At 71.0% G+C, this 229,781-nt stretch carries 193 protein-coding genes, 3 tRNA genes, 3 pseudogenes and 1 riboswitch (2 of these 200 running past the window's edge); of the genes and pseudogenes, 98 read left to right on the top strand and 101 right to left on the bottom strand.

Features of this window, described 5'->3' with window-relative positions; translation table 11 throughout:
• Positions 1–1,328: the 3' portion of an ATP-binding protein gene (locus ACFYXA_RS25910; protein WP_389036849.1), read on the top strand. 748 nt of this gene lie to the left of the window's left edge; only the last 1,328 of its 2,076 coding nucleotides appear in the window; its start codon lies beyond the left edge, outside the window; its stop codon occupies positions 1,326–1,328.
• A 32-nt stretch (positions 1,329–1,360) separates the two neighbouring features.
• Here the strand turns inward: ACFYXA_RS25910 and ACFYXA_RS25905 are convergent, their stop codons facing one another.
• The 3 genes from ACFYXA_RS25905 to ACFYXA_RS25895 form a co-directional block, all read right to left on the bottom strand.
• Positions 1,361–2,785, bottom strand: a complete 1,425-nt coding sequence (locus ACFYXA_RS25905) for a ricin-type beta-trefoil lectin domain protein (protein ID WP_389036846.1) — start codon at positions 2,783–2,785, stop codon at positions 1,361–1,363.
• Between the two features lie 120 nt (positions 2,786–2,905).
• Positions 2,906–4,345, bottom strand: coding sequence for a hydrolase (locus tag ACFYXA_RS25900; RefSeq protein ID WP_352244652.1), 1,440 nt, complete (start codon positions 4,343–4,345; stop codon positions 2,906–2,908).
• A gap of 90 nt (positions 4,346–4,435) precedes the next feature.
• A complete protein-coding gene (locus ACFYXA_RS25895; RefSeq protein ID WP_389036842.1) occupies positions 4,436–6,172 on the bottom strand; it encodes a DUF4157 domain-containing protein in 1,737 nt (578 codons plus the stop codon).
• 236 nt (positions 6,173–6,408) lie between these two features.
• Between ACFYXA_RS25895 and ACFYXA_RS25890 the strand changes: the two genes are divergently transcribed.
• The 12 genes from ACFYXA_RS25890 (at position 6,409) to ACFYXA_RS25835 (ending at position 20,440) form a co-directional block, all read left to right on the top strand.
• A complete protein-coding gene (locus ACFYXA_RS25890) occupies positions 6,409–8,001 on the top strand; it encodes a phage tail sheath subtilisin-like domain-containing protein (RefSeq protein WP_352244650.1) in 1,593 nt (530 codons plus the stop codon).
• 52 nt (positions 8,002–8,053) lie between these two features.
• Positions 8,054–8,497 carry a phage tail protein gene (locus ACFYXA_RS25885; protein WP_130438933.1) on the top strand — a complete coding sequence of 148 codons (444 nt, stop codon included), beginning with the start codon at positions 8,054–8,056 and terminating at the stop codon, positions 8,495–8,497.
• The gene (locus tag ACFYXA_RS25880) at positions 8,497–9,033 is read left to right on the top strand and encodes a hypothetical protein (RefSeq protein ID WP_389036838.1); all 537 of its coding nucleotides are present in this window, start codon (positions 8,497–8,499) and stop codon (positions 9,031–9,033) included. The genes ACFYXA_RS25885 and ACFYXA_RS25880 overlap by 1 nt, the downstream gene beginning before the upstream one ends.
• The gene (locus tag ACFYXA_RS25875; RefSeq protein WP_165430358.1) at positions 9,030–9,182 is read left to right on the top strand and encodes a DUF6760 family protein; all 153 of its coding nucleotides are present in this window, start codon (positions 9,030–9,032) and stop codon (positions 9,180–9,182) included. Before ACFYXA_RS25880 ends, ACFYXA_RS25875 begins: the two co-directional genes overlap by 4 nt.
• Before the next feature lie 3,294 nt (positions 9,183–12,476).
• On the top strand, positions 12,477–12,860 hold the full coding sequence (locus ACFYXA_RS25870; protein WP_389036835.1) for a hypothetical protein: 384 nt from the start codon (positions 12,477–12,479) through the stop codon (positions 12,858–12,860).
• A gap of 48 nt (positions 12,861–12,908) precedes the next feature.
• On the top strand, positions 12,909–13,334 hold the full coding sequence (locus tag ACFYXA_RS25865) for a phage tail protein (protein WP_130438937.1): 426 nt from the start codon (positions 12,909–12,911) through the stop codon (positions 13,332–13,334).
• A 17-nt stretch (positions 13,335–13,351) separates the two neighbouring features.
• Positions 13,352–14,077, top strand: coding sequence for a tail protein X (locus ACFYXA_RS25860; protein WP_130438939.1), 726 nt, complete (start codon positions 13,352–13,354; stop codon positions 14,075–14,077).
• The gene (locus ACFYXA_RS25855) at positions 14,077–15,981 is read left to right on the top strand and encodes a VgrG-related protein (protein WP_389036831.1); all 1,905 of its coding nucleotides are present in this window, start codon (positions 14,077–14,079) and stop codon (positions 15,979–15,981) included. Before ACFYXA_RS25860 ends, ACFYXA_RS25855 begins: the two co-directional genes overlap by 1 nt.
• A 43-nt stretch (positions 15,982–16,024) precedes the next feature.
• Positions 16,025–16,468, top strand: a complete 444-nt coding sequence (locus ACFYXA_RS25850; protein WP_130438943.1) for a GPW/gp25 family protein — start codon at positions 16,025–16,027, stop codon at positions 16,466–16,468.
• Positions 16,468–18,426, top strand: a complete 1,959-nt coding sequence (locus ACFYXA_RS25845; RefSeq protein WP_389036828.1) for a putative baseplate assembly protein — start codon at positions 16,468–16,470, stop codon at positions 18,424–18,426. Before ACFYXA_RS25850 ends, ACFYXA_RS25845 begins: the two co-directional genes overlap by 1 nt.
• Positions 18,423–18,989 (top strand): phage tail protein, encoded by a 567-nt coding sequence (locus ACFYXA_RS25840; protein WP_352244646.1) that lies wholly within the window; start codon positions 18,423–18,425, stop codon positions 18,987–18,989. The genes ACFYXA_RS25845 and ACFYXA_RS25840 overlap by 4 nt, the downstream gene beginning before the upstream one ends.
• The gene (locus ACFYXA_RS25835; RefSeq protein ID WP_389036825.1) at positions 18,986–20,440 is read left to right on the top strand and encodes an NADase-type glycan-binding domain-containing protein; all 1,455 of its coding nucleotides are present in this window, start codon (positions 18,986–18,988) and stop codon (positions 20,438–20,440) included. The genes ACFYXA_RS25840 and ACFYXA_RS25835 overlap by 4 nt, the downstream gene beginning before the upstream one ends.
• A 300-nt stretch (positions 20,441–20,740) precedes the next feature.
• On the opposite strand, the gene ACFYXA_RS25830 is transcribed toward ACFYXA_RS25835, so the two are convergent.
• From ACFYXA_RS25830 to ACFYXA_RS25815, 4 genes are all read right to left on the bottom strand, one after another.
• A complete protein-coding gene (locus ACFYXA_RS25830; protein WP_389036822.1) occupies positions 20,741–22,138 on the bottom strand; it encodes an LCP family protein in 1,398 nt (465 codons plus the stop codon).
• Positions 22,139–22,395: 257 nt separating this feature from the next.
• Positions 22,396–24,123 (bottom strand): lysyl oxidase family protein, encoded by a 1,728-nt coding sequence (locus ACFYXA_RS25825; protein ID WP_352244641.1) that lies wholly within the window; start codon positions 24,121–24,123, stop codon positions 22,396–22,398.
• Positions 24,124–24,282: 159 nt separating this feature from the next.
• A complete protein-coding gene (locus tag ACFYXA_RS25820) occupies positions 24,283–24,942 on the bottom strand; it encodes a flavin reductase family protein (RefSeq protein ID WP_389036819.1) in 660 nt (219 codons plus the stop codon).
• Positions 24,943–25,023: 81 nt separating this feature from the next.
• Entirely contained in the window at positions 25,024–27,123 is a 2,100-nt protein-coding gene (locus tag ACFYXA_RS25815) for a TerD family protein (RefSeq protein WP_389037176.1), read from the bottom strand.
• Between the two features lie 321 nt (positions 27,124–27,444).
• Between ACFYXA_RS25815 and ACFYXA_RS25810 the strand changes: the two genes are divergently transcribed.
• The 4 genes from ACFYXA_RS25810 (at position 27,445) to ACFYXA_RS25795 (ending at position 30,228) form a co-directional block, all read left to right on the top strand.
• Entirely contained in the window at positions 27,445–27,951 is a 507-nt protein-coding gene (locus ACFYXA_RS25810) for a GNAT family N-acetyltransferase (RefSeq protein ID WP_389037173.1), read from the top strand.
• Between the two features lie 88 nt (positions 27,952–28,039).
• Complete coding sequence (locus tag ACFYXA_RS25805) at positions 28,040–29,029, top strand: glycoside hydrolase family 26 protein (RefSeq protein WP_389036816.1); 990 nt, start codon at positions 28,040–28,042, stop codon at positions 29,027–29,029.
• A 103-nt stretch (positions 29,030–29,132) separates the two neighbouring features.
• Positions 29,133–29,930 carry a M23 family metallopeptidase gene (locus ACFYXA_RS25800; protein ID WP_352244637.1) on the top strand — a complete coding sequence of 266 codons (798 nt, stop codon included), beginning with the start codon at positions 29,133–29,135 and terminating at the stop codon, positions 29,928–29,930.
• A gap of 109 nt (positions 29,931–30,039) precedes the next feature.
• The gene (locus ACFYXA_RS25795; RefSeq protein WP_352244636.1) at positions 30,040–30,228 is read left to right on the top strand and encodes a hypothetical protein; all 189 of its coding nucleotides are present in this window, start codon (positions 30,040–30,042) and stop codon (positions 30,226–30,228) included.
• Between the two features lie 31 nt (positions 30,229–30,259).
• Here ACFYXA_RS25795 and ACFYXA_RS25790 read toward each other — a convergent pair whose 3' ends face one another.
• Positions 30,260–30,781, bottom strand: coding sequence for a hypothetical protein (locus ACFYXA_RS25790; protein WP_352244635.1), 522 nt, complete (start codon positions 30,779–30,781; stop codon positions 30,260–30,262).
• Positions 30,782–30,993: 212 nt separating this feature from the next.
• On the opposite strand from ACFYXA_RS25790, the gene ACFYXA_RS25785 reads away from it, so the two are divergent.
• The 3 genes and pseudogenes from ACFYXA_RS25785 (at position 30,994) to ACFYXA_RS25775 (ending at position 32,816) form a co-directional block, all read left to right on the top strand.
• Positions 30,994–31,551 (top strand): hypothetical protein, encoded by a 558-nt coding sequence (locus tag ACFYXA_RS25785; RefSeq protein ID WP_352244634.1) that lies wholly within the window; start codon positions 30,994–30,996, stop codon positions 31,549–31,551.
• 48 nt (positions 31,552–31,599) lie between these two features.
• Positions 31,600–31,752 (top strand): annotated as a pseudogene (locus ACFYXA_RS25780) (MFS transporter); the annotation flags it as partial.
• 302 nt (positions 31,753–32,054) lie between these two features.
• The gene (locus tag ACFYXA_RS25775) at positions 32,055–32,816 is read left to right on the top strand and encodes a DUF4142 domain-containing protein (RefSeq protein WP_352244633.1); all 762 of its coding nucleotides are present in this window, start codon (positions 32,055–32,057) and stop codon (positions 32,814–32,816) included.
• Positions 32,817–32,829: 13 nt separating this feature from the next.
• Here ACFYXA_RS25775 and ACFYXA_RS25770 read toward each other — a convergent pair whose 3' ends face one another.
• On the bottom strand, positions 32,830–34,500 hold the full coding sequence (locus tag ACFYXA_RS25770; RefSeq protein WP_352244632.1) for a glycoside hydrolase family 13 protein: 1,671 nt from the start codon (positions 34,498–34,500) through the stop codon (positions 32,830–32,832).
• 258 nt (positions 34,501–34,758) lie between these two features.
• Here ACFYXA_RS25770 and ACFYXA_RS25765 point away from each other — a divergent pair, with 258 nt between their 5' ends.
• A complete protein-coding gene (locus ACFYXA_RS25765) occupies positions 34,759–35,727 on the top strand; it encodes an LAETG motif-containing sortase-dependent surface protein (protein WP_352244631.1) in 969 nt (322 codons plus the stop codon).
• Between the two features lie 170 nt (positions 35,728–35,897).
• Here ACFYXA_RS25765 and ACFYXA_RS25760 read toward each other — a convergent pair whose 3' ends face one another.
• Entirely contained in the window at positions 35,898–36,860 is a 963-nt protein-coding gene (locus tag ACFYXA_RS25760; RefSeq protein ID WP_130438978.1) for a nucleoside hydrolase, read from the bottom strand.
• 220 nt (positions 36,861–37,080) lie between these two features.
• On the opposite strand from ACFYXA_RS25760, the gene ACFYXA_RS25755 reads away from it, so the two are divergent.
• Positions 37,081–37,851: a hypothetical protein gene (locus ACFYXA_RS25755; protein WP_352244630.1), complete on the top strand. Its 771-nt coding sequence runs from the start codon at positions 37,081–37,083 to the stop codon at positions 37,849–37,851.
• A 136-nt stretch (positions 37,852–37,987) separates the two neighbouring features.
• Here the strand turns inward: ACFYXA_RS25755 and ACFYXA_RS25750 are convergent, their stop codons facing one another.
• Complete coding sequence (locus tag ACFYXA_RS25750) at positions 37,988–38,704, bottom strand: GAF and ANTAR domain-containing protein (RefSeq protein ID WP_352244629.1); 717 nt, start codon at positions 38,702–38,704, stop codon at positions 37,988–37,990.
• Positions 38,705–38,908: 204 nt separating this feature from the next.
• Complete coding sequence (locus ACFYXA_RS25745) at positions 38,909–40,252, bottom strand: tetratricopeptide repeat protein (RefSeq protein WP_389036807.1); 1,344 nt, start codon at positions 40,250–40,252, stop codon at positions 38,909–38,911.
• A gap of 179 nt (positions 40,253–40,431) precedes the next feature.
• Here ACFYXA_RS25745 and ACFYXA_RS25740 point away from each other — a divergent pair, with 179 nt between their 5' ends.
• Positions 40,432–40,620 carry a hypothetical protein gene (locus ACFYXA_RS25740; RefSeq protein ID WP_389036804.1) on the top strand — a complete coding sequence of 63 codons (189 nt, stop codon included), beginning with the start codon at positions 40,432–40,434 and terminating at the stop codon, positions 40,618–40,620.
• Between the two features lie 10 nt (positions 40,621–40,630).
• Here the strand turns inward: ACFYXA_RS25740 and ACFYXA_RS25735 are convergent, their stop codons facing one another.
• Positions 40,631–41,923: a hypothetical protein gene (locus ACFYXA_RS25735; protein WP_389036801.1), complete on the bottom strand. Its 1,293-nt coding sequence runs from the start codon at positions 41,921–41,923 to the stop codon at positions 40,631–40,633.
• A gap of 145 nt (positions 41,924–42,068) precedes the next feature.
• Entirely contained in the window at positions 42,069–43,166 is a 1,098-nt protein-coding gene (locus ACFYXA_RS25730) for a PP2C family protein-serine/threonine phosphatase (protein ID WP_389037170.1), read from the bottom strand.
• Between the two features lie 188 nt (positions 43,167–43,354).
• Between ACFYXA_RS25730 and ACFYXA_RS25725 the strand changes: the two genes are divergently transcribed.
• Both ACFYXA_RS25725 and ACFYXA_RS25720 read left to right on the top strand, forming a co-directional pair.
• Positions 43,355–43,810, top strand: a complete 456-nt coding sequence (locus ACFYXA_RS25725; protein ID WP_389036798.1) for a hypothetical protein — start codon at positions 43,355–43,357, stop codon at positions 43,808–43,810.
• Between the two features lie 406 nt (positions 43,811–44,216).
• Positions 44,217–45,176: a hypothetical protein gene (locus tag ACFYXA_RS25720; RefSeq protein ID WP_389036795.1), complete on the top strand. Its 960-nt coding sequence runs from the start codon at positions 44,217–44,219 to the stop codon at positions 45,174–45,176.
• Positions 45,177–45,227: 51 nt separating this feature from the next.
• Here ACFYXA_RS25720 and ACFYXA_RS25715 read toward each other — a convergent pair whose 3' ends face one another.
• Complete coding sequence (locus ACFYXA_RS25715; RefSeq protein WP_389036793.1) at positions 45,228–47,303, bottom strand: PhoX family protein; 2,076 nt, start codon at positions 47,301–47,303, stop codon at positions 45,228–45,230.
• 253 nt (positions 47,304–47,556) lie between these two features.
• Here ACFYXA_RS25715 and ACFYXA_RS25710 point away from each other — a divergent pair, with 253 nt between their 5' ends.
• The 3 genes from ACFYXA_RS25710 (at position 47,557) to metG (ACFYXA_RS25700) (ending at position 52,841) form a co-directional block, all read left to right on the top strand.
• The gene (locus tag ACFYXA_RS25710) at positions 47,557–49,350 is read left to right on the top strand and encodes a VWA domain-containing protein (protein ID WP_389036791.1); all 1,794 of its coding nucleotides are present in this window, start codon (positions 47,557–47,559) and stop codon (positions 49,348–49,350) included.
• 168 nt (positions 49,351–49,518) lie between these two features.
• Positions 49,519–51,249 carry a methionine--tRNA ligase gene (gene metG / locus ACFYXA_RS25705; protein WP_389036788.1) on the top strand — a complete coding sequence of 577 codons (1,731 nt, stop codon included), beginning with the start codon at positions 49,519–49,521 and terminating at the stop codon, positions 51,247–51,249.
• Positions 51,246–52,841 (top strand): methionine--tRNA ligase, encoded by a 1,596-nt coding sequence (metG, locus tag ACFYXA_RS25700; RefSeq protein WP_389036785.1) that lies wholly within the window; start codon positions 51,246–51,248, stop codon positions 52,839–52,841. The genes metG (ACFYXA_RS25705) and metG (ACFYXA_RS25700) overlap by 4 nt, the downstream gene beginning before the upstream one ends.
• Before the next feature lie 79 nt (positions 52,842–52,920).
• Here the strand turns inward: metG (ACFYXA_RS25700) and ACFYXA_RS25695 are convergent, their stop codons facing one another.
• On the bottom strand, positions 52,921–54,261 hold the full coding sequence (locus tag ACFYXA_RS25695) for a polysaccharide lyase family 1 protein (RefSeq protein ID WP_389036782.1): 1,341 nt from the start codon (positions 54,259–54,261) through the stop codon (positions 52,921–52,923).
• Positions 54,262–54,465: 204 nt separating this feature from the next.
• Between ACFYXA_RS25695 and ACFYXA_RS25690 the strand changes: the two genes are divergently transcribed.
• On the top strand, positions 54,466–57,606 hold the full coding sequence (locus ACFYXA_RS25690; protein WP_389036780.1) for an FG-GAP repeat domain-containing protein: 3,141 nt from the start codon (positions 54,466–54,468) through the stop codon (positions 57,604–57,606).
• Between the two features lie 85 nt (positions 57,607–57,691).
• Here ACFYXA_RS25690 and ACFYXA_RS25685 read toward each other — a convergent pair whose 3' ends face one another.
• The 3 genes from ACFYXA_RS25685 to aspS all read right to left on the bottom strand — a co-directional run bounded on the left by ACFYXA_RS25685 (position 57,692) and on the right by aspS (position 61,195).
• Positions 57,692–58,729 carry an intradiol ring-cleavage dioxygenase gene (locus ACFYXA_RS25685; protein ID WP_389036777.1) on the bottom strand — a complete coding sequence of 346 codons (1,038 nt, stop codon included), beginning with the start codon at positions 58,727–58,729 and terminating at the stop codon, positions 57,692–57,694.
• A gap of 100 nt (positions 58,730–58,829) precedes the next feature.
• Entirely contained in the window at positions 58,830–59,207 is a 378-nt protein-coding gene (locus ACFYXA_RS25680) for a hypothetical protein (RefSeq protein WP_389036775.1), read from the bottom strand.
• Positions 59,208–59,431: 224 nt separating this feature from the next.
• Positions 59,432–61,195, bottom strand: a complete 1,764-nt coding sequence (gene aspS, locus ACFYXA_RS25675; protein ID WP_389036772.1) for an aspartate--tRNA ligase — start codon at positions 61,193–61,195, stop codon at positions 59,432–59,434.
• Positions 61,196–61,377: 182 nt separating this feature from the next.
• On the opposite strand from aspS, the gene ACFYXA_RS25670 reads away from it, so the two are divergent.
• Entirely contained in the window at positions 61,378–63,540 is a 2,163-nt protein-coding gene (locus tag ACFYXA_RS25670; protein WP_389036769.1) for a SpoIIE family protein phosphatase, read from the top strand.
• On the opposite strand, the gene ACFYXA_RS25665 is transcribed toward ACFYXA_RS25670, so the two are convergent.
• Positions 63,483–64,556, bottom strand: coding sequence for an AI-2E family transporter (locus tag ACFYXA_RS25665; protein WP_352244612.1), 1,074 nt, complete (start codon positions 64,554–64,556; stop codon positions 63,483–63,485). The two genes, ACFYXA_RS25670 and ACFYXA_RS25665, sit on opposite strands and share 58 nt — an antisense overlap.
• 174 nt (positions 64,557–64,730) lie before the next feature.
• Between ACFYXA_RS25665 and ACFYXA_RS25660 the strand changes: the two genes are divergently transcribed.
• Complete coding sequence (locus ACFYXA_RS25660; protein ID WP_352244611.1) at positions 64,731–65,708, top strand: Bro-N domain-containing protein; 978 nt, start codon at positions 64,731–64,733, stop codon at positions 65,706–65,708.
• An 87-nt stretch (positions 65,709–65,795) separates the two neighbouring features.
• Here ACFYXA_RS25660 and ACFYXA_RS25655 read toward each other — a convergent pair whose 3' ends face one another.
• Together ACFYXA_RS25655 and ACFYXA_RS25650 are read right to left on the bottom strand one after the other, a co-directional pair.
• Complete coding sequence (locus ACFYXA_RS25655) at positions 65,796–66,767, bottom strand: pirin family protein (RefSeq protein ID WP_356687398.1); 972 nt, start codon at positions 66,765–66,767, stop codon at positions 65,796–65,798.
• Positions 66,768–66,910: 143 nt separating this feature from the next.
• On the bottom strand, positions 66,911–67,384 hold the full coding sequence (locus tag ACFYXA_RS25650; protein WP_130439013.1) for an SseB family protein: 474 nt from the start codon (positions 67,382–67,384) through the stop codon (positions 66,911–66,913).
• Positions 67,385–67,580: 196 nt separating this feature from the next.
• On the opposite strand from ACFYXA_RS25650, the gene ACFYXA_RS25645 reads away from it, so the two are divergent.
• The 4 genes from ACFYXA_RS25645 to ACFYXA_RS25630 all read left to right on the top strand — a co-directional run bounded on the left by ACFYXA_RS25645 (position 67,581) and on the right by ACFYXA_RS25630 (position 72,000).
• Positions 67,581–69,407: an acyl-CoA dehydrogenase gene (locus ACFYXA_RS25645; protein ID WP_352244609.1), complete on the top strand. Its 1,827-nt coding sequence runs from the start codon at positions 67,581–67,583 to the stop codon at positions 69,405–69,407.
• A gap of 351 nt (positions 69,408–69,758) precedes the next feature.
• Complete coding sequence (locus tag ACFYXA_RS25640; RefSeq protein ID WP_352244608.1) at positions 69,759–71,051, top strand: M18 family aminopeptidase; 1,293 nt, start codon at positions 69,759–69,761, stop codon at positions 71,049–71,051.
• A 114-nt stretch (positions 71,052–71,165) separates the two neighbouring features.
• A complete protein-coding gene (locus ACFYXA_RS25635) occupies positions 71,166–71,411 on the top strand; it encodes a DUF6458 family protein (protein ID WP_130439019.1) in 246 nt (81 codons plus the stop codon).
• Between the two features lie 94 nt (positions 71,412–71,505).
• Positions 71,506–72,000, top strand: coding sequence for an LURP-one-related family protein (locus tag ACFYXA_RS25630; protein WP_352244606.1), 495 nt, complete (start codon positions 71,506–71,508; stop codon positions 71,998–72,000).
• Positions 72,001–72,079: 79 nt separating this feature from the next.
• On the opposite strand, the gene ACFYXA_RS25625 is transcribed toward ACFYXA_RS25630, so the two are convergent.
• The gene (locus tag ACFYXA_RS25625) at positions 72,080–72,877 is read right to left on the bottom strand and encodes a carbon-nitrogen family hydrolase (RefSeq protein ID WP_352244605.1); all 798 of its coding nucleotides are present in this window, start codon (positions 72,875–72,877) and stop codon (positions 72,080–72,082) included.
• Positions 72,878–73,107: 230 nt separating this feature from the next.
• Between ACFYXA_RS25625 and ACFYXA_RS25620 the strand changes: the two genes are divergently transcribed.
• Positions 73,108–73,932 (top strand): maleylpyruvate isomerase family mycothiol-dependent enzyme, encoded by an 825-nt coding sequence (locus tag ACFYXA_RS25620; protein ID WP_389036760.1) that lies wholly within the window; start codon positions 73,108–73,110, stop codon positions 73,930–73,932.
• A 109-nt stretch (positions 73,933–74,041) separates the two neighbouring features.
• On the opposite strand, the gene ACFYXA_RS25615 is transcribed toward ACFYXA_RS25620, so the two are convergent.
• The gene (locus tag ACFYXA_RS25615) at positions 74,042–74,944 is read right to left on the bottom strand and encodes a D-alanyl-D-alanine carboxypeptidase family protein (protein WP_389036757.1); all 903 of its coding nucleotides are present in this window, start codon (positions 74,942–74,944) and stop codon (positions 74,042–74,044) included.
• Positions 74,945–75,144: 200 nt separating this feature from the next.
• Between ACFYXA_RS25615 and ACFYXA_RS25610 the strand changes: the two genes are divergently transcribed.
• The 3 genes from ACFYXA_RS25610 (at position 75,145) to ACFYXA_RS25600 (ending at position 78,331) form a co-directional block, all read left to right on the top strand.
• A complete protein-coding gene (locus ACFYXA_RS25610) occupies positions 75,145–75,807 on the top strand; it encodes a GntR family transcriptional regulator (protein ID WP_352244602.1) in 663 nt (220 codons plus the stop codon).
• Complete coding sequence (locus ACFYXA_RS25605; RefSeq protein WP_389036754.1) at positions 75,804–77,162, top strand: nitrate/nitrite transporter; 1,359 nt, start codon at positions 75,804–75,806, stop codon at positions 77,160–77,162. Before ACFYXA_RS25610 ends, ACFYXA_RS25605 begins: the two co-directional genes overlap by 4 nt.
• Positions 77,163–77,308: 146 nt before the next feature.
• Positions 77,309–78,331: a BRO family protein gene (locus tag ACFYXA_RS25600; RefSeq protein WP_389036751.1), complete on the top strand. Its 1,023-nt coding sequence runs from the start codon at positions 77,309–77,311 to the stop codon at positions 78,329–78,331.
• An 80-nt stretch (positions 78,332–78,411) separates the two neighbouring features.
• Here ACFYXA_RS25600 and ACFYXA_RS25595 read toward each other — a convergent pair whose 3' ends face one another.
• From ACFYXA_RS25595 to ACFYXA_RS25580, 4 genes are all read right to left on the bottom strand, one after another.
• Complete coding sequence (locus ACFYXA_RS25595) at positions 78,412–79,833, bottom strand: dihydrolipoamide acetyltransferase family protein (RefSeq protein ID WP_389036748.1); 1,422 nt, start codon at positions 79,831–79,833, stop codon at positions 78,412–78,414.
• 10 nt (positions 79,834–79,843) lie between these two features.
• Entirely contained in the window at positions 79,844–80,821 is a 978-nt protein-coding gene (locus tag ACFYXA_RS25590) for an alpha-ketoacid dehydrogenase subunit beta (RefSeq protein WP_351089990.1), read from the bottom strand.
• A 1-nt stretch (position 80,822) separates the two neighbouring features.
• The gene (gene pdhA, locus ACFYXA_RS25585) at positions 80,823–82,085 is read right to left on the bottom strand and encodes a pyruvate dehydrogenase (acetyl-transferring) E1 component subunit alpha (protein WP_389036745.1); all 1,263 of its coding nucleotides are present in this window, start codon (positions 82,083–82,085) and stop codon (positions 80,823–80,825) included.
• Between the two features lie 608 nt (positions 82,086–82,693).
• Positions 82,694–84,298, bottom strand: a complete 1,605-nt coding sequence (locus ACFYXA_RS25580) for a protein kinase (protein WP_389036742.1) — start codon at positions 84,296–84,298, stop codon at positions 82,694–82,696.
• A gap of 344 nt (positions 84,299–84,642) precedes the next feature.
• Here ACFYXA_RS25580 and ACFYXA_RS25575 point away from each other — a divergent pair, with 344 nt between their 5' ends.
• The gene (locus ACFYXA_RS25575) at positions 84,643–86,289 is read left to right on the top strand and encodes a protein kinase (RefSeq protein WP_389036739.1); all 1,647 of its coding nucleotides are present in this window, start codon (positions 84,643–84,645) and stop codon (positions 86,287–86,289) included.
• A gap of 137 nt (positions 86,290–86,426) precedes the next feature.
• On the opposite strand, the gene ACFYXA_RS25570 is transcribed toward ACFYXA_RS25575, so the two are convergent.
• Positions 86,427–86,975, bottom strand: a complete 549-nt coding sequence (locus tag ACFYXA_RS25570; protein WP_351089978.1) for a bacterial proteasome activator family protein — start codon at positions 86,973–86,975, stop codon at positions 86,427–86,429.
• A 175-nt stretch (positions 86,976–87,150) separates the two neighbouring features.
• Between ACFYXA_RS25570 and ACFYXA_RS25565 the strand changes: the two genes are divergently transcribed.
• Complete coding sequence (locus ACFYXA_RS25565; RefSeq protein WP_389036735.1) at positions 87,151–87,687, top strand: hypothetical protein; 537 nt, start codon at positions 87,151–87,153, stop codon at positions 87,685–87,687.
• A 33-nt stretch (positions 87,688–87,720) separates the two neighbouring features.
• On the opposite strand, the gene ACFYXA_RS25560 is transcribed toward ACFYXA_RS25565, so the two are convergent.
• Together ACFYXA_RS25560 and ACFYXA_RS25555 are read right to left on the bottom strand one after the other, a co-directional pair.
• A complete protein-coding gene (locus ACFYXA_RS25560; RefSeq protein WP_389036732.1) occupies positions 87,721–88,704 on the bottom strand; it encodes an NAD(P)H-quinone oxidoreductase in 984 nt (327 codons plus the stop codon).
• A 32-nt stretch (positions 88,705–88,736) separates the two neighbouring features.
• Positions 88,737–89,396 (bottom strand): annotated as a pseudogene (locus ACFYXA_RS25555) (potassium channel family protein); the annotation flags it as partial.
• Between the two features lie 115 nt (positions 89,397–89,511).
• Between ACFYXA_RS25555 and ACFYXA_RS25550 the strand changes: the two are divergent.
• Complete coding sequence (locus ACFYXA_RS25550) at positions 89,512–90,630, top strand: potassium channel family protein (protein WP_389036729.1); 1,119 nt, start codon at positions 89,512–89,514, stop codon at positions 90,628–90,630.
• A gap of 142 nt (positions 90,631–90,772) precedes the next feature.
• Here ACFYXA_RS25550 and ACFYXA_RS25545 read toward each other — a convergent pair whose 3' ends face one another.
• From ACFYXA_RS25545 to pdhA (ACFYXA_RS25525), 5 genes are read right to left on the bottom strand one after another with little or no spacing between them, the layout of a single operon-like run.
• Positions 90,773–92,206, bottom strand: coding sequence for a molybdopterin molybdotransferase MoeA (locus tag ACFYXA_RS25545; protein ID WP_389036726.1), 1,434 nt, complete (start codon positions 92,204–92,206; stop codon positions 90,773–90,775).
• Complete coding sequence (locus ACFYXA_RS25540; RefSeq protein ID WP_389036723.1) at positions 92,203–93,210, bottom strand: NTP transferase domain-containing protein; 1,008 nt, start codon at positions 93,208–93,210, stop codon at positions 92,203–92,205. The genes ACFYXA_RS25545 and ACFYXA_RS25540 overlap by 4 nt, the downstream gene beginning before the upstream one ends.
• 57 nt (positions 93,211–93,267) lie before the next feature.
• Entirely contained in the window at positions 93,268–94,653 is a 1,386-nt protein-coding gene (locus ACFYXA_RS25535) for a dihydrolipoamide acetyltransferase family protein (protein ID WP_389036720.1), read from the bottom strand.
• Positions 94,653–95,657: an alpha-ketoacid dehydrogenase subunit beta gene (locus ACFYXA_RS25530; protein ID WP_389036717.1), complete on the bottom strand. Its 1,005-nt coding sequence runs from the start codon at positions 95,655–95,657 to the stop codon at positions 94,653–94,655. Before ACFYXA_RS25530 ends, ACFYXA_RS25535 begins: the two co-directional genes overlap by 1 nt.
• The gene (gene pdhA / locus ACFYXA_RS25525) at positions 95,657–96,790 is read right to left on the bottom strand and encodes a pyruvate dehydrogenase (acetyl-transferring) E1 component subunit alpha (protein ID WP_351089956.1); all 1,134 of its coding nucleotides are present in this window, start codon (positions 96,788–96,790) and stop codon (positions 95,657–95,659) included. Before pdhA (ACFYXA_RS25525) ends, ACFYXA_RS25530 begins: the two co-directional genes overlap by 1 nt.
• Before the next feature lie 174 nt (positions 96,791–96,964).
• Between pdhA (ACFYXA_RS25525) and ACFYXA_RS25520 the strand changes: the two genes are divergently transcribed.
• Positions 96,965–97,531 (top strand): Lrp/AsnC family transcriptional regulator, encoded by a 567-nt coding sequence (locus ACFYXA_RS25520; RefSeq protein WP_389036713.1) that lies wholly within the window; start codon positions 96,965–96,967, stop codon positions 97,529–97,531.
• Positions 97,532–98,100: 569 nt separating this feature from the next.
• Here ACFYXA_RS25520 and ACFYXA_RS25515 read toward each other — a convergent pair.
• Together ACFYXA_RS25515 and ACFYXA_RS25510 are read right to left on the bottom strand one after the other, a co-directional pair.
• On the bottom strand, positions 98,101–98,700 hold the full coding sequence (locus ACFYXA_RS25515; protein ID WP_352244586.1) for a TetR/AcrR family transcriptional regulator: 600 nt from the start codon (positions 98,698–98,700) through the stop codon (positions 98,101–98,103).
• Positions 98,697–100,211: a 3-hydroxyacyl-CoA dehydrogenase gene (locus ACFYXA_RS25510; protein WP_352244585.1), complete on the bottom strand. Its 1,515-nt coding sequence runs from the start codon at positions 100,209–100,211 to the stop codon at positions 98,697–98,699. Before ACFYXA_RS25510 ends, ACFYXA_RS25515 begins: the two co-directional genes overlap by 4 nt.
• Before the next feature lie 170 nt (positions 100,212–100,381).
• Between ACFYXA_RS25510 and paaN the strand changes: the two genes are divergently transcribed.
• Positions 100,382–102,088 carry a phenylacetic acid degradation protein PaaN gene (paaN, locus tag ACFYXA_RS25505; RefSeq protein WP_352244584.1) on the top strand — a complete coding sequence of 569 codons (1,707 nt, stop codon included), beginning with the start codon at positions 100,382–100,384 and terminating at the stop codon, positions 102,086–102,088.
• Between the two features lie 23 nt (positions 102,089–102,111).
• Here paaN and ACFYXA_RS25500 read toward each other — a convergent pair whose 3' ends face one another.
• The 3 genes from ACFYXA_RS25500 to ACFYXA_RS25490 are packed head-to-tail and all read right to left on the bottom strand — an operon-like array spanning position 102,112 to position 105,055.
• Positions 102,112–102,879: a TrmH family RNA methyltransferase gene (locus tag ACFYXA_RS25500; RefSeq protein ID WP_389036708.1), complete on the bottom strand. Its 768-nt coding sequence runs from the start codon at positions 102,877–102,879 to the stop codon at positions 102,112–102,114.
• On the bottom strand, positions 102,876–104,093 hold the full coding sequence (locus tag ACFYXA_RS25495) for an HTTM domain-containing protein (protein ID WP_389036705.1): 1,218 nt from the start codon (positions 104,091–104,093) through the stop codon (positions 102,876–102,878). The genes ACFYXA_RS25500 and ACFYXA_RS25495 overlap by 4 nt, the downstream gene beginning before the upstream one ends.
• Positions 104,090–105,055, bottom strand: coding sequence for a DUF5819 family protein (locus ACFYXA_RS25490; protein WP_389036699.1), 966 nt, complete (start codon positions 105,053–105,055; stop codon positions 104,090–104,092). The genes ACFYXA_RS25495 and ACFYXA_RS25490 overlap by 4 nt, the downstream gene beginning before the upstream one ends.
• 376 nt (positions 105,056–105,431) lie before the next feature.
• On the opposite strand from ACFYXA_RS25490, the gene paaA reads away from it, so the two are divergent.
• From paaA to ACFYXA_RS25460, 6 genes are all read left to right on the top strand, one after another.
• Positions 105,432–106,460, top strand: coding sequence for a 1,2-phenylacetyl-CoA epoxidase subunit PaaA (gene paaA, locus ACFYXA_RS25485; RefSeq protein WP_351089936.1), 1,029 nt, complete (start codon positions 105,432–105,434; stop codon positions 106,458–106,460).
• Positions 106,457–106,744: a 1,2-phenylacetyl-CoA epoxidase subunit PaaB gene (paaB, locus tag ACFYXA_RS25480; protein WP_130439069.1), complete on the top strand. Its 288-nt coding sequence runs from the start codon at positions 106,457–106,459 to the stop codon at positions 106,742–106,744. The genes paaA and paaB overlap by 4 nt, the downstream gene beginning before the upstream one ends.
• Positions 106,741–107,481 carry a 1,2-phenylacetyl-CoA epoxidase subunit PaaC gene (paaC, locus tag ACFYXA_RS25475; protein WP_389036694.1) on the top strand — a complete coding sequence of 247 codons (741 nt, stop codon included), beginning with the start codon at positions 106,741–106,743 and terminating at the stop codon, positions 107,479–107,481. The genes paaB and paaC overlap by 4 nt, the downstream gene beginning before the upstream one ends.
• Entirely contained in the window at positions 107,475–108,014 is a 540-nt protein-coding gene (gene paaD, locus ACFYXA_RS25470) for a 1,2-phenylacetyl-CoA epoxidase subunit PaaD (RefSeq protein WP_352244579.1), read from the top strand. The genes paaC and paaD overlap by 7 nt, the downstream gene beginning before the upstream one ends.
• Positions 108,014–109,081 carry a 2Fe-2S iron-sulfur cluster-binding protein gene (locus ACFYXA_RS25465; protein ID WP_389036691.1) on the top strand — a complete coding sequence of 356 codons (1,068 nt, stop codon included), beginning with the start codon at positions 108,014–108,016 and terminating at the stop codon, positions 109,079–109,081. Before paaD ends, ACFYXA_RS25465 begins: the two co-directional genes overlap by 1 nt.
• Positions 109,082–109,186: 105 nt before the next feature.
• A complete protein-coding gene (locus ACFYXA_RS25460) occupies positions 109,187–110,323 on the top strand; it encodes an acyl-CoA dehydrogenase family protein (protein ID WP_389036688.1) in 1,137 nt (378 codons plus the stop codon).
• Between the two features lie 18 nt (positions 110,324–110,341).
• On the opposite strand, the gene ACFYXA_RS25455 is transcribed toward ACFYXA_RS25460, so the two are convergent.
• The 4 genes from ACFYXA_RS25455 to ACFYXA_RS25440 form a co-directional block, all read right to left on the bottom strand.
• On the bottom strand, positions 110,342–110,689 hold the full coding sequence (locus ACFYXA_RS25455; protein WP_389036685.1) for a rhodanese-like domain-containing protein: 348 nt from the start codon (positions 110,687–110,689) through the stop codon (positions 110,342–110,344).
• Between the two features lie 59 nt (positions 110,690–110,748).
• Entirely contained in the window at positions 110,749–111,546 is a 798-nt protein-coding gene (locus tag ACFYXA_RS25450) for a J domain-containing protein (protein WP_352244576.1), read from the bottom strand.
• Positions 111,547–111,687: 141 nt separating this feature from the next.
• On the bottom strand, positions 111,688–113,166 hold the full coding sequence (locus tag ACFYXA_RS25445; protein WP_389036680.1) for a DUF2252 domain-containing protein: 1,479 nt from the start codon (positions 113,164–113,166) through the stop codon (positions 111,688–111,690).
• A gap of 197 nt (positions 113,167–113,363) precedes the next feature.
• A tRNA-Leu gene (locus ACFYXA_RS25440) sits at positions 113,364–113,447 on the bottom strand.
• Between the two features lie 499 nt (positions 113,448–113,946).
• On the opposite strand from ACFYXA_RS25440, the gene ACFYXA_RS25435 reads away from it, so the two are divergent.
• From ACFYXA_RS25435 to pknB, 6 genes are all read left to right on the top strand, one after another.
• Entirely contained in the window at positions 113,947–114,810 is an 864-nt protein-coding gene (locus ACFYXA_RS25435) for an FhaA domain-containing protein (protein ID WP_389036677.1), read from the top strand.
• 10 nt (positions 114,811–114,820) lie between these two features.
• Positions 114,821–115,339, top strand: a complete 519-nt coding sequence (locus ACFYXA_RS25430) for an FHA domain-containing protein (RefSeq protein ID WP_130439085.1) — start codon at positions 114,821–114,823, stop codon at positions 115,337–115,339.
• A 140-nt stretch (positions 115,340–115,479) separates the two neighbouring features.
• On the top strand, positions 115,480–116,997 hold the full coding sequence (locus ACFYXA_RS25425; protein ID WP_389036672.1) for a Stp1/IreP family PP2C-type Ser/Thr phosphatase: 1,518 nt from the start codon (positions 115,480–115,482) through the stop codon (positions 116,995–116,997).
• Positions 116,998–117,024: 27 nt separating this feature from the next.
• Entirely contained in the window at positions 117,025–118,464 is a 1,440-nt protein-coding gene (locus ACFYXA_RS25420; RefSeq protein WP_351089909.1) for an FtsW/RodA/SpoVE family cell cycle protein, read from the top strand.
• Positions 118,461–119,933, top strand: a complete 1,473-nt coding sequence (locus ACFYXA_RS25415; RefSeq protein ID WP_352244572.1) for a penicillin-binding transpeptidase domain-containing protein — start codon at positions 118,461–118,463, stop codon at positions 119,931–119,933. Before ACFYXA_RS25420 ends, ACFYXA_RS25415 begins: the two co-directional genes overlap by 4 nt.
• A 169-nt stretch (positions 119,934–120,102) precedes the next feature.
• Complete coding sequence (gene pknB, locus ACFYXA_RS25410; protein ID WP_389036667.1) at positions 120,103–122,100, top strand: Stk1 family PASTA domain-containing Ser/Thr kinase; 1,998 nt, start codon at positions 120,103–120,105, stop codon at positions 122,098–122,100.
• A 100-nt stretch (positions 122,101–122,200) separates the two neighbouring features.
• Here pknB and ACFYXA_RS25405 read toward each other — a convergent pair whose 3' ends face one another.
• From ACFYXA_RS25405 to ACFYXA_RS25380, 6 genes are read right to left on the bottom strand one after another with little or no spacing between them, the layout of a single operon-like run.
• Positions 122,201–122,962: a class E sortase gene (locus tag ACFYXA_RS25405; RefSeq protein ID WP_389036664.1), complete on the bottom strand. Its 762-nt coding sequence runs from the start codon at positions 122,960–122,962 to the stop codon at positions 122,201–122,203.
• A 6-nt stretch (positions 122,963–122,968) separates the two neighbouring features.
• Complete coding sequence (locus ACFYXA_RS25400; RefSeq protein WP_389037167.1) at positions 122,969–124,108, bottom strand: class E sortase; 1,140 nt, start codon at positions 124,106–124,108, stop codon at positions 122,969–122,971.
• Entirely contained in the window at positions 124,027–124,665 is a 639-nt protein-coding gene (locus tag ACFYXA_RS25395) for an aminodeoxychorismate/anthranilate synthase component II (protein WP_130439097.1), read from the bottom strand. Before ACFYXA_RS25395 ends, ACFYXA_RS25400 begins: the two co-directional genes overlap by 82 nt.
• Positions 124,662–124,859, bottom strand: a complete 198-nt coding sequence (locus ACFYXA_RS25390; protein WP_207228764.1) for a hypothetical protein — start codon at positions 124,857–124,859, stop codon at positions 124,662–124,664. The genes ACFYXA_RS25395 and ACFYXA_RS25390 overlap by 4 nt, the downstream gene beginning before the upstream one ends.
• A gap of 16 nt (positions 124,860–124,875) precedes the next feature.
• Positions 124,876–125,631 (bottom strand): class E sortase, encoded by a 756-nt coding sequence (locus tag ACFYXA_RS25385; RefSeq protein WP_389036661.1) that lies wholly within the window; start codon positions 125,629–125,631, stop codon positions 124,876–124,878.
• Between the two features lie 54 nt (positions 125,632–125,685).
• Entirely contained in the window at positions 125,686–126,474 is a 789-nt protein-coding gene (locus ACFYXA_RS25380) for a DUF881 domain-containing protein (RefSeq protein WP_352244568.1), read from the bottom strand.
• A 141-nt stretch (positions 126,475–126,615) separates the two neighbouring features.
• On the opposite strand from ACFYXA_RS25380, the gene crgA reads away from it, so the two are divergent.
• Complete coding sequence (gene crgA / locus ACFYXA_RS25375; RefSeq protein WP_351089888.1) at positions 126,616–126,870, top strand: cell division protein CrgA; 255 nt, start codon at positions 126,616–126,618, stop codon at positions 126,868–126,870.
• Between the two features lie 267 nt (positions 126,871–127,137).
• Here crgA and ACFYXA_RS25370 read toward each other — a convergent pair whose 3' ends face one another.
• Both ACFYXA_RS25370 and ACFYXA_RS25365 read right to left on the bottom strand, forming a co-directional pair.
• Positions 127,138–128,031 (bottom strand): rhomboid family intramembrane serine protease, encoded by an 894-nt coding sequence (locus tag ACFYXA_RS25370; RefSeq protein WP_389036656.1) that lies wholly within the window; start codon positions 128,029–128,031, stop codon positions 127,138–127,140.
• A gap of 139 nt (positions 128,032–128,170) precedes the next feature.
• Positions 128,171–128,698, bottom strand: a complete 528-nt coding sequence (locus ACFYXA_RS25365; RefSeq protein ID WP_130439109.1) for a peptidylprolyl isomerase — start codon at positions 128,696–128,698, stop codon at positions 128,171–128,173.
• Positions 128,699–129,055: 357 nt separating this feature from the next.
• On the opposite strand from ACFYXA_RS25365, the gene ACFYXA_RS25360 reads away from it, so the two are divergent.
• Positions 129,056–129,757: a DUF5324 family protein gene (locus tag ACFYXA_RS25360; protein WP_389036651.1), complete on the top strand. Its 702-nt coding sequence runs from the start codon at positions 129,056–129,058 to the stop codon at positions 129,755–129,757.
• Positions 129,758–129,914: 157 nt separating this feature from the next.
• Here the strand turns inward: ACFYXA_RS25360 and ACFYXA_RS25355 are convergent, their stop codons facing one another.
• The gene (locus ACFYXA_RS25355; protein ID WP_389036648.1) at positions 129,915–130,529 is read right to left on the bottom strand and encodes a hypothetical protein; all 615 of its coding nucleotides are present in this window, start codon (positions 130,527–130,529) and stop codon (positions 129,915–129,917) included.
• A gap of 380 nt (positions 130,530–130,909) precedes the next feature.
• Positions 130,910–130,982 (bottom strand) — tRNA-Ala (locus tag ACFYXA_RS25350).
• Between the two features lie 184 nt (positions 130,983–131,166).
• Here ACFYXA_RS25350 and ACFYXA_RS25345 point away from each other — a divergent pair.
• Positions 131,167–131,715: a DNA-binding protein gene (locus tag ACFYXA_RS25345; protein ID WP_130439115.1), complete on the top strand. Its 549-nt coding sequence runs from the start codon at positions 131,167–131,169 to the stop codon at positions 131,713–131,715.
• A gap of 303 nt (positions 131,716–132,018) precedes the next feature.
• Entirely contained in the window at positions 132,019–133,605 is a 1,587-nt protein-coding gene (locus ACFYXA_RS25340; RefSeq protein WP_389036643.1) for a serine/threonine-protein kinase, read from the top strand.
• Here the strand turns inward: ACFYXA_RS25340 and ACFYXA_RS25335 are convergent.
• Both ACFYXA_RS25335 and ACFYXA_RS25330 read right to left on the bottom strand, forming a co-directional pair.
• Positions 133,569–134,897: a hypothetical protein gene (locus tag ACFYXA_RS25335; RefSeq protein ID WP_389036640.1), complete on the bottom strand. Its 1,329-nt coding sequence runs from the start codon at positions 134,895–134,897 to the stop codon at positions 133,569–133,571. The two genes, ACFYXA_RS25340 and ACFYXA_RS25335, sit on opposite strands and share 37 nt — an antisense overlap.
• Positions 134,898–135,107: 210 nt before the next feature.
• Positions 135,108–135,236 carry a DLW-39 family protein gene (locus tag ACFYXA_RS25330; protein ID WP_003999697.1) on the bottom strand — a complete coding sequence of 43 codons (129 nt, stop codon included), beginning with the start codon at positions 135,234–135,236 and terminating at the stop codon, positions 135,108–135,110.
• Positions 135,237–135,585: 349 nt separating this feature from the next.
• Here ACFYXA_RS25330 and ACFYXA_RS25325 point away from each other — a divergent pair, with 349 nt between their 5' ends.
• Both ACFYXA_RS25325 and ACFYXA_RS25320 read left to right on the top strand, forming a co-directional pair.
• Positions 135,586–135,966 (top strand): DUF6344 domain-containing protein, encoded by a 381-nt coding sequence (locus tag ACFYXA_RS25325; RefSeq protein WP_351089866.1) that lies wholly within the window; start codon positions 135,586–135,588, stop codon positions 135,964–135,966.
• Positions 135,967–136,279: 313 nt separating this feature from the next.
• Positions 136,280–137,752 carry a helix-turn-helix domain-containing protein gene (locus tag ACFYXA_RS25320; RefSeq protein ID WP_389036636.1) on the top strand — a complete coding sequence of 491 codons (1,473 nt, stop codon included), beginning with the start codon at positions 136,280–136,282 and terminating at the stop codon, positions 137,750–137,752.
• A 234-nt stretch (positions 137,753–137,986) separates the two neighbouring features.
• Here the strand turns inward: ACFYXA_RS25320 and ACFYXA_RS25315 are convergent, their stop codons facing one another.
• The 10 genes from ACFYXA_RS25315 to dnaA form a co-directional block, all read right to left on the bottom strand.
• Positions 137,987–138,286, bottom strand: coding sequence for a hypothetical protein (locus tag ACFYXA_RS25315; protein WP_389036633.1), 300 nt, complete (start codon positions 138,284–138,286; stop codon positions 137,987–137,989).
• Positions 138,287–138,489: 203 nt separating this feature from the next.
• Positions 138,490–138,563: transfer RNA gene (locus ACFYXA_RS25310), tRNA-Ile, on the bottom strand.
• 124 nt (positions 138,564–138,687) lie between these two features.
• Positions 138,688–139,608, bottom strand: a complete 921-nt coding sequence (locus tag ACFYXA_RS25305; RefSeq protein WP_389036630.1) for a DUF3566 domain-containing protein — start codon at positions 139,606–139,608, stop codon at positions 138,688–138,690.
• Between the two features lie 18 nt (positions 139,609–139,626).
• A complete protein-coding gene (gene gyrA, locus ACFYXA_RS25300; protein WP_389036627.1) occupies positions 139,627–142,221 on the bottom strand; it encodes a DNA gyrase subunit A in 2,595 nt (864 codons plus the stop codon).
• Positions 142,222–142,263: 42 nt separating this feature from the next.
• On the bottom strand, positions 142,264–144,324 hold the full coding sequence (gene gyrB, locus ACFYXA_RS25295; protein ID WP_351090645.1) for a DNA topoisomerase (ATP-hydrolyzing) subunit B: 2,061 nt from the start codon (positions 144,322–144,324) through the stop codon (positions 142,264–142,266).
• 484 nt (positions 144,325–144,808) lie between these two features.
• Positions 144,809–145,345: a DciA family protein gene (locus ACFYXA_RS25290; protein WP_352244558.1), complete on the bottom strand. Its 537-nt coding sequence runs from the start codon at positions 145,343–145,345 to the stop codon at positions 144,809–144,811.
• Positions 145,342–146,463: a DNA replication/repair protein RecF gene (recF, locus tag ACFYXA_RS25285; protein WP_351089851.1), complete on the bottom strand. Its 1,122-nt coding sequence runs from the start codon at positions 146,461–146,463 to the stop codon at positions 145,342–145,344. The genes ACFYXA_RS25290 and recF overlap by 4 nt, the downstream gene beginning before the upstream one ends.
• A gap of 95 nt (positions 146,464–146,558) precedes the next feature.
• Positions 146,559–147,440, bottom strand: coding sequence for a phosphogluconate dehydrogenase (NAD(+)-dependent, decarboxylating) (gene gnd / locus ACFYXA_RS25280; protein WP_130439134.1), 882 nt, complete (start codon positions 147,438–147,440; stop codon positions 146,559–146,561).
• Positions 147,441–147,656: 216 nt separating this feature from the next.
• Complete coding sequence (dnaN, locus tag ACFYXA_RS25275) at positions 147,657–148,787, bottom strand: DNA polymerase III subunit beta (RefSeq protein WP_130439136.1); 1,131 nt, start codon at positions 148,785–148,787, stop codon at positions 147,657–147,659.
• Between the two features lie 873 nt (positions 148,788–149,660).
• Positions 149,661–151,679: a chromosomal replication initiator protein DnaA gene (gene dnaA / locus ACFYXA_RS25270; protein WP_389036619.1), complete on the bottom strand. Its 2,019-nt coding sequence runs from the start codon at positions 151,677–151,679 to the stop codon at positions 149,661–149,663.
• 376 nt (positions 151,680–152,055) lie between these two features.
• Between dnaA and rpmH the strand changes: the two genes are divergently transcribed.
• From rpmH to ACFYXA_RS25225, 9 genes are all read left to right on the top strand, one after another.
• Positions 152,056–152,193: a 50S ribosomal protein L34 gene (rpmH, locus tag ACFYXA_RS25265; RefSeq protein ID WP_003956500.1), complete on the top strand. Its 138-nt coding sequence runs from the start codon at positions 152,056–152,058 to the stop codon at positions 152,191–152,193.
• Positions 152,194–152,214: 21 nt separating this feature from the next.
• Positions 152,215–152,586: a ribonuclease P protein component gene (gene rnpA, locus ACFYXA_RS25260; RefSeq protein ID WP_130439140.1), complete on the top strand. Its 372-nt coding sequence runs from the start codon at positions 152,215–152,217 to the stop codon at positions 152,584–152,586.
• Positions 152,583–152,936, top strand: coding sequence for a membrane protein insertion efficiency factor YidD (yidD, locus tag ACFYXA_RS25255; RefSeq protein WP_389036614.1), 354 nt, complete (start codon positions 152,583–152,585; stop codon positions 152,934–152,936). Before rnpA ends, yidD begins: the two co-directional genes overlap by 4 nt.
• A gap of 3 nt (positions 152,937–152,939) precedes the next feature.
• Complete coding sequence (gene yidC, locus ACFYXA_RS25250; RefSeq protein ID WP_352253587.1) at positions 152,940–154,205, top strand: membrane protein insertase YidC; 1,266 nt, start codon at positions 152,940–152,942, stop codon at positions 154,203–154,205.
• 15 nt (positions 154,206–154,220) lie between these two features.
• Complete coding sequence (locus ACFYXA_RS25245) at positions 154,221–154,733, top strand: R3H domain-containing nucleic acid-binding protein (protein ID WP_130439146.1); 513 nt, start codon at positions 154,221–154,223, stop codon at positions 154,731–154,733.
• 119 nt (positions 154,734–154,852) lie between these two features.
• Positions 154,853–155,569, top strand: a complete 717-nt coding sequence (rsmG, locus tag ACFYXA_RS25240) for a 16S rRNA (guanine(527)-N(7))-methyltransferase RsmG (RefSeq protein ID WP_351094189.1) — start codon at positions 154,853–154,855, stop codon at positions 155,567–155,569.
• 262 nt (positions 155,570–155,831) lie between these two features.
• Positions 155,832–156,905 carry a ParA family protein gene (locus tag ACFYXA_RS25235; protein ID WP_389037163.1) on the top strand — a complete coding sequence of 358 codons (1,074 nt, stop codon included), beginning with the start codon at positions 155,832–155,834 and terminating at the stop codon, positions 156,903–156,905.
• Entirely contained in the window at positions 156,902–157,999 is a 1,098-nt protein-coding gene (locus ACFYXA_RS25230) for a ParB/RepB/Spo0J family partition protein (RefSeq protein ID WP_389036608.1), read from the top strand. Before ACFYXA_RS25235 ends, ACFYXA_RS25230 begins: the two co-directional genes overlap by 4 nt.
• Positions 158,000–158,318: 319 nt before the next feature.
• Complete coding sequence (locus tag ACFYXA_RS25225) at positions 158,319–158,936, top strand: GNAT family N-acetyltransferase (protein WP_130439152.1); 618 nt, start codon at positions 158,319–158,321, stop codon at positions 158,934–158,936.
• 115 nt (positions 158,937–159,051) lie between these two features.
• Here ACFYXA_RS25225 and trxA read toward each other — a convergent pair whose 3' ends face one another.
• From trxA to ACFYXA_RS25190, 7 genes are all read right to left on the bottom strand, one after another.
• Positions 159,052–159,381 carry a thioredoxin gene (gene trxA, locus ACFYXA_RS25220; RefSeq protein ID WP_351094193.1) on the bottom strand — a complete coding sequence of 110 codons (330 nt, stop codon included), beginning with the start codon at positions 159,379–159,381 and terminating at the stop codon, positions 159,052–159,054.
• Between the two features lie 44 nt (positions 159,382–159,425).
• Entirely contained in the window at positions 159,426–160,397 is a 972-nt protein-coding gene (gene trxB / locus ACFYXA_RS25215; protein ID WP_352251231.1) for a thioredoxin-disulfide reductase, read from the bottom strand.
• Between the two features lie 168 nt (positions 160,398–160,565).
• Positions 160,566–161,441 carry an anti-sigma factor family protein gene (locus ACFYXA_RS25210; RefSeq protein ID WP_389036602.1) on the bottom strand — a complete coding sequence of 292 codons (876 nt, stop codon included), beginning with the start codon at positions 161,439–161,441 and terminating at the stop codon, positions 160,566–160,568.
• Positions 161,438–162,163: an RNA polymerase sigma factor SigM gene (sigM, locus tag ACFYXA_RS25205; protein ID WP_389036599.1), complete on the bottom strand. Its 726-nt coding sequence runs from the start codon at positions 162,161–162,163 to the stop codon at positions 161,438–161,440. Before sigM ends, ACFYXA_RS25210 begins: the two co-directional genes overlap by 4 nt.
• A 553-nt stretch (positions 162,164–162,716) precedes the next feature.
• Entirely contained in the window at positions 162,717–164,423 is a 1,707-nt protein-coding gene (locus tag ACFYXA_RS25200; protein WP_389036596.1) for a protein kinase family protein, read from the bottom strand.
• A gap of 138 nt (positions 164,424–164,561) precedes the next feature.
• On the bottom strand, positions 164,562–166,856 hold the full coding sequence (murJ, locus tag ACFYXA_RS25195; protein ID WP_389036592.1) for a murein biosynthesis integral membrane protein MurJ: 2,295 nt from the start codon (positions 166,854–166,856) through the stop codon (positions 164,562–164,564).
• Positions 166,857–166,900: 44 nt separating this feature from the next.
• Positions 166,901–169,288, bottom strand: coding sequence for a DUF6049 family protein (locus tag ACFYXA_RS25190; RefSeq protein WP_389036589.1), 2,388 nt, complete (start codon positions 169,286–169,288; stop codon positions 166,901–166,903).
• A gap of 261 nt (positions 169,289–169,549) precedes the next feature.
• Between ACFYXA_RS25190 and ACFYXA_RS25185 the strand changes: the two genes are divergently transcribed.
• The gene (locus ACFYXA_RS25185; RefSeq protein WP_389036586.1) at positions 169,550–171,016 is read left to right on the top strand and encodes a CCA tRNA nucleotidyltransferase; all 1,467 of its coding nucleotides are present in this window, start codon (positions 169,550–169,552) and stop codon (positions 171,014–171,016) included.
• Between the two features lie 117 nt (positions 171,017–171,133).
• Here ACFYXA_RS25185 and ACFYXA_RS25180 read toward each other — a convergent pair whose 3' ends face one another.
• From ACFYXA_RS25180 to ACFYXA_RS25165, 4 genes are all read right to left on the bottom strand, one after another.
• On the bottom strand, positions 171,134–171,634 hold the full coding sequence (locus tag ACFYXA_RS25180; protein ID WP_389036583.1) for a hypothetical protein: 501 nt from the start codon (positions 171,632–171,634) through the stop codon (positions 171,134–171,136).
• A gap of 89 nt (positions 171,635–171,723) precedes the next feature.
• A complete protein-coding gene (locus ACFYXA_RS25175; RefSeq protein WP_389036580.1) occupies positions 171,724–173,016 on the bottom strand; it encodes an MFS transporter in 1,293 nt (430 codons plus the stop codon).
• 106 nt (positions 173,017–173,122) lie between these two features.
• Positions 173,123–174,205: an inositol-3-phosphate synthase gene (locus ACFYXA_RS25170; protein ID WP_389036577.1), complete on the bottom strand. Its 1,083-nt coding sequence runs from the start codon at positions 174,203–174,205 to the stop codon at positions 173,123–173,125.
• Positions 174,206–174,249: 44 nt separating this feature from the next.
• Entirely contained in the window at positions 174,250–174,933 is a 684-nt protein-coding gene (locus ACFYXA_RS25165) for a helix-turn-helix transcriptional regulator (protein WP_352251210.1), read from the bottom strand.
• 385 nt (positions 174,934–175,318) lie between these two features.
• Between ACFYXA_RS25165 and ACFYXA_RS25160 the strand changes: the two genes are divergently transcribed.
• Together ACFYXA_RS25160 and ACFYXA_RS25155 are read left to right on the top strand one after the other, a co-directional pair.
• Positions 175,319–177,994, top strand: coding sequence for a transglycosylase domain-containing protein (locus ACFYXA_RS25160; RefSeq protein ID WP_389036572.1), 2,676 nt, complete (start codon positions 175,319–175,321; stop codon positions 177,992–177,994).
• 129 nt (positions 177,995–178,123) lie between these two features.
• Entirely contained in the window at positions 178,124–179,623 is a 1,500-nt protein-coding gene (locus ACFYXA_RS25155) for a glycosyltransferase family 87 protein (RefSeq protein ID WP_389036569.1), read from the top strand.
• Between the two features lie 94 nt (positions 179,624–179,717).
• On the opposite strand, the gene ACFYXA_RS25150 is transcribed toward ACFYXA_RS25155, so the two are convergent.
• The 3 genes from ACFYXA_RS25150 to ACFYXA_RS25140 form a co-directional block, all read right to left on the bottom strand.
• Positions 179,718–180,749, bottom strand: a complete 1,032-nt coding sequence (locus ACFYXA_RS25150; RefSeq protein ID WP_130439180.1) for an alanine racemase — start codon at positions 180,747–180,749, stop codon at positions 179,718–179,720.
• Between the two features lie 73 nt (positions 180,750–180,822).
• Positions 180,823–181,944: a peptidoglycan bridge formation glycyltransferase FemX gene (gene femX / locus ACFYXA_RS25145; RefSeq protein ID WP_130439182.1), complete on the bottom strand. Its 1,122-nt coding sequence runs from the start codon at positions 181,942–181,944 to the stop codon at positions 180,823–180,825.
• 211 nt (positions 181,945–182,155) lie between these two features.
• The gene (locus ACFYXA_RS25140; RefSeq protein ID WP_389036564.1) at positions 182,156–182,467 is read right to left on the bottom strand and encodes a hypothetical protein; all 312 of its coding nucleotides are present in this window, start codon (positions 182,465–182,467) and stop codon (positions 182,156–182,158) included.
• A gap of 285 nt (positions 182,468–182,752) precedes the next feature.
• On the opposite strand from ACFYXA_RS25140, the gene rpsF reads away from it, so the two are divergent.
• The 4 genes from rpsF (at position 182,753) to rplI (ending at position 184,460) form a co-directional block, all read left to right on the top strand.
• Complete coding sequence (gene rpsF, locus ACFYXA_RS25135; RefSeq protein WP_004950685.1) at positions 182,753–183,043, top strand: 30S ribosomal protein S6; 291 nt, start codon at positions 182,753–182,755, stop codon at positions 183,041–183,043.
• 79 nt (positions 183,044–183,122) lie between these two features.
• Positions 183,123–183,713 (top strand): single-stranded DNA-binding protein, encoded by a 591-nt coding sequence (locus ACFYXA_RS25130; protein ID WP_389036560.1) that lies wholly within the window; start codon positions 183,123–183,125, stop codon positions 183,711–183,713.
• 45 nt (positions 183,714–183,758) lie between these two features.
• Positions 183,759–183,995, top strand: coding sequence for a 30S ribosomal protein S18 (gene rpsR / locus ACFYXA_RS25125; RefSeq protein ID WP_003949403.1), 237 nt, complete (start codon positions 183,759–183,761; stop codon positions 183,993–183,995).
• An 18-nt stretch (positions 183,996–184,013) separates the two neighbouring features.
• Entirely contained in the window at positions 184,014–184,460 is a 447-nt protein-coding gene (gene rplI / locus ACFYXA_RS25120; protein WP_130439189.1) for a 50S ribosomal protein L9, read from the top strand.
• Between the two features lie 136 nt (positions 184,461–184,596).
• On the opposite strand, the gene ACFYXA_RS25115 is transcribed toward rplI, so the two are convergent.
• The gene (locus ACFYXA_RS25115; protein WP_389036556.1) at positions 184,597–185,934 is read right to left on the bottom strand and encodes an MATE family efflux transporter; all 1,338 of its coding nucleotides are present in this window, start codon (positions 185,932–185,934) and stop codon (positions 184,597–184,599) included.
• Between the two features lie 460 nt (positions 185,935–186,394).
• Between ACFYXA_RS25115 and dnaB the strand changes: the two genes are divergently transcribed.
• Positions 186,395–187,873, top strand: a complete 1,479-nt coding sequence (gene dnaB / locus ACFYXA_RS25110) for a replicative DNA helicase (protein ID WP_130439193.1) — start codon at positions 186,395–186,397, stop codon at positions 187,871–187,873.
• Between the two features lie 50 nt (positions 187,874–187,923).
• On the opposite strand, the gene ACFYXA_RS25105 is transcribed toward dnaB, so the two are convergent.
• Positions 187,924–189,033 carry an FAD-dependent oxidoreductase gene (locus ACFYXA_RS25105; RefSeq protein ID WP_389036552.1) on the bottom strand — a complete coding sequence of 370 codons (1,110 nt, stop codon included), beginning with the start codon at positions 189,031–189,033 and terminating at the stop codon, positions 187,924–187,926.
• 69 nt (positions 189,034–189,102) lie between these two features.
• Between ACFYXA_RS25105 and ACFYXA_RS25100 the strand changes: the two genes are divergently transcribed.
• Together ACFYXA_RS25100 and ACFYXA_RS25095 are read left to right on the top strand one after the other, a co-directional pair.
• Positions 189,103–189,783, top strand: a complete 681-nt coding sequence (locus ACFYXA_RS25100) for a TetR/AcrR family transcriptional regulator (protein WP_389036549.1) — start codon at positions 189,103–189,105, stop codon at positions 189,781–189,783.
• Between the two features lie 95 nt (positions 189,784–189,878).
• Positions 189,879–191,264: a serine hydrolase domain-containing protein gene (locus tag ACFYXA_RS25095; protein WP_389036546.1), complete on the top strand. Its 1,386-nt coding sequence runs from the start codon at positions 189,879–189,881 to the stop codon at positions 191,262–191,264.
• Between the two features lie 79 nt (positions 191,265–191,343).
• On the opposite strand, the gene ACFYXA_RS25090 is transcribed toward ACFYXA_RS25095, so the two are convergent.
• Positions 191,344–191,796 carry a GNAT family N-acetyltransferase gene (locus tag ACFYXA_RS25090; protein WP_352251191.1) on the bottom strand — a complete coding sequence of 151 codons (453 nt, stop codon included), beginning with the start codon at positions 191,794–191,796 and terminating at the stop codon, positions 191,344–191,346.
• Between the two features lie 9 nt (positions 191,797–191,805).
• A complete protein-coding gene (locus ACFYXA_RS25085; protein ID WP_352251189.1) occupies positions 191,806–192,273 on the bottom strand; it encodes a MarR family transcriptional regulator in 468 nt (155 codons plus the stop codon).
• A gap of 145 nt (positions 192,274–192,418) precedes the next feature.
• On the opposite strand from ACFYXA_RS25085, the gene ACFYXA_RS25080 reads away from it, so the two are divergent.
• Positions 192,419–193,636 carry an MFS transporter gene (locus ACFYXA_RS25080; protein ID WP_389036541.1) on the top strand — a complete coding sequence of 406 codons (1,218 nt, stop codon included), beginning with the start codon at positions 192,419–192,421 and terminating at the stop codon, positions 193,634–193,636.
• A 153-nt stretch (positions 193,637–193,789) separates the two neighbouring features.
• On the opposite strand, the gene ACFYXA_RS25075 is transcribed toward ACFYXA_RS25080, so the two are convergent.
• Positions 193,790–194,656, bottom strand: coding sequence for a GNAT family N-acetyltransferase (locus ACFYXA_RS25075; protein ID WP_389036538.1), 867 nt, complete (start codon positions 194,654–194,656; stop codon positions 193,790–193,792).
• A 423-nt stretch (positions 194,657–195,079) separates the two neighbouring features.
• Between ACFYXA_RS25075 and ACFYXA_RS25070 the strand changes: the two genes are divergently transcribed.
• Positions 195,080–196,435 (top strand): globin domain-containing protein, encoded by a 1,356-nt coding sequence (locus tag ACFYXA_RS25070; RefSeq protein WP_389036535.1) that lies wholly within the window; start codon positions 195,080–195,082, stop codon positions 196,433–196,435.
• 16 nt (positions 196,436–196,451) lie between these two features.
• Here ACFYXA_RS25070 and ACFYXA_RS25065 read toward each other — a convergent pair whose 3' ends face one another.
• The 5 genes from ACFYXA_RS25065 to ACFYXA_RS25045 all read right to left on the bottom strand — a co-directional run bounded on the left by ACFYXA_RS25065 (position 196,452) and on the right by ACFYXA_RS25045 (position 200,184).
• Entirely contained in the window at positions 196,452–196,934 is a 483-nt protein-coding gene (locus ACFYXA_RS25065; protein ID WP_389036532.1) for an NUDIX domain-containing protein, read from the bottom strand.
• Positions 196,935–197,021: 87 nt separating this feature from the next.
• Positions 197,022–197,927, bottom strand: coding sequence for a LysR family transcriptional regulator (locus tag ACFYXA_RS25060; RefSeq protein ID WP_389036529.1), 906 nt, complete (start codon positions 197,925–197,927; stop codon positions 197,022–197,024).
• Positions 197,928–198,153: 226 nt separating this feature from the next.
• Positions 198,154–199,311, bottom strand: coding sequence for a cystathionine gamma-lyase (locus ACFYXA_RS25055; RefSeq protein ID WP_389036526.1), 1,158 nt, complete (start codon positions 199,309–199,311; stop codon positions 198,154–198,156).
• The gene (locus ACFYXA_RS25050; protein WP_389036523.1) at positions 199,308–199,799 is read right to left on the bottom strand and encodes a low molecular weight protein-tyrosine-phosphatase; all 492 of its coding nucleotides are present in this window, start codon (positions 199,797–199,799) and stop codon (positions 199,308–199,310) included. The genes ACFYXA_RS25055 and ACFYXA_RS25050 overlap by 4 nt, the downstream gene beginning before the upstream one ends.
• Positions 199,800–199,806: 7 nt before the next feature.
• Positions 199,807–200,184 (bottom strand): phage holin family protein, encoded by a 378-nt coding sequence (locus tag ACFYXA_RS25045; RefSeq protein WP_389036519.1) that lies wholly within the window; start codon positions 200,182–200,184, stop codon positions 199,807–199,809.
• Between the two features lie 48 nt (positions 200,185–200,232).
• Between ACFYXA_RS25045 and ACFYXA_RS25040 the strand changes: the two genes are divergently transcribed.
• The 4 genes from ACFYXA_RS25040 to ACFYXA_RS25025 all read left to right on the top strand — a co-directional run bounded on the left by ACFYXA_RS25040 (position 200,233) and on the right by ACFYXA_RS25025 (position 202,535).
• Complete coding sequence (locus ACFYXA_RS25040; RefSeq protein ID WP_130439221.1) at positions 200,233–200,550, top strand: cupin domain-containing protein; 318 nt, start codon at positions 200,233–200,235, stop codon at positions 200,548–200,550.
• Between the two features lie 174 nt (positions 200,551–200,724).
• Positions 200,725–200,937, top strand: coding sequence for a DUF5326 family protein (locus tag ACFYXA_RS25035; protein WP_130439223.1), 213 nt, complete (start codon positions 200,725–200,727; stop codon positions 200,935–200,937).
• Positions 200,938–201,133: 196 nt separating this feature from the next.
• Positions 201,134–201,991: an IclR family transcriptional regulator gene (locus ACFYXA_RS25030; RefSeq protein ID WP_389036515.1), complete on the top strand. Its 858-nt coding sequence runs from the start codon at positions 201,134–201,136 to the stop codon at positions 201,989–201,991.
• Between the two features lie 97 nt (positions 201,992–202,088).
• Positions 202,089–202,535 carry an SsgA family sporulation/cell division regulator gene (locus ACFYXA_RS25025; protein WP_130439227.1) on the top strand — a complete coding sequence of 149 codons (447 nt, stop codon included), beginning with the start codon at positions 202,089–202,091 and terminating at the stop codon, positions 202,533–202,535.
• A gap of 128 nt (positions 202,536–202,663) precedes the next feature.
• Here the strand turns inward: ACFYXA_RS25025 and ACFYXA_RS25020 are convergent, their stop codons facing one another.
• Positions 202,664–204,232, bottom strand: a complete 1,569-nt coding sequence (locus ACFYXA_RS25020) for a YibE/F family protein (protein ID WP_389036511.1) — start codon at positions 204,230–204,232, stop codon at positions 202,664–202,666.
• A gap of 72 nt (positions 204,233–204,304) precedes the next feature.
• A riboswitch (TPP riboswitch) is annotated at positions 204,305–204,493 on the top strand.
• Here ACFYXA_RS25020 and thiC point away from each other — a divergent pair.
• Complete coding sequence (gene thiC, locus ACFYXA_RS25015; RefSeq protein WP_389036508.1) at positions 204,486–206,300, top strand: phosphomethylpyrimidine synthase ThiC; 1,815 nt, start codon at positions 204,486–204,488, stop codon at positions 206,298–206,300. It overlaps the preceding riboswitch by 8 nt.
• Before the next feature lie 57 nt (positions 206,301–206,357).
• Here thiC and ACFYXA_RS25010 read toward each other — a convergent pair whose 3' ends face one another.
• The 3 genes from ACFYXA_RS25010 to ACFYXA_RS25000 form a co-directional block, all read right to left on the bottom strand.
• Positions 206,358–207,233 carry a hypothetical protein gene (locus ACFYXA_RS25010; protein ID WP_389036505.1) on the bottom strand — a complete coding sequence of 292 codons (876 nt, stop codon included), beginning with the start codon at positions 207,231–207,233 and terminating at the stop codon, positions 206,358–206,360.
• Between the two features lie 193 nt (positions 207,234–207,426).
• A complete protein-coding gene (locus tag ACFYXA_RS25005) occupies positions 207,427–208,506 on the bottom strand; it encodes a metallophosphoesterase (RefSeq protein ID WP_352251163.1) in 1,080 nt (359 codons plus the stop codon).
• Positions 208,507–208,737: 231 nt separating this feature from the next.
• The gene (locus tag ACFYXA_RS25000) at positions 208,738–209,850 is read right to left on the bottom strand and encodes a LacI family DNA-binding transcriptional regulator (RefSeq protein WP_130439237.1); all 1,113 of its coding nucleotides are present in this window, start codon (positions 209,848–209,850) and stop codon (positions 208,738–208,740) included.
• Between the two features lie 437 nt (positions 209,851–210,287).
• Between ACFYXA_RS25000 and hisC the strand changes: the two genes are divergently transcribed.
• From hisC to ACFYXA_RS24975, 5 genes and pseudogenes are all read left to right on the top strand, one after another.
• Entirely contained in the window at positions 210,288–211,367 is a 1,080-nt protein-coding gene (hisC, locus tag ACFYXA_RS24995) for a histidinol-phosphate transaminase (protein WP_389036500.1), read from the top strand.
• 254 nt (positions 211,368–211,621) lie between these two features.
• Entirely contained in the window at positions 211,622–213,130 is a 1,509-nt protein-coding gene (locus tag ACFYXA_RS24990) for a cytochrome ubiquinol oxidase subunit I (RefSeq protein WP_352251159.1), read from the top strand.
• Positions 213,131–213,150: 20 nt separating this feature from the next.
• Positions 213,151–214,155, top strand: coding sequence for a cytochrome d ubiquinol oxidase subunit II (gene cydB, locus ACFYXA_RS24985; protein ID WP_352251157.1), 1,005 nt, complete (start codon positions 213,151–213,153; stop codon positions 214,153–214,155).
• A gap of 59 nt (positions 214,156–214,214) precedes the next feature.
• The gene (cydD, locus tag ACFYXA_RS24980; RefSeq protein ID WP_389036495.1) at positions 214,215–217,718 is read left to right on the top strand and encodes a thiol reductant ABC exporter subunit CydD; all 3,504 of its coding nucleotides are present in this window, start codon (positions 214,215–214,217) and stop codon (positions 217,716–217,718) included.
• A gap of 703 nt (positions 217,719–218,421) precedes the next feature.
• Positions 218,422–218,604: pseudogene (locus ACFYXA_RS24975) on the top strand (hypothetical protein); the annotation flags it as partial.
• Positions 218,605–218,729: 125 nt separating this feature from the next.
• On the opposite strand, the gene ACFYXA_RS24970 reads toward ACFYXA_RS24975, so the two are convergent.
• The 4 genes from ACFYXA_RS24970 to ACFYXA_RS24955 all read right to left on the bottom strand — a co-directional run bounded on the left by ACFYXA_RS24970 (position 218,730) and on the right by ACFYXA_RS24955 (position 223,196).
• Positions 218,730–219,638, bottom strand: coding sequence for an HAD hydrolase family protein (locus tag ACFYXA_RS24970; RefSeq protein ID WP_389036492.1), 909 nt, complete (start codon positions 219,636–219,638; stop codon positions 218,730–218,732).
• A 60-nt stretch (positions 219,639–219,698) separates the two neighbouring features.
• Positions 219,699–220,601 (bottom strand): LLM class flavin-dependent oxidoreductase, encoded by a 903-nt coding sequence (locus ACFYXA_RS24965; RefSeq protein WP_351094274.1) that lies wholly within the window; start codon positions 220,599–220,601, stop codon positions 219,699–219,701.
• Between the two features lie 75 nt (positions 220,602–220,676).
• Complete coding sequence (locus ACFYXA_RS24960) at positions 220,677–221,225, bottom strand: RNA 2'-phosphotransferase (protein ID WP_389036487.1); 549 nt, start codon at positions 221,223–221,225, stop codon at positions 220,677–220,679.
• A gap of 186 nt (positions 221,226–221,411) precedes the next feature.
• A complete protein-coding gene (locus ACFYXA_RS24955; protein WP_389036484.1) occupies positions 221,412–223,196 on the bottom strand; it encodes an SDR family oxidoreductase in 1,785 nt (594 codons plus the stop codon).
• Between the two features lie 224 nt (positions 223,197–223,420).
• On the opposite strand from ACFYXA_RS24955, the gene ACFYXA_RS24950 reads away from it, so the two are divergent.
• The 5 genes from ACFYXA_RS24950 (at position 223,421) to ACFYXA_RS24930 (ending at position 227,407) form a co-directional block, all read left to right on the top strand.
• Positions 223,421–224,386, top strand: coding sequence for an ABC transporter ATP-binding protein (locus ACFYXA_RS24950; protein WP_352251999.1), 966 nt, complete (start codon positions 223,421–223,423; stop codon positions 224,384–224,386).
• On the top strand, positions 224,376–225,284 hold the full coding sequence (locus tag ACFYXA_RS24945; RefSeq protein ID WP_352251937.1) for an ABC transporter permease: 909 nt from the start codon (positions 224,376–224,378) through the stop codon (positions 225,282–225,284). The genes ACFYXA_RS24950 and ACFYXA_RS24945 overlap by 11 nt, the downstream gene beginning before the upstream one ends.
• On the top strand, positions 225,281–226,192 hold the full coding sequence (locus ACFYXA_RS24940) for an ABC transporter ATP-binding protein (RefSeq protein ID WP_130439257.1): 912 nt from the start codon (positions 225,281–225,283) through the stop codon (positions 226,190–226,192). The genes ACFYXA_RS24945 and ACFYXA_RS24940 overlap by 4 nt, the downstream gene beginning before the upstream one ends.
• Positions 226,193–226,202: 10 nt before the next feature.
• Positions 226,203–226,922, top strand: coding sequence for an ABC transporter permease subunit (locus ACFYXA_RS24935; protein ID WP_351094285.1), 720 nt, complete (start codon positions 226,203–226,205; stop codon positions 226,920–226,922).
• A 191-nt stretch (positions 226,923–227,113) separates the two neighbouring features.
• Positions 227,114–227,407, top strand: coding sequence for a hypothetical protein (locus tag ACFYXA_RS24930; protein WP_352251943.1), 294 nt, complete (start codon positions 227,114–227,116; stop codon positions 227,405–227,407).
• Between the two features lie 445 nt (positions 227,408–227,852).
• Here the strand turns inward: ACFYXA_RS24930 and ACFYXA_RS24925 are convergent, their stop codons facing one another.
• Together ACFYXA_RS24925 and serS are read right to left on the bottom strand one after the other, a co-directional pair.
• On the bottom strand, positions 227,853–228,656 hold the full coding sequence (locus ACFYXA_RS24925) for an HAD family hydrolase (protein WP_389036478.1): 804 nt from the start codon (positions 228,654–228,656) through the stop codon (positions 227,853–227,855).
• On the bottom strand, positions 228,653–229,781 hold the 3' portion of the coding sequence (gene serS, locus ACFYXA_RS24920) for a serine--tRNA ligase (RefSeq protein ID WP_351094291.1). Its footprint extends 149 nt past the window's final position; 1,129 of the gene's 1,278 nt are visible here — the last part of the coding sequence; its start codon lies off the right edge, out of view; its stop codon occupies positions 228,653–228,655. The genes ACFYXA_RS24925 and serS overlap by 4 nt, the downstream gene beginning before the upstream one ends.

The following is a 229,781-nucleotide window of genomic DNA, read 5'->3' as shown; positions in this document are numbered from 1 at the left end:
TGGAGGCGGCCGGCGTGCGCGCGCTGCGGTTCACCGGGCCCGAGGACCGGGTGCCCGAGCTGCTGCGCGAGGCCCGCCTCGGCGGCCTGGCCCTCGTCCTGTCCGGCCTGCCCGAACGCCCCGGCCCGCTGGTCACGGCACTCACCGCGGCGACCGACGTCACCGTCCTCCTGACGGACCCCCGCCCCTACGACCCGCACTGGTCCCCCCACGACCCGCTCACCCTGGACGCCCCCCGCCGCCGCACCGGCGGAACGGCGGCGTGGTCGGCGGCGCTGGAGGCGGCGGCGACGCGGAAGGCGGAGCCCGCCGACGACAACGGTCCCGCCGACGTCGACAGTCCCGCCGGCGACAACGGCCCCGCCGGCGCTTTCGACCTGGCCGCCGCCGTCGCGCCGTACCGGCTCGGCGGGGAGCGGATCGCCCGGGCCGCACGCGCCGCACAGGGGCTCGCCGCGTTCGAAGGCGGCCCGCTCACCGCGGCGCACATCCGGCTCGCCGCACGTCAGCAGTCCGCGTCCGGGCTGGAGCGGCACGCGCGCCGGATCCGGCCCGCGGTCGGGTGGCAGGATCTCGTCCTGCCCGAGCGGCCGCTGACCCAGCTGCGGGAGCTCGCCCTGCGCGCCCGCCACCGCGACCGCGTCCTCGGCGACTGGCGGCTCAGCGCGGGCGGCGGGCGGGGCCGGGGCGTGCTCGGGCTGTTCGCCGGCGAGTCCGGCACCGGCAAGACCCTGTCCGCGGAGGTCGTCGCCGCCGAACTGGGCCTCGACCTGTACGTGGTGCAGCTGTCGTCGGTCGTGGACAAGTACGTCGGCGAGACCGAGAAGAACCTGGAGCGCATCTTCACCGAGGCCGACCGCACCGACGCCGTGCTCCTCTTCGACGAGGCCGACGCGGTCTTCGGCAAGCGGTCGGAGGTCAAGGACGCGCACGACCGGTACGCCAACATGGAGAGCGCCTACCTGCTCCAGCGGCTGGAGTCCTTCGACGGGATCGCGCTGCTCACCACCAACCTGCGCGCCAACATCGACGAGGCGTTCACCCGCCGGCTGGACCTGGTCGTCGACTTCCCGTTCCCCGACGCCGGGCAGCGGCTCGCGCTGTGGCGGCACGGGCTGTCCCACGTGCCGTGCGCCGACGGCATCGACCCCGCCCCGCTCGCCGCGCAGTTCGAGCTGGCAGGCGGCTCCATCCGCAGCGCGGTCGTGACCGCCGCCTACCTCGCCGCCGGCCGGGGCGAACCGGTCGGCGACGGGGACCTGCTGGAGGGGGCCCGCCGCGAGTACCGCAAGGCGGGCCGCCTGGTGCCGGGCGAGGCCGGCTGGTAGCGCACCTCGCCGAATGGCCTACTGCGAGCGGCCTACTGCACGCGCCACTTCTGGTTCGGTGTCCCCGAGCACGTCCACAGCTGGAGCCGGGCGCCGTCGCCCGTGCCGTTGTCCTTGACGTCGACGCACTTGTCGGCCTGCGGGTTCACCAGGTCGCCCCGGGTGCTCAGCACGAACTGCTGCGCCGGGTTGCCGCTGCACCGGACGAGCTGGATCACGGCCCCGTCGTCCCGCGAGCCCCAGGCGACGTCCATGCACATGCCGAGCGTGCGGACGGTGCCGTCGCCGTGGAACACCCACTTCTGGTTGGGGGTCCCGGCGCACTCCCACAGCTGGAGCGGGGTGCCGTCCTTGCCCTTGCCGTCCGCCGCGCCGGTGACGTCGATACACCGCCCGGAGGCCTGCCCGATGATCAGCTGCCCGGGGACCGGCTTCGGGTTCGCCTTCGGCGTCGAGCCGGTGGCCGGCTTGCCCCCGCCGGACCCGGACGTCCCCGAACCCGACGCGCCCGAGCCCGACCCTGGGGAGTCCGGCTGCGCGCCCGCAGCGCCGGTCGTGCCGGAGCCGGGGTCCTGGGTCTGCGCGGGCGCGGACGGCGCCTCGGGGACGGGCAGCGGCGCGGCGGAGGCGTCGGCCTTCGGCGCGGCCGGCGCGGAGGCGACCGGGCTGGGCAGCGCGGTGCTGCCGGCCTCGGCGAGCTTCTCGGTGGCGCGACTGGTGACGGCCGGCTTGTACGTCAGCCAGATCATGACGAACGCGATCGCCAACGCCAGGCCGACGCTGAACGCGGTCGCCAGCCACCGCGGCAGGAACCCGCGCTGCACGAACGTCCCGTCCAGGACGAGGGGTTGTGCACCCGAACGCTGCACGGTGAGCGCGTACGGACGCTGTTCCTTGGACCCGAACCAGATGATCTGCCGGGGCCGAAGCGTCGCGTCGACGAACGCGGCCCGCCCCGGCTCGATCTGCACGTTGCCCGGCCGGATCTCGTACGACAGGGAGTCGCCGTTGTCGGAGCCGGCGACGGAGGCGGTCAGCCGGGTGTTGCCGAGGTTGTCGACGGCGAGCCGGGGCCGTCCGCGGAAACGGCCCTTCACCGTGGGCGGGACCAGCTCGGCCCGCATCTCGGTGAACGGGGTGATCGTCAGGTTGCCCTCGGGGACGGTGACCGCGTCCGGGTGCTCCGTGGGGGTGATGCGCACCGCGTAGGGGCTGGGGCCCGCCGCCGCGTCCGGGGTGCGGGGCGGAGCGAAGGTCAGCTCGACCGTGCCCGTCGTACCCGGGTAGAGCCGCAGCGTGGGCGGCTCCACCGCGGTCCAGGGCGCCACGCTGCCCACCGGCTCGAAGCGGTACTCGTCGACGACGTCACCGGTGTTGCGCACCCGCAGGCGGACGGTCGTGCTGCCGCCGGGGTCCACGGTCGCCGCCGCCGGTTCCAGGGAGGTCCACAGAGTCACCTGTCGACGCTATGGGTGAGGGCGGCGGCCCGTCAGGAAGCGGCGGGGCAGGACCGCTGCCCGAAGGGGACGACCTGCCCTGCCCCCGAAGTCCCCCTCGCAGAAGCGGACTTCGGGTCCTCAGACCGTGAACTCGACAGCCTCCAGCTGGAGCCCCTCGTCCATGTTGCTGCCGCCGTACCGCCAGTCGCCGGGCTTGGTGCAGCCGAGGCCCATCCAGCCCTTGCCCTTGACGTTCGCGTTCTGGCACACGGAACCGTCGTTGACCTTGATGGTGAAGCCCTGGAGCGGCGAGACGGCTTCCTTGCTGCTGCCGATGTACATGTCCTTGCCGTCGGCCGCGCTCGACCACTTGTCGCCGGTCAGCCAGTCCTCGACGACGTGCGCGCCGTTGCCGCTGACGCCGCCGGTGCCGGCCACCGCGATGTTCAGCGCCTTGATGGGCAGGCCCTTGCCGGTCGTGCCGGCCTCGGAGCCGTCGCACACCGGCTTCTGCCAGCCCCGGTCGGCCACATAGGCGCGGTAGCAGATGTGGCGGCCCTCGCTGCGGGCGGCGAGCTGCTTGACGGCGGTGGCGGCGGTCTCCGGCTTGGGCTTCGGCTTCGGTTTCGGCGCCTCGCTCGCGCCCCCGCCGCCGCTCTCGCCGCCGCCACCGGAACCGGCCGTGCCGCCGGCGTCGGCGGTGGCCGGACTCTCGGGCTTCGCCGCGGGCACCGGGACGGCCGCCGACGGGGGCGCGCTCGGCGCGGCGCTGAGGCTGGGGCTGGGCGGCGGGAGGGTGCTGACCCCGGCCTCCGCGAGCCGCTCCTCGGCGAGGCTGCGCACCTGCGGCTTGTAGGCGATCCAGATCATCACGAACGCGATCGCCAGCGCGAGGGAGAAGCTCAGCGCGGTCGCCAGCCAGCGCGGCAGGAACCCGCGCTGCACGAACGTGCCGTCCACGGCGAGGGGTTCGGCGCCGGAACGCCGTACCGCCACCGAGTAGGGGTGCTCCTCCTTGGACCCGAACCAGATGATGTCGCGGGGCCGCAGCGTCGCGTCGACGAACGCCGCCCGGCCCGGCTCGATCTGCACGTTCGACGGCTTCAGCTCGTACGACAGCCGGTCACCGGTGTCGCCGCCGCTGAGCGAGGCGGTGACGCGGGTGTTGCCGACGTTGTCGACGGCGATCCGGGGCCGCCCCCGGAAACGGCCCTTCACCGTGGGCGGGACCAGCTCGGCCCGCACCTCCGTGAACGCCGTGACCGTGAGGTTCCCCTCCGGGACGGTGACCGCGTCCGGATGCTCGGTCGGCGTGATCCGCACCGCGTACGGGTTCGGGCCGGCCGTCGCGTCCGGGGTGCGCGGCGGGGCGAAGGTCAGCTCGACCGTGCCCGTCGTACCCGGGTAGAGCCGCAGCGTGGGCGGCTCCACCGTGGTCCAGGGCGCGGTGGGGCCGACGGGCTCGAAGCGGTACTCGTCGACGACGTCACCGGTGTTGCGCACCCGCAGCCGCACGGTCGCCCGGCTGCCGGGGTCGACGGTGACGGAGGCGGGTTCGAGAGAGGTCCACAGGGTCACCCCGGCGAGGCTACGTCCGGCCCGCCGGGGGCGTCATGAGGCCCAGGGGCAGGGGGGTGTGCCCGTTCGGGCAGCTCCGCGGACCCGGTGTCAGAGGTTCTGGTGGTAGCGGTCGGCGGTGTCGTCGATGAAGTGGGAGAAGGCCGTGGCCGCGAAGGCCGGCCACTCGTCGATCGCGAGGATCGGCACGCGCCGCAGCTCCACGAGGATCTGCTTGCGGTCGCCGGTCGCGGGGCCGCCCTGTTGCGCGGGGGCGCCGATGTCGACGGGCTCCATCTCGCTGCCCCACACCGGGTCCTGGCCTCGCATCACGGCCTTGACGATCTGCGCGGTGATGTCGTCCTCCGGCTCCAGCTCCGGGTGCAGTGTGCCTATGAGCGTCACCACGTCACTCGCGTCGACACCACCGCCGATCACGTCGCTGTCGACCAGGCTCTGCCACAGCTTGCCCATGTGGTTCTTGAGCAGGACCGGCTGGTCCTTGGACAGCTTGGTCTTGTACCACGCCTTGTGCACGGCGGCCGAGGCGAGCACCTGGAGCAGGCCGCGGACACTGCCGAGCTGGGCGGCGGACGGCTCGCTCTGCATGCGGAAGACCTTGGCCAGGTGGGCGGCGTCCACGGCGAGAGCACCCTGGGCGACCCGCGCGTTGTCGGCCATCTCCTTCTTGGTCTTCTCCGCCCGCCAGAACTTCTGGTTGGCGCCGTGGAAGTCCTGGAAGTGCTCCTGGTCGTCGGCCGCGTTCTGGTAGAGGCCGGGCAGGGAGTCCAGAGGCACATCAGGGTTCACCTGGGGCTGTCCGGAGCTGTCGGGGGCGTAGACGGTGACGTAGCTGTCGCCGATCTCGAACTCCGGCGACCCGTCGGACTCGTCCCCCGCCTGGTCCCGCCTGGTCACCAAGTCCAGCATCTTCGCCACGCGCTTGATCTCGCCCATGACCTGGACGAGTTCATCCATGGTCTCGAAGGGCTGGGTGACGAACTCCAGGTTCTTGCCGTCCTTGACGACGTACCACTGGCCCTTGCCCCTGCCGTAGTACTTCGCCTTGGTCGGGTACACGCTGGCCTCCGAGTCGGACCCCGCGCCCTGCGTGACGTCGACCTGGCTGTCCAACTGCTGGAACTCGAAGCCCACCCGCGCCGGGGTCTCCACCCGGCGCTGGACGGAGGCGTCGGTCCCGCCGGTGTGCGCCGCGTCCGGGGACGCGTGGTCGGCGTGGTCGTGCCCGGCGTCCTGGCCGACCGCCCGCTGGACCGGCGCCGGTCCCGACATCACGCGGTGCGCGTTGGCCTCGGCGGCGCGTTCGTAGCTGTCGCCGGGGTCGCTGACGCGCAGGCCCGCGCCGTTGTCGGCGCCGGAGACCGGGCCCTGGCGCTGCTGGACGACATGGGTGAGCTCATGGGCCAGGGTGTGCTTGTCCCGGCCGTTCCACACCACGTGCTCGCGCGAGGTGTAGGCGCTCGCGCCGATCTCGGCGGCCGAGCGCTGGGCGACGGCGTCCGTGTGCACGCGTACGGAACTGAAGTCGACGCCTCCGAACCTGGCCGACATCTCACCGGCCAGCGGCGTGTCGAGGGCGCGGCCCGGCGAGTTCAGCACCTGGTGCACCAGGGAGCTGCGCTGCACGGCGGGCTGCTGTTCGTGTCCGCAGCCGGCGGAGTGCTGGTGGCGCTCCGCGTCGACGGCGCGGGAGACCGCCGCGTTGCCGGCGAGCCGCTGGAGGTCGAGCACGGTGGCCGCCGGTCCCGGGGGCCGGGCCGCGCGGACGGCGGGCCGGGAGCCGGGCGTCCGTTCCTTCGGCGAACTGCCCTTGTCCTGCGCGCGCACGAGCGCTCCCCTCGACGGCCTTGACGGTGAAGAAGCCACGTCAGCGAACCAGCCTGGCCGAGAAATCGGCGGCGGGGCAAGGCCCTTAGGGGCAGAGAGAGCGGGCGCGGCCGGCGGGCGTTGCCCTTCGGGGCAGACGGTCTGCCCCCGGTTCGGCACCCGGGGACGTTTCGACCGACGCGCTTCGCGCGTGACCGTGAGAGATGTCCTGACGCGTACCCCGAGGAGAGCACAGCATGCCGTCCTACCTGTCGCCCGGCGTATACGTCGAGGAGGTGGCCAGCGGCTCCCGCCCGATCGAGGGGGTGGGGACCTCCGTCGCGGCCTTCGTCGGACTCGCGCCGACCGGACCGCTGAACGAGCCGACGCTGGTCACCAACTGGACCCAGTACGTCGCGGCGTTCGGTGACTTCACCGACGGGTACTACCTGGCGCATTCCGTCTACGGCTTCTTCAACAACGGCGGTTCGGCCGCGTACGTCGTCCGGGTGGGCGGCAGCCCCGCGGGCGCCCCCGGCGACGCCAAGTCGCCCGCTGCCGTGGGCGGTTCGCAGGCCCCGGCCGCGCTGCCCGCCGGCGAGCCCACGCAGCTCGGCGCCTTCACGGTGACGGCGACCCAGGCCGGCCAGAGCGGCGCCCCGCTGAGCGTGGAGGTCGCCGACCCCGAGGGCGAAGGCCCCGCCGAACGCTTCCGGCTGATCGTCAAGGACGGCGACAAGGCCGTCGAGACGTTCGACGTGACCGCCAAGAAGGGCAACCGCTCCTACGTGGTCACCCAGGTCAAGGAGCGCTCCAAGCTCATCACGGTGGCCGAGGCCGCGCCCGCCGCGCAGCTGGTCCGCCCGGACAACCAGACGGTGACGCTGGCCGTGCCGCCCGCGGCCGCCGCCCCCGCCGCCCCGGCGGCGCAGGACGGGACCGTCGGCCCGGCCCAGTACCTCGGCGACAGCGCGGACCGCACCGGCTTCGGCGGCCTGGAGGCCATCGACGAGGTGTCCATGGTCGCGGTGCCCGACCTGATGGCCGCCTACCAGCGCGGCGCGATCGACCTGGAGGCCGTCAAGGCGGTCCAGCTCGGACTGATCGCGCACTGCGAGCTGATGGGCGACCGCGTCGCCGTCATCGACCCGCCGCCGGGCCTGAACGCCCGTCAGATCCGGGTCTGGCGGCAGGAGACCGCCGGCTACGACAGCAAGTACGCGGCGCTGTACTACCCGTGGATCAAGGCCTTCGACCCGGCGACCGGCCAGGCCCGCCTGGTCCCGCCGAGCGGCCACGTGGCCGGCGTGTGGGCCCGCAACGACTTCGAGCGCGGTGTGCACAAGGCCCCGGCCAACGAGGTCGTGCGCGGCGCGGTCGACCTGGAGATCCAGATCACCCGGGGCGAGCAGGACCTGCTCAACCCGATCGGCGTCAACTGCATCCGGGCCTTCCCGGGCCGCGGCATCCGCGTCTGGGGCGCGCGCACCCTCGCCTCCGACCCGGCCTGGCGCTACCTGAACGTCCGCCGGTACTTCAACTACCTGGAGGAGTCGATCCTGATCGGCACCCAGTGGGTGGTGTTCGAGCCCAACGACCACGCGCTGTGGGCCCGTATCCGGCGCAACGTCTCGGCGTTCCTGGTCAACGAGTGGCGGTCCGGCGCGCTGTTCGGCGCACGGCCCGAGGAGGCCTTCTACGTCAAGTGCGACGAGGAGACCAACCCGCCGGAGTCGGTCGACGTCGGCCGGGTGGTGTGCGAGATCGGCATCGCGCCGGTCAAGCCCGCCGAGTTCGTGATCTTCCGGCTGGCCCAGTTCTCCAGCGGCAGCGGTGAGCTGGAGGAGTAGCCGCGCCTTCCACTCCGCCCCCTGTCGTCAAATCCCTTAGAAGGAAAGCAAGATGAGTCTCCAGCCGGGTGACGCCCTCACTTCGCACAATTTCGGCCTGCAGATCGACGGCGTGATGGTCGAGTACCTCGCCGAGGTCAGCGGCCTCAGCATCGAGCAGGACGTCATCGAGTACCAGCAGGTCTCCGCGCAGGGCAAGCCGGTCACCAAGAAGCTGCCCGGCGTGAAGAAGGCGGGCACCTGCACGGTCGTGCGCGGCATGACCCAGTCCGCGGCCTTCAACCAGTGGATCACCGAGTCGATCAACGGCGCGATGGGCACCGCCCGCAAGAACGCCACGATCATGGTGATGGACTACCAGAACAATCCGGTCAAGCGGTACAACATGCGCAACGCCTGGTGCAGCAAGATCGACACCAGCACGGTGAAGGCGGGTGAGGCCTCCGCGCTGACGGAGACGGTCACCATCACGTTCGAAGAACTGGTCATCGAGTAATGCGGCGTACGGCTGCGCGGGGGCCGGCGGCGGCCGGGGTTCCGGCCGCCGCTCCGGCCGCGGTTCCGGCCGCGGGCGGCGGGGAGCCGGGGCCTGCATCGGCTCCGGCGCCCTTCCCGGCCGCCGCCGCGCCGGCGTCCGCCGTGCCCCCGCCGGTTCAGCAGCGCCTGCAGACGGAGTTCCCCTTCGAGCTGCCGCGCGGCTACGTCGACGAGGCCGGCGTCGTCCACCGCGACGGCGTGATGCGCCTGTCCACGGCCCGGGACGAACTCGTCCCGCTGCGCGACATCCGCGTCCAGGAGAACCCGGCGTACCTGTCGGTCGTCCTGCTCGGCCGGGTCATCACCCGCCTCGGCACGCTGCCGCTCGTCCACGACGGCGTCGTGGAGAACATGTTCGCCTCCGACCTGGCGTTCCTCCAGGACTTCTACCGCCAGATCAACGCGGAGGGCCACACCCGCGCGACCGTGGAGTGCCCGCACTGCGCGGAGCCCTTCGAGGTCGAACTCGGCGGGAGCCGCCTGGGGGAATCGTGACGTACGCGACCGACCGGCTGCACGAGGAGATCGCGTACGTCGCCTTCCACTTCCACTGGAGCCAGGACGAGATCCTGGACCTCGAACACCACGACCGCCGCCGCTACACGGACCGCATCGCGGCCCTCGTGGCAGGGACGGGGAGCTGAGGACTGATGGGCTTCCTGGAGAGGTTCCGCGGGGGCGCCGACTCCGGCCGGAAGCGGTCGGAGTCGGGCGGTGGCGGCAGTGGCGGCAGTGGCGGCGGCGTGAGTGGATCGGACGTGAGTGCCTCCGGCGTGAGCGGTTCTGACGTCGGCGGTTCCGGGGCCGCCGGGGCTGCGGGGAGTCCGGCCGGTCCGTCGGGCGGTGGCGTCCCGGGTGGTTCCGCCGCCGGCGGGGCGACCGGCCCGGACGGCGGTGCGGTGCGTCCCCGTTCCGCCGGGTGGACGGCGTTGCCCCCTCTCCAGCGGGCCGCGGACCGTCGTACGGCGGGGGTCGCCGACGCCGGGTTCGGCGGTCGGCTGGCCACCTGGCAGAACCCCTCCTTCACCGGCACGCGCTCACCTTCCGTCCTGGACGGCGGCCGGAGCGAGCGGATGACCACGCTGCCGTCCGGGCCCTCGCACCCGGCCACGTCCGCGGAACCGCCGGCGGCCGCTCCTTCCCCGTCGGTCCCCGCTCCCGTCACACCCGCCCCGGTCCCGGCGCCCGCCGCGCCGACGCCGGCCGTGGCCCCCGGCCCCGTCGTCGCGGCGCGGGGCGTCCACGTGCTCCCGGCTCCGCCGGCTGCGGCGGCTCCCGCACAGCGGCGCACGCTGTCCGCCCGACCGCCGTCGACGCCGCCGGCTTCCGCGCCGCTGACCAGGTCGGCCGCCTCGCCGGTGCAACGGCGCGCGCTGCCCGCGCGAGCCACGGGCAGCCCCAGGAGCGGCTCGGGCGCGCCCACTGACGGCGGAACCCCGGCCTCCGCCCAGGAGCCCGCCCCGGCCCCCTCCGTGACGGCCGCACCGGCACCGGGGGCGCGCGCCGACGCGCCCACCGTCCAGCGGACGCTGGGCGGCGCTACGGCTGCGCCGTCGCCGGAGTCCGGCGAGGGGGGTGCGGTCGTGCAGCGGGCGTCGACGGGCCGGCCCGCTCCGAGCCCGCACGCTGGACGCACGTCGACGCCGACGGGCGCGGGGCCGGGACCGGCGGACGGTTCCGGCCCCACTCCGGTCGGTGGACGCCCGTCCGGTCCGGCCGGCGGGCCCACCCCGCGTGCGGGAGGTGAGCGGACGACCCGTCCGACGGACGCGCGTACGACCGGACCCGTGGCCCCTACGTCGAACCCGACGCCCACTGCCGTGAGTCGAGCGCGCGGTGCCGGACCGGTGCGGGTGGGGACGCCCACCGCAGGCCCGGCGAGCACCCCGGCACCGGCAACCCCAGCCGCATCGCCGACGGCGGGCAAGCGCACGTCGGGACCGACGGCTCAGACTGCAGCCAACCTTGGTGGCAAGCGCCCCGTACCTCCGACGGGGGATGCCGCACCGAGGCAGTCGGGCATGCCCACCGCAGGCCCAGTGGGCAACCCCGCCCCCGGACCGACGACCCCAGCCGCATCGCACCCGGCCTCAGGCCCGAGGCGCACTGCCGCCTCGGCACCTACGGTCCAAACAGCAGCCGACCCAGCCGGCAAGCACCCCACACCTCCGACGGGCGATGCCACGCCGGGGCGGGTGGGTACGTCCACCGCTGGCCCAGCGGGCACCGGGACACCGGCAGCCCCGGCCGCATCACCGACGGCGGGCAAGCCCACCTCGGCACCGACGGTTCAGACCGCAGCCAACCCCGTCGGCAAGCGCCCCGCACCTCCGACGGGCACGCCCACAGCGGGCCCGAGCACCTCCGCCCCGGGACCGGCCGAATCGCCAACCGCAGCCAGCCCCGCCCACAACCACCGCACACCTCCGACGAGTCGGCCCGCGCCCGCCCCGACGGGCCCGGCAGGTGTGCCCAGTTCAGGTTCAGCAGGTCAGCGCACGACCGCGCCCACGGTTCAGAGAGCGCAACGCCCCGCCGTCAGGCCCACCCCCGCACCGCCGGGGGAGTCCACTTCCGCGAGCGGTCGCACAGCGGACCCCGCGACCCGCGACACCTCCAACCCGACGGTCGGGCCTGCCGAGGGCCCGGCGGCCCCCCGTCCGTCCGCGCCGGCAGTTCGGACCACCACGAGCCCCGCCGTCCAGCGCGCTCCGGCACCGACGACCGGATCTGCGCCCACTCCCGCCAGCGAACACACGCCGGCCCCTTCGAGCAGGCCCGCAACGCACTCGTCAGGGCCCCGCCCGCCCGCACCAGCGGATCGGACCACGCCGAGCCCCGCCGTCCAGCGCGTCCCGGGACCGACGACCGCTTCTGCGCCCGCTCCCGCTCCCGCTCCCGCTCCCGCTCCCGCAAGTGAACACACGTCGGTCCCGCCTGGGCACCGCCCGTCCGCACAGAGCCCTGCCATCCAGCGGGCCCCGGGTCCCGCGAGCGAACGCACAGCGAACCCGGTGGCCCACGCCCCGTCTGCCGCATCGGCACCGACGAACCAGGCCGCGCCCCGTACCTTCGGCGAGCGCACCTCGACTCCCCCGGCGGCCCGCACGCCCATGCCGTCGACCGACCCGGGCGCTACGGCGAACACGCCCCCGGCCTCTGCTCCCTCGGCCCGCGCAGCGAACGGCCGGCGCGTCGGCCCCGCTCCCGGCTCCGCCGTGGCACCGGCTCCCCGAGCCACCAACTCACCTGCTGTTCAGACGACTTCGGACGTCCAGCGGAGCGTCACCCGTCGACCCGGCCTGGGCGCCCCCGCGCGCGGCAGCGCGGCCGTTCCCGTCAGCGGCCAGGCCCCGGCCGCCCCCGCGTCGCCCTCGCACCCGTCCGCTCCCGTGAGCCCGCAGCCGTCGCTCCCCGTGCAGCCGGCCCCTGCCGTCCCCTCGGCCCGGACCGCGGCGGCCCCGCAGACCGAGCGCCCCACTCCCGCAAGCGGACGAGCCCGACCGGCCCTCGGCGCCCCGCTCCCCGCCCGCCCGGCGGACGCAACGCCGGTCGCAGCACCCGCCGTACACCACACCGCGCCCGCCCTACAGCGCACCGCCCCCGCCATACAGCGCACCGCCCCCGCCGTACAGCGCACGACGCCCCCGCAGCCGACGCCGACGCCCCCGCAGCCCACGTCGACGTCCCCCGCACGCGCCGTACAGCGCACCAGCACCCCCCAACTCCCCTCTCCCGCGCCCGCTTTCACCCCGCAGCCCCCCACCGTCCGCCCGACACCGCCCACCCCCGTCCAGCGCCGCCCCGCCCCCGTCGCCGTACCCCTGCGCCGGACCGCCCCCCACACCGCCGCCCTCCCCGTCGTCCAGCCCCGCACCACCACCCAAGCGCCCCAGCAACCCGCACCGCCGACGCAACCGGCGCAACCGATGCAACCGATGCAACCGGCTGAGCCCCCCACCCCCGTCCCGCCGGCCCTCGCGGCCGTCCAACGCGTCCCGGCCCCCCACAACCCCACCCCCGCGGCCATCACCCCACCGCTCCCCACCCCCAACCACACCGCGGCACCGGCCCAAGCCCCTGCCCCTGCCCCTGCCCCTGCCCCGCGAGCCAAAAGCTCCACAAAGCCGGCCCCCACCACCTCCGCCCCCACGACGACACCCCCCGACCCCACCCCCGCCCCCTTCGACCCCCGCGCCCTCACCGACTTCCAGCTCGACGAACTCACCCACCGGCTGACCGGCCGCATCACCCGTCTCCTGCGCACCGAACTCCGCCTGGACCGCGAGCGCATCGGCCGTCTCCGCGACCCCCGCACCTGAGGCCCGCCGCACCCGAAGCCCACCGCACCCCAGAAAGGCCCACCCCCGATGTCCCGCGATCTCGACCCGGGCTCCACCATCTTCTTCACCCTGACCATCGACGGCGAGAGCCTCGGATACTTCAACGGGTGCGAGGGCCTGTCCTCCCAGGTGGAGATCGAGCACCGGCAGGAAGGCGGGAACAACGGCTTCGTCTGGCAGCTCCCCTCCCGGGTCACGTTCTCCACGATCCGGCTGACCCGCCCCCTCACCCCGGACACCACCAAGGTCGCCAAGTGGATCTCGTCGGTCACCACCGGGGTGACCCGCCCCACCGCCCAGATCGCCGCGCTGCGCGCCGACGGCTCGGAGGTGGCCCGCTGGGGGCTGATCGACGTGCTGCCCGTCAGATGGCAGGGGCCGTCCCTGGACCCCGACAGCCCGGGCGTCGCCACGGAGGTCCTGGAGATCACCCACCACGGGTTCACGGACTAGGCGGAGGGACGCACCACATGGCCAAGGGAAGCAAGGGCGGCGCCGGCAAGAGCCTGGTGCGCGCCACGCTCGCGATCCACGAACCCCCCGTGGGGTCCAGCACCACACCCGGCGGCATGATCAAGTCGTTCGCGTTCGACTTCAACCCGGCGCAGCTGCAGCTCGGCCGCCGCGCCCAGTGGAAGGTGACGCCGACGGCCGCCGTCCGCGACGGCTCCGTACCGGAGTTCATGGGCCCCGAGCCGCGCGAGATGACGCTGGAGATCTTCCTGGACTCCTCCGACCAGCCGGGCGGCAACACCGTGCTGAAGAAGGTCGAGTCGCTGCTCGAATGCTGCGAGGTCACCGCGAAGAGCATCGCCGCCAAGCAGCCCTCGCCGCCCTGGGTGGTCTTCCAGTGGGGTTCCTTCTCCACGGCCCGCTTCACCGCCTACGTCAGCAGCGTCGACGTCGGCTACTCCCTCTTCGGCACCACCGGCGTGCCCATCCGCGCCACCTGCCAGGTGCGGCTGCACGAGATCCCCAGCAAGACCAAGGGCCAGAACCCGACCTCGGGCGCCCTCACCGCGCGCCGCGTGCACCGCGTCGTCGCCGGTGACTCGCTCCAGTCGCTGGCCTGGCGGGAGTACGGCGACACGGCGGCCTGGCGGGCCATCGCGGAGGCCAACGACATCGACGACCCCGCCCGGCTGCCCAACGGCGTCGAACTGGTGCTGCCCGCGGCGGAGGAGGTGCGTCACTGATGGTGCAGTCCGCCTACTCCAGCGTCGTCCAGGTCACCCTGGGCGGCCGCCCCCTGCCCGCCGACTTCGCGCCGCTCCTCGTCGAGGGCTGGGTCGACCAGGGCCTCGGTGTGCCGGCCGCCTTCCGGCTGACGTTCCGCGACCCCCACCGGCAGGTCCTGCGCAAGCTCGGCGTGCGGTTCGGGACGCCGGTCGTCATCGCCCCCGTCGCCGACGGCCAGGGCGCCTCCGACCCGCTGCTGACCGGCGAGGTGTCCGGGCTGGAGGCCGACTACGACGGCACCGGCTCCTTCACCGTCGTCCGCGGCTACGACCACGGCCACCGGCTGATGCGCCAGCGCCGGATCGCCGCCTACCGCAACCAGAGCGCCTCCGACATCGCCCGCAGACTCGCGGCGCTGGACGGCGTCCCGGTCGGGCGGATCCAGTCGACGAAGACGGTGTACGAGTTCATCAGCCAGGCCAACGTCACCGACTGGGACTTCCTCTCCCGTCTCGCCGACGAGAACGAGATGGTCATGTCCGTCGACGCCAAGGGCAAGTTCCAGTTCGTCCGGCCCGACCCCGCCTCCGGGGCGCCGCCCGTGTCCACCCCCGGTGAGAAGAGCCCCTTCGTGATGGAGGCGGGCACCGACATCCTCCGGCTGCGCGCCGCCGTCACCGCCGCCGAACAGGTCGGCACCGTCGAGGCGCGCGGCTGGGACGTGACGACGAAGAAGACGCTCACCGCGACCGTGCATGCCACCTCCAACCCGGGCATCAGCATCGGCACGACGCCCGCCGAGGCCGCCGTGAAGTTCAAGCCGGCCAAACTGGTCGACGCGCAGACGCCGTACGACCGGCAGTCGGAGGTGAAGTTCGCGGCGGAGGCCCTCGCCGACGAGGTCACCGGCTCGTTCGCCGAACTGGAGGTCATCGCGCGCGGCACCCCCAAGCTGCGACCCGGGCTGCCCGTCACACTCGCCGACGTCGGGTACCCGTTCGAGGGCAAGTACACGGCGACCTCCGTGCGGCACGTCTTCGGCGACGGCAAGCACTACGAGGCCTGGGTCACCGTCAGCGGCCGGCAGTGGCGCTCGCTGTACGGGCTGTCCTCGGGCGGCGGCGGCGCGGCCAACGGCCTCCAACTGCCCGGCATCGCCAACGCCTTGGTCACCGATGTCCAGGACCCGCTGAAGCAGGGCCGGGTCAAGCTCCGCTTCCCCTGGCTGGACGACGCCTACGTCAGCGACTGGACGCGGGTCGCGCAGTGGGGCGGCAAGGGCGGCGGCTCGATCTTCCCGCTGGACGTCGACGACGAGGTGCTCGTCGCCTTCGACCGGGGCGCGCTGGACCACCCGTACGTCATCGGCGGCCTCTACAACGGCCGCGACAAGCCGACGCCCGTCCGCGACGTGCCGCTGCACGACGGGGCCCGCAACCGCGCCGCCCGGCACACCCTCTCCGACCGGGACGGCAACCGGGTCGACCTGCTCAGCCAGCGCACCGGCGGCAAGCAGGGCGTACGGCTGACCAGCGGCGACGACAAACTCGTCATCAACCTGGACCGGACGAGAACCGAGATCACCGTGGACAGCAAGGGCGCCGTCAGCATCACCGGCGGCAAGTCGGTGACGATCGAGGCGGGCACGGACCTCACCCTCAGCGCGCGCCGCAACCTGACCGTCAAGAGCGGCGGCACCCTCACCATGCAGGGCCGCGGCCTGGTCAACCTCAAGTCGCTCGGCGGCGCGGTCGCGGTGGACGCGATGGGCGCCCTCAACCTCAAGGCCGTGGGCGCCACCCTGATCAGCTCGGGCGGCACCCTCCAGGTCAACTCCGTCGCGAACGTGGGCATCCGGGCCGTCACCCTCATGCTCCAGGGCGCCGTGCTGGTCAACAGCAAGCCGTACCCGCTGCCGTGACGAAGCAGCGCCCGAGGAGAAGGAAAAGGCAGGTGGCCCACTGATGGCCGAGCAATTCGTCGGATCCGGCTGGGCGTTCCCGCTCCGCATCGGCCCCACCGGAGGCATCGCCCTCGTCAGCGGGGAGCGGGAGATCGAGGAGGCGATCCGGCTGGTCCTCGCGACCGCGCCGGGCGAACGGCCCATGCGCCCGGAGTTCGGCTGCGCCATCCACGACCTGGTGTTCGCCCCCGTCAACGAGGCGACCGCCGGCCGCATCCAGCACGAGGTGTACGCCAGCCTGGACCGCTGGGAGCCCCGCATCGAGGTCCACGACGTCGAGGTCACCGCCGGCGCCGAGCAGGGCGTGCTGTTCATCGACGTCCGCTACTCGATCCGCGGCACGAACAACCCGCGCAGCCTCGTCTTCCCCTTCTACGTCATCCCGTCCCACGACGAGCCGGACTCCCCGAGCTCCTCCGGTACGGCTTCCGAAAGCGACCGCTGATGGCCCTGCCCTCCCCCAACCTGGACGACCGCCGCTTCCAGCAGTTCGTCGACGACGCCAAGCGCTACATCCAGCAGCGCGCGCCGGAGTGGACCGACCACAACGTCTCCGACCCGGGCGTGACCCTCGTCGAGACGGTCGCCCACATGGCCGACCAGATCGTGTACCGGCTCAACCGGGTCCCGGAGAAGAACCACCTCGCCTTCCTCGACCTGGTCGGCATCCACCTGTTCCCGCCCTCGGCGGCCCGCACCGACGTCACCTTCTGGCTGTCCGCGCCCCAGGAGGAGACGGTGCTGCTGCCGGTCGGCACGGAGACGGCGACCGTGCGCACCGAGAGCGAGGAGGCCGTCGTCTTCGCCACCGAACGCGAACTGGCCGTCGTGCCGTCCTCGTTGCGGCACCTCGTCGTGCAGCGGCAGGGCGAGCCGGTGTCGGACCGGACCGCCGACCTCGCCGAGGGGAAGGACGTGATGTGCTTCGCCGAGGCCCCCCGGCCCGGCGACTGCATGCTGTTCGGGCTGACCGCGGCCGTCCCGCACTGCGCCGTCGCCCTCGAACTCGACAGCCGCGTGGACGGCGTCGGCGTCGACCCGCGCCAGCCCCCGCTGGTCTGGGAGGCGTGGACCGAGGACGGCTGGCAGGCCTGCGAGGTCGACCGCGACGGCACCGGCGGCCTCAACCGCCCCGGCGAGGTCGTCCTGCACGTCCCCGGCGGGCACGTCCTGTCCCGCTCCGGCGGCCAGGAGGCCGGCTGGCTGCGCTGCCGCGTCACCGAACCGCTGGCCGGCCAGCCCTTCTACACCACCTCTCCCACCGTGCGCTCCGCCGAGGCCTTCACCGTCGGCGGGACAGCGCCCGCCGTCCACGCCGAGACCGTGTACGACGAGGCCCTCGGCGAGTCCACCGGCCTGCCCGGGCAGCGGCTGCGCCTCGAACACGCGCCCGTCGTCGGCGACGACCCGCCGCTGCTGCTCCAGACCGCCGAACACGACGGCTGGACCGACTGGTCGGTCGTCCCGCACTTCGCCGCCTCCCGCCCCGACGACCGGCACATCACCCTGGACGCCGCGACCGGCGAGATCGCCTTCGGCCCCTCCGTCCGCGAGGCCGACGGAACCCTGCGCCAGTACGGCGCCGTCGCCCCCAAGGGCGCCGTGATCCGCGCCCGCCGCTACCGCACCGGCGGCGGCCGCGCCGGCAACGTGGCCCGCGGCGCGGTCCAGGTGCTGCGCACCTCGGTGCCGTACGTCTCCGAGGTCGTCAACCGCGAGGCCGCGCGCGGCGGGGTCGACGGGGAGACGGTGACGGAGGCGAAGGTCCGCGCGCCCATCACCCTGCGCGCCCAGGAACGGGCCGTCACCCTGCGCGACTACGAGGAGCTGGCCCGCCGCGCCGCCCCCGAGACCGCCCGCATCACCTGCCTCGAAGGCAAGCCCGACGAGCACGGTGCCTACGCGGTACGGGTGTTGGTGGTGCCGCAGGCCGTCCCCGATCCCGGCGGGCGGCTGCGCTTCGAGCAACTCGTGCCCAGTGACGCGCTGTTGGACCGGATCACCCGCCACCTGGACGAACGCCGCCTGATCGGGACCCGGTTGGCGGTCGGTCCGCCGTTCTACCAGGGTGTCACCGTGGTCGCCACCGTGCACGCCTTCCGCGGCGTGGACACCGACCGGGTCCGCCGGCAGGCCCACGACGCCCTCTACCGCCATCTCGACCCGCTGACCGGCGGCGCGGACGGCCGGGGCTGGCCCTTCGGCCGGCCCGTGCAGTCCGGCGAGGTCTTCGCCGTCCTCCAGCGCGTCCCCGGCGTCGAACTCGTCGACCAGGTCACCCTGCACCCGGCCGACCCCCTCACCGGCAAACGCGGCGAGGCCACCGACCGCATCGACCTGTCCGCGCCCTCCCTGGTCTTCTCCTACGACCACCGCGTCCGCGTGATCGGGGACGGCGCGTGAGGGGCTCCGTCGACGGCCTCGGCTCGTCCGCGCCGATCGGCGCCATGCTGCCCGCCGTGTTCGCCGACGACGACCTCGCACAGCGGTTCGTCGGCGGGCTCGACGAGGTGATGGCGCCGATCCTCAACGTCCTGGACTGTCTGCCCGCCTACTTCGACCCGGCGCTCGCCCCGGCCGACTTCACCCGCTGGCTGGCCGGCTGGGTCGGCGCGGAGACCGACGGCAGCGAACCGGAACCCAGGCTGCGGGCCGCCGTCGCCGCCGCCGCGTATCTGCACCGGGTGCGCGGCACCCGGCGCGGTCTCTCGGAGGCGGTGCGGCTCGCGTTCGGCGTCGAACCGGAGATCTCCGAGAGCGGGGCCGCCGCGTGGAGCGCCCGCCCGCTCGGCCCGGTCCCCGGCGAGCCCCGCCCCCACCTGCACGTCTCGCTCCGCCTGCCCGACCCGGGCCCGGCCGACGAACACCGGCTGGACGCCCTCGTGGCCGCCGCCCGCCCCGCCCACATGCCGTACACGGTCGAGGTGACCGCCGCGACCGCCGCCGAAAGGACCCCGGAGAGATGACCACCCACAACTGCGCCGAGTGCGGCACCCGGGCGGAGCCGGGCCAGTCCTTCTGCGACGCCTGCGGAGCCGTACTGAGCTGGACGGACCGCTCCCCGGCCGGCAGGACCCCGGCCGCGACACCGGCGGGCGCGAGCGCGGGCGCCGAGGGGGACACCCCGAGCGCGGCGGCGGCCGCGGTGCCGACGTCCGCCGGGACGCCCGCCGCGACGGCGGCGAGCACGGCGTCCGGTACGGCGGCGGGAGCACCCGCAGGCGTTGCCGCTCCGGCCGTCGCGGAAGCCGGCGCCCCGACCGCGCCCGCCCCGGCGGAGCCCTCGGACGCGGCGGACGCCCACGACTCCTCGGACGACGAGGACACGGCGGAGACCCCGCTCCCCGCCCTCCCGCCGGAGCAGCCCACCTCGGAGGAGACGCCCTCCGCACCTCCCACGGCACAGCCGGCCCCGGCGACCCCGCAGCCCACGGCGGCACCGGCAGCCGCACCCGCACCGGCCGCAGCCCCCACGCCCGCCCCCGCGATACCCTCCCCCGCGCCCGCACCCGACGACACCATGACCGCCCGCGCCCGCTCGCTCCTCGTCCCCGTCGCCGAACCGGAGCCCCAGCCCGTGCCGCAGCCCGCCGTCGCGCCGGTGCTGCCGGGACGGCCGGTCGTGGACCGGCCCCAGGTGCGGGCCCCGGGACCGCAGCAGGGCGAGGTGAACGGCGTGCCCTGCCCCTGGTGCGCCACCCCCAACAACCCCGACCGGCACTACTGCGTGCGCTGTGCGATGCCGATGACCCTGGTGGACGACGCGCCGGCGCGACGCCCGTGGTGGCGCCGGCTGCCCGGCTTCCGCAACGGCCGGACACCCTGGGCGGGCGACCGCCCCCGGCTGCGGCGCACCTTCGACCGGGTCGTGACCTGGGTGGTCGCCGCCGCCGTGCTCAGCCTGCTGGTGTGGGTCGGGTTCAGCACACCGGGCTGGATCGACGCGACCCGCGACCACTTCGCCAAGCGCGCCCCCGTCGCTCCGGACCAGATCACCGCCTCCCGCTCCTACCCGGGTCACAAGCCCGAGCTGGCCTTCGACCGGCTCAACAACAGCTGGTGGGGCCCCGGCGTCTCCCAGTCGGGCCAGGGCGAGTGGATCGAGGCCCGCTTCGCCGAACCGACCCGTCTGCTTGACCTGATCATCACCCCGGGCGTCTCGACGCGCGGCGACCAGCTCCAGGAGTCGGCGCTGCCCCACCGGGTGAAGGCGACGATCACGAAGAAGGACGGCACGACGACGACCCGGGACCTCGTGCTGGACCAGGGCGCGGGCGGCCAGCGGCGCGCGTTCCGCGTCGGCGAGGTCACCAAGGTGCGCCTGACGATCGAGTCGGCGTACGCGGCGTCCGCGAGCAAGCAGGTGGCCATCGCGGAGGTCGAGTTCTTCGGCCCGTCGACGGCGAACGCCGGCTGATCCACAGGAAGTTCGCAGGGCCGAGGGCGGTCTCCCGGGCCGGGGGGCCGCCCTCGCCGGTGGCGACACCGGAGCCGCCGGGACCGCGTGGCCGCCGGACCGTGCAACGACACGAGGCCCGCCCCGTGTGACACGGGACGGGCCTCGCAGTGAGAGCGCCGGGCAGGCCTTGCACCTGCATCTCCCCACAGGAAGTGGGGCGTCTTTCCTTGGACCACCAACGCAGAACCGGTTCTTCGCTGTCGTTCCGACCGGCTCAAGATCAATAGTACACGATCTCCGCCGCTTGTCGAACCACCGTCATTCGAGCTTCTCCAGCTTCAGGTCCGGCCCGACGACGAGCGTGACCACGCCCGCCGCCGCGTCCGCGGACACCGTCGACGGCGTCCCGGGCAAGCGCGAGGCGAGGACAGCGGCCTGCTTCTCCATGCCCGCCGGGAAGGTGAGCGCCGACTTCGCGACGGTCCTGCCCGCGTTGCCGGTGCCGACGACGCTGTAGCCGGCCGCGCGCAGCTTCTCCGCGACCTGCCCGGCCCGGCCGGACACCCCGGTGCCGTTGAGCACCTGGACCCGCACCTGCGAGGCGTAGATCAGGTTCTTGACGGAGGCCTGCAACCGCGCCTTGGGCATCTCCTTGTCGTTGGCCAGCGCGGTGAACACGTCGGTGGCCTGCGGGTACTGCCAGACGACGTTGGCGATGTCCCTCGGGAAGTCCGCCTCACGCGGGTAGTTGGGCACGGTGAGGAAGGAGAGCCGCTCGGTGGGGATGCCCTTGAGTTCGTTGGCCAGGGCGTAGATCGGCTTGATGCCGTCCATCTCCGGGTCCGTGGTGAGCGACTTGGTGCCGGCCTGGAGGAAGCCGTACAGCGAATCGGGGCTGGTGAGCTTGTCCTTCGCCTTCTTCACCAACGCGTTCATGAACTCCTGCTGGCGTCCGATGCGCCCGATGTCGGAGCCGTCGCCGACGCCGTAGCGGACCCGGACGTAGCCGAGGGCGGTCTCGCCGTCGACGGTCTGGCAGCCGGCCTTCAGCTTCAGTCTCGCCTTGTCGGAGACGATGTTCTGCTTCGGGCAGACCTCGATGCCGTCGAGCGCGTCGACCATGCCCTTGAAGCCGGAGAAGTCGATGGACATGAAGTTGTCGATGCGCAGGCCGGTGTGCGCCTCGACGGTCTTGATGCTGCACGCGGCGGCCCCGCCCACCTCGCCGCTGCTGCCGCCGATCGCGAACGCCTCGTTGATCTTGGCCTTGTGCGGCTTGGACATGCTGCCGTTCCCCCGGTCGCAGGACGGTATCTGCACCCAGGAGTCACGGGGGAAGGACAGCACCGTGGCCCACTCCCGGTTCGCGGGGATGTGCAGCACCATCAGGGTGTCCGACTGCATGGTGGTCAGATCGGGCCCGCCGTACTTGGAGTTGGCGCCCTCACGGGTGTCGGAGCCGACGACCAGGATGTTCTTCGAGCCCGGGCTGAGGTTGGCCGGGCGCTCACCGCCCAGCTTGTCGTCGATGTCGGCGGAGTGGATGTTGCCGTTGAGGTCCTGGTAGATCCAGGCGCCGGCGCCGCCGACCCCGAGGAGCACCACCGTGAGCACGCCGCCGGTCCACGCCAGCACGCGTCCCCGCCGGGTCAGCCTGGTCTGCCCCCGGCCGTCGGCCCGGCCGGCCGTACGCCGACGCCCTCGTGTCCCGCTCATCGGCGCTGCCCTCCGCTCGGCCGTTGTGTCACCCCGTACACCGTGCTCGGATCCTCGGCGCTGGTCACCGCCGTTCGACGGAACTCCACCCGCAGGCAGGAATACGTCCCGAAAGCACAGACGTCTCACCAGACTCGCCAGAGTGCGGCAGGGTTGCCCCAAGTGACCTTTTACGTAAGTCAAATGACTGACCGTGACCCGCACCGGACCGGTGGTGAGAACCGGCCGGTGCGGGTCAGGCCGTCACCGGCGCGTGGTCAGGGCGCGTTGACGAGGTCGTACGGCGGGACCGACACCGTGCGGGCGCCCGGCTTGCCGCCGAGGACGACCTTGCGCAGGGAGGTGTTGTTGCTGAGGTCGGTCTCCTTCAGGCGCTTGGCCGGGTTGGCGAGGACCTCCACGTAGTACGTGCCGTTGGGCAGTCCGGTGATGTCGAAGGACTGGCCCGGCCGGTACTGCGTGTAGGTGTCGCCGGAGCCGACGTCGAGGACCTCGCGCACGGAGATCGAGTTCTGCTCGCCGCACGCGGTGGACAGGTCGGTGTTGTACGGGTGCCAGTTGGCGTTCTTCACCGTGTAGTCGACGGCGTCGGTGTTGGCCAGGCAGAACGCCTCCTTGCCGCTGCGCACCTGCTTGGTCTTGTCGGCGCTGAGCAGGCGGTAGCTGGCGAAGTCGGTGAAGTGCCAGTGCTCGTGGCCGACCCGCGGGTCCCACTCCATGGTGCCGGTGGGGGTGTAGCCGACCTGCTTGCCGCTCGCGTCGTAGAAGTACTGGTAGGCGTCCATCAGGTCCTTGCCGGGGCTGCGGAAGCCGTCCACGACGAGGGGGGCGGGGCCCGCGTTCCAGACGTTGGCGCTGAAGGCGAGGTAGTCCTTGCCGGGTACGTCGCCGTCCTCGCCGTCGGTGATCTCGAAGCCCCAGGCCGGCAGGGAGCGCAGGTCGGGCTTGGGCACGTTCGCGGGGACGGTCGCGCGGCCGGTGGGCCGCTGGGCGTTGGCCTTCAGCGCGGGCGCGATGCGGGAGCCGTCGGTGTGGCCCTTGCCGTCGCCCAGGTGGTGGGCGAGGCCCCGGGCCTCCAGCGCGTGCGGGAGGGCGGGCGCGGTGGGCTCGTCCGCGCCGCGCGGACCGTAGTGGTGACCGCCGCCGGGGGCCTCTTCGGCGCCCTGCGCACCGTGCCCCGCGTGGGCGCCGTGCGCCCCGTGGGCCGCCTTCGCGCCGTGCGAGCCGTGGGCGAGGTTGGACCGCAGCCCCACGCCGCCCTCGCCGTCGTCCGGGGACTCGCGGACCGTGAGCTTCACGGTCTGCGGCGCGTCGGCCATGCCGAAGTAGTCGCGGTACTTCTTCGCCACCGACACCTTGGCCGTGTACTCGCCCACCGCCAGGTCGGTCGGCTTGTCGCGGTCACCGGCGCTGGTGTTGGCCGCCCAGCCCTTCTCCACGCCCCACACGGAGCCCAGGGTGAAGGGGTTCGCGGGGCAGCTCTGCGGATAGTGCGAGGTGGCCGGCGCGTCGGGCCGGATCCGCCCGGAGGCGTTGTTGGGGCAGAAGTCCCCCTTGGCGGTGAGTACCTGGGCGCCTGCGGCGTTCTTGATGGACACCTCCAGGAAGCCGGGCAGCCCCTGGAAGTCGCGGACGAGCCCGGCGGGCAGCGTCTTCGTCTTCACCTTCTTCCCGTCGCGCAGGATCTGCTGGGCGACGACGGGGTCCTTGTAGGACTTGCGGGTCACCTTGAACTCGAGCGGCGCGTTGTCGACGGACACATAGGTGCCCAGGTCCAGGTTGACGCCGGACTGGCCGTCCCACTCCCACCGTTCGAGGGTGACGGACTTCGACGCGGCGATCAGCTTGAGCTGCGGCGTGCCGGGCGTGGCCTTCGGCGCCGCACCGGCGCCGGGCGCGGCCCCGGCGACGGCGACGACGGCGAGCACGGCCCCGGCGGCGAACGCCGTTCTCTGCAGCTCTCTGCGGTGTTTCTGACTGGTCATCGGGTTCCTCGTCTGCGAGTGCCATGGTCGATGGCATCGGACTGGCCAGCCCTCGGACCCGACCTGTACGACGGACGCTCCCCAAGCACCCCGGCCGACTCCGCGAGCAACCTGTGAGAGAGGAAAACCGGTTCCACCGGTTGCCTGCCACCGCGAGATTCACCCGCCGGACGCCGCCCTCTCCCGCGTCGGAGTCGACGACCGGAACCCGAAGCCCACTTCCGGCGAAAGCCCGTGATAGTGACGGAAGTTGTAGATCAGCGGGCTCCACGCCGAGGAATCCACGTGCTGGGTCCCCGGCACCACGAGATCGTCGCGGGCGTGCACCCGCACCACCTCGCACTCCACGATCCGGAATTCCCCACCGCCGCCCGGCGTCAACTTCGTCACCCGCGCCTCCAGTTGGAGGGGACACTCGGCGACCCGGGGCGGCCGCACGACCTCGGCGGGCTGCGGGGTGAGCCCGGCGGCGGCGAACTTGTCCGGCTCGTGCCGGTAGACCCCCCGCTTCTCCTCGGGCACCGGCTCCGCCCCGGTGAGCGGAGCCAACGCCTCGACCTGCCGCCACAGTTCGGGCCCCGGCAGATTGATCACCACCTCCGGCCTGGCGGCCAGATTCTCGACGGTACGGCTCCCCCGCCCGACCCCGAGCACCACACTCCACCCCAACGCCCACACCGACGAGACGGGCGCGAGATTGGGCGACCCGTCCTCGTTCACGGTCGCCAGCAGCGCGACGGGAGTACCGAAGTACAGAATCGCCGGGGCGATGGCCACATGCCGCCCACCCACCACGCCCGGCCCAACCGAAGAAGTCATGCCGAAACGCTAATCACCCGACACTTCGGCCCCGCCCGAACTGTGACCGCGCCACCGGGACGAAGCGGCCCCCCTCGTCCCTCAGCCGGACGCGGCCTCTTCCACGCACGCAACCTTGGGCGGGGCGGGGCGTTCCAAGTGGACCATGACCGTCCCGTGGAAGCGCCGCACGGCGTCGTCGACGCTGCGGATGAAGCCGGACTCCGCGCTGCCCCGGCCGCTGCCCATGCCCTTGACGAGGGTGAGCCGGAAACCGGTGATCCGCGCGCCGTTCTTCGGCAGCATGTCCGCCGGCTCCGGCCGAAGCCGCTCCAGCGTGCCGCGCGGCCCGGCGCCCGTCTCCCCTTCGACGAGGGTCTCGACGTGCAGGTCCGCAGGGGCCTCCGCGAGCCGCCGGACGAGCCGCTTGGCCCAGGTCAGCGGGTATCCCTGACCGGGTGCCGGTATCTCCACGGACGTGCGCAGCCTTGCGGTCCGCAGGTCGGCGCCGACCGTGAGGACACCGGGCGCCCCGTCGATGCGCAGCTCCGCCTGAAGCTTTCCCTCGGCGCACAGTTCGTCGGCCATACGTGCCCGTCGTTGCGCCGGATCGGCTCCGCGCCGGGCCCGTTGCACCGGCAGCACCTTCTGACCGAGGTCGCCGCCCAGCCCCAGGGAGACCTGACGGATGAACCGCTCCCAGCTCTCCACGACTTCCAGGGCGCGCGGGTCGCCCTGGCAGAGGGTCTCGTCGTCGATGCCCTTGCGTACGGGGACCCAGGCCGCGCCCATGTTCTGGAAGCCGTGGCACCCCGAGTTGTCGTGCTGGAGGTAGAGCAGGAGTTCCTGGAGCAGCCAGGCGTGGGCGCTGTTGCCGACGCCCTCGTGCCGGATCAGCATCTGCGCCTGATGGGCCACCTCGGCCCAGGACAGGTGCCGCAGCGCCACCTTGTGCTTGCGACGTCCGTCGATCTTCACGTCCACCAGGGGGCTGCCTTCGAGCGCCACGTCGTTGGAGAGCGTGATCACTGCCTCGTAGCCGCGCCGTGCGGCGATGTCCATGTACGCCTGCACCTGCTCGGACTTGAGCACGTTGCCGTTGGTCTTGGTCTCCACGAGCGCGGTCCACAGTTTGCCGGCGCGGTCGACGCGGATCACGCCGTCCGGGCGGCGAGGGGTGTCGCCGTGCGGCAACGACACCTCGGTGAACGTCTCCATGCGGCCCGCCGGGGCGCCGAAGCCGGCGGTCAGCCTGCGGCCGAACTCCGGCACCTGCGCCATCACGGCCAACAGCACCGAGGTGGCCCGGGTCTCGCGCTCACGGTCGCTCTTCAGCGCGGAGACCGGGAAGAGCCGGGCCTGCGTCCAGGAGTCGTTGTCGGCCAGGGACTTCTTCGCCGCCCTCGGCAGGGTGACCTTCTTCTTCGCCGTCCGGGGGCGGGACGCGGCCCTCGTGCGCTGCGCGTCGTCGCCGGGTCCGCGCGGGGCGGGAACGGCCGGAAGGGCGACAGCTTGCGGCACGGCTTCGGGGGCGACGACCGAAGTGGAGGCCGCTTCGGCCCCCGGGCGGCCGTCCGCCTCGACGGCCGGCGCTTTCTCGACGGCGACCGCATCGTCAAGGGCCTCGTCGACGATGTCGTCCTCGGCCGTGTTCCCGTCGGCGGCGTCGTCCTCGATGTCGACGCCGAAGTCTTTCGCCAGACCGGCCAGGCCTGTGTCGTATCCCTGCCCGACCGCCCGGAACTTCCACTCGTCGCCGCGCCGGTACAGCTCCCCGAAGATGAAAGCGCTCACCGACCCGGCGTCGTCGATCGCGAACCGCAGCAGGTCCTCCCCGGAGCCGTCGGCCAGCGTGACCCGCAGATCCTCCAACTCCCCGAAACGCGCGCCCCCGTACCGGCTGGCGGCCACGACGATGCGCTCCACCTCGGCCGGGATCGCGGTGAGGTCGAACCCGATCCGGTCCTCGCTGCCCTCCCCCGCCGGCGCCTTGCCCAGAAGCTGCACGCTTCCGTCCGGGGCGACCGGATGGTTGTAGAAGTAGAAATCGGCGTCGCTGCGGACCTTTCCGTCGCCGTCGAGGAGGAGGACGGAGACGTCCGCGTCCCCCTCACCCGTCGGACTGGCCCACCCCAGGCTCACGATCACCGCGTCGACGTTCTCACTCAGCGCCGCCAGTCCGACGTTGGCGCCTTTGACCATTTCGTGCACAAGCCCCCCTCACGACCCCCAGCGATGTGACGCGCGACACACGCCACGTAAGGCAGAGACTGTAATACGAGGAAGAGCCGACTTCAGAGTGGTCTGCGGGAAAAGCCGTGCGGGCGGCGGGTGTGGAGGACGAGCCGGCGTTCACCTGGCGGACGCGCTGACCCCAGTCGCCGCCGGCGCCGCCCACCGCCGGCACGGTGAAGCCTGGCCAGTTGTCTGCGCATGGGGTGAACTCCTCCTGTGGGGAACGAGATTCACGGGCACGTACGTCTTGAGGCAGTCGCCGGATCGGCGTGGGTCGCCGTCGGGGGTGTGGCGGGCTGGGCGTTGCGAGCGGCTGTGTTCGCCGATGTCGACGCCGTGGCGGAGATACGGGCCGTCGTGCTTCGCGCCGACCTCGAGCGGCTCGGGCGCTATGACGGGCAGCGCGTGCGGCAGCGGCTGCGCGACGGGTTCGACCCCGCGCACACCTACGTCATCGAGGTCGCGGGAGTGCTCGCCGGCAGCGTCGCCCTGCGTCCCGCGGCCGACGGGCACTGGCTGGAGCACTTCTATCTGGCGCCGGCCGCCCAGGGGCGCGGCATCGGCTCCGCCGTCCTCGCCCGGATCCTCACCGCCGCCGACCTCGCCGGCGTCCGCGTCCGTCTGAACGTCCTCCAGGGCAGTCCGGCCCGGCGGCTGTACGAGCGGCACGGGTTCGTGTTCGAGAGCGAGGACGCGGTGGACGTGTTCCTGGTGCGGGAGCCGATGAGCGTACGCGTGTGCGGGCGAACAGACGTCCGATGTGATGAACGCCCAGGTGAACACACGTCCGCGTGAACAGACGCTCGAACTGGCGTCCGACGCGGCGCCTGCGATCCGGGCAATCCCGGTGATTCACCCGTACGGGTGCACTTTCCTCGGCATCATGAGCCCGGTGCCCCACCCCCTTCGCGCGCTCCTCGCCGTCGTCGCCGTCCTCGTCCTCGTCTTCGGGGCTGCCTGCGCCCCCCTCGGGGACGACCTCGACGCCCGTCCGCCCGGCGACGCGCCCGCCTTCGGGGCCTACGTCGGGTACGACTCGGAGGGCGTGCGGCGGATCGCCGGGCTCGACGGCTGGGTGGGCGCGGCCACGCCCCGGGTCGGGCGGGCGTACCTGCCCGGGGACCGGTGGAGCAACATCGAGGGGGCTCCCGGGTATCTGACGCACTGGGCGCAGTGGCGCAAGGCCCGCGCCGACCGGATGTTCGTGCTCAACGTGCCGATGCTCGAACGCACCGAGGGCGGCGTCGACGACGCCACCGTGCGGGCGGAGCTGGGCCGGGGCGCCCGGGGCGAGTACGACGCCCACTTCCGCGCGCTCGCCCGGCGGCTGGTCGCGCTCGGGGTGCCCGACACCGTGCTGGTCGTCGGCTGGGAGATGAACGGCATCACCTACGCCCACCGCTGCGGCCCCGACCCGGCGGCCTGGAAGCGGTACTGGGCGCGGATCGTGACCGCGATGCGCTCGGTGCCGGGGCAGCGGTTCCGGTTCGACTTCACGCCCAACCGGGGGCTCGACGCCGTCCCGTGGACCGAGTGCTACCCCGGCGACGGGTATGTCGACGTCATCGGCATGGACGCCTACGACCAGCCCCGGGGCATGCCCTTCGAGGACCAGATCAGCGAGCCGTACGGCCTGGCCGCGCACGTGCGGTTCGCCGCGGAGCACCGCAAGCCGATCTCGTACCCCGAGTGGGGTCTGTGGCGCAACGGCGACAACCCCGCCTACATGCACGGCATGCTCGACTGGTTCGCCCGCCACCGACCCCTGTACCAGACCATCAGCGACTACTGCCCCCACGGGGTCTGGCGCTGCCGCGCCAACCCGCGTTCGTCGCAGGTGTACCGGGAGGTGACGGGGGAGCTCGGGGACTGAGGGTGCCTCGCGCTGTCCGCGAGCGGGCGCTCCGGGGGCCGTTCGGGGGAGCGGGCGGTGCGTCGCCGGGGGAACGGGGAGGGCGCGGTCAGATGATCTCAAGATGCGACGAGAACTCCCCGCGTACCCGCCGCTGACGCGCCTCGGCACCGTGAGCGGGGGCGCCGTTCTGGCGGCCGTACTCCTGGTCGTGCCGGCCGTGGCGCCCGCCGGCGCCGGGGGCGACGACACGTTCCGCAAGGCGACCGCCCGTTCCGTGCAGGCCCATGAGGAGGCCCGCCGGCACGCCGACCGGCTGCGCGCCGCCGACGCCGCCCCCGCACGGATCAAGGCCGCCGAACGCCGCCGCAAGACGCTCCGCGCCGAGCTGTGGGGCCGGTTGTGGACGGCGGCGAAGGCGTCCGGCGACCCGGTCGCCGTCGACCCCGGCGGACACGCCGGCGGCTGCTCCGCCCGTGACCGCGACCGCAGCCGCCCGCCCCGGCGCCCCCTCGCCTGGACCGCGCCGACCCGCGACTACTGGCTCTCCGCCGGCTACGCCGACCGCGGCGCGCACTGGGCCCACCGGCACACCGGGCAGGATTTCGCCGTGCCCACCGGCAGCCCCGTGCTCGCCGTCGGACCCGGCACCGTACGCGTCACGACCTGTGGCGACGGCTTCGGCCGGCAGGTCATCGTCCGTCACCCCGACGGCTACTTCACGCAGTACGCCCATCTGTCCCGCATCGACGTCCGCCCCGGCCGGCGCGTCGTGGCGGGCCAGCGCCTGGGCCTGTCCGGGGCGACCGGCAACGTCACCGGCCCCCATCTCCACTTCGAGGTCCGCGTCACGCCGTACATGGGCTCGTCGGTGTCGCCCCTGCCCTGGCTGCGGCGCAAGGCCGTGAAGGTGACGGACTGAGCAACCCTGCGGCCCCCGCGCTGACCGCCCTCAGGCCCCCGCGTAATCCGCGTGCGGCCGTGCGCCGTCTCCCGGCACACTGGTGCGCGGGGGTGGGGAGGGCCGAGGTGTGAGCAGACGGCGCTACGTCGCCCGGGGCGTCCCCGGCGGCTACCGCATCTGGGACAACCGGGGACGCCGCCACTGGGGCGACTTCTACGAGCTGTGCCCCGACGAGTTGCTGGCCGAGCTGAACGGGCCGGCGGACCCGGACCGACTCGTGGATCTCATGCGCCGGTCCAAGAAGGCCAAGCGCTGAGCGGTCCACGCGCCGCCCCGGGGCCGGTCGGTCACATCGGCGGCGTACCGGTCCGCGCGTGCTGGGCGTGCGTCGGGCGGTACACGGCGAGCGCCCAGATCACGAAGACGTCGATCGCGATCAGGATGATCGACCAGACCGGCGCGTACGGCAGGAACAGGAACTGCAGGACCAGGCTCAGCGACGCCAGCACGATGCCGGTGAAGCGGGCCCACTCCGCGCCCTTGAGGATGCCCCAGCCGGCGGCGGCGGCGATCACGCCGAGGATCAGCAGGAGCCAGCCCCAGCCGGTGAGGCTGATCTCGTACACGTAGTCGCCGACGCGCGCGTACACATCGTCCTCGGCGATCGCGGCGATGCCCTGGAAGACGGCGAGGATGCCGTTGACGATCATCAGCACCCCGGCGAACACGGCCCCGCCGACGGCCCAGCCGCTCTCCGCGGCGGGGTGGGAGGAGCCGCCGGGGGAACCGGACGGGCGGCCGGTGCCCTGGTGGGAGGGGTCCCAGACCGGGGAGCCCTGGGGCGTTTGGGAGCGCGACGCGTCGGTCATGGCCGTACCCGCCTCTTCTCTGTCTCGGGGGGACTGTCTCGGGGGACTGTCTCGGGGGGCTTACCTCAACGACCATCCGTCGCGGCCGGCGCCGCCACCACGGGGGCTGCTCCGAACGGGTGAGGCGGCGGGAGACGGCATGTCGCATCCCGCCGACGCACCGGGCCGGATCTTCACTGGACGCCAAGGACCCCACCCACGCCGGAGGCGACATGGCAGCCCACCGCATCCCCACGGCGACGCCGACCCGCGCCCGCCCAGCCCGCCCGCTCCTCCCCGTCCTGGTCGCGGTGTTCACCCTCGCCGCCTCCCTCGTCCTCGCCGGCTGCTCCGACGGGGAGAACCCCTCCACCGTGACCAGCAAGGCCGCCTCCGCCGCCGAGTCGCTGGAGAACCGGGCGACCGCCGCCGCGTCCTCCCTCGCGGCGCAGGCGACCGGGGCCATCGCCTCGGCCACCGCGGAGATCGGCCACAAGCTGGACGGCATCAAGGGCGGCAAGGACGCCAAGAAGGACGTGAAGCTCGGGCCGGCGAGCACGGACCCCGACGGCCGCGCGAAGGCCGAGGTCACCGCCACCAACCCGGACGACGCGAAGAGGTCCTTCGCCGTCCAGGTCAACTTCACCAACACCGACGGCACCACGCTCGACACCGTCCTCGTCACGATCCCCGACGTCCCCGCCGGAGGCACCGGCACCGCCACCGCACGCAGCAGCCACGGCCTGTCCGGCGAGGCGAAGGCCCAGTTGGGCCGGGCCGTCCGCTACTGAGCGCGCCCCACCGCCGAGGCGCCCCGGCAGACGACGGCACTCGCGGCGATGCTCTTCGCGGTCGCGATGACGTTCATCGGCCCCACCGCCGTCGTCCCCGCGGCCCCCGACAGCGTGGACGAGCCACACCTGCCGGCCTCGTGCATGCGGTGGGCGGGCAACGCCCGTCTGCTCGCGCTCGGCGGCCGGCTCACCGATCTTCTCCGGGGCGCGCCGCGTGGTCGTGGGCTGCGCGGTCGCCCTCGGCCCCGGCTTCCCGTCCGCCGTGCGACACCTCGGCGGGCGCGTCACGACCGACGACGGGCGCAGCGACCGTTCACCGATCTGACCTGCGCCGCCCGGCACCGCGTCCCCCGTGCTGCGAACCTCCGGGCAAATTTTCTGCGGGCTCGGATGAATCTTCGTGCCCTCGCGTGCGTACTCCTGTCTGTCGACCCCGTCTGCACGAGTCAGGCGGTATCCCCTACGGGGCAGGAGGAACGGTGCGTTTTTCGCGGAACGTGATGGGAACTGCCTTTGTGGGCGGCGCCCTGAGCTTGACCCTGGCCGCGCTGGCTTACCCGTCGATGCTGGGGCTGGACACGGTGTCCACCTCCGCCGACCGGGTCATCGCCAACACCCAGTGGGGTCCTCTGACCGAGAGCGACCGCAACTTCGTGGTGGCCGTGCGGGCGGCGGGCCTGTGGGAGTACCCGGTGGGCTTCATCGGCCTGCAGAAGGGTCAGAGCCCCGCGGTGAAGACCGCCAGCGAGCACCTGATCGACGGTCACGCGGCCCTGGACACCACCTGCCGCAAGATCGCGCCGATGCTGAACGTCACCATCCCCAATGTGGCCAGCCCTCAGCAGATGGGCTTCGTCAGCACCCTCCAGGCAGCCCAGGGCAAGCAGTTCGACATCGAGTTCGCGAACATCCTGCGGATGACGCACGGTTCCATCTTCAACACCGTGGCCAAGGTCCGCTCCACCACCAAGAACACGCTCGTGCGGGCGCTGGCCGACCAGGCCAACGACACCGTGCTGGACCACATCACGGTGATGGAGAAGACCGGCATGGTCGACTTCGACCAGACGCTCTTCAACCAGACCACGCCGCCGAAGCTGCCCAAGTCGGACATGACGCCGCCGCCGCCGGCCGCGGGCCAGCCGATGGTCGTCCTCACCCCGCCGGCCACCGCCACGGCCACGCCGGTGGACATCGACGCCGCGTCAATCGTCGGCGGCGGAGCGGCCCCGGCGCCCGCCCCCACCGCGCCCCAGCAGTAGCCATCCCAAGGGCTCAGGCCAGCCAGACCGTCGTGTCCGGGCCGAGCGCGCCGCCGTCGTCGAGCGGCGCGCTGCTCAGCAGCACCTCGCCGGGCGGCAGCGGCACGGGCTCCGGGGTCAGGTTGACGACGCACCGCCATCCGTCGGTGCGGGCGAAGGCCAGCACACCGGGCGGGCTGCCCGGCTCCCAGGTCAGTTCCTCGCCCTGAAGCAGTTTGCGGCGCAGGCGCAGGGCCGTGCGGTAGAGCTCCAGCGTGGAGCCCTCCACGCCGTCCTGCGCCTCGACCGCGTACCGGGCGAAGGACTCCGGCTGCGGCAGCCACGCCCCGCCCGCACCGAAGCCGTACGAGGGTCCCGTCGTCGTCCACGGCAGCGGCACCCGGCAGCCGTCGCGGCCCTTGCGCACCCGCCCGGACTGCTCCCACAGCGGGTCCTGGAGGACCTCCACGGGCAGGTCGGCGACCTCCGGCAACCCGAGTTCCTCGCCCTGGTAGACGTAGGACGAGCCGGGCAGCGCCAGCATCAGCAGGGTGGCCGCGCGGGCGCGGCGCAGGCCGGCGTCCTCGTCGACGCGCGGGGCCCGTCCCCCGGACAGCAGCCAGGCGTTGTCGTCGGCGTCCGCGGGGAGCATGAGCCGGCAGGTGTGGCGGATCACGTCGTGGTTGGAGAGCACCCAGGTCGCCGAGGCGCCGACGGCCCGTGCGCCGGCCATGGACGACGTGATCACCTCACGCAGGGCGTCCGCGTCCCAAGCCGCCTGGAGATACTCGAAGTTGAAGGCCTGGTTCAGTTCGTCGGGGCGGGCGTACAGGGCGCGGCGGGCGCCCGGCACCCAGGCCTCGGCGACCGCCGTGCGGGGCGGGGAGTAGGCGTCGAGGACGCGGCGCCAGTCGCGGTAGACGGCGTGGACCTCGTCGCGGTCGTAGAAGGGGTGGTCGCCCGGCGCCATCGCGGCGAGGGCCGCCTCGCCGGACCCGCCGTCCGGGCCGAGGTCGCGCAGCGGCTCGCTCAGGTCCTTGACGAGCGCGTGCGCCACGTCCACGCGGAAGCCGTCGACGCCGCGGTCGGACCAGAAGCGCAGGGTGGTGCGGAAGTCCTCGCGGACCTCCTCGTGGTCCCAGTTCAGGTCGGGCTGCTCGCGGGCGAAGAGGTGCAGGTACCACTGGCCGTCCGGGACCCGCTGCCAGGCGCTGCCGCCGAAGACGGACTGCCAGTCGGACGGCGGGCGTTCGCCGTGCGGGCCGCGCCCGTCACGGAAGACGTAGCGGTCGCGGGCGGGCGATCCGGGGCCGGCGGCCAGCGCCTCCTGGAACCAGACGTGCAGGTGGGAGGTGTGGTTGGGGACCAGGTCGACGATCACCTTCAGGCCGAGGCGGTGGGCCTCGGCGGTCATCGCGTCGAAGTCGTCCAGGCCGCCCAGCCGCGGGTCGACGTCCCGGTGGTCGATGACGTCGTAGCCGCCGTCGGCCAGCGGGGACGGGTAGAACGGGCTGAGCCAGAGCGCGTCGACGCCGAGCGCGGCGAGATGCGGCAGCCGTTCGGCGACGCCCCGCAGGTCGCCGAGTCCGTCGCCGTCGGCGTCGGCGAAGCTGCGCGGATACACCTGGTAGACGACGGCCTGGCGCCACCAGTCGGGGTTGCGGGAGGACAGATCGGGCACGGCGCTGTTCGCGTGGTCGGTCACGTACCGAAGCCTGTCCAGTTTGCCGGGAAGGTGAACACCGCGCTTTCCGGACCGTACCGTTCCGAACCTGGGGAACTCGTGAGGGAATCTTGAACACCCCCTCCATCGGCCCAGGTTGACAGCCGTCCACCGGTCGACCCACGATGTGCGCACACTGTGGCGCGTGTGACCAATGAGCCCGGTGTTCCTTCTGTTCCGACCCGTCACCCCGGGCTGCTTCGCCATGCCGTGACGGGCCCTCGCCGAGATGGGATTCGCATGTCCATAGCGAGACGTGTTTCCGCAGGCCGCCTGCTGGGGGCGGGCGCCGCTTCGATCGCCCTGTGCGCCGCGTCCGTCGCCGCCGCCACCGGCGCCTTCGCCGGCACGGGTGCTCCCGGCGGCGACGGCTGGAAGTCCGGCGGCCAGTACCAGCCGGGCACCGGCGCGGGCACCGAGACGGGAACCGACCGCTGCCAGTTCTCGCTCGACGGCAAGCAGTTCTTCGACTCCGTCCGCGTCGACGACCAGAACCTCAAGCCCGGCGGCGACGGCAAGGTCCACGTCACGGTCCGCACCGCGGGAGACGCCTCCTCCTGCACCGCCTCCCTGGCCTCCTACCTCGCCCACGGCGCCACCTTCCCCACCTCCGGTCTCCAGGTCTTCGTCGACTTCGACACCATGACGGTCAAGGCGGGCCAGACCGACACCCTCGACATCGCGGTGCCCGACGCGGGCTGCTACGCGCAGATCGACCTCTACCGGGGCGCGGTGAAGTTCGACGGCGAGCTCGACGCGAAGGACGGCTTCGAGCACGGGGAGCTGCCCAAGGGCCCGGACCGGCCGGTCATCAAGGACAAGCTGATCGCCGCCTGGAACGGCGGCACGAAGGACTGCACGGCCACCGAGCAGCCGCCGTCGAGCCCGCCGGCCAGCTCGCCGGGCGTCCCCTCCTCGCCGTCGGCGCCGGCCTCGCAGCCGCCGGCCGGCACGCCGTCGCAGAGCACCTCGCAGCCTCCGACGGACACCCCCTCGACGAACACCGAGTCCCCGTCCCCGTCCGCCCCGGCGCCCAGCGCCTCGGAGTCGACCCCGGCTCCCGCCCCCAAGCCCAACGGCGGAGGCGGCGACCTGGCGGAGACCGGCGCGAACGGCAACACCGGCGTTCTCGTCGGCGGATCGGCGGCGCTGCTCGCGGCCGGCGCCGCGATCGTCGTTGCCACGCGACGCCGCAAGGCCACGCGCTGAGGCGACGCCAGTCGCTCGTAGGGGCCTGAACGAGGCCTGAAGGAGCTTGAGGGCGTTCCCCGCTGAGCGGGGGCGCCCCCGGGTCCGTACCTGAACTCGACGCCGGCCGGGCCGTGGGAAACCGGCCGGCGTCGGTCGTCACCGGACCCCTGACCCCCGGTCCGGCTCGGTCACGGCTTCTCCACCGTGGTCAGCCACAGGCTGACGTACCGGTCGGCGTCCACGCCCAACGCCACGTCCACCAGGGTCTGTTCGCGTCCGCCCTCGTGGATCTCCGACTCGCCCGGGACCGGGCGGCGGTCGACGACGGTCTGGCCGCGCGTCGGTCCCGGGGCCAACGACACCTCCACCGGCAGCAGTTCGGTGGTCAGGCCCGCCGGGTCGACGACCGCGCACACCGCGCCCGCGTCGCCCAGTCCGCCCGTCGGCGTCGGGTCGCCCGAGGAAGCGGGATCCCGGTGGGCGAGGAGCTCACCGGCCAGCCGCAGCCGCGGCTCCGAACTGGCGCGCAGCCTCTGGACGTCCGCCGCCGGGACGAGCACCCGCTGGAACACGTCGAGCCCGTACATCGTGATCGGCACCCCGGCCGTCAGCAGGATCGCCGCCGCCTCCGGGTCGTGCCAGACGTTGAACTCCGCCACCGGGGTGGCGTTCCCGGTCGCCACCGCCCCGCCCATGAACACGATCCGCTCGATGTTGCGGACCACCTCGGGATGCGTGCGCAGCAGCAGGGCGATGTTGGTGAGCGGCGCGGTCGGGACGAGCGTGACCGGGCGCGGCGAGGCGAGGATCTCGCGCCGCAGCAGCGTCACCGCGTCCACGTCGACCGGCGCCCGGGTCGGCGCGGGCAGCCCGAGGTCGCCCATCCCGTCCGCCCCGTGCACGTGCCGGGCCGTGCGAACCGGCTCGATCAGCGGCCGCTCCGCCCCGCGCGCGACGGGGATGTCACCGGCGCCGGCCTGCTCCAGCACGGTCAGCGTGTTGCGGACGACGCCGTCCACATCGGTGTTCCCGGCCACACAGGTCACCGCCCGCACGTCGAGCCCGGGGTGCCGGACGGCGAACAGCAGGGCGAGGGCGTCGTCGACGCCGGTGTCGCAGTCGATGATCACCGGGACGGGCTGACCGGTCACGGCGGACCCCCTCTTCCTGGGAACTCCCTGGGAACTTCCTGACAACGGCTCTCCGACAGCGACCTTACGCACCTCCCCGCACGCGTGCGGCCACCCGGGTGCAGCAGTCGTGTAGCCCGGACGGATCGTCCCGGTCGTCGTGGGGTGGGCCAGGTGGTGGCGTGGGGGTGGCAGTGCCTTGTGTCCGCCCCCCTTCGGCCGATGCGGGAGGAACCCTCCGATGAACCGCCGTGCCCTCCTCGCCAGTGCCCTGTCCGGCGCCGGGATCCTGCTCGGCGCGGCCGCCTGCGCCACGCTCGGGCTGGAGCATCCGCCCACCGCGCGCCTGCCGCAGCCGACGGTGGGGCAGTCGTCGGCGAAGCCGTCCGCGCCGGCCGCGTCGTCGGTCCTCACCGACGCGCAGGCGCAGGCCGCGCTCATCACCGACACCGACCTCGGCGCCCCCTGGATCCCCACCCGGGGCGCCGCGACCTGGCGGGACGGCATGCTCAAGGCGACCACGCCCACCGCCGAGTGCCAGAAGCTGCTGGACGGCCTGTACGACGACGAGCTGCTCGGCGGGCCGGCCCGCGCGGTCGTCGCGCTCGACGACGCCGACACCGGGGCCCAGCTGCGCTACCAGCTCACCGACCGGCGGCCCCGGGACGCCGACCGCGCCCTGGACTGGATGCGGACCCTGCCGGGCCGATGCGCCCGGTTCACCGCCCGGGCCCCGGACGACACCGTGCTGGACGTGGTCGTCACCGACCTGGCGCTGCCGGAGGTCGGCGACGCCCGCCAGGGGCTGCGGGTGACGCTCACGAACTGGGAGACCGACGGCGACCCGATCACGCTCTCCCTCGACGTCGCCGCCGTCCGCGCCGGCGAGGACACCTTCGTCCTCACCAACGGCAGCATGGGCGACGTACCGAACGAGGCCACCCAGGCCGCGGTGCAGCTCGGGGTGCAGCGGCTGACGGAGATCAGGAAGCAGGGCCGGGTGCAGGTGTGACGGCGGACGCCGACCGCGGCCGGCGCGCGGGCGCCGGTCCGCCGGGTCTGCGGGGGGCGTGCTCGGGGTCGGTCCGCCCGGTCTGCGGTGGCGCGCCCGGCGTCAGTCCGCCCGGTCTCCGGTGGCGCGCCCGGCGTCAGTCCGGGTCGAAGCGGGTCTCTCTGGCGACCACCTCGTGCGCCACGTCCAGCACCGTGCGGCCCGCCGCGAACGCGTGGGCGCGCAGCAGGGCGAGCGCCTCGGCGGAGGCCACCTTCCGCTGGGCCATGACCATGCCCACCGCCTGGTACACCTCGTCGTGGTCGGTGGCCAGCGGGCTCAGCCACAGCCCGTCGCCGCGCCGGCCCGCCTCCTCCCCGCGCGGCAGCGCCATCAGCGCCACCGTCAGCGCGTCCGCCACCAGCCGGGCCGTACGCACCTCGTCGGCGGCCAGATCGCCGGGCACGTCACGGTAGAGGTCGAGGGTGCCCACGCACACCGAACGGTCGCCCAACGGCAGCGCGTACACCGCGCGCACGCCGGCCGCCGCGGCCTGCTGGGCGAACACCGGCCAGCGTGAGGCGTCCCGGCCGGCCGTGAGATCGCGGGCGAAGACGGGCGCGCCGGTCTCCGCCGCCCGCAGACACGGCCCGTCGCCCAGCGTGGCCTGCATCTCCATGAGGTGCGCGGCCCGCGCGCCGCTCGCGCTCAACGGCACGGGCATCCCGTCCCCGCACAGCGACACGCTCGCCCCGCTCACCGGCAGCAGCCGCACCGCGGCTGCGCACAGCCGGTCCGGCACGTCACCGGGTTCGACGCCCCGCACCGCCCGGGCGAGCACCTCGGCGGCCGGCTCCCGTTCCCGATCGCGCACGGCGACCACCTCCGCGCACGGGCTCCCCTACGTCTCTTCGTCGTCGGGCCGGGTAACCCCGCCGCCCCCGACGGAAACCGGCGACGACACGGCTTCTCGCACGGGGTCCGCGCGGCTCGGGCGCCAGGGGCTGTCCGGCGGATCAAGTCGCAGGAAGGCAGCGGTGACTCATCGGCGTCTGCGGCATGATCCGCCGGACAGCCCCTACAGCGGCGGCTGCGCCGGGGCCGGGCCCAGCGTCGTCGTGCCCGGGGCCGTGCGGTGGCCCAGGCCGGTGCGGTAGGCGTCGAGCGCGGCCTCGACCCGCCCCGTACGGCGCAGCAGATCGCCGAGCAGCCGGCACAGGTCGGCGAGGTCACCGGCCGCGCCGGCCCGCTCCAGCAGGCTGAGGGCGCGTACGTAGTGCTCCTCGGCGGTGTCGGTGTCGCGGGCGTCCTCCGCGATGATGCCGAGCAGCCGGTGCGCCGCCGCCGAGTGCAGGGCCCCGCGCTCGGCGGTGAAGTCGCTGAGCACCCCGCGCAGCAGCGCGGCGGCCTCCTCGGACTTGCCGCGCCGGTGCAGCACGTCGGCCAGCTCGACGGCGACCTGGCTGGAGTAGAGGGCGGCCCGCTTGGCGGCGAGCATGTCCAGGGCGAGCCGCATCTCGCTCTCGGCGCGCTCCAGTTCGCCGTTCTGCGCGCACACGTAACCGCGCATCCAGTGGCAGTTGGCGAGCTCGGTGCGGATCTGCAACTGCCGGTACAGCTCGGCCGCCTTGGCGAGGGAGGCGTCGGCCTCGGCGACGCGTCCCTCGGCGAGGAGCGTGCGGGCGACGGACCGGTGCATCCGCGCGACCAGTTCCGGGTCGCCGGCCTGCGGGGCGAGCGCGAGGGCGAGTTCGGCGGCCTGGGCGGCGCGGGCCTGGGCGCCCATGTCCATGTAGGGGCCGATGACGCTGGCGTAGAGGAGGAGCAGCGCGTCCGGGTCGTGCAGTCCGCCGCGGTTGAGTTCGTCGAGGGTGGACTCCAACAGGTAGACGGCGTAGCGGAGTTCCCCGGCCAGGTAGTGGGAGACGGCACGGCCGCGGAGGGCGGGGACCCGGGCGGGCAGCGGCGCGTCGGCGAGGGTCCGCTCGGCGCGCTCGAAGTACCCCCGTGCGACCTCCAGTTCGCCCGTGAGCAGCCCGCATTCGCCGAGTCCGAGGAGGGCGGCGGCCACTTCGGCCGTCAGGGCGTGCTCCTCGGCCTCGGCGAGCACCGACTCGAACGCCTCGGCCGCCGCCTCGGTGGCGCCCGTGGCGAGGGTGCGCTGTGCGTCCGTGAGGCGCAGCCGCAGCCCGGTGACCAGCCGGGCCGAGCGCCCGGTGGCGAGCTCGTCGAACTCGACGCCGAGCCGGTCGGCGAGATGCCTGAGCGCGTCGTCCGAGGGCCGCACCCGGCCGGACTCTAGGGTGGAGATGTAGGCGGGCGTGTAAGCCGGCTCCGCCAACTGCTTCTGAGTCAGACCGCGTTCGATGCGGAACTGCTGCACTCTTCTGCCGATGACGCTGGGATCATCGCGGTCCGCCATCGCCCAACTCCCCTGTTGCCCCTTGCCGTTCGGCTCCCCCAGCGCCTAGGTTAAACGGCGGGTTAAGCATCCGTACGGACGATGCTTAACTCGCGACAGCCGCGGTTCGCACTCCTGTCACGCAAAGCCGCTCTGTCGCTCCCGCGCTCTGTTGCTCCTGCCGCTCCTGCGAGGTAGCCGTGCTCGAACGCACCGACACCCCCGGGCGTCTCACCAGGGGACTCGCCGCCGCCCTCATCGCCGTGACCGCCCTGGTCCTGGCCGCGAACGCGGGCCCGACCCGAGGGGCGGAACCCTCCCGCACCGAGCACACCACCCACGTCGATCCCGGCACGGGCTCCTCGGCGGCGCGGACCGGCGTGCGCTGAGGTCGCGGGCTCAACTCTGCGTCTGGAGCTGCAGCCTGCGCAGTTGACGGTGGACGTGGTCCAGGGCGCCTTCCCGGCGGCCGGGGACCCGGGCGCGCAACTCCGCGAGAGCCGGGCCCAGTTCACGGGCGCTGTCCGTCTCGCCGATGCGTCCCCACTGGTGGTGCGCCCGGTCCACGGCCGCCTCCACCGCGGGGGCGTCGGCGGGCTGTCCCGCGGTCAGCCGGGCGCCGGCCACCGCCATCCACGCACGGCAGCTGCGCGCCGCGTCCCCCGCGAACATCGCCAGGTCGGCCCGCACCTCGGCCCAGTGCAGCGTCTCCTCCGACCCCGCCCCGTGCTCGACGGCGGCGGACCGCTCCCAGCGGGCGGCGAGAGCGTCGGCGTCGGCGTGCCGCCCGGCCTGGACGGCGGCGGCGATGGCGAGGTGGGGATCGGTGTCGACCGGGGCCGGCGGGAAGGGGGCGCCGGGGAGGTGGGCGGGGAGCGGGGGGAGCGGGCCGGAGGGGGCGGGGGTGGCGGGGGCGGCTCCCGGCTCCGTACGCGGGGGCGCGACCGCACCCGTTCCTGCGCCCGCGCCCGTTGCTACACCTGCGCCCGTTCCTACACCTGCGCCCGCGCGCACACCCATGCCCGCGCTCGCGCCCATGCTCCCGCCGCTCGGAAGGCCGGTCCCCGTGCCCGACAGGACCAGGTCCCCCACTTCCCCCTCGCCCGCGATCCGCGCCGCCGCCATGTGGTGCAGCTGCTCCAGCGGAGGCCGGCCGCCGCTGCGCAGCACCGTGGCCACGGCCTTCATGTACGTCGGCACAGCGACCCTCCGCCATCCGGGCGGCGGCGCGATCCGCCCGTGCACGGCCACCGTCGGCCCGCAGTCCAGGGCGTTCGCCCGCAGCCACACCCAGCTCTCCGCGTCGGCGTGCAGATCGAGGACGAGAGTCGTCGTCCCCGCCGCCCGCAGCCGCAGCTCCTCACGGAACCAGTGCCAGGGGAACCCGGTGTACCGCACGGTCGCCGGCGTGGTCCGGGCCAGCGCGAGATGTGGCAGCCGCTGACGCCGGTCGAGCTGGAGCTGCCCGGTGACGAACAGGGTCAACGGCCCCGGCGAGGCCGCCGCGGCCCGCAGCCGGGTGAGGACGGCCTGCGGCTCCAGCGGATCGGCGAGCTCGACGACGTTCGCGGTCTCGGTACCGGCCAGCACGGCCGGCGGCACCGCCGCGAGCACGGGGAGCACCGAGGCCGCGTCCACCAGGCACCCCTTGCCCGCCGGCGAGGCCGCGAGCAGCAGCACGGTTCCGGGCATGGTCCCTCCCCTGTCGATCACGTACGTCAGCACGGTAACCGCTGCGCCGACGGAGAAGGGCCTCAGCCCGTCAAACGTCCCCATACGGAGCGTTCGTCCAGGGAGCGTTCGTCGACCCCGCCCACCCCCGCCGCGCCTGAGCCCGTCAAGCCCTCCCTTCCCTCCGCACCGCGAAGATCGTCGTGTCGTCGGCGAGACGTCCGCCGCAGTGCCTCAGCGTGCGGTCGCGGACGAAGGCGACCAGGCGGGCGGGATCGGCGATGCGCGGATCCCTGGCGAGCGCGGCGGCGACGTCCTCTACGAGCGGGTAGAACGCGCCCTCCCGGTCCCGGGCCTCGGTGACCCCGTCGGTGACGAGCAGCAGCGTCTCCCCGGGCGCGAGCGCGGTCCGCAGCACGGGCGGCGGATCGCCGTCGGTGAGCTCGGCGAGACCGAGCGGGAGCCCCTCGGCCAGCGGCAGCAGCCGTACGCCGCCGGGACCGACCGCGAGCGGCGGCTCGTGCCCGAAGTCGACGACCTCCACGGCCCCCGCCTCCCCGTCGGGGAACCCCAGCAGCACGGCGGTGGCGAAGCGGTCGCCGTCGTCGCGGCCGAGGGCCACGGTGTGGCCGCGGTGCCGCCGCATCCGGGTCTCCAGCCGGCCGGCGACGGTCGCGAGTTCCGGCTCGTGGTACGCGGCCTCGCGGAAGGTCCCCAGCAGCGCGGCGGCCGCCTCCACCGCGCCGAGTCCCTTGCCCTGCACGTCACCGAGGAGGACGCGGGTGCCGTTCGGGCCGGGCTGGATGTCGTAGAAGTCGCCGCCCATACGGGCGTCGGCGTCCGCGGCGAGATACTCCTCGGCGTGGTCGAGGCCGCCCCAGCCGGGCGGCAGCGGCCGCAGCACCGTGCGGCGGGTGGTCGCGGCGATGTGCTGCATGTGCAGCATCCGCTGCTCGCCGCGCACCCGGACCGCGGCGGCGAGGACGGAGAGGATGCCGCCGGCGAGGACGAGGACGAAGTCGGCCGGCCCCGCCCGGTACTGGACCGGCCAGGCGGCGTCCGCGGCGACGTAGGTGAACAGCGCGAGCACCGCGAACAGCGCCGTCGTCCACACCCCGCACAGCGCCGCGGCGATCGCGGCGACGAACACGCACCACGAGACGATCCGGAACTCGCCGCTGGTGTTGTAGTCGACGAAGGCGATGACGACGAGGGTCAGCAGCGGCACGAGCCAGGTCACGCTGCGGCCACGGATCCGCAGCATCCGATGGCGCTCGACGTGCCGGCGCCGGGCCCGCGGGGAGCGGTAGGGCAGCTCCAGACGCCCACGGTCGCTCACGGACTCAGCGAAACACGCGCCGCGCCCTGCCGCATCCGGGCAGCCGACTTGCCACCGCACCCCACCCAGGTGTGCCCTGGAAGGCGGGGGCGAGGAGAGAGAGGAGTGCTCTCATGGCTCATGCGGTATCCGGGTCGGGCATGCCCCGCACGCCCATCGGGCCCGGCGGCGGCGCCCTGCCTGACGTCTTCGACGCGCGCACCCACCTGATCGCCAAGTGGGCGGTGCCCGTCGCCCTCGGGCTGGTCTACGGCTACTGGGCCGCCGCCAACCAGCGCAGCGGCGGGCCGATCACCGGCTGGAACGTCCTGTTCGGCTTCGTGACCGCCCTTGTGTTCATCGCGCTGTACGCCGGTGTGCGCGCCCTCGCCCGGCACCGGCGGCGCGAGCTGCACGCCCTGCTGTGGGCGGCGTTCGCCGGCTGCGCGATGGGCTTCCTGGTCAACCAGTCCGGCACGAGCGTCCTCTACTCCGTGGGCATCTCGCTCGTGACCGCGGCCGGCTTCTTCGCGGTGCTCTTCTACCGCTACTACACGCACGAGGACGCGGAAGGACACCGCATCGGCTGAGCCCCGCATCGGCCGGCGCGGACACGGCGGCGGTGCTCGGGCGCCGGCGACGCACGCGGTCCCGGCGGTGCTCAGCAGCCGGTGACGCACGCGGGCCCCGGCGGTGCTCAGCAGCCGGCGACGCACGCGGGCCCCGGCGGTATCGCCGGGGCCCACGCGTTTCCCTCATCCCTCCACTCACCGGGCGGACGGGATCGCTCCCACCGCCCGACGAGGCTCTCGGACTCCCCCAGAACCATGAGACACCCGTTCGGGTGAACGCTCCACCTGAGGCCGCCCCGCGCGGAGCGCCCCCCGGCCTCCGGGCCGCCACCCGAGCGGCCGCGCCCCGCTCGCGCCCGCCGCACCCGCGCCCTTGCCTGGAGACACACCGGTACCCCGGCACTCCGGACAAGGGGGTGGAACCGTGGCCACGACCGTCACCGGCACCACGACGCGCGGCGTCACCACCGTTGCCGCCTCCCGACGCCTTCGCAACGCCGTCTCGGCCGCCCTGATCGCCGTGTCCTGCCTCCTGCTGCCCTGCGGCGCGCTGGCCGCCTGGGCCGCGTACGGCCTCACCGACACCGGCCGCTACGTGGCCGCCATGGCCCCGCTCGCCTCCGATCCGGCCGTCCGGGACGTGGTCGCCGAGACGGTCGGCGACGGCATCCTGCGCGAGGCCGCCCTCGGCCGCCACCCCCTGCACGCCGAGGTGAAGCCCTTCGTCCACGACGCGGTGCGCTCCTTCACCCACACCCGCGCCTTCCACACCGCCTGGGACGCCGGCAACGAGGCCGCGCACCGGGCCGTCATGACGGCGCTGCACGACGACCGCGCCGACGACGTGAGCGTCGACCTGGCCCCCGTGGTCGACGGCATAAAACGCCAACTGGCCGCCGACCACGCCCCGTTCGCCGACCGCATCCCCGTCACGCACACCCGGGTCGCACTGCTCCCGGCCCATGACCTGGTCACGCTCCGGAAGGGCTACCACGTGCTCGACGTCGCCGCCTTCTGGCTGCCGCTGACGGCGGTCCTCCTCGCCGCCGCCGGCATCGCCCTAGCCGCCTGCCGCCGCCGCGCGCTCACGGCGACCGCCCTGGGCACGGCCCTCGGCGGCGCCCTCCTCGGCCTCGCGGTGTCCCTCGGCCGCCGCCTCACCCTCGCCGACCTCCCCGACCAGACCCACCGCCCCGCGGCCGCCGCCGTCTACGACGCCCTCACCACCACCCTGCGCACCGCGTCCTGGCTGCTCGTGGCGCTGGGCCTGACCACCGCGGCGGCCACCTGGCTGACCCACCGAGCACGCCTCGCCCGCCGGCGTCCCGCGGGGACCCCGGCGCACTCGGCGCGCCCGGGGAAGCAGCCGCGGATCGAGGTGTAGCCGTGAGGAGGGGGCGGGCTCGGAGCCGTGGAACCGTGCCCGCCCGGGCGGTCAGACGCCGACGTCCTCCCCGTCGGCCCGCCAGACGGCCACCACCGCCGGCCGCACGATCTTCCCGGCCCCGTCGGGCCAGACGCTCCTTGGGTTCTCCACGGACGCCCCGTCCAGCTCCCCCGGGTGCTGGACGGCCACGACCACCCGCCGCTCCTGGATGATCGGCCCGCACGTCTCCGCCCCGTTCGGCACCGTGAGGAACTGCTTCAGCTCACCCCGCCGCGGGCCCCGGGTGGCCACGCCGAACAGCCCGTCGTGCGAGCCGAGCTGCGAGCCGTCCGTGGAGATCCACAGGTTGCCGTGCGGATCGAAGGCCACGTTGTCGGGGCAGGAGATCGGGCTGACGGCGTCCTTCGGGAACCCTGCGAAGTAGGTGGCCGGATCGTCCGGATCACCGGCGACGAGGAACAGCGACCAGGCGAACCGGGTGGACTCCGCCCGGTTCCTGCGCTCGGTCAGCTCCAGCACGTGCCCGTGCTTGTTGGCGTTGCGCGGATTGGCCTCGTCGGCCTTGGCGTTGGTGCCGACGCCGCGGTTGCCGTTGTTCGTCAGCGCGACGTACACCTTCCCGGTCACCGGGTTCGGCTCGATGTCCTCGGGCCGGTCCATCTTCGTCGCGCCGACCTTGTCGCCGGCGAGCCGCGTGAAGACGAAGACCTCCTCCGCCGTCATCCCGTCCACGTGCGAGACGGCGCCCCGCGCGCTCGCGGTGGCCAGCGGGATCCACTCCCCGCTGCCGTCGAACTCCCCGTCGGCCGGCAGCTTCCCGGTGCCGTCGATCTCGATCGCGGGCGAGTCCCCGGTGAGCTTCGCGACGTACAGCGTCCCCTCGTCGAGCAGCGACAGGTTGTGCTCGCGCGCGGCACGCGAGCCGCCCTTGCGCATCCGCTTGCTGCTGACGAACTTGTAGAAGTAGTCGAACCGCTCGTCGTCCCCGGAGTACACGACGGGCCGCCCGTCGTCGGTGAGCCGGACCGTCGCCGCCTCGTGCTTGAAGCGGCCGAGCGCGGTGTGCTTGCGAGGCGTGGAGTCCGGGTCGTACGGGTCGAACTCGACGACGTAGCCGAACCGGTGCACCTCGTTCGGCTCCTGGGCGACGTCGAACCGCTTGTCGAACCGTTCCCACTTGCGCTCGCTGGCCCCGGTGCCGATGCCGTACCGCTTGTCGGTGGCGCGGCCGCTGTTGGCGAAGTACTGGTTGAAGTTCTCCTCGCCGTGGAGCGTGGTGCCCCAGGGCGTGGTGCCGCCGGAGCAGTTGTTGAGCGTGCCGAGGACCTTGCGGCCCGTCGGGTCGGCGGAGGTCCGCAGCAGCGGGGACCCGGCGGCGGGGCCGGTGATCCGGAACTCGGTGGTCGCGGTGACGCGCCGGTTGAGCGGATGCCGCGGCACGGCGGTCAGCCGCCCGGTGCGCCGGTCCTCCTCCACGACGACGGCGGAGAGCCCGTGCGCGGCCCAGGCGATCTCGGCCTGCTCCCGGGTCGGGTTCGCGGCGTCGTAACCGCGGAACATCAGGATCTCGTCGGTGTACTCGTGGTTGGCGACGAGCAGTTGCCGTCCGCGCTCACCGGGCAGCGGCAGCAGGGAGAGGAAGTCGTTGTTGTACCCGAACTGACCGGCCTGGGCCTCGGCCGTCTGCTTCTCCGGGTCGAAGGCGGGAGCGCCGCGCAGAATGGGCTCGCCCCAGCGGATGACGACGTTCTGCCGGTACCCGTCGGGGACGACGACGGCGTCGACGGTGTTGGGCGCGACGGCGGAGTAGCGCAGCCCCCGGGCGGCCTTCCCCTTCCCGTACGTCCCCTGGGCCGCGGCCTCCCGCGTCGCGGCGGCGGCCGGCCGGGCCCCGGTGACGCCGGCAGCACCGGCGGCGCCCGCGACGGTGACGACGGCGGCGGCACGCATCATCGACCGGCGGCTCAGGGCCCCCGCGATGACGTCGCCGACGTACTCGTTGGCGCTGGTGTTGGGCACCTCCTGGAGGCAGGCGTCACCACACCGGAACCGGCAGGTCATGGCGGAACGTCCGCCGGGATGCGAATGGGTCGGCGTTCCGATCAGCGGCAGCGGTTTGCGCACTTTACTCTCCCCTTGCGTGCCCGTGGTGTGAGCGTGACGCTAGGGGCGTCTTTGTGCGGGGGCGCTGACGCTGGGTGAACGACGGGTGAATCCCCGGCATCCGCACGGGTGTTGAGCGGGAGCGGAGGCGGTATTGACACGCCCGCTCCCCGCCCGCTCACCCCTACCCAAGATCACCACCGGGGGCCGCTAACCTTACGTGTCCGTCCTGGCCAGGGATTGACGGGCTTCAACTCAGTGAAGGGTTGCGCACATGGGCATTCTCTCTCTCCTGCGGAACGCGTTCGGCCGGTCACGCAAGGAGCGCACCGCCGAGGCAGAGACTGCGGAACGGATTCCCACCCAGGAAACCCCGTCAGCGCCCACGCCTGCCCCCACACCTGGCGCCGCCCCCGAGCAGCCCCCGGCCCGCATCCCGGACCCCCGCCCGGAACCCGGCGACGAACACGACCTGGTCACGGCAGCCTTCGACAACGTAACGGTCCCGAAGCAGCCTGACCCCACGACGCCGCCGAAGCCCCCGACCCCCGAGGCGGAGGCTGCCGCCGCCCCCAAGTCGACCGCGGCCGAGCCGGTGCCGACGGCGTCTGAGCCGGAGCCGACGGCGGCCGAGCGGGGGGCTGTCGCCGACACCGAGCCGGAGCCTGTCGCCGACCCCAAGTCGACCGCGGCGGAGCAGGAGCCGACGGTGGCCGAGCGGGGGGCTGTCGCCGACACCGAGCCGACGGCGGCCGAACCCAAGTCGACCGTGGCCGAGCCGAAGCCGACGGCGCCTGAGACCGAGTCGGCTGCGCCCGAGCAGGAGGCTGCCGCCGAGCCCGAGCCGACGGCGGCCGAGCCCGAGCCTGAGCTGTCAGTGGAGGCCCCGGCGACGGAGCTGAAGGCGGAGCCCACCCCCGAAGAGCCCACGGCAAGCCCCGAGGTCGAGGCAACGCCCTCGACCGATGAGCTCACGCCGGCAGCCGAAGCCGAGGCGACGGCGACCCGCGAGGCCGAGGAGGTGACGGAAGAAGCCGAGACCGCACCCGAGGCCCAGCCCGAGCCGGTCGCAGAGGCAACCCCGGAGCCCGAGCCCGCGACGAAGCCGACCGAACCCGCAGCTCAGCAGCCCGCGCCGGCGACGGAGCCGGCAACTCAGCAGCCCGCCCCCGAGGCCGAACCGGCGGAGCCCACCGCGCAGAGCGGACCCGCGGACGCCGACGGCGAGGACGCCCCACAGGGGCCACCCGCAGCCGACAACGAAACCCGCACGGGCGGTGCGGGTGGGAACACCCCGGCCGAAGGCGAAGCCGAGGCCGCAACCGCGCCCGAGGCCAGCCACGAAACCAGCGCCAAGAACAGCCCCGCACCCGAGGCCAGCCACGAAACCGGCGCCCAGGACACCCCCGCAACCCCACCCCACCTCACCACCGCCCACACCGCAGCCGCCTCCACCCTCGAGAAACTCAACCTCTCCGAGGCCCGAGCGGACATCTACCTCGTCCTCGACCGCTCCGCGTCCATGCGCCCGTACTACAAGGACGGCTCGGTCAAGGCCCTGGCCAACCAGACCCTCGCCCTCGCCGCCCACCTCGCCGAGGACAAGAACGTCCACGTCGTCTTCTTCTCCACCGAGCTCGACGGCACCGCCGACCTCGCCCTCACCGACCCCGAGGACAAGGTCGACGACCTGCACGCGGGGCTGGGTCGCATGGGCCGTACGAGCTACCACGCCGCTGTCGAGGCCGTCGTGGAACACCACGTGGCGCGTCACAAGAAGGCCTCGAAGTCGCCGAAGGCCCCGAAGACCCCCGCCCTCGTCGTCTTCCAGACCGACGGCGCCCCCGACGCGAAGACCCCCGCCACCCAGTCCCTCACGGACGCCGCGAAGAACCACCCCTCCCTCTTCTTCTCGTTCGTCGCCTTCGGCGAGCACGACAACAAGGCCTTCGACTACCTGCGCAAACTGAAGACCGGCAACACGTCGTTCTTCCACGCCGGCCCGACCCCCCTGGAGCTCACGGACGCCGAGCTCTACGAAGGCGTACTGGCCACCTGGCGCCCGTAGCCCCGACGGCGCCCACCCGGCCCCACCCGGCCACCCGGCCACCCGGCCACCCGTGTCACCGACCCCCGTGCCGCCCCCTTCTCACCCCGTAAAACGAGAAGCGGGCGGCACACCCCTGTCGGCTACGATTTCAAGGTTCCGTACATAGCAACCTGGGAGCAGCCCGCGATGGCTCGACACCTCATCACCAGCGCCCTTCCGTACATCAACGGGATCAAGCACCTGGGCAACATGGTGGGGTCCATGCTCCCGGCGGACGTGTACTCCCGGTACCTCCGCCAGCGCGGCCACGACGTCCTCTACATCTGCGCGACCGACGAGCACGGCACCCCCGCCGAGCTCGCCGCGAAGGAGCAGGGCCTGCCGGTCGAGGAGTTCTGCGCGCAGGCGCACGACGCCCAGAAGGCCGTCTACGACGGTTTCGCACTCGCGTTCGACTACTTCGGCCGGAGCTCCTCCCCGCAGAACGTGGAGATCACCCAGCACTTCGCCCGCCGCCTCCAGGAGAACGGCTTCATCGAGGAGCGGGCGATCCGCCAGGTGTACAGCCCGGCCGACGGCCGTTTCCTCCCGGACCGCTACGTCGAGGGCACGTGCCCCCACTGCAGCTACGACAAGGCCCGCGGCGACCAGTGCGAGAACTGCACCCGGGTGCTCGACCCCACCGACCTGGTCGACCCGCGCTCGGCGATCAGCGGCTCCACGGACCTGGAGGTCCGCGAGACCAAGCACCTGTTCCTGCTGCAGTCCAAGCTCCAGCACGAGGTCGAGGAGTGGGTCGCCCGCCACGAGGACGACTGGCCACAGCTGGCCTCCTCCATCGCCCGCAAGTGGCTGAACGAGGGCCTGCACGACCGCGCGATCACCCGTGACCTGGACTGGGGCGTCCCGGTCCCGGCCGACACCTGGCCGGAGCTCGCGGCCGAGGGCAAGGTCTTCTACGTCTGGTTCGACGCCCCGATCGAGTACATCGGCGCGACGAAGGAGTGGGCGGACCAGGCCCCCGACGGCGAGACGCGGGACTGGAAGTCCTGGTGGTACGAGGCGGACGCCGGCGACAACCCCGTCCGCTACACCGAGTTCATGGCGAAGGACAACGTCCCCTTCCACACGGTGATGTTCCCCGCCACCGAGCTGGGCGTGCGCGAGCCGTGGAAGAAGGTCGACTACGTCAAGGCCTTCAACTGGCTGACGTACTACGGCGGGAAGTTCTCCACCTCCCAGAAGCGCGGCGTCTTCACCGACCAGGCCCTGGAGATCCTCCCCGCCGACTACTGGCGCTACTTCCTGATCGCCAACGCCCCCGAGTCGGACGACTCCTCCTTCACCTGGGAGCACTTCACGGCCACGGTCAACAAGGACCTGGCCGACACCCTCGGCAACTTCGTCAACCGCGTGCTGTCCTTCTCCAGGAAGCGCTTCGGCGACGACGTCCCGGCGGGCAGCGAGCCCGGCGAGGCCGAGACGAAGCTCGGCGGGCAGATCGCCGAGCTCCTCGCCGAGTACGAGTCGCAGATGGAGGCGCTGCAGTTCCGCAAGGCCGCCGCCGCCCTGCGCGCGCTGTGGTCCGCGGGCAACTCCTACCTGGAGGAGAAGGCCCCCTGGCTGGAGATCAAGACCGACAAGGACGGCGCGGCCCTCACCCTGCGCACGGCGATGAACCTGATCCACCTCTACGCGGTGGTCTCCGAGCCCTTCATCCCGGCGACGTCGGCGGCCATGCGCCAGGCCTTCTCCCTCCCGGACGACACCGCCACCTGGGTCACCGCGGACGAGGCCCGCGCTCTCGCCTCCGTCCCCGCCGGCACGCCCTTCACGGTCCCGCCGGTCCTCTTCGCCAAGCTCACGGACGACGACCTGGAGGAGTACAAGGAGCGCTTCGGAGGCCAGGAGGCATGACGGCGTCCGGGTCGTACTACGTCACCACCCCGATCTACTACGTCAACGACGCCCCGCACCTCGGCCACGCCTACACCACCGTCGCCGGTGACGTGCTCGCCCGCTGGCACCGCCAGCGCGGCGAGCGGGTCTGGTTCCTGACCGGCACGGACGAGCACGGCCAGAAGATCCTGCGCACCGCCGAGGCGAACAGCGTCAGCCCGCAGCAGTGGGCGGACCGGCTCGTCGAGGAGTCCTGGCGCCCCCTGTGGGAGCACCTGGAGATCGCCCACGACGATTTCATCCGCACCACGCAGAAGCGGCACACCGACCGCGTCCAGGAGTTCGTGCAGGACCTGTACGACCGGGGCGAGATCTACAAGGGCGGCTACGAGGGGCCGTACTGCGTCGGCTGCGAGGAGTACAAGCTCCCCGGTGAACTCCTCGACGGGGAAGGCGAGTTCGAGGGGCAGAAACTCTGCCCGATCCACCGCAGGCCCGTGGAGGTCCTCAGCGAGGAGAACTACTTCTTCAGGCTGAGCGAGTACGGCGAGCGGCTCCTCGCCCACTACGACGCGAACCCCGGCTTCGTCCAGCCGGAGTCCGCGCGCAACGAGGTCGTGAACTTCGTCCGGCGGGGGCTCCAGGACCTCTCGATCTCCCGCTCGACGTTCGACTGGGGCGTCCCGGTGCCCTGGGACCCCAAGCACGTGATCTACGTGTGGGTGGACGCGCTGCTGAACTACGCCACCGCGGCCGGCTACAACGAGAACCGGGAGAAGTTCGAGTCGACCTTCCCGGCCGACGTCCACCTGGTCGGAAAGGACATCCTCCGCTTCCACGCGGTGATCTGGCCGGCGATGCTGATGGCACAGGGCCTCCCGCTGCCCGGGAGGATCGCGGCGAACGGCTGGCTGATGGTCGGCGGCGAGAAGATGTCGAAGTCCAACCTGACCGGCATCAAGCCGCAGGACCTCACCTCGCACTTCGGCGTGGACGCCTACCGCTGGTACTTCCTGCGGGCGATCGCCTTCGGCCAGGACGGCTCCTTCTCCTGGGAGGACTTCTCCGCCCGCTACACCAGTGAACTGGCCAACGACTACGGCAACCTCGCCTCCCGGGTGGCGGCCATGGTCGGCAAGTACTTCGACGGCGTGCTGCCCGAGGCCACGGCCGACGGCCCGGCCGAGGAGGCCCTGCACGCCGCCCTCGCCCGCACGGTCGCCGAGGCCGACCGCCGCATCGGCGACGAACTCGACTTCCAGGGCGGCATCCTGGCGGTCTTCGACTTCGTCAAGCAGGTCAACGGCTACCTCACGGAGCAGCAGCCGTGGAAGGTCGCGAAGGACGGGACGCCCGCCGGCCGAGCCCGCCTCGCCACGATCCTCTACACGGCCGCGGAGTCGCTCCGCGCGATCGCCGTGCTGCTCCACCCGGTCATGCCGGACACCTCCCGCAAGCTCTGGGACTCCCTGGGCGCCGAGCCTGCTTTGGGTCCGCTCACCGACCAGCGCGTCCAGGAAGCGGGCGCGTGGGGCCGTCTCCCCGCCGGCACGGCGATCACCAAGGGCGAGATCCTCTTCCCCCGTCTGGAAGAGAAGCCCACCGCCTGACGCGAGCCGGGCGCCACGGGCAGGCCCGGGGAAGCGGGTGTTCCCTCCGTCACCGCTTCCCCGGGAGTTCGAGGGACCGTCAGGACAGGACGCCCGCGCCTGTCGTGGTCGCCAGTTCCGTCGGCAGGTTCGTCGCGGGCGTGAGTCCGGCCGTCAGGGTCGGGGTCCAGTCGACCGTCGTCCTCAGGTCCTTGGAGGACGCGGCGTTGTAGGCGGCGACGAGATCGGTCGCCGTGCCGTTGACGAGGTTGCCGGAGTCCTTGACCGCGCCGGTGCCGTCGCCGCTGAGCAGCTTGGCGACCTTCACGCTCGACGGGACCTTCCAGTAGTTGTTCTCCGCGACGACCTGGGCCTTGGCACGTGAGTTGATGCTGTACTGCACCGCGTAACCGTTGAGGGGCGTCACGTCGTACATGTTGTTGTAAATGTGCACCTGGCCGACCCGGGCGAGCGGGGCGCGCTGGACGATGCCCTTCCACACGTTGTGGTGGAGGGAGACGCGCAGCTTGCCGGCGGGCTCGCTGTCACTGCTGCCGATCAGCATGGTCTTGTCATGGCTGGTGAACTGGTTGCGGGAGACGGTCACCAGGTCGGAGCTCTTGGTGATGTCGAGTGCCCCGTCGTGGATCTGGTACTCGCGGCCGAAGTACTTCGGGTTCGCGCTGTCGAAGTGCGGGGCGTCGGTGAACGTGTTGTGGTCCGCCCACACATGGGTCGCGCCGCGCAGGGTGACGGCGTCGTAGTTGCTGTTCCAGTTGCCGTCGTCGCCGTCGGTCGGGTCCCACTGCGGGAAGCAGTCCTCGGTCGCGGCGAAGGTGAGGTTGCGGACGATGACGTTGTCCACGCCCTGGATCTGGAGCATGGCCCCGGTGAGACCAGCGCCGCTGCCGGGCACGCCCACGATCGTGGTGTTGGCGGGCACCTTGAGGACGACGTTCTTGGCCTGCTTGTTCTGCGCCGCGACGCGGGCCGTCTCCTGGGCGCCGGAGGGCAGCTTGGAGCGGCCGTAGGTGGCGGGGTCGAAGGCCTTCAGGTAGGCGGGGAGCGAGTAGCCGGTGCCGGACGCGTAGTCGGCGCACGTCAGCTTCTTGCCCGAGTCGTCGGTGTTGGCGTCGATCGTGCCCTTGACCTTGATGATCCGGGGCGTGGTGTCGGACGCCGAACCGAGCGCCTTCACCAGTTCGGCGCGGGTGGACACGGTGAAGGTGTGCGCGGCGTCGGCCTTGCTGCCACCGGTCGTCCCCGTCCCCGAGGACGCCCAGCCGTCCTTGGCGGCGAGCGTCTGGTGGTACAGGTCCACGGCCCCGGCGCTGGCGTTCGCCACGAGCACCCCGGCCCCGGCCGCGGCGGCCACGAAGGCGGCGGACACGGCGAGAGCACGACGCTTGCGAAGAGACCGTCGATGGGAGGGAGCTGCCACGGGTGAATCCTTACGAGAGAAAGCGATTACGCCCTCTCAGTGGCCACCACGGTTACAGAAGTTGCCGCCCCGTCAGATTTTTTTCCTCCCCTGCCTCTCACCAGGTCACTCACAGGCCCCCTACCTGCGAAGAGTCGGCAAAGCACTGCTAAAGTCCGCTCACTTGTGCGAGAGCTGGGGCTCTCGCGGGGAGGGAAACAGCACGTGGGCAGAAACGCCCGGAGATCCGGCGGTCCTGTCGCCGCGCTCTCCGCACTGACGGTCGCGATCACGACCGTCCTCGTAGGAACCGGCGGCGGCGACGCGGCCGCCCACCCGGCCGCCGGCACCGCGACGACGACCCCGTCGGCGACCGCCAGGACCGCCGCGGTCACCACCGAGATCACGCTCGCCGACCCGGTCTCCGGCACACCGCGCACCGAGCGGCCGCTCGTCGCCGGCCGCACCGGCTATCTGCACCGGCAGAGCGGGGTCGCCGGATTGCAGTGGACGGACTACGCCTCCGGCGCCACCGTCGTCGTGGAGACGGCCGACGGCGTCCACGCGCCGACCGCGCCCTGCGCCACCGTGACCTCCAGGTGCCGACCCGCCTGGTACGGCTCGGGCGCCGACCTGGTGGCCCTGCCGGCGGAGTCGTCCGGCACGTCCGTCACCCTGTGGAACCCGGTGACACGGGGGACGTCCACCGTCACCTCCGCCCAGCCCTACCGCGCACTCGCCGGGGAGACGGTCGTCACGGCCCGGACCCTCGTCGACTTCCCCGACGGCGAACGCCGTGAGCGCGCCTTCACCGGCGACCGGCTGACCGTCGAGGAGGAGGCTGTGGCGGCCGCCGACGCCCGGGGCGTGCTGGTCGCCCACAACAGCTCCCTCTACTACCTCGACATCGAGACGGCCACCGCCACCCTGGCGTTCACCTCGCTCACGACCGGGTTCCCGGTGCTGAGCGGCGACCGGTTCGGCTGGTACAACGGCTCCACCGGAGAGCTCAGGCTGAAGTCCCGCACCGACCCGGCCGCCGACCCTGTGACATTCACGGTGCCGTATCCGAGACGGTCGGACACCGCGCCGTTCCCGGCTCGGCCGGACAGCGCACCGGTCCTCACCGGCGACCGTCTGCTGCTGCCGGTCAAGACCTACGCGGGGACGAGCCGGCTGACGGCCGTGTCGCTCACCGACGGCTCCCAGCAGGACCTGCTCCCCACGGGTGACGGCTACCTGCTGCCCGCCGGCGGCGACGAAGCCCTGGTCAGCGGAGGCACCGGCGCCGGCGACTGGTGGACGCAGCGGGTGAGCCTCGCCGACGACGGCGCCCCGCGGCTGACGAAGCTCTTCCAGGTCCCGGCTCCCGAGTACGCCAAGACCGGCCTCGCCCTCAGCCGCGGCAGCCTGCGCGTCGCGGCGGACAGCCCGTCGACCACCGATCACGTCACCTCCCTGCGGACGCTGACGACGGACGGCCTCACGAAGCTGACTGCGTCGGCGGCCACGGCGGACAGGGAGGTCGAGGCCTCCTGCCCGTACCCCGGCGCCGGGTGCGCGATGCTCTGGGGCAACGCGGACGACGCGCCGGACGACGTCTACCTCACCAGCCGCACGTACGCCGAAGCGCCGCGGGACCGCGTGAACGCCACCCGGTCCGCGTCGGCGGAGTTCGGCACCTGGGGCGGTCGCATCGTCGACGTCTCCGACGACTACGTGATCTACGAATCAAGCGGTTCCGCTCCCGTCCAGTACGTCACGGAACTCAACCGGACGTTGCGCCTGAAGCGCACGGCTCGCGCCGCCGCCGTGAACGGTCCCACACTCTGGAGCGCCACCGGCGTCACCGGCCAGGTCACCTCCTACCACCTGGACGAGGAGAAGACCCTCGCCACGCTCGCCCTGCCCGGCGCGGGATGCGTCCCGACCGAGCTCCAGGCCGCGGGCCGCTGGCTGTACTGGGCGTGCGGCACGGCATCGGCCGGCGTGTACGACACCCGGGCCCGCACGGCTCTCCCCGTCACCCCGGGCGACGTGCTGCTGGGAGACGGCTACACCGTCCGCCACGACCACACGACGAACGAACTCGTCCTGACCGAGGCCGCCACCGGCGCCACCCGTGTGCTCGCCTCCCGGATCCCGGAGACCGGCCTGGACGCCGACCGCCGGTACCGGTGGACGGTGGACGAGTACACCGGCCTGGTCGCCTGGACCGACCTGCACGAGCGGGTCCACGTCTCCACCACCGGGGTGGCCCCGTCGCCGCCGGCCGTGTTCAAGTGGTCTCTGAACGGCCTCGCGCCCCTCGGCTCCGCCGACTACTGGGTCTCCAGCTGGCAGCTGTCCCGTCCGGTCACCTCCTGGACCCTCACCCTGACCTCGGTGCAGAGCGGCCCGGGCACAGTGGCCACCCGCACGCTCACCGGCGGCCCGGCCGCCTCGTTGGTCATGGCACGGTGGAACGGCCTCACCGCGAACGGCGTCCGCTTCCCCAACGGCCTCTTCCGCTGGTCCCTGGTCGTGACCGGCCTCGGCTCCTCCGCCGCCACCACGGTGAGCGGTGGAAGCGGCTCCATGCGCCAGGGCCTGCCGGTGCGTCAGGACTACGGCGTCACCGACGGCGTCGGCGACCTACACACCCTCGACGCCTCCGGCGGCCTGACCCTCCACACCGGCACGGGCGCCGGCGCGTTCTCCGCGTGGAGCACCAGCACGGGCTGGGCCAGAACGATCACGGCCGTGCCGGTCGGCGACCTGAGCGGCGACCGCTGCAACGACATGCTGGTCCGGTTGAGCACCGGCGCCCTGCGCCTCTACAAGCCGAGGTGCGACACGGCCCTGACGCCGTCCACGCCGTACACCACCCTCGGCGCGAGCGGCTGGAACCAGTACGACGTCCTGACCGCCCCCGGTGACGTCACGAAGGACGGCCGCCCCGACCTCATCGCCCGCAACACCGCCACCGGCGCGGTGTACCTCTACAAGGGCACGAGCACCGGCACCCTGTCTCCCCGCGTGCAGCTGTACCCGAACTGGAAGGCGTACAAGAGGATCGTCGGCGTCGGCGACCTCAACGGCGACGGCGTCGGCGACCTTCTGGCGCAGGACAAGGCGAACAACCTCTTCCGCTGGTTCGGCACCGGCAAGGGGACCTTCGGCGGTGCGGTGAAGCTGGCCGCCGGCTGGGGCGGGTCGTACAACGCGGTGGTCGGCGTCGGCGACATCAACCGCGACGGCCGCAACGACATCGTGGCCCGTGACACGGCCGGCAGCCTGTACCGCCACTACGGCGACGGCAAGGGCTCGTTCCTCCCCCGGACGCTGATCGCGAAGGGCTGGGGCGGCTACCGGGCTTTGCTGTGACGGTGGGTCCGAGCCGAAGAAGGTGAAAGAAGGCCGAGCGGAGGGGTCCTACGGGTCCCTCCGCTCTGGCGTGCGGGTGCTGTGGTCAGCTCGTTGTCGGGGAGGCCGAGGCCGACGCTCCCGGCTGGGCCGCCGAGTCTGTGCCGTCGTGGGTGGTGTCGGGGTCGACTGCCATGGTGATCGAGCCCCGCACCCCCTTGGCCATGCGCTTCTTGTCATACGTGAGCTTGAGCAGGCCGCCCGTGACGCCGCTCTGGTCGTAGATGGTGTCCTCGGTGAGGGTGGTCCGCTCGGTGGTGCTGGTCGAGTACGGCGCCACCGCGGCCGAGGCGAGGACGGACTGCTCGTCGAAGAAGAACTGGCCGGTGTGGCAGGCGTGGCCGCCCTCGTAGCCGGCGGCGGTCCACTTGCCGTCCACGTGCACCTTGGTGTGGATGTGCACGCAACGGCCCCGGTACCAACCGGGGAAGATCGTCCTGAAGGTCACCCGGCCCTGCCGGTCGGTCCGCCAGGTGCCGCGCAGGTACCGCTTGTCGTCGGTCGGCTCCTCGTGTCCGCCGCCCCCGCCGCCGGGGCCGCCGGTCGGCGCTCCGCTCGGGGGCGCTCCCGTGGGGGTGCCGGTGGGGGTGCCCGACGGTGGTTCGCCGGTGGGGGCGCCGCCCCCGCCGCCTCCTCCGCCTCCGGTGGACAGGCTCTCGTAGCCCGAGTAGAGGCCCAGCGCGTCGCAGTGCCATATGTCCACCGCCGCGTCGGGGACGGGCTTGCAGGTCTCGGCGTCGATGACCGTGAGGTCGAGGGTGAGCGGGATGCCCTCCCTGTCCTCGGTGATGTCCCGGCGGAGTTTGTCTGCGTCGATGTAGTACGGGCCCTCGGTGGTCTCCGAGGTGAGCTTGTAACAGGCCCTCGCGCCGGCCGAGGCCTTAGGTTCGGCCCCGGCGCCCTTCGCCCTGCCGGGTTCCCCGGCGAACGCGCCCGCCGCCAGCGCGCCGCCCGCACCGACCGCGACGACCGCCCCGGCGCCGGCGACGACGGCCTTGCGGCGCGTCAGATCCCTTTTGTGCCTGGGACCTTGCTTGTCGACCGTGCTGGGCTTGTCTTCCGTGTGTTCCGTGTTTCCCGTCATGAGCGAGGAAGCTAGAAGGCCGACCTGTCAGGAGCGTGGGGATGGGCTGTGCCGTTCCATGGATCTGTGCCGCCTCGGGGAGCCGCGCCGTCTCATGGGGTCAGCGGTCCACGGGCGCGGTGGCCGACGCCGGGCCCAGACCGGCGCGTGCCCGGCGCAGATGCTCCAGACCTTCCCTGGCCGTTTGTGTGACCTCCTCGTACTCCGCCGCCGTACGCGCGCTCGCCAGCAGCGCCCGGGACCGCCGGTGGCATTCCGCCGCGCTGGTCAGCGCCCGCGCCGCCCCCTCGTCCGCGCCCTCCCAGGTCCGCGGGTCGGGTGGGGTCATGCCCCCGCCCAGCCGGACGAGCCAGTGGTTCGCCTCCGCCTCGGCGTCCAGGCCGGACGGGCGACGGACCCGGCGGCCGCGTCGCCGGACGACGATCCCGGCGACCGCGCCCGCGATCAGCAGCACCGAGAGCGTGATCGTGAACCCCATGGCTGTGGCTTTCCTCCCTGCCCCGCCGGCCCGCGCCGGTCTCACCCTCCATGGAACGGCAGGCCGCTGTGGGCGTCCTCCGTGATTCCTGTGCGCCCCCGGTGAGAGGAAGGCGACCTTTGCCCGCCCATGCGAAAGGGACCTGGAACCGACGTCGGTTCCAGGTCCCTTTCCAGGTCAGCGCCTCGCGCTCAGGTCAGCGCCTCGCGCTCGCCGGCTGCGCCTTACTTCGGCTGCGGCTTGCGCACGCTCAGGTGCAGCTCACGCAGCCGCGCCTCCTCCAGCTCCGTCGGCGCGCCCATCATCAGGTCCTGGGCGTTGCCGTTGAGCGGGAAGGCGATCGTCTCGCGGATGTTGGGCTCGTCGGCCAGCAGCATCACGATGCGGTCGACGCCGGGGGCGATGCCACCGTGCGGCGGGGCGCCGAAGCGCAGCGCGCGCAGCATGCCGGCGAACTCGCGCTCGACGGTCTCCTCGTCGTAGCCGGCGATGCCGAACGCCTTGAGCATGATGTCCGGCTCGTGGTTCCGGATCGCGCCGGAGGACAGCTCGACGCCGTTGCAGACGATGTCGTACTGCCAGGCCAGGACGTCCAGCGGGTCCTGGTTCTCCAGTGCCTCCATGCCGCCCTGGGGCATGGAGAAGGGGTTGTGCGAGAAGTCGATCCGGCCGGTCTCCTCGTCCTTCTCGAACATCGGGAAGTCGACGATCCAGCAGAAGCGGAAGACGTTCTCCTCGAAGTGGCCGGAGCGCTTCGCGGCCTCGACGCGGACCGCGCCCATGATCTTGGAGACCTCGTCGAACTCGCCGGCGCCGAAGAACACGGCGTGCCCGGCGGCCAGCGACAGGCGCTTGGTCAGCTCGGCGACGTTCTCCTCGGTGAGGAACTTCGCGATCGGGCCGGACAGCGAACCGTCCTCGGCGACCCGCACCCACGCCAGGCCCTTCGCACCCTGCGAGACGGCGTAGTCGCCGAGCTGGTCGAAGAACTTGCGGGGCTGGTCCTGGACCGCGGGCACGGTCAGCGCGCGCACGTGCTTGCCGGCGAAGGCCTTGAACTCCGAGCCCTCGAAGACGTCGGTGATGTCCACCAGCTCCAGCTGCGCGCGCAGGTCCGGCTTGTCGGAGCCGTACTTCAGCATCGCCTCACGGAACGGGATCCGCGGGAAGGGGGAGGTGACCTCGCGGCCGTTGCCGAACTCCGTGAACAGCTCGGTCATCAGCTTCTCGATCGGCTGGAAGACGTCCTCCTGCTCGACGAAGCTCATCTCGACGTCGAGCTGGTAGAACTCGCCCGGCGAGCGGTCCGCGCGGGCGTCCTCGTCACGGAAGCAGGGCGCGATCTGGAAGTAGCGGTCGAAGCCGGAGATCATCAGCAGCTGCTTGAACTGCTGCGGGGCCTGCGGAAGGGCGTAGAACCGGCCCGGGTGCAGCCGGGAGGGGACCACGAAGTCACGCGCGCCCTCGGGGGAGGTCGCGGTGAGGATCGGGGTCGCCATCTCGTTGAAGCCGAGGGCCACCATCTTGTGGCGGATGGCGGAGATGACCGCCGTGCGCAGCATGATGTTGCGGTGCATGCGCTCGCGGCGCAGGTCCAGGAAGCGGTACTCCAGGCGCCGCTCCTCGTTGACGCCGTCCTCGGCGTTGATGGTGAAGGGGAGCGGCTGGGCGGCGCCGAGCAGCTCCACCTCGCCGACCTCGACCTCGACCTCACCGGTGGGCAGGTCGGGGTTGACGTTCTCCGCGCCACGGGAGACGACCTTGCCGTCGACGCGGACGGTCGACTCCTTGGTCAGCCGGTCGAGGGCGTCGTAGGCGGGCGTCCCGGGACGGGCCACCAGCTGCGTGATGCCGTAGTGATCGCGGAGATCGATGAAGAGGATGCCGCCCAGGTCGCGCCGATTGTGCAGCCAGCCACTCAGCCGGACGTCGGTGCCGACGTCAGAGGCGCGGAGCTCGCCGCAGGTGTGGGACCTGTACCGATGCATCGTCGTTCATCCAGTCTTAGCGGATCGGGGGCTGTGTCGCGATCTGTGCCGCGGTCACGTGTTTCACGTGAAACAACCCCCAGCGTACCGGGCAGCCCACGGTCGGCTCCCCTCCATTCCCCGCGGGGTGATCGATCGGTGAACAGTGGCACGCTTCGATCGCCTGTTCTTAAAGTAGGTCAATGCGCACTGGCGAGCCTCTGCCCGCCGTGGGAGAGGTCCTCGCCTCTCTCGCGACCGGCCTGTGGCACTGGAGCACGGCCACCGGGCTGGTCACCGTCGACGCCGAGGCGGCCAGGCTGCTCGGCCTGCCCGCCGAGGAGGCCGTCCTCACGGAGGCCCAGGCCCGGGCCCGGCTGCACCCCGTCGACTGGAACGAGATCACCGGCGTGGTCCAGCTCGCCGTCGCCGAGGGCACCCTCGCCGAGGTGCGGATCCGGATCATGGACGATCAGGGGCGGGTCGTCCGGGTGGCCCGCAGCCGTTCCAAGCCGTCGTTCGACCCCGAACTGCGGGCCTACGAGCTGATCGGCACCCTCCAGGAGGTCACCGAGCCCCGGCCCGGCACCCCCGCCGGACGCACCGCCGTCACCGGCGACTGGCGGCGCTCCCGGGAGGCGTTCCTGCTGGACGCGGGCCGTGCGCTCGCGGAGGCACGCTCCACGGAGGAGGTGCTGCGGGTCGCGGCGGCGCTGTCGATGCCGGGCTTCTCCCCGGACGGACTGGCGGTCTTCGGCGTCGAGGGCGACCGGCTGACGGTCATAGGGCACCACGGGCAGAAGGAGCGCGAAGAGGACCCGTTCACCCAGATGTCGCTCCAGACCGACTATCCGGCGGCGGAGGTGGTCCGCACCGGCCGGGCCGTGTATCTGTCCTCGCCCGGTCAGTACAAGGAGCGCTATCCGCTGACCTGGCCGCTGGCCTCGCACTTCGGCCGCCAGTCGTGGGCGTTCCTGCCGCTGACGGTGGCCGGCCGCACGATGGGCGCCTGGATGGCGGCGTTCACCTACCCGGTGGCGTTCACTCCCGACGAGCGGTCCGTGCTCACGACCGTGGCCCGGATGCTCGCCCAGGCCCTGACCCGGGCCGGCGCCGCCGAGACCCAGCGCGAGCTGACCGACGGGCTGCAGCGCTCCATGCTGCCCACGCTCGGCCCGGAGATCCCGGGCATGACCCTCGCCGCCCGCTACATCCCCACCGGCGGCGGCCTCCAGGTCGGCGGCGACTGGTACGACGTGATCCCGCTGCCGGGAGGCGCCTCCCGCACGGCGTCCGAGGGCGGCCGTTTCGCCCTGGTCATCGGCGACGTCCAGGGTCATGACGTGCGCGCCGCCGGCCTGATGGGACAGCTGCGCATAGCGCTGCGGGCCTACGCCTCCGAGGGCCACCGCCCCGACGCCGTCCTCTCCCGCGCCTCCCGCTTCTTCCACGGCCTCACCCACACAGGCGACGCCGACGCCCCCGCCGATCCCCGCTTCGCGACCTGCCTCTATGTGGAGGTCGACCCGGTGACCGGGATCCTGGAGACCGCCCGGGCCGGGCATCTCGACCCGGCGGTCCGGATGACCGACGGCACCGTGCTGGTCCGGGCCACGGCCGGCGGGCTGCCGCTGGGCATCGACCCGGACTCCGACTACCCCATCACCCGGCTCGCCCTGGAGCCCGGCGAGGCGCTGATGCTGTGCACCGACGGTCTGCTGGAGACCGGCGGACACGACCTCGACACCGGCTGGGGCCGGGTTCGCAAGACGCTGGAGGCGCACGAGGGCGACCTGGAGGAGCTGGCCGACGCGCTGGTCCAGGCCGTGCACGGCCCCTCGTCGCACCACACCACCGGCCCGCTGGCCGACCGCCGCGAGGACGACATCGCCGTCGTCCTCCTCTCCCGGCACGCCTCACCCGCGCGGCCGTCCGGGCGGCGGACCATGCTGACGGTCGCCCAGGCCGAGCCCGAGCGGGTCGCCGAGGCCAGGCAGCAGCTGCGCGAGCTGCTGCACGACTGGCCCTGCGCCGACCAGGTCGACTCGGCGGTCCTGCTGGTGTCCGAGACGCTGACCAACGTGCTCGTGCACACGGACGCCGACGCGCTGCTCGTCGCCGAGGTCACCGGTCCGCCCGGCGGACGCCGTATCCGCATCGAGGTCACCGACACCAGCGACGACCTGCCCCACAAGCGCAGCCCCGGCGAGCTGGCGTCCTCGGGCCGCGGCCTGATCCTCATCGAACTGCTCGCGAACGCGTGGGGGGTGTCCCCGCGCGGCCAGGGCAAGAGCATCTGGTTCGAGCTCTACGAGCCCTCCGCTGACGCGGTTCCCGGCGCTCCGGCCTCCGGGGGAGCGGTGTAGCGCTCCCGCAGTTCGTACATCACCCCGAACGCGGCGGCCGTCAGCGGCACGGCGAGCAGCATGCCGAGAATCCCGGCGACGGAGGCGCCCGCTGTGATCGTCAGCATGACCACCGCCGGGTGCATCTGCACGGTCCGGCTCTGGATCATCGGCTGGAGCACATGCCCCTCCAGCACCTGCACGGCGAGCACCACCCCGAGCGCCCACAGCGCGATGACGAACCCCCGGTCGGCGAGCGCCACCAGCACGGCGACCCCGCCGGAGAGGAAGGCGCCCAGATAGGGGATGTAGGCGCCGACGAAGACCAGCGCACCCAGCCCCGCCGCGCCGGGCACGCGCAGGACGAGCAGTCCGACAGTGATACAGACGGCGTCGATGAAGGCGATCAAGGTCGTCCCCCGCATGAACCCCTCGACGGCGCGGAAGGCCCGCCGCGCCATCGCCTCCACGGTGTCCGCGGTCCCGCGCGGTGCGACGGCCCGCAGACCGTCGACGGCGCGGTCGGAGTCGCGCAGGAAGAAGAAGACGAGCAGGAGCGCCAGCACCGCCATCGCGATGCTCTCGCCCACCACGCTCACCCCGCTGATCACCCCGGAGGCCGCGGTCCCGCCGAACTTGCGGAGCAGCTCCCGGGCGTTGGAGGCGACGTCGTCGAGCGAGGTGCCCGCCGCCCCGAAGTGCTGTGTCAGCCCCCGTGCCGCCTCCTTCAGCGAGGCGACGATCTCGTCCCCGCTCTCGATGAGCGCGGCGACGACGATGTAGACGGCCCCGCCGACCACCGCCACCACGGCCACGCACGTGACGGCGGCGGCCACCGACCGGTTCACCCGCGCCTTCACCATCCGCCGGTGGAAGGGCCCGAGCAGCGCGCTCCCCAGCAGCGCGAGCAGCACCGGCACGACGGCGGTGCGCAGCTCCGCGCACAGCCGGATCCCGACGTACCCGACGCCCGACACGAGCAGGACGACGGCACACCAGGCAGCGAGACGACGAACGGCTTCGGGCAGCAGACGCACCCCCTCAGCGCACCACGGCCCCGGTCCCCTGTCTCCCGGAGGCACCCCAGCCGGGTGACTGGGCGTCACCAACCGCAGAGTCGATACCTCGTTGCCCTAACGGGTGAACTTCCTTTCGGGCCATGCGGGGCGCATATGCGCCTGCCTAGCTTCCGTGGCTGGAGGTGATGCTCGATGTACGAGCACAACGACACGCCGCCGCACGAGCCGACGGCGCGGCAGGACGCGATCGACATCAACGACTTCGTGTTCGCGGCCACGGGGGCGCGGGTACGAAGGCTGACCACGCCGGAGGGGGAGCACTGGTTCGTGGCGGCTGACGTCGCCACGGATCTCGGCTACGCAAACACACGGCAAGCGCTCGGTTGGCACGTTGCAGCGGATTGCACCAAGCGGCTGGATGAGATTGCACAAGGCGTCTATGGAGTAGACACCTCACGCAAACTTGCAGCTCACAAGCTGCAGAAGTCGATGAAGATGGTGAACCTGAAAGGTCTCGTCGCCCTCGTCAACGGTTGCACGAAGCCGGAGTGCGGCCCCTTCAAGACCTGGGTCTCGGAGGTCGTCGCGACCATCCAGCGCGACGGTTCCTACACCCTGGAACCGGCTGCCGTGCAACCCGCCGCCACCGGCGGCACCGCCTACGTCATGCCGGACCAGGTCGCCGACGCCATCGTCCGGCTGGAGGAGCGGAACATCCGGGCGGACGAGATGATGCTGGCGTTCCAGGCCCGTCGACAAGGCCTCCTGGAGGAGCAGAACGACCTCCTGAGGGAGAACAACGGTTTCCGGCAGGAGAGCAACGGTCTCCTCCAGGAGATCAGCCACAGTCTGCGTGACATCGCCGACGCCCTCAGGAATCCCGCCGACGGTCCCCGGCCGGCCGCGGAGCCGAAGGTGACGGCGCAGGAGCTGCTCGCCGCCTGGAGGGCGAAGAACCTCGTCGTGACGGACGACGTCCACGCCGTGGCCGCCTACCTGGCGCCGGCCCTCGTCCGCGGTGAGGCTCGCTACCGGGTGGAGGACATCGTCAACCGGACGGGGCTGTCGCAGGACCGTGTCCACGACTGCCTGCGGATGCTGCTGAAGCGCGGGTGCGTGCGGCAGGCCGGGTGCGCTTCCGACGGGGCGCCGGTGTACGTCCTGCCGTAACCGGCCCCGGCGCAGCGAGCGGGCCCGAAGCCGCAAGAACACTTTGCGGCTTCGGGCCCGTTTCGTACCGTACCGGTTCCCGTGGGCCTACAGGCCCTTCTCCGTCATTCCGTGCACCGCCGGGATCGTTCCGAGCCGTCCCTTCTGGAAATCCTCGAACGCCTGCTGGAGTTCGTCACGGGTGTTCATGACGAACGGGCCGTAGTGGGCCATCGGCTCGCGGATCGGCCGGCCGCCGAGGAGGACGACCTCCAGGTCCGGCGTGTGGGAGTCCTGCCGTTCGTCCGCACGGACGGTCAGCGAGGAGCCGGCTCCGAAGACGGCGGTCTGGCCCAGGTGGATCGGCCGGCGCTCCGCGCCCACCGAACCCTTGCCGGCCAGGACGTACGCAAGGCCGTTGAAGTCCTCCCGCCACGGCAGGGTGATCTCCGCGCCCGGCGCCAGCGTCGCGTGGACCATGGAGATCGGCGTGTGCGTGATCCCGGGACCCGCGTGGCCGTCCAGCTCGCCCGCGATGACCCGCAGGAGCGCGCCACCGTCGGGCGAGGTGAGCAACTGGACGCTGCCGCCGCGGATGTCCTGGTAGCGCGGCGCCATCATCTTGTCCTTGGCCGGCAGGTTCACCCACAGCTGGAGACCGTGGAACAGACCGCCGGACATGACCAGCGACTCCGGCGGCGCCTCGATGTGGAGCAGGCCGGCCCCGGCCGTCATCCACTGGGTGTCGCCGTTGGTGATGGTGCCGCCGCCGCCCTGGCTGTCCTGGTGGTCGAAGACGCCGTCGATGATGTAGGTGACGGTCTCGAAGCCGCGGTGAGGGTGCCAGGGCGTCCCCTTGGGCTCGCCGGGCGCGTACTCCACCTCACCCATCTGATCCATCATGATGAACGGGTCGAGGTGGCGGTAGTTGATCCCCGCGAAGGCCCGGCGCACCGGGAAGCCCTCGCCCTCGTACCCGCTGGGCGCGGTGGTGACGGCGAGCACGGGACGGGCGACGGCGTCGGCCGGGGCGGCCACGCGGGGCAGCGTCAGCGGGTTCTCGACGGTCACGGCGGGCATGTCGGTACCTCCTTGGGCGACGTGCGGATCACTTTAGTTGAGCGTTGAACTTTCTGCCACCCAGAACGACGAGAGCCCGGAGGACATTCCCTCCGGGCTCCCACCGTCACAAGACGAGGAACGTCACAAGACGAGAAGATCGACTACCCGTACATCCGGCGCATCGCGAAGTCCACCATCTGCTCGACCGCCTTCGCGTCGAAGACCATCCGGTGCTCGCCCTCCATGTCGAGGACGAAGCCGTAGCCGGTGGGCAGCAGGTCGAGCACCTCGGAACCGGAGATCACGAAGTACTTGGACTCCTTGCCCGCGTAACGGCGCAGCTCCTTCAGCGTGGTGAACATCGGGATCACCGGCTGCTGGGTGTTGTGCAGGGCGAGGAACCCCGGGTTGTCGCCGCGCGGGCAGTAGACCTTCGAGGTCGCGAAGACCTGCTGGAAGTCCTCGGCGACCATCTGACCGGTGGTGAAGGCGCGTACCGCGTCCGCGAGCGAGGGCGGGGACGGCTCGGGGTACAGGGGCGGCTGCTGCCCGTAGCCGCCGGCCATGGGCTGCTGCGGCGGGGCGTACTGCTGCTGCGCGCCGCCCCCGTCCATGGGCTGGCCGTATCCATACATGAGCGCAAGCGTACCGAGCGCCGTCGCGGGGCGGGCCGGGACGGCGTTCCGGTCGGACGCGTCACACCTTCCCCGACGGGGTTGCGACTTATTACCGACGGGTAGCATCATCGGTAGCTACTTGTTGGTAAGCGAACTAGCGCGAGGAACCACAGTGCCTCGCCGATCTCTTCAACGGATCACGGGAGCCGTCGCCATGGGGCACTACAAGTCGAATCTCCGCGACATCGAGTTCAACCTCTTCGAAGTACTCGGACGCGACAAGGTGTACGGCACCGGTCCGTTCGGGGAGATGGACACCGAGACCGCCAAGAGCATCCTGGAGGAGCTGACCCGCCTCTCCGAGAACGAGCTGGCCGAGTCCTTCGTCGACGCCGACCGCAACCCGCCGGTCTTCGACCCGGAGACGAACACCGCGCCCGTCCCGGCGTCCTTCAAGAAGAGCTACAAGGCGTTCATGGACTCGGAGTACTGGCGCCTGGGCCTGCCCGAGGAGATCGGCGGCACCACCTCCCCCCGCTCCCTGATCTGGGCCTTCGCCGAGATGATCCTGGGCGCCAACCCGGCCGTCTGGATGTACTCCTCGGGCCCCGCGTTCGCCGGCATCCTCTTCGAGGAGGGCAACGAGGTCCAGAAGCACATCGCCAAAGTCGCCGTGGAGAAGCAGTGGGGCTCCACGATGGTCCTCACCGAGCCCGACGCCGGATCCGACGTCGGCGCCGGCCGCACAAAGGCGGTCCAGCAGGAGGACGGCTCCTGGCACATCGAGGGCGTGAAGCGCTTCATCACCTCCGGTGAGCACGACATGGAGGAGAACATCCTCCACTACGTCCTCGCCCGTCCCGAGGGCCACGGCCCCGGCACCAAGGGCCTGTCCCTCTTCCTCGTGCCGAAGTACCTCTTCGACTTCGAGACCGGCGAGCTGGGCGAGCGCAACGGCGTCTACGCGACGAACGTCGAGCACAAGATGGGCCTGAAGGCCTCCAACACCTGCGAGATGACCTTCGGCGACCGCCACCCCGCCAAGGGCTGGCTGATCGGCGACAAGCACGACGGCATCCGCCAGATGTTCCGCATCATCGAGTTCGCCCGCATGATGGTCGGCACGAAGGCGATCTCCACGCTGTCGACGGGCTACCTGAACGCGCTGGAGTACGCCAAGGAGCGCGTCCAGGGTCCCGACCTCGCGAACTTCATGGACAAGACCGCGCCCAAGGTCACCATCACCCACCACCCCGACGTGCGCCGCTCGCTGATGACGCAGAAGGCGTACGCGGAGGGCATGCGCGCGCTGGTGCTCTACACCGCCTCGATCCAGGACGAGATCCAGGTCAAGGAGGCCGCCGGCGAGGACGCCTCCGCGCTGGAGGCCCTCAACGACCTGCTCCTGCCGATCGTCAAGGGCTACGGCTCCGAGAAGGGCTACGAGCAGCTCGCCCAGTCGCTGCAGACCTTCGGCGGCTCCGGCTTCCTGCAGGAGTACCCGATCGAGCAGTACATCCGGGACGCCAAGATCGACACGCTGTACGAGGGCACGACGGCGATCCAGGGCCAGGACTTCTTCTTCCGGAAGATCGTCCGCAACCAGGGCGCGGCGCTGAACTCCCTCGCCGAGGACATCAAGAAGTTCCTGGCGCTCGGCACCGGCGGCGAGGACCTCTCGGCGGCCCGCGAGCACCTGGCGAAGGCGGCCGTCGAGCTGGAGGCCATCGTCGGCCTGATGCTCACCGACCTCGCGGCCACCGAGCAGGACGTCAAGAACATCTACAAGGTGGGCCTCAACACCACCCGCCTGCTGATGGCGTCCGGCGACGTCGTCGTCGGCTACCTGCTGCTCAAGGGCGCGGCTGTCGCCGCCGAGAAGCTGGAGACGGCCTCCGCAAAGGACAGGGCCTTCTACACCGGCAAGATCGCGGCGGCGAAGTTCTTCGCGGCGAACGTCCTGCCGGGCGTGACCCTGGCCCGCAAGGTCGCCGCCGGCGTCGAGCTCGACCTGATGGACCTGGACGAGGCGGCGTTCTAGGGCGTGTTTCGAAAGTAGCGTCGTCCGCCCGAAGGGCGGGCCCGGCGGCGTCTGGTGCGTGCGATCGCAAGGCGGAGGGTCGCCCCGATACTGAATGTATCGGGGTGATCCCGACAACGCGGCTGGGGGCACCCCCACGCCCTTCAGGCAGTGGGGGAGTGCGTGCCAGGCGTCGCCGGGCAGGCGGGACTTTCGAAACACGCCCTAGGACCCGCCGGAACCTGTCCGGACGCGGCGGGCGGGGCTCGCCGCGTCCGGTTCGGCACGCTTGCGCCGACTCACACACCGTCCTCACGAGGGCCTGCTCCCATCGCCGGGAGCGGGCCCTCGTCCGTCGTTAAGGTGAACCCCATGAGCGCACCCTCCCGCTTCGACCGCGGCCACACCGACGACCTGATGTCCTTCCTGACGGCCAGCCCGTCGCCGTACCACGCCGTGGCGAACGCCGCGGAACGGCTGGAGAAGGCCGGTTTCCGGCAGGTCGCCGAGACGGACGCGTGGGAGGGGGGCAGCGGCGGCAAGTACGTGCTGCGCGGGGGCGCGATCGTGGCCTGGTACGTCCCCGAGGGCGCCGCCCCGCACACCCCGTTCCGGATCATCGGCGCGCACACCGACTCCCCCAACCTGCGCGTCAAGCCGCTGCCCGACGCCGGCGCGCACGGCTGGCGCCAGGTGGCCGTGGAGATCTACGGCGGGCCGCTGCTCAACTCCTGGCTCGACCGCGACCTGGGCCTGTCCGGCCGGCTGACCCTGCGCGACGGCTCCACCCGGCTCGTCGACGTGAGCCGGCCGCTGCTGCGGGTGCCCCAGCTCGCCATCCATCTGGACCGTGCCGTCAACGACGGCCTCAAGCTCGACAAGCAGCGCCACCTCCAGCCGGTCTGGGGCCTCGGCGACGTCCGCGAGGGCGACCTGATCTCCTTCCTGGAGGAGGAGTCGGGGATTCCCGCGGGCGAGGTCACCGGCTGGGACCTGATGACCCACTCCGTGGAACCACCCGCCTACCTCGGCCGCGACGAGGAGCTCGTCGCCGGGCCCCGCATGGACAACCTGCTGTCCGTGCACGCCGGAACGGCCGCCCTGGCCGCCGTCGCGACCGGCGGCGCCGGCCTGCCGTTCATCCCGGTGCTCGCCGCCTTCGACCACGAGGAGAACGGCTCCCAGTCCGACACCGGCGCGGACGGCCCGCTGCTCGGCGGCGTGCTGGAGCGCTCGGTGTTCGCGCGCGGCGGGTCGTACGAGGACCGGGCGCGGGCCTTCGCCGGCACCGTCTGCCTCTCCTCCGACACCGGGCACGCGGTCCACCCCAACTACGCGGAGCGGCACGACCCGACGCACCACCCGCGCGTGAACGGCGGCCCGATCCTCAAGGTCAACGTCAACAACCGCTACGCCACGGACGGTTCGGGCCGGGCCGTGTTCGCCGCCGCCTGCGAGAAGGCCGGTGTGCCGTTCCAGTCGTTCGTCTCCAACAACTCCATGCCGTGCGGCACCACGATCGGCCCGATCACCGCCGCCCGGCACGGCATCCGCACCGTCGACATCGGCGTGGCCATCCTCTCCATGCACAGCGCACGGGAGTTGAGCGGCGCCGACGACCCGTACCTGCTGGCCAACGCGCTGACGGCGTTTCTGGAGGGCTGATCCCCCTCGGCCCGCCCCTAGGCCAAGGGTGAGCCCCCGCATGCAAGTTGCCTCCCGGGGTATCCGGAGTCAGGGACCGGAACGACCGGTACACCGGACAGGGAGGCGACACTCATGGGCCTCGGCGGGTGCATCATCCTCATCGCCGTGGGAGCCATCCTCACGTTCGCGACCGACTGGGACATGCAAGGGGTCAATCTCGACCTGGTCGGCATCATCTTGATGATCGTCGGCCTGATCGGCGTGACGACCTTCAGCAGCATCGCCCGGCGCCGCCGCGTGATGGTGCCCCCGGCCTCGACCACCGTGGTCGAGACGGACCGGCGCCGCGACGGATACAGCGACGGATACGGCGTGTGACCACCGCGGCGACGCCGCCCGGCCGGGGTCGGACGCTCGGCCCGTCGGGCTAGTGGCTGCGTCCCCCGGCGGCCGCCGGGGAAGCCGTACCGTCATGAGATTCCTCGTACGCGACCGGATCCTCGGCTTCGGTGACGACTACTGGATCGAGGACGACCGCGGCAACCAGGTCTACCTCGTCGACGGCAAGGCGCTCCGGGTGCGGGACACCTTCGAGCTGAAGGACACCCAGGGGCGGGTGCTGATCGACATCCGCCAGAAGATGTTCGCGCTGCGCGACACCATGGTGATCGAACGGGACGGCGAACCGCTGGCCACCATCCGCCGCAAGCGGCTGTCGCTGCTGCGCAACCACTACCGCGTGTCCCTGGCGGACGGAAGCACCGAACTCGACGTCAGCGGGAAGATCCTCGACCGGGAGTTCGCCGTCGAGTACGACGGGGAACTCCTCGCGGTCGTCTCCCGGCGCTGGCTCCACGTGCGCGACACGTACGGCGTGGACGTCGTACGGGACGACGCGGACCCGGCACTGCTGATCGCGGTGGCGGTGTGCGTGATCCACCTCGCGGAGAAGGAGCGGGAGGACTGAGCCCCTCCGCCCGCCGGAGATTCCCGGCGGGCGGCGCTGCGATGCGACGGCACGGTGCTCAGCGGCGCGGGGGCTCCAGTCAGCGGCGCGGGGGCTCCAGGCCGAGCACCCTGTCCTTCAGGGCCGGGAACTGCTCGCGCGTCGTCGCGGTCTTCGCCGGGTCGAAGTCGACCGTGAGGACCTCCTCGCCCTGACCGGCCTCGGCCAGCACCTCGCCCCACGGATCCACCACGATCGAGTGACCTGCCTGCGGAACTTCCGCGTGCGTCCCGGCCGTTCCACACGCGAGCACGAACGCCTGGTTCTCGACCGCCCGCGCCCGGGCCAGGAGCGTCCAGTGCGACCGGCGGCGCTCCGGCCAGCCCGCCGACACCACCAGGGTCTCGGCGCCCGCGTCGACGAGACCGCGGAAGAGTTCGGGGAAACGGAGGTCGTAACAGGTGGCGAGGCCCACGGTCGTCCGCGGCAGACGGACCGTCACCAGGTCCTGGCCCGCGCCCATCAGCACCGCCTCGCCCTTGTCGAAGCCGAAGCGGTGGATCTTGCGGTAGGAGGCGGCCAGATCGCCGGAGGGGGAGAAGACGAGGGAGGTGTTGTAGAGAGCGCCGTCGGCGGCGTCCCGCTCGGGGACCGAGCCCGCGTGCAGCCACACGCCCGCGTCGCTCGCGGCCTTGGCCATCGTCTCGAACGTCGGCCCGTGAAGCGGCTCGGCCTCGGCGGCGAACGCGTCGTAGGCGAACGCGCCGGTCGTCCACAGTTCCGGCAGCACCACCAGGTCCGCGCCGGCCTGCTCCCGTACGAGGGCGGCGGCCCGGACCCGCCGGGCTTGCACCGATTCGCCCTCTTCCACGGCGATCTGGATCAGAGAGGCGCGCACACTACCACCGTCCTGGCATTCGAGTCGTCCACACGGGCCTACGATCGTCACACGAAAGCACTGCCGGGGTGACTCCCAGCAGCGTAACTTGGGGGTCTCCCCCGGTTCGAGCCCAGCCGAGAACCGAGGAGCCCCCCAGACGACGCCGACAGCAGCCGACCGCCACCTCCCGCTGGCAACGCCGCCACCACCAGCCCGCCCGTGTACCGACCGCCGAGGGGTCCCGTTCCGTGAGTCTGCCTCCCACCCTCCAGCCCTACGCCGACGCCTGGACCCACTCCATCGAAGCGATATCCGAGCTGGTGCAGCCCCTGGCGGAGGCGGACTGGAACCGCCGGACGCCGTGCCCGGGCTGGTCGGTGCGCGACATCGTCTCGCACGTCATCGGCCTGGACTGCGAGATGTACGGCGACCCGCGGCCGATCCACTCCCTGCCCCGCGACCTCTTCCACGTGGCAACCGACCTCCAGCGCTACTACGAGGTCCAGGTCGACGTCCGCCGGCACCACACCGCGCCGGAGATGACGTCCGAGCTGGAGTACACGATCATCCGCCGCAACCGCCAGCTGCGCAACGAGTCGCGTGCCCCCGAGGCCACCGTGCGCGGCCCCCTCGGCACCGAGCTGACGCTGGAGCGGTCCATGCGCGACCACGCGTTCAACGTGTGGGTGCACGAGCAGGACCTGCGCGCCGCGCTCGGCCGTCCCGGCAACCTGGACTCCCCCGGCGCGCACATCGCGCGGGACGTGCTGCTGGGCGAGCTGCCCGCCGTCGTCGCCGAACGGGCCGACGCGCCGCGCAGTTCCGCCGTCGTCTTCGACGTGCACGGTCCGGTGGAGTTCCTGCGCACGATCCGCGTCGACATCCAGGGCCGCGGCACCCTGGAGACGGTCCCCGCGCTCGGACCGGCCGCCGCCTTCTCCCTCGACTGGGAGACGTACGTCCGCCTGGCCTGCGGCCGGGTGCCCCCGGAGGCGGTCGCCGACCGGGTGAAGGCGGAGGGCGATCCTGAGCTGACGGACGCGATCCTGCGGAACTTCGCCGTGACGAAGTAACACCGCGCCGCCGAGGAACGCGACGAGCCTGCCGGGCGCCGCCGCACAACGGGACGGGCCCGCCGTGAAGGTTCACGACGGGCCCGCTGCGTGCAAGGACGCCGGAGCGTCAGCCGAGGCGCGCGAAGCCGTAGTTGAGCAGCTTCGTCGCGTCCTGGGCGCGCACGGTCGCGTTCGTGGAGGCCAGCACCGTGCCCACGACCGTCTTGCCCTTGCGGGTCGCGGCGAAGACGAGGCAGTACTTCGCCTCCGGGCCGGAGCCCGTCTTCACGCCGATGGCGCCGCTGTAGCTGCTCAGCAGCGTGTTGGTGTTGACCCAGGGCGCCATGGTGCGCGTGGAGCCCGTCTTCGTGGTCGTCTTCGCCGTGTACGACTTGGTGCCGACGACCGTGCGGAACGTCGGGCTCTTGAGCGCGCTGCTCGCGAGCTTCGTCAGGTCCTTGGCCGTCGAGTAGTTGGCGCCGTTGCCGATGCCGTCGAACGAGTCGAACTTCGTGTTCGTCATGCCGAGCGCCTTGGCCTGGGCGTTCATCTTGCCGATGAACGACTTCACGCGGGCGGCGCGGGTCGTGCCGGTGCCGAACTTGTCGGCGAGCGCGTACGCGGCGTCACAACCGGACGGCAGCATCAGCCCGTACAGCAGCTGACGGACGGTGACCTTGTCGCCGACGATCAACCGGGCGGACGAGGCGCCCTTCGACACGATGTAGTCGCTGTAGGCCATCTGGATGGTGACCTTGGCGTCCAGGTTGAGGTTCGACTGCGCGAGCACGACCTTCGCGGTCATGATCTTCGTCGTCGACCCCGTGGACATCCGGGTGTTCATACCCTTGTTGTACAGGTCGGCGCCGTTGGCGTTGTTCATCACGTAGCCGGTCTTGGCGGCGATCGTGGGCGTCGCAACGGCTTGCGCGGGCGCCGCGAAGAGGGCACCGGAGGCGAGCATCGCGCCGGTCGTGACGGCGACGGCTCCGGCTCGGCGGGTCCTGATGCCCTTGGTGGCGGTTATCAACTGAAATACCCCGATTACGTCGAATGCCCCTGCGGTGCGGCCGGGTTGAAGGGGAGAAAGAAAAGGGGCCGCATGTGTGTGACACGTAAGTAGCACAGATGGTTGCGCCTTCGCTGCAACCGATTTCTCCGTCACACCCCCCGGGTCCGCATGATGGACTGCTCCTGCCCATGCGTACGTGTTGTATCTATGCTGTCCGCATGCCGTCCGCCCCACCCGTCCCCGTCAGGCAGCCGCCCGCCGCGGAGCGCGTCTACGCCCACGTCAAACAGGGTGTGCTGGACCGCCGCTACGAGGGAGGCACCCTTCTCACCGAGGGAGAACTCGCCGAGGCCGTCGGCGTTTCGCGCACACCTGTGCGTGAGGCGCTGCTGCGGCTGGAGGCGGAGGGTCTGATCAAGCTTTACCCAAAAAAGGGAGCCCTGGTGCTCCCGGTGTCCGCCCAGGAGATCGCGGACGTCGTCGAGACCCGGATGCTGGTCGAGGAGCACGCGGCCCGCAAGGCCGTCCCCGCCCCCGCCGGACTCCTCGCCCGCCTTGAGGAGTTGCTCGAACTGCAGAAGGCGCAGGCCGCCGCCGGTGACCTGGCCGGCGCCGCGGTCACCGACCGCTGCTTCCACGCCGAGATAGTCCGCAGCGGCGGCAACGAGATCCTCTCCCGGCTCTACGACCAACTCCGCGACCGGCAGCTGCGGATGGGCGTCGCCGTCCTGCACTCCCACCCCGACCGGGTCGCCAAGACCCTCGTCGAGCACGAGGAGATCCTGCGGGCGCTGCGCGCCGGCGACGCCGAGGACGCCGTCCGGCTCGTGCACCGGCACGTGGGCTGGTTCTCGCACCTGGCCCGAGGGGAACTCCGATGAGTACCGAGGAACCAGGGGACCGCGAGCACTCCGGCGGGTCGGGGAAGCCGTGCGGTCGGGGGAGCGACTTCACCCTCCCAGGTGACCCGCCGGGCGGCCGTCGCGCCGTCGCCGTGTGGGGGATCGGCGTCTGCGTCTACTTCGTCGCCGTCATCTTCCGCACCTCGCTGGGGGTCGCGGGCCTGGACGCCGCCGACCGCTTCGGCGTGAACGCCTCCGCCCTGTCGACCTTCTCCATCCTCCAACTGCTGGTGTACGCGGGGATGCAGATACCGGTCGGGCTGCTCGTGGACCGGCTCGGCACCAAGAAGGTGCTCGGCATCGGCGTCGTGCTGTTCACGGCGGGACAGCTCGGGTTCGCCTTCTCACCCTCGTACGGCATGGCGCTCGCCTCGCGGGCGCTGCTCGGCTGCGGCGACGCGATGACGTTCATCAGCGTGCTGCGGCTGGGCACCCGCTGGTTCCCGGCCCGGCGCGGACCGCTGGTCGCCCAGTTCGCGGGGCTGGTGGGCATGGCCGGCAACCTCGTCTCCACGCTGGTGCTCGCCCGGCTGCTGCACGACGTCGGCTGGACGGCCGCGTTCGCGGGCAGCGCGCTCGCCGGGGTCGTCGTCCTCGTGCTGCTGGTGCTGTTCCTGAAGGACCACCCCGAGGGGTACGAGCCCGAGCCCTTCCCGCACCAGGGGGCCGCGTACGTACGACGGCAGATCGCCGCGTCCTGGCGGGAGCCCGGCACGCGGCTGGGACTGTGGGTCCACTTCACCACGCAGTTCCCGGCGATGGTGTTCCTGCTGCTGTGGGGGCTGCCGTTCCTGGTCGAGGCACAGGGGCTCAGCCGGGCCACGGCCGGTGAACTGCTCACCCTCGTCGTGCTGTCCAACATGGCCGTCGGCCTCGTGTACGGACAGGTCGTCGCCCGGCACCACGAGGCCCGGTTGCCGCTGGCGCTCGGCACCGTCGGGACGACCTCGCTGCTGTGGGCCGCGACGCTGGCATGGCCCGGCGCGCACGCCCCGATGTGGCTGCTGGTCGCGCTGTGCGCGGTGCTGGGGGCGTGCGGGCCCGCGTCGATGATCGGCTTCGACTTCGCCCGACCGGCCAACCCGCCCGAGCGGCAGGGCACGGCGTCCGGCATCACCAACATGGGCGGCTTCGTGGCCTCCATGACGACGCTGTTCGCGGTCGGCGTGCTGCTGGACGCGACCGGCGACGACTACACCGTGGCCTTCTCCTCCGTCTTCGTCCTCCAGGCACTGGGCGTCAGCCAGATCCTGCGACTGCGCTCACGCGCGGCCCGCCGGGAACGGGAACGCCTGGTCGCGAGCCGGGTGTCCTCGGTGCACGTCCCCGTGTAGACGGGGTTGCGGGACCGCGCCGGGGGCAGACGCTGACCGTCTCGCGCAGCGGAACCGGCGAACTTCCCTCGCAATCGTGAACATCCCGACTTGTGCTGGCATATTCGATTTGCTCCACCCTACGGTCCGCGTCGGAGGTGGTTCACATGATCGAACCCAGCAAGCACCAGCCCGGGCCCCGGGCGCAGCACGACGCGATCGATGTCAGCGACTTCGTCTACGCGGCCACCGGAGCGCGCGTCCGGAGGCTGACGATGCCCGACGGGACGCACTGGTTCCCGGCGGTGGACGTCTGCAAGCGACTGGGGCACACCAACTCGCGTCAGGCACTCGCCGACCATGTCCCAAAGGACCATCGAGAGATTCTCGAGACCGTAACTGGAGCTTACGGTCTCAGCATTCCCGCAGGTAGAGAGTGGCGCCGAGACCTGAATCTGATCTCTCTGCAAGGTCTCGTACTGCTCGTCAACGCCTGCACCAAGCCCGCCTGCGCCCCCTTCAAGCAGTGGGTCGCCGAGGTGATCGAGACCGTGCAGCGAGAGGGTTCCTACACGCTGCAGGAGGCCGAGGTTCAGCCTCTCGGCCCGGGCGCGCCGATCGCGTACGCGATGCCCGAGCAGGTCGCGGAGGCCATCGTCCGGCTGGAGGCGCACAACCTCCAGATGGACGAGGACCTCGCGGCGACGCAGCGGGAATCACTCGCGGTGCAGAAGGAGTTGCTCGCCACGCAGCGCGAGGCGCTGGAAATGCAGCGGGAAACCCTCGTCGTCCAGCGGGAGATGCTGGATCTGCAGCGAGCCGGGCTCGTCGCGCAGCAGGTCATCGCACAGGCCATGGAACGCATCGCCAACCGGCTCGACGTGCTGTCCCTGGACCGTCCGGCGCCGACCGCCGAGCTTTCCGCGCACCCGACCACCGAGGCCGTACTGGCCGACTGGCGGCAGCGGCTGTCCGTGACCTCGGACGTGTGGGCGGTCGCGGTGGTGATCGCGCCGGTTCTGGTGGAGCACGGTGAGCTGCGTCAGCCGCTCGCGTCGATCGCGGCCCGCACCGGACTCCCGGTCCAGCGGGTCAACGAATGCCTGCGTCTGCTGCGCAAGCACGCCTGCATCCACTCCATGGGCGGCAGTACGGACGGGGAGCCGGTGTACGTGCTCAAGCGTCCCTGAACGGCCACATGAGAGAAGGGGCGGCCGCAATCAGAAGTTGCGGCCGTCCCTTCGTGTCTCAACTTACCGCTCCGAAGCCGTCAGGCCCAGGTGATCAGCCTCTTGGGCTGCTCCAGGACGGCCGCCACGTCGGCGAGCACCTTGGAGCCCAGCTCTCCGTCCACCAGTCGGTGGTCGAAGCTCAGCGCGAGCGTGGTGACCTGGCGGGGCTTCACCTTGCCCTTGTGCACCCACGGCTGGAGCTTGATCGCGCCGACCGCCAGGATCGCGGACTCGCCGGGGTTGAGGATCGGCGTGCCGGTGTCGACGCCGAAGACGCCGACGTTGGTGATGGTCACCGTGCCGCCCTGCATGGCGGCGGGAGACGTCTTGCCCTCCCTCGCCGTCGCGACCAGTTCGCCCAGGGACTCTGCCAGTTGCGGGAGCGTCTTGGCGTGGGCGTCCTTGACGTTCGGGACGATCAGCCCGCGCGGGGTGGCCGCGGCGATGCCCAGGTTGACGTAGTGCTTGACCACGATCTCCTGCGCCGCCTCGTCCCAGGACGCGTTGACCTCCGGGTTGCGCCTGATGGCGACCAGCAGGGCCTTGGCGATCAGCAGGAGCGGGTTGACCCGCAGGCCCTGCATGTCCTTGTCCTGCTTGAGCTCCTCGACGAGCTTCATGGTGCGCGTCACGTCGACCGTCACGAACTCCGTGACGTGCGGCGCGGTGAACGCCGAGCCCACCATGGCCTGCGCGGTGGCCTTGCGGACGCCCTTGACCGGGATGCGGGTCTCGCGCGTGGTGTCGTACGACGCCGCGGCCTGGGGGGCGGGCGGCGCCGCGGTGACCTGCTCGGGGACGGGCGCCGGCTGCGGAGGGGCCGCCTGGGCGGGGGCCGCCGCCGCGTGGACGTCCTCGCGGGTGATGATGCCGTCCGGGCCGGACGGGACCACCGTCGTGAGGTCCACTCCGAGGTCCTTGGCCAGCTTGCGCACCGGCGGCTTCGCCAGCGGGCGTTCCTTCACGGCCGCGGGCGTGCTGCCGTGGCCGTTCAGCTCCGCCTGTACGGCGGCGGCTGCCGGGGACTTGCGCGGGCGGCGCTTGGTCGAGGACGTGGCCACGCCGTATCCGACGAGCACCGGCTGACGGCCGGAGCCGCCTTCCGGCTTGGCCTCGGCGGGCTGCTCCGGGGCCTGGGCCGGAGCCTCGGCCCGGGCAGGGGCCTCGGTCGGCGCCGGGGCCTGCGCGGGCGCGGCGCCGCCGGACACGTCCACCGCGATGATCGACATGCCCACGTCGACCGTGGTGCCCTCGGGGAAGTGCAGCTCCCGGACCACGCCGTCGTAGGGGATGGGCAGTTCGACGGCGGCCTTGGCCGTCTCGACCTCGCACACCACCTGGCCGTCCGTCACCGTGTCGCCCGGCTGGACGTACCACTTGAGGATCTCGGCCTCGGTGAGTCCCTCGCCCACGTCGGGCATCTTGAACTCGCGTACGGACGCTTCCGTCATCGTCGTCACGACCCTCTCCTCAGTACGCCAGGGCACGGTCGACGGCGTCGAGCACCCGGTCCAGGCCCGGCAGGTACTCCTCCTCCAGGCGCGCCGGCGGGTACGGGGCGTGGTAGCCGCCGACCCGGAGCACCGGGGCCTCCAGGTGGTAGAAGCAGCGTTCGGTGATCCGGGCGGCGATCTCCGCGCCCGAGCCGAAGAACACCGGCGCCTCGTGGACGACGACCAGACGACGGGTCTTCTCCACGGAGGCCTGGATGGCGTCGAAGTCGAGCGGGGAGACCGAGCGCAGGTCCAGGACCTCCAGGTTCCTGCCCTCCTCGGCGGCCGCGTCGGCGACCTCCTGGCAGAGCTTGACCATCGGCCCGTAGGCGACCAGCGTCAGGTCGGAGCCCTCGCGCACCACACGCGCCTTGTGCAGCGGGCCGGGGATGGCCTCGGCGTCGACCTCGCCCTTGTCCCAGTAGCGCCGCTTGGGCTCGAAGAAGATCACCGGGTCGTCGCTCTGGATGGCCTGCTGCATCATCCAGTAGGCGTCGCCGGCGTTCGACGGGGAGACGATCTTCAGTCCCGAGACATGCGCGAAGAGCGCCTCGGGGGACTCGGAGTGGTGCTCGACCGCGCCGATGCCGCCGCCGTAGGGGATGCGGACGACGACCGGCAGCTTGACCTTGCCCAGGGAGCGGGCGTGCATCTTGGCCAGCTGGGTGACGATCTGGTCGTAGGCCGGGAAGACGAAGCCGTCGAACTGGATCTCCACCACCGGGCGGTAGCCGCGCAGGGCCAGGCCGATGGCGGTGCCGACGATGCCGGACTCGGCGAGGGGGGTGTCGATGACACGGGACTCCCCGAAGTCCTTCTGCAGTCCGTCCGTCACCCGGAAGACGCCGCCGAGCTTGCCGACGTCCTCTCCCATCACCAGGACCTTGGGGTCCTCCTCGAGGGCCTTGCGCAGCGACTCGTTGATCGCCTTGGCCAGGGCCATCTTCTCCGCCATGTCAGTTTCCCCCCTCGCCCGCGGCGAAGCCGTTGTCGGACTCAGTCGCGAACGACGCCTGGTAGGCGGCGAACTGGGCCCTCTCCTCGTCGACGAGCGCGTGCCCGTCCGCGTAGACGTTCTCGAAGATGGCGAAGTGGTCCGGGTCCGGCATGGCACGGACCGCTTCGCGCACTCGCCTGCCCAACGCCTCGCTCTCGGCCTCGAGTTCCGCGAAGAATCCCTCGTCCGTGTGGTTTGAGGCCTCGAGGTGCCGGCGCAGACGCAGGATCGGGTCCTTCGCCTCCCAGGCGGCCCGCTCGTCGTCGTGGCGGTAGCGGGTGGGGTCGTCGGAGGTGGTGTGGGCGCCCATGCGGTACGTGTACGCCTCGATGAGGGTGGGGCCCTCGCCGCGGCGGGCCCGCTCCAGGGCCCACTCGGTGACCGCGAGGCAGGCCAGGACGTCGTTGCCGTCGACGCGGACGCCCGGGAAGCCGAAGCCCTGTGCGCGCTGGTAGAGCGGGACGCGGGTCTGCTTCTCGGTCGGCTCGGAGATCGCCCACTGGTTGTTCTGGCAGAAGAACACGACGGGGGCGTTGTAGACCGCGGAGAAGGTGAACGATTCGGCGACGTCTCCCTGGCTGGAGGCGCCGTCGCCGAAGTAGGCGATGACCGCGCTGTCCGCGCCGTCCTTGGCCACGCCCATCGCGTAGCCCGTCGCGTGCAGCGTCTGGGAGCCGATGACGATCGTGTAGAGGTGGAAGTTGTTGCCGTTGGGGTCCCAGCCGCCGTTGTTCACACCCCGGAACATGCCGAGCAGGTTGGTCGGGTCGACGCCGCGGCACCAGGCGACGCCGTGCTCGCGGTAGGTCGGGAAGACGTAGTCGTCGTCGCGCAGGGCCCGGCCGGAGCCGATCTGGGCGGCCTCCTGGCCGAGCAGCGAGGCCCACAGGCCCAGCTCGCCCTGGCGCTGGAGGGAGGTGGCCTCGGCGTCGAAGCGGCGGGTGAGGACCATGTCGCGGTAGAGACCGCGGAGGCGCTCGGGGGTGATGCCGGCGACGTACGGGTCGTACTCGGCGTTCTTGACGCGCTTGCCCTCGGGCGTCAGCAACTGCACGAGCTCGGGCTCGGCGCCCCGGCCGGCGGTGGTGCGGGTGGTGCGCTTGGTGCCGGTGGCCTTGGCCGCCGCGGCGCGGGGGGCGCCCGCCGCCTCGGTGCCGGTGGCGCCGGCCTTGCTTCCGGCGCTGCGTCGCGGCTTGCGCGCGGCAGTGCTCTCCACGGTCACGTGTGCTCCTCCGTCGGTCCGGCCCCCGGGGTTGCCGGGTGGCCAGTGCGGCTCACCTGGATTCCGGCACCCGGGCACGGGGTGGGTGCCACTCGGCCGGAACAGGCGTGACAGGTTGCCCCGGCGAGCGCCCTGCAAGCCTCACGTTACCCAGTGCGACACATTTCTGTGAAACCCCTCCTGACCTGCGTTTTTGCTTGGATATCCAAGTAAAATCGGCAAAGTCGGGAAGGACCTGGTCACAGCCTCGCAGGAGGCCGGAGCAACGGCACGTTATCCCGCGCACCCAGGCTGCGGGAAGAGTTCGCGTGCGAGTCCCGCCCCGGGACGCCACAAGGAGGAATTCAGCTTTTCGGCCGGGCGCGCGCACGGACGCGGCGACGCGCGCGGGCGCACGGAACAGGCGCGCGCCCCCCGCGCGCGGGTCGGCGACCCCTGTGGCCGTGAAGCCGACCGCCGGGGACCGCTCGGAATGCTCCGTGACGCTGTGCGACAAGGCGCAGCTCAGAACCCTTCGGGGCCGGAACCGCCACGCGCGCGTGAGGCCCTGGCGGTTCAGGGCCCCACGCGCGCGTGAGGGACGAAGTGAGGTGGCGAGCCGGGCCCGGTCAGCCGCCGGCGCCGAGGGTGGTGGGGCCCTGGGCCGTGCCTTCGGTGGCCCCGCCGTCCGCACCGCCGCTGACGTCGCCAGTCCCGCCGTCGGCGGTGCCGGGGTCGGTGCTCGGCGGGTTCGACGGCTCCGGGCTCGCCGGGTCGCTCGTCACCGTCTTCGACGGCTCCGGCGACGGGTCACTGGTCTCGGGCTGGGACGGCGTGAACGACGGCTGCCGCGACGGCGTCCAGTAGGACCCTCCGTCGGAGCCGTTGTCGTTCTCCGTGGGATCGGTGCTCGGCTCCTCGCTCTGTTCCTCGCTCTGCGACGCGCTGGGCGACTGCTGAGGGGAGGACTGCGAGGCGGACGGCGACGTCGGGGTCTTCTCGTCGCCGCCCTTGGTGCCTGTGTTGTTCAGCGCCAGGGCCACGCCGCCGGCGATCGCGATCACCGCGAGGACGGCGAGGATCCACAGCTTGCCGCGGCCGCTGCCCCTGTTGCCGTGCCCCTCGAAGCCGCCTTCGTCGCCGTTGCCGTACCCCTGGGGCAGGATCGGCTGGGGGATCTGCGAGGTGCTGGGGCCCCCACCGCCGGGCGCCATCACCGTGGTGCTCGCGAAGGCCGCCGCGGCGCCCGCGCCGGCCGCGGCGTCGACCGGGCCGGTGTTCCAGGTGCCGGTGTGGCCGCCCTGGTCGTACAGCATCTGCAGGGCGTACTGGACCGTGCCGCGCATCTCCTCCGCGGTCTGGAAACGGTCGTCGGGCTCCTTGGCGAGGGAACGCATGACGAGGCCGTCGAGCTCCGGCGGGCACGCGCCGTCCGAACTCCGCGACGGCGGCACCGGGATGTCCTGCACATGCTGGTAGACCACCGAGAGCGGCGTCTCACCGGTGAACGGCGGGCGCAGCGCGAGCAGTTCGTACAGCAGGCAGCCGGTGGCGTACAGGTCGGAGCGGTGGTCGACGGCCTTGCCGAGCGCCTGCTCCGGCGAGAGGTACTGAGGCGTGCCCATGACCATGCCGGTCTGCGTCATCGTCGTGGACGCGCCGTGCAGGGCGCGGGCGATGCCGAAGTCCATCACCTTCACCGCGCCGTTGTGCGTGATGATGACGTTGGCCGGCTTGATGTCGCGGTGCACGATGCCGTGCTGATGCGAGTACGCCAGCGCCTCCAGGACGCCGGAGACGATGATCAGGGCCTGCTCGGGGCCCGGCGCCTCGGCGTTGAGCAGCAGGTCGCGGATGGTCCGGCCCTCGACCAGCTCCATCACGATGTACGGCACGCTCTGGCCGCCCACCATGTCCTCGCCGGAGTCGTACACGGCGACGATCGCGTGGTGGTTCAATCCGGCCACCGACTGGGCCTCGCGCGTGAAGCGCGCCTTGGACACCGGGTCCTCGGCGAGGTCGGCGCGCAGCAGCTTCACGGCGACGGTGCGCCCGAGGCGCACGTCCTCGGCTGCGAACACTTCCGCCATGCCGCCCCGGCCGAGTCTGCCGGTCAGCCGGTACCGGCCGTCCCCGACAAGTCCGCCGTTGCCCCACAACTCCGGCGCATCTGACATACCGCCGCCAGTCGCCTCGGGGTCGGACGGGCCCTGGGCGCGCTGCTGCTGTGCCATCAGTCCTCGCCGTCGTTTCTGCCCGCGGTGCGCGCGGTGTTGTTACGGTCTCCGTCGGCCACGCTACAGCCTCAGCGCAAGCCGCCGGTCCGGGATGAGCCCCGCCGCCGACCGGAGACGGACCGGTCATCAAACCTGCTTTCCGTACCCACGTGCAAATTGTGTGTACCGGGCGTACGCCCGCTGTAACGCTTGCGCGACGCTTCTTTCGCGTACGGTCACGGAACGGGCACCGAGCTTGACGTGTCAGTGCCCTCGGGCAGACTTGGCCGGGAATAGCACTTTCGATCAACAGTGAGCCACGGCGAGCAGGGCGCCCGGGGGCCATACGGGGGACGCAGAAGATGAGCCAGGACGGCGCACAGGGGCGGTACGCGGGGCGGGCGCTCGCCGGCGGCCGCTATCAGCTGCGCGACTTGCTCGGCGAGGGCGGTATGGCCTCGGTGCACCTCGCCTACGACTCCGTGCTCGACCGCCAGGTCGCGATCAAGACCCTCCACACCGAACTCGGTCGCGAACAGGCCTTCCGTGAGCGCTTCCGCCGCGAGGCCCAGGCAGTGGCCAAGCTCACGCACACCAACATCGTCTCCGTCTTCGACACCGGCGAGGACGAACTCGACGGTCTGACCACGCCCTACATCGTCATGGAGTACGTCGAGGGCCGCCCGCTCGGCTCCGTGCTCGACGAGGACGTGCGGCGGCAGGGCGCGATGCCCGCCGACAAGGCGCTGAAGGTCACCGCGGACGTGCTGGCCGCCCTGGAGATCAGCCACGAGATGGGGCTGGTCCACCGCGACATCAAGCCCGGCAACGTGATGATGACCAAGCGCGGCGTCGTCAAGGTGATGGACTTCGGCATCGCGCGCGCCATGCAGTCCGGCGTCACCTCCATGACGCAGACCGGCATGGTCGTCGGCACCCCGCAGTACCTCTCGCCCGAGCAGGCCCTCGGCCGTGGCGTGGACGCCCGTTCCGACCTGTACTCCGTCGGCATCATGCTGTTCCAACTGGTCACCGGGCGGCTTCCGTTCGACGCGGACTCGCCGCTGGCGATCGCCTACGCGCATGTGCAGGAGGAGCCGGTGGCCCCCTCCTCCATCAACCGGGCGCTGCCGCCGGCCGTCGACGCGCTCGTCGCCCGCGCCCTGAAGAAGAACCCCAACGACCGCTTCCCCACCGCCGTCGCCATGCGCGACGAGTGCCTGCGCGTCGCGGCCTCCTTCCAGGCCGCCCCGCCGAGCATCGTCGCGGGCACGCCCGCCCAGAGCGGCTCGGGCGTCGGCTCGGCGGTGTTCCCGCCGGTCGGCCAGACCCCGCCGCCGCCCGTGGGCAACGTCCAGACGCCCTACCAGCCGGCCCCGACGCCCAACCCGTACGGCACGCCCTCGACGCCCCCGCCGTCGTACGGCTACCCGCAGCAGGGCGGCTACCAGACGCCCGCCCCGCCCTACGGCGCCCACCAGCAGGGGCCGCACACCCCGCCCGCGTACAACATCGCCCCGCAGCATCCGACGGCCGTGGGCGGGGGCCGCAAGGGCGGCAAGGGCGTGGTCATCGGCTCGACGATCGTCGCCCTGGTGGTCGCGGGCTCCCTGATCGGCAGCCTGGCGACGAACGGCGACAGCGATACCCCCACGACCGGCAAAGAGGGTACGGGCGGCTCCAGCGTCTCGGCCTCACCGACGCAAGCGGCCGACCACCGCGGTCCCGACACGTCCAAGACGATCGACCCGTCCGAGTGCTCCGAGCCGCAGGAGTCCTACAACGACCCCGACAAGATCAGGGTGCCGGACTTCCAGTTCAAGTACGTCAAGTCGGTCAAGGAGTGCTTCCAGGCCGCCGGCTGGAAGATCAAGATCAAGACGGTCGACGAGAACACCTACGGCGAGGGCGCGGTCATGGACCAGTTCCCCTCCGCGGGGACGGACGTCGACCCGGAGAACATGCCCGAGATCGAGCTGAGCGTGTCCTCGGGGAACCCGCCCTCCTGACACGGACCCCGCGGGGTGTCGACACGATGAGGGCCCGGCGCCGGTGCGCCGGGCCCTGCTGTGTCCTGCCGTCAGTCCTGCTCTGTGTGTCCTGCCCTGTGTGTCCTGCCACCCGTAGTGCGGATACGGATACGGTCCTACAGGTACGGGCCGCCCGAGCGGCCGCCCGTGCGCGGGTCGTCGCCGCCCTCGTTGCCGCTCAGGCCCGGCGGCAGCGCGCGGCGCATCTGCTCCAACTGCGCCCGCGCGGCCATCTGCTGGGCGAACAGCGTGGTCTGGATGCCGTGGAAGAGGCCCTCCAGCCAGCCCACCAACTGAGCCTGTGCGATCCGCAGTTCCGCGTCGCTCGGGGTGGCGTCCTCGTTGAACGGCAGGGAGAGCCGCTCCAGTTCCTCCACGAGCTCCGGCGCCAGGCCGTCCTCCAGCTCCTTCACCGAGCTGGCGTGGATCTCCTTCAGCCGGGCGCGGCTGGCCTCGTCCAGAGGGGCCACGCGCACCTCCTCGAGAAGCTGCTTGATCATGCTGCCGATCCGCATGACCTTCGCCGGCTGCTCGACCTGCTCCGTCACCGGGATCTCACGGGGGTCGTCGTCCGTGTCGGCGCCGCCGAGCGCCATCCCGTCCTGACCCACGACCAGGATCCTCTGGGCGTTCTCCGACGACCTATCGTTCCTCGGCATCTCCATGCGGTCCATTCTCTCGCACCGGCACACCTCATCACCGTGGTGCCCCCGGAGACGGCTGATCCACCGTTTCCGTTCCGTCTCCGTTCGGAGCAGTCCACCATGCGCATTGTGTGTGGATATGTGAGTGTTGTGGCTACTTTTCTGGCGGCTTGAACACCGGGAGGGGGTCACGATCGTGACTCCATGGCGGCGGGGGTTGTGCACAGCGGGGGCCGCGCTGCTCGCGGCCGGCGGGTCGCTGTACGGCGGCTGCGCGGCGCACGCGGCGGGGTCCTCGCACGGGAGCGGCTCGTCGTACGTCTCCATGACGGCGACCGGCTCGCCCTCGGCGTCTCCCAGCGCGCCCGACCGGGCCGGCAGCCGGGCCGGAGAAGGCCGCGTGCGGCCCGGTCGGAGCCTGGGAACCGGCCCGGGGGACGAGGACGGGTACGCCGACCCGGACGGCGCGCAGGACGAGGAGGGCGACCGCACCGAGGAGCCCGGCCAGGACCCCGACGCGGACCTGGGCTCCGGCGTGGGCGAGGAGCCCGACGGCGCTGTGCAGCCGCCCCGAGAGGCGGGGTTCGTGCCGTCGGCCTCGCCGCAGGCCGCCGGCGCCCAGGAGCAGCCCGTCGGACGCATGCTGCGCATCCTGCCGCTCGGCAGCGGACTGCTCCTCATCGGGCTCGGCTGCGGTCTCGCCTTCTTCGGCCTGCGCCTGCGCCGCGGCTGAGGCACGGGGCCTCAGCTCCGCGGGTGCTTCTGCCTAGCGGGAGGCGGTGAGCAGCACCTTGCCGACGTGGCCGCTCTCCTCGACGATCCGGTGGGCGGCCGCCGCGTCGCTCATCGGGAGCGCGCGGTCCACCACGGGGCGGACGCCCCCTGCGGCCAGCAGCGGCCACACGTGCTCGCGGACTGCCGCGACGATCGCCGCCTTCTCCTCCAGCGGGCGGGCCCGCAGCGAGGTCGCGCTGATCGCGGCGCGCTTGGTGAGCAGCGCGCCGATGTTCAGCTCGCCCTTGGCGCCGCCCTGCATGCCGATGATCGCGAGGCGGCCGTTGACGGCGAGGGCGCGGACATTGCGCTCCAGGTACTTCGCGCCCATGTTGTCGAGGATGACGTCGGCGCCCGCGCCGCCCGTGGCCTTCTCGATCTCTTCGACGAAGTCCTGCTCGCGGTAGTTGATCAGGATGTCCGCGCCCAGCTCGGCGCACCGCTCGAGCTTCTCCGGGGTGCCCGCCGTGACGGCTGCCTTCGCTCCGACGGCCTTGGCCAGCTGGACGGCCATGGTGCCGATGCCGCTGGAGCCGCCGTGCACGAGCAGCGTCTCGCCCGGGCGCAGATGAGCGATCATGAAGACGTTCGACCAGACGGTGCAGGTCACCTCGGGAAGCGCGGCGGCCGTCCGCAGGTCGACCCCGTCGGGCACGGGCAGCAGCTGCCCCGCCGGGACGGCCACCTTCTCGGCGTAGCCCCCGCCCGCCAGCAGGGCGCACACCTCGTCGCCCACGGTCCAGCCGGAGACGCCCGGGCCCAGGGCGGCGACGCGGCCGGAGCACTCCAGGCCGGGGTAGGGCGACGCGCCGGGAGGCGGGTTGTAGAAGCCCTGCCGCTGCAGGACGTCGGCGCGGTTGACGGCGCTGGCCGCCACCTCGACCAGGACCTCGCCCTCGCCGGGCACGGGATCGGGGACCTCGTCCCACACCAGCGCCTCGGGACCACCAGGTTCGGGAATCGTGATCGCATACATGAGAGGGACGCTACTCCTCCGCTCACTCGATCTCAGAGGCGTGGCGCCGACGGGCGCTCCGGGGGCACCCGCACGATCGTGACCAGACGGTCGGTCAGCTCCAGAACACCCACGGCCGGATCGTCGTAGGCCAGGATCCGATGGCCGCGGACGACGCTCACCACCAGATCGTCCGTCTCCCGAGGGCTGCGCCCCGACTCGGCCTTGGTGACCGGGCGCTCCACGATGTCGAGGCCGCTGCCCTGCCGCATCAGATCGTCCATGATCACTCCGGCCGCCGGGCTGAGCACGGACAGCCCCATGAGACGTCCGGCGGCACCGGCGCTGGTGATGACCTCGTCGGCGCCGGACTGCTTCAGCAGCGGGGCGTTCTCCTCCTCGCGCGCCGCTGCCACGATCTTCGCCCGGGGATTGAGCTGGCGGGCGGTCAGCACCACGAGGACCGCCGTGTCGTCCCGATCGGTGGCGATGATGATCCGCCCCGCCCGCTGCACCTCGGCCTTGCGCAGCACATCGCTGCGGGTCGCGTCGCCGACCACGCCCTCGTAGCCCTCGGCCGTCGCCGCCGCGATCGCCTTCGCTCCGGGGTCGATCACCACGACCTGTTCCTTCCGCAGCCCAGCCGCACAGGCGGTCCGGATCGCGGACCGTCCCTTCGTGCCGAACCCGACGACGACAGTGTGGTCGCGCAAGGGGACCTCCGGAATGCTGGGCGAACCTGCGGGAACGGGTGTTGCTGGGCGACGGGCGTGGGCCCGCCGGGAACCATGGTGCCCACCGATCGAACCACCACACAGGGGGCACGCGTTGCGAGACCACGAACGACAGCCGGCCACGACGAGCCGCCTCTCCCTCTTCAAGTCGCTGTGGCACCGCCGCTCGCGCCTCGAGGCCCGCGACGACGCGGAGGCGGGCCGCTCCATCACCATGCCGGTGCACAGTGGCCTCCCCCCGCTCCAGCAGGTGCTGCGCCGCCTCGCGCTGGCCCTGCTGGTCCTGTTCGTCACCACGCTGATCGTCTACGCCGACCACGACGGCTACAACGACAACTCCGACGGCCAGGTCGACTTCCTCGACGCGGCCTACTACGCCACCGTGACCCTCTCCACCACCGGCTACGGCGACATCACGCCCGTCGGCGACGCGGCCCGGCTCATCAACATCCTCGTCATCACCCCGCTGCGCGTGCTGTTCCTGATCATCCTGGTCGGCACCACGCTCGAAGTGCTCACCGAGCGGACCCGGCAGCAGGTCCGCGTCCACCGCTGGCGCACCCGCACCCGTGACCACGTCGTGGTCGTCGGCTACGGCACCAAGGGCCGGCACGCCGTGGAGACGCTCGTCGGACAGGGCATCCCCAAGGAGCGCATCGTCGTGGTGGACGCCCAGCGCAAGGCCGCCCACGCCGCCGGCGACGACGGGCTGGTGTCGGTGACCGGGGACGCCACCCGCCAGGAGACCCTCCTCAAGGCCGAAGTCCCCCATGCGGCCCGCGTGATCGTGGCCCCGCAGCGGGACGAGACCGCCGCGCTGGTCACCCTCACCGCCCGGCAGCTGAACCGGCGGGCCACGATCGTCACCGCCGCCCGCGAGGACGAGAACGTGCCGCTGCTCAAGCAGAGCGGCGCGGACACCGTGGTCACCAGCTCCAGCTCCGCCGGCCGACTGCTCGGGGTCTCCATGGTCAGTCCCGCCGTGGCCAGGACCCTGGAGGACCTGATGACCCTCGGCAGCGGCCTCGACCTCATCGAACGCCCCGTCAGCCATGATGAGGCGGGGAAGAATCCGCGCGCCTGCAAGAACCTGATCGTGGCCGTCCTGCGCGGCAAGGAACTCCTCGACTACGCCGACCCACGGCTCACGGAACTGCGCCAAGGAGACCGTGTGATCACGGTCAGCCGGGCGGTGGTCACCGAGCAGACCTGAGGCGCGGCTGGGTGGTGGGAGGGTGCCACGGTTTCACGTGAAACAAGGCTGACGCCGGCCGGGACAGCCCCTACCGACGTCCTGGTGGCCGAAAGCCTGCTGGATGCCCGGTTCGACATGTTTCACGTGAAACGACCCTGCGTCAGCTGACGCAGGATGCCATGCCCGTCGTCCAGGGCAGATCGAGGAGCTCGACCTCCTGGCCGGCTCGCGCGCCGCCCTGCGGTACGACCACGAGAGCATCGGCCGCCGCGATGCCCCGCAGCATCGCCGGACCGTTGTAGTGCAGCGGTACCGCATGGTCGCCCCGCAGGAACACCGGGACGATCCGGGTGTCGTACGGATGCCCGTGCACCGCCTCCCTCAGCGGCAGGGTGTACGGCTCCGACGCCGGGCGTCCGGCGAGGATGCGCAGCAGGGGCTCGGCGAGCGTGAGAAGGCCGGAGACGGCCGCCAAGGGGTTGCCGGGCAGGCCGACCAGGTGCTGGTCGGGCTTGGTGCGGGCCAGCAGCATCGGATGGCCGGGGCGCACCTGGACGCCGTCGACCAGGAGGTCGGCGCCGATGCGGCGCAGGACGGGGTGGACATGGTCGACGGGCCCCGCGGCCGTGCCGCCGGTGGTGACGATCAGGTCGGCCGGGGACGTCGTGAGGGCCTGATGCAGGGCCTCCTCGTCGTCGCCGATCCTGCGCAGGGCCACGATCTCCGCACCCAGGGCGCGCAGCCACGGCGGGAGCATCGGTCCGAGCGCGTCCCGGATCAGACCGTCGTGCGGGCGGCCTTCGGTGAGCAACTCGTCGCCCAGGACGAGCACCTCGACACGGGGCCGGGGGACGGCGGCCAGCGTGTCGTAGCCTGCGGCCGCGGCCAGCCCGAGGACGGCCGGGGTCACCACGGTCCCGTCGGGCAGCAACTGGTCACCGCTGCGGCACTCCTGGCCGCGCGGCCGGATGTCCTGGCCGTGCTGGACCTCGCGGGCCGCGTGCAGCCGCCCCTTCTCGTCGGTGCGGCCGTGCTCGCTGCGCAGTACGGCGGTGGCGCCCGCGGGGACCCTGGCCCCGGTGGCGATGCGGACGGCCTCGCCGTCGGCGAGGGCCGCGGGCTCTGCGTGTCCGGCGAGGACGCCTTCGTCCCGTACAGCCCAGGGGCCCGGTCCGGAGACCGCCCAGCCGTCCATGGCGGAGCTGTCGAAGGAGGGCAGGTCGGTGAGGGCGGTCAGCGGAGCGGCCAGGACGAGACCGAGAGCGTCGTCGAGCGTGACGGAGACGGGTGTGCGGCGGGCGGCGACCGGACGGGCGGCACGCGCGGCGATGACGCGGGCCTCGGCCCAGGGCGTGGCGCGGTGACGGTCCTCGTGGGGTGTCGGCGACTGGTCGGGCCCGTGGGAGGCGTCTCGGGCGCCCTGGTCTTCCCGGGGCCGGTGGGAACCTTCGGGCTTCCGGGAGCCACGGGGTGCGTAGGCGTCGCGGCTGTCACCGTGTCCGGTCGTCTCGTTCACGAGGGCGAGCACCTCCTCGACGTAGTCCTCGTCGAGGTCCTCCGTGTCCTGGCCGCCCGGGGTCCCGCGGGGGGTCATCCGGCGTCCGGGCGGGTGTCGGGCGTGGCGTCGGGGGCGACGTCGCCGGAAGGCGGTGAGTCGTCCGAGGGCGCGCCCGTGGACTCGTCGGCCCAGCGCACGGCCAGGTCTGCGGCCTTGCGGGCGGCTTCGGCGACGGCTTGCGGGCCGCCTCCGGCCTTGGCGGCGGCATATCCGACCAGGAAGGTGGTCAGCGGGGCCGCGGGCCGGGCCACGCCGTGGGCGGCGTCCCGGGCGAGGTCGAGCAGGGCGCCGGTGTCGACGTCGAGATCGATGCCCAGCTCGTCCTTGACTGCGGAGATCCATTCATCCAACACGTGGCCATGCTCCCTGATGCGTGCTCTGGCGGTGGCGATGTCGTCCCAGGTGTCGCAGTCGAAGGACGCGACGGGGTCGGGGACGCGGGTGAGGTCGAGCCCGGCGGTCAGCCGGCGCAGGGGGAGGCCGGCGAGGCCGCCGCCCCTGCCGGTGTCCCCGGACGACGGCCCGTCGCCGGCCGTCTCGGTCTGCGCGAGCGTGGTCAGTTCACGCCGGAGGGCGGCCGTGCGGTACGCGGCGACGAGCGGCTGGTCGCGGCCGCCGGCGTCGCTGAGCAGCACGCCGTCGGCGGCGCTCGCCGTCAGCGCGGCCAGCAGCCGCCGCACGGTGTCCGGCCCGAGGAAGGGCAGGTCGGCGGAGAGGACGACGACGCGGTCGGCGGTGGTGTGGCGCAGTCCTGCGTCGAGCGCGGCGACGGGGCCCGCGCCGGGCGGGTCCTCGCGGGCCCACCGCACAGCGCGGGCGGTGGGCCGGGGATCGGCGACGACAACGGTCGTGCGCGCGCCGGCGCAGGCGGCGAGGACCCGGTCGAGCAGCGCACGGCCGCCCACCCGCACACCGGGCTTGTCCGCGCCGCCGAGGCGGCGGGCGCCGCCGCCGGCGAGCACGACGGCGTCATGCACGGGCGGCTCGGCGTCATGCACGGGCGGCTCGGCGTCATGCACGGGCGGCTCGTTCGAGGTCACCCTCCGAGTATGCGCGGGGTCCTCGACCACGGGGGACGCGGGATGTCCCGCGCGTGGTCAGAGCGTGCGCAGCAGCACCGCCGGCTGTTCCACGCAGTCCGCCACATAGCGCAGGAAGCCGCCCGCCGTGCCGCCGTCGCACACCCGGTGGTCGAAGGTCAGCGACAGCTGTACGACCTGGCGCACCGCGAGCTCGCCCTCGTGCACCCATGGCTTGGGCACGATCCGGCCGACGCCCAGCATGGCCGCCTCGGGATGGTTGATGATCGGTGTGGAACCGTCGACGCCGAACACGCCGTAGTTGTTCAGCGTGAACGTCCCACCGGTGAGTTCGGCCGGGGTGAGGCCCCCGGCGCGGGCCGTCTCGGTCAGGCGGGCGAACTCGGCGGTGAGCCCCTCGGCGTCCCGGGCATGGGCGTCGCGGACCACGGGGACGACGAGCCCCCGTTCGGTCTGCGCGGCGAACCCGAGGTGGACATGGTCGAACCGGACGATCTCGCGCGCCTCCTGGTCGACCGTGGAGTTCAGCTCCGGGAACCGGGCCAGGGCGGCGGTGCAGATGCGGGCCAGCAGCGCGACGAGGGAGATCTTCGGGCCGCCGGCCGCGTTCATGGCGGCCCGGGCCCGCATCAGCTCCGTCGCGTCGGCGTCCACCCAGCAGGTCGCGTCCGGGATCTCCCGCCGGCTGCGGGAGAGCTTGTCGGCGACGGCGCCGCGGATCCCCTTGAGCGGGACGCGGGTGTCGGCCCCGGCGGGCACGGGGGCGAGCGCGGGAGCGGGGGCAGAGGTGGCCGCGGGGGCCGGCACGGGCGCGGGGGCCGCGTGCGAGGTGCCGCGTTCCTGCGCGGCCCGCAGCGCGCCCTCCACATCGGCGCGCAGGATCAGGCCGTCGGGCCCGGAACCGGTCAGCTTCCGCAGGTCCAGGCCGTTCTCCCGGGCCAGGCGGCGCACGAGCGGCGAGATGACCGCCACCGGTCCATCGGTCACCGTGGAGCCGCCCGCGGGACCGGAAGTCACCGGCTGGGAGGAAGCAGCGGGCCCGGAGGGAGCAGCGGGCCCGGAGGCAGCAGCGGAAGGAGGGGCGGCCGCGGGCACGGGCTGGGCCGGCCGTACCCGGCGCCGACGCGCGGGCGCCTCCGAGGTTCCGTACCCGACCAGCACGTTGCCCGATCCCTCGGTCTGGTCGCCGGACGAGGGCGCGCCGACCGCCACCGTGATCAGCGGTGCGCCCACGGGCAGTTCGGCGCCCTCCTCACCGAAGCGGGCGGTGACCACACCGCCGTAGGGACAGGGGACCTCGACCATCGCCTTGGCCGTCTCGACCTCGACGACCGGCTGGTCGACGGCGACGACGTCGCCGACCTGGACCAGCCAGCGCACGATCTCCGCCTCGGTGAGCCCCTCGCCGAGGTCGGGCAGCTTGAACTCCAGCACCTGTGCCATCAGTTCCCCGCCTCCCACTGCAGACGCGCCACCGCGTCCAGGACGCGGTCGACGCCGGGCAGGTGGTGGCGCTCCAGCATCGGCGGCGGGTAGGGGATGTCGAACCCGGCCACGCGCAGCACCGGCGCCTCCAGGTGGTGGAAGCAGCGCTCGGTGACCCGGGCCGCGATCTCGCCGCCCGGGCCCGCGAAGGAGCCCGACTCGTGGACGACGACCGCGCGACCGGTCCGTCGTACCGAGGCGCAGACCGTCTCGTCGTCGAACGGCACCAGGGAGCGCAGGTCGACGACTTCGAGGTCCCAGCCCTCGGCCTGTGCCGCCTCGGCGGCTTCGAGGCAGACCGGCACCGAGGGCCCGTAGGTGATGAGGGTGGCGCTCCGGCCCGTGCGCCGCACCACCGCGCGGCCGATGGGCTCGACGCCGGGCGGGTCCTCCGGGTTCCAAGTGTCCTTGGACCAGTACAGACGCTTGGGTTCGAGGACGACGACCGGGTCGTCGGAGGCGATCGCGGCGCGCAGCAGGCCGTAGGCGTCGGCGACGGTGGCGGGCGTGACGACATGGAGCCCCGGAGTCGCCATGTAGTACGCCTCGGACGAGTCGCTGTGGTGCTCGACGCCGCCGATGCCTCCGCCGTAGGGGACGCGGACGGTGATCGGCAGGGGCATGCTGCCGCGGGTGCGGTTGCGCATCCGGGCGACATGGCTGATCAGCTGCTCGAACGCCGGGTAGGCGAAGGCGTCGAACTGCATCTCCACCACCGGCCGCAGGCCGTACATGGCCATGCCGACGGCGGTGCCGAGGATGCCGGCCTCGGCGAGCGGGGTGTCCGTGCAGCGGTCCTCGCCGAACTCCGCGGCGAGCCCGTCGGTGACCCGGAAGACGCCGCCGAGCGTGCCGACGTCCTCGCCGAGGACGTGCACGGAGGGGTCGGCGGCCATCGCGTCGCGCAACGCGCGCGTGAGGGCCTGCGCCATGGTGGCGGGTTTGACGGCGACGGTAGTCATCAGCGCGCCCCTTCCTCTTCCGCTTCCAGCTCGGCCCGCAGCAGGGCGCGCTGCTCGCGCAGTTGGGGAGTGGGCTCGGCGTACACGTGGTCGAACAGGTCCATCGGGTCCAGCGCCGCGTCCTGGTTCATGCGGGCGCGCAGATCGGCCGCCATGGTCTCGGCGGCGTCCCGCGCGGCCTGCCGGGTCTCCTCGTCGAGCAGCCCCCGCGCCGTCAGTTCGCGTTCCAGCAGCAGGATCGGGTCGTGTTCGCGCCACGTCTCGACCTCGGCGTCGCCGCGGTAGCGGGTCGCGTCGTCGGCGTTGGTGTGGGCGTCGATGCGGTAGGTCACCGCCTCGACGAGGGTCGGGCCGCCGCCCGCGCGCGCGGTGCGCACGGCCTCGCCGAGCACCTCGTGGACGGCGGCGGCGTCGTTGCCGTCGACCAGCCGGCCCGGCATGCCGTACCCGACGGCCTTGTGGGCCAGGGAGGGGGCGGCGGTCTGCTTGGCGAGCGGCACGGAGATCGCGAAACCGTTGTTCTGGACCAGGAAGACGACCGGCGCCTGCCAGACGGCCGCGAAGTTCAGCGCCTCGTGGAAGTCCCCCTCGCTGGTGCCGCCGTCACCGACCATGGCGAGGGCCACCACGTCGTCGCCCTTGAGGCGAGCGGCGTGCGCGAGGCCCACCGCGTGCGGGAGCTGGGTGGCGAGCGGGGTGCACAGCGGCGCCACGCGATGCTCGTGGGGGTCGTATCCGGTGTGCCAGTCGCCGCGCAGCAGGGTCAGCGCCTCGACGGGGTCCACGCCGCGGGCGACGGCCGCGAGGGTGTCGCGGTAGCTGGGGAAGAGCCAGTCCCGTTCCTCCAGCACGAGCGCCGCGGCGACCTCGCAGGCCTCCTGGCCGGTGCTGGAGGGGTAGACGGCGAGACGGCCCTGCTTGGTGAGGGCGGTGGCCTGCACGTTGTAGCGGCGGCCCCGCACGAGCTGCGCGTACAGCCGGAGCAGCAGCTCCGGGGCGGTCCGCGCGGCCGCCTCCGTGCCGAGAACGCGGTAGGGCTCGGCGTCCGGCAGCAGCGGCACCGGGTCGGTGCGGGGCTGCCAAGCGGGCGGCGGGGTAGGCCGGTACGCGCCCCGCTGCTCCATGACCGTCATGACGGCACCTCCTGAAAGGAGTGGCTACGCAGGCGCATCGGCTGTGAGGCGCCTCACCTACCGATTGTTCGGTCGTCGGCACATTTTGGCTACTGGCCCCCTCAGGCTGTGGACAAACGGTTCTCCACAGCCTGCAATGAACGCAGTACGTCCACGGCGAAGAGGCGGGGGGACATGACACCTGAACAAATGGCCGACGGCGAGGAGAGCGCCGTACCGCCGCGACCGGACGACTCCGTCCCGTTGCCCCCGCCCCGCCCCCTGGACACGATCGACCAGGACATCCTGCAGATGCTCCAGGCGGACGGCCGCGCGTCCGTACGGTCGGTGGCCGAGCGCGTGCACGTCTCCCGCGCCAACGCCTACGCGCGCATCAACCGGCTCGTCGAGGACGGCGTGATCCGCGGCTTCGGCGCGCGCGTGGACCACGAACGCGCCGGGCACGGCACGTCCGCCTACATCACGCTGAAGATCGTCCAGAACTCCTGGCGCACGGTGCGCGAGCAGCTCAGGCAACTGCCCGGGGCCTCGCACATCGCCCTGGTGGGCGGGGACTTCGACGTGCTGCTTCTCGTCCACACACCGGACAACAGGGCGCTGCGCGAAGTGGTGCTCACCCGACTCCAGGCGATCCCCGAGGTGCTCAGCACGCGCACGCTGCTGGTCTTCGAGGAGGAGGACCTGGAACCGCAGACCCGCCCCGCCCCCGGCGGCCAGGGCACACCCCGGCAAGACGCCTGACACCGGTGCCGCGTCGCCTCCCGCCCGCCGACCCCCGCTCCGCATCCGCTCACGCCGGTCGAGCCCCGCTCCGGGCCGGCTCCCCGACGGTCGCACTCGCCCCGGCAGACTCCAGACGGTCAGACCTCGCTTCCGGCCAGCGCCCTGCGGTCAACCCCGCTTCCGACCCACCCCGTTTCACGGACCGTCCTCCGGCGGTCAGACCCCGCTCGGGGCTGACTCCCCGCCGGTCTACCCCGCTCGGAGCCGACTCTCGGCTATCAGTCCCCTCGTCCGGCCCGCGCCCCGCAGTCAGCCCCGCTCCGAGCCGTCACCCGGCGGTCTAACCCGACCCGGGCCGACTGCCGGCGGTCGAACCCCCCTGAACCGCTTCCCGGCGGTAGGAGCCCCGATTCACGGCCCGCCCACCGGCGGTCAGACCCGGCTCGGAGCCGCCTCCCGGCTATCAGCCCCCTCGTCTGGTCCGGTTCCCGCGGTCAGCCTCCGCTTCCGGCCCGCGCCCCACGGTCAGCCTCCGCTTCCGGCCTGCGCCGCGCAGTCAGCCCCCGTCCCCGCTCCGCACCCCGCCGTCAGACCCCGTCCCGGTCCTGGCGCAGTCCCGAGAACACCAGCCGGGCCACCGCTTCCGCCACCTCGCGTTCGCCCGAGCCTCGGCCGTCCGGGCGGTACCACTCGACGATCGAGTTGATCATCCCGAAGACCAGCCGCGTCGCGAGCCGGACCTCCACATCGCCCCGTACGTCACCGTCGGCGGCGGCCGCCTTCAGCAGTTCGGCGACCCGGTGGTCGAAGTCCCGCCGCCGCTCCAGCGCCCACCGCTCGGTGTCGGTGTTGCCGCGCACGCGCAGCAGCAGCGTCACATAGGGCAGCTCGGCTATGAGCACCTCGACCATGCGCCGCACCACGTACTCCAGGCGCCCGGCGGCACGCCCCACGCGCGCGTTCTCCTCGTCGAGGATCGAGAACAGGCCGTCCAGCGCCCGGCTCACCGCGCGGCGCAGCAGCTCCTCCTTGCCGGCGACGTGGTGGTAGATCGACGACTTGGAGATGCCGGCCGCCCGGGACAGGTGCTCCATGGAGGTGCCGTCGTAGCCGCGCTCGTTGAAGACCTGGACGGCGACCGACAGCAGGGTCTCCGGGGTGTACGTGTCGCGCTTGACCGTGGTCATGAGCTTCCCCTCCGCGTGTCGGCGGCGTGTCCGTGGCGGTACAGCGCGAGGGAGGGCGCGTAGCGGCCGGAGGGCTCCCGCAGGTGCAGCTCCTCCAGCAGGTCGTGCGCCCAGACCCGGCCGAGCCTGCGGCTCCACTCGAAGGGGCCGAGCGGGTAGTTCACCCCGAGGCGCATCGCGGTGTCGATGTCCTCCTCGGTGGCCACGCCCTTGGCGACGGCGTCGTGCGCGAGGTCGACGATCCGCGCGACCGTGCGGGCGACGATCATGCCGGGGACGTCGCCGATGACGCTGACGTCCTTGCCGAGCGCCTGGAACAGGCCGATCGCCTCGGACAGGGCCTGCGGCGAGGTGTCCTGGGACGCGGACAGGGCGATCCGGGTGGCCTTGCGGTAGTCCAGGGCCAGGTCGAAGTAGACGACGTCGCGGAACTCCACGGACGTCTGCCCGTCGGCGAGCGCCAGCGCGCCGTCGCTGGGGAGGACCAGCCGGGTGCCGTGGTCCTCTTCCTCCTCGCGGACCTGGATTCCCGCCTCGCGGATCATCCCCAGCAGCTCCGAGGCGGGCCCCAGATCCCCCTCGGCGACGACGTAGGCGGGCGGCCGGTGCTTCTCCGCGGTGTGCGGCTCGGGGCGCTCGGCGCCGTCGCTGTGGTCGTACCAGCCCTGGCCGGTCTTGCGGCCGAGGCGGCCGGACTCGACCAGGCGGCGCTGGGCGAGCGAGGGGGTGAACCGCGCGTCCTGGAAGAAGGACTGCCAGACGGAGTGCGTGACGGACTCGTTGACGTCCTGGCCGATCAGGTCGGTCAGCTCGAAGGCCCCCATCTTGAAGCCGCCGGACTCGCGCAGGACGGCGTCGATGGTGGCCGGGTCGGCGCCCTGCGCCTCGTAGACCGCGAACGCCTCGGCGTAGTAGGGCCGCGCGATGCGGTTGACGATGAAGCCGGGGGTGTCGGCGCAGGCGACGGGTGTCTTGCCCCAGGCGCGGGCCGTCTCGTACGCGCGCGTGGCCGACGTGACGTCGGTGGCGAAGCCGGAGACGACCTCGACCAGCGGCAGCAGCGGCGCGGGGTTGAAGAAGTGCAGGCCCACGAGACGGCCCGGGTTGCGCAGGGCGCCGCCGACGGCCGTCACCGACAGGGACGAGGTGTTGGTGGCGAGCAGGCAGTCGTCGCCGACGACGTCCTCCAGCACGCGGAACAGCTCCTGTTTGACCTCCAGGCGCTCCAGGACGGCCTCGACGACCAGGGCGCAGTCCGCGAGCTGGGCCAGGTCGTCCACGGGCGTGAGGCGGGTGCGGGCGGCGTCCCGGTCGGCGGCGGTGAGCCGGTCCTTCTCGACGAGCCGGTCCAGCCGGGCGCCGATCGCGCCTGCGGCCTCCCGGGCCCGGCCGGGGAGGGCGTCGTACAGCCGTACGGGGTGGCCCGCGACCAGCGCGACCTGGGCGATGCCCTGACCCATGGTGCCCGTGCCGACGACGGCCACGGGGCTGCTGAGGTCGAGTGCTGTCATGTGCGCGATCCTCCCGCACGGCGTTGTCCACAGATGCGGCGGACCCCCTTGTCCCGACCGATCGTTCGGTTACTCTAACTCTGACCGTCCGTTCCTGTCCCTGCTTCGCAGGGTTTCCGTCCAGGTCCTGAGCTCGACGAAGAGTTCTCACGACGAGGAGTTGGTCCCCCATGGCCGCCGAACTCACCGCACACGATCTGATCGCCAAGCACCGGCCCACCCTCGACCAGGCCCTGGAAGCGATCCGCACCCGCGCGTACTGGTCGCCGCACCCGGAGCACCCCAAGGCCTACGGGGAGAACGGCAGCCTGGACGCGGCGGCCGGCAAGGCGGCCTTCGACGCCCTCCTGGGCACCCGCCTCGACCTCGGCCAGCCCGGCACGGACGACTGGGTCGGCGGCGAGGTCTCCCCGTACGGCGTGGAGCTGGGCGTGACGTACCCGCACGCGGACATCGACGTGCTGCTGCCCGCCATGAAGGCCGGACAGCGCGCCTGGCGGGACGCGGGCGCGGAGATCCGCGCGGCGGTCTGCCTGGAGATCCTCAAGCGGATCAGCGACCGCACCCACGAGTTCGCCCACGCGGTCATGCACACCTCCGGCCAGGCGTTCATGATGGCGTTCCAGGCGGGCGGCCCCCACGCGCAGGACCGCGGCCTGGAAGCCGTGGCGTACGCGTACGTGGAGCAGGTCCGCACGCCGGACACCGCGGAGTGGACGAAGCCGCAGGGCAAGCGGGAACCGCTCGCCCTCACCAAGCAGTTCACGCCGGTCCCGCGCGGCATCGCGCTGATGATCGGCTGCAACACCTTCCCCACGTGGAACGGCTACCCGGGCCTCTTCGCCTCCCTCGCCACCGGCAACGCGGTCCTGGTAAAGCCCCACCCGCGCGCGGTGCTGCCGCTGGCGCTGACCGTGGGCGTCGCGCGCGAGGTGCTTGCCGAGGCGGGCTTCGCCGCCGACCTGGTCGCGCTCGCCGCCGAGCGGCCCGGCGAGGGCATCGCGAAGACGCTGGCCACGCGGCCCGAGATCAGGATCATCGACTACACCGGTTCGACCTCCTTCGGCGACTGGCTCGAGGCCAACGCCCGCCAGGCGGAGGTCTACACCGAGAAGGCCGGCGTCAACACCGTCCTCGTCGAGTCGACCGGCGACTACAAGGGCATGCTCGCCAACCTGGCGTTCTCGCTGTCCCTGTACAGCGGCCAGATGTGCACCACCCCGCAGAACCTGCTGATCCCGCGGGACGGCATCCGCACCGACCAGGGCCACAAGACCTTCGACGAGGTCGTCGCCGACCTCGCGCGCGCGGTCGACGGTCTCCTGGGCGACGACGCCCGGGCCAACGCCCTGCTGGGGGCCATCGTCAACCCCGACGTCAAGGCGCGCCTGGAGGCCGCGGCGAGCCTGGGTGAGGTGGCGCTCGCCTCCCGCGAGGTCGCCAACCCGGAGTTCCCCGACGCGGTCGTACGCACCCCCGTGATCGTCAAGCTGGACGGCGCGCGGAAGTTCTGGGAGGGCGCGGACGACGAGCCCGCCTACCTGAGCGAGTGCTTCGGGCCGGTCTCCTTCGCCGTCGCCGTCGACTCCGCCGCTGACGCCCTGGACCTGCTGCGGCGCACCATCCGCGAGAAGGGCGCGATGACCGTCGGCGCGTACACCACCGACGAGGAGGTCGAGCAGGGCATCCAGGAGGTCTGCCTGGAGGAGGCCGCCCAGCTGTCCCTGAACCTCACCGGCGGGGTCTACGTCAATCAGACGGCCGCGTTCTCCGACTTCCACGGCTCGGGCGGCAACCCGGCGGCCAACGCCGCCCTGTGCGACGGGGCCTTCGTGGCCAACCGCTTCCGGGTCGTCGAGGTGCGCAGGGAGGCCTGAGCAGCCCCTGAGGGGGCCTTCCCTCAAGCGGTGCCGTGCGGCCCCGCGCTCCAGTGATACAGCGTCATGGCCACGCTGGTCGCGAGGTTGTAGCTGGAGACCTGGGGCCGCATCGGCAGCGCGAGGAGATGGTCGGCACGCGCGCGCAGCGCGCCTGACAGCCCGCTGCGCTCCGAGCCGAAGGCGAGCACGGCGTCGTCCGGGAGCCTGACGCCCCGGACGTCCTCGCCCTCCGGGTCCAGCGCGAACACCGGTCCGGGCGGCAGTTCCTCGACGCTCAGCCGTTCCACGGCGGTCGCGAAGTGCAGTCCCGCGCCGCCGCGCACGACGGTCGGATGCCAGGGGTCGAGCGTGCCGGTGGTGACCACCCCGGTCGCCCCGAAGCCGGCGGCCAGCCGGATCACCGCGCCCGCGTTGCCCAGGTTGCGCGGCTCGTCGAGGACCACGACGGGCGCGGTGCGCGGCTCCCGGGCCAGCGCGCGCAGGTTCGCCTCACGCGCGGGGCGTACGGCCAGCGCGGCCACGGCGGTCGGATGCCGGCGCGGCACCAGCGAGGCGTACGCCGCCTCGGGCACCTCGGTGAGGAGCGCGTCCAGGGTTCCCCGGACGTCGGGGGCGAGTTCGTCGGCCAGGGCGAGCGCCGCCCGGCGGTCGACGGCGACCGCCGCCGTGACGTCGGCCCCGAAGCGCACGGCGTGCTTGAGGGCGTGGAAGCCGTCGAGCAGCACGCAGGTCTCGGCGAGTCGCCGCCACCGGCCGAGCAGGCCGCCGAGAGGGTCGGGGTCGGTCATGCCGTGAAGCCTACGCGGCTTTCTTCGGCCTCCTCGGCCGTGTGCGGGCCCCGCTGAGCGGGCACCGAGGCCCCGCCGCGCGAGGTCATCGCCTCACGCACGCGTGCCGCCCAGCCGCCGAGCCGGCGCAGGAACGGCGTCGACAGGAAGACCGCGTCCGCCGCGATCATCGCAAGGGAGAAGAACGGCAGCCCCAGGACGACGGCGATCACCGCGTGCTCGGTCATCATCACCGCGAGCAGGACGTTCTTCACCCGCCGGTTGAACAGCGTGAACGGGAAGGCGACCTGTACGACGACCGTCCCGTAGGTCACGAGCATCACCATGGTGCCGCTGGCGGACAGCAGGTCCGCGAGCGCCGGCCAGGGGGAGAAGTAGTCCAGGTGCAGCGGGTAGTAGACGGCGGTGCCGTCCTGCCAGCGCGAGCCCTGGATCTTGTACCAGCCGGCCGTCGCGTAGATCAGACAGGCCTCGGCCATGATCACGAACAGGGCCCCGTTGTGCAGGACGTTAGCGACGACGTCCAGCAGGATCCGGGGCTGGGAGGTCTTCCCCAGGCGCCCCACGGCCCACCACAGGCCCTGCGCGATCCACACCGCCCAGAGGATCACCGGCACGGTCGGATCGCCGTCGAGACGGCCCGCCGCGGTCACGGCGACCAGCGCGAACCCGAGCACGCCCCACAGGGCGGGCCCGATCCGGTCGGTGACCCGCTCCCCACGCGCGTGTGCCGCCTCCGTGCGCCGCGCCCGGCGGGCGTCCAGGGACCACACCTGAGCGCAGCGCGTGAACACGAGGTAGATCGACATCAGGTGCAGGACGTTGTCGCCGCCGTCGCCCATGAAGATGCTGCGGTTCTGCAGCGAGAGCACGCCGATCATGAAGAGCACGGAGGCGGTGCGGGTGCGCCAGCCGAGCAGCAGCAGCACGCTCGCCAGCACCGCCAGCGCGTACACGGTCTCGAACCAGAGCCGTCCGTCCGACCACATCAGCGCCGTGAACGCGCCGTTCTCGTCGATCAGCCGCCGGGCCAGCTGCCAGCTCCAGGGGCCGTCGGGGCCGTAGAGCTCCCCGCGGTGGGGAAGCTCGCGCAGCAGGAACAGCAGCCAGGTGAGGCTGAAGCCGATCCGGACCACCGCGCTCTGGTAGGGACCGAGCGCCGCACCGGTCACGCGCGCGAGGGCGGCGGACGCCGCTTGGGTGAACCGGTTCACTGCGCGCCTCCCGCGGTGTCGGCGGCCTCCACCGGCCACCAGGGCAGGACGCGGTACGCCGCGCCCGACGACGTCTTCTCTCCACTCCAGCCGGGCGCCTGCACGTCGGTGGTCCTGGAGCGGACCTGGACCCGCTCCACGACGCCGCCCTCTCCGGCCGCGCGGCCGCGGTCAAGGCGCAGGACGACGATGCGGCGCAGGTAGGACTCCGACAGCGCGCTGCGCGTGCTCACCGAACGGTTCTCGGCGTCGTGGGAACCGGTGTAGAAGTCCCAAGCCCGGCGCAGTTCGTTCTGCTGGGTGTGGCTCGGCAGCAGGTTGCCGTCTATGTCGCGGCCGTCCTGGGCGGACAGGTCGTACCAGCCGGTGGTCCGCCTCTCACCGCCCGCTGTGCGTATGTCGGCGCGGACCTGGACGGCGATGTTCTGCTGGAGCGGGTTCGGTGCGAACAGCTTCCAGTTCTGCTCGAACTCCGGGTAGACCCAGTCGTCGACCGCCTCGCCGTGCGTCTTGCTGACCGTGTTGGAGGGTGCGACGTGCAGGAACACCATGCCGACGTGGACGCAGACGGCGACCGCCACGACGGCGACCGCCAGGGCGGCGGCTATCCGGTAGCGGGTCGACAGAGCCGCGACGCCGGCGCGCGGACCGGAGTCAGCCGCGGCGGGACCGTGCCCGACGGGGGCGCCGTCAGATCCGTCGGATCCGGCGTGCGCAACGGGAGGGGTGGAGCGGACGGGGCCGGGTGAGTCCGCACCAGGGCCGTCCGCCACGGGCTCAGGGGAGTCGGGCCGGTCCGTGGGCTCGCTGTCCGGGGCCGGGCCGCCACCGGGGGCCTCGGCGCGCGGGCGGGGCACGGAGCCCGTCGCCCGCGGCCCCTCGCCGGGCGGCGGACCGGTGTCCGGCCCCCGGGACGCCTCCGCCTCCCGCGGGGCGTCGGTGCCTCCGTCGTACGCGTCCATTCCGCCCCGTTCCCCGGATCCGTCCGTCTTGATCCGTCCGTCTTCCGACCGCCCTGCCGTGCCTCGGCCGGCCGCCGGGGCGTTCCGGCTCCCCGGCCACGTACATCCGGACGGCCTTCGCACGCCCGTCGCACAGTCGTCGCACGAACGGTACTCAGCCCTTCCGGGGCCGCGCAGCCCTCCCCCTGTCCCGACCGGCACGGCGGAGAGCGCCGCAAGCCGCCGTCCTCGGCGCCCTCGCTGGTTGTCCACAGGCCGGCCGGCGAGTTTTCCACAGCGGTTGACACCTTACGACGGCCGTCCCACCATGGAATCGCACGGACCGAACGATCGGTCGGGAGAGGCTCGGGCAGAGCCCAAGGTCGAGGGGGACCGCATGGCGACAGCAGCCGCAGCCGCGCACCAGCCGGCCCGCACACAGCACGGCGCCCAGGACGGCGCGGTCGACGAGGACGCCTACCAGCGCGTCTTCGACGCCGCCGTGTCCGCGGACGAGCGGATCGAGCCGCGCGACTGGATGCCCGACGCCTACCGCGCCACGCTGGTCCGCCAGATCGCCCAGCACGCCCACTCCGAGATCATCGGCATGCAGCCGGAGGCGAACTGGATCACGCGCGCGCCCTCACTGCGCCGCAAGGCCATCCTGATGGCGAAGGTCCAGGACGAGGCGGGGCACGGGCTGTATCTGTACAGCGCGGCCGAGACCCTGGGCGTCGGCCGCGACGAACTGCTCGACAAGCTGCACACCGGCCGCCAGAAGTACTCCTCGATCTTCAACTACCCCACGCTGACCTGGGCCGACGTGGGCGCGATCGGCTGGCTCGTCGACGGCGCCGCGATCACCAACCAGGTGCCCCTGTGCCGCTGCTCCTACGGCCCGTACGCGCGCGCGATGGTCCGCATCTGCAAGGAGGAGTCCTTCCACCAGCGCCAGGGCTACGAGCTGCTGCTCGCCCTCAGCCGCGGCACACCGGAGCAGCACGCGATGGCGCAGGACGCGGTCGACCGCTGGTGGTGGCCCTCGCTGATGATGTTCGGCCCGCCCGACGACGAGTCGGCGCACTCCGCACAGTCGATGGCCTGGAAGATCAAGCGGCACTCCAACGACGAGCTGCGCCAGCGCTTCGTGGACATCTGCGTCCCGCAGGCGGAGTCCCTGGGGCTCACGCTCCCCGACCCGGACCTGAAGTGGAACGAGGAGCGGGGACACCACGACTTCGGCCCGATCGACTGGACGGAGTTCAAGGAGGTCCTCAAGGGCAACGGCCCGTGCAACGAACAGCGGATCGTCCAGCGAAGGCGGGCCCACGACGAGGGCGCCTGGGTACGGGAGGCGGCCGCGGCCCACGCGGCCAGGCACAGCGGCGGGGCCACCGGCCGCGGAGCGGGAGTGGAGCAGGCATGACGAACACCGACTGGCCCCTCTGGGAGGTCTTCGTGCGCTCCCGGCGCGGCCTCTCCCACACCCACGCCGGCAGCCTGCACGCGCCGGACGCGGAGTTCGCCCTGCGCAACGCCCGCGACCTGTACACCCGGCGCGGCGAGGGCGTCTCCATCTGGGTGGTGCCGTCCACCGCGATCACCGCCTCCTCGCCGGACGAGAAGGACCCGTTCTTCGAGCCGGCCGCCGACAAGCCGTACCGGCACCCGACGTTCTACGAGATCCCGGAAGGGGTGAAGCACCTGTGACCGCGACCGGGAAGACTCAAACGCCGGGCTCGGTCACGGCGGCGGCCCTCGCCCTGGGCGACGACGCCCTGGTGCTCTCCCACCGCCTGGGGGAGTGGATGGGCCACGCGCCCGTGCTGGAGGAGGAGGTGGCCCTCGCCAACATCGCGCTGGACCTGCTGGGCCAGGCCCGCGTCCTGCTGTCGATGGCCGGCGACGAGGACGACCTCGCCTACCTGCGCGAGGAACGCGCCTTCCGCAACCTGCAGTTGGTGGAACAGCCCAACGGCGACTTCGCCCACACCATCGCCCGCCAGCTGTACTTCTCCACCTACCAGCACCTGCTGTACGCCCAACTGGCCGCCGGAGGAGGCCCGTTCGCCGGGCTCGCCGCGAAGGCCGTCAAGGAGGTCGCCTACCACCGCGACCACGCCGAGCAGTGGACGCTGCGGCTCGGGGACGGCACCGAGCTGAGCCATGAGCGGATGCGGCGGGCGTGTGCGGCGCTGTGGCGGTTCACCGGAGAGCTGTTCCAGCCGGTGGAGGGTGTCGACGCCGACCGGACGGCTCTGGAAGCCGCCTGGCTGGAATCGGTCGGGGACGTTCTGCGCCGGGCGGGGCTCGCCCTGCCCGAGGGCGCGCGCACCGGAGCGTGGAGCGCCGGCGCCGGCCGCCAGGGCGTGCACACCGAGTCCTTCGGGCGGATGCTCGCCGAGATGCAGCACCTGCACCGCAGCCACCCGGGGGCGTCATGGTGACGCTCACACCGCTGGAAGCGGAACTCCTCGCCGTCGCCGGATCGGTGCCCGACCCCGAACTGCCCGTCCTCACCCTCCAGGAGCTCGGCGTGGTGCGCGCGGTGCACGTACGCGACGCGGACGCCGTGGAGGTCGAACTGACCCCGACCTACACCGGCTGCCCGGCCGTGGAGGCGATGTCCGAGGACATCGAGCGGGTACTGCGCGAGCACGGCGTGCGCGAGGTCACCGTACGCACGGTGCTCGCGCCCGCCTGGTCCACGGACGACATCTCCGCCGAAGGCCGCCGCAAACTCAGGGAGTTCGGCATCGCGCCCCCACGCACCCGGACGACGGCGGAGCCGGTCGCACTGTCCCTCGGCCCGACCCGGACGACGACCAGCGGGGCAGCCCCGGACGACGTCCCGGTGCGCTGCCCGCACTGCGGCTCCGCCGACACCGAACTGCTCAGCCGCTTCTCCTCCACCGCCTGCAAGGCGCTGCGCCGGTGCCTCGCCTGCCGTGAACCCTTCGACCACTTCAAGGAGTTGTGATGGCCCGCTTCCACCCGCTCCCCGTGGCCGCGGTGGACCGGCTCACCGACGACTCCGTCGCCCTCACCTTCGCGGTCCCCGCCGAACTGCGCGCGGAGTACCGGCACGCGCCGGGCCAGCATCTCGCCCTGCGGCGCCGGGTCGACGGGACCGAGGTCCGGCGGACGTACTCGATCTGCTCCCCCGCGCCCGACCCCGGCGGCGACGGCCCGCACACCCTGCGGGTGGGGGTGCGACTGGTCGACGGCGGCGCCTTCTCGACGTACGCGCTCAAGGAGATCGCCGTCGGCGACGAGCTGGAGGTGATGACGCCGGCGGGCCGGTTCACCCTCGACCCCGCGCCCGGTCTGTACGCGGCCGTCGTCGGCGGCAGCGGCATCACCCCGGTGCTGTCGATCGTCTCCACCCTGCTCGCGCGCGAACCCGCCGCCCGGTTCTGCCTGATCCGCAGCGACCGGACGGCCGCCTCGACGATGTTCCTGGACGAGGTCGCCGATCTGAAGGACCGGTACCTGCAGCGGTTGCAGCTGGTCACCGTCCTCTCCCGGGAGGAACAGCAGGCCGGGCTGCCGTCCGGGCGGCTCGACCGGGAGCGGCTGGCGCGTCTGCTGCCGTCGCTGCTGCCCGTGGCGGACGTGGCCGGATGGTTCCTGTGCGGGCCCTTCGGACTGGTCCAGGGCGCGGAACAGGCGCTGCGGGAGATCGGCGTCCCCCGCTCCCGCATCCACGAGGAGATCTTCCACGTCGATGTCACGGCGGCGGCGCCCGGCGCGACGGCGGGCGCTCCCGCGCACAGCACCGTGACCGCCCGTCTCGACGGCCGCGGCGGCAGCTGGCCCGTGCGGGAAGGGGAGTCGCTGCTGGAGACGGTCCTGCGCAACCGGCCCGACGCCCCCTACGCCTGCAAGGGCGGGGTGTGCGGCACCTGCCGGGCCTTCCTGGTCTCCGGCGAGGTGCGTATGAACCGCAACTTCGCTCTGGAGCCGGAGGAGACGGAGGCCGGCTATGTCCTGGCGTGCCAGTCGCATCCGCTGACCGAGGCGGTGGAGGTCGACTTCGACCGCTGAGCGAGGGTGAAGCCGGTCCGACGGCGGGAGAACCGTTCCCTTCTTCTAGAACCTGTTCTATCTTGACGCTCCGTCAGATCAGCTGACCCGTCGGGAGGACAGGCCGTGGACTTCACCTTCACCGAGGAGCAGCAGGCGGCGGCCGACGCCGCGCGGGGAGTCTTCGCCGACGTCGCCCCCGACGGCGTCACCAGCCCCGCGCTCACCAGGGGCCGAGCCGTCGCCGACCACTTCGACCGCGCGCTCTGGGAGAAGCTCGCCGGCACGGACCTGCTCGGCCTGCTGCTCGACGAGGAGTACGGCGGGGCCGGCCTGGACGCCGTCGCCCTGTGCCTGGTGCTGCGCGAGTCGGCGAAGTCGCTGGCGCGGGTGCCGCTCCTGGAAAGCAGCGCGGCCGCGGCGGCTGTACAAGCCCACGGCACGGCCGAGGCACGGGCCGAGCTGCTCGCCCGGGCCGTCCGCGGCGAGGTCGTCCTGACCGTCGCCGCACACGGCCGCACCGGCCATGACGCGGCCGAACTCGCCGTCACCGCACGGCAGGACGGGGACGCCTGGCTGCTGGACGGAGTGCAGACGGCGGTGCCGTGGGCCCACGACGCCGACTTCGTGCTCGTCCCCGCACGTACCGGCGACGACCGCAGCGTTCTCGCCCTGGTCCCCCGCGGACACGAGGGCAGCGCGCTCGCCGAACAGATCTCCACCACCGGCGAACGGCTCGGGGAACTGCGCCTCGACTCCGCCCGGATCCCCGCCCGGCACGTCATCACCGCCGACGGCGCCTGGGAGGAAATGCGCGCCCTGCTGACCACCGGGACCTGCGCGCTGGCGCTCGGACTGGGCGAACGCGTACTGGCGATGACGAGCGACTACGCGGCCAAAAGGGAGCAGTTCGGGCATCCGATCGCCACATTCCAGGCGGTCGCCGTACAGGCGGCCGACCGTTACATCGACCTGCGCGCGATGGAGGTCACCCTGTGGCAGGCCGCCTGGCGGCTCACCTCGGGCGCGTCCGGAGCGCTGCCCGCCGCCGGCGACATCGCCGTGGCCAAGATCTGGGCCTCGGAGGGCGTACGGCGCGTGGTGCAGACCGCGCAGCATCTGCACGGCGGCTTCGGCGCGGACGTCGACTACCCGCTGCACCGCTACCACGCCTGGGCCAAACACCTGGAGCTGTCCCTCGGCCCGGCCGCGGCCCACGAGGAGACCCTGGGCGACCTGCTGGCCGCCCACCCCCTCAGCTGAGCGCCGCCGCGGCTCCCGTCAGAGGACGAAGCCCGGCTGGTCCCCGTCGGTGACGACCGGGCGGCCGGCGGCGGCCCAGTGCTGCATGCCGCCGTCGACGTTCACGGCGTCGATGCCCTGCTGCACGAGGTACATGGTGACCTGGGCCGACCGGCCACCGGAGCGGCAGATCACATGGACCCGCCCGTCCTGGGGAGCCGCCTCGGTCAGCTCGCCGTACCGGGCGACGAACTCGCTGATGGGGATGTGCAGCGCCCCCTCGGCGTGGCCCGCCTTCCACTCGTCGTCCTCACGGACGTCCAGCAGGAAGTCGCCGTCCTTGACGTCGCCGACCTCGACCGTGGGAACACCAGCTCCGAAACTCATGGCCCCGACGCTACCGGACGCAGCCCCACCGGCAGCCCCACCGGCTCCAGCGCACGGCGCTACCCGTCCAGCCCCGCCAGCTCGGCCTCCCTCTTCGCGACCTCGGCCAGCAGCTGGTCGGCGATCTCGTCGAGCAGGCGGTCGGGGTCCTCCGGGGCCAGTCGCAGCATCGAGCCGATCGCGCTGTCCTCCAGCTCGCGCGCGACCAGCGCCAGCATCTCCTTGCGCTCCGCGAGCCATTCGAGGCGGGCGTACAGCTCCTCGCTCGGGCTCGGACGCCGCTCCGGCGGCACCGGCCCGGCCGCCCACTCCTCGGCCAGCTCACGCAGCAGGCCCTCGTCGCCGCGGGCGTAGGCGGCGTTGACGCGGGTGATGAACTCCTCGCGCCGCGCCCGCTCCGCGTCCTCCTGCGCCAGGTCGGGGTGCGCCTTGCGGGCCAGCTCCCGGTAGAGCTTGCGGGCCTCGTCGCTGGGGCGCACCCGCTCCGGGGGCCGCACAGTCTGGTCCGTGAGCATCGCCGCGGCCTCGTCGAACAGCCCCTGTCCGTCCATCCAGCCGTGGAACAGCTCCTCGACGCCGGGCATCGGCAGCACCCGGGCCCGCGCCTCGGCCGCCTTGCGCCGATCCTCGGGATCGCCGCTGCGTTCCGCCCTCGCCTCGGCTATCTGCGCCTCCAGCTCGTCGAGCCTGGCGTACATGGGACCGAGTCTTTGGTGGTGGAGCCGCGAGAAGTTCTCGACCTCGACGCGGAAGGTCTCCACCGCGATCTCGAACTCGATCAACGCCTGCTCAGCGGCCCGCACGGCCTGCTCCAGCCGCTCCTCGGGCCGCGCCTGCTCAGCTTCGGGGGTCGTCACCGGACCAGCGTAGGCCAAGCGGAAGCCCCGCACGGAAGCCCAGGCCCACCCAGACCGGCGCCCGCAGGACACCCCGACGCCTCCCGCCGGCGCCTGGCGGGCCCCCACGCCTCGCGACGGCGAAGGCCCGCTCCCTCTGCCTCACACCCCCGTCTCCGCCGCGATCCGTCCCTCCCTGATCGCCCGCACCAGGTCCGCGTGATCGGCTTCCGTGCGGTCGGCGTAGGCGACGGCGAACGTCGCGATGGCCTCGTCGAGTTCCTCGTTCTTGCCGCAGTAGCCGGCGAGCAGGCGCGGGTCGGCGCTGTGGGAGTGGGCACGGGCCAGGAGCGCGCCCGTCATCCGGCCGTAGTCGTCGACCTGGTCCGCCGAGAGGGCGGCGGGATCGACGCTGCCCTTGCGGTTGCGGAACTGGCGTACCTGGTACGGCCGCCCCTCGACCGTCGTCCAGCCCAGCAGAACGTCGCTGACGACCTGCATGCGCTTCTGGCCGAGGACCACCCGGCGCCCCTCGTGGTCGACGTCCGGCACGTCGAAGCCGGCGGTCAGCAGATGCGGGACCAGGGCGGAGGCCCGCGCCTCCTTCACCTGGAGGACCAGCGGCTCACCGCGGTGGTCGAGCAGCAGCACGACGTAGGACCGCGTGCCCACGCTGCCCGTGCCGACGATGCGGAAGGCGACGTCGTGCACCGCGTGCCGGGCCAGCAGCGGGTGGCGGTCCTCCGGCACCGTCGTCAGATACGCCTCCAGGGAGGCCGCCACCGCGGCCGCCTCACGGTCCGGCACGCGCCGCAGCACCGGCGGAGCGTCGACGAAGCGGTACCCGCCCTCCGCGGTCGGCTCGGTCGACTTCGCCGCGAACCGCCCGCTGGTGTTGGCCCGCGCCTTCTCGGACACCCGCTCCAGGGTGCCCAGCAGGTCATGGGCGTCGGCGTGGGAGACCAACTCCTCGTCGGCGATGGCGTTCCACGCGTCCAGCGCGGGCAGCTTGGCCAGCAGACGCAAGGTGCGGCGGTAGGCGCCCGCGGCGTCATGAGCGGCCTTGCGGCAGGTGTCCTCGTCGGCGCCGGCCTCCCGGCCCGCGAGCACCAGGGAGGCCGCGAGCCGCTTGAGGTCCCACTCCCAAGGTCCCTGAACCGTCTCGTCGAAGTCGTTCAGGTCGATGACGAGATCGCCGCGGGCGTCGCCGTACAGGCCGAAGTTGGCCGCGTGGGCGTCCCCGCAGATCTGGGCGCGGACGCCGGTCATGGGGGTACGGGCGAGGTCGTGGGCCATGAGGCCGGCCGAGCCGCGCAGGAACGCGAAGGGCGTGGCCGCCATCCTGCCCACCCTTATCGGCGTCAGCTCGGGCAGACGGCCCCGGCTGGACTCCTCGACGGCCTCCACCGCGCTCGGCCGTGAGGCGTCGGCGTCCAGCTCCGCGTGCGCAGCGCGCGCCACCCGCTCCCGAAGTGCCTTGCCCTCGGCCTTGGGCGACCCGGCAGAGGGCCACTGCGCGAACCCGCGCACCCGGGGAAGCCGGCCACCGCCGGCGGAACCCGCCGCGCCCGCACCGCCCCCGCCCACAACTCCCGCGCCCGCAGCCGCACCCGCGGCACCACCGACCCCGGCCTCGGTCATCACGACCGCCTCCCCCCGCACCCGCACCGAACATCAACTCGTGCCGACCGTACAGCCGCTGGCCGAAACCCGTCAGACCCTGTGGACAACTTCGAGAACGCGCGGACGATGCTCACCCGTGAGATACCTCACGCCTGCCGGGCGATACCGGACATGCGAAAGCCCCGCAGGTCCAAGACCTGCGGGGCTTCCAGCTGTGCGCGAGGGGGGAGTTGAACCCCCACGCCCTTGCGGGCACTGGAACCTGAATCCAGCGCGTCTGCCTATTCCGCCACCCGCGCATTGGGTGTGTCCTCGGGCTTGTGGGCTTTTCGGCCCGCCGCCTTCCGACATGCAGAACATTAGCACGGGGGGAAGGGTGCGTTCACATCCCTTGTTCCCGGGCAGGGGACACCGCAGGAAAGCGCGCGGCAACCTCCCTACGTCTCGGCGACGACCGGTTCACGTATCAACCTCGTACCTATGGCGACCGTCTCCCCAGGAGAAGGCCGAGGTCCACAGCCGGGTGCGGGACACTGGTCCTCAGCCGCCTCTACGATCCTGGGCGGAAGCCGACGCGAAAGCGGACGCGGAAGCGGAAACGGAAGCCGAGGCGAGAGCCGAAGCGGAAGCCGAGGCGCCACCGACGCCGAGGCGGGTGCCGAGGCCCCCGTCGACACCTGTCGGCGGGGCCGACAGGGGGAACCAGCCGATTCACCGGCGCGTGGATACGATCAGTAAGCAGTACCAGGTAAGCAGCAGGGCGCGGGACAGCAGTACCAGCGACGGAGGAGGTGCCCCATGGGAGTCCTGAAGAAGTTCGAGCAGCGCCTCGAGGGTCTGGTCAACGGCACCTTCGCCAAGGTGTTCAAGTCCGAGGTCCAGCCCGTGGAGATCGCGGGAGCGCTCCAGCGGGAGTGCGACAACAACGCGACGATCTGGAACCGCGACCGCACTGTCGTACCCAACGACTTCATCGTGGAGCTGAGCACGCCGGACTTCGAGCGGCTCAGCCCCTACTCCGGCCAGCTCGGCGACGAACTCGCCGGCATGGTGCGCGACTACGCCAAGCAGCAGCGCTACACCTTCATGGGGCCGATCAAGGTCAACCTGGAGAAGGCGGACGACCTCGACACCGGCCTGTACCGGGTGCGCAGCCGTACGCTCGCCTCCTCCAGCAGCCAGCAGGCGCCCGAGAGCGCGCCCGCCGCCGGCCGGCAGCGCCCCGGCGGCTACGGCTACCCGCCCGCCGGCGCGTCCGGCGCTCCCCCCATGCCGTCCTCACCGCCGCCCGGCGGCCGTCCCGGCGGCTACGGCTACCCGCCCGCTGCGGGCGGCCAGCGGTCCGGCGGCGGCCCGGCCGGCGCCCCGGCGCCCGGCTCGCGCACCCGCCACTGGATCGAGATCAACGGCACCCGCCACCAGATCTCCGGCTCGACGCTCGTGCTGGGCCGCAGCACCGAGGCCGACGTGCGGATCGACGACCCCGGCGTCTCCCGCCGGCACTGCGAGATCCGGACCGGAACGCCCTCGACGATCCAGGATCTCGGATCCACCAACGGCATCGTGGTGGACGGGCAGCACACCACCCGCGCTACGCTCCGCGACGGCTCGCGGATCGTCGTGGGCAGCACCACCATCATTTACCGGCAAGCCGAAGGGTGAAGCGGGGGCAATGTCAGAGCTGACCCTCACGGTCATGCGGCTGGGTTTCCTGGCCGTACTGTGGCTGTTCGTGATCGTGGCCGTGCAGGTCATCCGCAGCGACCTGTTCGGTACGCGTGTCACCCAGCGCGGCTCGCGCCGGGAGGCCGCGCGCCCGCAGCAGCAGGCCGCCCAGCGCCAGGCGCCCCCGCAGCAGCGCCAGCAGCCCGCCTCCGGCGGCCGCCGGGGCCGTAACGCCCCGACAAAGCTCGTCGTGTCCGAGGGCACCCTCACCGGCACGACCGTCGCGCTCCAGGGCCAGACCATCACGCTGGGCCGCGCCCACGACAGCACCATCGTGCTGGACGACGACTACGCCTCCAGCCGCCATGCCAGGATCTACCCGGACCGCGACGGCCAGTGGATCGTCGAGGACCTCGGCTCCACCAACGGCACGTACCTCGACCGGACGCGGCTGACGACTCCCACACCGATCCCGCTGGGCGCGCCGATCCGTATCGGCAAGACCGTCATCGAGCTGCGGAAGTAGTGCTACATCATGAGTGAGCGCGAGCGGAGCGAGCACGCGGCGGCGGCCGGCACCCCGGGCCCCGGCGCGCTCCCGACCGGAGGGTGGGCAGTGTGGCTCGACACGACCGGCTGTACCCGGGGCCGACGGGCGAGGTGCGCATGAGTCTGTCACTGCGCTTCGCCGCCGGATCGCACAAGGGGATGATCCGGGAGGGCAACGAGGACTCCGGTTACGCCGGTCCGCGCCTGCTCGCCATCGCCGACGGCATGGGCGGCGCCGCCGCCGGCGAGGTCGCCTCCTCCGAGGCCATCTCCACCATCGTCGCCCTCGACGACGACGTCCCCGGCTCCGACGTCCTCACCTCGCTCGGTACGGCCGTCCAGCGCGCCAACGACCAGTTGCGCTCCCTGGTCGAGGAGGACCCCCAGCTCGAAGGCATGGGCACGACCCTGACCGCCCTGCTGTGGACCGGCCAGCGGCTCGGCCTGGTGCACGTCGGCGACTCGCGCGCGTACCTGCTGCGCGACGGCCTGCTGACCCAGATCACCCAGGACCACACCTGGGTGCAGCGCCTGGTGGACGAAGGCCGGATCACCGAGGAAGAGGCCACCACCCACCCGCAGCGCTCCCTGCTGATGCGCGCGCTGGGCAGCGGCGAGCACGTCGAGCCCGACCTGTCGATCCGCGAGGTCCGGGCCGGCGACCGCTATCTGATCTGCTCCGACGGCCTGTCCGGCGTCGTCTCCCACCAGACGCTCGAGGACACCCTCGCCAGCTACCAGGGACCGCAGGAGACCGTGCAGGAGCTGATCCAGCTCGCGCTGCGCGGCGGCGGGCCCGACAACATCACCGTCATCGTCGCCGACGTCCTCGACCTGGACACCGGCGACACCCTGGCCGGACATCTGTCGGACACCCCGGTCGTGGTCGGCGCGGTCGCCGAGAACCAGAACCAGCTGCACGACAACGGCATCATGCAGACCCCGGCCGGCCGCGCCTCCGGCCTCGGCCGCCAGGGCCGCCACAGCCGCGGCCAGGGGCAGGGCGGCGGCGAGTTCGGCCCGCCCGGCTCCGGCAACGACATCACCGGCTTCATCCCCACCGACGGCTTCGGCGACTACACCGACGACGACTTCGTCAAGCCCCGCAAGAGCCGCCGCTGGCTGAAGAGATCCCTGTACGGCGGCCTCGCGCTCGCCGTCATCGGCGGCGGGCTCTACGGCGGCTGGCGCTGGACGCAGACGCAGTACTACGTCGGCGCCAAGGGCGAGCACGTCGCGCTGTACCGGGGCATCAGCCAGGACCTCGCGTGGGTCTCGCTCTCGAAGGTCGAGAAGGACCACCCCGAGATCGAACTCAAGTACCTCCCCGAGTACCAGCGCAAGCTGGTCGAGGCCACGATCGCCGAGGGCAACCTGTCCACGGCCAGCAAGAAGATCGACGAACTGGCCGTCCAGGCAGCCGCGTGCAAGAAGCAGGCGGCCTCGCCCGCCGCCCGTAGCAGCGCCAAGACGGGCGCGGCCAAGGGAACCACTCCCTCCTCCCTCACGTCCAAGGCGACACCGAGCCCTTCGGTGTCCGCGTCCCCGTCCGCATCCGCGACCGCCACTCCCAGCCCCGGCCCCAGCCTCTCGGAGGAAGAGAAGAAGGTCGTCTCGCTGTGCGGTAAGCAGTAGGCAAGCCGTGAGAGGCCCCGTCACACCATGAGCAGTACAACCAACTCGCCGACGCACCACACGTCCACGATCGGCTCCATCGGCACCCCGAGCCGGCGCAACACCGAGCTCGCGCTGCTGGTGTTCGCCGTCGTCATCCCGGTGTTCGCCTACGCCAACGTGGGCCTCGCGATCAACGAGCAGGTCCCGTCCGGGCTGCTCGCCTACGGCCTGGGCCTCGGCCTGCTGGCCGGAGTCGCCCACCTCGTGGTGCGCAGGTTCGCCCCGTACGCCGACCCGCTGCTGCTGCCCCTGGCGACCCTGCTGAACGGGCTCGGGCTGGTCGCCATCTGGCGGCTGGACCAGTCGAAGCTGCTCCAGCAGATCAAGCAGGCCGGTGGCGCCGCGCCACGGCAGCTGATGTACACGGCGCTCGGCATCGCCCTGTTCCTCGCCGTCATCATCTTCCTCAAGGACCACCGGGTCCTCCAGCGCTACACCTACATCTCCATGGTGGTCGCGCTGGTCCTGCTGCTGCTCCCGCTGGTCCCGGGCCTCGGCCTGAACGTCTACGGCGCCAAGATCTGGATCCAGATCGGCAGCTTCACCATCCAGCCCGGTGAGTTCGCGAAGATCGCCCTCGCGGTGTTCTTCGCCGGCTACCTCATGGTCAAACGCGACGCGCTCGCCCTGGCCAGCCGCCGCTTCCTCGGCCTGTACCTGCCGCGCGGCCGCGACCTCGGCCCGATCATCGTGGTCTGGGCGATCTCCATCCTGATCCTGGTCTTCGAGACCGACCTCGGCACCTCGCTGCTCTTCTTCGGCATGTTCGTGATCATGCTGTACGTCGCCACCGAGCGGACCAGCTGGATCGTCTTCGGTCTGCTGATGTCCTCGGTCGGCGCCGTCGGCGTGGCCAGCTTCGAACCGCACGTCCAGCAGCGCGTCCAGGCCTGGCTCGACCCGATGAAGGAGTACACGCTCTCCCGCCAGGACGTCGTCGGACACTCCGAGCAGGCCATGCAGGCGCTGTGGGCGTTCGGCTCCGGCGGCACCCTCGGCACCGGCTGGGGCCAGGGCCACTCCGAGCTGATCCGCTTCGCCGCCAACTCCGACTTCATCCTCGCCACCTTCGGCGAGGAGCTGGGCCTGGCCGGCGTCATGGCGCTGCTGCTGCTGTACGGCCTGATCGTGGAGCGCGGCGTGCGCACCGCCCTCGCCGCCCGCGACCCGTTCGGCAAGCTGCTCGCCATCGGCCTCTCCGGCGCCTTCGCCCTCCAGGTGTTCGTCGTCGCCGGCGGTGTGATGGGCCTCATCCCGCTCACCGGTATGACCATGCCGTTCCTGGCGTACGGCGGTTCCTCCGTCATCGCCAACTGGGCGCTGATCGGCATCCTGATCAGGATCAGCGACACCGCGCGCCGACCGGCCCCGGCCCCGACCTCCAACCCCGACGCCGAGATGACCCAGGTGGTCCGCCCGTCATGAACAAGCCCCTGCGCCGGATCGCGGTTTTCTGCGGACTGTTGGTCCTGACCCTGCTCATCCGCGTCAACTACCTGCAGTACGTCAAGGCCGACTCCCTCGCCGACGACAGCGAGAACCGCCGGGTCAACATCGAGCGCTACGCCACCCCGCGCGGCGACATCATCGTCGACGGCAAGGCCATCACCGGCTCGGTCGAGACCACCAGCGGCGACTACAGGTACAAGCGGACCTGGACGAACGGCGCCATGTGGGCGCCGGTGACCGGCTACTCCTCGCAGGCCTTCGGCGCCAACCAGCTGGAGAAGCTCGAGGACGACTTCCTGACCGGCACCGACGACCGGCTCTTCTTCCGCAACACGCTCGACATGCTCACGGGCAAGGAGAAGGCGGGCGGCAGCGTCGTCACCACCCTCAGCGGCGCCGCGCAGAAGGCCGCGTTCGAGGGCCTGGGCAACAAGAAGGGCGCCGTCGCCGCGATCGAGCCGTCCACCGGCAAGATCCTCGCGCTGGTCTCCACACCGTCGTACGACCCGTCGAAATTCGCCGGGACGTCCAAGTCCGACGCGGAGGCCTGGGCCGCGGTCCAGAAGTCGAAGAACCCCGACGACCCGACGCTCAACCGGGCGCTGCGCGAGACGTACCCGCCGGGTTCCACCTTCAAGGTGGTCACCGCGGCCGCCGCGCTGGAGAACGGCGTGGTCAAGGGCATCGACGACCCGACGGACGCCCCGGACCCCTACAAGCTCCCGCAGACGTCCACGCCGCTCACCAACGAGCACGGCGAGTGCGAGAACGCCAACCTGCGCTACGCGCTCATGGTGTCCTGCAACACCGTCTTCGCCAAGATGGCCCACGAGGTCGGCAACGAGAAGATGATCGAGCAGGCGGCCAAGTTCGGCTACAACAACAAGGAGCTGGACACCCCGGTCCGCGCCGCCCAGAGCGTGTACCCCGAGGACAACCAGCCGCAGAACGCCCTGGACGGCATCGGCCAGGCCTCCAACCGCGCCACCCCGCTGCAGATGGCCATGGTCGCCTCCGCGGTCGCCAACGACGGCAAGCTGATGAAGCCGTACATGGTCGACCAGCTCAAGGCGCCGGACCTGGACACCCTCACGACGACCCAGCCCGAGCAGCTCTCGCAGGCCGTGTCCCCGGAGACCGCGCAGAAGCTCCGCGACATGATGGAGACGGTCGTCAACGACCCGCAGGGCACCGGCGGCAAGGCGAAGATCCCCGGGGTGAAGGTCGGCGGCAAGACCGGCACGGCCCAGCACGGCCTCAACAACAGCGAGAAGCCGTACGCGTGGTTCATCTCCTACGCGAAGCTTCCCGACGGCAGCGCGCCGGTCGCGGTGGCGGTGGTCGTCGAGGACGGATCCGCCAACCGTGACGACATCACCGGCGGCGGTCTGGCCGGTCCGATCGCCAGGGACGTGATGAAAGCAGTCATCGACAGCAAGAAGTGACCCCGATCACGTCGCCTACGCATCGGTGCACGTTGCGATACCGGTCCTGTATCGGGTGACGGGCTTGGCCAGGTCACGCACCGCCGTCCGGGTACGGTATGCCCGGACGGCAGCCTTCGACCGCACACGTGTGCCGGTCGGGACCGACGGAGAGGGCTGGTAGGTAGCTATGGAAGAGCCGCGTCGCCTCGGCGGCCGGTACGAGCTGAGCCACGTGCTCGGCCGTGGTGGCATGGCCGAGGTATACCTCGCGCATGACACGCGCCTGGGCCGCACGGTGGCGGTGAAGACGCTGCGCGCCGACCTCGCGCGCGACCCTTCCTTCCAGGCCCGGTTCCGCCGGGAGGCCCAGTCGGCCGCCTCGCTCAACCATCCCGCGATCGTGGCGGTCTACGACACGGGCGAGGACTACATCGACAACGTGTCGATCCCGTACATCGTCATGGAGTACGTCGACGGCTCCACGCTCCGTGAGCTGCTCCACTCCGGCCGCAAGCTGCTGCCGGAGCGCGCCATGGAGATGACCATCGGCATCCTCCAGGGCCTGGAGTACGCCCACCGCAGCGGCATCGTGCACCGCGACATCAAGCCGGCGAACGTCATGCTGACGCGCAACGGCCAGGTCAAGGTGATGGACTTCGGCATCGCCCGCGCCATGGGCGACTCCGGCATGACGATGACGCAGACCGCGGCCGTGATCGGCACAGCCCAGTACCTCTCCCCGGAGCAGGCCAAGGGCGAGCAGGTCGACGCCCGCTCGGACCTGTACTCGACGGGTTGCCTGCTCTACGAGCTGTTGACGGTCCGCCCGCCGTTCGTGGGCGACTCCCCGGTGGCCGTGGCCTATCAGCACGTCCGCGAGGAGCCGCAGGCGCCCAGCGTCTTCGATCCCGAGATCACGGCCGAGATGGACGCGATCGTCCTGAAGGCCCTGGTCAAGGACCCAAACTACCGCTACCAGTCCGCCGACGAGATGCGCGCCGACATCGAGGCCTGCCTCGACGGCCAGCCGGTCGCGGCGACGGCGGCGATGGGCTCGGTCGGCTACGGCGGCTACCCGGACGACCAGGCCACCACGGCCATGCGCTCCGCGGACGCCGGCGCCACCTCGATGCTGCCCCCGATGAACCCGGACGACGGCGGCTTCGGCTATGACGACCGTCCCGCCCGGCGCAGGCAGAAGAAGTCCAACGCTTCGACGATCCTGCTGGTCGTCGCGGCGGCGCTGGTGCTGGTCGGCGCGGTCCTGATCGGCAAGTGGGTGGTCGACGGGGACGGCGCCGGGGACCAGCCGTTCAAGACCCCGAACTTCGTCGGCCAGACCCTGACGCAGTCCCAGACGATGGCGAAGAACGTCGAGCTGAAGCTGACGACGACCGAGAAGCCCTGCGAGAACCAGCCCAAGGGCAGCGTCTGCGAGCAGAATCCCGTGGCCGGCGCGAACGTCAACAAGGGCGACACGGTGAACCTCGTGGTCTCCACCGGCGCCCCGAAGGTGGCCGTGCCGAGTGTCCTCGGCAAGACCCTGGACGAGGCCAAGGCGGAGCTGGAGGACGACAAGTACCAGTTCGACGTCAAGACCAAGCAGGAGATCTCCACGGAGGAGCCTGGCACGGTTCTGAAGCAGGACCCGGTCCTCGGCTCCGAGGTGGAGAAGGGCACCAAGATCACCCTCACCATCGCCAAGGCGGAGGACAAGGCGACGGTGCCCGACGTGCTCGGCGCGTCCTGTGACGCAGCCAAGTCTCAGATGCAGCAGAACAACCTGGTCGGCAACTGCGTCGAGGTCGACACCCAGGACCCCAACCAGGTCGGCAAGGTCATCCAGACCGACCCGCAGGCCAACTCCAAGCTGTCCAAGGGATCGACGGTCCAGATCCAGGTCGGCAAGAGCACCCAGGTCCAGGTGCCCAACCTGCAGAACCAGAAGCTGAAGGACGCCAGGAAGGCCCTGGAGGACCTCGGGCTGAGCGTCGGCAACGTCAACGGGGCGAACGACGACAACGCGATCGTCGTCGGCACCGACCCCGGCGCGGGAACCACCGTCAACAAGGGCACCCCGGTCAACCTGTTCACCATCGGCGGCAACGGCGGCGGCGGTGGGAACGGCGACAACGGCAACGGGGACAACGGCGGGATCTCCTTCTTCGGCGGCAACAACGGCTAGCCGTCCGCCGTCCGCCGCGACATGACGCAGGGCCCTGCCGGATCACCTCCGGCAGGGCCCTGCGTCATGTCCCCGGCGCCGTCCCGAGGAGTTCCTCCGGTCAGCGCAGTTCCGCGGGCGGCGTGCGGTCCGCGTCGACCTTCTCGACCCGTTCCAGCTCGCCCCACACCACGTACCGGTAGCGGCTCGTGTAGACCGGCGTGCAGGTCGTCAGGGTGATGTACTTGCCGGCCTTCTTCTTCCCCGACTCCTCGGGGACCGCGCCGAGGACCTCGACGTTGTACTTCGACGTCTCGGGGAGCACGCCGTACACCTTGTAGACGTACCAGTTGTCCCGCGTCTCGAAGACGATCGGGTCGCCCACGTCGAGCTTGTCGATGTTGTGGAACTTGGCGCCGTGGCCGTCGCGGTGGGCGGCCAGGGAGAAGTTGCCGTTCTTGCCGGTCATCGGGAGCGCGGCCTTGACGGGGTCGGTGTAGTAGCCGGCCACCCCGTCGTTGAGGATCTTCGAGGAGGTGCCCTTCTCGACCAGCACCTCGCCGTTGTTCATGGCCGGCACGTGCAGGAAGCCGATGCCCTCACCGGTGTCGAGGGCGCCGGGGCCGGTGTCCGGCCGGGCCCAGGTGTCGCGGACCTTGTCGCCCTGCCGGTCCGCCTTGCGGTCGGCGAGGACGTTCGTCCACCACAGCGAGTAGACGACGAAAAGGCCGAGCACCAGCCCGGCCGTGATGAGGAGTTCGCCGAAGACGCTGACCGCCAGGGCGATCCGGCCGCGACCACGACGCCGAGGCGCGCGCGGTGACGCGGTCGCGCCGGTGTGCTCTTCGTGCCCGGTGTCCTCGGTGGTCGCTGCCACGTTCATCTGCCCCTACTGGATGAGCGCATCCGGCTTGCCCTTGCTGCGCGGCCGTTCCTCGACCATCTTGCCCCAGACGATCAGCCGGTACTTGCTGGTGAACTCCGGCGTGCATGTCGTGAGGGTGATGTAGCGTCCCGGGCCGGTGAATCCGGAGTCCGGCGGGACGGGTTCGAGGACGCTCACGTTGCTCGGCGGGGTCACCGGCAGCGACGACGTCATCTTGTAGACGAAGTAGTCGTTCTGCGTCTCGACGACGATCGCGTCGCCCGGCTGCAGCCTGTTGATGTAGCGGAAGGGTTCGCCGTGGGTGTTGCGGTGGCCCGCGAGCCCGAAGTTGCCGGTCTTGGCGTCGGGCATGGCCGTCTTCAGGGCGTCCTCGCCGTAGTGGCCGACCATGCCCTTGTCGAGCACCTTCTTGTTGCTGATGCCCTCGGCGATCGGCACCACGACGTCCAGCCTGGGGATGTGCAGGATGGCGAAGCCCTGTCCCGGCGAGAAGGTCCCCGGGTTGCGCTTGCCGTTCGCCCAGTCGTCCTGGAGGCTGCTCGCCGCCCGGTCCGCCTGTGCGTGCGCGCGCACGTTCGTCCACCACAGCTGGTAGGTGACGAACAGCAGCATCAGCACGCCGCCGGTGATGAACACCTCGCCGATCGCCCGGCTGGCGAGCACGGCGGCGCTGGGCTTGCGCGCCCGTGCCTGACGGCGGGCCTCCACCCGGGAGAGCGGCCGCTCCGGCCGGGCCGCCTGACGCGCGCCGTGCCGGGCCCCGTCCCGGGCTCCCTTGCCTTCTCCGTCCCGCCCCGCCGGTCCGGCCGTTGCGACCGGTGCCGCAGCGCCGCCGTGGCGGCCGTGGCGGGCCTTGGCAGCCTTTCTGCGGGCCGCGCGGCCGCCCGCAGGGGTTCCGGGGGGCGGAGCGGCGGTCGGGCCCGCAGACGCGGACGAGGAGTCGCCACCGAACCCGGGGCCCGACGGCCGCGGGATGCGCAGCGCCACCGTCTCATCGTCCAGGGGAGGCACGTACGGCGATCCGCTCCCGTACAGCTCCTCGCGCTCGGGGCGCAGCGCGGTCACGCCGTGGCCCTGCCCACCACCGGGGCGAGCCCCGCCGACCTCGTCACCGCGCCCTGGTCCCCGCACTCCACCAGCCAGTTGGCCAGCATCCGGTGCCCGTGCTCGGTGAGCACCGACTCGGGGTGGAACTGGACGCCCTCGACGGGCAGTTCACGGTGGCGCAGGCCCATGACGATCCCGTCCCGCGTACGGGCGGTGACCTCCAGCTCGGCCGGCACGGTCGCCGGCTCGGCCGCCAGGGAGTGGTAGCGGGTCGCCGTGAACGGCGTCGGCAGGCCCGCGAAGACGCCCTTGCCGTTGTGCTCGACCAGCGAGGTCTTGCCGTGCAGCAGCTCGGGCGCGCGGTCCACCACCCCGCCGTACGCCACCTGCATCGACTGCATGCCCAGGCAGACGCCGAAGACGGGCACGCCGGTCGTCGCGCAGTGGCGCACCATGTCGACGCAGACGCCGGCCTGCTCCGGGGCGCCGGGGCCCGGGGAGAGCAGGACGCCGTCGAAGCCGTCCTGGGCGTGTGCCGTCGACACCTCGTCGTTGCGCAGGACCTCGCACTGCGCGCCCAGCTGGTACAGGTACTGGACCAGGTTGAAGACGAAGCTGTCGTAGTTGTCCACGACGAGGATGCGCGCGCTCACTGATTGTCCACCGTCACATCGTTGAAGGGAAGCAGCGGTTCGGCCCACGGAAAGACGTACTGGAACAGGACGTAGACGACGGCCAGAATCAGCACGATCGAGATCAGCGCCCTGATCAACGCGTTTCCCGGCAGATGCCGCCAGATCCAGCCGTACATGCCGTCCCTTCCGTCGCACCACGGCACCAGACTCACGCCGTACCTCACCAGACTAGCGGCGCAGAGCCTCGGGTTCGCCTGCCTCCACGGGCTGTGTGGAGTCGAGGTGCGCCCAGACGATCAGCCGGTGACTGTGCCCCCACTCGGGGTCGCACGTCGTCAACGTCAGATAGCGTCCGGGGCGCGTATACCCGGACTTACGTGGCACAGGGTCGATCACCTCGACGTCCGTGGGAACGGTTTTGTAGGGCCCCCGGTCGATCCGGTACGTGAACCAGGTCGCGCCGTCGGTCAGGACGACCGCGTCCCCCCGTCTGAGCTCGGGAAAGTCCTTGAAAGGGTCGCCGTAGGTACGGCGGTGGCCCGCGACGGAGAAGTTCCCCGGCTGTCCGAGCCCCGCGGTGCCCGCGTAGTGGCCCAGCCCCTTCTTCAGGGTGCTCGTCGTGGTGCCTTCGAGCACCGGCTTGTTCCACGTGAAACCAAGCCGCGGGATGTACATGATCGCGAAAGCCTTGCCGGCACGGTACGGGGCAGGCTGCGCGGGGGCAGTGGTGGCACGGGAGTTCGCAGGGGCACGCGGAGTCACGGTGACTGCCGGGGCAGCGTCCGCACCGGACGGATCCGCGCCGGTGCCGGACGGATTCGCCGGCTGCTGGTGGGCCCACTGCTCCCGGAGTTCCTCGATCTGGCCGTCCATGACGCGGTCGGCCTTCACGCCCGTCCAGAAGACCACGTACACGACGAAGAGGAGGATCACGGCGCCGACGGTGACGCACAGTTCGCTGACGGTCCGGACGATCACGCGCACCGGCGGCTCCCGTAGGACGCTGCTCCGGCCGGCCCGGCCCCTGCGGCGTTCCGGCTACTCCACTGGCTTCGCGTAGTGCAGGTCCACTGTGCCCGAGTAGCCGGGCAGAGTCACCGGTCCGTCCTCGGTGACTTTCCAGCCGAGGCCGTAGACGTTGACGTACACCATGTAGTTCTGGATGGTCGGGGAGTCCGCGAGCGCCTGCTGAAGCTTGTCGGGGTCCCCGACGGCCTGGATCTTGTAGGGCGGGGAGTAGACGCGGCCCTGGAGGATCAGGGTGTTGCCCACGCAGCGCACCGCGCTGGTGGAGATCAGCCGCTGGTCCATGACCTTGATGCCCTGGGCGCCGCCCTTCCAGAGGGCGTTCACCACGGCCTGGAGGTCCTGCTGGTGAATGACGAGGTAGTCGGGCTGCGGCTCGGGATAGCCGGGGAGCTTGGCGGTGGCGTTCGGCGGGGCGTCGTTGAGGGTGACCGTGACCGCCTCGCCCTTGACCTTCTGGGTGCCCGCCTGGTCCTCCAGCCGGGCCAGATTCTCGTCCTCGGCCGTGGTCCGGCCGTCGTCCGCCTCGGCCAGCGAGTCGACGTCCTCGCGCAGGGTCGCGTTGGACTCGTCCAGCTCGCCGTTCTTGCGGCTGCGCTCCTGGATGAGGTCGGACAGCTTCAGCAGCGAGGTGTCCGTGCGGATGTCGGTGCCCTTGGCGGTGTTGAAGCTCGTGAAGAAGAGGAGTCCGGCGAGGGCGAAGACGCCTGCCGTGAGGACCCGTACCGGCCGGAAACGGGAGCGACGGACGGGGGCGGAACCCGTTGGACCCGTCCTGGGGGAGTCGGCAGAATTGCTCAACGTACCCTTATCTCCTTCGGCGCCGTAGAAGCACTACGCTAACGGACGCCCGGGGGAGCACTCAGAGTCCCCTTGTACGCTGCCCCGAGCCCGACCCAGTACCCTGCGCGGCCACGCAGCGCATCGACAGGAGAGACCCTCGTGCCGAAGTCACGTATCCGCAAGAAGGCCGACTACACGCCGCCGCCCGCGAAGCAGACGGCCGCGATCAAGCTGAACAGCCGTGCCTGGGTCGCGCCGGTGATGCTGGCGATGTTCCTCATCGGGCTGGCCTGGATCGTCGTGTTCTACGTGACCGACGGCTCGCTGCCCATCGACCAGCTGGGCAACTGGAACATCGTGGTCGGCTTCGGCTTCATCGCCGCCGGCTTCGGCGTCTCCACCCAGTGGAAGTAGGCCCGGGAGCGGCCTTCCGGGCACCTCTGCCCACGGCTGTTCGCTGAGTTATCCACAGCTCCGGGAGATTTCCACACCTCGCCTGGGGAAAAGAAAGACGATCTGTGGATAACCCGTCGAGGGTTGACGCCGGTACGACTGACACACCGGCCTCGGCAGCACTGTTCGCCCCCTGCCTGACCTGCGCAAATGCTGGGTCGGTGACAGGGGGCACAGTTGTTCACACACACTGTGCACAAGATCGGCCACACTGTGGAAACAGAGCGCTCAGGTGAGCTGGCTGGTCCTCACCAGGGTCATCACGACGACCGCGGCCAGTACCAGCGCACAGGTGCCGAACTGCACCAGGGCACGGCGCTCGCGGGGTGCGTGCACCATGCCGTAGCCGATGACGACGCCGGCGACCAGGCCGCCGATGTGGGCCTGCCAGGCGATGTTGCCCCAGCCGAAGGTGAAGATCAGGTTGATCACCAGCAGGGCGATGATCGGCCGCATGTCGTAGCGCATCCGGCGCATCAGGACGGCGGTGGCGCCGAAGAGGCCGAAGATGGCGCCGGACGCTCCGAGTGACGCCTGGTTCGGTGCCGCGATCAGATAGGTCAGGGCGCTGCCGGCCAGACCCGAGATCAGGTAGAGCGCCAGATAGCGCACCCTGCCGAGCGCTGCTTCGAGGGGGCCGCCGAGCCACCACAGGCTCATCATGTTGAACGCGATGTGCCAGATCGCCTCGTGCGCGAACATCGAGGTGAACAGCAGATACCACTGTCCCTCGGCGACGCCGTCCACCGGCGTGAACGGAGCCGGCGGCCACTGGCCGATCAGGACCAGCTTGTCCAGGAACGACGGACGGACCTGGCCTACGAGGAAGACCGCGAGATTGATCCCGACGAGGATCTTGGTCAACAGCCGGGGATCGGCCGCGACCGCGCCGCCGGCCAGGGTGCGGGGCTGGTTCGCCGCCGGCGCGTGCCCCGTGCCCGATCCTCCCCGCACGCACTCCGGGCACTGGAAGCCGACGGAGGCGCTGACCATGCACTCGGGGCAGATGGGGCGCTCGCACCGGGTGCAGCGCACGCCGGTCTCACGGTCCGCGTGGCGGTAGCAGACGGGCAGCGCGCTGTGGGCGTCGCCGTCCTGCCGGCTGCCCGGCGCCTGATCCATGGGGTCCCCCAACGTCATCGTGTGCGAAACGCGGTGTGCGGAGCGTCGTACGCAGGGCTTTGCCCCGCCCATCCTTACGGACGAGCGGGGCAAATGGTTCCCGCGACGGCCTCCGAGAAGCGCGGCGCGCGTCCTGCCGTCAGCGCTTCTCGATGACGACGGTCTCGATGACGACGTCGTTGAGCGGGCGGTCGGTGCGCGGGTTGGTCTGGGCGCCCACGATCGTGTCGACGACCTTCTGGCTGGCCGGGTCGCTGACCTCGCCGAAGATGCTGTGCTTGCGGTTCAGCCAGGCCGTCGGCGAGACGGTGATGAAGAACTGGGAGCCGTTCGTGCCCGGGCCGGCGTTGGCCATGGCCAGCAGGTACGGCTTGTCGAAGCGCAGGTCCGGGTGGAACTCGTCCTCGAACTGGTAACCGGGGCCGCCGGTGCCGTTGCCCAGCGGGTCACCGCCCTGGATCATGAACCCGCTGATCACCCGGTGGAAGACCGTGCCGTCGTACAGCCTGTCCGTGGACTTCTCGCCCGTGGCGGGGTGGGTCCACTCGCGGCCGCCGGTGGCGAGGTCGACGAAGTTCTTGACCGTCTTGGGGGCATGGTCCGGGAAGAGCCGGACCACGATGTCACCCTGGTTGGTCTTCAGGGTGGCGTACAGCTGCTCGGCCACGATCTGCCTTCCGTTGCTTCCTGTGATCCCCCCCGATCCTCGCATCCTCGCACGGGCCGGGGTCTACGTCGCCCGACGTCCCTCTCGCGTCGGGAAAGGGTCGCTTCCGGTACGGAATTGCGCCCGAGTCGGCCGGGACGGGAGCGGGCGACGCCGATCCGTGGCATTGTCGACGAGAAGCTCCCGTTGTCCCGTATTCACCCCGTCTTGTTCACCCGTTCTTGTATCCGATCAAGAAAACTCGGGACGTTCGGCACTCGTCTGCCCGTCCGGGCGTGCCTCGGCGGCTGTCGGCAGGCATGATCCGGAAAAGGGTGGAAAGTCGAATTACCGTACGCCACCGAGGAGGAGGAACCCGTGACCCGCATCGACAGCGTGCGCGCCGCGACCGGCTCGGCGAAGGACAGCGTGCTGCACGCCGCGGAAGTGGTGGCGCCTTACGCCGACACGGCCAAGGAGAGGGCCGCGCTCTATGCGCATGAGGCCCGCGTACGGCTCGCGCCCAAGGTGTCGCAGGCCGCAGAACAGGCCCGCGTTCAGTACGACGCCCTTGTTGCGCCCCGCCTTGACCAGGCGTGGGCGTACGTCCCGCCGAAGGTCGACAAGGCCGCTCATGAAGCGGCGCTCCGTACGCGCCTTGCCGCCCGGCAGGCCGCCGACTACTCCCGGCCGAAGATCGAACAGGCGGTAGCCGCGGCCGGGCCCGTGAAGGACGAAGCAACCTCCCGAAGCGTCGCCGCGCTGGCCGCCCTACGCGGTCAGGTGACGCCGAAGGAGATCGAGAAGTTGACGCGCAAGCACCGGCGCCGCTCCCGGGCGGGCAAGCTGGCCAAGGCCCTGGCCGTGGCCGGCGTCGTGGCCGGAGGCACCTTCGCCGTCTGGAAGTGGTGGGACAAGCAGGCCAACCCCGACTGGCTGGTCGAGCCCCCCGCCGCCACCGAGGTCCCCGCCGCAGGCGGTCTGTCCTCGATCGACGGCACCGACCCAGCCGCCTTGGACCCCGAGGTCCAGGCCAAGGAAGCCGAGGAGGAGGCTGCGCACCGCGAGGACCGCAGCTGAGCGTTTCACGTGAAACAACCGGTTTCACGTGAAACAACCGAGGAAGCCCCTCCGCCGGTGGATCGCCGACGGAGGGGCTTCTTCGGTCACACAGCGGGACGCGGGCCGGTCACCCGATGACGTCTCGTCAACACCTCGCGCCCGGGCGTCGATCAGGTCAGCCGGCCCATCGGGAGTCGAGCGCGATGGTCTGCAGGCGGTCGAGCGTGAGCGGGGGCTGCGGCCGCGTCACCGGGCCGCCCTCGACGTAGGAGTTCACCTCCTGGACGATGACCCGGCGGCCGTCGGGGTGGAGGGTGTCGACCAGCCACACCACGGCGGAGCCACCCTTCTCGGACGCCCGCTTGGCCCGCTTCACCTTGGTGCCGTCGGCGAGGGTCAGGGCCTGGCACTCGATGTACTGGCCCTCGCAGCCCATGCGCCCGTCGAGGACGTCGCCCATGTCGGTCTGGGAGTTCACCCCGATCATGCTCTTTCCACGGCCGTCGTCCCAGACCACTGCGGCATAGCCTTCCTGGCTCTGCGTGTCGGAGATCTTGCCGCCCTTGGGCAGCAGGGACTTCAGCACCCGCATCATCTGGCGGCCGGACAGCGACGTCCCCGAGTCGGAGAGCGGGGTGGACGGGGCGGAGACGCCGGCCTTGCCCCCTTCGGTCCGCAGTCCGGAGGCGGAGGCCTGCGCCGTCGAACCCAGACCGAGGGCCAGGACGAGGCCGGCGGCGACGGCCATGCCGCGGACCGGGCGACGGCTGGCGGAGGTGTTCCTGTTCATGTCGTGGCTTCCTTCTCTGATCCGAACGCGGGTGGTCTCTGCGTCGTGGGGCGTCGGGTGGCGCGAGGCGCCGAACACCGCCCGGGCACAGAGCTGTCCCGGTACACAGGCGCAGGGTGGTCGTCGTCGTACTGCCGGCGAGGAGCTCGTGCCGCCTCGGCCGGTGCGACGTCCACAGATTCCAGGACGCCCGGGGCCCCCGGCAACAGCTGCCGCCCCACCCGGGACGGTGGAACCATCCCACCCCTGCCGACCTGCGGAAACAGACAACCCTGGGATGCCGTCCTGGGATGCGCAGACGCCGGCGGCGCTCATCGAGCCCAATAAAGAAGAGCCCTCCTTCCCTGTGTTTCCACAGGGAAGGAGGGCTCTGGAGATTGTGGAGCCTAGGGGAGTCGAACCCCTGACATCTGCCATGCAAAGACAGCGCTCTACCAACTGAGCTAAGGCCCCGGAACAGAAGCGTCCGACCGGAAAGACCTCTCACCGGTGGGCGCCGCTGACCAGAGTACCGGGTCACCCCCCGTATCCCGCAAAAAGATTGGGGGTCCCCACGGATGACCACTCTCCGTAAGATGCTCGGCGTGGTTCGCTACAGCGAACCGCCGTTTTTTGGGGAAGCGATGGGGAGACGCACATGGACGCCGCACAGCAGGAAGCCACCGCAAGAGCGCGGGAACTGCAGCGGAACTGGTACGGGGAGCCGCTGGGGGCGCTCTTCCGTAAGCTCATCGACGATCTTGGTCTCAACCAGGCTCGTCTCGCGGGGGTGCTGGGACTGTCCGCGCCGATGCTGTCGCAGCTGATGAGCGGCCAGCGGGCGAAGATCGGCAACCCGGCGGTCGTGCAACGGGTCCAGCTGCTGCAGGAGTTGGCCGCCCAGGTCGCGGACGGCAGCGTCAGCGCCGCCGAGGCCACCGACCGCATGGACGAGATCAAGAGGTCGCAAGGGGGATCGGTACTCAACAACACCACGCACACGACGAGCGGTTCGGGGGCGCCCACGGTCAAGCGGGTCGTCCGCGAGATCCAGTCGCTGCTGCGCTCGGTGGCCGCCGCCGGCGACATCATCGATGCCGCCGACAGCCTCGCCACCACCCACCCGGAACTGGCAGAGTTCCTCCGGGTGTACGGGGCCGGCCGCACCTCGGACGCGGTCTCGCACTACCAGTCCCACCAGAGCTGAGCCGCGCCCCGGCGGCCGAAGGGGGTTCGGCGACCGGGCGTGACACAGCGCGGGGACCGCGAAGCGGACGGGGGACCGCTGCACGGGGGAAGCACCAGGCGGTACGGGGGATCGCCGCACGGGGGAAGAGAAAGACAGTACGGGGGCTGTCGCACGGGGGAGTGACAGACAGCACGGGGGACTGCCGTACGGGGTCGCGAGAAGTACCGCACAGCACGGGGGTCCCGGAAGGGTTCCGCTCATCACGGGGGTGGCGAGCGGGTAACAAGGGGGAAACCGCAGGGGGAGGAGCGACGCACTGCCATGGGTGAGGTCTTCGCCGGACGGTACGAACTCGCGGATCCGATCGGCCGCGGAGGTGTCGGCGCGGTCTGGCGCGCCTGGGACCACCGCCGCCGCCGTTACGTGGCCGCCAAGGTCCTCCAACAGCGCGACGCCCACGCTCTGCTGCGTTTCGTCCGCGAGCAGGCCCTGCGCATCGATCACCCGCATGTCCTCGCGCCGGCCAGCTGGGCCGCCGACGACGACAAAGTCCTGTTCACCATGGACCTGGTCGCCGGCGGTTCGCTGGTCCACCTCATCGGCGACTACGGCCCGCTGCCGCCCGCGTTCGTGTGCACCCTGCTCGACCAGCTACTGTCCGGCCTCTCCGCCGTCCACGCCGAGGGCGTCGTGCACCGTGACATCAAGCCCGCCAACATTCTGCTGGAAGCCACCGGCACCGCTCGCCCGCGGCTGCGGCTGTCCGACTTCGGCATCGCGATGCGGCTGGGCGAACCGCGTCTGACCGAGACCAACCTCGTGGTGGGAACGCCCGGTTACCTCGCGCCGGAACAGATGCTCGGCTCCGAACCCGACTTCCCCGCCGACCTGTTCGCCGTAGGCCTGGTCGCGCTGTATCTCCTCCAGGGCGCCAAGCCGGACGCGAAGGCCCTCGTCCAGTACTTCGCGGAGCATGGAACTCCCGCCGCTCCCAAGGGCGTTCCGGAGCCACTGTGGCAGGTGGTGGCCATGCTGCTGCAACCCGACCCCCGAGCCCGCTTCCGCACCGCCACGGGAGCGCGCAAGGCCCTGGCCGAGGCCGTCGAGCTGCTGCCCGAACCCGGACCGGACGACGAACAGATCGAGATATTCGACCAACTCGGGCCGCTCCCGGACGCGTTCGGCCCTGAGGGCCCTCTGAAGCCGGCCTCGGGCATCACGGTGACACCGCGGGCGTTCGAGCGCACACCCTCCTGGCAGGACACAGGAAGGCGCAGCGACGGCACCTCGGCCAACGGCGTGGAACCAGCGCCGCCGACTCCGCGACGCGACCCCGACGCCACACCGGACGACCCCCGCGGACCGGCCGGAGCGACGCCGCCGCCCACCGCGCCGGACGACGTCTCCCCCGGCGCGACTTCCGCCTCGTCCGCACCTTCTGTTCCGCCAGTTCCACCCGTTCGATCTGATCCGTCCGCTTCAGACGGGTACTCCATGTCGGACACCGGCAGCTTCCACCTGCCGCCGCCGCAGCTCACGGCCGGCCCTTCCTCGACACCGTCGGCGCCACCCGCCTCGGCTCCCGCTCCGGTGTCCCCGTACGACCCCACGTTCGCGCTGTCCGCCCGTACGCCCGCGTCCGACCAGCACCAGCACGCTGACACCTCCACCGCCTCCTACACCGCCCAGGGCGCCCAGGCACAGCCTGGCCCCCTGCCCAGCGGCCAGGTGACCCCCGTGCCCCTGATGTCCGCGACGGGCACGCGGCCCGCCGACCGGGGTCACCGCGCTCACCGTCGTGCCCGTGCCGCGCGCCGCCCCGGACCGCCTCTCAAGGTCGCCGTCCCCGTCCTGCTGCTGGCCCTGGCCTGCTACGCCGTGGGGTTCTGGGCGCTGGCGCGGATCTGAGCGGAGGCACGCCGCCGGGCCGTGACCGTCCACACGCCGAGCCCGACCAGCAGCGCGCTGCCCGTGCCGATGCCGCCGAAGGCCACCGCCCTCATCGCGGCGCCGCCGCCTCCGTCACCCGTGCCGCCGACGCCTCCCGGCCCTGCGGCCTCGTCCCCCGAGCCGACGTCGAAGAAGCCGCGCGGCACGGACTGCCCCGCGTAGCCGGGCCCGGGCTGCGCGGTACCGCCCACCCGCACGCGCAGCAGCAACCCGTAGGGACCGTCGCCGAAGCGTTCGCCGACCGCCGCGGCCAGGTGCACCTCCAGGTAGTAGAAGCCGGCGAAGCGCAGACTCTTCTCCGGAGCGGCGGGGGCGTACCGGTTGACGTATCTGACCGGTGGGAGGGGGCTCAGGGAGGTCGACTTCTGGGTGCCGCCGTATCCGACACCGGTCTCGGCGACCTTGGAGCGCACCGGGTTGTAAAGGGTCATCTCCAGGGCAGGCGCCACGAAGCCGGTGTCCTTCTCGGCGTTGCCCAGCTCCGCCTCGGCGTACAACTGCTGCCCCCAGTCGAGGGGCACCTTGTAGTAGAGGGTCTCGCCGGGCGTGATGTCGTCCCGCCACACCCCCTGTCCCACGGCCGTCGCCCGGGTGAAGCCGGCGCCCCCGGCACGGCGGGCCGCCTCGCCGGTGACGGGCGCGGGGGTGGCGGAGTTCCAGACTTCGGGGACCGCGGTGGAGACGGGCCGCCCCAGGGACGGTTCGGAGACGGGGGCGAGTTCCAGTTCCCAGGGCAGGTCGGGCGTCCCCCGCCCGTCGGTGCGCTCGACGACCACGTAGTACGTCCCGGCCTCTTGGCACAGCCCCTTGCCGACGAGGATCTCGCGGGCGCCCCAGGCCGTGATCGGCCGGGCACTCTTGGCCGCACCGATGGTCACGGACTCCGAGGAACAGTTGACGCCGTCCGCGTCCTGGACCGCGACCCTGATCCCGTCGCCGATGGCGAGCGCGGCGCCGGGGCGGGGGACGGCGGTGACGGGGACGTAGGCGTTCGACGCGCCGTCGAGTTCGAGGCGGTAGTAGGCCTTGCCCGGTCCCGTGTAGGAGCTCCGGTACGTCGTGCCGGGCCTCAGCGGTACGGCGTCGACGGTGCCGGTCGCGGCAGGGACCTCACGGGCGTCGGCGTCGAAGGCGTAGGAGGAGGTGTCCGCCACGGCGACCGCCCCCGGAAGCCCGAGCGAGGACACGCCGGCCGTCACCGTGAGGGCGAGGCACCGCAGCCAGGCACGCCGTACCCCGAGCCGCCTCACCCCGGGAGCCCCCCTGGTCCCGCTCGTCCCTCTCGATTCCGTCTGCCGTGTCCCACCCCGGCCCATCACACGCCCCCTAGCCCCGCCGACATCCGCCCTGCCCCAGGCTTCTGGCCCTTTTAACCCCTCCCGGCGTCCTCCGCAACACGGGAACACAAAACCCCGACCGCGAGACGCGGCCGGGGTCTGCTCGGTTTCCGGTGTCGGAACTCACGAACCCGTGGGCACGGAGTCAGTCGCCTCCGTCCACAGATCCTGCTCGGCGCGATCCGCCTGGATCTGGCGGTACACGAGGAGCCCGCCGATGGCGGCCAGTGCGACCAGGAGAAGCTTCTTCACCGCGCTACCTCGTCTTTCCTTGACGTTGGGGACCTCTGGCGCCCGACTATACACACCGACCGATACCGATCGGTGACCTACGTCGGCTCCTCAACTCCCGCCCTCGACAGCGCATTAGCGAGCGCGGAGGGAAGCGGATCACACCCTCGGCTCGGAGGGTGATCGGATCTCCACAGACGGTGATTGCACCGTCTTTCTTGTCTTTTCAGTTCTTTTCTCACGTCTTGCGCCCATACGAGTGGTGTTCATCGGAACATCGCCTCGTCGCGAGCGTCGGTCCACCACTTCGATCCCCCCATACACATGATGAGCAATGTACGCAAATCGCCCAACCCGAAAGTGAGGGGACATGCGCGAGAACCGAGTCATGAAGCTGTGGGCCGCCGTCGTCAGCGCCTTCCTCGCGCTGTGCACGGCGCTCGGCTTCGCCACGACGACCGCCACGCCGGCAGTAGCGCAGACCGAGCCGACCCGCAACAGCGACGAGACCGAAGGGGCCGTACGCGCGAACGTGAGCGTGCCGCAGGCGACTCCACGGCCCTGGCTCCCCGCGATGTCCCTACCGCCCACGATGAAGCAGCGCATCCGGGCCGAGGCGCACGGCAAGTCCCCCAACTGCCGCCACATCCCCCTCCCGGAGGACGAGCAGCCCGCCGAGCACACCGAGGCCGCCTGCGACCCCGAGGAGCCCCCGCCGTCCCTCAGCAAACTGGTCCCGCTGCAGCGCTGATCCTCCTGCTCCACCCCCTGATCCTCCTGCTCCACCCTGATCCTCCTGCTCCACTCTGATCCTTCTCTGCTTCACCCCTCACGACCGACCACCCCTGACGGCGAACGCGCGTACACCGCAGACACCGGGCCCGGCAGCTCCCCAGGAGCCACCGGGCCGCCGTCGCGCCCACAGCCGGGCACACCGGAAGCAGGGTCCCTCACTCGCGGTGAAATGACGTCGGCCGGGAACCATCCCAGCCGTATTGACGTGCAGGTATGGGGAGTTGCCGGGGCACAGCCCCGCACCCGGACCCGACCGCACAGGCCGACGGATGAAGACGAGTACGGACCACATGGACGCGATCCACGATGACGTGGCGGAGTTCGCGCTGCTGCTGACGCGGCTGAAGGAGCGCACAGACCGCAGCTACGCGGCGCTGGCCCGCCGGCTGGACATGAACGCCTCCACGCTGCACCGCTACTGCGCCGGCGAGGCGGTCCCCCTGGACTTCACCGGGATCGAGCGGTTCGCCGCGCTCTGCGGGGCCTCAGCCCAGGAACGCGTGGAGTTGCACCGCCGTTGGATCCTGGCGGTCGCGGCACGGCAGCGGTCCCGCCCCTCCACCGCCCGACCGGCGCCGAAGCCCCATGACACGGCCCCGGGCTCCTCCGAGGGCGGCAGCAGCAGAGCGGACGAGGCACCGACAGACCCGATCCCGGAGCCTGAGCCGGCCCCACCGGTCATCTCAGGGCCGGATCCGGCCTCACCGACCCCGCCGCTCCCGGCACGGACGTCATCGGCCGCCAAGCGGCCCCCTGCCCGGCGCGAGCGACGACGCTCCGTGCGATCGACGGCCCTGACGGCCGTACTCGCCGTCGCGCTCGCCGGCGGCCTCACCGCATCCGCTGCCGAACGCCCTGCCGGCCACGACAGACCGTCCGCGTCCGCCCCCACCACGCCCGCACCCCCAGCACCGGCCAGAGCGGGCGGCGACCCGCGATCCGCCGCCGCCGGCCCCCCTTCCGCCACGGGCGCGCAGTCGCCCCCCGCCCCCACCACATCCGCACCCGCCACCCCCGACCCGTCGACGCCGGCCACCACCGGCCCGAGCAGCCCTCATGAGACGCGGCCAAGCGCCGACGAGGCCCCACCGCAGGTCCCGCTCACCTGGACGGCCGACGCCCAGCTCTGGCAGAGCGAATGCGACCACCAATACGTCATCGCCAAGCCACCGCGGCAGGTCCCACCGCCGCCTGCCCCGACGGACGCCGCGGTGTGGGCCGCGTCCCAGGAAGCGGTGCACGGACGCACCACCGATCTGCGGATCTCGGTGCAGGGGCGCGGTTCCGCCGCCGTCGTCCTGAAGGCACTGCGTGTGCGCATGGCCCACCGCACCACCCCCGCGGACCGCCGGGGCATCGCCTACTCCACGTACGAGGGCTGCGGCGCCATCCTCATCCCCCGCTACTTCCACGTCGACCTCGACGCGCAACGCCCCCTGGCCCGTCCGATGCCCGGCAACGATCCGGAAAGGCCCTCCCCCGCGATCGACTTCCCCTACCGGGTGTCCCTGCGGCAGCCGGAGGTCCTGCTCCTCTCCGCGCGCACCGTGTCCTGCACCTGCGACTGGTACCTCGAACTCGACTGGTCCTCCCAGGGCCGCACCGGCACGGTCCGCATCGACGACCACGGCCGCCCGTTCCGCACCACCAGCGTCGAGGACCTGCCCCACTACTGGTACCGCAACCCCCACGGCTGGATCCCCATGACCACAGCCGACGACAAGTCGGAAACCGGACACTGAGAAACGCAAAGACCCCGAACCGATGGTCCGGGGGGTCTCTGTGCTGGTTCACGGAGATCCGGTGCCCGACCGCTGCTGTTCGTGCTTGTTGGTGTCAGCCGCTGGTGTCAGCCGCCGCACGTGACCTTGACAAGAACGGCCCCGCGGCCAGGAGCTCGGACCACCTCACGATGCCCTGCCAAAGCCTCTTCCACCCGCCGCCGAGAGCCTGGAACGGCCCGAGGGCCCAAAGACTCAGTATCGGAAGCGTGCGGTATCGCCGCTGATCCTCAACAGGAAGTCTCTGATGATCTCGCCCCCACTCTCGGGCACCAATTCGAGGCCAAGCGCGTAGATCGCCTCGTCAGCCTCGATGGCCGCGTCCTGGTCCTTCCGCTCCCATGCAGCCCGAGATGCGTCAATGAACGGCTTGAGGGCCGGCCAGCCAGCTGAGGGCTCGAACCGGCAGTCGGTCCAGAACATATCGACGGCTTCGAGTGTGAGGACGCCGACGACCTCGGGCCCTCGACGCAACTGCCAGACCTGCTCTTCCATCACGGCCCCCTTCCTAGCAGACCCTGTCGACCGCCTGCTGCCTGACTGTGGTCCTGCCTTCAGGGGCACCCCTGAAGAACTCGCCGCTCATGAGGCCACGAAGCTGGATCAACAGAAAGGCAACGATCAGGCAGAGGGCGGCTGATGTCACCCGTAGATGCCAAAGACCCCCAACCATGATCGGTTGGGGGTCTTTGTGCTAGTGGGGCTAACAGGATTTGAACCTGTGGCCTCATCCTTATCAGGGATGCGCTCTAACCAACTGAGCTATAGCCCCGCCGCGCTCTGCGGGGTGTGTCCCGCGCGCTGACTCCTGAAGATTAGCGCACGACGTGGGCAGTCCCAAAATCGGTTCCCGTGGGACCGTGCGCGGAGGTTTGGAGCGGCCTCCGCGCGTGTCGTCACTCGTCCTCGGCCAGCGTCAGCTCGATGCCGCCGACGAAGCCGGCGGAGATGTTGTAGATGAACGCGCCGAGCGTCGCGAGGGCCGTCGCGAGGACGACGTCGATGACCGCGATGATCGACGTGAACATCAGGACGTGGGGGAGGGACAGGAACGACTGGAGGTCGAAGCCGTTCGACTCGGTCGACCCGGTGGCCTCGGAGATGGTGCCGCCGACCGTCGAGAAGACGCCCATCGCGTCCATGACCATCCACAGGACGGCGGCCGCGACGATCGTGCAGATGCCCAGAGCGATGGAGAGCAGGAAGCTGACCTTCATCACCGACCACGGGTCGGCCTTGGACACCCGCAGACGCGCCTTGCGCACACGGGGCGTGGTGCGGGCGCCCGTCCTCGGGCGGCGCGCCGCGTCGGCCTGGCTCTGCGAGGCGTAGGCCTGCGGCGGGTGGTAGGGCGCGGCGGCCTGCTGAGGCTGTCGCTCGCCGGGCAGCGGGGAGGCCGTCTGACGGCTCTCCGCCCCGCCCTGCGGCCGCGCCTTGCCGCCCGGAGCGGACGGGCCCGCCCCAGCCGCGTGCTGCTGGGTCTGCGGCCCTCGGGTGTCCGTCACAGTTCCCCCCTGGGATCCATGCGTGTCAGGCGAGCGCGAGTCGTTCGTCGGCGGCTTGTCCGACGGCTTGATCGCCTTCAGGTTGGTCGTGTGCGGGTCGGTCACCCGCGCGTCGTTCGAGCGCGCACCGGCCGTACGGGCGTCGCCCGCACGGCCGTCGGTCCCCCGCGCGTCGGTCGAACGCGCGTCCTTCGCCCCCGCGGCGGAGCCACTGCCGCCGTCGTCCGATTCCTTGCCGGCGCCGCCGGTGGAAGGGCCGTCAGACGTACCGGCCGATGTACCGACCGAACCGGCGCCCGTGGCTCCGCTCACGATGACTCACTCCTCGTGCTACTCGGCCGAGGGCGCCTCACCCTCGTCCGTGCCGGTGGGCGCGGCGTCATCGACGGTCTCGTCCACGGCAATGTCGCCGTCGACCTCCTCCGCCTCGCGCCCCGCCTCGGCGTTACGTGCGATGCCCACGACGGCATCGCGCTTGCCCAGGTTGATCAGTTGGACGCCCATGGTGTCACGGCCCGTCTCCCTGATCTCGTTGACTCGCGTACGAATCACACCGCCCGACAGCGTGATGGCGAGGATCTCGTCCGTCTCCTCGACCACCAGAGCGCCGACCAGTGAACCGCGGTCCTCGACGATCTTGGCGGCCTTGATGCCGAGGCCGCCGCGACCCTGGACGCGGTACTCGTCGACGGCGGTGCGCTTCGCGTACCCGCCGTCTGTGGCAGTGAACACGAACGTACCGGGTCGAACAACATTCATCGAGAGCAGCTCGTCTCCCTCACGGAAACTCATGCCCTTGACGCCCGAGGTGGCGCGGCCCATGGGACGCAGAGCGTCGTCCGTGGCGGTGAACCTGATCGACTGGGCCTTCTTGCTGATCAGAAGCAGATCGTCGTCGCTCGAGACCAGTTCGGCACCGATCAGTTCGTCGTCGGAACCGTCCTCCTGCTCGCGCAGATTGATCGCGATCACACCGCCGGAGCGGGGCGAATCGTAATCCTTCAGAGGTGTCTTCTTGACCAGGCCCGCCTTCGTGGCGAGCACCAGGTACGGCGCCGCCTCGTAGTCGCGGATCGCGAGGATCTCGGCGATCGCCTCGTCCGGCTGGAAGGCCAGCAGGTTCGCCACGTGCTGCCCGCGCGCGTCCCGGCCGGCGTCCGGCAGCTCGTAGGCCTTGGCGCGGTACACCCGCCCCTTGTTGGTGAAGAACAGCAGCCAGTGGTGCGTGGTCGAGACGAAGAAGTGGTCGACGATGTCGTCTTCCTTGAGCTTCGTGCCCCGCACGCCCTTGCCGCCGCGCTTCTGCGAGCGGTAGTCGTCCGTCTTGGTGCGCTTGACGTAGCCGCCGCGCGTGATGGTGACGACGATGTCCTCTTCGGCGATCAGGTCCTCGATGGACATGTCACCCTCGAACGGCACCAGCTTGGTCTTGCGGTCGTCGCCGTACTTCTCGACGAGCGCGGCCAGTTCCTCGCTGACGATACCGCGCTGACGGACCGGCGAGGCGAGGATCTGGTTGTACTCGTTGATCTTCGCCTGGAGCTCGTCGTGCTCCTGGACGATCTTCTGGCGCTCCAGGGCGGCCAGTCGGCGCAGCTGCATCTCCAGGATCGCGTTGGCCTGGATCTCGTCGATCTCCAGGAGGCCCATCAGGCCCGTGCGCGCCACGTCGACGGTCTCACTGCGCCGGATCAGCGCGATGACCTCGTCGATGGCGTCCAGGGCCTTCAGCAGGCCGCGCAGGATGTGCGCGCGCTCCTCCGCCTTGCGCAGCCGGAAGCGCGTACGGCGGACGATGACCTCGATCTGGTGCGCCACCCAGTGACGGATGAACGCGTCCAGGGAGAGCGTGCGCGGCACGCCGTCGACCAGCGCCAGCATGTTCGCGCCGAAGTTGGTCTGCAGGTCGGTGTGCTTGTAGAGGTTGTTCAGCACGACCTTGGCGACCGCGTCCCGCTTCAGGACGATGACCAGCCGCTGGCCGGTGCGCGAGGACGTCTCGTCGCGGACGTCCGCGATGCCGCCGATCTTGCCGTCCTTGACGAGGTCGGCGATCTTCTGCGCGAGGTTGTCGGGGTTGACCTGGTAGGGCAGCTCCGTGACCACCAGGCACTGGCGGTTCTGGATCTCCTCGACCTCGACCACCGCGCGCATGGTGATCGAGCCGCGGCCCGTGCGGTAGGCCTCCTCGATGCCCTTGCGGCCCACCACCAGCGCGCCGGTCGGGAAGTCCGGGCCCTTGATGCGCTCGATCAGCGCCTCCAGGAGCTCCTCGTGCGAGGCCTCCGGGTTCTCCAGGTACCACTGGGCGCCGGCCGCGACCTCGCGCAGGTTGTGCGAGGGGATGTTGGTCGCCATGCCGACCGCGATGCCCGCCGAGCCGTTGATCAGCAGGTTCGGGAACCGGGCGGGCAGGACGGTCGGCTCCTGGGAGCGGCCGTCGTAGTTGTCCGTGAAGTCGACGGTCTCCTCGTCGATGTCACGGACCATCTCCATCGACAGCGGCGCCATCTTGCACTCGGTGTACCGCATGGCCGCCGCCGGGTCGTTGCCCGGGGAGCCGAAGTTGCCATTGGAGTCGACGAGCGGCATGCGCATCGACCACGGCTGCGCGAGGCGGACCAGCGCGTCGTAGATCGAGGAGTCACCGTGCGGGTGGTAGTTGCCCATGACGTCGCCGACCACGCGGGCGCACTTGTAGAAGCCGCGCTCGGGGCGGTAACCGCCGTCGTACATCGCGTAGAGCACGCGCCGGTGGACGGGCTTGAGGCCGTCCCGGACGTCCGGCAGCGCACGCGAGACGATGACGGACATCGCGTAGTCGAGGTAGGAACGCTGCATCTCCGTCTCGAGCCCGACGGGCTCGACACGCATCGCTACTTCGCCGCCCTGTTCAGGGGTGACGGGAGTGTTCTCGTCGGCCATTGCTGGTGAAGATCCTTCCCTGTGCGGTCAGCTGAGACCGACTCAGATGTCGAGGAAGCGGACGTCCTTGGCATTGCGCTGGATGAACGCGCGGCGGGCCTCTACGTCCTCGCCCATCAGGACCGAGAACAGGTCGTCGGCCTGGGCGGCGTCGTCGAGGGTGACCTGGCCGAGGACCCGGTGCTCCTGGTCCATGGTCGTCACCCGCAGCTCTTCGGCGTTCATCTCGCCCAGACCCTTGAAGCGCTGGATGGAGTCCTCGCGGACGCGCTTGCCGCGCTGCCGGCCCATCTCGATCAGCGCGTCGCGCTCGCGGTCGGAGTAGGCGTACTCGACGTCGTCCCGGCCCCACTTGATCTTGTACAGGGGGGGACGCGAGAGGTACACGTGCCCGGCCTCGACCAGCGGCCGCATGAAGCGGAACAGGAAGGTCAGCAGCAGGGTGCTGATGTGCTGGCCGTCGACGTCGGCGTCCGCCATCAGGATGATCTTGTGATAGCGGAGCTTCTCGATGTCGAAGTCCTCGTGCACACCGGTGCCGAAGGCGGAGATCAGCGCCTGGATCTCCTGGTTCTGCAGGATCTTGTCGATCCTGGCCTTCTCGACGTTGAGGATCTTGCCGCGGATCGGAAGGATCGCCTGGTACTGCGGATTGCGGCCGGACTTGGCCGAGCCGCCGGCCGAGTCGCCCTCCACGATGAAGATCTCGCACTTGGCGGGGTCGTTCGACTGGCAGTCGGAGAGCTTGCCCGGCAGGGACGCCGACTCCAGCAGCCCCTTACGGCGGGTCAGGTCGCGGGCCTTGCGGGCCGCCACGCGCGCGGTGGCCGCCTGGATGCCCTTGCGGATGATGTCCGCCGCCTCGACCGGGTTGCGGTCCAGCCAGTCCGTCAGGTGCTCGTAGACCGCCCGCTGGACGAAGGTCTTGGCCTCCGTGTTGCCCAGCTTGGTCTTCGTCTGGCCCTCGAACTGAGGCTCGCTCAGCTTGACCGAGATGATCGCCGTCAGACCCTCGCGGATGTCGTCGCCCGTGAGGTTGTCGTCCTTCTCCCGCAGCAGCTTCTTGTCACGCGCGTACTTGTTGATCAGGTTGGTCAGCGCCGAGCGGAAGCCCTCTTCGTGCGTGCCGCCCTCGTGCGTGTGGATGATGTTCGCGAAGGAGTAGACGCCCTCGGTGTAGCTGCTGTTCCACTGCATCGCGACTTCGAGGGACAGGTGCTTGTCCTTGTCCTCCGCCTCGAGGTCGATGACCGAGGGGTGCACCACGTCTCCCTTGCGGGAGTTGAGGTACTTCACGAAGTCGACGATGCCGCCCTCGTAGTGGTAGTCGACCGACTTGACCTCGGCCCTCTCGTCCGCGCCCGCCTCGTCCGCGCCGGACGTCGCCTTCGCCGACTCGCGCTCGTCGGTGAGCCTGATCCTCAGGCCCTTGTTGAGGAACGCCATCTCCTGGAAGCGCCGCGAGAGCGTCTCGAAGGAGTAGTCGGTGGTCTCGAAGATGTCCGGGTCGGCCCAGAACGTCACCGAGGTGCCGTGCTCCTCGGTGGCCTCGTGCTTGGCCAGCGGGGCCGTCGGGACGCCGAGCTTGTAGTCCTGCGTCCAGCGGTAACCGTCGGTCTTGACCTCCACGGCCACCTTGGTCGACAGGGCGTTCACCACGGAGACGCCCACGCCGTGCAGACCGCCGGAGACCGCGTAGCCGCCGCCTCCGAACTTGCCGCCCGCGTGCAGCACGGTGAGCACGACCTCGACAGCCGGCTTGCCCTCGGAGGGGACGATGCCGACCGGGATGCCACGGCCGTTGTCGACGACCCGCACGCCGCCGTCGGGGAGGATCGTCACGTCGATGGTGTCCGCGTGGCCCGCCAGCGCCTCGTCGACGGAGTTGTCGACGACCTCCTGCACCAGGTGGTGCAGGCCGCGCTCACCGGTCGAGCCGATGTACATACCGGGTCGCTTGCGGACCGCGTCCAGACCCTCGAGGACGGTGATGGCGCTGGCGTCGTAGGAGGCGGTGACCTCACCGCCTGAGACGGTGACCTCGCTGCTCACGCCGGCGTCGGTGGACGGGATGTTCTCGTTGGGGTTGCCGGAATCGGCCACGAAGCGCCCTTTCTGGCACAGCACGAGCCGAACTCCTTGGGGTCCCCTCCCCTTGAGGGGGCGGTTCGCCGGAGCGGCTGCGGCATGTTGCGTCGGTAAGCCTTGATCAGCGTTGCTCAGCTTCTCCCGGGCGGTCCCCACGATTGGGGCGGGATTGGCTTCCAGTCTACCGGTAGCGCCGACAGTGATGGGGGTTTGCCGGTACCTGAGTACCCATGTGCCGCCCTCAACCGGTCTCGGCCGGGTCCCCATATGCGGAGCGGGGCTCCAAGAGGCTCACAGCGGCACTCAGCGCTTCCAGGTGTCAACCCTTGGCTATCGGGAAGTCAGGTCCGTATTCGCCACTGTGTACGGGCGATTCGAGCCCATTGCCCCCTGTGAACGCGGACGTGAGGGCCGTGAAGGAGCTCCGTCCGCGGACGCACGCATGGACGGCCACCACGCTCCGCGCGGCCCGGCGCACACCTCGACCACGTGATGCAGATCACCCGTAGGTGTCGCCCGGACCCGTGCTGCCCGGAGCCCTCAGCGGGCCGTAACGGCGCGCCGGACCGCCGGGCCCCTGCACCTTGATCAGCTTGACCCTGCCGTGCCCCAGGTCCTCGTTGAGACGGGCCACCAGCGTCGGCGCCAGCAACCGCAGATTGGTCGCCCAGGCCGTGGAGTCGCAGCGCACGAACAGCACGCGCTCGGCCTCGTCGTACCGCTCGGGCACACAGTGCTTCGCGACGTCCTCGCCGACGATCTGCGGCCAGCGGCCCATCACCCCGCCCACCGCGGCCGGCGCCTCCCAGCCCCGCTCGGTGAGCAGCCGGTTGATCGCGGCGCCGAGCGCCATGGGATCCCGGCCGTCCGCACGCGCACCCGACCGCAGCCCGCCCCCGCGCCGGGCCTGCTTCTTCTGCTGCGCCACTTCCCCACGCGCGCGTGCCTGCTCCCGCGCCGCCCGCAACGCCACGCGCGCGAGGTCGACGCCGGACGGCTCGGCCGCCTTCTTCGTCGCGGGCTCGTCCGCGGTCATACGCGCTCCACCGTCCCCTCGGACACGGAGTACCGCGCTCCCGCGAGCACATGCGGCACGTCGTCGTCGACCGCGGCCGTCACCAGCACCTGCTCGCCGGGAGCGACCAGTTCCGCCAGCCGCTCCCGACGACGGGCGTCCAGCTCGGCGAAGACGTCGTCGAGGACCAGCACCGGCTCGTTGCCCTCGGCGCGCAGCAGATCGTAGGAGGCCAGGCGCAGGGCGAGCGCGTAGGACCAGGACTCGCCGTGGGAGGCGTACCCCTTGGCGGGCAGCTGACCGAGCTTGAGCACCAGGTCGTCCCGGTGGGGTCCCACCAGGGTGACGCCGCGCTCCACCTCCTGCTTGCGGGCGTCGGCGAGCGCGGCCATCAGCTGGTCGTAGAGGTGTTCACGGGTGTGCGCCTCGCCGGGGGCCGACGGCTTGTACTCCAGGGCGACCGGCCCACCGCCGGGGGCCAGTTGTTCGTACGCCTTGTCGGCGAGCGGCTGGATCGCCGCGACCAGGTCGAGCCGCTGGGCGAGCAGCTCGGCGCCCACGCGCGCGAGATGCTGGTCCCAGACGTCGAGCGTGGACAGATCCATCGAGCGGCCGCCGTGCCGACGGGCCAGCGCGGCCGACTTCAGCAGGGTGTTGCGCTGCTTGAGCACGCGTTCGTAGTCGGAGCGCACGCCCGCCATGCGCGGGGAGCGGGCGGTGACCAGCTCGTCCAGGAAGCGCCGCCGCTCCCCGGGGTCGCCCTTGACCAGGGCGAGGTCCTCCGGCGCGAACAGCACCGTCCGGACGATCCCCAGCACGTCTCGGGGCTTCACCTGCGAGGACCGGTTGATACGGGCGCGGTTGGCCCTGCCCGGGTTCAGCTCCAGCTCGACCAGCTGCTGCCGCTCGCCCTGGCGGACCTGCGCCCGGATGACCGCGCGGTCGGCGCCCATGCGGACCAGGGGCGCGTCCGTGGAGACGCGGTGGCTGCCGAGGGTGGCGAGGTAGCCCACCGCCTCGACCAGGTTCGTCTTGCCCTGCCCGTTGGGGCCGACGAAGGCCGTGACCCCCGGGTCGAGCGGGACCTCGACCCGGGGATAGGAGCGGAAGTCGGCCAGCGACAGGTGCGTGACGTGCATGTCGTTTCGCCGACCTCCCGCGGCGTTGTGGACCGCTCACACGGCCCTGTGGATCGTTCCGTCCGTCGTACTGCCCGCGCTCCTGCGGCCCGGGGCTACTTCTTCGCCGACTCCACGGCGTGGCCGCCGAACTGGTTGCGCAGCGCGGCGATCATCTTCATCTGCGGGGAGTCGTCCTGGCGGGAGGCGAACCGCGCGAACAGGGAGGCGGTGATGGCCGGGAGCGGCACCGCGTTGTCGATGGCGGCCTCCACGGTCCAGCGGCCCTCGCCGGAGTCCTGCGCGTAGCCGCGCAGCTTGTCGAGGTGCTCGTCCTCGTCGAGGGCGTTGACCGCCAGGTCCAGCAGCCAGGAGCGGATGACCGTGCCCTCCTGCCAGGAACGGAAGACCTCGCGCACGTCGGTGACCGAGTCGACCTTCTCCAGCAGCTCCCAGCCCTCGGCGTAGGCCTGCATCATCGCGTACTCGATGCCGTTGTGGACCATCTTGGCGAAGTGGCCGGCGCCGACTTTGCCGGCGTGCACCGAGCCGAAGTCGCCCTCCGGCTTCAGGGCGTCGAAGACCGGCTGCACCTTGGCGACGTTCTCCGCGTCGCCGCCGTACATCAGGGCGTAGCCGTTCTCCAGGCCCCAGACGCCTCCGGAGACGCCGCAGTCGACGAAGCCGATGCCCTTGGCGGCCAGCTCCTCGGCGTGCTTCTCGTCGTCCGTCCAGCGGGAGTTGCCGCCGTCCACGACGACGTCGCCCGGCTCCAGCAGCTCGGCGAGTTCGTCGATCGTCGACTGGGTGGCGGCGCCGGCCGGGACCATCACCCACACCACGCGCGGGCCCTCGAGCTTGCCCACGAGTTCTTCGAGGCTGTGGACGTCGGCGAGGTCCGGGTTCCGGTCGTATCCGATGACGGTGTGGCCGGCGCGGCGTATCCGCTCGCGCATGTTGCCGCCCATCTTGCCGAGGCCGACGAGACCGAGCTCCATCAGTTGTTCCTTAGGTCGCTGTGTGGCGTGTGGGGCACCTTCGTACCCATGTCCGAGCCTAAACCCGGACGGTCGTGCACAGCTGTGGGCATACGCGCTCAGACGTACGCCCCCACCTGCGACTTCTCCCCACAGGCCCACCCGGTTGTCCACCGACTGTGGACAACCGCGCCGGACCAGGACGCCGGCCCGAGAACCGGCCGCCGAAGGCCCGGCTCAGCCGCTGAGCCGCACCGGCATGATCAGGTACTTGTAGGCGTCGTCCGCCTCGGCGTCCAGCGCAGGCTTGCCGCTCAGCAGGGCGGGCTTCGTGGACGTCGTGAACGACAGCTGGGCCACCGGCGAGTCGATGGCGCTCAGACCGTCCAGCAGGAAGGTCGGGTTGAACGCGATCGAGATGTCGTCGCCCTCCAGCTGGGCGTCGACCCTCTCCACAGCCTGTGCGTCGTCGCTGGAGCCGGCCTCGAGGATGAGCACGCCCTGCTCGAAGCTGAGCCGCACCGGGGTGTTGCGCTCGGCGACCAGAGCCACACGCTTGACCGCCTCCACGAAGGGAGCGGTCTCGATCACGGCGACGGAGTTGAACTCGGTCGGGAACAGCGTGCGGTACTTCGGGAGGTCGCCCTCCAGGAGGCGGGTCGTCGTGCGCCGGCCCGCGCCCTCGAAGCCGATCAGGCCCTCGCCGGAGCCCGAGCCGGACAGCGCCAGCGTGACGCTGTCGCCGCTCGTGAGGGCCTTGGCGGTGTCCAGGAGCGTCTTGGCGGGCACCAGGGCGACCGCGGAGGCGTCCGGGTTCTCCGGCTTCCACAGGAACTCGCGGACCGCGAAGCGGTAGCGGTCGGTGGATGCCAGCGTCACCGTGTCGCCCTCGATCTCGATGCGCACACCGGTGAGGACGGGCAGCGTGTCGTCACGGCCGGCGGCGATGGCGACCTGGGCGGCCGCGGAGGCGAAGACCTCGCCGGGCACGGTGCCCGTGGCGTTCGGCATCTGCGGCAGCGACGGGTACTCCTCCACAGGCAGTGTGTGGAGGGTGAACCGCGAGGATCCGCAGACCACCGTCGCCCGTACACCGTCTGTGGAGATCTCCACCGGACGGTTCGGCAGCGCGCGGCAGATGTCGGCGAGCAGGCGGCCGGACACGAGGACCGTGCCCTCCTCCTCGACCTCGGCCTCCACGGACACCCGTGCGGAGACCTCGTAGTCGAAGCTGGACAGGCTCAGCGCGCCGTCGTCGGCCTTCAGGAGCAGGCCGGCGAGGACAGGCGCCGGCGGACGGGCCGGGAGGCTGCGCGCCGCCCAGGCAACGGCCTCCGCGAGTACGTCGCGTTCCACCCGGATCTTCACTCTTGCCGCCTCCTGCTGTTGCCGGCGCTTCTCGCCCTGCCTGGCCTTCGTCGTCTGTCTCGGTGTCGTCGGCCCCCGAGAGGGGAAGGACCACCGGGGACCAGTCTGACGCACGGCACTGACAGTAGGTGCCGCTCGGGGTCAAGTCGTGACGAGGGGCAGCCGGACGCCGAAGGGCGAGTTGTGCACAGGACCCCCTTCGAAACGGATTCCTCGCTCTCTCTAGTCGGGAGTAGTAGTAGGGCCTGTGGAAACCGTGGATAACCCCGTTTTCGCAGCTCAGAGGCGATATTTTATCCACTGACCCTGTGGGCGGAGGCGGTGGATAACCGGGCCCGTCTGTGGAGAAAGAAAAGTTCTGCACACACCGTGCACAGGGAGGGCCGAGTTCTCCCCAGCTTCGTCCCCAGGTTTCGGCGTCTTTCCCACAGGGCGCCCCGGCAGCTTCGTGTGACGGCTTTCACTCGACGCAGTGATCAGGCGCGGCAGGTTGCCGAACAGTGGAGATCCATGTGGAGAAGCCGCCCCAGGCTGGGGAAAACCGGCCGAAGTCTGTGGGTTGTCGGTGGACAAGTCCGTCCACAGGGTGGGGATCATCGCGTTGTCCACAGTCTGTGGAAATCCTTCGTCCACGAATCCACAGCCACATGACCTGCTCTGATGGTCCCTCAACAGGGCCGCCTGTGGACGCGATCGGGGAAAACTCCGCAGTCCCCAGGCTGTGGAGGGGAAAAAGTCGCCGAATCTGTGGACGAAGGCCGTAACCCGGCTGGTAATCGAACAGCGGATGACGCGAGCACGAAGAAGGGCGCCCCGGGGATCGGTCCCCGGGGCGCCCTGGAAGGCCGTACGCGGCTCGGACAGGCCCGTGGCTCAGCCGGCCTTGATGCGGTTGGTCAGCTCGGTCACCTGGTTGTAGATGGAGCGCCGCTCGGCCATCAGGTTGCGGATCTTGCGGTCCGCGTGCATGACCGTGGTGTGGTCGCGGCCGCCGAACAGCGCGCCGATCTTCGGCAGCGACAGGTCGGTCAGCTCGCGGCACAGGTACATGGCGATCTGCCGCGCCGTGACCAGCTGACGGCCCCGCGAGCTGCCGCACAGGTCCTCGACGGTCAGCCCGAAGTAGTCCGCCGTGGCGCCCATGATGGCCGTGGAGGTGATCTCGGGCGCCGAGTCCTCGCCGCCCGGCATGAGGTCCTTCAGGACGATCTCCGTCAGCCCCAGGTCCACCGGCTGCCGGTTGAGCGACGCGAACGCCGTCACCCTGATCAGCGCGCCCTCCAGCTCGCGGATGTTGCGCGAGATCCGCGAGGCGATGAACTCCAGCACCTCCGGCGGGGCGTTGAGCTGTTCCTGCACCGCCTTCTTGCGCAGGATCGCGATGCGCGTCTCCAGCTCGGGCGGCTGCACGTCGGTGATCAGGCCCCACTCGAAACGGTTCCGCAGCCGGTCCTCCAGCGTGACCAGCTGCTTGGGCGGCCGGTCACTGGACAGCACGATCTGCTTGTTGGCGTTGTGGAGCGTGTTGAAGGTGTGGAAGAACTCCTCCTGCGTCGACTCCTTGTCCGCGAGGAACTGGATGTCGTCGACGAGCAGGATGTCCATCTCGCGGTAGCGCTTGCGGAAGCTGTCGCCCTTGCCGTCGCGGATGGAGTTGATGAACTCGTTGGTGAACTCCTCGGAGCTCACGTACCGCACGCGTGTGCCCGGGTACAGGCTGCGCGCGTAGTGCCCGATCGCGTGCAGCAGGTGGGTCTTGCCGAGGCCCGACTCCCCGTAGATGAAGAGGGGGTTGTACGCCTTGGCGGGCGCCTCGGCGACGGCGACCGCGGCCGCGTGCGCGAAGCGGTTGGACGCGCCGATGACGAAGGTGTCGAAGAGGTACTTGGGGTTCAGCCGCGCGGTCGGCTCACCGGGACCGCCGGCCGGCGCGGACTGCGCCGCCGACGGGCCGGACCCGCCGGCGCCGGGCTGGCCGGGGCCCATCGGACCGCCGCGATGCGGATGCCCCGCGCCGCCGGACGGCTCGGGCAGCTCACGCCGCGTGGGGTCGCGCTGGTCGTACTCGGGGCGCTTCGGTTCGTACTCCGCGCGGGTGGGCTCGTACTCCGGGCGCTTCTGGTCGTAGGGCGACGCGTCGTAGGGCGGTCGCTCCATCTTCTGTGGGCGGTAGTCCTGGGGGGACGAGCCGTACCCGTCCTGCGCCGGGCCGCCGTAGCCGTCCTGGGCGGACGACGAGCCGTAGGAGTCCTGACCGGAGGGACCGTAGGAGTCCTGGGACGGCGACGCGTACGGGTCTCTCTCGGGGAAGCCGAGGCGCTGCTGCTGCCAGCCGTAGTCGTCCTGCGTGGCCCGCGGCCAGGCGCCGGGTTCGGGGCGCTGGTACTCCGAGGGGTACGCGGGGCGGGCGGTGGGCAGCGGGTCCTGCCGGGAGGAGTGCTCGCCGGGACCGCCCTGGCCGCCGGCGCCGCCGTGTCCGCCGGGGGCCTGCTCCGAGCGGTGCCGGCCGTAGCCGTCGTACTGGTTGTCGTACGGGCTGTCGTACTGGCCGGGCGGACGCTCGGGCTCCTCGTAACGCGATGCCGGTGCGGGCGACGCCGGCGCCGCGGGCTCGCCGACGGAGTCGTCCACGGTGATCGCGATGCGGATAGGGCGGCCGCACTCGCGGCTCAGCGTCTCGCTGACGATCGGGGCGAGCCGGCCTTCCAGCACGGTCTTGGCGAACTCGTTCGGTACGGCGAGCAGGGCGGTGTCCGCCACCAGCGCCAGCGGCTGGCAGCGCCGGATCCAGCGCTCGTCCTTCGTCTCGACGCCCTGGCCTCGACCGTTGCTGAGGAGGTGCTCCAGTACGCGTGGCCACACTGCGGCAAGATCGGCAGGTACGTCAGCCACAGGGCACGCTCTCTCGCAGGTCCCACGAACGGGTGACGGTGGGACGGATCGGGATTCACAGCGGACGGGGTCAGGGTCCAGGGAAAGAATCGGAGTCCAGCCACGGTAGTCAGCGCGGCCGGTACGGTTCAAGTTGTTGTCCCCAGGCTGTGGACAGTGTCGCCCGGTGGCCCCTGGTTTGACCGGATGGCGTAGCCCCGCGTACCGTAACCAGGTCGAGTTGTCGATGGCTGCTGCCGCCTGCCTCCGATGGGCACAGATCGCGTCAGGTGATCGGGAAGCGGTGCACTCGGGCGTTAACGGGAGCTACTCGTGGGCGCACGGTGACAGCCAGGACGGCACCCCGCCACTACCGAGCGATTTCTGGAGCCCCCGAGTGAGCAAGCGCACCTTCCAGCCGAACAACCGTCGTCGCGCGAAGACCCACGGCTTCCGGCTGCGTATGCGTACCCGTGCCGGCCGCGCGATCCTCGCGTCCCGCCGCAGCAAGGGTCGCGCCCGTCTGTCCGCCTGATCCCGGTCAGGTCATGCCGTCGTGCTGCCCACCGAGAACCGGCTGAGGCGGCGCGAAGACTTCGCGACCGCGGTACGCCGAGGCCGTCGGGCCGGACGCCCGACTCTCGTCGTCCACTTTCGAAGCGGTGCCACGGACCCGCACGCGCCTGGGGAGAGCGCTCCCCCGACGCGTGCGGGTTTCGTCGTGAGCAAGGCTGTGGGCGGGGCGGTCGTACGCAACGCCGTGAAGCGCAGACTGCGTCATCTGATGCGCGATCGAGTCGCCCTTCTGCCCCCCGGTAGCCTGGTAGTCGTACGGGCGCTGCCCGGCGCGGGCGACGCAGACCACGCACAGCTGGCCCAAGACCTCGATGCCGCCCTACAGCGGCTACTGGGAGGGGGCGCGCGATGAAGTACCCGCTGCTGGCCCTGATCAAGCTGTACCAGTGGACGATCAGTCCGCTGCTCGGGCCGGTGTGCAAGTACTACCCCTCGTGCTCCCACTACGGCTACACGGCCATCGACCGGCACGGTGCGATCAAGGGAACGGCGCTCACCGCCTGGCGCATCCTGCGGTGCAACCCGTGGTCGCTGGGGGGTGTGGACCATGTCCCGCCGCGGAAGCGTCCGCGGTGGCACGAAATGCTGCGCGACGCCTGGCGTGCACGCAGGGGCGGGACCTTCGCCGCCTCAACGGCCACCGAAGAGAGTCATCCTTCGAGTCCGGCCGCAGAGACCTCGTCCCATGCCCAAGGAGCATGATTAGTGGACACGATTGCCAGCCTCTTCAGCTTCATCACGACACCTGTCTCCTGGGTCATCGTCCAGTTCCACGCGGTGTACGGCGCCGTCTTCGGCCCTGACACCGGATGGGCCTGGGGTCTGTCCATCGTGTCCCTGGTGATCCTGATCCGAATCTGCCTGATCCCGCTCTTCGTGAAGCAGATCAAGGCGACGCGGGCCATGCAGACGCTGCAGCCCGAGATGAAGAAGATCCAGGAGCGCTACAAGAACGACAAGCAGCGTCAGTCCGAAGAGATGATGAAGCTGTACAAGGAGACGGGCACCAACCCGCTCTCCTCGTGCCTTCCCATCCTGGCGCAGTCCCCGTTCTTCTTCGCCCTCTACCACGTGCTCAACGGCATCGCGACGGGCGACAAGATCGGCGTCATCAACGACCAGCTGCTGGAGAGCGCGCGTAAGGCGCACATCTTCGGCGCTCCGCTGGCGGCGAAGTTCACCGACGGCTCGGCCAAGGTGGAGGCGCTCGGCGCCTCGCTGACCGACGTGCGCGTGGTGACCGCGATCATGATCGTCCTGATGTCGGCCTCGCAGTTCTTCACCCAGCGCCAGCTGATGACGAAGAACGTCGACACCACGGTGAAGACCCCGTTCATGCAGCAGCAGAAGATGCTGATGTACGTCTTCCCCGTCATGTTCGCCGTCTTCGGCATCAACTTCCCGGTCGGTGTCCTCGTCTACTGGCTGACCACCAACGTGTGGACCATGGGCCAGCAGATGTACGTCATCCGCAACAACCCGACCCCGGGTTCCAAGGCTCAGGCCGCGTACCTGGAGCGTCTGTACAAGTCCGTCACGCACCAGGGCAAGACGCGCCGCCGCAGCGAGAAGACGATCGTCAAGGCCATCGTCGCCAAGGGCCGCGACCGCAACGAGTACGAGCGCAAGTTCATCAACGGTCTGAGCAAGGTGGGCCTCGTGGCCCAGGCCGACGGCACCGTGGTGAAGGGCGAAGCCCAGACCGCCACCCTCACCGAGGACGGCACGCCCACCAGCGCGGCGGCCGCCCGGCGTCAGCAGCCCAAGCGCCAGACGAAGTCCCAGCGCCAGACCACAGGCCCGAAGGCGGCCGGCGAGACCACCACCTCGCTGACCAAGTCCGACGAGCCGCAGGACGCCGAAACCACCGGCCCCGCCAAGCCGAAGCCCGGCTCCGCCGGCCGCAGCAAGGCTCAGTCCGGTCAGCGCAAGGGCGGTCCGCAGCGCCCCAAGTCCCCCTCCAAGAAGTAAGAAGGAGCCCATCCCGTGACGGAAGGCACCACCTCCGCCGCCGCCGAGGGTGCAGACACCCTCACCCGCCTGGAGCAGGAGGGCGAGATCGCGGCGGACTACCTCGAGGGTCTGCTGGACATCGCCGATCTCGACGGCGACATCGACATGGACGTCGAAGCCGACCGCGCCTCGGTGTCGATCATCAGCGACGCGGGTGGCCGCGAACTGCAGAAGCTGGTCGGCCGTGACGGCGAGGTGCTGGAAGCACTGCAGGAGCTGACGCGCCTGGCCGTGCACCGGGAGACCGGCGACCGCAGCCGGCTGATGCTGGACATCGCCGGCTACCGCGCCACCAAGCGCACCGAGCTCTCCGAGCTGGGCGCCAAGGCCGCGACCGACGCGAAGAACAGCGGCGAGCCGGTGAAGCTCAGGCCGATGACCCCCTTCGAGCGCAAGGTCGTCCATGACGCGGTCAAGGCGGCCGGCCTGCGCAGCGAGTCCGAGGGCGAGGAGCCGCAGCGCTTCGTCGTCGTACTCCCCAACTGATCGGTACACCCGTTTTCACCGGCCCCGTCTGGCGCTCAGGCGGGGCCGGTCTTTGTCAGCCCTGGTAGTTCTGGTGGTCGGCGCTGAGCGCGCCGGTGCGGTACGGAAGGACGGTCCCCGTGACGGAGGCAGCGGAGCTCCCCCCTGCGCCCGAGCAGGCACGAGCGGTATTCGGTGATCGCTTCACGGATGCGGTCCGGTACGCCGAGCTGCTGGCAGAGGCAGGTGTGCGGCGTGGGCTCATCGGCCCACGCGAGGTGCCCCGGCTGTGGGAGCGGCACCTGCTGAACTGCGCCGTGCTCTCCGAGGTCGTCCCCGAGGGGGTGACCGTGTGCGACGTCGGCTCCGGCGCCGGGCTGCCCGGCATCCCGCTGGCCCTCGCCCGCGAGGACCTGAAGATCACGCTGCTGGAGCCGCTGCTGCGGCGGACGACCTTCCTCACCGAAGCCGTCGAACTGCTGGGCCTGGACCATGTGACCGTCGTGCGCGGCCGCGCCGAGGAGCTCATGGGCAAGCTGCCGCCGGTGCATGTGGTGACCGCCCGTGCGGTGGCGCCACTGGACCGTCTGGCCACCTGGGGCATTCCTCTGCTGCGCCCCTACGGGGAGATGCTCGCCCTCAAGGGCGACACGGCCGAGGAGGAGCTGAAGAGCGCGGCCACCGCGCTGAGCAAACTGGGCGCAGTCGGCACATCGATCCACCACGTCGGCGAAGGCGTGGTCGATCCACTCTCCACGGTGGTGCGGGTCGAGGTCGGAGAGAGCCCGGGCGGTGTGCGGTTCGCCGCCAAGCGGGCCAAGGCCGCGCGCACAGGGCGCACGCGTCGCCGTCGCTGACTCGGGGACGCAAGGCGTACTCCACACAAGCTGCCGCGCCTCCGTGTGACGGAGTGTCGCGGCAGTTCGGTGCCGGGCGCTGTGCATCGTGTTTCACGTGAAACGTCGCTCACTGCTGCAGGGCATCATCAGCCGGGGCCGCGCTGCGGCCGAACCCCGCGACCGAAAGCCTCTCGGCTCACTCGACAGGGGAACAGAGTTGTCCACAAAGGTGGATTTCTCCACAGAACCCCAGGCCTCACTGGTTCACGACCCCGAAGGCATGGGAGGCTCTGTTCACTGCGAGCCTGAAGTCGAGGAGAGTGAATCCTTGCGGTCCGACGCCAACATCGCGGGACCGATGACCGATCCGGTCCCCGGTCCCCGAACCGAGTCGATGGGGGAGGATGTTTCACGTGAAACCCCGCCCCCGATGGACGACACTCCGATCGGTCGCGCCGCCCAACTGGCGGTAGAGGCTCTGGGACGAGCCGGGGAAGGGCTTCCACGTCCCGAGCAGACCCGCGTCATCGTGGTCGCCAACCAGAAGGGCGGCGTCGGCAAGACGACGACGACCGTCAACCTTGCCGCCTCCCTGGCCCTGCACGGCGGTCGCGTCCTGGTGGTCGACCTCGACCCGCAGGGCAACGCCTCCACCGCGCTGGGAATCGACCACCACGCCGAGGTCCCGTCCATCTACGACGTGTTGGTCGAGGGCCGCCCGCTGGCGGAGGTCGTTCAGCCCGTCCCCGACGTCGAGGGACTCTTCTGCGCTCCCGCCACGATCGATCTCGCAGGTGCGGAGATCGAGCTGGTGTCCCTGGTGGCGCGAGAAAGCCGGCTGCAGCGAGCGATCCAGGCCTACGAGCAGCCTCTGGACTACATCCTCATCGACTGCCCGCCCTCGCTCGGCCTGCTGACGGTCAACGCGCTCGTCGCCGGCCAGGAGGTCCTCATCCCGATCCAGTGCGAGTACTACGCACTGGAGGGACTGGGACAGCTGCTTCGCAACGTCGACCTGGTGCGGGGGCACCTCAACCCCGCTCTGCATGTGTCGACCATCCTGCTCACCATGTACGACGGCCGGACGCGTCTCGCGTCGCAGGTCGCGGAAGAGGTGCGCACCCACTTCGGCGACGAGGTGCTGAGGACGAGCATTCCCCGCTCGGTCCGCATCTCCGAGGCGCCGAGCTACGGGCAGACGGTGCTGACTTACGATCCTGGATCAAGCGGTGCCCTCTCCTATCTTGAGGCGGCCCGAGAGATCGCGCTGAAGGGCATCGAGGTCAGCTATGACGCCAACCATGCTCATATCGGCGCCCAGAACAACCCGAGCATGGTGGAGGGGATCCAGTGAGTGAAAAGCGGAGGGGGCTGGGGCGTGGGCTAGGCGCACTGATCCCTGCGGCTCCTACAGAGAAGTCGACGGCGTCTGGAGCCCTGGGAAGCGGGGGCCACACCTCCCCCGCGGCTGTCCCGGTTCTGACGACCGACCGTGGAGTGGCCGCGGCGAAGGTGGCGACGCTCCCTGTTTCACGTGAAACAGAGGAGTCGCTGCCAAGCAGCCCCGTGGCGCCCCCCGCGCCTCCCCTGGGCGCCCACTTCGCTGAGATTCCCCTGGACGACATCACGCCGAACCCGCGCCAGCCGCGCGTGGTCTTCGACGGCGACGAGCTCCAGGAGCTGGTCACCTCCATCAAGGAAGTCGGCCTCCTCCAACCCGTCGTCGTACGGCAGCTCGGACCGGGCCGCTACGAACTCATCATGGGCGAGCGCCGCTGGCGCGCCTGCCGTGAAGCGGGGCTGGAAGCCATCCCGGCGATCGTGCGCGCCACGGACGACGAGAAGCTCCTCCTGGACGCCCTTCTGGAGAACCTCCACCGGGCTCAGCTCAACCCGTTGGAAGAGGCGGCCGCCTACGACCAGTTGCTGAAGGACTTCAACTGCACGCACGACCAGCTGGCTGACCGGATCGGCCGCTCCCGGCCGCAGGTCTCCAACACGCTGCGCCTGCTGAAGCTGTCGTCCGCGGTCCAGAAGCGTGTGGCTGCCGGCGTGCTCTCGGCGGGCCATGCCAGGGCGCTGCTCTCCGTGGAGGACTCGGAGGAGCAGGACCGGCTGGCACACCGCATCGTGGCCGAGGGGCTGTCCGTGCGGGCCGTCGAGGAGATCGTGACCCTGATGGGCGCTCGGCCGCAGAGGGCCCAGCGTCCCAAGGGGCCGAGGGCGGGCGGGCGCGTCGCCCCGGCGCTCAGCGAATTGGCGACCCGGCTCTCGGACCGCTTCGAGACAAGGGTGAAGGTGGAGCTGGGGCAGAAGAAGGGCAAGATCACCGTCGAGTTCGCCTCGCCGGAGGACCTTGAGCGGATCCTCAGCACTCTCGCTCCGGGCGAGAGGCTGGCCCTTCAGAAGAGCCTCCTGGAGAGCGAGCCCGAGGGCGCGGAAGGCTGAGCTTCCGCTGCCACAGCCGGCGTCGCTCCAGAGAAGAGCGGGCCGTGTCCGATACCTGACGGACACGGCCCGCTCTTTGCTTTCACGCCGTACCGAGGCCACCGCATCGTGGATACGATGCGTGAGGGTTGGCGCATTCACCGGGCAGCACCTCTGAGGGGGAGGCGGAGGCCATGCGAACGATGAGCCGGACCGGACTGGTGGGCGCGGGGCTGGGCCTGGGCGCGGTCGGAGGCTTCTTCGGCAGCCTGCTCAGAGAACGGAGTGCACTCACAGCCGCTCGCGATGCCGCGAGCGAAGGAAGCGAGGAACAGCCTTCATGGGGCGTCGGCTCGTACCGCTCACGCTGGACAATCTTCAGGACCTCCCCCAGCGCTGCCGCTCGTGCGTCTTCTGGGAACTCGACCCTGTCACCGGTGAAGCCGCGATAGGAGCAGGCACAGCCGCTCGGGAGAAGGAGGCCTGGATCTCGGCGGTCCTGCTGGACTGGGGATCCTGCGGCCGGGTCGTCTACGTCGACGAGGTCCCGGTGGGCTTTGTGCTCTACGCACCGCCCGCTTACGTCCCCCGCTCGACCGCGTTCCCCACGAGCCCCGTCTCACCCGACGCCGTGCAGCTGATGACCGCGTTCATCGTTCCGGGATATCAGGGCCAGGGACTGGGCCGGGTGATGGTGCAGACGGTCGCCAAGGATCTCCTGCGGCGGGGCTTCAAGGCGATCGAGGCGTTCGGGGACGCTCGCTGGAAGGAGCCCGGCTGTCTGCTGCCGGCCGACCATCTGCTCGCGGTCGGCTTCAAGACGGTCCGCTCCCATCCCGCCCATCCTCGGCTGAGACTGGAACTGCGTACGACGCTCTCCTGGAAGGAAGACGTGGAGATGGCTCTCGATCGGCTGCTGGGGGCGGTGCAGAAGGAGCCGGCGCTGAGACCGCTGTGAGCGGTTCAGCGTTAGGACTGTCGGTGGGGAAACAAGCGAGTGGGCCGACCCCGAAGGGTCGGCCCACTCGCTTGTTTCACGTGAAACATCAGCCGTCTGTGTGACGGCCTGGCGTTCACTCGGCGATGAAGTCCTCGAGGTCGCGGACGATCGCGGCCTTCGGCTTGGCGCCGACGATGGTCTTGGCGACCTCGCCGTTCTGGTAGACGTTCAGCGTCGGGATGGACATCACGCCGTACTTGGCAGCCGTACCGGGGTTCTCGTCGATGTTGAGCTTGACGACCTGGATCTTGTCGCCGTACTCGTTGGCGATCGCCTCGAGGGACGGAGCGATCTGGCGGCACGGACCGCACCAGGCGGCCCAGAAGTCCACCAGGACAGGCTTGTCGCTCTTGAGGACGTCCTGCTCGAAGGTGTCGTCGGTCACGTTCTTGAGGTCGGCCACGGCGGGCTCCTTTAACTGATGTGTGCGGTGGGGCGGAGGGGAGGTCAGACGGCGGCGGTCTTCTCGGGCTCGGCCTGCTCCTCGTCCGTGAGGGCTGCGAGGAAGCGCTCGGCGTCCAGAGCGGCCGAACAGCCGGTGCCGGCCGCGGTGATCGCCTGGCGGTAGGTGTGGTCGACCACGTCACCGGCGGCGAAGACACCGGTCACGTTCGTCCGGGTGGAGGGCGCGGCGACCTTCAGGTAACCCTCTTCGTCCAGGTCGAGCTGGCCCTTGAAGAGCTCGGTGCGCGGGTCGTGGCCGATCGCGATGAACAGGCCGGTGACCGGCAGGTCGGAGAGCTCGCCGGTCTTGAGGTTGCGCAGCTTCAGGCCGGCCAGCTTCGGGTCGCCCTGGATCTCCGCGACCTCGCTGTCCCAGACGAACTTGATCTTCGGGTCGGCGAAGGCGCGCTCCTGCATCGCCTTGGAGGCGCGCAGGGTGTCCCGACGGTGGACGATCGTCACGGACTTGGCGAAGCGGGAGAGGAAGGTGGCCTCCTCCATCGCGGTGTCGCCGCCGCCGATCACGGCGATGTCCTGGTCCTTGAAGAAGAAGCCGTCACAGGTGGCGCACCACGACACACCGCGGCCCGAGAGTGCGTCCTCGTTGGGCAGGCCCAGCTTGCGGTGCTGCGAGCCGGTGGCCACGATGACGGCCTTGGCCCGGTGGACCGTGCCCGAGGTGTCCGTGACGGTCTTGATCTCGCCGGAGAGGTCGACGGAGACGATGTCGTCGGGGATCAGCTCGGCACCGAAACGCTCGGACTGGGCACGCATGTTGTCCATGAGCTCGGGGCCCATGATGCCGTCCTGGAAGCCGGGGAAGTTCTCCACCTCGGTGGTATTCATCAGCGCGCCGCCCGCGGTGACGGCGCCCTCGAACACCAGCGGCTTCAGCGACGCGCGCGCGGTGTACAGGGCCGCCGTGTAGCCGGCGGGCCCGGAGCCGATGATGATCACGTTACGGACGTCGCTCACGGCTTGATTCCTCGTCTCTGGACTGCGTCGGTCGACCGGTGGGAGCCTCTCTGAACTCTCACCCCACCCAACGGATCCTAAGGGGCGTGCATTCCCGGTGTGGCCGGGCACACGGAGGGGCCGACACCGTAGGGGATACCACGCATGACGCAGACGAAGCCTGATCGGTCAGGGCCGTGCGTAGGAGTCCTTCAAGAGAATCTTGGCCGCACCGACCGACGGATCCTTCCGGCAGGTCGCGTCCATGAGGTAGGCGGTGACCCGGGTGCCGTCCGAGGCGTCCGGCAGGACCACGAGCAGAGCCTCTTTCCCCTGGTAAGTGCCTTCCTCAAGGGCGAGGGCGGAGTCGCTCCGACCGATGCCCTGCTGTACGCACGCCGGGACCGTGGGCTGGTGGAAAACCCGAGGACTGTTGACGCCGGGCTCGTCCTGGACGCCCATGCTGTGCGGAGTCCGCGAGCCCTGGGAGCCGGCGAGGAGATTCGTCACCTGCTGCTCCAGCTTGCTCGCGGAGAAGGTGTCCGCGGCGGTTGTCCTCTGTTCTTGTGGCGCGCTGCCCGGCCCGTCGGTCCCCGTGAGGGCCGGCACCAGGATCGCGCCGAGTCCCACGGCTGCGGCGAGGGCGGCACCGAGTAGGACTGCCCTGCGGCGCCCGGTCCGCTTGCGTTCCTTACGGCCCGGGCCGGTGCCGGTGGAGCGGGCGTGCCCGGCGGGCCGGGAGGGCGATGTTTCACGTGAAACTCGCGTGACGCCTTCGTGGAGAGAAGTCGTGTCCGGCTCCGACTGGCGTCCGGTGTTCATCGGCGCCTCCGCGGCGAGCGCGGCCTCGATGCGGTGGGCCACATCGTCCGGCATGGCCGGAGGTGCGGGCATCGTTCCCAGCAGACCGCGGATCTCGTCGAGCGACGCCTCGACCTCCGCGCAGAGTTCGCACGCGTCCAGATGGCGGCGGAGGTCGGCGCTGCGGGAGGGGGACAGCAGCCCCTCGGCGAGGTCGGAGATCTCCGCGACATCCGGGTGCCCGGCGGTGTCCGTCGATGTCACGTTCGCCCACCTCCGCCCTTCACAGCAGCTGAATCGCCGTTCCCGGCGCTGTCCGGACCCTCACCGCGAGTGTCCGCTGCTGGTGGGACGGATGTCCCCTGCGCCCGGTTCCGTCCCGCCTCCGTTTCTCTGTCGCGGCCGGACCTCTCGGGCCGCAGGTGAGTGAGGAGCGGCAACAGCCTGGCTCTGCCGCGGGCGCACCGGCTCTTCACCGTGCCGGTCGGCACGTCGAGCACGCGGGCGGCTTCGGCGACGGGGTAGCCCTGCATGTCCACCAGGACGAGGGCGGCGCGCTGGTCGGGCGGAAGGGTGCCGAGGGCTTCGAGAAGCTGGCGGTGCAGATCGTTGCGCTCGGCGGGGGCGGAGGCCGACTCATGGGGCTCCAGCAACTGCTCCAGGCGCTCGGTGTCGTCGACCGGAGAGGTCTTGCGGGAGGCCGCCTTGCGGGCCCGGTCCAGGCAGGCGTTCACGGTGATGCGGTGCAGCCAGGTCGTGACGGCCGACTGGCCGCGGAACGTGTGAGCGGCCCGGTAAGCGGAGACAAGGGCGTCCTGGACCGCGTCAGCGGCCTCTTCCCGGTCGCCGAGGGTCCGCAGGGCCACGGCCCACAGCCTGTCCCGGTGCCGTCGCACGAGTTCACCGAAAGCGTCGGGGTCGCCCGCCACGTGGCGGGAGATTAGGTCCTCGTCCCTTGCTTCGCGGTACCTGACACCCTCTGCCATCGGCCCCTCCTTGAGGGCAACCTTACGGGCCGACCTTCTGCACAACCCGTCGGTATCCCGCATGGGGGCTCGCCGACACTCAGCCAGCCCCCATGCCGTTGGCCTAGCCGCGTCCCTCGGTGTCCATGGCAGCTACCCAGTACTTGCCACACTGGCCTCCGAACTTCCAGACCCCGACGCCCACCCAGGGACCCGTTTCTCTTTTGCCGTTGCTGCACTCCGTTATGGATCGAGCTTTTCCGTGCCTGACAGTGCAGGTAGCGCTCCAGGAGTTCACGGTTTGTCGCCAGTTGTTGCAGCTGTAGTTTGAGGCTGCGGATGCGGGATCGGCGGTCGCCATCCCCGTGCTGAGAAAGGCGGCGGCCACGGTTGCCGTTACGGCATGGCGCAGTGCAATGAGCTTCAAGGAAGTCTCCCCCTTGCTTGCCCTTGACGGGCTAGCACTAATGGTCGTGGAACATCATATGTATGTTTCACGACCGTCTGTGCATCTGCGGCGGTCTGTGGTGCCGACCTGCCAGTGACCTCGGCCTGCCCATGATGAGCAACAGAATCAGTGGGCGACCTTGATGTCCGCTACTCGGCCGCGATAGATGCCTGCCTCCGTCTGCGGCAGACTTGTGAGCCAAACCAGGAGATATCTGGCCTTGAGGGACTGGTTGGGCTTGAGTGTCACGGTCGTGCCCGAGCCGTCGGCCACCTCTTTATAACTGTCGAAGGCAGTCGGCAGGGTGCCCGTGGTTTCGTTCGCCGCGCGCAGTTCCAATGATGTGTCCCCTATGAAGGAAACCGTCACCTTTCCGACCTGCTGGACACTGCCGAGGTCGAGGATGATGCCCACGCCCGGCTTCAACCGACCGAAGTCGGCGCTTTTGTAGTAGGCCGCCGTCTGCCAGTAGGTGCTTGCGCTGTTGTCGTAGGCCTTGTAGAGGTCGGAAGGCTTCTCGGATCCATCACCGAACGGGTCGAAGTCCTGAGTCCCGCTGATGGCGATCGGTGCACCACTCTTCGGCTTGGGCGTGACGGCGCCGTTCTCGTCGTTTCCGTCCGTCGTCTGCGTCTGGTCGGTGTCCTCGGACTTGTTGCCATGGTCCATCAGGGCGTCCGCGAGCTGCCAGCTGCCGAGGCCCAGGGCCGCGATGAGCAGAGCGGAGACCGCCCACTTCAGGGCCCGTCCGGTGCGGCTCTGGAGCGGGGGCGGCAGTGCGGTCACAGCCTGGGTGGCACCCGGATGCGGCGCAGGGCGACCGTAGGTCCCCTGCTGGTACGTCGTGCGCTGGTAGTCCGGCGGCGCGGTGAACGAGGGCTCCGGCGGGCGGATGCGGGGCATCTCGCCGATCGCCTTCACCAGCTCCTCCGGCGTGGTGCACGCGGCCTCGTGCCGGGACGCGGTCGCGCCGTCGTTGGCGAAGGCACGCATCGCGAGCTCCGACAGACCCCGGTGGACGCCGGCCCGCACCTGGTCGGGGGCGATGAGCCCGACGTCCTTGGGCAGCCCGGACAGGCCGAAGGCGTCGTCCTCGTACGGCCAGCGCTGGGTGAGCGCCGCGTACAGCAGAGCACCGATCGCCTCGGTGTCGGTGCGCTGAGGACTGTCGGAGGAGACGCCCCGCAGCGCCGCGTTCACGGCGAGACCCCGGATACGCCACTGGCCCGTGGAGGTGCGCAGCACGGCGTTGGGGTTCAGCCGCAGATGGGCCAGGCCCTCGCGGTGCGCGGCGGCCATGGCGGAGGAGATCTGGCTGACCATCTGGTAGGCGTCGTGCGGCTCCAGCGGCCCGGAGGCGAGGAGCGTGGTCAGCTCGATGGCGTCGGGCAGCCACTCGTGGACGACGTAGACGAGGGCGTTCTCCTCCACCGCGTCCAGCACCTGGACGAAGCGGGGATCGCCGAGCAGCGCGGAGGAGCGAGCCGCCGCCAGCACGGAACGGGCCCGGGTGTGGTTCGCGGGCAGGACGTGCACGCCGACGGCACGCCGGAGCTTCTCGTCGACCGCGCGCCAGCTGCTGAACCCGTCCAGGCGGGTGACGCAGTCCTCGAGCCGGTAGCGTCCGGCGAGTTTGTGGCCGCTGTGCAGCTCCAGCGGTGAGGCCTCCTCGGGGCGCTCCGCCCCGTCGCTTCCCTGTGCCTCGTCCCTGTCCGTGTCCCGCTCCCGGTTCTTGGCCACCCCGTCGGCCGTGGACTGGTCCGCCTGCGCGGTCAGCGGCTCGTCACCGCTGTTGTCTGCCACGTCGACGGCAGCCGTAGTCCGTTCCGCCACCGTCGTTCCTGCCTCCCCATTCATTGCGCGCCGTGCGACCTCGTGCGCGCCGTCCGACGCCGAACCCAATTGTGCCCACAGTCCGACGCTATGCACGACACGCGGCGGCGGACGATGGTTGTGCGCCTACCCCCGGCCTCAGCGCCCAAGGCGTCCGCGCACCATGCCGACGAGGGAGTTGAGCTCCTCGATGCGCATGCGGCGGGCCGCGACGAAGAAGACGACGAGCAGGACGGCCCCGCCGGCCAGCAGCGAGGCGAGGGAGCCGAGGACGCCCTTGCCGAGCGTCTGGATGATCCCATAGCAGGCCGCTCCGCTGAGCAGTGCCGCCGGAACGGAGGCGATGCACAGCCGGGCGTAGGTGCGCAGAACGTGGGAGCCGTCGAGGTCACCGCCGAGCCGCTTGCGCAGGCGGTTCCACGCGACGCCGACACCGATCGCGTACGCCAGGCCGTAGGCGGCGGCCATGCCGGCCACCGCCCATCGGGCAGGCAGGACGAAGTAGCAGACGGCCGAGGCGCACGCGTTCACTGCGGCCACGATGACCGTGTTGTAGAAGGGGGTGCGGGTGTCTTCATACGCATAGAACGCGCGCAGTACGACGTACTGCACGGAGTACGGGATCAGGCCGAGGCCGAAGGCCATCAGCATGAAGCCCATGTTGGTGGCCTCGCCGGTGCCGGACGAGCCGAAGATCAGGGTGCACATCGGGATGCCGAGGGCGAGGAAGCCGAAGGCGATCGGCACGATGGCGACGGCCGTGGTGCGCAGGCCCTGCGAGATGTCGTCCCGGACGGCGCCGGCGTCGTCCTCGGCCGCAGAGCGCGAGATGCGCGGCAGCAGTGCGGCCATCAGGGAGACGGTGATGATGGCTTGCGGCAGTCCCCAGATCAGCTGGGCATTGGCGTAGGCGGCGAAGCCCGTGCCGTCCACGGGCGAGGCCTTTCCGGCCGCGGTCGACAACTGGGAGACGACGATCGCTCCGGCTTGGTTGGCGAGGACGAACAGGAAGGTCCACTTCGCGAGCGTCACGGCCTTGCCGAGGCCGTGGCCCCGCCAGTCGAAGCGCAGGCGCAGCCGGAATCCGGTTTCGCGCAGGTAGGGGATCATGGCAAGCGCCTGGACGACCAGACCGAGCAGGACGCCGACACCGAGAAGCCGCTGGCCCTCGGGCGGGATCGACGTGACCTTCATGCCGGAGTCGGCCGCGGTGCCGTAGACCCAGATGAACATCCCCAACGTCACGATGATGACGATGTTGTTCAGGACCGGCGTCCACATCATCGCGCCGAACTTGCCGCGGGCGTTGAGGATCTGCCCCATCACCACGTGGATGCCCATGAAGAAGATCGAGGGCAGGAAGTAACGGACGAAGGTGACGCCGACCTCGTTGGCCGCCGGGTCGCTGGCGACCGGGTCGGACAGAGCGCGGATGAGCAAGGGAGCGGCCGCGACGGCAACTACCGTGAGCCCGCCCAGCGCCACCATGACCAGGGTCAGCAGACGGTTGGCGAATGCCTCACCGCCGTCATCGTCCTCCTTCATGGCGCGCACCAACTGCGGCACGAAGACGGAGTTGAGGCCGCCGCCGACGGTCAGGATGTAAATCATGGTCGGCAGCTGGTACGCCACCTGGAACGTGTCGCCGAGGAGGCCGACGCCGAGCGCTGAGACGATCAAGGCCGACCGGATGAACCCGGTGAGGCGCGAGACCATCGTGCCCGCCGCCATCACCGCGCTGGACTTCAGCAGGCCCGCGGCGCGGCCGCCCTTCTTTCCGGCCGGGGCGGCCGGGCCGGCCGGGGTGGGCGACGGGGCCGCGGCCGGGGTGGCGGTGAGGTTCATGGTCTCCTCGACCGCGAGCGACGGTTCCGCCGCTGCCGGCGCGGGAGGAGCCGCCGGTCCGGAGCCGCCCGGCGCCGCGGCCGGCCCGGGGACGGCCGGAGAGTCCGTGAACGGGCGGGCGCCGCTCTGCTGCTGGTCGCGGAAGAGATGCGCGAACGCGTCGGGTTCGTGCCGTTCCTCGCCGGAGTGGGTGACCAGGTCGTCCACTCCCACGAACTGCGTGGTGCGGGGGTCGTCGCCGTACGGCAGGTACTGGGTGGCACTCGCCGGTTCGGGAGCCGGCGTCTGGGCCCATACGCGGGGGTCGGGTGCGTACGGGGACTGCTGCGGCTGCCCGTACAACGGCTGCTGCGGCTCGTGGGCGCCGGGCGGCGGCGGGGGGTGGGCGGCGCGGTCGTAGAGCGCCTCGGCCACCGGATCCTGCGCGCTGAGGTCCTGGGAGCGGTACGGGTCCTGGTCGAAGGCGTCCTGAAGGTACATGTCCGCGGGGTGCTGCGGCGGCACCTGGCCGTGCTCGGGCGGCGGGCCCTCGGGGTGACCCGAGCTGCCCGCGGCCTGGCCGCGGTCACCGTCGTACGGCGCGTTCATGGTTACCCCACCTCATCGTCCCGGGCCGACCGGCCACGACATCCTCAACGGTCCACTCTCTCACCCGTCCCGGACGGGTCGGTGCTTTCCGCTGCGGTGTCCAGCGTCCCGTCACTCGGCTGCACCGGGTCGTCCGCCCCGGACCGTACACCCGTCTCATCGGCCTCACGGTCTCCCGCAACGGCCGGGCTTCCGGGCTCCTCGGGGGCTTCTTCCCCGTCACGTGCGCCTTCCTCGGCCTCCCGGGCCGCGGCGCGCTTGCGCTGGGTGTACATGCGGAAGCCGGCCAGCACGAGCAGCAGCACACCGCCGCCGATGACCAGCATGACGGTCGGCGTGATCTCGGTGACCCGCACGTCGAACCTGACGGGGGCGCCGTACTGCCGGCCGTCCTCGGTGTAGAGCTGGGCGACCACGGACGTCTTGCCGTTCACGTTGGCGGACGTGGTGAACTTCACCGTCGTGCTGTGACCGCCGGAGACCTCGATGCGCTGCTCTGAGTAGTCGTCGCCGCCGATCTCCAGTCGCGTCCCGTTGGTGGACGTGAGCCGCAGCACCAGGTGGTCGACGCCCTGCACCAGGTTGTTCTGAACCGTCACGGGGATGGTGGCGCTGCGCCCGGAGAGCTTGGTCTCCGACTTCTGGATCAGCTTGACCTGGCTGGTGAGCGTGGTCAGGTAGGTCTGCACGTCCTTGCGGAAGGTGCGGGCCGCCGTGGGCCGGCCCCGCCATGACGTGGCCATCTCGCGGTTGATCGCCCGGCCGAAGGGCGTCACCACCCGCGACTCGTCGGTGAGGATCAGTTCGAAGTTGTCGAGCTTGGCCTGGGTGGCCGCCATCCGCTCGAAGGCGGAGCGGGGCAGCTCCTGCTTGCGCAGCGCGGTGGAGTACTTGGACTGTGCCGGAACCCTGGTGGTGGCGGCCGGATCAGGCTTGGCCGAGGCCGCCGCCGTCAGTTGCTGGGGCTGGGACCAGGTGCCGCTCTGCAGCGCGGTCACCGCTTCCGCCATCGCCTGCGCCTGGCTTGCGCTGGGCATACGGGGCGGGGCGACGACGATGCTGCGCTGCTTTCCCGTCTGCAGGCTCAGCGCGAGGCTCTGCGCGAGGAATCTCTGCACGGCGAGCGTGGATGTGGAGGCCCGCGTGAGATCGCCCTGGAACGCCGTCGACAGCGCTGCGTCCGCGACGACCGCCGTGGTGCCGCCTCCGATCGGCCGGGCGGCGGAAGGGGTGTACGTCAGGCCGTTGGTCTCCCGCAGGCTGTCGCTGCGGGCGATCACCTTGTCGGCGCCGGCGGAGGTGGCGACCTTCACGATCGACGGGTCGACGGCTCCCTCCGCGGGCCAGGCGAAGTCCGTGCTCGGAGTCACGTGGAGGACGGTTTCCACCGTGGTGGCCGCGACGTCGGTGGCCGCCTTGAGCTGGTTCAGCGAGCCGCTGACGCCTGTGCCCTCGTGCGCGAGGGAGGCCAGGTCGGGGTCGCCGAAGGGGAGGGCGACGACCTCCTTGCCCTGCACCGCGTCCTGCAACTCGGCGAGCCAGCGCTTGGCGATCGCCTGGTGGGTGCCGGCCGTGGGGGCGTCGAGGCCGTTCTGCACGTTGTAGCGGTCGGCCATGGCGTCGACGGACGCCAGCAGGTCGGGGTCGATCACCCAGGTGACGTCGAGGGACTTGCCCAGGCTCACGAGCTGGTCGAGCCGGCCGCCGGGAGAGATCTCCCTGGCGAGGTCGTCGTCGAGGAAGACCGGAGTCTGCTGTTCGTCGGAACCGGTCTGAGCGGTCATGTGGACGGAGGAGATCAACGGCCACAGCACGGTCGTGCGGGTCGCGGTGGCGGTGTCTTCGGGGTGCCAGGGCAGGAACGTCCGCTGGACGCCCAGGATCTGCCCCCACGGCCGTGCGGCGGTCTCGCCCGAGAGGGAGACGCTCAGCGGGTAGACCCCGTCGGCCTTGAGCTTGAGCGCGGCGACCGGCACGGAGATGCTGAACGGCTCGGCGACGCCGGGGGTCAGCCGGTCGACCTCGGCGGCGTACTTACCGCCCACCGCGGCTCCGGCGTCCGCGCCGGCGAGGTCGTCGGCCCGGCCGGCGGTGGTGTCGACGGCCGAGCGGGTCGCCAGCGGGGACCCGACCCGCAGATCGACCTGGGCTTCGGTGACCGCCTGCTTGCCGTTGTTGGTCACGGTGCCGGACACGGTCACCGTGTCGTCGGCGGTGGGTGCGGCGGGTGTGAGCGAGTCCACGGCGACGGCGACCGATCCGGCGCCGGAGGCGTCCTTCACGGAGTCCTGTGCGGCCGCGTGTGCGGCGGGAGCGGGCAGCTGGAGAAGACCGGCCAGCAGAGGCGCCGCCGCGAGCAGTGCTCCGGTGCGGCGCAGCCACCGGCGGGCAGGTGAGGGAGTCGTCCCCGGGAAGTCTGCCGCCTCGGCCACGTGCTCGTCCGTCCCTCGTCGTCAGTGGTCGTCAGTGGTCGTCGGAAAGTGCGTCCACGCATGGTAACGATGCGCGCTGAGGGGAAGTGCCGCGGACCGCTCCACAAGATCGGGAAGAACGGGCGGGCGTCCGCTGTGCGGATAAAGGGAGAGAGGTGGGAGTGTACGCCGGGGAAGCGGGCCTTGTGCCGGTTCGGGCGAGTTGTCCCTCGCCGTAATGCGGGCGCTTCGGGCTCGCCCGGCCACGTACCCTCTTCTGTTGTGCCGAACGCCAACGAAGACAACCTCAGTGCCCTGAGCCAGGTGCAGCACCGCGCGGTCGACGAGCTGCTGCGGGTCGCCCCTGTGGCCGACGATCTCGCCCGCCGCTTCCGGGAGGCCGGGTTCTCCCTCGCCCTGGTCGGCGGCTCGGTGCGGGACGCGTTGCTCGGCCGGCTCGGCAACGACCTCGACTTCACGACAGACGCCCGCCCCGAGGACGTTCTCAAGATCGTCCGACCCTGGGCGGACGCCGTCTGGGAGGTCGGGATCGCCTTCGGCACCGTCGGGGCGCAGAAGAACGCCCGCGTCGGGGACGTCGAGCGAAGCTTCCAGATCGAGGTGACCACCTACCGGTCGGAGGCCTACGACCGCACCTCCCGCAAGCCGGAGGTGTCCTACGGGGACTCCATCGAGGAGGACCTGGTCCGCCGCGACTTCACCGTGAACGCGATGGCGGTCGCGCTTCCCGAGAAGGAGTTCATCGACCCCCACGGCGGCATCGGCGATCTCGCGGCGGGCGTGCTGCGTACCCCGGGCACTCCCGAGGCGTCCTTCTCGGACGACCCCCTGCGCATGATGCGCGCCGCCCGCTTCGCCGCCCAGCTCGACTTCGAGGTCGCTCCCGAGGTCGTCGCGGCGATGAAGGAGATGTCGGGCCGTCTGGAGATCGTCTCCGCGGAGCGGGTCCGGGACGAGTTGAACAAGCTCGTCCTGTCCGCACATCCCCGCAAGGGTCTGACCCTGCTGGCGGAGACCGGACTCGCCGAGCACGTCCTGCCCGAGCTGCCCGCGCTGCGGCTGGAGAGTGACGAGCACCACCGGCACAAGGACGTCTACGAGCACACCCTGATCGTCCTGGAACAGGCGATCGCGCTGGAAGAGAACGGTCCCGACCTCACCCTCCGGCTGGCGGCGCTTCTGCATGACATCGGCAAGCCGCGCACCCGTCGTTTCGAGAAGGACGGCCGAGTCTCGTTCCACCACCACGAGGTGGTCGGGGCGAAGATGACGAAGAAGCGCATGACCGCGTTGAAGTACTCCAACGAGCTGGTGAAGGACGTCTCACGTCTGGTCGAACTCCACCTACGCTTCCACGGGTACGGCACCGGGGAGTGGACGGACTCCGCGGTGCGGCGCTATGTGCGGGACGCGGGGCCGCTGCTCGACCGTCTCCACAAGCTGACGCGCTCGGACTGCACCACCCGCAACAAGCGCAAGGCGACCGCGCTCTCGCGGGCGTACGACGGGCTGGAGGAGCGAATCGCCCAGCTGCAGGAGCAGGAGGAGCTGGACGCGATCCGTCCGGACCTGGACGGCAACCAGATCATGGAGATCCTCGGTGTCGGGCCCGGCCCGGTCATCGGCAACGCGTACAAGCACCTGCTGGAGCTGCGGCTGGAGAACGGGCCGATGGAGCGGGACGCCGCGGTGGCTGCGCTCAAGGAGTGGTGGGCCGAGCAGAGCTGACAGCAGGGAGCGGGGGTGTGTTTCACGTGAAACACACCCCCGCTCCACAGACGGAAGGGGCGGTGTTTCACGTGAAACACCGCCCCTTTGCGCTGCCGCGCTCTCCGCTGTACTTCTCTACTTCTTTGTTTCCGCGAGGCAGAGAACGACGTCGTGGCCGCCGCCGGACTGGATGTAGGAGATCGTCCAGTCCTTGGTGACGGACTCGCACTTCTTGTCGTCGCTCGTGCCGTCGAACTTCTCGACGACCTTGAACTGCGCGTCGCCCGAGGAGCAGTCGACCTCGTTGAGGTCGGGCGAGGATTCGTTGCCCTCGTTGTGCAGGCAGGCGCCGACCGAGGTCGTCTCCGCGTCCGTCGAGGTCGCCCACCAGCCGATGCCCCACTTGACGACACCGATGATGACGGCGACGACGATGAAGCCGAGGACGCGCGCCACCTTCTTGCCTGCGTTCTTCTGCGGCGCCGGCGGGGGCAGTGGCGCACCCTGGTCGGGGACCGGGGCGTAGGGACCGGGAGTGCCCTGGGCGGGAACCGCCGGCAGGCCGGACTGCTGCACCGTGGGGTCGGTGGGCGCCTGGGCGTACGGGTTCTGGCCTTGAGGCGGCGGCGTGGTCATGGTGGGTTGTCCCCCCTGGAACATGGGCGCGCTTGGCGCAAAGTAAGACCCACGTAAGTTACCGGCCCTCACAGGCCACTTTGCTTTTCCTAGATCAGTCTGTGGCGTTGATGTGATCCTGACGTGTGAGCAAAGCGGGCCATAGCCACCGCAACCGCTCCGTAGATCAAGGACACCGTGATCACGAGGGCCGCCGAGCGTCCGTCCGGCGGCAGCATCAGCGCGGCCACCCCGGCGGCGCCCACGAAGGAGACGTTGAAGAGCACGTCGTACACGGAAAAGATCCGGCCACGGAAGCCGTCGTCGACCGAGGACTGCACGATCGTGTCCGTCGCGATCTTCGCGCCCTGGGTGGTCAGCCCCAGGACGAAGGCCGCGGCCAGCAGAGGGATCGTGGCGAAGGGGAGGCCCAGGGCGGGTTCCAGTACCGCCGCGGCTCCCGCGCACACGACGATCCAGCGTCCGGGCCCGAGCCGTCCCACCGCCCCCGGTGTCACGACGGCCGCGGCGAAGAAGCCGGCGCCGGAGACGCCCAGGGCCAGCCCTAGAAGGGCCAGGCCGTCGCCGGTGTCGGAGGTCAGGGCGTAACGACACAGCATCAGCAGCATGACCAGCAGGGCGCCGTAGCAGAACCGCATCAGCGTCATCGCGCCGAGCGCCATCGCCGCTCCCCGGCGGCGCGGTTCGGAGAGGTGACGCACACCGGCCGCCAGGTCGCGGGCGGTCCCGGCGAGCGCGGAGGTGAATCGCGGTTGCACCGCTGCGGCGTCCGGTCCGAGCAGGTCCCGTGTCATGCGCAGTGCGGCGAGCGCTCCGCACAGATACAGCGCGGCGCCCAGCAGGACGACGACCGCGTCGGAGTCCGCGACCGCCAGCCGTACGACGAACGCGAGACCCCCGCCCGCGGTCGCCGCGAGAGTCCCGGCCGTCGGGGAGAGGGAGTTGGCCATCACCAGGCGCTCGGCGTCGACGACCCGGGGCAGTGCCGCGGAGAGACCGGCGAGGACGAAGCGGTTGACCGCGGTGACGCACAGGGCGGAGACGTAGAACAGCCAGTCGGGAACGGGCGCGATCATCAGGACGGCGGTCGCCGACGCCAGCAGGGCGCGCAGCAGGTTGCCGTAGAGGAAGACCTGCCGGCGGCGCCAGCGGTCCAGCAGGACGCCGGCGAAGGGGCCGACCAGGGAGTACGGCAGCAGCAGCACCGCCATCGCCGAGGCGATCGCTGCGGCCGAGGTCTGTTTCTCCGGTGAGAAGACGACGTACGCCGCCAGCGCGACCTGGTAGACGCCGTCGGCGCACTGCGAGAGCAGCCGCACGGCGAGCAGGCGCCGGAAGTTGCCGAATCGCAGCAGGAGGCGCAGATCACGGACGACGGGCATGGGGCACAGCCTCACATACGGAGAGGTGCCCCGGGTCGACGACCCGGGGCACCTCTCCGGCCCTGGCAGGAGCGACTCAGCGAGTCGGAGCGCGCAGCGGGCTCGGCTAGCGCTCGACCTCACCCTTGATGAACTTCTCGACGTTCTCACGGGCCACGTCGTCGAAGAACTGGACCGGCGGGGACTTCATGAAGTAGCTCGACGCGGAGAGGATCGGGCCGCCGATGCCGCGGTCCTTGGCGATCTTCGCGGCGCGCAGCGCGTCGATGATGACGCCGGCGGAGTTCGGGGAGTCCCAGACCTCGAGCTTGTACTCCAGGTTCAGCGGGACGTCGCCGAAGGCGCGGCCTTCGAGGCGCACGTAGGCCCACTTGCGGTCGTCGAGCCAGGCGACGTAGTCGGACGGGCCGATGTGGACGTTCTTCTCGCCGAGCTCACGGTCGGGGATCTGCGAGGTGACGGCCTGCGTCTTGGAGATCTTCTTGGACTCCAGGCGGTCGCGCTCCAGCATGTTCTTGAAGTCCATGTTGCCGCCGACGTTCAGCTGCATCGTGCGGTCCAGGATGACGCCGCGGTCCTCGAACAGCTTCGCCATGACGCGGTGCGTGATGGTGGCGCCGACCTGGGACTTGATGTCGTCACCGACGATCGGGACGCCCGCCTCGGTGAACTTGTCCGCCCACTCCTTGGTGCCGGCGATGAAGACCGGGAGGGCGTTGACGAAGGCGACCTTGGCGTCGATGGCGCACTGGGCGTAGTACTTCGCCGCGTCCTCGGAGCCGACCGGCAGGTAGCAGACGAGGACGTCGACCTGCTTGTCCTTGAGGGTTTGGACGATGTCGACCGGCTCCTCGGCGGACTCCTCGATGGTCTCGCGGTAGTACTTGCCGAGACCGTCCAGGGTGTGGCCGCGCTGCACGGTGACACCGGTGGTGGGCACGTCGCAGATCTTGATGGTGTTGTTCTCGGAGGCGCCGATGGCGTCCGAGAGGTCCAGGCCGACCTTCTTCGCGTCGACGTCGAACGCGGCGACGAACTCGACGTCGCGGACGTGGTAGTCGCCGAACTGGACGTGCATCAGGCCCGGGACCCTGGACGCCGGGTCGGCGTCCTTGTAGTACTCGACGCCCTGTACCAGCGACGCGGCGCAGTTGCCCACGCCGACGATGGCTACGCGAACCGAACCCATTCCGGTTGCTCCCTGTGTGTACGAGTGAGGCCCTGACTGGGCGCTCACGTGGCGGTGTCGTCGGGCGTATCCGTCCGGGGGGTGTCCCCGGTACGGGGCAGGCCGCCCGACGCTCCATGTGTGGTGTCCTGCTGAGCGGATCCCCCGGAAGCGGGACTTCTCAGGTCCCGTCCGGCCCGCTCGCTCTCGATGAGCTCGTTCAGCCAGCGCACTTCGCGCTCCACGGACTCCATTCCGTGGCGCTGGAGCTCGAGCGTGTAGTCGTCGAGGCGCTCCCGGGTGCGCGCGAAGGAGGCGCGCATCTTCTCCAGCCGCTCCTCCAGCCGGCTGCGGCGGCCCTCCAGGACGCGCATGCGCACATCGCGGGAGGTCTGCCCGAAGAAGGCGAAGCGAGCCGCGAAGTGCTCGTCCTCGTACGCGTCGGGCCCGGTCTGGGAGAGCAGGTCCTCGAAGTGGTCCTTACCTTCCGCCGTCAGCCGGTAGACGATCTTGGCACGGCGGCCGGTGAGGGATGCGGCGAGGGCGTCCTCCGGGGTGCTGCCCGCCTCCTCGATCAACCAGCCGTTGGCGACCAGCGTCTTGAGGCAGGGGTAGAGGGTTCCGTAGCTGAACGCCCGGAACACCCCCAGCGACGTGTTGAGCCGTTTACGCAGCTCGTAACCGTGCATCGGGGATTCGCGGAGGAGACCGAGTACGGCGAACTCCAGGATCCCGGAACGCCGGCTCATGGGTCGCCTCCTCTCTGCCCCGGCCCGCTGTGGCGGGCTCCCCGGACGGCTTATGTCGCGCCGATGTATCGAGTCGATACATCAGCACGATAGAGCGGCCTCCGGAATGCGACAAGCGCGGGTTCCGTGAGCGGGATCACATCGGGCATGAGTTGGGGGCGAGTTGCCGGGTTTGGGGTGAACTTCGGAGCTGGGCAGGTTTTGGCGGTGCGTAGTCTGTGCGCCATGCACACCACCGGGACCCAGGAGACGCCGGGGGGCGTCGAGGTCCTCGGTGCCGTACGGATGAATGCGCAACCGACCGCGTCCGTACTTCGGGGGGACAGGAAACCAGCCGCCGTTTCCAGGCGCGCACGGATGCGCCTGCCCGAGGAGTAATCGTTCGATGAGCGAGCACCGTCGCAAACCGCCGCAGCCGCAGGAGGGCGGACGTGCCGCGGCCCGACGCGGCCAGCCCGGCTCGCCCTCCGGCCGCCGCGCGGCACCGCGAGACGCCACCGGGTCTCCCTCCGACTCCCACGGGTCGGGTTACTACGGGTTGGGAGGCGACGGAGCGCCCGGCGGCCGGGCCGAGGCCCGGCGCGCGGCCCAGAGAAGCGCAGGCGGTGGCCGGCGCAGAGCAGCCGAACCCGCCGCGGGCCGCCGCGGCGTTTCGTCCAGGCCTCCCGGCCGCAAGCGCTTGGTCGACTACCCGCGCGCCGACAAGGACGGCTGGCGTCGCTGGACGCCGTCCTGGAAGCTCGTCGCCGGGCTGTGCGTCGCCTTCTTCGGCAGCCTGGTGGCCGCCGCGGGCATCGGGTACGCCATGGTGGGCATCCCCGAGGTCGACAAGACGGCGGAGGCGCAGAACAACGTCTACTACTGGAAAGACGGCAGCCAGATGGTCGCCACCGGTGGGGAGACGAACCGGCAGATCGTCGATCTCTCGCAGATCCCGGAGGCGATGCGCTGGGCGGTGATCTCGCAGGAGAACAAGACCTTCTACGACGACGCCGGCATCGACCCCAAGGGCATCGCCCGAGCAGTGTTCAACATGGCCCGGGGCGGCCAGACGCAGGGTGGCTCCACCATCACCCAGCAGTACGTCAAGAACGCCATGCTCAACGACCAGTCCCAGACGATCTCCCGCAAGGTCAAGGAGATCTTCGTCGCCGTCAAGGTCGGGGCCGAGGTCGACAAGGACCAGATCCTGGCCGGCTACCTGAACTCGGCGTACTACGGCCGCGGCGCCTACGGGATCCAGGCCGCCGCCCGCGCGTACTTCAACAAGGACGCCATCGACCTCAACCCCGGTGAGTGCGCCTTCCTGTCCGCGATGCTGAAGGGCGCCACGTACTACGACCCGGCGGGCGCGACGTCGATCGACCCGGCCGCCAACGCTCAGAACAACTCCCGGCGGGCGCTCCGTCAGATGCAGGACACCCTCGACAAGATGGTCGAGTACAAGCATCTGCCGCTCGCCGAGCGGATCAAGTACACGACCCTTCCGAAGTGGCAGAACCCGCGCTCGAACACCGCGCTGAGCGGACAGATCGGCTACCTCGTGGACCTCGCCAACAGCTACCTCATCACGCACAGCGAGGAAACCGGGATCACCGCCGACAAGCTCCAGCTCGGTGGCTACTCGATCCGCACGACCTTCGACAAGAGCAAGGTCAAGGAGCTCGAGACGTCGGTCGCGAAGGTCAAGAAGGCCAACATCAAGCCGGACCAGCGTCCGGAGACGGACACCCATGTGCAGTTCGGCGGGGCCTCCGTGAACCCGGCGAACGGCGCCATCGAGGCGATCTACGGCGGTGAGGACGCCACCAAGCACTTCACCAACAACTCCGACCAGACCGGCGCCCAGGTGGGTTCCACGTTCAAGCCGTTCGTGCTCGCGGCAGCGATGACCTGGGGCGTCCGTGACCCGGATCTGGGCTCGTCGCAGGCCCAGGACGAACGCACGGTCGTCTCCCCCAAGAGCTTGTTCAGCGGCAAGAACAAGCTGAAGATCAAGGAGTACGACGGATCGGTCTGGAAGAACGAGAAGGGCCAGGAGTGGCTGCAGACCAATGACGGCCAGGCCTCCTACGGCGAACCGCCCAACTTCAAGATCGACCTGCGTGAGGCGATGCGCGAGTCGGTGAACTCCGCCTTCGTGCAGCTGGGCATGGACGTCGGGCTGGACAAGGTGAAGGAGGCCGCGCTCAACGCCGGCCTGAAGAAGGGCAGCCTCACGGGCTCCGGCTTCCCGTCGTTCTCGATCGGCATCTCCGACCCGAGCGCGATCCGTATGGCCGGCGCCTACGCCACGTTCGCGGCCAGCGGCAAGCAGCGTGAGCCCTACTCCGTGGAGAAGGTCACGAGCAAGGACGGCACGATCTTCACGCACAAGACCGTCACGAACCAGGCGTTCACCAAGAAGGTCGCCGACAACGTCACGGACATCCTGAAGACCGTGGTCGACGACGGCACCGGCACCGCCGCCCAGCTGCCCGGCCGCGATGTGGCCGGCAAGACCGGCACCACCGACGGCAACAAGTCGGCCTGGTTCGTCGGCTACACGCCGCAGCTGTCGACCGCCGTCACCATGTTCCGTTACGACGACAACGAGTCGAACAAGAACCGCACGTTCCTGGAGATGTTCGGCACGGGTGGTCAGAAGAAGATCCATGGCGCCTCGTTCCCGGCCGAGATCTGGCACGACTACATGGCCGAGGCCATGGACGGCCTGCCGGTGAAGGACTTCCCCGCTCCGGAGGAGATCGGTGAGGTCCTCAACAAGGACCCGATCCCGTCTCCCTCGCCCTCGGTCACCGAGAGCGAGGAAGAGGAGTCGCCGTCCCCGTCGCCGAGTCCCAGCAAGACGGAGGTCGAGCCCTCGCCCTCGCCGAGCGAGACCTGCACCAAGTTCTTCGGATGTGACGACGGCAAAACGGGCGGAGCGAACAACAACGGAGGCGCCAACGGCAACGGCGGGCCGGGCGGCGACATCAGTCCGTCACCCAGCCTCTCGGAGTCACCAGGCACCAGCAGAGGCAATGACAACGGGGGCTTCTTCGGCGCCCCGAACGGTTAGTCCGTAACGCCCCGCAAGGCTGTTTCACGTGAAACATGTCCGTGTTTCACGTGAAACGAGGACCGTCCCACCCGACCAGGTGGGGCGGTCCTCGGCGTTTTACTAGGTGGGTACGGCAGGATGTCGCCCATGCCCAGTGCAGAATCGACGCCAGCGCGCGTGCACGACCCGGAGCCGGTACGGCCCACCCAGGACGACGAGATCGCCAGGGCCGGCAGCGAACTGATCGGCGGCCCTCTGGGACGGCACGCCCTGACCGGGATGTCCTGGCTGACTCCCGTACGGGTCATCGCGCTCGTGGCGATCGGGATGTTCGCCCTCGGCCTGGTCCAGAAGGCGCCCTGCTACGACGGCGGCTGGTTCTACGGGGCCAGTTCCCAGTACACGCACGCCTGTTACTCGGACATCCCGCACCTTTACGCGGGGCGTGGCTTCGCCGACGGGCTGGTGCCGTACTTCGACAAGCTCCCCGGCGACATGACCTATCTCGAATACCCGGTGCTGACCGGTGTGTTCATGGAGGTGGCCAGCTGGCTGACGCCGGGGAGCGGCACCGTCCAGCGCCAGGAGCAGTGGTACTGGATGGTCAATGCCGGGATGCTGATGGCGTGCGCGGCGGTCATCGCCGTCTGCGTGACCCGGACGCACGCCCGACGTCCCTGGGACGGTCTGCTGGTCGCCCTGGCGCCGGCCTTCGCGCTGACCGCGACGATCAACTGGGACCTGCTGGCGGTCGCTCTGACGGCCGCGGCGATGCTGATGTGGTCCCGGAGCCGGCCCCTCGCCTTCGGCGTCCTCCTGGGGCTCGCCACGGCCGCCAAGCTCTATCCCGTCTTCCTGCTGGGACCGCTGCTGGTGCTGTGTTGGCGCGCGGGGAAGTGGCGGGCCTACGCCACCGCCGTCGCGGGCGCGCTCGTCGCCTGGCTCGTGGTCAACCTGCCGGTGATGCTGTTCGCCTTCGACGGCTGGTCGAAGTTCTACACCTTCAGCCAGGAGCGCGGCGTCGACTTCGGGTCGTTCTGGCTGATCCTGGCCCAGAACTCCAAAGACCCCCTCACCACCGGCAGCGTCAACACCCTGGCCACCGCCCTGGTGGGAGTGAGCTTCCTCGGCATCGCGTGGCTCACGCTGACCGCCCCGCGCCGCCCTCGCTTCGCCCAGCTCGCCTTCTTGATGGTCGCTGCCTTCATCCTCACCAACAAGGTCTACTCCCCGCAGTACGTCCTGTGGCTGGTGCCGCTGGCGGCACTGGCCAGGCCCAAGTGGCGGGACTTCCTGATCTGGCAGGTCTCGGAGGTCGTGTACTTCCTCGGGATCTGGATGTACCTCGCCTACACGACCAGCGGAGACGCCCACAAGGGTCTGCCCACCGACGGCTACCACTGGGCGGTCGGCGTGCACCTCCTGGGCACGTTCTACCTCTGCGTCATGGTGGTGCGGGACATCCTCACGCCGGAGCGGGACGTGGTCCGTCAGGCCGGTGAGGACGATCCCTCGGGGGGAGTGCTCGACGGGGCGGACGACGTCTTCGTCGTCGGCGCGACGAACCCTCCGCCCCGGCGCGAGGCGCGCTTCGACGAACCCGGGGCGGACTGGCGCAGGCAGCCGACGGCCGACAGTTCGCCCTGAGCGAACACACTGCCGCCCGGGCGGACGAAAGGCCGTGCACGGATCCTCCGTGTACGGCCTTCGCTGGTTCCGCGTGGATGACTGAGCGCGGTGCTCAGCGGTCCAGGATCCGGTCGAACTGCGTGGTGGTGTGCCGCAGATGGGCCACGAGCTCCTCACCCACCTGGGGCTCGGGGGCGTCCGAGGGCACGAACAGGATCGACACCTGCATGTGCGGCGGCTCGGCGAACCACCGCTGCTTGCCGCCCCAGACGAACGGCGAGAGGTTCCGGTTCACGGTGGCCAGGCCGGCCCTGGCGACGCCCTTGGCGCGTGGCATCACGCCGTGCAGAGCCTTAGGGGCCTCCAGACCCACACCGTGCGACGTACCGCCCGCCACGACCACCAGGAAGCCGTCGGAGGCGGCCTTCTGCTGGCGGTAGCCGAACCGGTCGCCCTTGGCGACGCGGGTGACGTCCAGAACGGCGCCTCGGTACTCGGTGGCCTCGTGGTCCCCCAGCCACAGCCGCGTGCCGATACGGGCGCGGAACCGGGTCTGCGGGAACTGCTGCTGCAGCCGGGCGAGGTCCTCCGCCTTGAGGTGGCTGACGAACATCGTGTGCAGCGGCAGCCGGGCCGCGCGCAGCCGGTCCATCCAGCCGATGACCTCCTCGACGGCGTCGGAGCCGTCGGTGCGGTCCAGCGGCAGGTGGATCGCGAACCCTTCGAGGCGGACGTTCTCTATGGCGGCGTGCAGTTGGTGAAGGTCCTGCTCGCTGATGCCGTGCCGCTTCATCGAGGACATCACCTCGATGACCACGCGGGCGCCCACGAGGCCGTACACGCCGTCGATCGACGACACCGAGCGCACGACGCGGTCGGGCAGCGGGACGGGCTCCTCGCCACGCCGGTAGGGGGTCAGCACCAGGAGGTCGCCGCTGAAGAAGTCCTTGATGCGCGCGGCCTCGTACGTGGTGCCGACGGCCAGGACGTCGGAGCCCAGTCGTGTGGCCTCCTCGGCGAGCCGCTCGTGCCCGAACCCGTAGCCGTTGCCCTTGCAGACCGGGACGAGTCCCGGGAACTGCTCCTGCACGTGCTTGTGGTGCGCCCGCCAGCGCGCGGTGTCGACGTAAAGCGTGAGCGCCATGGCCGGACCCGGAACCTTTCTTGTGGCTGCGGTTGGTGTGGAGGTGAGCGAAGCTCGGAGAGGGGAGAGCCTGTCAGCGACGCGACATGTAGATGTCGAGCGCCTTGTGGAGCAGCTTGTTCAGCGGGAAGTCCCACTCGCCGAGGTACTCGGCGGCCTGTCCGCCCGTGCCCACCTTGAACTGGATCAGGCCGAAAAGGTGGTCCGACTCGTCCAGCGAGTCGGAGATGCCGCGCAGGTCGTAGACGGTCGCGCCGAGCGCGTAGGCGTCGCGCAGCATCCGCCACTGCATGGCGTTCGAGGGACGGAACTCGCGGCCGATGTTGTCGGAGGCGCCGTAGGAGTACCAGACGTGCCCGCCGACGATCAGCATGGTCGCCGCCGACAGGTTCACCCCGTTGTGGCGGGCGAAGTACAGCCGCATGCGGTTCGGGTCCTCGGTGTTGAGAGCCGTCCACATGCGCTGGAAGTACGACAGCGGGCGCGGCCGGAAGTGGTCGCGCACGGCCGTGATCTCGTAAAGCCGCTGCCACTCCTCCAGGTCGTGGTAGCCGCCCTGGACGACCTCGACGCCGGCCTTCTCGGCCTTCTTGATGTTGCGGCGCCACAGCTGGTTGAAGTTCTTGTGCACCTCTTCGAGGGAACGGTTCGCCAGCGGCACCTGGTAGACGTACCGGGGCTGGACGTCGCCGAAGCCGGCGCCGCCGTCCTCGCCCTGCTGCCAGCCCATGCGGCGCAGCTTGTCGGCCACCTCGAAGGCACGCGGCTCGATGAAGTCGGCCTCGATGTCGCGCAGTCGCTTGACGTCCGGGTTCTGGATGCCCGCCTTGATGGAGGTGGCCTCCCAGCGGCGGATGATCACCGGCGGGCCCATCTTCACGGAGAAGGCGCCCTGTTGCCGCAGGTGCGCGAGCATCGGTTCCAGCCACTCGGTCAGGTTCGGCGCGTACCAGTTGATGACCGGGCCCTCGGGCAGATAGGCCAAGTAGCGCTTGATCTTGGGGAGTTGGCGGTAGAGGACGAGGCCGGCGCCGACGAGTTCGCCGGTCCTGTCGTCGAACCAGCCGAGGTTCTCCGACCGCCACTCGGCCTTGACGTCGGCCCAGGCCGGAACCTGCATGTGGCTCGCCGACGGCAGGCTCTGGATGTACGCCAGATGCTGCTCGCGGCTGATCGTCCTCAGGGTCAGGCTCATTCGGGGCGCTCCTCGGGCTGGTGTGTCCCCATGGGTACAGGGGCTCCTGGCTCTCGCGCGAAGCCTACTGCGCCTGGGGAGCGGCCCGACTGGGCGCACGGGACCTTCGCCCCGGCCGACGAGGCGGCAGGGGCGGTTCGCGGGTCCAGCGGTCGTCAGTGGTGCATGAGGGTGTGGACGGTGTCACGGTGCCGGGTCGGCGTGGCTCAGCTCACCAGAGGCCGCCGAAGAGGCCGCCGTGCGCCATGCCGAGGAAGAAGCCGACGCCGGAGGCGCCGAGGCCCAGGATCAGGAAGAAGCGCTCACGGGTGGTCTCGGAGATCCACTGTCCGTAGGCGCCCGTGAAGATCCCCACCAGGCCGGTCCACGAGCTGAGCAGGTGGAGGTTGTCGAACATCGCCGTGATGAAGGACACCGCCCCGAGCAGCAGGGTCGCCGCCATCATGGCGTGCTGCACGGGATGGGGTCGGCCGTCGGTGGCGAAGAGAGAGCCGGCGGTGTTGGGTCGCAATGCCTGTGCCATGGGCACCTCCTGCGGAAGGCGGCGCATCGTAGCGCCGTACACACCCGATGCGTACAGACTGAGGGTCCTCCCGGGCGGATTTCAACCGCAAGCACGCATGCAGGTAGTCTGTACCGTCTGCACCGGTGTCTGCCCAGGCACAGCCAGGGCGTCCGCCCAGCTCGGCGCGGGGACGTCGCAAGCCGACCCCGACTGTCAGTGGCGGCCGATACCGTTGCTAACGCATCACAACCCTCCTGCCACGGAACGACCGTGGCCGCTGAGTCCGAAGGAGGTGGGTTCCACATGCGTCACTACGAGGTGATGGTCATCCTCGACCCCGATCTCGAGGAGCGCGCTGTCTCCCCGCTGATCGAGAACTTCCTCTCCGTCGTCCGTGAGGGCAACGGAAAGGTGGAGAAGGTCGACACCTGGGGCCGTCGTCGTCTCGCGTACGAGATCAAGAAGAAGCCCGAGGGCATCTACTCGGTCATCGACCTGCAGGCCGAGCCTGCGGTCGTCAAGGAGCTCGACCGCCAGATGAACCTGAACGAGTCGGTCCTCCGGACCAAGGTCCTCCGTCCCGAGACCCACTGAGCTCTCCCGCTCAGCTGATCTCGGGAATCTGAGTAGCAGCACAGCAGCCAGCAGCAGCAAACCCGCCGAGAGGTTCCCCATGGCAGGCGAGACCGTCATCACGGTCATCGGCAATCTCGTCGATGACCCCGAGCTGCGCTTCACCCCCTCCGGTGCGGCGGTCGCGAAGTTCCGTGTCGCGTCCACCCCCCGCACCTTCGACCGCCAGACGAACGAGTGGAAGGACGGCGAAAGCCTCTTCCTGACCTGCTCGGTCTGGCGTCAGGCGGCGGAGAACGTCGCCGAGTCGCTCCAGCGAGGCATGCGCGTCGTCGTGCAGGGCCGGCTGAAGCAGCGGTCCTACGAGGACCGCGAGGGCGTCAAGCGCACGGTCTTCGAGCTGGACGTCGAGGAGGTCGGCCCCAGCCTGCGCAACGCCACGGCCAAGGTCACCAAGACCACCGGTCGCGGTGGCCAGGGTGGCGGCGGCGGTTACGGCGGCGGCCAGGGTGGCGGCGGCTGGGGCGGTGGCTCCGGCGGCGGCCAGCAGGGCGGCGGAGCCCCCTCCGACGACCCGTGGGCGACCAGCGCTCCCGCCGGTGGCAACTCCGGCGGCGGCGGTGGCGGCGGCTGGGGTGGGAACTCCGGCGGCGGCAGCGGTGGCGGCTACTCGGACGAGCCCCCCTTCTAAGGGCGGGTTCGCGTCCCAACTTCTTGATCACACAGGAGAAACACCATGGCGAAGCCGCCTGTGCGCAAGCCTAAGAAGAAGGTCTGCGCTTTCTGCAAGGACAAGGTCACGTACGTGGACTACAAGGACACGAACATGCTGCGGAAGTTCATTTCCGACCGCGGCAAGATCCGTGCCCGCCGCGTGACCGGCAACTGCACGCAGCACCAGCGTGACGTCGCCACGGCCGTCAAGAACAGCCGTGAGATGGCGCTGCTGCCCTACACCTCCACCGCGCGATAAGGGAAGGGTGACCGACACATGAAGATCATCCTCACCCACGAGGTCTCCGGCCTCGGCGCCGCGGGCGACGTCGTCGACGTCAAGGACGGTTACGCTCGCAACTACCTGATCCCGCGGAAGTTCGCTATCCGCTGGACCAAGGGTGGCGAGAAGGACGTCGAGCAGATCCGTCGCGCTCGCAAGATCCACGAGATCCAGACCATCGAGCAGGCCAACTCCGTGAAGGCCCAGCTCGAGGGCGTGAAGGTCCGCCTGGCCGTCCGCTCCGGCGACGCCGGTCGTCTCTTCGGTTCCGTCACCCCGGCCGACATCGCCTCGGCGATCAAGGCTGCCGGTGGCCCCGAGGTCGACAAGCGCCGCATCGAGCTCGGTTCGCCGATCAAGACCCTGGGCGCCCACGAGACGTCCGTGCGTCTGCACCCCGAGGTTGCCGCCAAGGTCAACATCGAGGTCGTCTCGGCCTGATCGCCGTGCTCGGCTCGCAGAGCTGAGAAGGGGCCGCACCTTTCGAGGTGCGGCCCCTTCCGCGTGTCCCGAAGCGAGTCACGGTTTCACGTGAAACGAGCCGGCTCGCAGTCCGCGGGTAAGGCCCCGGCCCCTGTCAGCGCGTCGCGCCGGTCACTATCCAGCGACCGGACCGGGCGCGGAGCCAGAGGGTCAGCAACCGCGTCGCCATCATCAGCGTCATCGCGCCCCACAGGGCGGTCAGCCCGCCGCCGAGCACCGGTACGAGCACGGCCACCGGTGCGAAGACGGCCAGTGTGAGCACCATCGCCCAGGCCAGGTAGGGGCCGTCCCCCGCGCCCATCAGTACGCCGTCGAGGACGAAGACGACGCCGCAGATCGGCTGGGAGAGCGCCACCACGAGCAGAGCCGGCAGCGCGGTGTCCTTCACGATCGGATCGCCGCTGAACAGGGGGAGGACGAGCGGTCGCGAGACCACGACGAGCACTCCGAGCACCACGCCCACGGCGATGCCCCACTCGACCATGCGGCGGCAGGCGGCCCGGGCGCCCTGGGCGTCGCCGGCGCCGAGATAGCGCCCGATGATCGCCTGCCCTGCGATGGCGATGGCGTCGAGGGCGAAGGCGAGCAGGCTCCACAGCGACAGGATGATCTGATGCGCCGCGATGTCGGCGTCGCCGAGACGCGCCGCCACCGCCGTGGCGATCATGAGGACGGCGCGCAGGGAGAGCGTGCGCACCAGCAGCGGCGCTCCGGCCTGGGCCGATGCCCGGATTCCGGCGGCGTCGGGACGCAGCGAGGCCCCGTGACGGCGGGCGCCCCGGACCACCACGGCGAGGTAGACCACGGCCATGCCGCACTGAGCGACGACGGTGCCCCAGGCGGAGCCGGCGATGCCGAGCCCCGCCCCGTAGACGAGCCCGACGTTGAGAAGGGCGTTGGCGAGGAAGCCCGAGATGGCGACGTAGAGCGGTGTCCTCGTGTCCTGCAGTCCGCGCAGAACGCCGGTCGCGGCCAGCACGACGAGCATGGCCGGTATGCCGAGCGCCGAGATGCGCAGATAGGTGCTCGCGTGGGGGGCGGCGGTGTCGGAGGCGCCGAACGCCCCCACGAGCGCGGGTGCCGTGGGCAGGACGACGGCGATCACGGCGGCGCCGAGCAGCAGCGCCAGCCAGATGCCGTCCATGCCCTGGCGGATGGCCGCCGGGAGGTCGCCGGCCCCCACGCGACGGGCGACGGCCGCCGTGGTGGCGTAGGCGAGGAAGACGAACACGCTCACGGCGGTCGTGAGGAGTGCGGAGGCGATGCCCAGGCCCGCGAGCTGAGCCGTGCCGAGGTGGCCCACGATCGCGCTGTCGACCATGACGAAGAGAGGCTCGGCGACGAGCGCTCCGAAGGCCGGAACTGCCAGTGCGACGATCTCACGATCGTGTTGTCGCCGGGTGGCCTTGGCGGCCGCAGGAGCCTGTGTCATGAGCACCAATCTAATCTTCCACAGGTAAGTGATGCAATGAACCTCTGACCCTTACAGGGCCTCTGGTCAGGCCGCTTCTCGCGCACCGTTCGAGGCGATCTTGGCCCGACCGGGAAACTTTTTCTTCTGCACAGCCGGTGGATGGTGAACCTGCAGGTCACAGCGGTTCCCCAGTGAAATACGAGGGCTTGTTCACAGGGCTGTCCACCGGGTCGTGCACAGGTTTCGCGCAGTTCTCCACAGCATAGGGCCGGTCGTCCACATGGCCTGTGGATAACCAGATTGGCTGACGCCGCTCACGGGCCTACCGTGGTCCGGCGCCCGCTCCGTCCACCGGCTGGGGAACCCCCTGCGGAACCCACCCGCCAGGACCGGAGTTGGGCCTCTCAGTTGTCAGTGCCGTGGCGTAGAAATGACGTGCCCGGCGAGGTCCGCTCCGCGGACGGGAGGAGGTGGCTCGGTGAGCATTTCCGAGCCCTTGGACGATCCCTGGGCCGACGCTGGCCCCAGCGATCGTCTGCCCTCTTCCCGGCGGCGCGGCGACGTGGGCCGCGGACGGGACGAACAGCACGACCGGGGCAGGGACAGCGGCGAGTGGGACGGCGGCGGCACGGCCTTCGAGCGAGTGCCGCCCCAGGATCTGGACGCCGAACAGTCCGTGCTCGGCGGCATGCTCCTGTCCAAGGACGCCATCGCCGACGTCGTCGAGATCCTCAAGGGCCACGACTTCTACAAGCCCGCCCACGAGACGATCTACCAGGCGATCCTCGACGTCTACGCCAAGGGCGAGCCGGCCGACCCCATCACCATCGCCGCCGAGCTCACCAAGCGCGGCGAGATCAACAAGGTCGGCGGCGCGTCGTACCTGCACACGCTCGTCCAGACCGTGCCCACGGCCGCCAACGCCGAGTACTACGCGGAGATCGTCCACGAGCGGGCGGTGCTGCGCCGCCTGGTCGAGGCCGGCACCCGCATCACCCAGATGGGATACGCGGCCGACGACGACGTCGACGAGATCGTCAACCGTGCCCAGGCGGAGATCTACGCCGTCACCGAGCAGCGCACCAGCGAGGACTATCTCCCCCTCGGCGACATCATGGAAGGCGCCCTCGACGAGATCGAGGCGATCGGCTCGCGCAGCGGCGAGATGACCGGCGTGCCGACCGGGTTCACCGACTTCGACTCGCTCACCAACGGGCTGCATCCCGGTCAGATGATCGTCATCGCCGCCCGTCCCGCCATGGGAAAGTCCACGCTCGCGCTGGACTTCGCGCGGGCCGCGTCGATCAAGAACAACCTACCCAGCGTGATCTTCTCCCTGGAGATGGGGCGCAACGAGATCGCGATGCGCCTGCTGTCCGCCGAGGCGCGGGTCGCCCTGCACCACATGCGTTCCGGGACGATGACCGACGAGGACTGGACCCGGCTCGCCCGCCGGATGCCGGACGTCTCGGCCGCCCCGCTCTTCATCGACGACTCCCCGAACCTGTCGATGATGGAGATCCGGGCCAAGTGCCGCCGTCTCAAGCAGCGCAACGACATCAGGCTGGTCGTCATCGACTATCTCCAGCTCATGCAGTCCGGCGGCTCCAAGCGCGCCGAGAACCGCCAGCAGGAGGTCTCGGACATGTCCCGTAACCTCAAGCTCCTCGCCAAGGAGCTGGAGATCCCCGTGATCGCGCTGTCCCAGCTCAACCGTGGCCCGGAGCAGCGCACCGACAAGAAGCCCATGGTCTCCGACCTGCGTGAGTCGGGCTCCATCGAGCAGGACGCCGACATGGTGATCTTGCTGCACCGTGAGGACGCGTACGAGAAGGAGTCGCCGAGGGCGGGCGAGGCCGACCTGATCGTGGCCAAGCACCGTAACGGCCCCACGGCGACGATCACGGTCGCCTTCCAGGGTCACTACTCACGCTTCGTGGACATGGCCCAGACCTGAGCCTGCGGGCTGTCACCTGTCCTTCGCGCGGGCCTTCAGCCGGGGGGCTTTCAGCCGGGCTGGAAGAACGCGAGCATCTTCCGGGCGGCGTCCGGCGATGTCAGCAAGGCCTGGATCTTCGCGGACATCCGGGCGGCGGCACCGGTGCGTGCGAACATCTCGCGTTCGTACTCTTCGACGGCCGTCGGAAAGTCATCCGGGTGCGATGCCAGCGCGAGACCCAGCAGGGCGCCGTCCAGCAGCGCCATGTTGGCGCCCTCTCCGACCGGCGGCATCAGATGCGCGGCATCGCCGATCAGCGTGACGTCCGGTCTCGACGGCCAGGTCAGTCCGACCGGGAGAGCGGTGATCGGCCGCGGCACCACCGTGTCGTCACAGGCCGCGATCAGCGCGGTGAACCGTGGGTCCCAGCCGGGGAGCAGGTCGATCAGCCGCTCCCGGGCGGCGGCCGGATCGTCGAACGGGATCCCGGCACCGGCGAACCAGTCCTCGCCGGTGCCGTAGAAACTGAGGCCGATGCGCACGCGGCCGTCGCCGTTGCGCTGTGCCGCCAGGGACACTCCGTTGCCGAGCACCCAGTAGTTGCCGCGCCCGACCATCGCCGCGAGGTCGGGATGCGTGCGGTCGATGTCGGGAATGCCGATCTCGACGACGTTCTGGCCGATGTGCGCCGGGCGGGCGTCGGTGAGCAGCGGACGGACCCGGGAGCGCGCGCCGTCCGCGCCGACCAGAAGGTCGTACGTCGCAGTGGTGCCGTCGGCGAAGCGGAGCAGGCCGTCACCGGCGGATGCGAACGTGCGGCCCCAGCGCACCATGTCGTCGGGGAGGGAGTCCAGCAGCAGATCGCGCAGATCGGAGCGGTCGACCTCGGGTCGCTCCAGTGGGGCGTCGTCGGGCGTGTCCTCCTGGAGCAGCAGAGTGCCGTCCGGTTCGAGCAAGCGCATGTCCTGGCCCTCGCCGCGGGCTATCGCGTGGAAGCCGTCGATCAGTCCGGCCTCCCGTAGCGCCCGCTGGCCGGAGTGGATGTCGAGCATGCCGCCCTGCCCGCGTGCGGCGCGGGACGATTCACGTTCGTACAGGACGGCGTCTATGCCGTTCATGTGCAGCAACCGGGCAAGGGCCAAGCCGCCCAGACCCGCTCCGACGATGGCGATGGTCACGGCCGCCTCCTTCGATACGCCGTATCAGTCGATACACTGTATCGCGCGATGCGATGTATCGTGGGCGGCATGTTGGTGTGGGAGAGGCCGGAGCCGCCGAATCGCCCCGTACCGGCCGCGTTGAGCCGGGAACGGATCGTGCGAGCGGCGATCCGGCTGGCCGACGCGGACGGTCTGGACGCGGTGTCGCTGCGCAAGATCGCCGGGACGCTCGACGTCCGGCCGATGCGGCTCTACGGCTACATCGTCGGCAAGGAGGAGCTGCTCGACCTGATGGTCGACGCCGCCTACGCCGAGATCCGGCCCGTCGGAGACGGCTGGCGGGAGGTGCTCCGGTCTCTCGCCGAAGCCACCCGGCACGCCGTCCACGAGCACGAATGGCTCGCCGACCTCCTGGGTGGCCGCCCCCAGCTGGGTCCGCACGCGCTGGCCAGCGGGGAGAGCGTGATGGCCGCGCTGGGCGACGTGGACGTGGACGCCGTCATGCCGGTGGTCGCCGCGGTCAACGCGTACGTCATCGGTGCGGTGCGTCGGGAGATCGCCGAGCGGCGTGCCGAGAGGGCCACCGGGATGGACGAGAAGCGTTGGCAGGCCTCTCTCGGGCCCTATTTGGAGCGGACTTTCGCCACCGGGCGGTTCCCCGCGCTGGCCACGGTGGTGCGCGATGCCGCCCACCACGACGCCGACCACACCTTCCGTATGGGCCTCGACTTCCTGCTCGACGGCATCGAAGCGCATATGGCGAGGTGACGCGGGGCGCAAGAACCCGATCGGCCACAACCTGAGGTGGGCGGGGCAGAGGGAATGGGCTCGACTCACGCTGTCGGGCCAGGTGGACTGGCCCCATGACGACATTCCATGAAGAGCTGCTCCCCGGCACCCGGCGTGCGCTGCTGCACAGGATCGCCGTGGCCCAGGCCGAGGGCAGGTCCCCGTCGCTCGTCGCCGCGGTCGTGCGCGACGGGCGGGCCGTGTGGCACGGAGCGCGTACCTCGGTCGACGGACACGGTCCCGATGAGAACGTGCAGTACCGCATCGGATCGATCACCAAGACCTTCACCGCGGTGCTGGTGATGCGGCTGCGTGACGAGGGGGCGCTCGACCTCGAGGACCCGTTGGAGAAGCACCTTCCGGGTACGGGCGCGGGCGAGGCGACGATCGCCCAACTGCTCGCCCACACCGGCGGACTGGCTGCCGAATCGCCCGGCCCCTGGTGGGAGCGGACACCGGGCTCTTTGCGCCCCGACCTCGCCGACGTCCTCGGCGACCGCCCTGTCCTGCATCCGGGCGGCCGCCGGTTCCACTACTCCAACCCCGGCTACAGCCTTCTCGGGGCCCTGGTGGAGGAGCTCCGAGGAGCGTCGTGGGACGAGGTCCTACGGCGTGAAGTGCTCGAACCCCTGGGCCTTGATCGTACGAGTACACGACCCCGGCACCCCCATGCCGGCGGCTGGGCGGTGCATCCGTGGGCCGATGTCCTGCTGCCCGAGCCCGCCGAGGACTTCGGCCGGATGGCCGCGGCGGGTCAACTCTGGTCAACGGCAGGGGATCTGGCCCGGTTCGCGGCGTTCCTCGCGCACGGCGACGACCAGGTGCTCTGCGCTCGGACGCTGCGGGAGATGCGAACGCCCGCGGCGCCGGCCGACCCGGCGGATCTCGCGGACGGCGGCTCCTACGGGCTCGGTCTGCGGATCGAGAACCAGGGCGGGCGCGTACTCGTGGGCCATTCCGGGTCGGTTCCGGGGTTCCTGGCGAGCCTTGCCCTGAGCGTGTCGGACGACGTCGCGGCGGTGGTGCTCGCCAACTGCACCTCCGGTCCGATGGTGACCCAGGTGGCCGCCGACCTCGTGGGTATCGTCGCCGAGGCGGAGCCGCGCATTCCCGAGCCCTGGCGGCCGTCGCCGCACGTCGACCGTTCGCTGCTGGAACTGACCGGCCCCTGGTACTGGGGGACCAGTCCGTACGCGCTGCGGGTCACGGATGACGGCCTCCTCAGCCTTGCACCGCTCTCCGCCGGCGGCAGGCGTTCACGGTTCCGGACCAACGGCGACGGCACCTGGACAGGCATGGAGGGCTACTTCGCGGGCGAGATCCTTCAGGCCGTTCGACGCCCGGACGGCTCTGTGGACCATCTGGACCTCGGCTCGTTCGTGTTCACCCGTCAGCCTTACGACGAAGGCGCCGCCGTACCCGGTGGTGTCGACGCGGAGGGGTGGCGGGGAATCGGCTAGTCGCCTATGGAGAGCGGCAGTTGAGGCAGCGCCCTGTTTCACGTGAAACAGGGCGCTTCTCCGTTGGTGTTCCGCGGTCTCAGATGTGGAGCTTGAAGCCGACGTGCGAGGCCACGAAGCCGAGCCGCTCGTAGAAGCGATGGGCGTCGGTACGCGTGGCGTCGGACGTCAGCTGCACCAACTGGCATCCCGCCCGCCGGGACTCCTCGACCGCCCACTCGATGAACTGCGTTCCCAGGCCGCTGCCGCGTTCGTCGGCGTGGACTCGGACGCCCTCGACGATCGACCGGGTGGCTCCACGCCGGGACAGGCCCGGGATGATCGTCAGTTGGAGGGTGCCGACGACCCGGCCTTCTCTCACGGCGACGACGACCCGTTGGTTCGGGTCGGAGCTGAGCCGTTCCAGCGCGGTGGCGTAAGGGGCCAGATCGTCCGGTGATTCCCGCTGCGCCCCCAAGGGGTCGTCCGCGAGCATGGCGACGATAGCGGGGATGTCGTCGGCGACGGCGGGGCGTATTTCAAGATCTCCCATGACCGCAGCCTACGCAGTGGCGGGCGTCGTCTTCAGCGTCTCCACGGCCCGGACCAGCGGGGCGAGTTCGGGGTTCCTCGCCGCCGCGTCGAGGGCTTCGCGCAGCGCCGCGTCGTTGGTCGGGCGCGCCTCGCCGAGCAGGCGGAGGCCGGCCTCGGTGACGTTGGTGTAGATGCCGCGACGGTCGGTGGGGCAGAGGTAGCGCTCCAGGAGGCCACGGTCCTCGAGCCGGGTCACCAGCCGGGTGGTAGCGCTCTGGCTGAGGACGACCGCGTCGGCGACCTGCTTCATCTGCAGATGGCCGCCCTCGCCGTCGTGCTGACGGCTGAGCACGTCGAGCAGGGAGTACTCGCGCACGCTCAGGTCGTGACGGGTCTGCAGCGCACGCTCGATGTGCGCCTCGATCCTCCCGTGCAGCAGGGAGAGGGCGCACCAGCCCTGGGCGAGCGCGGTGAGAGCGGGGTCCGTCGCGGTCATGCGCGTCCTTCCTCCGTCGGGGAGCGGCTGAACCCAAGGATAAGGCAACATCGCGAAATACGGCGTTTGCATATATTCAGCGTCTGCAACTATTGTCGGGGCACGTAAAGCGCCCCTGCAATCATCATGGAAGGCGTATCCCACCATGCCTCTCGCGCTCCTTGCCCTGGCGATCGGAGCCTTCGGGATCGGGACCACCGAGTTCGTGATCATGGGCTTGCTGCCCGAGGTCGCGGCCGACTTCGGGGTCTCCATCCCCACCGCGGGCTTCCTCGTGACCGGTTACGCGCTGGGCGTCATGTTCGGCGCCCCCCTGATGACCGTCCTCGGCACCAGGCTCTCCCGCAAGCGGATGCTGATGCTGCTGATGGGCCTGTTCATCGCTGGCAACCTGCTGTCCGCCGTCGCCCCCGCGTTCGCCGTCATGCTGGCCGGCCGGATCGTCGCCTCGCTGGCACACGGCGCCTTCTTCGGCATCGGCTCGGTCGTCGCGGCCGATCTCGTCGCCCCCGACAAGAAGGCCGGCGCCATCGCGATGATGTTCACCGGTCTGACCGTCGCCAACGTCGTCGGCGTCCCGCTGGGCACCCTGGTCGGCCAGAGCGCCGGCTGGCGCGTCACCTTCGCCGTCGTCGCGGCGCTCGGTGTGGTGGGCCTGGCCGGCATAGCCAAGCTGGTGCCCGACATGCCCCGGCCGGAGGGCGTACGCCTGCGCCACGAGCTCGCCGCCTTCAGGAACGCACAGGTGCTGCTCGCCATGGCGATGACCGTCCTCGGCTTCGGCGGCGTCTTCGCCGCCATCACCTACATCGCACCGATGATGACCCGCGTGGCCGGCTTCGCCGACGGCTCCGTGACCTGGCTGCTGGTCCTCTTCGGGCTCGGGATGGTCGCAGGCAACCTCGTGGGCGGCAGGTACGCCGACCGCGCCCTGATGCCGATGCTGTACGCCTCCCTGGGCGCCCTGGCCGTCGTCCTGGCGCTCTTCACGCTCACCGCTCACGACAAGGCCCTCGCGGCCGTCACGATCGCTCTGATCGGCGCCCTGGGCTTCGCCACCGTCCCGCCGCTGCAGAAGCGGGTTCTCGACCAGGCGCACGGCGCGCCGACGCTCGCCTCGGCGGTGAACATCGGCGCCTTCAACCTCGGCAACGCCCTGTCCGCCTGGCTCGGCGGCATGGTCATCGCCGCCGGCCTCGGGTACACCGCTCCCAACTGGGTGGGCGCGGCCCTCGCCGCCGCCGCTCTGCTCCTCGCGTTCGTCTCTTCCACGCTGGAGCGCCGGGAGAGCGCAGCCGAAGCCTCGAGTGCCGTCGTCGCCGGCGGTACGCCGACAGGGCGGCGGGCCACCGTTCACCACTGAGAGCGGCCGGGACGCCGGCTCCGCCGAGTTGATCTCCTACGGCACTCGGCGCTTCAGCTGAACGCCCCACCGCGCTCGGCCGCCCGCTGTTCATCGCGGGCGGCCTGGCGGGTACCGCACCTCACGGGGCCCGGCATGCCTGTGTCCGCACCGTCAGCCGGCCGCCACGGTGAGCGGCGCGAACCGCCGGCTCCAGTCACCGGGCAGTTCGGCGATCCCGTAGGTCATGACGGCGTTGAAGCCGACGGAGGCCAGGCCCCGGGCCTTCAGCCACGCCAGCAGTTCCTCGTGCCGTACGTCGACGTCGGTGCGCAGAGGACGGTCCGTACGGGCGGCCAAGGACGCCACGAGCGCCTTCGCGGTCTCGGTGTCCCGGGCGATCAGCGGGCCCACGACGTGGGTGTCCATGTTGGGCCATGCGGCGGCGTAACCGATGATCCGGCCGTTCTCCTCGGCGACCCGTACCTGGTCGGCGAAGGCGGGAAGCCGGGCGAGGATGTGGGTGCGGTCGGTGCCGAAGACCTCCTGGTCGAGCTTGACGATCGTGGCGAGGTCCTCGGCCGTGGCCGCGCGGGTCATGCCGTCGGGGCGGACGTCGCCCCCGGTGAAGCGGCCCCGCACCATCTCCGCACGCCCCGTGGTCTTGAAGCCCAGCTCCTCGTAGAGGGGCCGCCCGTACTCGGTGGCGTGAAGGGTCAGCGGAGTGGTGCCCATGGCGGAGACGACGTGGCGCATCAGCCGTCGGCCCACGCCCTGCCTGGCGTGCCGGTCGGCGACCAGCACCATGCCGACGGCGCCGAGGACCGGCCGGCCGTGCGGACCGTATTCGGTGACCACGCAGGCGCTGACGAGGCCTCCATCGGGGTCGTCGATGCCGTAGCCCGTTCCGGCGGTGAGGAGGAGGCCCCATTTGTGTTCCTCGCGTGGCCACCCCCGGTCCTCTGACAGATCGGCGCATGCCGTGAGGTCACGGTGCGTCAGGCGGCGGATGGGGAGGGTGGCGGGGGAAGGAGTCGGCACGCGGAACAGGCTGTCCGATCGGTGGCTCGGTCGTCCACCTCATTCCTGGGGTACGTAGGCGCTTTAGGCCATGTCGCCCGGAGCTTGCACGGCGTGGGGCTGTTTCACGTGAAACACCGTCGCGCTCGGCACCGCCGCGTCGCCGTTGCCCAGCCCGGGCCTCCTCGGTCGGTGAAGGGGGGCGTGTGAGGGGAGAACGATGCCCGGTATGGTCGAGTCCGGTTCGTGTCCGGAACGTGATCTGCGCGGTGCGGTGCGTGCGTCCCGCGCGAGCCGACGGCCTCAGGCAGCCGGGACCAGGGGACCGCGGCCAGGGCGGCCGTGCGACAGGACGCAGACGCCGGCTGGCCGCGAGGGGAAGCAGGCACCTTCCAAGGGGCAGGTGCGCAGACCGACCGAAAGACGTGCGAGGCGAGGCACACCATGGACGCTCCGACCACCAGGTCGGCCGACAAGGACACGTCCGACGGCGAGGAGGGATGGTTCACGCCGCACAAGCAGCCTGAACCGCCCACCGAACCCGACCGGGCGGCCTCCGCCCCTCCCGAACCTCCGATGGCCGCCCCGCCCCCCGGGCCTTCGCAACTGTCGGCTCCCGCCCGACCCGGCATCGCCTCATGGCCCGGGGTCCCCGCCGAACCGGCTGTGCCCAGTAGGAACGCTTCCTCGGACGCCGTCCTCATCCGCAGGGCCATGGCCGAGGTGACCCCCGTGGCCGACGACGTCACGTCGTACTTCTACGCACTGCTCTTCATCCGCCACCCCGAGCTGCGCTCGCTCTTCCCGCCCGCGATGGACGTTCAGCGGGACCGGCTGCTGAAGGCCCTGCTGATCACCGCCGAGCGCCTCGACGACACCCCGATGCTGGACGAGTACCTGCAGAACCTGGGCCGTGGTCACCGCAGGTACGGCACCCGCCCCGAGCACTACCCGGCCGTCGGCGAGTGCCTGATCGAGGCCCTCGGCGCCTACGCCGGCTCCGTCTGGGACGCCGAGACCGAGGCGGCCTGGGTTCGGACCTACACCAGGATCTCCCAAGTGATGATCGACGCGGCGGCCGCCGACGAACTGCGCGCCCCGCCCTGGTGGAACGCGGAGGTCGTCTCCCACGAACTGAGAACCCCGGACGTCGCCGTCCTCACTGTCCGGCCCGACCAGCCCTATCCGTTCCTCGCGGGGCAGTACGCGAGCCTGGAGACACCGTGGTGGCCGCGGATCTGGCGGCACTACTCCTTCGCCTCCGCCCCCCGCTCCGACGGACTGCTCACGTTCCACGTGAAAGCCGTCCCGGCGGGCTGGGTGTCCAACGCGCTGGTGCACCGCGCCCGCCCCGGCGACATCGTCCGGCTCGGCCCGCCCGCCGGCTCGATGACCGTCGACCACACCAACGACAGCGGGCTGCTCTGCCTGGGCGGCGGCACCGGGATAGCGCCCGTCAAGGCGCTGGTCGAGGACGTCGCCGAACGCGGCGCACGGCGACCGGTCGAGGTCTTCTACGGCGCACGCAGTGATCAGGACCTGTACGCGATCGAGACGTTGCTCGGGCTCCAGCAGTCCCACTCCTGGCTGCAGGTACGCCCCGTGGTCGACGACCGGGACCGCCTTCTGCGACTCCCCGACGCCCTGCGCGGATTCGGCCCCTGGGCCGGATACGACGCCTACGTCTCCGGGCCGCCCGAACTGATCCGCAAGGGAGTGGACTCCCTGAGCGCCTCGGGCATCCCCGCGGAGCGCATACGTCACGACGCGGTCGAGGAACTCGCCGGCACCAGGCCCTGACCTCGCGACCCGGACATCACCCCAGGTCCGGGGCGTGCATGGCACGGACGCCCTCGATGTTGCCGTCGAGGTAGTGCCGCAGGGACAGCGGGACGAGGTGGACGGAGGCGATCCCGACCCGGGTGAACGGCACACGGACGATCTCGTACTCGCCGACGGGCTCGTCGACCTCGGGACCGTGCCGCAGGGCCGGGTCCATGGAGCCGAGCCGGCAGACGAAGAAGTGCTGCACCTTCACGCCGGTCGCGCCGCCGTCCTCGCCGATGTGCTCGACGGTGTCGACGAAGCAGGGCACCACATCGGTGATCTTGGCGCCGAGCTCCTCGTACACCTCCCGGTGCAGGGCCTCGACGACGGTGGCGTCCTCCAGCTCGACGCCGCCTCCGGGCGTGAGCCAGTAGGGATCCATGCCGGGCTTGGTGCGCTTGATCAGGATCAGGTCGTCACCGTCCAGCAGAACGGCGCGTGCGGTGCGCTTGACCACGGGTCGGACGGTCATGGGAGAAATGTGGCCCGGCTGGTTCCACGTGAAACATCCCGCATCGTCACCGGTCGAACCCTCACCGTGACGCCTGCCGGAACACGCTCAGCACCACTCGGCGGCCGCGCTCAGCAGCCAGTCGTGTGCCCGCGCTATGTGCGGCATCGCCAGGGTGCCACTGCGCACCACCAGGACGTATGTCCGCAGCGGCGGCACCGTGGGCTCGTGCAGTTCCACCAGATCACCGCGGGCCAGGTCTGCCGCGCAGAGATAGCGCGGCAGAACCGCCAGCCCCGCACCCGCCAGGGCGCACGCCAGCACCGCGCGCAGGTCGGGGACGATCACAGTGCCCGAAGCCGTGGGGCGGGCGTCGAAGACGGAGGCCCAGTAGCGGGAGACGAGGGGGAGCGACTCGTGCACTTCGATCACCGGTAGGTGCTCCAGCGCGGCGGCGCCCTTGCGCTGCTGTTGCCGGGCACTGATCAGCTCGGCCCGGTCCGGAGCGGCGACCAGAACGTGCTCCTCGTCGCACAGCGGGGTCGCCGTGAGCAGGGTGCCGCGCGGTCGCACCGTACTGATCGCCATGTCGTGGTGCCCGGCGGCCAGCCCCTCCAGCACCTCCTCGGCGGTCCCGAAGGAGGCGCGTAAGGAAAGGGAATGCCCCTCCTCGCCGGCCAGTTCGGTGAGGGCCGGGAGAGCCCGTGCGGCGGTGAACTCCGGAGGGCCGGCGAGGTGCAGCGTCCGTGCCGCGGATTCGTCGTCGAGCCCGGTCTCGGTGATCTCCACCAGGGCGTCGAGGTGCGGGGCGGCCTTGTGTGCGAGCTCGTCGCCGATCGACGTCGGGGTGACTCCGCGGGCCTGGCGCAGGAACAGCGGTCGCCCGAGCTGCCGTTCCAACGTGCGGATCTGGGAGGTGACAGCCGGCTGGGACAGCCCCAGCAGGGCGGCGGCACGGGTGAACGAACCGGCCCGGTGCACGGTCACGAAGGTGCGCAGCAAGGCCAGATCCATGGAGCGTGTTCTCCCTTCCCTGCCTTTCCCCGGCCCGAGGCAGGGGCCAACTATAAATAAGTCGATAGGCCCCTGTCGCTACCGTGATTGGACACTGACACAGAGTCAACTAGCCTGGATCAGGCGGTTCTTCGCGCGTGGAGCCGCGGACGGTCCGAGCCACGAGGGGGGAGGTTCGGACCGTCCGGTGCGCCCGGCGCTCCACCGGACGAGGTCCGCACATCCGTCATCGGCCCGACTCGTCCAGCGCACGCAGCACATCCGCCACGAGGTCCTCGGGATCCTCGGCGCCGACCGACAGCCGGATGAAGCCCTCCGGCACCGCGTCCCCGCCCCAGCGACCCCGCCGCTCTGCCGTGGAACGCACCCCGCCGAAGCTGGTCGCGTCGTCCACGAGCCGCAGCGCGTCGAGAAAGCGCTCCGCACGCGCGCGCGTGGGCAACGTGAAGGACACCACGCATCCAAAGCGCCGCATCTGCCGCGAGGCGATCTCGTGGGACGGGTCGCCCGGCAGCCCCGGATACCGCAGCCCGCTCACCTCGCTTCTGCTCCGCAGCGCCTCGGCCACGGCCAGGGCACCGGCGGTCTGCCGGTCGACGCGCATCTGCAGAGTGGCGATCGACCGGTGGGCGAGCCAGGCCTCCATCGGACCGGGAATCGCGCCGACGATCTTGCGCCAGCGGCGCACCGCCGACATCGGCTCACCGGCGCGCCCGGTGACGTATCCGAGGAGGACGTCGCCGTGCCCGGTGAGCTGCTTGGTGCCGCTGGCCACCGAGAAGTCGGCGCCCAGCTCCAGGGGACGCTGTCCCAGCGGCGTCGCCAGGGTGTTGTCCACCGCCACCAGAGCGCCACGCGTGTGTGCCGCCTCGACGAGCCGACGGATGTCGCACACGTCGAGCCCGGGGTTCGACGGCGACTCGATCCACAGCAGCTTCGCGCCGTCGAGGACGTCGAGCTGGGCGTCTCCGCCGGTGGGAGCGGTCCGCACCACGATCCCGTAGGCCTCCAGCTGGGCACGGACCAGGGGCAGCGCCTGGTATCCGTCGTTCGGCAGCACGACGGTGTCGCCGGTGCGCAGCTGGGAGAAGAGCACCGCCGAGACGGCGGCCATGCCCGAGGCGAACGCGAGGGTCTCGACGTCGTCCTGTCCCGGCGCCTCGAGCTCACCGATGGCGCGCTCCAGGTGCGTCCAGGTCGGGTTCTCGTCCCGACCGTAGGTGTAGGGGCCGGTCGGCTCGCCCGGCAGGTGGAAGTGCGCGGCGAACACGGGGCCGGGCAGGGTCGGCTCGTACTTCACCGGGTCGGGCAGGCCGGCCCGCACCGCGCGTGTGCCCTCGCCGGCGCCCCCGGAGAAGCCCCCGGTCGCAGCGGAACCGCTCATGTCGCCCGTCCTTCCACAGCCTCGCGTACCGAGGCGAGCAGACCGACGCTCGCCTCCTCCACCATCTCAAGGCAGTCGTCGAAGCCGTCCGGCCCCCCGTAGTAGGGGTCGGGGACGTCGAGGTCGTCGCCCGCCGAGGGAGCGTACGAACGCAGCAGACGGACCTTCTGGGCGTCCTCCGGGGTGGGCGCGAGGAGGCGCAGGGCCCTGAGGTGGCTGGAGTCCAGGGCGATCACCAGGTCGCGCCGGGCGAACCAGGACCGGTCGAAGACGCGGGCCGTGTGCGCGGTGGCGTAACCGCTCTTCTCGAGGACCGCGACGGTGCGCGGGTCGGCGTCCTCGCCCACGTGCCAGTCGCCCGTTCCGGCGCTGTCGATCTCGACGAGTCCGTCGAGTCCGGCCTCCGTGACGTGTGCGCGGAAGACGGACTCGGCCATCGGGGAGCGGCAGATGTTGCCGGTGCACACGAAGCAGACGCGGTATGTCATCGCGTGGTCAGTCCTTGTCGGGCAGGACGACGTTGAGCGCCCAGGAGACGACGGAGATGACGAGGCCGCCGAGCACGGCCGCCCAGAAACCGTCGACGTGGAAACTGAGGTCGAGTTTGCCGGCCAGCCACGAGGTCAGCAGCAGCATCAACGCGTTGACCACGAGGGTTATCAGGCCGAGCGTGAGGACGAACAGCGGGAAGGTCAGCACCTTCACCAACGGCTTCACCATGAAGTTGACGAGGCCGAAAAGCAGCGCCACCGCGATCAGGGTGCCGACCTTATTGCCGGTGCTGTCGCCGGTCAGAGTGATCTTGTCGAGCAGCCAGACGGCGACCGCCAGGGCGCCCGCGTTGGCGATCGTCTTGACTACGAAATTCTTCATGTGTCTGATCGTGGCAGACGAGATCGGCGACGAGCGTGGGCGAGGGCGATGAAGGCATTCCGGCTGGACGAACTGGAGGCGGAGAGAGCCGCCAACGACGGTGCCTACCTGCAGTTTCTGCGGGAGCGGAACATGTCGGTCGGGCTGTACGCGCTCGATGCGGGAGCGAATGATCCGCAAAACCCCCACAATCAGGACGAGGTGTACTTCGTCGTGAGCGGACGGGCCTCCCTCACGGTCGGGTTGGAGACCACCCAGGTGGCACGGGGCAGTGTGGTGTACGTGCCCGCCGGGGTCGCCCACAAGTTCCACCACATCAGCGAGGACCTGCGCGTTCTGGTCGTGTTCTCGCCGCCGGAGGGATGACCCTCTCCACCCCGCAGGGGATGCGGCGTCTCAGGGTTCCCTAGGGGGACGATCAGGGGAGGACAAGGGACGCGAGGCCTCCGTCGGCATCCCTCGCGCCCTAGCATCGACGGCAGGACATCGAAGATCCGGCCCGTCGGGGCTCGGACATCCGACGAGACGAGGACGAGGGCGATGCGAGAGATCTTCGCGGGACTGCCGTGGTGGGTGAAGTGGGTGGCCGTGCCGGTCATCGCGCTGGTCGTGTTCGGCGGCCTGATAGCGAGCGTGGTCGGCTTCGTCATCGGACTGCTCTTCAAGCTGCTGGTGTTCGTGGCGCTGGTCGCCGGACTGGTCTACGTGGTGCGGAAGTTCACGTCGAGTTCCTCCTCGCGCGGCGACTGGTGAGCGGCGCGGACGGCCGGCGTCGGTAACAGGAATCGCCTGTTACCTCGGCCGGGGGAAGTTTCCCCGACAGCCTGACTGTGAGCGGTGGCGGACGGTTAAAGTCCGGAACCCGACGCGGGGACGACCCCCGCGAGCGGCGTATCCCCCTCCCGTGTTCCCCCACACGGACCGCCCCCTCGCGCTTCGGGAGTAACCCTTGGCCACGGTTGACACCGCATCAGCGGAACCGTACGGACCCCCCGCCCGGCCGTGTTCCGCGCCCCCGCTCCAGCGCCCGCCGGCCAGGGGCGTTCCCGAACAGCCGCATTCCGCGACCCTCATCAGCTCCGTCCAGCGCGCGATGCGGCTGCTGGAATCCGTCGCCGAGCACGAGTGCGGCGCACCGGCCAAACAACTGGCTCGCGAGACCGGCCTCGCGCTTCCCACCGCCTACCACCTGCTGCGGACCCTCGTCCACGAGGGGTATCTGCGCCGCGACAAGGGGCTGTTCTTCCTGGGGGAGGCGGCTGTGCGGCTGGGCGCCAGCGGGGCGGCGCAGAAACGTCGCAGCACGGTGGTCGACACCCTCGCCCACTGGCGCGATTCGATCGGTGTGCCGGTCTACTACGCCGTCTACCGGGAGGGCGAGATCGAGGTCATGTGCGTCTCCGACACCCCGGGCAACCCGGCGGTCGAGGAGTGGGCCGACTTCCGCGAGACCGGGCACGCGCACGCCATCGGCCAGTGTCTGCTGTCCCAGTTGGACGAGGACTCCCGCCGCGACCATCTGACCCGCTATCCCGTGCAGTCGATCACCCCGTACACCGTCCGTGACGACCACACGCTGATGCGTCGGCTGGCCCGGGTGCGGCGGATGGAGGCGGTCGTCGAGCGCCAGGAGTACGCGCTGGGCACGGTCTGCGCGGCGATCCCGATCACCGTGGGCACCTCGGCGGCGACGATGGCGATCTCACTGCCGGCCCATCAGTCGGACCGGCTGCTCTCGGCCGCGCAGCAACTGCAGCGCGAGGTCGGACGCATGCTCGGGTCGCTCGCGCTCTCTATCAGTATCTGAAAACTCACTCCTTGTGATCTGTCGTGCACTTTCAGCAAGATGCCACCAGTGTCAGGGGTTGATTCCCAGCCATCTACGGCAATGACGGGGTAAGGCGATGCGCGAGTCCGTGCAGGCAGTACAGGCAGAGGTCATGATGAGCTTCCTCGTCTCCGAGGAGCTCTCGTTCCGTATCCCGGTCGAGCTGGGCTACGAGACCTGCGATCCCTACGCCGTGCGCCTCACCTTTCACCTGCCCGGTGATGCGCCGGTGACCTGGGCGTTCGGGCGGGAGCTGCTGATCGACGGGGTGGGCAGACCGTGCGGCGAGGGCGATGTGCGGGTCTCGCCCCTCGACCCCGGATCGCTCGCCGAGGTTCTGATCCGGCTTCAGGTGGGCGGCGACCAAGCGGTGTTCCGTTCTTCCACGGCTCCGCTCGTGGCCTTCCTCGACCGCACCGACAAGCTCGTCCCGCTGGGCCAGGAGGGTGCGCTCGCCGACTTCGACGCCCATCTCGACGAGGCTCTGGACCGGATCCTGGCGGAGGAACAGAGCGCCGGCTGAAGCGTCGCGCCGGGGAGGGCGACGGACGCTTCAGCGCGGGGAGGGGCTCTGCAGGAACGTTCACTCAGGGCGGTACGGGGCTCGGATGCCGAAGGCGCGCGGATGACGTGCCGGGCGACCGGCCCCGGTCAGCGCTTGCGGCGCCGGCCCTTGCCGCTGCGAGCAGCCGCAGGCGACGTTCCCGCGGTCGCGGTGGCCGGCCCTGAAGACCTCGCGTCCGGGACCGCCTTGCCCACAGAAGCCGGTCCGGGCCGGTCGGCCGAGACAACGAGGGCCGCGAGCGCGGTCGTCACCGGGACCGAGGCGACCAGGCCGATCGAGCCCACCAGCGTGCGCACGATCTCCTCGGCGACCAGCTCACTGTTGGCGACCGTGCCGACGCTGCTCTGCGCGATCGAGAAGAGCAGCAGCAGCGGCAGCGCGGCACCGGCGTAGGCGAGTACGAGGGTGTTGACCACGGACGCGATGTGGTCACGGCCGATGCGGATGCCGGCCCGGTACAGCGCGCGCCAGCCCATCGACGGGTTGGCCTCGTGCAGTTCCCAGACCGCGGAGGTCTGCGTGACCGTCACGTCGTCCAGGACGCCGAGCGAACCGATGATGATGCCGGCGAGCAACAGACCGCTCATGTCGATCGAGGGATACAGGCCGTGGATCAGCCCGGTGTTGTCGTCCGTGTTGCCCGTCAGAGCGGCCCAGTCGACGAACCAGGACCCGAGCACGCCGATCAGCAGCAGGGAGATGAGCGTGCCGAGGACGGCCACGGAGGTGCGGGCCGACAGACCGTGGCACAGGTAGAGCGCGATCAGCATGATGGCGCTCGACCCGACGACCGCGACGGCCAGGGGGTTCGACCCCTGCAGGATGGCGGGTAGGACGAAGAAGTTGAGCACCAGGAAACTGATGGCCAGCGCGACCAGCGCCATGACGCCCCGCAGCCGCCCGACGATCACCACGGCGACCGCGAAGATCCCGGCGAGCAGTCCCATCGGCAGCTTGCGGTTGATGTCGGTGACCGAGTACTGCAGGTCCTTCGGCGCGGAGGGCTCGTAGGCGACCACGACCTTCTGCCCCTGTTCCAGCTGCCGTGTCTGGTCCGGCTGGACGATCTCCGTGAACGTACGGCCCTTGTCCTTGCCGGTGTCCACCCGGATCGTGGCCCGTTTGCAGGTTCCCTTCGCCTGCTGTTCGGCGGAGGAGCCCTCGGCCGTGGAGGTGTCTCCGGTCGGGGGCACGCCCGAGGCGTTCACCGAGGAACAGCTCAGGCTCTCGATCTTGGTGACCGTCGCCTGGTGGGTCTGCCGGTCGAAGCCCACCCCGGTGCGCTCGTGCGGTGGGGCGCCGCCGGGCCACAGCACGACGAGCCCGGCGAGCACGGCCACCGCGAACGGGATCAGGACGGCGGCGATGACCTTGCGCAGATGCCGGGAGACGGGGGCAGCCGGCCCGTGGCTGTGACTGTGCGAATGCCCATGTCCACCGCCCGGCCCGTGGCCTCCCGCACCGTGACTGCCCGCGCCGTGATCACCTGGCCCGTGGCCGCCGGGTCCGTGGCCGCCGGGTCCGTGATGGTCCCGCCGGTGGTCGTCTTGACGGTGACGGTCCCGTCCGCGGTCGTCGTCCGGTCCCGGCCCGCCGCCGCCCGGACGGCGAGGCTGTTCCGGTGGCGGATACGGAGGCTGGTGAGTCGTGGTCACCGACCGATCATCGCAAGAACCGCTGGGGCCCACTGTTCACCGCGCCACACATGCCGCTAGCGTGGAGGCACCTTTTGTACACGCGGGAGCTCGGAGCACCGGGCTGAGAGGGCGCTGACCTCCGTCTTCGCGATGTTTCACGTGGAACGTCACCAACACGAGTGATGACTCACACGAAACGTCGGCAGACGGCAATCGCTGCGTCGACCGCTGAACCTGTTACCGGGTAATGCCGGCGTAGGGAGTAGGTCTCATGACCAACAAGGACGCACGCACGCCTGCCTCCACGCAGATCTCCACCGAGGTCTCCGTCGACGGGGAGGCCGGAAAGTCCATCGGCTGGCACAAGGCGTACGTCGAGGGCAGCCGCCCCGACCTGCGGGTACCGGTCCGCCAAGTGCACCTCACCAACGGCGATTCGGTCACGCTGTACGACACCTCCGGTCCGTACACCGATCCGCACGTCGACACCGATGTCCGCCGGGGACTGCCTCCGCTGCGGGAGAACTGGATCATCGCCCGGGGCGACACCGAGGAGTACGCGGGCCGCCCCGTCCGCCCCGAGGACGACGGGGTCAAGCACACCTCGCCGCGCGGTGGTCTGCGCAACCTCGACGCGGTCTTCCCGGGGCGGCCGCGGCTGCCGCGTCGAGCCCGGGCCGGCGAGGCGGCCACCCAACTCGCCTATGCCCGGCGGGGAGAGATCACGCCAGAGATGGAGTACGTGGCCATCCGGGAGAACGTGGCACCGGAGGTCGTCCGCGAGGAGATCGCAGCGGGTCGCGCGGTGCTGCCCGCCAACGTCAACCACCCGGAAATCGAGCCGATGATCATCGGCAAGAGGTTCCTGGTGAAGGTCAACGCCAACATCGGCAACTCGGCGGTGACGTCCTCCATCGAGGAGGAGGTCGAGAAGATGACCTGGGCGACCCGGTGGGGCGCCGACACCGTCATGGACCTGTCCACCGGCCGGAACATCCACACCACCCGCGAGTGGGTGCTGCGCAACTCCCCCGTACCCATCGGCACGGTGCCGCTCTACCAGGCGCTGGAGAAGGTCGACGGCAAGGCCGAGGAACTGACCTGGGAGATCTACAAGGACACGGTCATCGAGCAGGCCGAGCAGGGGGTGGACTACATGACCGTCCACGCGGGCGTCCGTCTCCCGTATGTCCCCCTGACGGCGAACCGCAAGACCGGGATCGTCTCCCGCGGCGGTTCGATCATGGCCGCGTGGTGTCTGGCCCACCACAAGGAATCGTTTCTGTACGAGAACTTCGAGGAGCTCTGCGAGATCCTCGCGGCCTACGACGTCACGTACTCGCTGGGCGACGGTCTGCGTCCCGGCTCGATCGCGGACGCCAACGACGCCGCGCAGTTCGCGGAGTTGAGGACGCTCGGGGAACTCAACCGGATCGCGAAGCGTTTCCATGTACAGACGATGATCGAGGGCCCGGGCCACGTCCCGATGCACAAGATCAAGGAGAACATCGACCTTCAGCAGGAGATCTGTGATGAAGCTCCGTTCTATACGCTCGGCCCGCTGACGACGGACGTCGCCCCGGCGTACGACCACATCACGTCCGGCATCGGCGCCGCGATGATCGCCTGGTGGGGCACGGCCATGCTCTGCTACGTCACGCCCAAGGAGCACCTGGGCCTGCCCAACCGGGACGACGTCAAGACCGGCGTCATCACCTACAAGATCGCCGCCCATGCGGCCGACCTCGCCAAGGGGCACCCCGGAGCCCAGGAGTGGGACGACGCCCTGTCCGACGCCCGTTTCGAGTTCCGCTGGGAGGACCAGTTCAACCTGGCCCTCGACCCGGACACGGCCCGTGAGTTCCACGACGAGACGCTGCCGGCGGAGCCGGCCAAGACGGCTCACTTCTGCTCGATGTGCGGGCCGAAGTTCTGCTCGATGAAGATCAGCCAGAGCATCACCGAGCGGTTCGGCGGTGGGTCGGCGGAGGGAGCGACACCGGAGGAGATAACGGAGGGGATGCTGCAGAAGTCGAAGGAGTTCGCGGCGAGCGGCAACCGGGTGTACCTCCCCATGGCGGACTGAGGCAGCACAGGCCGACATAGGCCGGCTTGCGCTCCCGTCGGGGCGCAAGCCGGAGGCCTATTCCGGCTGGTGCTCCGGGCCTCCGAAGTCCGGGCTGGTGTAGTCCGGGCTCGAGTAGCTCGGGCGCGGGCCGGCCGCAGGGCCGTCGTCGGGACTGGTGAAGCCCGGGCGGTCGTAACCGATCTTCGGCAGGCGGCCGCCGAGGGCCGGCGGGGTCGGTGCGGGATGTTCGGCGTCGGCCGCGGCGGGATCGGCGAGAGCCTCGCGCAGGAACGGCACGATGCCCCGTGCCAGCAGGGCTTCCCGCCAGGCCTCCTTCGCGCGGTCCACCTCCTCGCTGCGTTCGCCGTACCGGCCGGCCTCCAGGGAGGGCCGGTTGCGCAGGGCGGTGAGCAGGAGCCCGACGGTGGCGACGAGAATCGCGGCCGCGGCGACCGCGCCGAACGCCCACCCGACGTTGACCATGGCCTCGGCGGCCGTCGCCCCGGGATCGAGCATCCTGAGCACGTAGCCGACGAGCAGGAAGATCACCGCGGCGGTTCCGGCGAGGACGGGGGTGAGGACGGCCGCGATGGCGACGGCGCCCGCCCCGGCGGCCTCGGCCACCTGGGCCGCCTCGCCCACGGTGGCGAGCCCCAGCCCGCCCATGCCCGGCTCGCCGGCGTCCTGGCCGGAGGCGGAGGGGGTGGACGAGGAGGGGTGGCGCAGTTCCTCGCGGACCTTCACATAGTGCTGGTACTCGGTCGCCGCGGCTGCCGTGATGAGGGCGGTGGCGTTGAGCGCCATGGTGCGCAGCTGTTCGGCGTTGAGCCGTTGGCCGACGGCGGTCAGTTCCGGGTGGTGTGGTGCGGCGCGCAGCGCCTCGTCGAGGATCCGCTCGTACTCCTGGCGGTCCTCGCTGTGCAGGTGCTGCGGAACGCTGTTCATGTGCATCCCCCGATGCTCCGTAGGGCTTGGGGCTCGCATGCCAACGAGCCGTCGGGCAGAAACGGAGGGGAGCCTGCTACGGATGAACCGATGGTAGAGCGGCGACGGCCCGGGGTAACAGGGGGTTCGCGGAAATTGCCCCCTGGCCTGCGGCGCCGCCGGCGGGCCCGGCGCGGGGTGCGCCGGGTCCCGTGAACGGTCAGACGGCGAGCGGCAGTTGCTGGACCAGCAGCTTTCCGGCCATCGTCACTCCGCCGTCCATGGCGATGGCGAGTCCGTCGGCGTAGACGTGCGGTCCCTCGACCGCGGGCGCCGGGTCGTCGCCCTCCTCGGAGCCGACCTCACCCAGCAGGTACGGGATGGGGCTGTGGCCGTGAACGACGCGGTGGCCGCCGTAGGTGTCGAGCAGGGAGCGGGCGGCGTCTGCTCCGCCCTCGTCGCGGAAGGCGAAGCGCTTGGTGAACTTGCGGAACAGGTCCCACACCTCGTCCGCGTCGTTGCGGGTGATCGTCTCGCGGATGGTGTCGTTGACCGCTTCGATCGAGTCGCCGTAGTCCAGGTAGGCGGTGGTGTCCGAGTGCACGAGCAGGTGGCCGTCGACTTCCTCGACGGCGTCGAGGCGGGCCATCCACTGCAGGTGATGGTCCTGGAGACGGTCCATGTCCGCCTTCTGGCCGCCGTTCAGCAGCCAGGCGGCCTGGAAGGTGGCGGTGCCCGCGCCGGAGTTGACGGGGGTGTCGCCGAACCGCTTGGCGCCGAGCAGCAGCAGCTCGTGGTTGCCCATGAGGGCCTTGCAGTAGCCGCCGGCCGCGGCCGCCTCCGCGGACAGCCGCATGACGAGGTCGATGACGCCGATGCCGTCCGGCCCGCGGTCGGTGAAGTCGCCGAGGAACCACAGCCGGGCGGTGCCCGCGCACCACTGGCCGGTCGCGTCGATCAGCCCCTTGTCCTCGAGCGCGGCCAGCAGCTCGTCGAGGTAGCCGTGCACGTCGCCGACGACGAACAGCGGGCCCTGGCGGGTGGCCTGCGGCGGCGCCTGGGCGGCGGCGGGGTCGACGGTCACCTGGACGGTGTCGCCCCGGTTGATGACCGGCAGGTCGCGCTGGGTGGGCGTGTAGCCGTCGGGGTGCTCCGCCGGGTCATCGAGCGGCGGCGCGGCGTTTCCGGGATGCGCGCTCTCGGCGTACGGGCCGGTCTCGTGCACGTAAGCGGGCACCCGGAAGTCGCGCAACGTCGCCGTACGCTCCACCTCGGGTCCCTGACCGGCCCCCTGAGTCATCAGACCCCTCCACCATCGCGCCGCATCTGCACCGCTTCGGACTGTCTGGTCGTAACGGCCCGCGGTGCCGTGCGCCCATCATAGGAATGCGGATCCTGTCGTGTGATGACCCAGGGGTGGTGAATCAGAGAGAGGTTCCGTTTCCCTGCGGCTTTCGCCCCGGTTGAGGTGGGATCGGCGGCCGCGCGCTCACCCCGCGGACACCGTGACCACACCCTCGTCGCACACGCCCTAAGTCTTCTCGGGCGCCCGGGGCGGACTCACCGTCGTCCGCGGTGGGCGGCGCTGGGACGAGGTGCGCACGATCAGTTCGGTCGGTATCACCTGTTCGACCGGGTGGTCGGATTCCACGCCCTCGATCGCGTCGATGAGGAGCTGGACGACCGCCGTCCCGATGCGGCGCGGTTTCAGGGAGAGCGTGGTGATCGGCGGATCGGTGCCGGCGTAGACGGTGGACTCGCTGCAGCACACCAGGAGCAGGTCCTCGGGGACGCGCAGCCCGTAGCGGCGGGCGGCAGCCAGCAGGTCGGTGCCGTTGGGGTCGAAGAGGCCGTAGACGGCGTCCGGGCGGTCGGGGCGGGCCAGCAGCCGGTCGGCGGCGACGGCGCCCGCGCACGGGTCGTGGGCGGGGTAGGCCTCGTAGACCGGGTCCTGGCCGACGCGTTCGCACCAGCGCAGGTACGCGCTGGTCGACAGGTGGGTGTACGTGTCGGTGGAGGTGCCCGTGAGCAGGCCGATGCGGCGGGCGCCGGCGTCGGCGAGATGGTCGAGGAGGTCCAGGACGGCGGCCTCGTGGTCGTTGTCCACCCAGGCGGTGACCGGGAGCGTGCCGGCCGGGCGGCCGTCGGAGACGACGGGTAAGCCCTGTTTGACGAGTTCGCTGACCACGGGGTCCTGGTCGGAGGGGTCGATGACGACCGTGCCGTCCAGGGCCACGTTCGACCACACGTCGTGGCGCGAGGTCGCGGGCAGGATGACGAGCGCGTAGCCGCGGGCGAGGGCGGCCGAGGTGGCGGCGCGCGCCATCTCGGCGAAGTACGCGAACTCGGTGAAGGTGAAAGGTTCATCCCCGTACGTGGTCACGGTCAGGCCGATGAGGCCGGACCTGCCGGTGCGGAGGGTTCGGGCCGCGGCCGAGGGGCGGTAGCCCAGCCGGTCGGCGACTTCACGGACATGGCGTCGGGTGGCGTCGGGGAGCCTGCCCTTGCCGTTGAGGGCGTCGGAGACGGTCGTGATGGAGACTCCGGCGGCGGCGGCCACGTCCCTGATGCCCGCCCGGCCCGGCCGGCTGCCTCGGCGTGAGGTTTCCGCGCGGCTCACCTGGTGCTTCCCTGCTGCTGTCATGGCCAGCCGATAGTAGGGCTCATCGGGTGGGGTAGGGCGGACGCATATGCGCGCGTTGACAGGCACGTTTCTGCAGGGTCGCCAGGGGTCAATGGCCTTTGAAATGAAGGTAGTTGAGAGTCCGTGCACCGGGACGTGTGGTGCGCGCGCGGATGCGCCTGTTGAGGCACCGATGTCTCGAAGAGGTCTCAACTCACCTGCACGAGGGATGCGCGCCACGGCGCGAACCACCGGCGCGTAGATATATGTGAAGCGCGCCCCCGATTCGTACACCTTCGTACGTAGATGCGACTGCCGAGGGGCTGCCGACCAGGGATCGCGCTCGCCGGCCGGCGGACGCGGGTCGGGCACCAGGGCTCCTGCACCTGTTCGCAAGCGGCTCAATCCTCATAAGGTGAGCAGTATTGAAGCCGGTGGTGGTCACGAGGAGGACTGCGGTGAGCGAGACGAGCCCCAAGCTGCGCGCCGAGCTGGAGGGTATCCCCACCTACAAGCCGGGCAAGCCGGCCGCGCCCGGCGGTCCCGTGGCCTACAAGCTGTCCTCCAACGAGAACCCCTACCCGCCGCTGCCCGGTGTGCTGGAGAGCGTCTCGGCCGCCGTCGCGTCCTTCAACCGCTACCCGGACATGGCCTGCACGGGGCTGGTGAACGAGATCGCCGAGCGTTTCGGCGTGCCCGCCTCGCACGTCGCCACCGGCACCGGATCGGTGGGCGTCGCCCAGCAGCTGGTGCAGTCGACCGCAGGCCCCGGCGACGAGGTCATCTACGCCTGGCGTTCCTTCGAGGCGTACCCGATCATCACGCGGATCAGTGGCGCGACCCCGGTGCAGGTGCCGCTCACGCAGGGCGATGTGCACGACCTGGACGCCATGGCGGACGCGATCACCGAGCGGACCCGGCTGATCTTCGTCTGCAACCCCAACAACCCCACCGGAACCGTCGTGAAGCGGGCCGAGCTGGAACGGTTCCTCGACCGGGTGCCGGCTGACGTGCTGGTCGTCCTGGACGAGGCCTACCGCGAGTTCATCCGCGACCCCGAGGTGCCGGACGGCTGCGAGCTGTACCGCGAGCGGCCGAACGTGTGCGTCCTGCGGACGTTCTCCAAGGCGTACGGGCTCGCCGGTCTGCGGGTGGGCTTCGCGATCGCCCATGAGCCGGTGGCGGCGGCGCTGCGCAAGACGGCGGTGCCGTTCGGAGTGAGCCAGCTCGCCCAGGAAGCCGCGATCGCGTCGCTGCGGGCTGAGGACGAGCTGTTCGGGAGGGTCGGCTCGCTGGTGTGCGAGCGCATCCGGGTGGTGGAGGGGCTGCGTGCGCAGGGCTGGACGGTGCCGGAGACGCAGGCGAACTTCGTGTGGCTGCGGCTGGGTGATCGCACCGTCGACTTCGCAGCGGCGTGCGAGCAGGCCGGCGTCGTGATCCGGCCGTTCCCGGGCGAGGGCGTGCGGGTGACGATCGGGGAGACCGAGGCGAACGACATCTTCCTCAAGGTCGCGGAGGGCATCCGCAAGGAGATGTAGGCACGGCCGCGAGCGGGTCGGCCACCGTCGGGGCGCCTTGGTTTCACGTGGAACCGAGGCGCCCCTTCGCATGCCGCGGAGGAGCGCCCCCTGGGTGTGGGCAAGCGTCCTCGCGCGCCTAGATAGTCCGTTGTGGCTGGTCAGAGGCCTGAAGCGGCGTTTGGGGACCCCGCCGTACGGGTGTCGAACGGGTATGCGTCATAATTGCTTGTGAATGTGAACGCTTTCACAAGCGTGGAGTTAGGAGCGGTGACGTGGACCTGGCGTTGGCGCCGGAGACCCTGGCGCGCTGGCAGTTCGGCATCACGACCGTCTACCACTTTCTGTTCGTACCCCTGACGATCTCGCTGGCCGCGCTCACAGCCGGCCTGCAGACCGCCTGGGTGCGCACGGAGAAGGAGAAGTACCTCAAGGCGACGAAGTTCTGGGGCAAGCTCTTCCTGATCAACATCGCGATGGGTGTCGTCACCGGCATCGTGCAGGAGTTCCAGTTCGGCATGAACTGGTCCGACTACTCGCGGTTCGTCGGCGACGTCTTCGGCGCCCCGCTCGCCTTCGAGGCGCTCATCGCCTTCTTCTTCGAGTCGACCTTCATCGGCCTGTGGATCTTCGGCTGGGACAAGCTGCCCAAGAAGATTCACCTGGCCTGCATCTGGATGGTCTCGATCGGCACCGTCCTGTCGGCCTACTTCATCCTCGCGGCCAACTCCTGGATGCAGCACCCGGTCGGCTACCGGATCAACGGGGCGAAGGGCCGGGCCGAGCTCACCGACTTCTGGCTCGTGCTGACCCAGAACACCGCGCTCGCCCAGGCCTTCCACACCCTCTCGGCGGCCTTCCTCACCGGCGGCGCGTTCATGGTGGGCATCTCCGCCTTCCATCTGCTGCGCAAGAAGCACATCCGGGAGATGAAGACCTCGCTGCGGCTCGGCCTGGTCACCGTGGCCGTCGGCGGCCTGCTCACCGCGGTCAGCGGCGATGTGCTCGGCAAGATCATGTTCGAGCAGCAGCCGATGAAGATGGCCGCGGCCGAGGCCCTGTGGGACGGCGAGGCGCCCGCGCCGTTCTCCGTCTTCGCCTACGGCGACGTCGACAAGGGCCACAACAAGGTCGCCGTCGAGATCCCCGGTCTGCTGTCCTTCCTCGCCAACGACGACTTCAGCTCGTACGTGCCGGGCATCAACGACGTCAACAAGGCCGAGCAGGAGAAGTTCGGCCCCGGCGACTACCGGCCCAACATCCCGGTCGCCTACTGGGGCTTCCGCTGGATGATCGGTTTCGGCATGACGTCCTTCGCCATCGGCGCGGCCGGGCTGTGGCTGACCCGCAAGAAGTTCATGCTGCCGCAGCACCTGCGGGTCGGCGACGACGAGGTGCCGCACGTGGTGCTCTTCCGGAACGAGGCGCTCAGCCCCAAGCTCACCAAGCTGTACTGGCTCGCGGCGATCTGGACCCTGGGCTTCCCTCTGATCGCCAACTCGTGGGGCTGGATCTTCACCGAGATGGGCCGCCAGCCGTGGGTCGTCTACGGCGTCCTGCGCACCCGGGACGCGGTCTCCCCCGGTGTGTCCCAGGGCGAGGTCCTCACCTCGATGATCGTCTTCACCGCTCTGTACGCGATCCTCGCCGTGGTCGAGGTCAAGTTGCTGGTGAAGTACGTGAAGGCCGGTCCGCCCGAGCTCACCGAGGCCGACCTCAATCCGCCCACGAAGATCGGCGGCGACTCCCCTGACGCCGACAAGCCGATGGCCTTCTCGTACTAGGCCGAGGGAGCTGCACAGTCATGGAACTGCACGACGTCTGGTTCGTCCTGATCGCCGTCCTGTGGATCGGCTACTTCTTCCTGGAGGGCTTCGACTTCGGGGTCGGCGTCCTCACCAAGCTGCTCGCCCGCAACCGGCCCGAGAAGCGGGTGCTCATCAACACCATCGGGCCGGTCTGGGACGGCAACGAGGTGTGGCTGCTCTCAGCGGGCGGCGCGACCTTCGCCGCCTTCCCGGAGTGGTACGCCACGCTCTTCTCCGGGTTCTATCTGCCGCTGCTGCTCATCCTGGTCTGTCTGATCGTCCGGGGCGTCGCCTTCGAGTACCGGGCCAAGCGGCCCGAGGAGAACTGGCAGCGCAACTGGGAGAACGCGATCTTCTGGACCTCGCTGCTGCCCGCGTTCCTGTGGGGTGTGGCCTTCGGCAACATCGTCCACGGCGTGAAGCTCGACCGGAACTTCGAGTACGTCGGCAGCCTGTGGGAACTGCTCAACCCGTACGCGCTGCTCGGCGGTCTGGTGACCCTGACCCTGTTCACCTTCCACGGAGCGGTCTTCACGGCGCTCAAGACCGTCGGCGAGATCCGGGAACGGGCCCGCAAGCTGGCCTCCAAGGTCGGTCTGGCGACCGCCGTCCTCGCGCTGCTCTTCCTGCTGTGGACGCAGATCGACAGCGGTGACGCCAAGAGCCTGGTGGCGATGGGCGTGGCGGTGACCGCTCTGGTCGCGGCGCTCGTGGCGAACCAGGCAGGGCGCGAAGGGTGGTCGTTCGCACTGTCCGGAGTCACCATCGTGGCTGCCGTGGCCATGCTGTTCCTGACGCTCTTCCCGAACGTCATGCCGTCCACCCTCAACGAGGAATGGAGCCTCACGGTGACCAACGCCTCGTCCAGCCCGTACACGCTGAAGATCATGACCTGGTGCGCGGTCATCGCCACACCGATCGTGATGCTCTACCAGGGGTGGACGTACTGGGTGTTCCGCAAGCGGATCGGTACGCAGCACATCGCCGAGTCGGTGCACTGAGTCCGAGTCGGGGCGTGTTTCACGTGGAACACGCCCCTTGAGAAGAGGGTGTGTTTCACGTGAAACCGATCGACCCGCGCCTGCTCCGCTACGCCCGCGCCACCCGCCTCTTCCTTGTGGCGGTCGTCGCACTGGGCGTCGTCGGAGCGGTGCTGGTCATCGCTCAGGCGATGCTCATCGCCGAGGTGGTGGTCGGCGTGTTCCAGCACGGATCGTCGATCACCGAACTCCGTACTCCTCTGGTGTCGTTGGCAGCCGTGGCGGTCGGCCGGGCACTGGTTGCCTGGCTCACCGAACTCTCGGCGCACCGCGCGAGCGCCGCCGTGAAGTCGGAGCTGCGGGACCGTCTGTTGGAGCGGGCGACCCTGCTCGGCCCCGGCTGGCTCAGCGGGCAGCGCACCGGCTCGCTCGTCGCCCTCGCCACGCGAGGGGTGGACGCCCTCGACGACTACTTCTCGCGCTACCTGCCGCAGTTGGGCCTCGCGATCGTCGTGCCGGTGGCGGTACTGGCGCGGATCGTCACCGAAGACTGGGTGTCCGCCGCGATCATCGTGGGCACGCTGCCGCTGATCCCGGTGTTCATGGTGCTGATCGGCTGGGCGACACAGGCGCGGATGGACCGTCAGTGGCGGCTTCTGTCCCGGCTGTCCGGGCACTTCCTGGACGTCGTCGCGGGACTTCCCACGCTGAAGGTGTTCGGTCGGGCCAAGGCCCAGGCCGAGTCGATCCGGCGCATCACCGGCGAGTACCGGCGAGCCACTCTGCGGACGCTGCGGATCGCCTTCATCTCGTCGTTCGCCCTGGAGTTGCTGTCGACGCTGTCGGTGGCCCTGGTCGCCGTGACCATCGGCATGCGGCTCGTCCACGGCGAGATGGACCTTTACATCGGCCTGGTCATCCTGGTGCTCGCGCCGGAGGCCTATCTGCCGTTGCGGCAGGTGGGAGCGCAGTACCACGCTGCCGCCGAGGGACTCGCGGCCGCCGATGAGATCTTCGAGGTGTTGGAGACCCCGCTCCCGGCGTCGGGCACGAGCGCGGCGCCGGCGGGTGCCATCGCCTTCGACGCCGTGACGGTCCGCTATCCCGGACGGTCCGTCGCTGCGGTGTCCGGGGTGTCCTTCACCGCCGGTCCCGGCGAGACGGTCGCCCTCGTCGGCGCGAGCGGCACGGGCAAGTCGACCCTGCTGCACGCGCTGCTGGGCTTCGTCCGGCCCACGGAAGGGCGGATCCGGGTCGGGGGAACCGACCTCGCGGACATCGACCTGGAGCAGTGGCGGTCCCGGATCGCCTGGGTGCCGCAGCACCCGCACCTGCACGCCGGGACGATCGCCGAGAACGTACGGCTGGCGCGCCCCGACGCCGACGACGCGGCCGTGCGCCGGGCGCTGGCCGACGCGGGGGCCTTGGAGTTCGTGGACGCGCTGCCCGAGGGGGAGCGGACGGTGCTCGGCGAGGCGGGCTCCGGACTCTCCGCCGGACAGCGCCAGCGGCTCGCGCTGGCCCGGGCGTTCCTCGCCGACCGGCCCGTCCTGCTGCTCGACGAGCCGACGGCCGCGCTCGACGGGCAGACCGAGGCGGAGATCGTGACGGCCGTGCGGCGGCTGGCGGCCGGGCGGACGGTGCTGCTCGTCGTGCACCGGCCGGCGCTCTTGGCGGTGGCGGACCGGGTGGTGCGCCTGGACGCCGTGGAGCCGGCCACGGGGCCGGTACGGACCGCGGCGGTCCGCCGGGTGGACGACCTGCCCGAAGGCCGCGACGCGGAGATGCGGCCCACCGGGGCGGCCGAGCCCGACGACCGGCTCCCCTCGGGCGGGGGCGCGGTCCTCACCCGGGTCCGGGCCATGGCGGGCGCACGTCGCGGCCGGCTGGCCCTCGCGCTGCTGCTCGGCAGTCTCGCTCTCGGCAGCGCGGTCGGACTCATGGCCACCTCCGGGTGGCTCATCTCGCGGGCCTCACAGCAGCCGCCGGTGCTGTACCTGATGGTCGCGGTCACGGCGACGCGGGCCTTCGGCATCGGGCGGGCGGTGTTCCGGTACGCGGAGCGGCTCGTCTCGCACGACGCCGTGCTCCGGATGCTCGCCGACACCCGGGTCGCGGTGTACCGGCGGCTGGAGCGGCTGGCGCCCGCGGGGCTGCATGCCACGCGCCGGGGGGACCTGCTGTCCCGGCTCGTCGCCGATGTGGACGCGCTGCAGGACTACTGGCTGCGCTGGCTCCTGCCCGCCGGCGCGGCCGCCGTCGTCTCGGCCGGGTCCGTCGCCTTCACGGCGTGGCTGCTGCCCGAGGCCGGCGCCGTCCTCGCGGCGGGTCTGCTCGCTGCCGGGGTGGCCGTCCCGCTGGTCACCGCGGCCGTGGCGCGGCGAGCCGAGCGCCGGCTCGCCCCGGCCCGCGGCGAGCTCTCCACCCGAGCGGCCGACCTCCTCACCGGCACCGCCGAACTGGCCGTCGCCGGCGCCCTGCCGGCCCGGACGGCCGAGGTGCGCGCGGCGGACTCGGTGCTCACGCGGATCGCCTCACGCGCCGCCACCGCCACGGCCCTCGGGGCCGGACTGACCGCGCTGGTGTCGGGACTGACCGTCGCCGCCTCCGCGCTCGTCGGTGCGCAGGCCGTGGGCGCGGGGCGGCTGAGCGGCGTGGCCATGGCCGTCGTCGTCCTCACCCCGCTGGCCGCCTTCGAGGCCGTCCTCGGGCTGCCGACCGCCGTCCAGTACCGCCAGCGGGCGCTCAGGAGCGCGGAGCGGGTCTTCGAGGTGCTGGACTCCCCCGAACCCGTGCGGGAACCGGAGCGGCCCAGGCAGGCGCCCGCGTCGCCGTTCCCGCTCGTCGTCCAGGGGCTGCACGCCCGGCACGCCGGGCAGGACCGGGACGCCCTCGCCGGGGTCGACCTGACCCTGGACCAAGGACGCCGGATCGCCGTCGTGGGCGCCTCCGGTTCCGGCAAGACGACGCTCGCCCAGGTGCTGCTGCGGTTCCTCGACGCGGACAAGGGCGTATACACGCTCGGCGGCGTCGACGCCTGCGCCCTGGACGGCGACGACGTACGGCGGCTCGTCGGGCTGTGCGCGCAGGACGCGCATCTCTTCGACAGCTCGGTCCGCGAGAACCTGTTGCTGGCGAGGAAGGACGCGACCGAGGACCGGCTGCGGGACGCGCTGGGGCGGGCCCGGCTGCTGGAGTGGACCGACAGCCTGCCCGACGGCCTCGACACCCTCGTCGGCGAGCACGGGGCCAAGCTCTCCGGCGGGCAGCGGCAGCGGCTCGCGCTCGCCCGCGCTCTCCTCGCCGACTTCCCCGTGCTGGTGCTCGACGAGCCCGCGGAACACCTCGACCTGGCCACCGCGGACGCCCTCACCGCGGACCTGCTGGCCGCCACCGAGGGGCGGACGACGCTGCTCATCACGCACCGGCTGGCCGGACTGGACGCCGTGGACGAGGTGATCGTCCTGGACGAGGGGCGCGTGGTGCAGCGAGGCGCGTACGCGGAGCTGGCCGCCGAGGTGGGGCCGCTGCGCACGATGATCGAGCGGGAGACGGCGGCGCAGACGCCGGTGGGCGTGCGCTAGCGGGCTCGCTCACGACGCGGCTGGGCGGTTTCGATCGCTGACATGCGCTCATCTCGCTGCCGCCTGCTGATCGTCACGGTTCTGCTGAGTGTGCCCGCGGAGGACGCGGCCGTGGCCGGCCAGATGTACGAGGCCGGGCGGGTGGAGGCGGAGGCCCGGCGGGCGGAGGTGGAGCGGCTGGAGGCGCTGATCACCGGCCGGCGTCAGGAGGTCGCCGCGCTGCGGGAGGAACGCGGCCGGATCGCGCGCGCCCAGTACCGCACCGGCGCCGAACTGTCGGCCGCGGCGCACGTCCTCCAGGCCGGCGACCCCGACACGGCGTCTCGCAGACAGCACACCTTTGCGCAGATGAGCCTGGACGTCGTCAAGGCCGTCGGGGAGAGCCGGCCGGCGGAGGCGCGGCTCGCGGCCGACGAGGCGAAGGCGGCCGCCGACTGGCGGGCGATGGAGCAGCGCAAGCTCGAACTCGCCTCCCTCGAGGCGGACATCGGGCAGAAACTGGAACAGGCGCGCGGGCAGTTGCAGGGGGAGGCCGACGCCTCGGTCGCCGCCGGTTCGTGCCGCGGCGCCGTGCGGCTGGACCAGGAACCGGCGTCCTACTCCGGCGCCTGGGTCACACCCGTCGAGGGGGTACACCCTGCCGGCGGGCTTCGGCAGCGCGGGCGAGCACTGGGCGAACCGGAACACCGGGCAGGACTTCGCGGTGCCCATCGGGACGCCGGTGCGGGCGGTGGGCGCGGGACGGGTGGTGGGGGGTGTCCTGCGGAGGCGCGTTCGGCATCGAGATCGTGCTGGAGCACGACGACGGCTACTACACCCAGTACGCCCATCTCACGGCCGTCACCGTGGACCAGGGGGAGAGCGTGAGCCCGGGCAGCTGATCGGCCAGTCCGGCACCGGCGGCAACTCCACAGGGCCGCATCTGCAGTTCGAGGCACGGGTCACCCCGGAGGCGGCGGGGCTCCGCGGTGGACCCCGTGCCCTGGCCGGTGTCAGACAGGCCCTAGGCGACTACCGGTCGCGGCCCTCGGCGCGGAGTCGCTCGGCGAGCAGTTCCTCGATGATCACGGCGACGCCGTCGTCGTTGTTGGCGACGGTCTGTCCGGAGGCCGCCGCGACCACGTCCGGGTGGGCGTTGCCCATCGCGTACGACCGGCCGGCCCAGGTGAGCATCTCGACGTCGTTGGGCATGTCCCCGAAGGCGACGACCTCCTCGTGGGAGATGCCGCGTTCCGCGCAGCACAGGGCGAGCGTGCTGGCCTTGGAGACGTCGGGGCCGCTGATCTCCAACAGGGCGCTGGGGCTGGAGCGGGTGACGTTGGCGCGGTCGCCGATGGCCAGCCGGGCCACGGTGAGGAACGCGTCCGGGTCGAGCGTGGGGTGGAACGCGAGGATCTTCAGCACGGGCTCTTCGGCGCCCGGAGCGTCCGGCGCGAGCAGCCGCTCGGCGGGAGCCAGGGCGTCGGGAACCTCCATGTGCATCTTGGGGTACTCAGGCTCCTGGTAGAAGCCGTACGTCTGCTCGACCGCGTACATGGTCCCCGGCGCCGCCTCGCGCAGCAGCCGTACGGCGTCCAGAGCGTTCTCCCGGGCCAGCTCGCGCACCTTCACGAACCGGTGGGCGCCCGGGCCGCCGTGCAGGTCGACCACGGCTGCGCCGTTGCCGCAGATCGCCAGGCCGTGCCCGTGGACGTGGTCGCTGACGACGTCCATCCAGCGGGCCGGGCGGCCGGTGACGAAGAAGACCTCGATGCCGGCCTCCTCGGCGGCGGCGAGGGCCGCGACCGTCCGTGGCGAGACCGACTTGTCGTCGCGCAGGAGAGTGCCGTCCAAGTCGGTGGCGATCAGCCGTGGCGGGGTGGCGGCGGCCGGGGTCTCGGGCTGTCGAGTCGCTGAGGTCACCGCGCCATTCTCGCGCATATGCCTGCACGGCCGTGCGAGGGTACGCACGGATGAGGCCGGCGCGGGGGCCGTCGAGGGTCAGCGCAGCTGCGCCGGGGCCTCCATGGCGATCTGCTCGAAGACCTTCTGGTCGGCGGCGAAGTCGGAGTCCGGGATGGGCCAGTGCAGAACAAGCTCCGTGAAGCCGAGCTCCTTGTAGCGCCCCGCGAAGTCGACGAACGCGTCCAGGGACTCCAGCGGGCGGGCGCGGTCGGGGGTGAAGCCGGTGAGCAGGATCTTGTCGAGCGAGTTCACATCGCGCCCGAGAGCCACACAAGCGTCCGTCAGCTTCTCGATCTGGCCGTGGACGGCCTGGACGGACTGCTCGGACGTGCCGTTCTCGAACAGCCGGGGGTCGCCGGTGGTCACCCAGGCCTGCCCGTGCCGGGCGGCCAGCTTCAGCCCGCGCGGCCCGGTCGCGGCGACGGCGAACGGCAGTCGGGGCCGCTGGACGCAGCCGGGGATGTTGCGGGCCTCGTGCGCCGAGTAGAAGTCGCCCTCGAAGGACACGGAGTCCTCGGTGAGCAGCCGGTCGAGAAGGGGCACGAACTCGGCGAAGCGGTCGGCCCGCTCACGCGGCGTCCAGGGTTCCTGGCCGAGGGCGGTGGCGTCGAAGCCGGTGCCGCCCGCTCCGATGCCGAGGGTGACACGGCCGTCGGAGATGTCGTCCAAGGAGATCAGTTCCTTGGCGAGGGTCACGGGGTGCCGGAAGTTCGGCGAGGTGACCAGCGTGCCGAGGCGGATCCGGTCCGTGACGGACGCGGCGGCGGTCAGCGTCGGGATCGCGCCGAACCAGGGACCGTCGCGGAAGGCGCGCCAGGACAGGTGGTCGTAGGTGTACGCGGTGTGGAAGCCGAGTTGTTCGGCGCGCATCCACGCCGAACGGCTGCCGTCCTGCCAGCGGCGGTACGGGAGGATCACAGTGCTCAGGCGCAGACTCATGGCAGCGAGCCTATGCGGACGTCCTGTTTCACGTGAAACAGTCGCCCTGTGTGTGTCTCACCACAGGGTGCGGCGTCAGCGGGGCTCGGGGAACCGCAGATACCGCGGCGGGACTGCCCTCGTCAGCCACACCCCGTTCGCGCTGACGTGGAAGATGTGGCCGTCGCGGTGCATGGCCCCCGCGTCCACGGAGAGGACCACCGGGCGGCCGCGGCGGGCGCCGACCCGGGTCGCCGTCTCCCGGTCGGCCGAGAGGTGCACGTCGTGCCGGTTCATGGGCAGCAGCCCCTCGGTGCGGATCGCGTCCAGAGAGCGGGCGACCGTGCCGTGGTACAGGTACGGCGGCGGGGTTGCCGGGGGCAGGCCGAGGTCGACCTCGATGCTGTGTCCCTGACTGGCGCGGATGCGGGTGCCCTCGATCGCGAAGCGCTTCTTGTCGTTGGCGGCCACGACGTGGTCCAGCTCGTCCCGGGTGAATCGGAACCCGTGGGCCGCGGCCGCCTCGATCAGCGTCTCGATCTCGACCCAGCCCCCTTCGTCGAGGGTCAGGCCGATCCGTCCGGGCTGGTGCCGCAGGTGTTTCGAGAGGTACTTCGACACCTTCACGGTGCGTCTTTCGTCCATTCGTCCAGCATGACGCGTGAGACGTGGATCACGCATTTCGTTTTGCGCCCGGATGTTTGGTCCACAGCCAACTGCGCTTATCCACAGCGCGATTGGCGATTCTGTGGACAACCAAACGCCGAAAACGACTTGTTGGGCAAGCACACGTGTGGGCTCATCACTTGAGCTCAGGTATGCCAACGCTCCCTACAGGGGAGGCTTGGTGCGTGCCAGAGCCCTCAACACCCCAGGGGTGAACCGGGACAGCGCACGTGCTGCCTTGGCCTCCGGCGTCACCGCGACCACCGCCTCGTTGCGGACGACCGCTCTCAAGATCGCCTGCGCCACCTTCTCCGGTGGGTAGTTGCGCAGAACGTAGGCCCGGGCGGCCCTCTTTCTGCGGCGCTTCTCCTCCTCCGGGCCGACCCCGACGAACGTGGCCGTCGTCGTGATGCCGGTGTTCACCACGCCGGGGCAGATCGCCGTGACTCCGATGTCCTGCCCGGCCAGTTCGGCCCGCAGGCACTCGCTGAGCATGAGGACCGCCGCCTTGGACGTGCCGTAGGCGGGCAGGCCCCTCACCGGCTGAAAGGCCGCTGCGGAAGCGATGTTGACGATATGGCCGCCCTGTCCGCGCTCCGCCATCTGCCGACCGAAGAGACGACAGCCGTGGATGACTCCCCACAGGTTGACGTCCAGCACCTTGCGCCAGTCGTCGGCCGTCGTGTCGAAGAAGGAACCCGACAATCCGATGCCCGCGTTGTTCACCAGCACGTCCACCACGCCCAGTTCAGCATGGAGCCTCGCCGCGAGCTTCTCCATCGCCGGCTCGTCGCAGACGTCCACCGTCTCCGCCCACGCCTGCGTCGCGCCGGCCGACAAGGCCGCCTCCGCGGTGCGGGCGGCGCTCTCCGCGTCCCGGTCCACGGCGATCACCCGCGCCCCGGCCCGGGCGAACGCGAGCGCCGTGGCACGCCCGATGCCGCTGCCCGCTCCGGTGACCAACACAAGCTGCCCGCCGAAGCGTTGGGCGTAAGGAGACGTGGCCGCGCGCCGGGACGCTGCGGCCGGGACGGCCCCGTCATCCGAAGCGGACTCCACAGAAGTGACGAAGTCGGCGATCCAGGTCGACACCTGGTCGGGCCGCGTCCGCGGCAGCCAGTGCTTCGCCGGCAGCGTCCGTCGCGTCAACCGCGGTGCCCACCGCTCCAGTTCGTCGTACAGCCGTTCCGACAGATACACGTCGCCCGAGGGTGTGATGAGCTGCACGGGCACATCCGTCCGGGCGTCGGTGCGCGGCCGGCGCAGCCGTGCCCGCACGTTGTCCCGGTACAGCCAGGCGCCGTTGGCGGCGTCGGAAGGAAGTGAGGACGTCGGGTAGTCACCGCCCGGCATACCCTCCAGCCGCCGCAGGACGCCGGGCCACCGCCTGCCGAGCGGTCCTCGCCAGGCCAGTTCGGGCAGCGCGGGCGTGTGCAGCAGACAGACGTACCAGGATCTGGCTCCCTGGCCGAGGAGTTGGGCCACCCGGCGCGGACTCGGCCTGGAGAGACGCTCGTTGAACCAGTGGCCGACGTGGTCCAGGGACGGGCCGGACATCGACGTGAAGGAGGCGATCCTGTTCCTGGCGCGCGCGACGGTGACGAACTCCCACGACTGCACCGAACCCCAGTCGTGCCCCACCAGGTGCACAGGACGGTCCGGGCTGACGGCGTCCGCCACGGCCAGGAAGTCGTCCGTCAGTTTCTCCAGGGTGAACCCGCCCCGCAGCGGCTCGGGTGCGGTGGACCGGCCGTGCCCCCGGACGTCGTACAGCACCACATGGAAACGCAAGGCGCCGGCCAGCCGGGCCGCGACCTCGGACCACACCTCCTTGCTGTCCGGGTAGCCGTGCACCAGGACCACCGTCGGCCGCCCGGCATCTCCCAGCTCGGCCACGCACAGCTCGACCCCGCCGGTCCGCACCCTGCGCTCGCGCGCACCCTCGAGCATCGTCGCTTCCCTTCGCCGCTCAGCGTGTCCGTGAGGTGACGCCGCCGAATCTGACAGTCGTTAGACGCATCGTCAATAGGGCGACTCCCGCGCCGGAGCCACCCCTCCCGTAACTCTCAGGCAGGGGTTCCCCTACGTTCCCCTACTTCTGAAGGTTGATGCGAAGACGGCTCTCCGGTCTGACGACTGACGTGGCGCGCGTCACTAATGTCGAAGACGTGACTGTGATCGCTACCGAAAGCCTGAGCAAGCGGTTCCCCCGGGTGACCGCGCTCGACCGGCTGTCCGTGGACGTCGGGCCCGGTGTCACCGGACTCGTCGGCGCCAACGGAGCCGGCAAGTCCACGCTGATCAAGATCCTGCTGGGTCTGTCCCCCGCCTCGGAGGGCCGCGCCGAAGTGCTCGGCCTCGACGTCGCCACCAAGGGCGCCGCCATCCGCGAGCGCGTCGGGTACATGCCGGAGCACGACTGCCTGCCGCCCGACGTCTCGGCCACCGAGTTCGTCGTGCACATGGCCCGCATGTCCGGCCTGCCGCCCACCGCCGCCCGAGAGCGCACCGCGGACACACTGCGCCATGTCGGTCTGTACGAGGAGCGCTACCGCCCCATCGGCGGCTACTCCACCGGCATGAAGCAGCGGGTGAAGCTCGCCCAGGCCCTCGTCCACGACCCGCAGCTGGTCTTCCTGGACGAGCCGACCAACGGCCTCGACCCGGTCGGCCGCGACGAGATGCTGGGCCTGATCCGGCGCATCCACACCGACTTCGGCATCTCGGTGCTGGTCACGTCCCACCTCCTAGGCGAACTGGAACGCACCTGCGACCACGTCGTCGTCGTCGACGGCGGAAAGCTCCTGCGCTCCAGCTCCACCACCGACTTCACCCAGACCACCACCACCCTCGCAATCGAGGTCACCGACACCGACGAGCACCCCGACGGCACCCGCGCCGTCCGCGAGGCGCTCCACGCGCGCGGAGTGGACGTCCTCGACGGCGACAGCGGCCTGCCGGGCGCCGGCCACATCCTGCTGCTCACCGCCCGGGGCGAGGAGACCTACGACGTGGTGCGCGACCTGGTGGCCGAGCTCGGCCTCGGACTGGTGCGCATGGAACAGCGCCGACACCACATCTCCGAGGTCTTCAAGGACGGCGACGCACAACGGAAGGAGGCCGTCGGCCATGGCGGTTGAGCACCCCGCACCCACCCTCCCGGGTGACCAGACCCGCATCCACAACATCGGCTACCGCAGCTACGACGGCCCCCGCCTGGGCCGCTCCTACGCCCGCCGCTCCCTCTACTCGCAGTCCCTGCGCGGCGCCTACGGCCTCGGCCGCTCGGTGAAGTCCAAGGTGCTGCCCATGCTGCTGTTCGTGGTGATGTGCGTGCCCGCGGCCATCATGGTCGCCGTCGCGGTCGCCACCAAGGCGACCGAGCTGCCGCTGGAGTACACCCGCTACGCCATCGTCATGCAGGCCGTCATCAGCCTGTACGTCGCCTCGCAGGCCCCCCAGTCCGTCTCCCGCGACCTGCGCTTCAAGACCGTGCCGCTGTACTTCTCCCGGCCGATAGAGACCGCCGACTACGTGCGCGCCAAGTTCGCCGCGCTCGCCTCGGCGCTGTTCATCCTCACCGCCGCACCCCTGCTGGTGCTCTACGTGGGCGCCCTGCTGGCCAAGCTGGACTTCGCCGACCAGACCAAGGGATTCGCCCAGGGACTGGTCTCCGTGACCCTGCTCTCCCTGCTCTTTGCCGGCCTCGGGCTGGTCATCGCCGCGGTCACTCCGCGCCGCGGGTTCGGCATCGCCGCCGTCATCGCCGTCCTGACCATCTCCTACGGCGCGGTCTCCACCCTCCAGGCCATCGCCGACGCCCAGGGCAGCACCGGCGCCACCCGGTGGATAGGCCTGTTCTCGCCGGTCACGCTGATCGACGGGGTGCAGTCCGCGTTCCTCGGCGCCTCCTCCGCCTTCCCGGGCGGGATCGGCCCCTCCACGGGCGAGGGCGCTGTGTACGTCCTTGCCACCCTGGGCCTCATCGCCGCCAGCTACGGGCTCCTGATGCGCCGCTACCGGAAGGTGGGCCTGTGACCACGCTCTCCATCGATCACGTCTCCCGCTGGTTCGGCAACGTGGTCGCCGTCAACGACATCACCATGACCATCGGCCCCGGCGTCACCGGGTTGCTCGGCCCCAACGGCGCCGGGAAGTCCACCCTGATCAACATGATGGGCGGCTTCCTCGCGCCCTCCACCGGCACCGTCACCCTCGACGGACAGCAGGTCTGGCGCAACGAGGCGATCTACAAGCACATCGGCATCGTCCCCGAGCGCGAGGCGATGTACGACTTCCTCACCGGCCGCGAATTCGTCGTCGCCAACGCCGAGTTGCACGGCCTGGGCGCCAAGGCCGCCCAGAGGGCCCTGGCCACGGTGGAGATGGAGTACGCGCAGGACCGCAAGATCCAGACGTATTCCAAGGGCATGCGGCAGCGCGTGAAGATGGCGTCCGCCCTGGTCCACGAGCCCTCCCTGCTCCTGCTCGACGAGCCGTTCAACGGAATGGACCCCCGTCAGCGGATGCAGCTCATGGACCTGCTGCGGCGCATGGGCGACGAGGGCCGCACGGTGCTGTTCTCGTCACACATCCTCGAAGAGGTCGAGCAACTCGCCTGGCACATCGAGGTCGTGGTCGCCGGGCGCCACGCGGCCAGCGGTGACTTCCGCAAGATCCGCCGTCTGATGACCGACCGCCCGCACCGCTACCTGGTGCGTTCCAGCGACGACCGCGCCCTCGCGGCCGCGTTGATCGCCGACCCGTCGACATCGGGCATCGAAGTGGACGTCGCCGAAGGGGCGTTGCGCATCCAGGCCGTCGACTTCGGGCGTTTCACGACGCTGCTGCCGAGAGTGGCGCGCGACAACGGCATCCGCCTGCTCACGGTGTCGCCGTCCGACGAGTCCCTCGAGTCCGTCTTCTCGTATCTTGTCGCGGCGTAGGAGGCCGAAGATGTACGACCCCACCGTCGCCCGGCTCACCTACCGGGCCCTGCTCGGCCGTCGCCGGGCCCTCATCCTCGGCGCGCTGCCGATGCTGCTGATCGTGATCTCGGTGCTGGTGCGCGCCCTGGCGGGCGCCGACGACCAGACCGCGTCCGATCTGCTGGGCGGGCTCGCGCTCGCCACCATGGTGCCGATCATCGGAGTCATCGCCGGCACGGGTGCGATCGGCCCGGAGATAGACGACGGCTCGGTCGTCTACCTGCTGTCCAAGCCGCTGAAGCGGCCGACGATCATCTTCACCAAGCTGATCGTGGCGATAGCGGTGACGATGGTGTTCTCGGCGCTGCCGACGCTGATCGCGGGCTTCATCCTCAACGGCAACGGCCAGCAGATCGCCGTCGCCTACACGGTGGCCGCGCTGGTCTCCTCCATCGCCTACGCCGCGCTCTTCCTGCTGCTCGGCACGGTGTCGCGGCACGCGGTGGTGTTCGGGCTGGTCTACGCCCTCGTCTGGGAGGCCCTGTTCGGCTCCCTGGTGGCGGGCGCGCGCACGCTCAGCGTCCAGCAGTGGTCGCTGGCCGTCGCCGACAAGGTGGCCGGCGGTGATCTGATCAGCTCCGACGTCGGGCTGACCACGGCGACCGTCCTGCTGGTCGCGGTGACCGTGCTGGCCACCTGGTTCGCGGGGCAGAAGCTGCGGTCGCTGACGCTGGCCGGCGAGGAGTAGGCCGACGGGACGCGCTCCGGGCGGGCCGAGGGGCAGCCACCTCTTGACGGTGGCTTCACCTCGGCCCCGGCACACTGGGCGAAGACTCGCGAACGACGTGAACAGGCGTCAACCGATGCCAAGGGGCATCAAGAGACCCCAAGCGGCGTCAAGGAGCGCGAAGAGGGACACCGGCGGAGGGGAGGACTGCTGTGGCGGACGAGACGGCGGGGCACGGCAGCCGGGAGCGGGGCGAGCGCGGACCGGCCGACGGGCCGGCTGACGGTCCGGCCGGGGGCGGGGCCTCGGACGCGGCTTGGGACGGCCTGGTGCTGGACGAGGAGTTCATACGGGCCGCCGGGACGTCGGAGCCGTCCGCCCGCGCCCGGATGCTCGCGGCCCGCTGGCGCGCCGAGCAGCCCGAGCCGCAGCCGTGGCGGTCCGACGAGCCGCAGGCCGGCTGGTTCTTCAGCAAGGCGCGCCGGTGGAGGTGGCGGCGCCGGTAGACGCCCGGAGCATCCCGGGGTCGCGCGACGGCGGCCCTCACCGGTCCTCAGGTCGACGTCGGGGATCTGGCGTCCGGTCAGCGGGTGGTCGTCTCTCACCTCCGCGCAGGTCACCGGCCTTGTGTCGAACGGCCGTTTTATTCGGTGGCGTCCCACTCGTCCGCCCGGCACAGTGGTGATGTCCGCAACGCCGGCGAGGGCCGGTGTCAGGAACCGGGGAGGAGCGGGACGACGCCCATGCACGGCATGACGTCCGGCTCCCGGCAGGGCAGCCCGCGGCGGGCTCCGGAGCGGTCACACGCTCCGTCCGAGCCCGCCCCGCACGGGGAGCTGCCCGGGGGCGGCCGCTTCGAGCACGCGACATCACTGCCGCGTGAGGCCGCCCCACCCCGGACCTGATCCCCGGCGGTGACCCGGGGCTCGGTGCGAGCGGTGCGGGGACCCGTCAGGGAAGCAGCTTCTCCAGCACCAGCGCGATGCCGTCGTCCTCGTTCGAAGCCGTCACCTCGGTCGCCACCGCCTTCAGTTCGGGGTGTGCGTTGGCCATGGCCACGCCTCGGGACGCCCAGGCGAACATCGGGATGTCGTTGGGCATGTCGCCGAAGGCGATCGTGTCGGCGGACTTGAGGCCGAGGCGGCGGGCGGCGAGGGAGAGCCCCGTGGCCTTGGAGAGGCCGAGGGGGAGCAGTTCCACGATGCCCGCGCCGGCCAGGGCGACGGTGACGAAGCCGCCGGCGGCACGGCGGGCCGCCTCGGCGAGGTCGTCGTCGGAGAGCTCGGGATGCTGGATGTAGATCTTGTTCAGCGGCGCCGACCAGAGGTCCGACGCGTCGGTGAACGGCGTCGCCGGGAGCTTGCCGGTGACCGAGTAGCCGGGGCCGACCAGGACGTCCCCGTCCAGTCCGTCGCGGCTAGCCGCCAGGTACAGCGGACCGACCTCCGCCTCGATCTTGGCGAGCGCCACCCCGGCGAGCTGCCGGTCCAGGGTGACCGAGGTCAGCAGGCGGTGCGCGCCGGCGTCGTAGACCTGGGCTCCCTGGCCGCAGACGGCCAGACCGTCGTAACCCAGTGCGTCGAGGATGTGGCGGGTCCAGGGGACCGCGCGGCCGGTGACGACGATGTGGGCCGCCCCCGCCGCGGTGGCCGCGGCGAGAGCGTCGCGGGTGCGCCGCGCGATCGACTCGTCGGAGCGCAGGAGCGTCCCGTCGAGATCGGTGGCGATGAGCCGGTGGGGGAAGCCCTCGCTCACTTGGACACCGGCTCCAGCACCTCACGCCCGCCGAGGTAGGGCCGCAGCACCTCGGGCACGCGCACGGAGCCGTCGGCCTGCTGGTGGTTCTCCAGGATCGCCACGATGGTGCGCGGGACGGCGCACAGCGTGCCGTTGAGCGTGGCCAGCGGGCGCACCTGCTTGCCCTCGCGGTAGCGGATCGACAGACGGCGGGACTGGAACTCGGTGCAGTCCGACGTCGAGGTCAGCTCGCGGTACTTGCCCTGGGTGGGGATCCACGCCTCGCAGTCGAACTTGCGGGCGGCCGAGGAGCCCAGGTCGGCGGAGGCGACGTCGATCACGCGGAACGGCAGTTCCAGCGAGGTCAGCCACTGCTTCTCCCACTCCAGCAGGCGCTGGTGCTCGGCCTGGGAGTCCTCGGGAGTGACGTACGTGAACATCTCGACCTTGTCGAACTGGTGCACGCGGAAGATGCCCCGGGTGTCCTTGCCGTGCGAGCCGGCCTCGCGCCGGAAGCAGGGGGAGAAGCCCGCGTAGCGCAGCGGCAGCCGCTCGGCGTCGATGATCTCGTCCATGTGGTACGCGGCGAGGGGGACCTCGGAGGTGCCGACGAGGTAGAGGTCGTCCTTGTCGAGGTGGTAGACGTCCTGGGCGGCCTGGCCGAGGAAGCCGGTGCCGGCCATGGACTGCGGGCGCACCAGGGCGGGCGTCAGCATCGGCGTGAAGCCGGCCGCCGTCGCCTGCGCGATCGCCGCGTTCACCAGGGCGAGCTCCAGGAGGGCGCCGACGCCGGTGAGGAAGTAGAAGCGGGAGCCGGAGACCTTCGCGCCGCGCTCGACGTCGATCGCGCCGAGGATCTGGCCGAGCTCGAGGTGGTCCTTCGGCTCGAAGCCCTCGGCGGTGAAGTCGCGGATCTCGCCGTGCGTCTCCAGCGTGACGAAGTCCTCCTCGCCGCCGACGGGCACGTCGGGGTGGACGAGGTTGCCGAGCCTGAGCAGCAGTTCCTGGGTCTCGGCGTCGGCGGCGTCGCGCTCGGTGTCGGCGGTCTTGACGTCGGCCTTGAGCTGTTCGGCGCGCTTGAGCAGCTCGGCCTTCTCCTCGGCGGAGGCCTTGGGGATGAGCTTGCCGAGCTGCTTCTGCTCG

It is taken from the genome of Streptomyces sp. NPDC002566, assembly GCF_042889585.1.
Lineage (GTDB): Bacteria > Actinomycetota > Actinomycetes > Streptomycetales > Streptomycetaceae > Streptomyces.
This window is presented reverse-complemented; position numbering and strand designations above follow the sequence as displayed.

What these genes read in the sequence shown, in the direction of transcription:
- ACFYXA_RS25235 (WP_389037163.1), top strand. Translation starts at nt 155,832, where the DNA reads ATGGGAGGCTCTGTTCACTGCGAGCCTGAAGTCGAGGAGAGTGAATCC.
- ACFYXA_RS25490 (WP_389036699.1), bottom strand. Translation starts at nt 105,055, where the DNA reads ATGGACGCGTACGACGGAGGCACCGACGCCCCGCGGGAGGCGGAGGCG.
- ACFYXA_RS25655 (WP_356687398.1), bottom strand. Translation starts at nt 66,767, where the DNA reads ATGCCCGCCGTGACCGTCGAGAACCCGCTGACGCTGCCCCGCGTGGCC.
- ACFYXA_RS25090 (WP_352251191.1), bottom strand. Translation starts at nt 191,796, where the DNA reads ATGGGAGATCTTGAAATACGCCCCGCCGTCGCCGACGACATCCCCGCT.
- paaB (WP_130439069.1), top strand. Translation starts at nt 106,457, where the DNA reads ATGACGAACACCGACTGGCCCCTCTGGGAGGTCTTCGTGCGCTCCCGG.
- ACFYXA_RS25630 (WP_352244606.1), top strand. Translation starts at nt 71,506, where the DNA reads ATGAGATTCCTCGTACGCGACCGGATCCTCGGCTTCGGTGACGACTAC.
- ACFYXA_RS25835 (WP_389036825.1), top strand. Translation starts at nt 18,986, where the DNA reads ATGACCACCCACAACTGCGCCGAGTGCGGCACCCGGGCGGAGCCGGGC.
- ACFYXA_RS25340 (WP_389036643.1), top strand. Translation starts at nt 132,019, where the DNA reads ATGGGTGAGGTCTTCGCCGGACGGTACGAACTCGCGGATCCGATCGGC.
- ACFYXA_RS25465 (WP_389036691.1), top strand. Translation starts at nt 108,014, where the DNA reads ATGGCCCGCTTCCACCCGCTCCCCGTGGCCGCGGTGGACCGGCTCACC.
- ACFYXA_RS25170 (WP_389036577.1), bottom strand. Translation starts at nt 174,205, where the DNA reads ATGGGTTCGGTTCGCGTAGCCATCGTCGGCGTGGGCAACTGCGCCGCG.
- ACFYXA_RS25085 (WP_352251189.1), bottom strand. Translation starts at nt 192,273, where the DNA reads ATGACCGCGACGGACCCCGCTCTCACCGCGCTCGCCCAGGGCTGGTGC.
- pdhA (WP_351089956.1), bottom strand. Translation starts at nt 96,790, where the DNA reads ATGACGGTCATGGAGCAGCGGGGCGCGTACCGGCCTACCCCGCCGCCC.
- ACFYXA_RS25570 (WP_351089978.1), bottom strand. Translation starts at nt 86,975, where the DNA reads ATGGAGATGCCGAGGAACGATAGGTCGTCGGAGAACGCCCAGAGGATC.
- ACFYXA_RS25660 (WP_352244611.1), top strand. Translation starts at nt 64,731, where the DNA reads ATGTACGAGCACAACGACACGCCGCCGCACGAGCCGACGGCGCGGCAG.
- ACFYXA_RS25515 (WP_352244586.1), bottom strand. Translation starts at nt 98,700, where the DNA reads ATGACCACGGTCAAGCGCGACACGTACACCCCGGAGACCCTGCTGTCG.
- ACFYXA_RS25060 (WP_389036529.1), bottom strand. Translation starts at nt 197,927, where the DNA reads ATGGATCTGGCCTTGCTGCGCACCTTCGTGACCGTGCACCGGGCCGGT.
- ACFYXA_RS25830 (WP_389036822.1), bottom strand. Translation starts at nt 22,138, where the DNA reads ATGAGCGGGACACGAGGGCGTCGGCGTACGGCCGGCCGGGCCGACGGC.
- ACFYXA_RS25325 (WP_351089866.1), top strand. Translation starts at nt 135,586, where the DNA reads ATGCGCGAGAACCGAGTCATGAAGCTGTGGGCCGCCGTCGTCAGCGCC.
- femX (WP_130439182.1), bottom strand. Translation starts at nt 181,944, where the DNA reads ATGAGCCTGACCCTGAGGACGATCAGCCGCGAGCAGCATCTGGCGTAC.
- ACFYXA_RS25035 (WP_130439223.1), top strand. Translation starts at nt 200,725, where the DNA reads ATGCGAGAGATCTTCGCGGGACTGCCGTGGTGGGTGAAGTGGGTGGCC.
- ACFYXA_RS25415 (WP_352244572.1), top strand. Translation starts at nt 118,461, where the DNA reads ATGAACAAGCCCCTGCGCCGGATCGCGGTTTTCTGCGGACTGTTGGTC.
- ACFYXA_RS25815 (WP_389037176.1), bottom strand. Translation starts at nt 27,123, where the DNA reads ATGGTCAAAGGCGCCAACGTCGGACTGGCGGCGCTGAGTGAGAACGTC.
- ACFYXA_RS25225 (WP_130439152.1), top strand. Translation starts at nt 158,319, where the DNA reads ATGGGGCGTCGGCTCGTACCGCTCACGCTGGACAATCTTCAGGACCTC.
- yidD (WP_389036614.1), top strand. Translation starts at nt 152,583, where the DNA reads ATGAAGTACCCGCTGCTGGCCCTGATCAAGCTGTACCAGTGGACGATC.
- ACFYXA_RS25880 (WP_389036838.1), top strand. Translation starts at nt 8,497, where the DNA reads ATGCGGCGTACGGCTGCGCGGGGGCCGGCGGCGGCCGGGGTTCCGGCC.
- ACFYXA_RS25635 (WP_130439019.1), top strand. Translation starts at nt 71,166, where the DNA reads ATGGGCCTCGGCGGGTGCATCATCCTCATCGCCGTGGGAGCCATCCTC.
- ACFYXA_RS25045 (WP_389036519.1), bottom strand. Translation starts at nt 200,184, where the DNA reads ATGAAGAATTTCGTAGTCAAGACGATCGCCAACGCGGGCGCCCTGGCG.
- ACFYXA_RS25820 (WP_389036819.1), bottom strand. Translation starts at nt 24,942, where the DNA reads ATGACTTCTTCGGTTGGGCCGGGCGTGGTGGGTGGGCGGCATGTGGCC.
- ACFYXA_RS25005 (WP_352251163.1), bottom strand. Translation starts at nt 208,506, where the DNA reads ATGACTCAGGGGGCCGGTCAGGGACCCGAGGTGGAGCGTACGGCGACG.
- ACFYXA_RS25735 (WP_389036801.1), bottom strand. Translation starts at nt 41,923, where the DNA reads ATGCCCGGAACCGTGCTGCTGCTCGCGGCCTCGCCGGCGGGCAAGGGG.
- ACFYXA_RS25320 (WP_389036636.1), top strand. Translation starts at nt 136,280, where the DNA reads ATGAAGACGAGTACGGACCACATGGACGCGATCCACGATGACGTGGCG.
- ACFYXA_RS25805 (WP_389036816.1), top strand. Translation starts at nt 28,040, where the DNA reads ATGAGCCCGGTGCCCCACCCCCTTCGCGCGCTCCTCGCCGTCGTCGCC.
- pknB (WP_389036667.1), top strand. Translation starts at nt 120,103, where the DNA reads ATGGAAGAGCCGCGTCGCCTCGGCGGCCGGTACGAGCTGAGCCACGTG.
- ACFYXA_RS25140 (WP_389036564.1), bottom strand. Translation starts at nt 182,467, where the DNA reads ATGGCACAGGCATTGCGACCCAACACCGCCGGCTCTCTCTTCGCCACC.
- ACFYXA_RS25040 (WP_130439221.1), top strand. Translation starts at nt 200,233, where the DNA reads ATGAAGGCATTCCGGCTGGACGAACTGGAGGCGGAGAGAGCCGCCAAC.
- ACFYXA_RS25175 (WP_389036580.1), bottom strand. Translation starts at nt 173,016, where the DNA reads ATGCCCGTCGTCCGTGATCTGCGCCTCCTGCTGCGATTCGGCAACTTC.
- ACFYXA_RS25520 (WP_389036713.1), top strand. Translation starts at nt 96,965, where the DNA reads ATGACACCTGAACAAATGGCCGACGGCGAGGAGAGCGCCGTACCGCCG.
- ACFYXA_RS25000 (WP_130439237.1), bottom strand. Translation starts at nt 209,850, where the DNA reads ATGACAGCAGCAGGGAAGCACCAGGTGAGCCGCGCGGAAACCTCACGC.
- ACFYXA_RS25420 (WP_351089909.1), top strand. Translation starts at nt 117,025, where the DNA reads ATGAGCAGTACAACCAACTCGCCGACGCACCACACGTCCACGATCGGC.
- thiC (WP_389036508.1), top strand. Translation starts at nt 204,486, where the DNA reads ATGACCAACAAGGACGCACGCACGCCTGCCTCCACGCAGATCTCCACC.
- ACFYXA_RS25500 (WP_389036708.1), bottom strand. Translation starts at nt 102,879, where the DNA reads ATGACCGACCCCGACCCTCTCGGCGGCCTGCTCGGCCGGTGGCGGCGA.
- ACFYXA_RS25130 (WP_389036560.1), top strand. Translation starts at nt 183,123, where the DNA reads ATGGCAGGCGAGACCGTCATCACGGTCATCGGCAATCTCGTCGATGAC.
- ACFYXA_RS25095 (WP_389036546.1), top strand. Translation starts at nt 189,879, where the DNA reads ATGACGACATTCCATGAAGAGCTGCTCCCCGGCACCCGGCGTGCGCTG.
- ACFYXA_RS25575 (WP_389036739.1), top strand. Translation starts at nt 84,643, where the DNA reads ATGAGCCAGGACGGCGCACAGGGGCGGTACGCGGGGCGGGCGCTCGCC.
- ACFYXA_RS24965 (WP_351094274.1), bottom strand. Translation starts at nt 220,601, where the DNA reads ATGAGTCTGCGCCTGAGCACTGTGATCCTCCCGTACCGCCGCTGGCAG.
- ACFYXA_RS25180 (WP_389036583.1), bottom strand. Translation starts at nt 171,634, where the DNA reads ATGACCACGCCGCCGCCTCAAGGCCAGAACCCGTACGCCCAGGCGCCC.
- ACFYXA_RS25080 (WP_389036541.1), top strand. Translation starts at nt 192,419, where the DNA reads ATGCCTCTCGCGCTCCTTGCCCTGGCGATCGGAGCCTTCGGGATCGGG.
- ACFYXA_RS25025 (WP_130439227.1), top strand. Translation starts at nt 202,089, where the DNA reads ATGCGCGAGTCCGTGCAGGCAGTACAGGCAGAGGTCATGATGAGCTTC.
- ACFYXA_RS25765 (WP_352244631.1), top strand. Translation starts at nt 34,759, where the DNA reads ATGTCCATAGCGAGACGTGTTTCCGCAGGCCGCCTGCTGGGGGCGGGC.
- sigM (WP_389036599.1), bottom strand. Translation starts at nt 162,163, where the DNA reads ATGGCAGAGGGTGTCAGGTACCGCGAAGCAAGGGACGAGGACCTAATC.
- murJ (WP_389036592.1), bottom strand. Translation starts at nt 166,856, where the DNA reads ATGAACGCGCCGTACGACGGTGACCGCGGCCAGGCCGCGGGCAGCTCG.
- ACFYXA_RS24955 (WP_389036484.1), bottom strand. Translation starts at nt 223,196, where the DNA reads ATGCTCGAGGGTGCGCGCGAGCGCAGGGTGCGGACCGGCGGGGTCGAG.
- ACFYXA_RS25290 (WP_352244558.1), bottom strand. Translation starts at nt 145,345, where the DNA reads ATGACCGCGGACGAGCCCGCGACGAAGAAGGCGGCCGAGCCGTCCGGC.
- ACFYXA_RS25115 (WP_389036556.1), bottom strand. Translation starts at nt 185,934, where the DNA reads ATGACACAGGCTCCTGCGGCCGCCAAGGCCACCCGGCGACAACACGAT.
- ACFYXA_RS25050 (WP_389036523.1), bottom strand. Translation starts at nt 199,799, where the DNA reads ATGACATACCGCGTCTGCTTCGTGTGCACCGGCAACATCTGCCGCTCC.
- ACFYXA_RS25680 (WP_389036775.1), bottom strand. Translation starts at nt 59,207, where the DNA reads ATGGGGTTCACGATCACGCTCTCGGTGCTGCTGATCGCGGGCGCGGTC.
- ACFYXA_RS24935 (WP_351094285.1), top strand. Translation starts at nt 226,203, where the DNA reads ATGTACGACCCCACCGTCGCCCGGCTCACCTACCGGGCCCTGCTCGGC.
- ACFYXA_RS25640 (WP_352244608.1), top strand. Translation starts at nt 69,759, where the DNA reads ATGAGCGCACCCTCCCGCTTCGACCGCGGCCACACCGACGACCTGATG.
- rplI (WP_130439189.1), top strand. Translation starts at nt 184,014, where the DNA reads ATGAAGATCATCCTCACCCACGAGGTCTCCGGCCTCGGCGCCGCGGGC.
- ACFYXA_RS25165 (WP_352251210.1), bottom strand. Translation starts at nt 174,933, where the DNA reads ATGAGCCGGCGTTCCGGGATCCTGGAGTTCGCCGTACTCGGTCTCCTC.
- cydB (WP_352251157.1), top strand. Translation starts at nt 213,151, where the DNA reads ATGGAACTGCACGACGTCTGGTTCGTCCTGATCGCCGTCCTGTGGATC.
- gnd (WP_130439134.1), bottom strand. Translation starts at nt 147,440, where the DNA reads ATGGAGCTCGGTCTCGTCGGCCTCGGCAAGATGGGCGGCAACATGCGC.
- ACFYXA_RS25160 (WP_389036572.1), top strand. Translation starts at nt 175,319, where the DNA reads ATGAGCGAGCACCGTCGCAAACCGCCGCAGCCGCAGGAGGGCGGACGT.
- ACFYXA_RS25745 (WP_389036807.1), bottom strand. Translation starts at nt 40,252, where the DNA reads ATGGCGGACCGCGATGATCCCAGCGTCATCGGCAGAAGAGTGCAGCAG.
- ACFYXA_RS25010 (WP_389036505.1), bottom strand. Translation starts at nt 207,233, where the DNA reads ATGCACATGAACAGCGTTCCGCAGCACCTGCACAGCGAGGACCGCCAG.
- ACFYXA_RS25855 (WP_389036831.1), top strand. Translation starts at nt 14,077, where the DNA reads ATGGTGCAGTCCGCCTACTCCAGCGTCGTCCAGGTCACCCTGGGCGGC.
- ACFYXA_RS25430 (WP_130439085.1), top strand. Translation starts at nt 114,821, where the DNA reads ATGTCAGAGCTGACCCTCACGGTCATGCGGCTGGGTTTCCTGGCCGTA.
- ACFYXA_RS25560 (WP_389036732.1), bottom strand. Translation starts at nt 88,704, where the DNA reads ATGTATGCGATCACGATTCCCGAACCTGGTGGTCCCGAGGCGCTGGTG.
- aspS (WP_389036772.1), bottom strand. Translation starts at nt 61,195, where the DNA reads ATGCATCGGTACAGGTCCCACACCTGCGGCGAGCTCCGCGCCTCTGAC.
- rpsF (WP_004950685.1), top strand. Translation starts at nt 182,753, where the DNA reads ATGCGTCACTACGAGGTGATGGTCATCCTCGACCCCGATCTCGAGGAG.
- ACFYXA_RS25580 (WP_389036742.1), bottom strand. Translation starts at nt 84,298, where the DNA reads ATGGCACAGCAGCAGCGCGCCCAGGGCCCGTCCGACCCCGAGGCGACT.
- gyrA (WP_389036627.1), bottom strand. Translation starts at nt 142,221, where the DNA reads ATGGCCGACGAGAACACTCCCGTCACCCCTGAACAGGGCGGCGAAGTA.
- ACFYXA_RS24960 (WP_389036487.1), bottom strand. Translation starts at nt 221,225, where the DNA reads ATGGACGAAAGACGCACCGTGAAGGTGTCGAAGTACCTCTCGAAACAC.
- ACFYXA_RS25825 (WP_352244641.1), bottom strand. Translation starts at nt 24,123, where the DNA reads ATGACCAGTCAGAAACACCGCAGAGAGCTGCAGAGAACGGCGTTCGCC.
- ACFYXA_RS25650 (WP_130439013.1), bottom strand. Translation starts at nt 67,384, where the DNA reads ATGTATGGATACGGCCAGCCCATGGACGGGGGCGGCGCGCAGCAGCAG.
- ACFYXA_RS25775 (WP_352244633.1), top strand. Translation starts at nt 32,055, where the DNA reads ATGGGAACTGCCTTTGTGGGCGGCGCCCTGAGCTTGACCCTGGCCGCG.
- ACFYXA_RS25590 (WP_351089990.1), bottom strand. Translation starts at nt 80,821, where the DNA reads ATGGCGGAGAAGATGGCCCTGGCCAAGGCGATCAACGAGTCGCTGCGC.
- recF (WP_351089851.1), bottom strand. Translation starts at nt 146,463, where the DNA reads ATGCACGTCACGCACCTGTCGCTGGCCGACTTCCGCTCCTATCCCCGG.
- ACFYXA_RS25785 (WP_352244634.1), top strand. Translation starts at nt 30,994, where the DNA reads ATGGCAGCCCACCGCATCCCCACGGCGACGCCGACCCGCGCCCGCCCA.
- ACFYXA_RS25530 (WP_389036717.1), bottom strand. Translation starts at nt 95,657, where the DNA reads ATGACTACCGTCGCCGTCAAACCCGCCACCATGGCGCAGGCCCTCACG.
- ACFYXA_RS25670 (WP_389036769.1), top strand. Translation starts at nt 61,378, where the DNA reads ATGCGCACTGGCGAGCCTCTGCCCGCCGTGGGAGAGGTCCTCGCCTCT.
- ACFYXA_RS25155 (WP_389036569.1), top strand. Translation starts at nt 178,124, where the DNA reads ATGCCCAGTGCAGAATCGACGCCAGCGCGCGTGCACGACCCGGAGCCG.
- ACFYXA_RS25345 (WP_130439115.1), top strand. Translation starts at nt 131,167, where the DNA reads ATGGACGCCGCACAGCAGGAAGCCACCGCAAGAGCGCGGGAACTGCAG.
- metG (WP_389036788.1), top strand. Translation starts at nt 49,519, where the DNA reads ATGGCTCGACACCTCATCACCAGCGCCCTTCCGTACATCAACGGGATC.
- ACFYXA_RS25845 (WP_389036828.1), top strand. Translation starts at nt 16,468, where the DNA reads ATGGCCCTGCCCTCCCCCAACCTGGACGACCGCCGCTTCCAGCAGTTC.
- ACFYXA_RS25405 (WP_389036664.1), bottom strand. Translation starts at nt 122,962, where the DNA reads ATGAACGTGGCAGCGACCACCGAGGACACCGGGCACGAAGAGCACACC.
- ACFYXA_RS25315 (WP_389036633.1), bottom strand. Translation starts at nt 138,286, where the DNA reads ATGGAAGAGCAGGTCTGGCAGTTGCGTCGAGGGCCCGAGGTCGTCGGC.
- ACFYXA_RS25545 (WP_389036726.1), bottom strand. Translation starts at nt 92,206, where the DNA reads ATGACCCCCCGCGGGACCCCGGGCGGCCAGGACACGGAGGACCTCGAC.
- ACFYXA_RS25730 (WP_389037170.1), bottom strand. Translation starts at nt 43,166, where the DNA reads ATGCTGCGGATCCGTGGCCGCAGCGTGACCTGGCTCGTGCCGCTGCTG.
- paaN (WP_352244584.1), top strand. Translation starts at nt 100,382, where the DNA reads ATGGCCGCCGAACTCACCGCACACGATCTGATCGCCAAGCACCGGCCC.
- ACFYXA_RS25710 (WP_389036791.1), top strand. Translation starts at nt 47,557, where the DNA reads ATGGGCATTCTCTCTCTCCTGCGGAACGCGTTCGGCCGGTCACGCAAG.
- paaD (WP_352244579.1), top strand. Translation starts at nt 107,475, where the DNA reads ATGGTGACGCTCACACCGCTGGAAGCGGAACTCCTCGCCGTCGCCGGA.
- ACFYXA_RS25865 (WP_130438937.1), top strand. Translation starts at nt 12,909, where the DNA reads ATGTCCCGCGATCTCGACCCGGGCTCCACCATCTTCTTCACCCTGACC.
- ACFYXA_RS25850 (WP_130438943.1), top strand. Translation starts at nt 16,025, where the DNA reads ATGGCCGAGCAATTCGTCGGATCCGGCTGGGCGTTCCCGCTCCGCATC.
- ACFYXA_RS25600 (WP_389036751.1), top strand. Translation starts at nt 77,309, where the DNA reads ATGATCGAACCCAGCAAGCACCAGCCCGGGCCCCGGGCGCAGCACGAC.
- ACFYXA_RS25645 (WP_352244609.1), top strand. Translation starts at nt 67,581, where the DNA reads ATGGGGCACTACAAGTCGAATCTCCGCGACATCGAGTTCAACCTCTTC.
- ACFYXA_RS25605 (WP_389036754.1), top strand. Translation starts at nt 75,804, where the DNA reads ATGAGTACCGAGGAACCAGGGGACCGCGAGCACTCCGGCGGGTCGGGG.
- ACFYXA_RS25725 (WP_389036798.1), top strand. Translation starts at nt 43,355, where the DNA reads ATGGCTCATGCGGTATCCGGGTCGGGCATGCCCCGCACGCCCATCGGG.
- ACFYXA_RS25755 (WP_352244630.1), top strand. Translation starts at nt 37,081, where the DNA reads ATGAACCGCCGTGCCCTCCTCGCCAGTGCCCTGTCCGGCGCCGGGATC.
- ACFYXA_RS25535 (WP_389036720.1), bottom strand. Translation starts at nt 94,653, where the DNA reads ATGGCACAGGTGCTGGAGTTCAAGCTGCCCGACCTCGGCGAGGGGCTC.
- ACFYXA_RS25055 (WP_389036526.1), bottom strand. Translation starts at nt 199,311, where the DNA reads ATGAGCGGTTCCGCTGCGACCGGGGGCTTCTCCGGGGGCGCCGGCGAG.
- ACFYXA_RS25455 (WP_389036685.1), bottom strand. Translation starts at nt 110,689, where the DNA reads ATGAGTTTCGGAGCTGGTGTTCCCACGGTCGAGGTCGGCGACGTCAAG.
- ACFYXA_RS25065 (WP_389036532.1), bottom strand. Translation starts at nt 196,934, where the DNA reads ATGACCGTCCGACCCGTGGTCAAGCGCACCGCACGCGCCGTTCTGCTG.
- ACFYXA_RS25800 (WP_352244637.1), top strand. Translation starts at nt 29,133, where the DNA reads ATGCGACGAGAACTCCCCGCGTACCCGCCGCTGACGCGCCTCGGCACC.
- rpsR (WP_003949403.1), top strand. Translation starts at nt 183,759, where the DNA reads ATGGCGAAGCCGCCTGTGCGCAAGCCTAAGAAGAAGGTCTGCGCTTTC.
- ACFYXA_RS25685 (WP_389036777.1), bottom strand. Translation starts at nt 58,729, where the DNA reads ATGACGGGAAACACGGAACACACGGAAGACAAGCCCAGCACGGTCGAC.
- ACFYXA_RS25790 (WP_352244635.1), bottom strand. Translation starts at nt 30,781, where the DNA reads ATGACCGACGCGTCGCGCTCCCAAACGCCCCAGGGCTCCCCGGTCTGG.
- ACFYXA_RS25510 (WP_352244585.1), bottom strand. Translation starts at nt 100,211, where the DNA reads ATGACAGCACTCGACCTCAGCAGCCCCGTGGCCGTCGTCGGCACGGGC.
- ACFYXA_RS25100 (WP_389036549.1), top strand. Translation starts at nt 189,103, where the DNA reads ATGTTGGTGTGGGAGAGGCCGGAGCCGCCGAATCGCCCCGTACCGGCC.
- ACFYXA_RS25860 (WP_130438939.1), top strand. Translation starts at nt 13,352, where the DNA reads ATGGCCAAGGGAAGCAAGGGCGGCGCCGGCAAGAGCCTGGTGCGCGCC.
- ACFYXA_RS25355 (WP_389036648.1), bottom strand. Translation starts at nt 130,529, where the DNA reads ATGAACAGGAACACCTCCGCCAGCCGTCGCCCGGTCCGCGGCATGGCC.
- paaA (WP_351089936.1), top strand. Translation starts at nt 105,432, where the DNA reads ATGGCGACAGCAGCCGCAGCCGCGCACCAGCCGGCCCGCACACAGCAC.
- ACFYXA_RS25890 (WP_352244650.1), top strand. Translation starts at nt 6,409, where the DNA reads ATGCCGTCCTACCTGTCGCCCGGCGTATACGTCGAGGAGGTGGCCAGC.
- ACFYXA_RS25610 (WP_352244602.1), top strand. Translation starts at nt 75,145, where the DNA reads ATGCCGTCCGCCCCACCCGTCCCCGTCAGGCAGCCGCCCGCCGCGGAG.
- ACFYXA_RS25445 (WP_389036680.1), bottom strand. Translation starts at nt 113,166, where the DNA reads ATGACCGAGGCCGGGGTCGGTGGTGCCGCGGGTGCGGCTGCGGGCGCG.
- ACFYXA_RS25885 (WP_130438933.1), top strand. Translation starts at nt 8,054, where the DNA reads ATGAGTCTCCAGCCGGGTGACGCCCTCACTTCGCACAATTTCGGCCTG.
- ACFYXA_RS24970 (WP_389036492.1), bottom strand. Translation starts at nt 219,638, where the DNA reads ATGCGCGAGAATGGCGCGGTGACCTCAGCGACTCGACAGCCCGAGACC.
- ACFYXA_RS25150 (WP_130439180.1), bottom strand. Translation starts at nt 180,749, where the DNA reads ATGGCGCTCACGCTTTACGTCGACACCGCGCGCTGGCGGGCGCACCAC.
- metG (WP_389036785.1), top strand. Translation starts at nt 51,246, where the DNA reads ATGACGGCGTCCGGGTCGTACTACGTCACCACCCCGATCTACTACGTC.
- ACFYXA_RS25425 (WP_389036672.1), top strand. Translation starts at nt 115,480, where the DNA reads ATGAGTCTGTCACTGCGCTTCGCCGCCGGATCGCACAAGGGGATGATC.
- ACFYXA_RS25435 (WP_389036677.1), top strand. Translation starts at nt 113,947, where the DNA reads ATGGGAGTCCTGAAGAAGTTCGAGCAGCGCCTCGAGGGTCTGGTCAAC.
- ACFYXA_RS24945 (WP_352251937.1), top strand. Translation starts at nt 224,376, where the DNA reads ATGGCGGTTGAGCACCCCGCACCCACCCTCCCGGGTGACCAGACCCGC.
- ACFYXA_RS25070 (WP_389036535.1), top strand. Translation starts at nt 195,080, where the DNA reads ATGGACGCTCCGACCACCAGGTCGGCCGACAAGGACACGTCCGACGGC.
- ACFYXA_RS25870 (WP_389036835.1), top strand. Translation starts at nt 12,477, where the DNA reads ATGCAACCGGCTGAGCCCCCCACCCCCGTCCCGCCGGCCCTCGCGGCC.
- ACFYXA_RS25370 (WP_389036656.1), bottom strand. Translation starts at nt 128,031, where the DNA reads ATGGATCAGGCGCCGGGCAGCCGGCAGGACGGCGACGCCCACAGCGCG.